Below are 230686 nucleotides of genomic sequence, written 5' to 3'. Positions count from 1 at the left end.
TAACATCACCCTCATTTCAGTCCGTTATCCGACTGTTTTACGTCGCGTGATTTTGATTGTTTCATGAAGGTTATCCACATCACTGCACCCCATCATCTGCGCCTGTTACGGCGATCTGTAAATGGCTTTTGAACAGAGTTATCCACAACCTTGCAGGTTAACCGAAGCGATAGCCTCATTATTAAATAAACACAACTTTTATATAAGTTGTTGATATTTATCATTATGAAAATATTTCAATTTGTTATTAAACAGCAAAATCAGCGTTGTTGCAGTTGAATGACAACAGCTTTTTATTTTTATTCACAGCATGTGGAAAACGATAATTCGCGATCAAGCTGTTCAATCACGCATCACGCGGTAAACCCTTCTCTACTGCACGAACCAGGCGCTTCTGCTGGGCAGGTTGCACTTCAACCACGAGTTGCTCGCGTTTCTGCTGCTGCTGCGTGATTGCCCACAGAATATGTTCATCCAGCAGGTCACTTTCACCGAGTCGTTGTTCCAGTACCTGAACGATTTCGGGCGACCAGGGCGCGTTACCCAGCGCCACTGCAATATTACGCAGCCAGCGTAAATGACCAATGCGGCGAATCGCTGAGCCTTCAGTGATGCGTAAAAACTTCGCTTCATCCCATTGAAACAGATCGATCAGCTCAGGGGCGTGTAGCGCCGCTCGCGGTGAAAAGTCGCTTTCGTCACTGAGTTGTCCATAGCGATTCCACGGACAGATCAGCTGGCAGTCATCACAGCCATATATCCGGTTGCCCATCAGCGGGCGAAATTCTTCCGGGATCGCGCCTTCCAGCTCAATGGTGAGATAGGAAATACAGCGCCTGGCATCCACGACGTAGGGCTCAACGATCGCGCTGGTGGGGCAGATAGTCATGCAGGCGACACAGCGGCCACACTGCTCCTGCTGAGGTGTATCTATCGGCAGCGGAATATCGATCAGCAGTTCCCCGAGGAAAAACCATGAACCTGCTTCCCGATTCAGTATCAGCGAATGTTTGCCGGTCCAGCCGAGTCCCGCTTTGGCGGCCAGCGGCCGCTCAAGCAGCGGGGCCGAATCCACAAACGGGCGAAAATTAAGCTCGCCACAATGCTGCTGGATCATTTCTCCGAGCTTTTTCAGTCGATTGCGCAATACTTTGTGGTAATCACGACCTAATGCATAACGGCTGACATAGCCCAGTTGGGGATTTTTCAACGTGCTGGCAAAGGCGGCTTTGGCCGGAAGGTAGTTCATGCGAACGCTGATAACGCGCAGCGTGCCGGGCAGCAGTTCATGAGGACGCGCCCGCATCATGCCGTGTCGCGCCATCCACTCCATCTCGCCATGATACTGCTTATCCAGCCACGCCTGCAGGCGCGGCTCTTCCGCACTGAGATCGGTATCGGTGATGCCGACCTGCTGAAAGCCGAGATCCAATCCCCACTGTTTAATCTGTTGTGCGAATTGATGAAGATCGAGAGGGTATGACATGAGTAACCAGGATTCGAAGAAAAACAGCCGCAGTTTACCATATTCTGTCTGGCCTGCGCAGGCTGTGGCCCAGCTTGAGCAACAGGGGGCCGATGCGCTCGGCATTACGCTGTATGAGCTGATGCTGCGTGCCGGACAGGCCGCTTACGAGCATCTGACTGCGCACTGGCCAGAGGCCAGCCACTGGCTGATTCTGTGTGGTCACGGCAATAACGGTGGCGATGGTTATGTGCTGGCGCGACTGGGACAGGCGGCGGGCAAAACCGTTACGCTGCTGGCGTGCGAAAGTAAAAAAGCGTTGCCTGAAGAGGCGCAGCGTGCACGTGACGCGTGGCTGGATGCGGGCGGTGAAATTCATGCGGCCGATGCGGTCTGGCCAGAGCAGATCGATGTGATTGTGGATGCGCTGCTGGGAACCGGCAGTCATCGTGCGCCCGAAGAACCCTATGCCACGCTGATCCAGCAGGCGAACGCCCATGCGGCGCCGAAACTTGCCATTGATATGCCTTCCGGCTTATCAGCCCGCAATGGCACCGCGCCCGGTGAGGTAATCAATGCCAGCCATACGCTGAGTGTGGTCGCTCTTAAACCGGGCCAGATCACTGGCAAAGCGCGAGATTACATTGGAGAGCTTTACTATGCCGATCTCGGCCTGGCCGCTTTTCTGGCGGGCGAAGTAGCTCCCATCGCGCGTTATGATGCCAGCGCATTAACCCGCTGGCTCAAGCCGCGCAAACCAACTTCGCACAAGGGCAGTCACGGCCGGCTGCTGGTAGTGGGGGGCGATGCCGGTACCGCTGGCGCGGTACGGATGACGGCCGAAGCGGCGTTGCGCAGCGGTAGTGGGTTAGTGCGAGTACTTACTCACAAAGATAATATTATTCCGATCCTGACCGCCCGGCCCGAAATTATGGTCGATGAACTGACCGATGAGCGCCTGACGGAGGCGCTGGAGTGGGCCGATGTCATTGCGATAGGGCCCGGTCTGGGTCAGCGCGACTGGGGAAAGCGGGCGCTGAAGCGGGTCGCGAGCAGTGAAAAGCCGATGCTTTGGGACGCGGATGCACTTAACCTGCTGGCAATCAGTGCGGAGAAACGTCAGAATCGCATTATTACGCCGCATCCTGGTGAAGCGGCGCGTTTGCTGAATACCGAGACCAGTGAAATTGAGAGTGACCGCTTACATGCAGCGCAGACATTGGCGCAGCGTTATGGCGGCGTAGTGGTACTGAAAGGTGCCGGTACGCTGATTGCCAGCGAGCAGGGTGAAATGGCCTTTGCTGACGTGGGCAATGCCGGTATGGCCTCCGGCGGTATGGGCGATCTCCTGAGTGGAATCATCGCCTCGCTGGTGGGCCAGAAACTGACGCTGTTTGATGCGGCCTGCGCCGGCTGCGTTGCACACGGTGCCGCGGCCGATGCGGTCGCTGCGGAACGTGGTACGCGCGGTATGCTGGCAACTGATTTACTGGATCTGCTGTGGCAGTTTGTTAATCCTGAGATGAATAAAGAAGCATGAAGACCTGTGTTATCTCTTTGCCCGATGAGGCGGCTACGCTCAGTTTGGGCGCTCAGCTGGCGCGCGCCTGTGGCAGCGCGGCAGTGATTTATCTCTATGGCGATCTGGGGGCGGGTAAAACCACCTTCAGCCGCGGCTTTCTGCAGGCGCTGGGCCATCAGGGCAACGTCAAAAGCCCTACTTACACGCTGGTTGAGCCTTACACGCTGGACGACCGCACACTTTATCACTTCGACCTCTATCGTCTTGCCGATCCTGAAGAGCTTGAATTCATGGGCATCCGCGACTATTTCAGCGGCGATGCTATCTGCCTGGTTGAATGGCCGCAGCAGGGCGCCGGTTTTCTGCCGCCGCCCGATCTCACGCTAACGCTGCGTTACGTGGGTGAGGCGCGTGAAGCGGAACTGACGGCACAATCCTCGTCGGGCCAGCAATGGCTTGAACAATTTGGTCAGGGCAGGGATCAGGCATGATGTCACGGATGAAAATAGCGCTGGTGACACTGTTGCTGCTGGTCTGTACACCCCTGTTTGCTGCCACCCTGTCGGATATCAAAGTCGCCAATGGCGACAGCCAGGCAACCATCACCCTGAACTTTGCCGGACAACCTGTCTATGGCTTCTTCCCGCTGCGCAATCCTGACCGTGTGGTGCTTGATGTGCGCCAGAGCGGCGTGGTTCAGGGGCTGCCGTTAAATTTCAGCGGCGAAAACATCGTAAAGCGAATTCGCACCAGCACCCCGAAAGATAAACAGAGCGTGCGGCTGGTGTTTGAGCTGACGCAGGCGGGTAAAACCCGGGCGGTCACCCAGCGCAATGGCAACAGCTACAGCGTGGTCTTCACCATTACCGGTAAGCCGCCTGCTGTTACGCGCAGTGTGCCTGCGCCGGTAACGGCCCCGACGCGCGTGCCCACCCAGAGTGCCGCAGCGGCGAACCCCTTTAATTCGAATCCGGTGACGTCCGTGACCAGCACAGCCAGCACCGTGAGTCCTGGCCGGGCCGTCAGCCAGAACGATACCGTGATTGTGGCGATTGATGCCGGACATGGCGGTCAGGATCCCGGCGCTATCGGGCAGCGCGGACTGAAAGAGAAGAACGTCACAATCGCAATTGCACGTAAACTGCGGGTGTTGCTGAATAACGATCCGATGTTTAAAGGCGTCCTGACGCGTGATGGCGACTATTTTATCTCGGTTATGGGCCGCTCCGACGTGGCGCGTAAAGCCAACGCCAACGTGCTGGTTTCAATTCATGCTGACGCTGCGCCGAGCCATGCGGCGACCGGTGCATCGGTCTGGGTATTATCAAACCGCCGGGCCAATAACGAGATGGCTAACTGGCTGGAGCAGAAAGAGAAACAGTCTGAGCTGCTGGGCGGCGCAGGTGACCTGCTGGCTAACAGTCAGGCCGACCCCTACCTCAGCCAGGCAGTACTTGACCTGCAATTCGGTCACTCGCAGCGGGTCGGTTATGACATCGCCCAGAAAGTGTTGCAGCAGATGCGCAGCGTGACATCGCTGCATAAACGTCTGCCTGAGCATGCCAGTCTTGGCGTGCTGCGTTCACCCGATATTCCTTCTTTGCTGGTGGAAACCGGCTTTATCAGTAATTCCTCGGAGGAGCGACTGCTTGGCAGTAGCGCACACCAGGATAAGATTGCGCAGTCGATCTATAAAGGTCTGCGCACTTATTTCCTGGCGCACCCGCTGCAATCCATCCCAAAGGAGGAAAACCGGCCGCTGGGCTCGTCGCCAGCGGTTAACGTCGCCAGCAACCCGGCGACCGGGGTGACGCAATATACCGGCGTAACTCAGCGCCATACGGTTACGCGCGGTGAGACACTCTCCGGGATTGCCGCGAAGTATGGCGTCAGCATGTCGACACTGCGTGAAATGAACACCCTGAAGCGGGATGTGGTATGGGTCGGACAGCGGTTGAAAGTGCCGGCCAGTGCGGCCGCCAGCCGCACCACGCGCGCCACGCCACGCGGCATTGTGCGTCATAAAGTGGTTGTGGGGGATTCACTGACCGGCATTGCCGCACATTATGGCGTCAGCCCGAAAGCGATAATGCAGACCAATAATCTGAAATCGACCAACGTCATGTTGGGGCAGAACCTGAAAATCCCTGCATCCTGATTGTTTGCCCGGCCGCTGCGCCGGGCGACCAGCTAAAAGGAAAACCATGCCGATACAAATTTTACCGCCCCAACTGGCAAACCAGATTGCGGCGGGTGAAGTGGTTGAACGTCCTGCATCGGTTGTAAAAGAGCTGGTGGAGAACAGCCTGGATGCTGGTGCAACGCGCATTGACGTTGATATTGAAAAGGGGGGCGCAAAGCTTATCCGCATTCGTGACAACGGCTGCGGCATCGTGAAAAGCGAGCTGTCGATGGCGCTGGCCCGACACGCCACCAGTAAAATCGCCTCACTGGATGACCTGGAAGCGATCATGAGCCTGGGTTTTCGCGGTGAAGCGCTCGCCAGTATCAGTTCTGTCTCCCGCCTGACCTTAACCTCACGTACCGCCGATCAAACCGAAGCCTGGCAGGCCTATGCTGAAGGGCGTGATATGACGGTAACGGTTAAACCGGCTGCGCATCCGTGTGGGACCACGCTCGAAGTGCTGGATCTGTTTTATAACACCCCGGCGCGCCGCAAATTTATGCGCACAGAGAAAACCGAGTTCGGTCATATCGACGAAGTGATCCGTCGTATTGCACTGGCGCGTTTTGATGTCGCGCTTTCACTGAGCCACAACGGCAAAATGATGCGTCAGTATCGGGCGGTCAGCGAGGAGAGCCAGCGCGAACGGCGACTGGCAGCTATCTGCGGCACCACGTTTATTCAGCATGCGCTGCGAATTGACTGGCAGCATGATGATCTCTCGCTGCGCGGCTGGGTCGCCGATCCCGCCGGTTCGCGCCAGGTCACCGAGTTACAATATTGCTACGTCAATGGCCGGATGATGCGCGACAAGCTGATTAATCACGCTATCCGCCAGGCTTTCCAGACCCAGCTCCAGGATGACCAGCAGCCCGCTTATGTGCTCTATCTGGAGATCGATCCGCATCAGGTGGATGTCAACGTTCACCCGGCCAAGCATGAAGTGCGTTTTCATCAGTCACGCCTGGTGCATGATTTTATTTATCAGGGCGTGGTCAGCGCATTACAGGCGATAGCGTCACCCATTTTGCCTGCGCTGCAGGCAGAAGAAGCCGCACCGCGCTGGCAGCCGGAAAACCGTCAGGCGGCGGGAGGGAATCATTTTGCGCAGCCTTCAGCCCCCGCCAGCGAGAATCAATCTTCAGCCTCCACGCGGCAAACACCGCCCGCAGCGGCGCCGGCCTGGCAAAACAAAGAGAACGTGTATCGTCAGCGTGAAGGCGCGGTTTATCAGCAGTTGCTGAAAACGCCTGTCAGCGCCACGCCGCCGCCAAAAAACCGTGAACCGGCACCGCGTCCGGCCGAAAAACCCTCGCCGCTGGCCGCGCATGCCCAGAGTTTTGGCCGGGTACTGACCGTGTTACAAAACCACTATGCGCTGCTGGAGCAGGATCAGAAGTTAATGCTGATGGCGCTGCCGGTCGCGGCGCGCTGGCTGAAACAGGCGCAGCTTGAACCGGGTGAAGATGGGCTTAAACCGCAACCCCTGCTGATTCCGGTGCGGCTCAAAATCGCCCTGGATGAACGGCAGGCCGCAAAAGAAAAGAGCAGCCTGCTCAATCAGATGGGTATTGATCTTCAGCCCGAAGGCGACCACGTGACCTTACGCGCGGTGCCTTTACCGTTACGAACACAAAATTTACAAATCTTGATTCCTGAGCTGTTAGGCTATCTCGCCCGGCAGCAGGAGATCTCTGCGACGCAACTGGCCCAGTGGCTGGCGCGGCGTCAGGATACAGAGTCCTCCGACTGGAATCACTCACAGGCGATCAACCTGCTGGCAGAGCTTGAACGGCTTTGCCCACAGCTGCTGAAATCGCCGCCTTCAGGCTTATTACAGCCCATAGAGATTGAGAGCGCGATCAACGCGTTGAAGCATGAGTGAATTAAACCAGGCTGGCCGGCCAAAGGCTATTTTTTTGATGGGACCCACGGCTTCTGGCAAGACTGCTTTAGCAATTGAATTGCGTAAGCGGTTACCAGTGGAACTAATCAGCGTAGACTCTGCCTTAATCTATCGTCAGATGGATATTGGTACGGCGAAACCGTCGGCTGAGGAGTTAGCAGTGGCACCCCATCGTCTGCTCGACATTCGCGATCCCGCTGAAGCCTATTCGGCAGCGGAGTTCCGGCGGGATGCTTTAGCAGAAATGGCGGATATCGTTGAAGCCGGACGAATACCGTTGCTTGTTGGTGGAACCATGCTCTACTTCAAGGCGTTACTTGAAGGATTGTCGCCGTTGCCCTCGGCCGATCCCGACGTTCGTCAGCGGATAGAGCAAACGGCGCGTGAAAAAGGCTGGGAAGCTTTACACCGCCAGCTGTGTGAAATCGACCCGGTTGCCGGCAGTCGTATTCATCCGAATGATCCGCAGAGACTTTCGCGAGCACTGGAAGTTTTTTTTATTTCGGGTAAAACTTTAACGGAACTGACAAAAACATCCGGTGAAGCGTTACCCTACGACGTGCAACAGTTTGCCATCGCCCCCGCGAGCCGTGAATTGCTGCACCAGCGCATCGCGTTGCGTTTTGAGCAGATGTTGGCGTCAGGATTTGAAGCGGAGTCTCGGGCCCTTTTTGCACGAGGTGATTTGCATACGGACATGCCTTCCATTCGTTGTGTTGGCTATCGTCAGATGTGGTCTTATTTATCGGGCGAAATCGATTACAGCGAGATGGTTTATCGGGGAATTTGCGCAACCCGGCAGCTTGCTAAGCGACAGATGACCTGGTTACGCGGTTGGGAAAATGTTCACTGGCTTGACAGTGACGAGCCCCAGCTGGCGCGTGATACAGTGTTACAGGTTCTTAGTGCGAAGCATGGGTGATTGTGTACAATTGATGGGTTATCGTGCGCAAATTTTTACGCAGTTTTTTCAGAACCATAGGTTCTACTTGCAACAAACAACAAGCATATAAGGAAAAGATAGAATGGCTAAGGGGCAATCATTACAAGACCCGTTTTTGAACGCACTGCGTCGTGAACGTGTTCCGGTTTCGATTTATCTGGTTAACGGTATTAAGTTGCAGGGTCAGATTGAGTCATTTGATCAGTTCGTCATTTTGTTGAAAAACACGGTGAGTCAGATGGTGTATAAGCATGCCATTTCTACCGTTGTTCCTTCACGCCCGGTTTCTCACCATAGCAATAATACCGGTGGCGGCAGCAACAATTACCATCATGGCGGCAGCAACACAACTGCGCAGCCACAGCCACAACAAGACGGTGATAACGCAGAATAACGCGTCACCGTACAGCCAGGAACGGAGAACAAAAGTTTTCCGTCCTGGTCTTTTATTTAGCGAGGTTATAGCTTGTTTGACCGTTATGAAGCCGGTGAGCAGGCCGTACTGGTACACATCTGGTTCTCCCAAGACAAAGAAGTAGAAGATTTGCAGGAGTTTGAAACCCTGGTCTCTTCTGCTGGCGTTGAGGCGCTGCAAGTGGTTACTGGCAGCCGCAAAGCGCCACACCCCAAGTATTTTGTCGGTGAAGGAAAGGCCGTTGAAATTGCCGATGCGGTAAAAACAACAGGAGCATCGGTCGTATTATTCGATCATGCCCTTACGCCCGCTCAGGAAAGAAACCTCGAGCGCCTGTGCGAATGCCGGGTCATTGATCGCACCGGTTTAATTCTGGATATCTTTGCCCAACGCGCACGTACCCACGAAGGTAAATTGCAGGTTGAGCTGGCACAGCTGCGCCATCTTGCGACACGTCTGGTGCGCGGCTGGACCCACCTTGAACGCCAGAAAGGCGGGATTGGTTTACGTGGCCCGGGTGAAACGCAGTTAGAAACGGACCGCCGACTGCTGCGCGGCCGTATCAGTCAGATTTTGTCTCGTCTTGAGCGAGTTGAAAAACAGCGTGAGCAGGGACGTCAGTCACGCGCCAAAGCGGATGTGCCAACGGTTTCGCTGGTGGGTTACACCAACGCCGGCAAGTCGACCCTCTTTAACGCCATGACCTCCGCCAACGTCTTTGCCGCAGACCAGCTGTTTGCGACGCTCGACCCCACACTGCGCCGTCTGAATGTTGCTGATGTCGGGGACGTGGTACTGGCGGACACGGTAGGCTTTATTCGCCATCTTCCTCACGATCTGGTTGCCGCTTTTAAAGCCACGCTGCAGGAGACTCGTCAGGCGACGCTGTTAATGCACGTGATTGATGGGGCTGACCTTCGCGTCACGGAAAATATCGCTGCTGTCGATGCCGTACTGGAAGAGATTGAAGCGGACGAAATCCCGACGTTACTGGTGATGAATAAAATCGATATGCTCGACGGATTCGAACCGCGTATCGATCGTAACGAAGAGAACCTGCCAATCCGCGTCTGGCTTTCCGCCCAGACAGGCGCAGGCATTCCGTTGCTATGGCAGGCGCTGTCTGAGCGTCTGGCGGGTGAAATAGCCCAGCACGCATTACGTCTGCCACCGGAAGCGGGGCGACTTCGCAGCCGTTTCTATCAGCTGCAGGCGATTGAGAAAGAGTGGAATGAAGAAGACGGCAGTGTAGGATTGCAGATACGTATGCCCATTATTGAGTGGATGCGTTTATGTAAGCAGGAACCGTCGCTGACCAGTTACATTGTTTGATATTGCCCAAACGCATTTACCTTAAAAATTGAAGATTGTCGCACTTTCTTTGCAGACCCGAATACGCTGGCGTTACCCGAGTATTTTGGATTTCAGCAAGGCGGCAACTGAGTGAATCCCCGGGAGCTTACGCAGGTAAGTGACCGGGGTGAGCGAAGGCAGCCAACACCGCTGCAATCCGAAAGCTGAAGGGTAAAAATCGTAATTACAATAAATGGAGTAGAAACATGGCGTGGAATCAGCCCGGAAATAACGGACAGGACCGCGACCCGTGGGGAAGCAGCAATAATCAAGGCGGCAACTCTGGGGGGAATAAGGGAGGACGGGAATCCGGGCCTCCTGATCTGGATGATATCTTCCGTAAGCTGAGCAAGAAGCTTGGTGGACTGGGCGGTGGCAAACAGAACGACAACGGTCAGCGCGGCTCCGGCAGCGGTGGCAAAATTGTTGGTATCGTGGCTGTTGCTGCTGTAGTCATCTGGGCTGCAAGCGGTTTCTACACCATCAAAGAAGCGGAACGTGGCGTGGTGACGCGCTTCGGTAAATTCAGTCATCTGGTCGAACCCGGCCTGAACTGGAAGCCGACATTCGTTGATCAGGTGCGTGCGGTTAACGTTGAATCGGTGCGCGAACTGGCTGCTTCTGGCGTCATGCTGACTTCGGATGAGAACGTGGTGCGCGTGGAGATGAACGTGCAGTACCGCGTGACCGATCCGGAACGTTATCTTTATGCTGTGACCAGCGCGGACGACAGCCTGCGTCAGGCTACTGACAGCGCACTGCGCGGCGTGATTGGTCGCTCTACCATGGACCGCATCCTGACCGAAGGTCGTACCGTGGTGCGTAGCGATACCCAGCGTGAAATCGACGAGACGATTCGCCCTTATAACATGGGGATCGCGGTGCTGGACGTCAACTTCCAGGCTGCACGTCCGCCGGAAGAGGTGAAGTCTGCATTTGATGACGCGATTGCCGCACGCGAAAACCGCGAGCAGTACGTTCGTGAAGCCGAAGCTTACGCCAACGAAGTTCAGCCTCGTGCTAACGGCCAGGCGCAACGTATTCTGGAAGAGGCACGCGCTTACAAAGAGCGTACCGTGCTGGAAGCGCAGGGTGAGGTGGCGCGTTTCGCCAAGATTCTGCCTGAGTATAAAGCTGCACCCGAAATCACCAAAGAGCGTCTCTATATCGAGACCATGGAGCGTGTGCTGAGCCATACCCGCAAAGTACTGGTTAACGATCGGGGTAATAACCTGATGGTGCTGCCGCTGGATCAACTGATGCGTGGCGGTCAGACTTCATCGGGCCAGAATGGTCAGAAAGGCGCGAATGGTTCTTCGCTGCCTGCGCGCTCCGATAGCAGTGCCAGCCGCAATGAAACGTCGTCATACAGTCCGGACAATATCATGGATCAGCGTCGGGCAAATGCTCAGCGCAGCGACAGCCAGCGCGAAGGGAGAGAGTAATCGATGCGTAAGCCAATAGTATTTTTAATCATTGTCGTGCTGGTGGCGCTCTATGCGTCCCTGTTTGTGGTGCAGGAAGGGCAGCGAGGCATTGTTCTGCGCTTCGGTAAAGTCCTGCGCGATGGCGAAAACAAGCCGCAGGTGTTTGAGCCGGGTCTGCATTTCAAGATTCCATTCCTGGAAACGGTTAAAACGCTGGATGCGCGTATCCAGACCATGGATAACCAGGCCGATCGCTTCGTCACCAAAGAGAAGAAAGATCTGATCGTAGACTCCTACATCAAGTGGCGTATCAGCGACTTCAGTCGCTACTACCTGGCCACCGGTGGCGGTGATGTCTCTCAGGCGGAAGTGCTGCTGAAACGTAAGTTCAGTGACCGCTTGCGTTCTGAAATGGGCCGTCTGGATGTGAAAGATATCGTAACGGACTCTCGTGGTCGTCTGACTACTGATGTGCGTGACGCGCTGAATACCGGCTCTGCAGGCAACGATGATGAAATCGCAACCCCTGCGGCTGATGACGCGATTGCCAGTGCAGCGGCCCGTGTCGAGCGTGAAACCAACAGCAGCGAACCGGCTCCGAACCCGAACAGTATGGCGGCGTTAGGTATTCAGGTGGTAGATGTGCGTATCAAGCAGATCAACCTGCCGACCGAAGTGTCTGATGCGATCTTTAACCGTATGCGTGCTGAGCGTGAAGCGGTAGCGCGTAGCCAGCGTTCACAGGGTCAGGAAGAGGCGGAAAAACTGCGCGCCCAGGCCGATTACCAGGTCACCCGCACTCTGGCTGAAGCCCAGCGCGAAGCACTGATTACACGCGGTGACGGTGATGCGGAAACGGCGCGGTTGTTTGCCGATTCGTTCAGCAAAGATCCTGACTTCTATGCCTTTATTCGTAGCCTGCGTGCCTATGAAAACAGCTTCAATAGCGATCAGGATGTGATGGTGTTAAGCCCGGATAGCGACTTCTTCCGATATATGAAGGCGCCCTCTAACGCGACACGCTAAGAACTGATATAACCTGTGGGCCGACAATGTTGTCGGCCCTTTTTTTTGGGTATCAGAATGAAAACAAGCATCTGGATGGCGCTGGCGCTGGTGTTAGTGCTGGAAGGGTTGGGACCAATGTTTATGCCGCGCGCCTGGCGACGCATGATCCTGACGATGACGCGGTTGCCCGATCGTCTGCTGCACCGCTTTGGTGGAGGACTGGTCGTTGCTGGCATGGTGATTTACTGCATGCTCAGCCTGCACGGAAACCTCTGAGGCTGACGTTCAGACCGGCTAAATTGTGCCTTTCAACGCTATTATCCCCAACATGTTGTAGTGATCAAAACTCAGGCAAAAAAGCGCGCAATCGTATGCTAAAAGTGCTGAAAACCACGGGATCAGATGGTAGAATCCTTTTTTAAGCAATCGGTGATTTTGAGAAATGGGTAAGAACGTCGTCGTACTGGGCACCCAATGGGGTGACGAAGGTAAAGGTAAGATTGTAGACCTTCTGACTGAGCGCGCGAATTACGTTGTGCGTTATCAAGGCGGCCACAATGCGGGCCACACGCTTGTCATCAACGGTGAAAAAACCGTCCTCCACCTGATCCCTTCTGGCATTCTGCGCGATAACGTCACCAGCATCATTGGTAACGGCGTAGTGCTCTCTCCTGAAGCCTTAATGAAAGAGATGAAAGGCCTGGAAGCGCGCGGGATTCCGGTACGTGAACGTCTGCTGATTTCTGAAGCCTGTCCGCTGATCCTGCAATATCATGTTGCGATGGATATGGCGCGTGAACGTGCTCGTGGCGCCAAAGCGATTGGTACCACGGGGCGTGGCATCGGACCGGCTTATGAAGATAAAGTCGCTCGCCGTGCCCTGCGCGTCAGCGACCTGTTTAACAAAGAAACCTTTGCTGCCAAGCTGAAAGAAGTGGTCGATTTCTACAACTTCCAGCTGGTGGAGTACTACAAAGAGCCGGCAGTCGACTTCGATAAAGTGCTGAGTGATGTGATGGAAGTCGCTGACATCATCACTGGCATGGTCGTTGACGTCTCTGAACTGCTGGACGTCGCGCGTAAGCGTGGCGATCTGATTATGTTTGAAGGTGCGCAGGGTACGCTGCTGGATATCGATCACGGTACCTATCCGTACGTGACCTCATCCAACACCACCGCAGGTGGCGTAGCGACCGGTTCAGGCATTGGCCCGCGCTATGTCGACTACGTGCTGGGTATTGTGAAAGCTTACTCAACCCGCGTTGGCGCAGGCCCGTTCCCGACCGAGCTGTTCGATGAAACCGGCGAATTCCTCTGTGCGCAGGGTAATGAGTTTGGTGCGACCACCGGTCGTCGTCGTCGTACCGGCTGGCTGGATGCGGTAGCGGTTCGCCGCGCGGTCCAGATCAACTCCCTGTCAGGTTTCTGCATGACCAAGCTGGACGTGCTGGATGGCCTGAAAGAGGTGAAGATCTGTGTGGCTTATCGTATGCCTGATGGCCGCGAAGTGACCACCACGCCACTGGCGGCAGAGAACTGGGAAGGCATTGAGCCGATCTACGAAACCCTGCCAGGCTGGAGCGAGACAACGTTTGGCGTCAAGACGCTGGAAGGTTTGCCTCAGGCCGCGCGTGACTACATCAAGCGTGTGGAAGAGGTAACGGGTGTGCCGATTGATATCATCTCAACCGGCCCTGATCGTAGTGAAACAATGATTCTGCGCGACCCGTTCGACGCGTAATCATTCAGGCCGGACGCTGTCCGGCCCTTGTTTTTCCATTCTTTGATGCCACTTAACCTCCCTTCGCTTGTCAAACCTTCTGCTGGCTTAAAAAAGCGCACGGCCAGACAGACTCTGGTTTATCATCGTAGCTAATCGAATGGCGATCCGATTTAATCCTGGCATCAATCACAGGGCGAATAAGGTCATGCCGCGCCTGAAGGTTCACTGAGGTTACTGTGCAGCTCACGAGTTTTACTGATTATGGCTTACGGGCACTGATTTATCTGGCATCGTTGCCGGAAGGTCAGCAGACCAATATTACGGAAGTGACGAACACTTATGGTTTGTCCCGTAATCATATGGTCAAAATTATCAATCAGCTGAGCCGGGCGGGCTATGTCGCCGCAACGCGTGGTAAAAACGGGGGCATTCGTCTGGGTATGCCAGCTCGTCAGATTGTCATTGGCGATGTGGTACGTAAGATGGAACCACTACAATTAGTGGATTGCGCGTCCTGTTCCATCACGCCAGCCTGTCGTCTGAAGCAGGCGTTACATGATGCGGTGCAGCGATTTTTGCAGGAGCTGGATAGCTATACGTTGGCAGATCTGGTCGAAGGAAATACACCACTTTATGAGATCATCTTGTCCAGATCGCCGGTGGAAATAAATATTAAATGACATCGGAGGAACCGCTATGTCAAAAGATCCTTTTCAGGATAGAGAAGCTGAAAAATACGAAAACCCTATTCCGAGCCGTGAATTTATTCTGGCTCTGTTAGAAAAACGTGAAAAACCGGCCAGCCGCGAAGAGCTGGCTGAAGAGATGAATCTGCAGGAAGAAGAACACCTTGAGGCGCTGCGTCGCCGCCTTCGCGCCATGGAGCGTGATGGTCAGCTGGTGTTCACCCGCCGTCAGTGTTATGCCCTGCCAGAACGTCTTGATCTCCTGCGCGGTAAAGTCATTGGCCACCGTGATGGCTACGGCTTCCTGCGGGCAGAAGGTCAGAAAGATGACCTCTACCTTTCCGCAGAACAGATGAAATTCTGTATGCACGGTGACGTGATCCTGGCGCAGCCGCTGGGTGCCGATCGCAAAGGCCGCCGCGAAGCGCGCGTGGTCCGGGTGCAGGAACCCCGCAACAATCAGATCGTTGGCCGTTACTTTACCGATGCCGGTGCTGGCTTCGTAGTGCCGGACGACAGTCGCCTGAGTTTTGACATCCTCATCCCGCCTGAAGAGACGATGAATGCCCGTATGGGTTCCGTGGTGGTGGTTGAGCTGGTCCAGCGTCCGAACCGTCGCAGCAAAGCGATCGGTAAAATCGCCGAGATTCTGGGCGATGATATGGGTACCAGCCTGGCCGTGGATATGGCGCTGCGTACGCATGAAATCCCGCACACCTGGCCGCCGGAAGTGGAAGCTCAGGTCAGCAAACTGAAAGAAGAAGTCCCGGAAGAGGCCAAAAAAGGCCGCGTCGATCTGCGTAAGCTGCCGCTGGTCACCATCGATGGTGAAGATGCCCGTGACTTTGATGATGCTGTTTACTGTGAGAAGAAGCGCGGTGGCGGATGGCGTCTGTGGGTAGCTATCGCGGATGTCAGCTATTACGTCCGTCCTGGCACCCCACTGGATGACGAAGCGCATCAGCGCGGAACCTCGGTCTACTTCCCGTCGCAGGTTGTGCCGATGCTGCCGGAAGTGCTGTCGAATGGCTTATGTTCGCTTAACCCGCAGGTCGATCGCCTCTGTATGGTGTGCGAGATGACCATCTCGACCAAAGGTAAACTGACCGGCTTCAAGCACTACGAAGCGGTGATGAACTCCCATGCGCGTCTGACCTACAACAAAGTCTGGAACATTCTGCAGGGCGACAAAGAGCTGCGTCAGCAGTATGCGCCGCTGGTTAAAGACCTTGAAGAGCTGAACAACCTCTATCATGCGCTGGAAGCCGCTCGTGAAGAGCGCGGCGGTATCTCGTTTGAAACGGAAGAGGCGAAGTTTATCTTCAACGCCGAGCGCCGTATTGAGCGTGTTGAGCGCGTGTCACGTAATGACGCCCATAAGCTGATCGAAGAGTGCATGATCCTGGCGAACATCGCCTCGGCACGCTTCGTTGAGAAAAATCAGGAACCGGCGCTGTTCCGCGATCACGATCGCCCGACCGACGAAAGCATTAAGAGCTTCCGTACCGTGCTCAACGAGCTGGGACTGAGTCTGCCTGGCGGCAATAAACCGCAGCCAATCGACTATGCGGCGCTGCTGAAGCAGGTTGCCGATCGTCCTGATGCGGAAATGCTGCAAACCATGCTGCTGCGTTCGATGAAGCAGGCCGTTTACGACCCGGAAAATCGCGGTCACTTTGGTCTGGCACTCTCGTCGTATGCGCACTTTACCTCGCCAATCCGTCGTTATCCGGATCTGACGCTGCATCGCGCCATCAAATATCTGCTGGCAAAAGAGCAGGATGAAGGTAAAGGCCTGGTACAGCGCGCCATTAAATACCTGATGCCGAGAGATCGCAGCGTCGCCAAAGATATGACGACAGCAACCGGCGGCTATCACTACGACATGCCGCAGATGCTGCAACTGGGCCTGCACTGTTCCCTGACCGAACGCCGCGCCGATGAAGCGACCCGTGACGTCGCGGACTGGCTCAAGTGTGACTTCATGCAGGATCAGGTTGGCAACGTCTTCAACGGCGTCATTTCCAGCGTGACCGGATTTGGCTTCTTTGTACGCTTAAGCGATCTGTTCATTGATGGCCTGGTCCACGTTTCGACGCTCGACAACGATTACTACCGTTTTGACCCGGTAGGTCAGCGTCTGATCGGTGAATCGGGCGGTCGCACCTATCGTCTGGGTGATACGGTTGAAGTGCGTGTTGAAGCCGTCCATATGGATGAGCGTAAAATCGACTTTGCCCTGATCTCCAGCCAGCGTCAGGTACGTGGTGAAGGCAAAACCGCACGTGATCGGGCGAAGCGTGACGACAAAGCGCCAGCGAAACGCCGTCGTGATGCGAGCAAGAAGTCCAACTTCGAGCCGGACGCCGCTTTCCGGGGCGACAAGGGCAAGCCCGCCGCTGCAAATACCGAGAATAAAAGTAAAAACGTCTCGGAAAAAACCCGTAAAATCGCCGCCGCCACCCGGGCGAAGCGCGCCAGAAAAAAGGCGCAGCCTGACTGATGCGCGCACCCGTCCTTTCTCACTGAGAAAGGGCGGTCATTCATTCATTTCCAAACACTGAGCAGATCGATGAGCGAAATTATTTTTGGTATCCATGCCGTGCAGGCGCTGCTGGAACGTGATCCACAACGTTTCCAGGAAGTCTTTATCCTCAAAGGCCGCGACGATCGTCGCCTGCAACCCGTGGTCGCCGCGCTGGAAGCTCAGGGGGTCGTGATTCAGCTGGCCGAGCGCAAGTGGCTCGACAGCCAGGTTGAAGGCGGTGTGCATCAGGGTATTGTGGCGCGGGTAAAACCGGGTCGTCAGTATCAGGAAGGCGACCTGCCGGATCTGCTGCAGAGCCTGGACAAACCCTTCCTGCTGGTGCTGGACGGGGTCACCGATCCGCACAATCTGGGTGCCTGCCTGCGCAGTGCCGATGCGGCCGGTGTGCACGCGATTATCGTGCCGAAAGATCGCTCTGCGCCCCTGAATGCAACGGCCAAAAAAGTGGCCAGCGGCGCGGCAGAAAATGTGCCGTTGATCCGCGTCACCAACCTGGCACGTACCCTGCGTCTGCTGCAGGAGTACAACATCTGGGTTGTCGGTACCGCAGGTGAAGCTGACCATACCGTCTTCCAGAGCAAAATGACCGGTCCGATGGCGCTGGTGATGGGCGCGGAAGGGGAAGGCATGCGTCGTCTGACCCGTGAGCATTGCGATGAGCTGATCAGCATTCCGATGGCGGGCAGCGTCTCTTCGCTGAATGTCTCGGTTGCTACGGGTGTCTGCCTGTTTGAAGCGGTGCGTCAGCGCAACGCCTGATCCCCGATGTGATCCTCGCCACAAATTAGTTCCTGTACCAGGCATAACTGCGCGTCATTCGTATATACCCAAAGGATTTCGGGTTGCATTGAGGCGGCAAGAGAACGAATCCCGATGAGCTTATATGAGTAAGTGATTCGGGTGAGTGAACGCAGCCAACAAAAATGCAGCTTGAAAGACGACGGGTATACTTACTGAGTGACATCCGCGAGGAGTGGTTATGACCTGGACAACACACACCGTTTTTAATCAGCCCCATCCTCTGAGCAACAGCAACCTGTTCCTGTCTGATACGCCGCTCGGCGAGGCACTGTCACGCGAAGGCGCCGGATGGGATCGGGAGTGGCTGGCTTCGGTAGGCCGACAGCTGGGCAGCGCCGAGTCGCTGGAGCTGGGCCGGCTTGCCAACGCGGAGCCACCTGAACTGCTGCGCTACGACGGCCGTGGTGTACGGATGGATGAAGTCCGTTTTCACCCCGCCTGGCACCTGCTGATGCAGGGTGTCTGCGCCAGCCGCCTGCATAATCTCAGCTGGCATCCCACAGTACGTGAACAGGCCAGCGTGGCGCGCGCTGCGCGCTTTATTCTGCACGCGCAGGTTGAAGCGGGCACGCTTTGCCCGGTGACCATGACGCACGCGGCCATTCCACTGTTGCAGACTTATCTGCCCGCCGCGTTTGAAGGCTGGCTCGATCCGCTGCTCAGCGATCGTTACGATACCCATGCGCAGCCCGGCGACCAGAAGCGGGGTCTGCTGATCGGTATGGGCATGACGGAAAAACAGGGCGGCAGCGATCTGCTCACCAGCACCACCCGGGCCGAGCCGCTGGGGGCGCGCGGCCCGGGTGAAGCCTACCGGCTGACCGGCCACAAATGGTTCTTCTCGGTGCCGCAGAGCGATGCGCATCTGGTGCTGGCGCAGACGCCCGCCGGATTAAGCTGTTTCTTCCTGCCGCGCCTGTTGCCTGACGGGTCACGCAACGCCATCCAGCTTGAGCAGCTTAAAGATAAGCTGGGTAATCGCTCAAATGCCAGTTGTGAGGTGGAGTTTCGCGATGCGACCGGCTGGCTGCTGGGAGAAGAGGGCGAAGGCGTGCGGCTGATCCTTAAAATGGGCGGTATGACGCGCTTCGACTGCGCACTCGGCAGTCATGGTCAGATGCGGCGTGCATTCTCGGTGGCACTCTGGCATGCACATCAGCGCCAGGTGATGGGGAAAAACCTGGTGGATCAACCGCTGATGCGTCAGGTTCTGGCACAGCAGGCGCTGCAGCTGGAGGGACAAACCGCGCTGCTGATGCGGCTGGCGCGCGCCTGGTCACAACCGGCAAAACCGCATGAGGTCACGTTTGCCCGCTTATTCACTCCGGCTGCAAAATATCAGATCTGCAAAGCGGGTGCCCCGTTCGTCGCGGAGTCGATGGAAGTGCTGGGGGGCATCGGCTACTGCGAAGCGAGCGAGCTGCCGCGCCTCTATCGTGACATACCGGTCAACAGCATCTGGGAAGGGTCGGGCAACGTGATGTGTCTTGACGTACTGCGCGTGCTCACCCGTCAGGCAGAGGTTTCGGAGATGCTGAGTCAGGAATTTGAAGCGGTGAAAGGGAGTAATCGTCATTTCGATGCGCGCTGGCGTCAGTTACGGCTGCGAATGAGCAAAGTCCCCGAAGAGCAGGCGCGCGAGGTGACCCGCACGCTGCTGCAGCTTGCGACCGGCGCTCAGCTACTGAAATATGGCGAACCGCCGCTGGCGGATGCATGGTGCCAGCAGTGGCTCGATCGGCGTGGCTCCCGCCCGCTTGAGACAGCAATCACAGACCGTTTACTGGCCCGTGGCTGTGGCAGGTGATGCGCCGTAAAGAATCGCGCTGGCGTACCAGAGACCGGGCATTACCGTTTCACTCAGCGCCACGATCTGATAGTAAGCCGCACCGGCCTGGTTAGCCCGGGTGGCCACGGCCCGCCCGGCATCATCCGGTGAGCCGCGCACGTTAACGGTAATATTGCCCAGCTTTGGCAAACCGCCACTCTGCGCCCGTGAAATCTCCTGCGCCTGTTGCGTCGGGGCGGGCGGTGCTTTTGGCGTGGTCTCAAGCGCGGAACAGCCTGCCAGCAGCAGGCTTATCACCAGTAAATAAGCGAAACGCATAGCAAAACCCTCTTTCAGGACGAAGCATTAAGTGTATGCCATCGCCCTGAATGACGTCAGGATTTAAGGCTGAATACGCTGACCAGCTGGGTCAGGTGATGCCCTTTATCACTCAGGTTCTGCGCGCTGTTTTCCGCCTGTGTCACCAGTTCGCTGTTCTGGTGAGTCGCCTGGCTGATCTGGTTCATCGCCAGATTAACCTGGCCGATTCCTGCCGCCTGCTGCTGCGCCGCCACGTTGATCTCGCCCATCAGCGCCTGCACCTGCTCGATGTGGGTCACAATGTCGCTCATCGCATCGCGCGTCTGCTCAGATAATTGATGGCCTTCCGCCACGTTGCTGATGGAGGTCGCAATCAGTCCATCAATCTCTTTAGCGGCCTGCGCAGAACGCTGTGCCAGCGCACGCACTTCTGCGGCCACCACGGCAAAGCCACGGCCCTGTTCCCCGGCACGTGCCGCTTCAACGGCGGCATTCAGCGCCAGGATATTGGTCTGGAAGGCGATCGACTCAATCACGTGGGTGATATCCGCAATGCTTTGTGATGAAACCTTAATCGCCGACATGGTGTTGACCGAGCGCACGACCGTCTGGCTGCCGTGACTGACGATATCGCTGGCTTCGGCCACCAGTGACATCGCCTGACGCAGGCTGTCTGCGGTGTGTTCAACCGTCGCGCCAAACTGCTCCATGCTGGCAGAGGTCTGCTCCACGCTGCTGGCCTGACGCCCGATCTGCTCGCTGATGTTATGACTGCTGGCCGCGATGGTGTCTGTGCCGTCGCTGATCTCCTGCGCCGCGCCGCGTACCTGGCTGACGATTTTCTCCAGACCATCGCCAATGCCGTTGATCGCAACGATCAACTGGCCCACTTCATCGCGACGCTGGGTATCCATATGGACCTGCAGATTCCCGGCGGCATATTGCTCCGCCAGATGGATCACCTGCTGCAGCGGACGGGTAATCGCCCGACGGCTGTACCAGACAAACCCCAGCGCAAAGACCACCACCAGAATCAGTCCGGTTATCAGGAACAGGTTACGGCTATGCGTAATCGGGGCGAGCAGGCTTTCACGGTTAACTTCGCCGGCGATCACCCAGTTCCAGCCCGGCAGCTGCTGCCAGGCCAGAATCTGGTGCTCGCCGTTGATCTCTGCCTGCAGCATGCCCTGCGGCTGAGTCAGCAGCGGCTGGAGTGTCGCGTCATCCCAGGCGGGTCGTTTTCCTTCGTTGTGCTGATCGAACAGATACTCTCCCTGCGTCTTACCGGGTGTGCCGTTGAGCACAAAGAAATGACCACTATCACCCAGCTTGCGTGCCAGGATTTTTTCACGCATCAGCGCATACTGCTTATCAATGCCAACGCCGACAAACAGGATGGCGACAACCTTGCCACTCTCATCTTTTACCGGCTGATATTGTGTGATGTAGCGATGGCCGAACAGCGTCGCCAGCCCCTGATAGACGTCGCCCTGACTGACGCTTTTCCAGGCGGCGCCGTTGCGGTCAAGCTGCGTACCGATTGCGCGACTGCCATCCTGCTTTTTCAGCGAGGTAGAAATACGGATAAAATCATCGCCGTCACGCACAAAAATGGTCGCCACGGCGGCGGTGCGTTCGGTGAAATCGTCTACCGCGGTCTGGTCGAGGTTCAGCGTTTTTAACCCGGCGCGCAGCACCGGCGTCGAAAAGGCACCGACCTGCACCCGGGAGTCTTCATCCAGGCTAAAGCGCTTAGGCAGGAAGCTGGTAAACAGACTGGTGTAGTGAGCCACCTCTTCGGTGAGGGTGGCGTTGAACATGGTGGCCATTTCACTGATGCCCTGCACCTGGTTTTGCATGTCATCGATGGCGAGATTTTCCAGCTGCCGCGAAGCGGTGTGGCTCTGGGTCAGCGTCAGAACCAGCAACAATAACGCTACGCTGAGAGACGTCAGTACAGACAGCTTAACTCCAAGACTCAGGCCGCTGAGAGAGAGACGCTTCATAAATTACCTTTGATCAAGTTAGGGGGACACAACATCAACGGCAAAGCGCGGGAAAAGTTTAGGCCGAAATCTGGCGACTAAACGCAGCAGGGGATTTCGTAAATTAACCCGCAGACGTACACTCAATCGGCACGCCTTGCCCCTTCTCAGGAGAGACCATGATTGAACTCACCACAGAAACGCTGGCCGGTATCGAATGCCTGCACGCCACGCCTGCCGGACAACGGCATCAGCCACTGCCTACCGTGCTGTTTTATCACGGCTTTACCTCTTCAAAAGAGGTCTACGCCTACTTCGCTGTCGCGCTGGCTCAGGCGGGGTTCCGGGCGGTGATGCCGGATGCGGATCTGCACGGCGCGCGCTATCACGGCGATGCCGATGCACGCCTTGGTCGCTTCTGGGAGATTCTGAAACAGAACATTGATGAGCTGCCGCAGCTGGAATCGGCGCTGCGCGCTGACAATCTGATCGCCGGCGAGCGCTTTGCGGTGGCGGGCGCGTCGATGGGCGGCATGACGGCGCTGGGCGCGATGGCGCGTTATCCGCAGATTCAGAGCGTCGCCTGCCTGATGGGATCGGGCTATTTTATGCAGCTCAGTCAGTCGCTCTTTCCGCCGCTGGTAGCCGACACGCCTGAGCAGCAAGCGCAGTTTGCTGCCCGCATGGCACCGCTGGCGGACTACGATCCCTGCAACCGGCTGGAGGCACTGGCAAACCGTCCGCTGCTGTTGTGGCATGGTGAGGCGGATGAGGTGGTGCCCTGGGCGGAGAGCATACGGCTGGAGAGGGCGCTGCGTGACAACGGGCTGGCGCAGCATCTGACTTCGCTGTCTGAAAAACAGATTGGACATAAGATCACGCCATCAGCATTGACGGCGCTGGTCAGCTTTTTTAAACAGCAGCTATAAAAATGAGCGGGCGGAGAGTGGATCTGCCGCCCGTAAATTTACCGGCACTTACCAGTGCGCAGACGATTTTTCTGCTGCTCTGGCAGGCGCGTTGACCGGGTTCTTTTGTGGCGCATCCAGCCGATTAATGTAGATATAACCCGATGCCGCTTCGCTGCTGTGACTTCTTATCTGCTGCGCACAGTCAGCATTGCTGGCAAGAGCGGGTGGAGACAGGAAGAGACCCAGTAAAGTGGCGATGACGAACGTTTTCATGCCCGACTCCTCACTTCAGGGAACACACTCTGTTAGACGCCGATAAGCCAAACCGCAGCGTCTGCATTAAGTTTAGCGACTGTGCACATTATCGCCAGATCGTCCGCCTGAAGCTCTTTATCAGCTTTTTTGAACCTTTCCCGCTTAACGCGCTGTATTCACATGATTAGCACGAAAAGCTACCGTATATGGCACGCCGGATGGCATTTGTTGAAATGTGCGCTTGAGTTTAGCCGTCGCCGCCAGTATGATTACGCGTCAATTTTTCAGCCGCATTCTCAGGCTGTGTCCCACAAACGCTCGTCACAACGAACCTTTGTGGGACACAGCCTATAACGTTCCTTGCTTCCATGGGCCGCGGTTGACCCCGACAGGAGGCTGAATAATCCGTAAGGAGCAATTTCGATGCGTCATTACGAAATCGTATTTATGGTTCATCCTGACCAGAGCGAACAGGTTCCTGGCATGATCGAGCGTTACACTGGTGCTATCACTGGTGCAGAAGGCACGATTCACCGTCTGGAAGACTGGGGCCGCCGTCAGCTGGCTTACCCGATCAATAAACTGCACAAAGCGCATTACGTTCTGATGAACGTTGAAGCGCCGCAGGAAGCGATCGATGAGCTGGAAACGAACTTCCGCTTCAACGACGCCGTTATCCGTAGCATGGTTATGCGCGTTAAAAACGCGGTAACTGAAGCATCGCCGATGGTTAAAGCGAAAGATGAGCGTCGTGATCGTCGCGAAGATTTTGCTAACGAATCCGCTGATGAGTCAGATGCTGGGGATTCTGAAGAGTAATCCATCGTGACGGTTAATCGACTTCGCCTGTCTGGCACTGTGTGCAAGACGCCGGTTCGAAGAGTTAGCCCGTCAGGAATTCCTCACTGTCAGTTCGTGCTTGAGCACCGCTCAGTGCAGGAGGAGGCCGGGTTTCACCGGCAAGCCTGGTGTCGTATGCCGGTTATTATCAGCGGCAGCGCCCATCAGGTGATTACTCAACATATAACGGTCGGCACGCAACTCACACTCGACGGTTTCATTAGTTGCCATCAGGCACGAAATGGCCAGAGCAAAGTGGTGTTCCATGCCGAGCAGATTGAATTGATAGATTCTGGAGACTAGCCTAATGGCACGTTATTTCCGTCGTCGCAAGTTCTGCCGTTTCACCGCGGAAGGCGTTGTTGAGATCGATTACAAAGACATCGCAACGTTGAAAAACTACATTACCGAAAGCGGTAAAATTGTCCCGAGCCGTATCACCGGTACTCGTGCAAAATACCAGCGTCAGTTGGCTCGCTGCATCAAGCGTGCGCGTTACCTGTCTCTGCTGCCGTACACTGATCGTCATCAGTAATCGGCAACTGTCCATTAACGACTTTAAGAGGATAAGGTAATGCAAGTTATTCTGCTTGATAAAGTAGCAAACCTTGGCACCCTGGGTGATCAGGTTAACGTTAAAGCGGGCTACGCTCGTAACTTCCTGGTACCACAGGGCAAAGCTGTTCCTGCTACTAAGAAAAACGTTGAGTTCTTCGAAGCACGCCGTGCTGAACTGGAAGCCAAACTGGCTGACGTTCAGTCTGCAGCAACTGCACGCGCTGAGAAAATCAATGAACTGGGCACTGTAACCATCACGTCTAAAGCGGGCGATGAAGGTAAACTGTTCGGTTCAATCGGTGCCCGCGACATCGCTGATGCAGTGACTGCAGCTGGCGTTGAAGTGGCTAAGAGCGAAGTTCGTCTGCCGAACGGCGTTCTGCGCACTACCGGTGAGCATGAAGTAAGCTTCCAGGTTCACAGCGAAGTATTCGCGAAACTGAACGTGAAAGTAGTTGCTGGTTAATCTTTATTAACTGAGCACGACACAAACGCCGGCCCTGTGCCGGCGTTTTTGTTTTTGTGCCTTTCAATCGCCGCTGTTCGCGTTACTGCGCGCGAATAAAGCTGCCGTCTGGCTGACGTGTAAACAGCACCGGACCGTTTGCGCCCTCCACCGTCAGACCTGTTACCGCCCCCTGCGCATCCTGACGGATTTTCACCTGCTGACCACTTTTCAGTGAGCTGAGTGGCTGATCGCTGCCTTCCACCCGCGCCATCGCAAACACATCATTGACCGGCAGACTATTATCACGAAACAGCTGCGCCAGCGTCTGACCGGAAGCGATGGTCAGATTGCGCCACTCGCCCTGAGAATCGGCTTTTGGCGTCTGCTGAGACGGTGAGGATGACGGCTGGCGGCTACTGTTGTTCTCATAAATATCCGCCTGCATCGGCACCTCTTTCTCCGTCTGGGGTGCGACCGGCTGCTCGACCGGATAGCGCAGCGTGCTGGCGGGCCAGAGAAACGCCACCAGCATCACCAGCAGTGCGGCCACAATGCCACGGCGGTGCGGCGCAGGCAGCGGGTCCATCCAGCGAATGTGGTCGGTAAAATGCCAGATACGCTGAAGCCATGTCGGCAGGCGGGATGACGTGTCTGAAGCCATTCGGGGTTCCTCCTCTCCGGCAGGCTGCTTTAGCCTGCGTGCGGCCAGCCAGGTCTGCAGCCGGGATACAAGATGTTTTGCACGCATCCTGCGGCGTCGTGGGGCTATCTGGCCCATGTTTGCTCTCTTATTCGTGTGCTACAGAGGGGGTGATCCCCCCCGATAGTTATAGTATGGGCAATACCGGCGCGAAGTGCCTGCCAGCATTGATAAAATTGACGGCTCTATTGTTTCTCTTTCCCCGGCAAAAGTCATCTGCGATGCAGGGCATTTTACGCCAGCGGCCTGCGCTGCTATGCTGCCCGTTCGAATTTATCCGAGAGTGAAAGGAACGAAGATGACTACCCCTTCTTTCGACAGCGTCGAAGCACAAGCAAGTTACGGTATTGGTTTACAGGTTGGCCAGCAGTTGCTGGAATCTGGTCTGCAGGGTCTGCAACCAGAAGCACTGCTCGCGGGTCTGCGCGACGCGCTGGAAGGGAACTCGCCGGCCGTACCGGTTGATGTGGTTCATCGCGCACTGCGTGAAGTGCATGAACGCGCTGAAGGCGTGCGTCGTGAGCGCACCGAAGCCATGGCCGCAGAAGGTCAGGCGTTCCTGCAGGAACATGCGCAGCGTGAAGGCGTGAGCAGCACCGAATCAGGCCTGCAGTTCAGCGTGATTACTCAGGGCGAAGGTCCAATCCCATCACGTCAGGATCGCGTACGCGTTCACTACACCGGTAAACTGATCGACGGCAGCGTATTCGACAGCTCTGTTGCCCGTGGCGAACCGGCGGAATTCCCGGTAAGCGGCGTGATCCCAGGCTGGATTGAAGCGCTGACCCTGATGCCGGTTGGCTCAAAATGGGAACTGGTGATCCCACAGAACCTCGCATATGGCGAGCGCGGTGCGGGTGCCTCTATCCCACCATTCAGCACCCTGATCTTCGAAGTCGAACTGCTGGAAATTCTGTAATTCCGCACGCTGCAACCCCCCCGGTTGCAGCGTTTTCTTCCGCCTTATTTCTGCTGTAAATTCACCTGCCACAGAGCAAAGCCGATCGCATCTGTCCCTTTGGGCTGAAGCGGATATTGCGCATGCTGCTTAATAAACCCGGTCGCTTTATCACCCGGTGCCGTTTCAAACTGAATGTCGAGTGGGGTGGATAAGGTAATCGGTGCCAGCCGCCAGTTATTGTCCGCCTTCGGCTGAACTTCACCGTGCGCTTTGGTTTCCGCGCTGATGTAGGCGGCAACCACGGAACGGTTCTCATCCGGCGAGGCAAAGGCGATGTATTTATCTCCGGTGCCGGCAAACTTACCGCCGTAAGCGCGATAGTTATTGGTCGCCACCAGGAAGGTCGCCTGTGGATCGACGGGTTTACCCTGCCAGCTAAGCTGACGGATACGTGAGGCCTCAGGATGGATCAACTGACACTCTGCGTCGTAGCGCGCGGGCTGGGTCACATCAATCTGATAATTAACCCCGTCAATCACATCAAAGTTATAGGTGCGAAAATCCCAGTTGATCAGCGACTGCGTTTTCGTGCTGTGGGGATCGATCTGATTAAACTGGCCCGCTGAGCACTCCAGCCACTCTTTTACCTGCGCACCGGTGACTTTCATGACCACCAGGGTATTGGGATAGAGATAGAGATCGGCCGCGTTACGGAAGGTCAGCGCGCCTTTCTCCACTTCGACATAGCTGGCCGGATCGTTTTTACGTCCGCCCGCTTTAAACGGCGCTGCAGCAGAGAGCACCGGCAGGCGGCCCAGATCCGGATCGCCCTGAATGAAATGCTCCACGTAGGCGCGCTGGGCATTATTGACGATCTGTACCGTCGGATCGTCCTGTACCAGCGACAGGTAGCTGTACATCACATCGGCGGACTTGCCGATGGGCTTCGCCACAAACTCTCGCGTGGCGCGGTGATCGTCAGCCAGTACCTTCACCAGCGCCGGATCCTCTGCCGCCAGCGATTTCTTCGCTGCGGTATCGTAAATTGGCCGCGCCTGTGCTTTGCCGCTGCTCACCTGCCAGCGTCCGCCCTCATTGTTCAGCACCAGGTCAACCACGCCAAGGTGATCGCCCCACATGCCTGGCATCACCGCCGGAATACCGTTCAGGGTGCCGTTGGCGATATCTGCACCCTTGATGTCAGCAAACTCCTTGCCGGGGAAGACCGCATGCGCATGACCAAACAGGATGGCGTTAATGCCTTCCACCTGGCTGAGATAGTAAACCGAGTTCTCCGCCATCGTGTGATACGGCTCGCTGCTCAGGCCGGAGTGGGGAATAGCGATAATCAGATCGGCGCCCTGCGCGCGCATCTCAGGCACGTAGCGGCGAGCCGTTTCGGTGATGTCATCGACGCGTACCTTGCCCTGCAGGTTGGCTTTATCCCACACCATGATCTGCGGCGGCACAAAGCCGATATAACCTATCTTCAGGGTCTGCGTTTTGCCCTCACGATCAACCACCGTAGTGGATTTGATGAGGTATGGGGTAAACAGCGGTTTGCCGCTCTTCACATCAATCACGTTGGCGTTCACATAGGGAAAGCGTGCGCCCGCCAGCGCTTTTTTCAGGTAGGGCAGGCCATAATTGAATTCATGATTACCGAGGTTACCGACGCTGTAATCCAGCGTGTTGAGCGCCTGGTAGACCGGATGGATCTCGCCCTCACGTAATCCTTTGGCCGCCATGTAGTCACCCAGCGGGCTGCCCTGAATGATGTCGCCGTTATCGACCAGCAGGCTGTTTTTCACCTCCTGGCGTGCGGCGTGGATCAGCGTGGCGGTTCGCACCAGACCAAACTTCTCGGTTGGCGTGTCTTTGTAATAGTCGAAATCCATCATATTGCTGTGCAGATCGGTGGTTTCCAGTATCCGCAAATCCACCGTCGCCGCCTGGGTGGCGACGGAAACGCTCAGTGCCAGTAACATCATTCCGGGCTTAAACATGCTTGCTCCTGCTGCAAAATAAATAAGGATCTCAAAATAATGTAAAAGCATGACAGATAGTCATTTTAAATCGTGATGGGTATAACGTTTTGGCGCATCGGTCAGCGACGGATTCTTAAACGATGGAGGCGTAGCGGCACAGGCGTGGCGATAAATGGGTAACTATGATATTGATATATCTATAAATTGAATCGCCAAAGTGCCTGTAAATGGGTACTTCAGGCGGAACTGCTAAAATGTCACTATCTGACGATGAGCTGATCCGGCAGCAGACAGACACAATGAGGTGAAAAATGTTAGAGCAAATCTGCCAACTGGCACGCGAAGCAGGCGACGCGATTATGCAGGTCTATAACGGTGCCGCGCCGCTTGACGTTTCTCACAAATCGGATGATTCGCCGGTGACCGCCGCGGATATCGCTGCACACGAGGTGATCCTCGCGGGCCTCAAAAAGTTAACGCCTGATCTCCCCGTGCTGTCAGAAGAAGATCCGCCAGCCTGGGAAGTGCGTCAGCACTGGCAGCGCTACTGGCTGGTCGATCCGCTGGATGGCACCAAAGAGTTCATCAAGCGTAACGGCGAATTTACCGTTAATATTGCGCTAATCGAAGCGGGCAAGCCGGTAATGGGCGTAGTCTATGCGCCGGTGCTGGGCGTGATGTACTCCGCTGCAGACGGCAAAGCGTGGAAAGAGGAGGGCGGTCAGCGTGAACAGATTCATGTCCGTGATGCGCGACCTCCGCTGGTGGTGGTAAGTCGTTCACATGGCGACGACGATGAGATGAAAGAGTACCTGAAGCAGTTAGGTGAACATCAGACCGTCGCGACCGGATCCTCACTGAAATTCTGCCTGGTGGCAGAAGGAAAAGCGCAGCTCTATCCCCGTTTCGGACCCACCAACATCTGGGATACCGGCGCGGGCCATGCCGTGGCGATGGCGGCGGGCGCGCATGTGCACGACTGGCAGGGTAAAACTCTGGACTACGCGCCGCGCGAATCCTTCCTTAATCCTGGCTTCCGCGTTTCACTTTTTTAACGCTGTCTGAGCGCTCAGCCTGCTGAAGGCTGAAACCCCGGCGGGCGATGCTCTTCCCACCGGGGCTTCAGCGATTAATCCTTCAGCAGGGAGGTGACCAGCGTAATCACTTTTGTCACTTCATCCTGCGTCAGCGATCCATCCTTCACAAATTTCACCTTACCCTGCTTATCCAGCACCACAATGGCGGAACCGCCCGGCTGTAACTGCCAGGCATGCTGCACATTGCCCTTGCTGTCGACAACAAACTGCGACCACGGATATTGCTGCTTGTTGGTCTCGACGCTGCTGCGCACAAACATGCCCGTACCGGGAATGGCATCATCTGTATTCACGATGGTGGTGGTCTGATAGCGATCATGCGGCAGCTTCGCGGCCTTAATCGCCTCGATCAATGCGGCATTCATCTCTTTAGCAGATGAGCGACCCGCGATGTGCTGAACCACGCGAACTTTTCCGCCGAGCTGCGCGCTATTCCAGTTTTTGTAGCTAAACTTATCCTGCTGCAATAACAGCTCGCCTTTGTCGTTCACGCCAACGGCCGGTACCCGCATATCCTGCCTGAGGTCATGAGCCATCACGCTTGCCGGTATCAGTAAAGACAACGCTACAGCTGCCAGAATTATTCGCATTGCTATTTCCTTGAGTGATCAGACCAGTTAGTCATTTTACTGCAATAGTAAGCAGGGATGATGCGCCTGTCCTGGAAAGGTGTCAGGTTTGTTATGGCCGCCACAATTCCTTAACCAACGAAGGTTTATACTGTGTTGTGTGAGCCTGATAACAGAGTGTTCTGTAATGATGTGTCAATTCAGTAAAAAAAATCACTTTTAGGAACATTAGTAGGTTTGAGTGTTCTATAGTTATCGCGAATTCGCGCTTCATGGGCTGGAACCAAATTTGGAAACGGCGAAGCGTGCTTAAAAATGTACAGGAGTTAGTCAGTATGAAGATCTTCCAGCGCTATAATCCGCTACAAATAGCGAAATATGTAAAAACGCTGTTCAAAGGAAGGTTGTATATCAAGGACGTCGGCGCGTTCGAGTTCGACAAAGGGAAAGTATTAATCCCGCGCGTCAAAGACAAACAGCACCTGAGCGTGATGTCAGAAATTAACCGCCAGGTCGTTCGTCTCAAACTTGAGTTCAACTAATCATAAGGGCGCCGATGGCGCCCTTAGTGTCTGGCCAGTCAGGCCATTTTATTTGTCACTCTGAACCTGAGCAGTGCCAACAATTCTCACAGACTACGTCACATTCCGGTTGTTCCGCGCTGTCCATGTCCAGACTGCTGGTCATTCTACTCTTCTTCGCTTTTTGTCATGCTCAGCACCGGCGGTCGTTCATCGATGCGGGTGACCAGCAACTGATCGATGCGATAGCTATCAATATCCACTACCTCGAACTTGTAGCCAGCAAACTTCACAAAATCGGTACGCTTCGGAATCTTACGCAACATATACATCATAAAGCCGCCGATGGTTTCGTAGTTGCCTGACTGCGGGAAATCATCAATGTCCAGCACGCGCATCACGTCATCAATCGGCGTACCGCCTTCAACCAGCCATGAATTCTCATCGCGCGCCACAATCTGCTCTTCCATACCCTGGCCAACCAGATCGCCCATCAGCGTGGTCATTACATCATTCAGGGTAATAATGCCCACAACCAGCGCATATTCGTTCATGATCACCGCGAAATCTTCTCCGGCGGTTTTAAAACTTTCCAGTGCTTCAGAGAGGGTCAGTGTGTCCGGCACGATCAGCGCCGAGCGAATCTGCAGGCCGCTGTTCAGCGCCATGCTCTGATTACCCAGCACGCGCAGCAGCAGCTCTTTGGAGTCGACATAGCCAACGATATGGTCGATATCGCCGCTGCAGACCAGAAACTTCGAGTGAGGATGCTGGGCGATTTTGGTTTTGAGGCTGGTCTCATCTTCGTGCAGATCAAACCAGACAATATTCTCACGTGAGGTCATGGAGGAGGGAACAGTACGTGACTCCAGCTCAAACACGTTTTCAATCAGCTCGTGCTCCTGCTTACGCAGCACGCCAGCCAGCGCACCCGCTTCAACCACCGCGTAGATATCGTCGGAGGTGATGTCATCTTTACGCACCATCGGCAGCTTGAAAATACGGAAGAAGACGTTAGCCAGGCCATTAAACAGAAACACCAACGGACGCATTATCAGCAGGCAGAAACGCATCGGGTTGATGATGCGCAGCGCGATGGTTTCCGGTGCGACCATGCCGACCCGCTTTGGGGTTAAGTCAGCAAACAGGATAAACAGGCTGGTGACGATGGTGAAGGAGCAGATAAAGCTGAGCTGCTCCGCCAGTTCCGGCGAGACAAACCGGTTAAACAGGCCGCTGAAAACCGGCGAAAACGCCGCATCGCCAACAATACCCCCCAGGATGGCGACGGCGTTGAGGCCAATCTGCACCACGGTGAAGAACATGCCCGGCGTTTCCTGCATTTTCAGCACGCGCTGCGCATTTACGTTGCCTTCATCGGCCAGCAGTTTCAGTTTGATCTTACGGGCGGCCGCCAGCGAGATCTCCGACAGAGAGAAAAAGGCACTGATTACGATCAGTAACAGAATGACAAGTAAGCTATCTAACATATGAGATCCAAAGGGTTATCCACTTGTCATTTTTGGCCTGGGCAGCGTGGGTAAGCGCAAACAGAGTTGGTTTATCCGTGAAACAAAGCTATCCGTGCCAAAAATGTCTGCGCCAGTTCGACAACAAACGACATGTCGGGGCAGAAATGAAAACAGGCGGCATGCCTGTGGTGGCCGATTATAGCAGGAGCGCTCATTGCGCCGCCAGAGGGCAAACCGCTGCTTAAGGGCGCATTAGCAGCCAGAGCGGCCGGTTACAGACTCGGATTTATCTGAGTGAGTCATATCGGACTGATCATTCCGACCCGCAGGAGTTGTATCGCTCACCCCATTTACCGACAATAGCCCCGTTATTTGACTTAGATGTCAGAGTTGCTCCGCCGTTTGCCATAAAGTGCGGCTATGATGAGGATGTTGCCGTTGCGGTAGTGCGGGCAAAGAAGATTAATAAGCGCCCCGCGGAAAAGGGGCCGGCATGATTAACAGGAGTACAGGTGCCACGATTTTATGTTTATTGCATGGCTGGCCTGCTGCTTGCCGCGCCCGCCCTTGAGGCGGCGACAGTGCGATTACAGGTAGACGGCTTATCCGGGGATCTGCAAAAGAATGTCAGAGCGCGTCTGTCCACCATCGGCAGCGATGAGGTCTCTAATGATGGCCGCTTTCGCGCGCGCGTTTCTGTTGCGATAAAAGAGGGGCTGCGCGCGCTCGGTTATTACGAGCCCACCATCGATTTCGAATCCCGCCCCGCGCCTGCGCAGGGTGGACGACCGGTATTAGTGGCACACGTAACGCCTGGTGAACCGGTAAAAATCGGCGGCAGCACGATTGTGGTCGAAGGCGATGCGCGCAATGACGCGGATTACAAAGCCTGGGTGAAGCAGGGACGCCCTGAAGTGGGCAGCCAGCTTAACCACGGGCAATATGACAAATTCAAAAGCGGCTTCTCTAATCTCGCACTGCGTAACGGCTATTTCGACGGCACGTTTAAAAAAAGCCAGCTTGGTGTCTCGGTGGAGCGGCGTGAAGCGTTCTGGGATATCGACTACGACAGTGGCGAACGCTATCGCTTTGGCGACGTCACTTTCCAGGGATCGCAAATTCGCGAAGAGTACCTGCAAAACCTGGTGCCGTTTAAAGAGGGGGACTACTACAGCTCCCGCGATTTAGCCGAGCTGAATCGCCGCCTCTCCGCCACCGGCTGGTTTAATTCGGTGGTGGTCGCGCCGGAATTCAGCAAGGGACGACAGACCAAAGTGCTGCCGCTGAGCGCAGTAATGTCACCCCGCACCGAAAACACCATTGAAACCGGCGTCGGCTATTCCACAGACGTCGGTCCGCGCCTGAAAGGGACCTGGAAAAAACCGTGGATCAACGACAGCGGCCACAGCCTGGCGGCCAGCGCCTACGTTTCCGCGCCGGAACAGCAGGTCGATCTCAGCTACAAAGTGCCGCTGCTGAAAAGCCCGCTTGAGCAGTACTACACCTTCTCCGGCGGCCTGAAGCGCACCGACCTCAACGACACCAAAGCGGATACCACTACGCTTGCGATGTCGCGCAACTGGGACAGCAGCAGCGGCTGGCAGAAGGCGGTCAACCTGCGCTGGAGCCTGGATCACTTTACTCAGGGCAGCGTGACCAACACCACTATGCTGCTCTATCCCGGCGTCAGCGTAAACCGTACCCGTTCCCGTGGCGGCCTGATGCCGACATGGGGCGATTCACAGCGCTATTCGGCAGACGTCTCTGATACCACCTGGGGTTCAGACGTCGACTTCCTGATCCTGCAGGCGCAAAACGTCTGGATCCGTACCCTTGGCGACAGTCATCGCTTTGTGGCACGTGGCAATCTGGGCTGGATCGAAACCAACGACTTCGACAAAGTGCCGCCGGATCTGCGCTTCTTTGCCGGTGGTGACCGCAGTATTCGTGGCTACAAATACAAAAATATTTCACCGCGCGATGATGACGGCAAACTCACCGGTGCATCAAAACTCGCCACCGGATCGCTGGAATATCAGTACAACGTCACCGGGAAATGGTGGGGCGCGGTGTTTGTCGACTCGGGCGAAGCGGTTAACGACATCAAGCAAAGTAACGTCAAAACCGGTGCGGGCGTCGGCGTGCGCTGGTCTTCACCGGTTGGCCCAATCAAATTTGATATCGCCAGACCCATCGGGGATGACGAAGAGCATGGATTACAATTTTACGTAGGGCTGGGGCCAGAACTATGAAGCTGTGGAAAAAGGTCCTGATCGGCATTCTGATCTTTCTGGTCGTGCTGTTGGGTGGGGTGGCATTTTTAATCGGTACCACGCCTGGGCTGCATTTAGTGCTGAAAGGTGCGTCGCGCTGGGTGCCGGGCCTGTCAATCAAGCAGGTCGATGGGGGCTGGCGTAACCTGACCCTTAACGGTCTGCGTTACGAAATGCCCGGCGTCAGCGTTGATGCCGGGCAAATTCATCTGGCGGTGGATCTCAACTGCCTGCTGCACTCCTCCGTGTGCGTTAACGATGTCTCCCTGCGCGATATCAGCGTGGTGGTCGACAGCAAGAAAATGACGCCTGCGGCACCAGCGCCGGAAGAGGAGAGTGGCAACACTAACCTCAGCACGCCATACCCCATCACGCTGCGTCACTTTGGCCTGCACAATATCAATGTCAAAGTTGATGATACCGCAATATCGCTGCTCGACTTCACCACCGGCCTGCAGTGGCAGGATCGTGCGCTGACGCTGAACCCGACCCATATTCAAAGCCTGCTGATTGCGCTGCCGAAAGCGGCGAAAGTGGTCAATGACGAGGTGGTAGAACCGAAAGTCCAGCAGCCACATCCCGCTGAAAAACCGCTGGGTGAAACGCTGCAGGCGATGTTTGCGCAACCCCTGCTGCCTGAGATGCCTGATTTCCGTCTGCCGCTGGATATTGAGGTGCAGCAGATTCTGGGTGAACAGCTGCGCATTACCGGCGACACCGATATTTCCGTCAGCCGGTTGCTGCTGAAAGCCAGAACCGCCGATCGTCAGATGCAGCTCAGCACGCTGGAGGTGGACTCGAACCTCGGCAACCTGAAGGGTAGCGGTCAGGCGACGCTGGCGGATAACTGGCCAGTCGATTTCTCCCTTAACGGCACAGTGAATACCGATCCGATTAAAGGCGAAAAGCTCGCGCTGAAACTTAATGGCGCGATGCGCGACGAGCTGAAGATGGGGCTGAACCTCTCCGGTCCGGTGAATGCGCAGCTGGACGCCACGACCCAGCTGGCGGTAGCAGGATTGCCGCTGTCACTGAAGCTGACCAGTCCGCAGTTACGCTGGCCGCTGACCGGTCCGGTAGCGTATCAGGCGGATAACCTGGACTATCAGTTCAAAGGCAAAGCCACCGACTATGTGATGTCGCTGCAGACCGCCGTGAAGGGTGAATCTGTACCACCGGCGACGATCTCGCTGACGGGTAAAGGCAACGTTGAGCAGTTCAGCCTCGACCGCCTGCGCGTGGCTGCGCTGCAGGGCAACATCGATCTCACTGCGCTGGTGGACTGGAGCAAGGCGATAAGCTGGCGCAGTGAGCTGACGCTGGCGGGAATTAATACCGCTAAACAGTATCCCGACTGGCCAGCAAGGCTGGATGGCAAAATCACCACCCGCGGCAGTCTGTATGGTGGCAGCTGGCAACTGAGCGTGCCGCAGCTACAGCTTAAAGGCAATGTGAAACAGAATGCCGTGACCGCTGATGGCTCCCTGACCGGTAATAGCTACAACCAGTGGACGGTGCCGGGCATTAAGCTGGCACTGGGACGCAACCATCTGGATGTTAAAGGGGCGCTGGGCGACAGTCTGGATCTCGATGCCAGCATCGACGCGCCCCAGCTCGACAATGCGCTGCCGGGTCTGGGCGGCGTCATCAACGGCACAATAAAAGCGCGTGGCACCCTGAAGGCACCGCAGCTGCTGGCCGATCTCAATGCCCGTGGTCTGCGCTGGCAGCAGATGCAGATCAATCGCGTCACCCTGAATGGCGACGTCCGTTCCGGCGAGCAGGTGGCGGGTAAACTGCAACTGCGCGTCGAGCAGCTGAAGCAGGATGCGCTGAACATCAGCCTGCTGACGCTGAATGCGGACGGCAATGAGCATCAGCATCAGCTGAAGCTCAATGTGCAGGGCAAACCGGTCTCTGGCCAGCTGGCGCTGAACGGCAGCTTTGATCGCCAGACCGAGCGCTGGAAAGGGTCGCTGAACGACACCCACTTTGATACGCCAGTCGGTGAGTGGCGTCTGACCCGCGCCATGGCCATCGACTATCTGAACAGCCGCCAGACGGCCACCATCGGCCCACACTGCTGGCAGAACCCCAATGCGCAAATTTGTGTGCCGGAGCCGGTTGAAGCGGGCCCGGCAGGCAAGGCGCATGTGGTGCTGAATCGCTTTGACCTGGCGATGGTGAAGCCGTTTATGCCGGATGCGACTCAGCTTAGCGGCCTGTTCAGCGGCGACGTGCGCGTCAACTGGACTGCCGATGGCAGCCTGCCGACCGGTACCGTGGCGCTGAAGGGCAACGGCGTGAAAGTGGTGCAGGATGTGCAGGGCAACAATCTGCCGATCGCCTTTGACACGCTGAACCTCAATGCCGCGCTGCGAAACGGACGCGCCCAGCTCGACTGGCTGATCCGCATCGCCAATAACGGTCAGCTGGATGGCAACGTGCAGATCGACGATCCGCAAAACCGCCGCACGCTGGGCGGTAACGTCAACATCCGCAATGTCTCGCTGGCGATGCTCAATCCGGCACTGATGCAGGGCGAGAAGATCAAAGGCAGCCTGAACAGCAGCCTGCGCCTGGGCGGCAGCGTGCAGCAGCCGCAGGTATTTGGTCAGCTTGGCCTGACGGGTGTGGATGTGGATGGCAACTTTATGCCGGTTGACCTGACCAGTGCCAACCTGAATCTGGTGTTTAACGGCATGAGCTCCACCCTGAACGGGCTGGTGCAGACCGGGCAGGGCAATATCAACCTCAGCGGTAACGCAGACTGGAGCCAGCTCGACAACTGGCGTGCGCGCATTGCGGCGCAGGGCAGCCGGGTTCGCGTGACCGTGCCGCCGATGGTGCGCATGGATGTCTCGCCGGATCTGGTGTTTGAAGCGACGCCAGCGGCCTTTAACCTTGATGGCCGGGTCGATATTCCATGGGCGCGCATCACGGTGCAGGAAGTGCCGGAAAGCGCCACTGGCGTCTCGTCGGATGAGGTGTTGCTGGATAAACAGCTGAAGCCGATTGCACCGCAAACCGCCGCGATTCCGATTAACAGCAATCTGGTGATCCACGTCGGCAACGATGTGCGACTCTCTGCGTTTGGCCTGAAAGCGAAGCTGAATGGCGATCTGAAAATGGTGCAGGATAAGTCAGGACTCGGCCTGAACGGTCAGATCAACATTCCGTCCGGTCGCTTCCACGCTTATGGTCAGGATCTGATCGTGCGTAAAGGCGAGCTGCAGTTTGCCGGTCCGCCGGATCAGCCTTACGTCAACCTGGAAGCCATCCGTAACCCGGATGCCACCGAAGATGGCGTCACCGCGGGTCTGCGCGTCACTGGCCTGGCGGATGAGCCAAAAGCGGAAGTCTTCTCCGATCCGGCGATGTCGCAACAGGAAGCGCTTTCCTATCTGCTGCGCGGTCAGGGATTGGGCAGCGACGGCGACAGTAACGCCCTCACTTCAGCACTTGTTGGCTTAGGGGTTGCACAAAGTGGGCAGGTTGTGGGTAAAATCGGGGAGACATTCGGTGTCAGCAATCTCGCTGTTGATACTGCCGGTGTTGGCGACAGCCAGCAGGTGCAGGTCAGCGGCTATGTGCTACCGGGTCTGCAGGTAAAATACGGTGTTGGCATATTTGATTCACTGGCGACGTTAACCTTGCGTTACCGCCTGATGCCTAAACTCTATCTGGAAGCCGTGTCCGGTGTGGATCAGGCTCTCGATTTGCTCTATCAGTTTGAGTTTTAGCAATGCGAATAATTGTCTACGGCAGTTTACGGCGCAAACAGGGAAACAGTCACTGGATGACGAATGCGCAGTGGCTGGGTGATCACCAGATTGAAGGCTTTGAGCTTTACAGTCTGGGCCATTATCCCGGCGTGATTGAGGGCAATGGAGCGGTACATTGTGAGGTGTACCGCATTGATGCCTCAACCCTTGCGGAGCTCGATGCGCTTCGCACCAAAGGGGGAGAGTACAAACGTTATCTGACTCAGACGCCGTTTGGCAGTGCATGGCTTTATGTCTATCAACGCTCAGTGGCAGGACGCCAGCGCATCATGAGTGGTGACTGGCTGAAGCGCGATGAGGAGCCAGAGGCCTGAACAAAAACACCGTCCATCCGGACGGTGTTTTTTTTTCGACTCACAAACCGGCAGCAGAATTACTTCTTCTGTGCGCGCTCGTAAGAGGAGATGATTTCAGCTTTAGCGGCTTCGGCATTATCCCAGCCATCCACTTTCACCCATTTGCCTTTTTCCAGATCTTTGTAGTGCTCAAAGAAGTGGGTGATCTGTGCACGCAGCAGTTCTGGCAGGTCGTTCACATCTTTGATGTGATCGTACTCTTTAGAGAGTTTGGTGTGCGGAACGGCAACCAGTTTGGCATCTTCGCCAGACTCGTCGGTCATTTTCAGCACGCCAACCGGACGGCAGCGGATCACTGAGCCTGGAACCAGTGGATACGGGGTCGGAACCAGTACGTCAACCGGATCACCATCCAGAGAAAGGGTATGGTTGATGTAGCCGTAGTTGCACGGATAGAACATGGCGGTAGACATGAAACGGTCTACAAACAGGGCACCAGACTCTTTATCAACTTCATATTTGATCGGATCAGCATTCGCTGGGATCTCAATGACAACGTAGATATCTTCTGGCAGGTCTTTACCTGCTGGCACCTGGTTCAAACTCATCTGGCATTCCTTCAGTAGTCGTATGTTGAGTGTCGGCTATTATAGCCAACTGACTCTGAAAGTATGCCCCCTTTTTGGCGTTTCGGAATGCGCCCAAACGCTACTTAGCCGCCACAAACAGCGAAACAATGCCTGCGGCAATCAGTGGTCCTACCGGCACCCCACGGAAGAACGCCACGCCAATCACTGTACCAATCAGCAGACCACCAATCACCGAAGGCTGGACGCTCATAAAGTTCACGCCACGGCCGCCCAGCCAGGCGACAAAGATCCCTACCAGAATCGCCACAATCGACTTCCAGTTAGCAAACGACTTGATCAGCGCAGAAGCGGGCAGTGAGCCGCTTGCCAGCGGGGCCATCACCGCCACGGTAAGAATAATGATGCCTAAGGTAATGCCCTGTTTTTCTACGTAGGGGAAGAACTGAGCCAGCGGGGTAATTTTAATCGCCAGCAGCACCAGAATTGAAATCGTGACCGCGTTGTTGTGAACGAAATAACTCAGCACGGCGAGGCAAATCAGAATGATGGTCGAGGCGTAAGCAGCCATGGTTTCTCCCTGAAGGTTAATGAGTGCGCTGACTTCAGTCAGCGCAAAAGCCGGTTATCGATCAGCAGTCATCGGGGTTAGCACAGCTGCCTTTACCCAGTGACTGCAGCATCAGTGCCTGATTGCGCACCAGGCTCAGGCTCTGAGCGCTCAGCGCCACGCTGCCCAGCGAGCCTTGTGTACTGAGCTGGCTGCGGCTCGCCTCAAGCCAGCTGTCGCGGTAGCTCAGCCAGGCGCGCTGCGCGGCACGCAGTTTGTTTTTAGGTTCGCCGGAGAGGGTTTTCATCAGTTTGTTGTACTGCTTATTCATCTCCTGATCCCAGGCCCGATTGGCCGCAGCGTAGCACTGGTTCATGGCAAGGGTAGTCGAGGCGTCATTGAGGCAGCGATCGGGCGAGGCGTCTGTCGGCAGATCCTCTGCCAGCACCGCTGTGCTGAGGCACAGCAGCATCAGAAGTAATCCTGGTTTCATTCTTTTCTCCGGATAACGGATAAGCGGCGATTAGCTTGATGGATGTTCCCGTGATGATCAAGTTGTTAACACTAATCAGGGTTAAAGTTTCGTGCCGTTACTGCCGATACTTCATCCGTTTTAGGGCCGCTGGAAAATTTGCCTTTTCACATACACGGAAACTATCTGGATGAAACAGTTATCACTTCGCACGGGGTTGCTGGCATTGCTGGCATTTATGACACTGCTGCTGTTGGCGGTGAGTTTTATGGGTATCGTGGCAATTAACAAAGGGAATCGCTCGCTGGATGTGATCAACCGCATTCAGGGGATCGAGCTGAACAGTCTTTACCAGAGCAATGCCGATCTGATGCGGGCCCGCGCTAACGCCGCGCTGGCGGTGCGTAAAATTGAAATTGGTTTGCTGGAAGAGGGGGCGGCAGTAACAAAACTGTCGCAGGCGGATGTGGTCTCATCACAGCAAAGCCTGAAGCGCTTTGTGGACGCCGGAACGGTGACTGCGCACGGAAAGATACTGGCGGATGCGGTTTCGGCCAGTTACAAAGCCTATCTCGACCAGGGTATCAAACCGATGATGAACGCCCTGGATAAGCAATATACCGACGAGTATTACCAGCTGCTGGAAGGCAACCTGGCGACGCTGGCAGCCAGCTACAACAAGGCCGTCACGGACTTCAGCCAGCTGGCCGATCAGATCACCCAGGCCCAGCTGGCGCAGGCGGCCTACAACGAAACCAAAATGAAAATCCTGATCGCCGTGGCGGTGGTATTAACACTGCTGCTGCTGGTGCTCGCCTGGCAACTGCTGCGCCGGATGCTGCTGCAGCCACTGAACCTGGCCATTCTCCATCTTGAGCAGGTCGCGGCGGGCGACCTCTCGCAGGCGCTGCCACCGTCGGGCAACAATGAGCTGGGGCGGCTTAATCATGCGCTCGCCGGGATGCAGCAGTCGTTGCGTACCTCGGTGAGTCAGGTGCGCGAAGCGAGTATGCAGATCGACATCGGCAGCCGTGAACTGGCCGCGGGCAACGTCAATCTGTCGCAGCGTACCGAAGAGTCCGCCGCCTCGCTGGAGCAGACTGCCGCCAGCATGGAGCAGCTCACGGCAACCGTGCGGCTTAACGCCAGCAATGCCCAGCAGGCGCACCAGCTGGCTAACGCGGTCTCTGATACTGCCGATCGCGGCGCGGAGGTAGTCTGCTACGTGATGGAAAAAATGCATGAGATTACCGACAGTGCCAATCGTATCGGCGACATTCTTGGCGTGATTGATGGTATCGCCTTCCAGACCAACATTCTGGCGCTCAACGCCGCCGTTGAAGCGGCGCGCGCAGGCGAACAGGGCCGTGGCTTTGCGGTAGTGGCAAATGAAGTGCGCACGCTGGCACAGCGCAGCGCTAACGCGGCCAAAGAGATCCGTACGCTGATTAGTGATTCACAGTCGAGGGTGAAAGAGGGCAGCGAGATGGCGACGCGGGCCGGGGAAACCATGGATGAGATTTCTGGTGAGGTCATGCGTGTAACGGCACTGATGAAAGAGATCTCGATGGCCTCCGACGAACAGAGCCGTGGCATTGAGCAGGTTAATCTGGCGGTAACACAGATGGATGCGGCGGCGCAGCAGAACGCGGCGCTGGTTGAGCAGGCCACCGCCGCAACCCAGTCGCTGGAAGCGCAGTCCGATCAGCTTCAGGCAACCATGGCGCAGTTCAGGTTGCAGACGGCGTAAAAACAGCAAGGGCGCGAAAATCGCGCCCTTGCTTTTTATATGACTTTTTATACCACTGCCGGATTAACCCTGACGGCAATCCGGGAACTCGGCCAGGAAACGCTCAACGTCGTTCACCATCGCCTCGTTACCGCAGTAGAACGGGCAGCGCTGGTGCAGCGTGACCGGTGGAATATCCAGAATACGCTTCTGACCGTCGCTGGCTTTACCGCCCGCCTGCTCTGCCAGGAACGCCATCGGGTTGCACTCATACAGCAGACGCAGCTTACCCTGAGGATGGCTGGCGGTGCTTGGATAGAGGTAGATGCCGCCTTTCAGCAGATTACGATGGAAATCCGCGACCAGCGATCCGATGTAACGTGAGGTATAAGGACGGTGCGTTGACAGATCCTCTTCCTGACAGAACTTCAGATATTTCTTCACACCCTGCGGGAAACGAATGTAGTTACCTTCGTTAATGGAGTAGGTGTAACCCGTTGGTGGATAGGTCATACGTTCGTGGCTGAGGCAGAACACACCCAGAGACGGATCGTAAGTAAACGCATGCACGCCTGCACCGGTGGTATAAACCATCATGGTGGAGGAGCCGTAAACCACGTAACCGGCAGCGACCTGCTTGTTGCCTGGCTGCATGAAGTCAGCTTCAACAACCGGCGTACCCGGCTCGCTGACGCGGCGGTAGATAGAGAAAATGGTGCCGACGGAAACGTTAACGTCGATGTTAGAAGAACCATCCAGTGGATCCATTAACACCACGTACTTACCGTTTTCTTCACCTTCAAAGATCACAAACTCGTCTTCTTCCTCAGAAGCGATACCGGCGACGATGCCGCGTGCTTTCAGTGCTGCCTTCAGTTTCTCGTTGGCAAACAGATCAAGTTTCATCTGCTGCTCACCCTGAATATTCTCGACGCCGCTGGCACCCAGAATATCCACTAAACCGGCTTTGTTGATATCGCGGTGGATGATTTTGGCACCCAGCTTAATAGCGGAAATCAGCGCTGTCAGTTCACCTGTAGCGTGCGGAAAGTCATGCTGCTTCTCGACGATAAATTCGCCCAACGTTTTCATAACACATTCCCTGAATCTTCGATGGAGTGGCAGCATGCGTAACAGTCTGCCAACGGATGCGTACGCAGTTTAGCCGATTGAACTTCAAAAACCATAGTCCTAATCCGTTTCTTCCATCTGCGAGCGGCGTTACACTGTGCGCCGAACTTTTGAGTAATGGATCACGTAATGCGCATTCACATCCTCGGGATTTGTGGCACTTTTATGGGCGGTCTGGCGATGCTGGCCCGTTCACTTGGTCATCAGGTGACCGGGTCAGACGCCAACGTTTACCCACCTATGAGTACTCTGCTTGAACAGCAAGGTATTGAATTAACAGAAGGTTACGACGCCAGTCAGCTTGACCCGGTGCCTGATCTGGTGATTATCGGCAACGCGATGACGCGGGGTAATCCTTGCGTGGAAGCGGTGCTGGAACGCAACATTCCTTACCTCTCTGGCCCGCAGTGGCTGCACGATTTCGTGCTGCGCGATCGCTGGGTGCTGGCGGTCGCGGGAACCCACGGTAAAACCACCACAGCCGGCATGGCAGCGTGGATTCTCGAGGCCTGCGGCCTTGAGCCAGGCTTTATTATTGGTGGTGTGCCCGGAAACTTCGATGTCTCGGCAAAATTAGGAAAAAGTCCATTCTTCGTAATTGAGGCGGATGAGTACGACTGCGCGTTTTTCGATAAGCGTTCCAAGTTTGTCCATTACTGCCCACGTACGCTGATCCTCAATAATCTTGAGTTTGATCACGCCGATATCTTTGACGATCTGCGCGCGATCCAGAAGCAGTTCCACCATCTGGTGCGGATCGTACCGGGCCAGGGCAAGATCCTGCTGCCGGAACATGATCCTAACCTCAAACAGGTGATGGCGATGGGCTGCTGGAGCGAGCAGGAGAACGTCGGCGAGCACGGGCGCTGGCAGGCGAAGAAGCTCACCAACGATGCGTCTCACTGGGAAATCTGGCTCGACGGCGAAAAAGTCGGGGAAGTGAACTGGGCGCTGGTGGGTGAACACAATATGCACAACGGGCTGATGGCGATTGCTGCCGCGCGCCATGTGGGTGTGAAGCCGGAAGATGCAGGCCAGGCGCTGAACAGCTTTATCAATGCGCGTCGACGGCTGGAGCTGCGCGGCGAAGTGAACAGCGTCAAAGTCTATGATGACTTCGCCCACCATCCGACCGCGATTCTGGCGACGCTGGCTGCCCTGCGTAGCAAAGTTGGCGGCAGAGCGCGCATCCTGGCTGTGCTGGAGCCACGCTCCAATACCATGAAGATGGGCGTCAGCAAGAACGATCTGGCACCGTCGCTGGCGCGTGCTGATGAGGTCTTTCTGTTCCAGCCGCACCATATTCCGTGGCAGGTATCTGATGTCGCAGAAGCGTGCATTCCGCCTGCACACTGGAGCGCGGATATCGATACCCTGGTGGAAATGGTGGCCAAAGCCGCGCAGCCAGGCGACACGATTCTGGTCATGAGCAACGGCGGGTTTGGTGGCATCCACCAGAAGCTGCTGGACAGGCTGGCATAATGTCACAGGCGCCCGTTTCGGGCGCTTTTTTAAAAGCATTATCCCCGGAAATATTATTCCCTCAATAAATCCCGCATATTTTTGAATTCGATCTGCTCACTCTTCCTGCCGTTGCCATATTTTTCTTATTAGTGTCTGAAACAGAAAGGCCGCTCTCGCCGGTTATTTCTAGCATCATCCCTGTAGTAACTGAGGAATAATAATTAACGCGTTAAAGTTAAAGGGATAAATAACAGTCTCTCTTTATGCGCGATCTTATATTGATGAGGTTTTTAAATATAAGTTAACTCTGGGTTAAACGAATGAGTTCGGATAATTCATTGCTCTGATTACCACTAATAAGGATGTTCATATGGGAAATAATAATTCATTGTCGTTTTTGCTGGGCGCCGCGTTGTTATGCAGTTCTGCTGCGGCGCTGGCCACGGCCACCGTTGATTACCGGCATGAGTACCGCCTTCGCGACCGCACGCACTACGACAAGCTGGGTCTGAGCACCACGCTGCCGGACAATATGTTTCTCGGGGTCGAAACCAAATTCAAAACCGGCGGCGCCGATCCAAAAGACAAATATTATAACGACACCGTGTTAAACGTAGTGGAGGTGACCTTTCTTAAGTCGTATTACTGGGGGAACTGGACAGTGTCGCCTTTTATTCAGCCAGAATTTAACTCCTCGCGCACTGAATGGAAATTTGGTGTGGCACCCTGGTATAAATTTAATGATCGCTGGTCTCTCGGTGGCATTTATCGTCTTGAGCTGACCGATTATGCGCATGACGATCAATGCCGTACCGGAGGTATTGATTATTGCGATACTGACCGGCATCGCACTGCCAACCGTTTTGATCTCTATCTGCGAAATAAAAGCGATCGGCTGACCACCACCTATAAGCTGGTGTATAAACACGCGGATGCGAAACTCTTTGCCAATAAACATGATGATTACGAACAGGAGTTACAGTTCGATTATGCGCTTGGCAACGATCGCGTCTGGGTGCCTTACGTCACCTTTGGCGATATCGGTCGTTCTGCGACATCGAGCGAACGCCAGCTGCGGCTGCGCACCGGTATTCTCTATATCTATCGATGAATGCGCTGCCGGGAGGCGGGCGAGGCTGCCCGCCATGGCGTTACTTCGCTTCGGCCAGTTCGCGCAGATACTGGAAAATCTGACGGGCAGACTTCGGCGGCTTGCTGCCCGCTTTCTCTTTCTGCGCGTTACGGATCATGCTGCGTAACTGCTGACGATCGGCATCGGGATAAAGCGCAATCACGTCGCCCATCGCTTCATCACCCTGTTCAATCAGACGATCGCGCAGCATTTCCAGTTTATGGAACAGCGCAACCTGCTGGTTATGCCGATTATTGAGCTTATCCAGCGCAACGCGGATCGGCTCCACATCAATACTGCGCAGCAGTTTACCGATCAGCTGCAGCTGACGGCGGCGACCCTCTTTCTTGATGCGCTGTGCCAGTTCAACTTCAGTACGCAGGCGCTCATCCAGCGGGATTTTATCCAGCGAGTTTTTACCCAGATCAACCAGTTCGGCACCCAGGCGCTTTAACTCTTCTGCATCGCGTTTAATTTCACTCTTACTGACCCAGATAATCTCTTCATCTTCTTCTTCGTCATTATCTGGCACATCGTCGAGCCACTCATCGGGCTGTTTGGTCATTTCCGGGCTCCCAAAAAAAAGAGGCTAATCCTACCAGTTTATCGGGTGACTGCGAAATTGTTCTCTGACTCTGATAGACTCAAATCATTCACACATAAGATTAGACGGCAGGTCGATGAACGTATCTACTCAGGTTGCAGAACAGCGAAAAGTACTGGAGCAGGCCATTGCGCAGGCACTTGAACTGGCTAAAGCAAGCACTGACAGCGCGGAAGTGGCAGTCAGTAAAACCACCGGCATCGGGGTCAGCACCCGCTATGGCGAAGTGGAAAACGTCGAATTCAACAGCGACGGTGCGCTGGGCATCACCGTCTATCATCAGAATCGTAAAGGCAGCGCCTCATCGACCGACCTCAGCCCGGACGCGATCAAACGCACCGTGCAGGCGGCGATTGATATTGCGCGCTATACCTCGCCCGATCCCTTTGCCGGTCCGGCCGACGCAGAGTTGCTGGCCTATGATGCGCCAGACCTGGATCTCTACCATCCGTGGGAGATTGATGCTGACCGCGCCATTGAACTGGCTGCGCAGGCGGAACAGGCATCACTACGCGCCGACAAGCGTATTACCAATACCGAAGGTGGCAGCTTCAACAGCCACGTCGGCATCAAAGTCTTTGGCAACAGCCACGGTATGTTACAGAGCTACTGCTCAAGCCGTCACTCGCTCTCCAGCAGCGTGATTGCCGAGCAGGATGGCAACATGGAGCGCGACTACGCCTACACCATTGGGCGCGCGTTTGAAGATTTGAAGAGCCCGGAGTGGGTAGGCGCAGAGTGCGCGCGCCGCACGCTCTCTCGTCTGGCACCGCGTAAACTTCCGACCATGAAAGCCCCGGTGATTTTCGCCTCAGAAGTGGCAACCGGCTTATTTGGTCATCTGGTTGGCGCGATCAGCGGCGGCAACGTTTACCGTAAATCGACCTTCCTGCTGGATTCTATGGGTCAGCAGATCCTGCCGGAGTGGCTCACCATCAATGAACAGCCGCATCTGCTGAAAGGGCTCGCCTCCACGCCATTCGACAGCGAAGGGGTGCGTACCCAGGCGCGCGACATCATCAAAGATGGCGTGCTGCAGACCTGGCTGTTAACCAGCTACTCAGCCCGCAAACTGGGCCTGACCAGCACCGGTCACGCTGGCGGCATTCATAACTGGCGCATTGCGGGCCAGGGCCACAGCTTTGACGACCTGCTGAAGCAGATGGGCACCGGGTTAGTGGTGACCGAACTGATGGGACAGGGCGTCAGCGCCATTACCGGTGATTACTCACGCGGTGCGGCCGGGTTCTGGGTCGAGAATGGCGTTATTCAGTACCCGGTCAGCGAAGTGACTATCGCCGGAAATCTCAAAGAGATGTGGCGCAATATGGTGACCATCGGTGACGATATTGAAACCCGCAGCAATATCCAGTGCGGTTCAGTGTTACTGCCTGAGATGAAGATAGCGGGACAATAAAGATGGATTCCTGAAGCAGCCGGTTGGCTGCTTTTTTTCATCACAATAAAAAGGAAGTAATGATGCGTAAGCATGTGATTGCAATGTTGTCGGCTTCTCTGTTGTTCTCCAGCGTCAGTCTCTATGCGGCGGATCTGGAGCAGGATATGGATACACTGAATGCGAACCTGAAAATCGTCAAAAAAAGTGACAATGCCCAGGAGATGCAGCAGGCGTTAACCAAAATGCGTGCCGCAGCGCAGGATGCGCGACAGGGCACGCCGGATAAGCTGGAAGGCCAGCCGGCTGACAGCCCACAGGTGAAAGATTTCCATGCCGGTATCGACTCACTGATCGCGCAGATCGATGTGGTCAGCGCGCTGGCGAAAGCCAACAATGTGGACGGGGCGAAACGCGAAGCAGCGAAGTTCGACGACATCCGCAATACCAACCATAAGAAATTCCGTTAATCAGATCGCCGGCCAGCCAGGCCGGCGGTTTTTTACCATCACTTCTGCTTATTACCGCACCCTGAACCCCCGCGCGTCCGGCTTGTCGCCGCACAACATCACCGCTTTTCTCGGTTAAATCCATCAAATTACGCATTCTGCGACGCGTGTCGCACTAAGCATGCAGCCTGCGATCTGACGCACAACCTTCACTTCAATTTCCACTTGCTGCTGGAAATGTTGCCTCTCCACAGCCGGGGCGATGACCGCTAATTTGTTTTTAACGCGAATTATCCGGTTTAACAGGAGTAGCAAGGTGAGTAATAACGGCGTCCCGGTGTATGAAGCGGCACCTGAGAAAGTGCAACAGCTGGCTGACAGCGTGATGATGCAGATTGCTGCGATCTATCAGCAGCAGGGTATTCAGCCCAATGCGGTTCAGCAGCAGATGCTGCAATCGCATGTCGGTGCCATGGCGTCACGCTCGCTGAGCGGTGAGCCGCTGCCGGAAGTGGAAGCGGAGCTGTTTGAGGATATTCCGCCGGAAACGTTAGCGCTGGCGCAGCAGGTCGTCGATCTGTTTGGCAATCTGCCCCGCGAAGAGGCCTGGCTGCTGTCAGTGCATATTGAAGTCGCGCGATCAAACAACCAGAGAGGAACATAAGATGGTAACAGTAGTGATTGGCGATCGTTTAGGTAAAGGACAGAAAGTGGCGGCGGGCATCGAAAAAGCGGGTGGCCGTGCCGTCGTGGTGCCAGGTGTCGCCGCTGACATGAAACTGGGTGACGTGATGAAGGCGGAAAACGCCGATTTCGGCATCTCTTTCTGCGGCAGCGGCGGCGCCGGTGCTATCACCGCTCAGAACAAATATGGCTACAAAGCAAAGCATGGCATGCGTTCTGTCGACGAAGGCGTCACCGCCATTAATGAAGGTGCCACGGTGCTGGGCTTCGGCTTTATGGATAAAGAAGAGTTAGGTGAGCGGCTGGTGCAGGCCTGGAACAAGAAGCACGGCAGCTGATTATGAAAGAACAATACGTTACCCAGGTGACGGTCGAGGGCAAAGGCGACACCAAAGCGAAAGCCTTTGCCGATGCCCTGAGTCGTGTGCAGAACCAGGTTCTGCGCGCGACGCAAAAAATTCTGCTGCGCATTGAACCTCAGGATGTCCGGGTGCTGCGCGCGCAGGAGAGCGTCAAAACCGAGAAGTTTCTCTTCTTCTTTCTGGCGCGCCAACGGCGGAGCTTCAGCGTCACGCTGGAGATCACCGTCAGCGTCACCGTTTTCGACACCGAACAGGTGGCGTTCACGGCGGCATCGTAAAACAGAGCCTGTTAACGCCAGCCAGCCGTTTGCCCGATGCTCTGCTGTCGCGACATCGCGATGATCAGGTGTGGGCGATGCGGCGGCGTGCGATTGGGCAGGTAAAAACGACAACAAGGTACAACAACATGTTTTTAATCATTTTGTTTAAGTCGTTGATCATTGGCGGGCTGGTAGGGGTCGGCGTCGGTGCGGGTGCGGCGCGCATGTTCCACGCGCCAACCACTCAGGGCATGGGCGCTTTCCGTACGCTGGGCGAGCTGAACTCGTGCGAGGGCGATCCGGCATCCCACTTCTCCTTTGGTCTTGGCTTCTTTTTCAATGCCTGGGCATCGTCTGTCGCAGCCGGTTCATTCACTCAGGATGTGGATCATCGCATCATTCCAAACTGGGGTGCGGCCGCCTTGATGGTGAAGAATCGTAATGTGGCGGAGACGCTGCACGATCCGAAAAAAATGGCCATCGCCTGCGGCATCATCGGCATGATCGTGGTCGCCTTCCTCAACTCCACCGCCTCGGCTGTTCCGGCTGCGCTGCAGGTCACGGCGGTCAAAGTGCTGGTGCCCGCCGCTAACCTGCTGGTGAACACCGTCATGCCGGTGATCTTCTGGCTGGCGGCGATCGACGCGGGCAGAAAGTCAGGCTTCTGGGCCACCATTTTTGGCGGTCTGGCGCAGCTGATCATGGGCAACGCCGTGCCGGGACTGGTGCTGGGTATCCTGATCGGTAAAGGCGTGGAAGAGAGCGGCTGGAACCGGGTCACCAAAGTCATGATGACCGCCATCGTGCTGCTGTTTGTGCTGAGCGGCTTCTTCCGTGGTTTCGACATGAAGCTGCTGCAGTCCTTCCAGCTCGGCATTCCCGGCTGGCTCGACATGATCCATAACTCAGTCAGCGGCAAATAAGAGGCGATGCGATGAACGAAAATAAAGGCTTCTGGTACGCCGACTGGTCTTTCCCGATCTTTGTTGGCCTGCTCTCTTCTGGCGTCTTTGCCGGGACACACATGTATTACCTCTATGGCATCGGCGCGTTCAATGAAGTGGCGTTTGTGTCGATGCTGCGCGCAGGCATGGAGACCGGCGTCTACGGCGCGGTCGCCGCCTTTGGTGCCAGCTTCCTGTTCGCCCGTATCATCGAAGGCTCGCTGGTGGGCATTCTGGATATCGGCGGGGCGATTCAGACCGGCGTCGGGCTGGGCGTTCCGGCACTGCTGCTGGGTGCGGGCATTGTCTTCCCGGTGGCGAACTTCGCTGCCTCGCTGGCGACGGGCCTGGTGATTGGTGTGGCGATTGGCTACCTGATTATTCTGGCGCGTAAATTCACCATCAATCAGAGCGACTCAACCTACGGCGCAGACGTGATGATGGGTGCGGGTAATGCCTCGGGGCGCTTTCTGGGGCCGCTGATCATCCTGTCAGCCATGGCGGCATCCATTCCGATTGGCCTGGGTTCGCTGCTGGGCGCGCTGCTCTTCTATCTCTGGAACAAGCCCATTACCGGCGGCGCCATCCTCGGCGCGATGATCCTCGGGGCACTGTTTCCGATTGCTCTCTGATCTCACCGGCAGCCCGGCAGCGGGCTGCCGTTAAGGAGAAACCATGTACGACTTGATTATTCGCGGTGCGCGTCTCAGCGATGAGCAGGTGGTCGACATTGCGCTGCAGGATGGCCGTATCGCCGCCATAGGCAAGGTGCAGGGTAACGCGCAGCACGAGCGCGATCTGGCTGGCCGTTACTACCTCAGCGCAGGCTGGATCGACTCCCACGTTCACTGCTATCCCAAATCACCAATTTATCATGATGAAGCGGATGCGATTGGCGTAGCGCATGGCGTCACCACGGTTGTCGATGCGGGCAGCACCGGCGCAGAGCACATTGATGACTTTTACCGGCTGACACGCGCGGCACAGACCCAGGTTTATGCGCTGATCAATATCGCCCGCACCGGCATCGTCACCCAGAATGAGCTGGCTGACATGACGCAGATAGATGGCGAGGCGGTGCAGCAGGCGGTGGCGCGGCTGCCCGATTTTATTGTCGGCCTCAAGGCGCGCATCAGCAGCAGCGTGGTGGGCGAGAATGGTGTGCAGCCGCTGATTAAAGCGAAGGCGATCCAGCAGGAAACCGGCGGGCTGCCGCTGATGGTTCACATTGGCAATAATCCGCCCAATCTCGACCAGATTGCGGATCTGCTCACCACGGGCGATATCATCACGCACTGCTTTAACGGCAAACCCAACCGTATCCTGACGCCGCAGGGCGAACTCAAAGCGGCGGTAAAACAGGCTATCGCGCGTGGCGTCAAACTTGATGTCGGCCACGGCAGTGCCAGCTTCAGCTTTGAAGTCGCCCGCGCGGCGATTGCGCAGGGCATTCTGCCCGACACCATCAGCTCTGACATCTACTGCCGCAATCGTCTGGCCGGACCGGTTCACAACCTGGCGCATGTGATGTCGAAATTTTTCAGTGTCGGTATGACCCTGCCGCAGGTGATTGACTGCGTAACGGTCAATGCGGCGGCAGGACTGCGCCTGCAGCGCAAAGGCCAGCTGAAAGTGGGCTACGACGCCGATCTGACGGTGTTTAGCGTCAAAGAGGAAACCCGGCCATTCATCGATTCAGAAGGTGAACAGGTCGCAGGTGAGAAGCATCTGGTCCCGCTGGCGGCCGTCGTTGCTGGTACGTGGATCGCGACTGAAGAAGGAATAGCGCATGACCTCGGTATATGAAAAGTATGGCCTGAAGCCGGTGATTAACGCCTCTGGCCGTATGACGATCCTCGGCGTCTCTACGCCATCGAGTGAGGTGATCGATACGGTGAAATATGGCCTCGATCACTACTTCGAAATGAAAGATCTGGTGGATAAGACCGGTGCTTATATCGCCGGTCTGCTGAAGGTGGAGAACGCGCTGGTGGTCTCCTGCGCTTCGGCCGGTATCGCCCAGAGCGTGGCGGCGGTGATTGTGAAAGACAACGACTGGCTGGTGGATAACCTGCATGCCGCGCCGCTGACTGTCCCGCACCAGATTGTGGTGCCGAAAGGGCACAACGTGAACTATGGCGCACCGGTCGGCAGCATGGTGGCACTGGGTGGCGGACAACTGGTGGAAGCGGGTTACAGCAACGAGTGCTCACCCGCCCAACTGGCGGCGGCGATCACCCCACAGACCGCGGCGATCCTCTATGTAAAATCGCACCACTGTGTGCAGAAGAGCCATCTCGATGTGGCGCAGGCCGCGGCCGTTGCGCGCCAGCATGGCGTCCCGCTGATCGTCGATGCGGCGGCAGAAGAGGATCTGCAATGCTACTACCAGGCGGGTGCCGATCTGGTGATCTACAGCGGAGCAAAAGCGATTGAAGGGCCGACCAGCGGACTGGTAATTGGCCGACACCACTACGTTGAGTGGGTCAAACGCCAGACCAACGGCATTGGCCGCGCGATGAAAGTGGGCAAAGAGGGGATCCTGGGGCTGACCCAGGCGATTGAAAACTATCTGACGCAGCCAAAAATCAGTGGTGCGCAGATGGCAGAAAAAATGACGCCGTTCATTGAACAGCTCAACAGTCTGAATGGCGTGACGGCCCGGGTAGTGTGGGACGCCGCCGGACGCGACATCGCCCGGGCTGAGATCAAGTTCGACGAAGCCGCGATCCAGCAGCGCACCGGCGATCTGGTGCAGGCGCTGAAAAACGGCGATGTGGCGATCTACTTCCGTGGCTACAAAGCCAACGAAGGGATCATTGAGGCGGACGTGCGCAGCGTCAGCGCCGATCAACTGCACACTATTTTCACCCGCATTCAGGCACTGTTAAACGGAGAGAAAAACGCATGACGCTGACCCCCAATTTCTATCAGGATCGTCTCTGCCTTAACGTACTGGCGGGATCGAAAGAGAATGCACGCGCTATCTGGCAGGCGGCAGAAGGGCATGTGCTGGTCGGCGTGCTGTCGAAAAACTACGCCAGCAATGAAGCCGCTATCGCCGATATGCGCGAGTATGCCGCGCTGATCGATAATGCGCTCTCGATTGGTCTGGGTGCGGGCGATCCCAACCAGTCACAGATGGTGAGTGAGCTCGCGGCAGTGCTGCAACCGCAGCATGTGAATCAGGTCTTTACCGGCGTCGCCACCAGCCGTGCGCTGCTGGGGCAGTCGAAGACAATAGTGAACGGGCTGATCTCGCCCACCGGCACGCCAGGGCAGGTGAAAATCTCCACCGGACCGCGCAGCTCAAAACAGCGTGATGGGATTGTGCCCGTCGAAACGGCGATCGCGATGCTGCAGGATATGGGCGGCAGCTCGGTAAAATATTTCCCGATGGGCGGTCTGCAGGCGGTGGATGAGTATCGCGCTGTGGCGGAAGCCTGTGCAAAACTGGATTTCTGGCTGGAGCCAACCGGCGGCATCGATCTGGAAAATTTCGGTGAGATCGTGCGCATAGCGCTGGAGTCGGGCGTCAGCAAAGTGATCCCGCACGTCTACAGTTCGATCATCGACAAAGCCAGCGGAGAGACCCGCGTTGAAGATGTGAAGCAGTTGCTGGCCATCTGTAAAACGCTGCTGGCTTAGAGATCAACACGATCTGCCTGTAACAGGCGGATCGCGCAACATGGACGTTGCGAGACGATCTCCGTAGGCTGATGTTCCCTATTTCTGTCTGCAAACAGGTAACGCTTGTGAGATTTCCCAATCAGCGCCTTGCGCAACTGTTCGATGCCATGCAAAACGAAACGCTGCCTCAGGATGAGCTGGCGCGGCGTTTCGCCGTCTCGACACGCACCGTGCGTACCGATATCACGGCGCTGAATGCGCTGCTGGCAGAACATGGCGCGCAGTTTGTCCTCAATCGCGGCGCGGGCTATCAGCTGAAGATTGAGGATGCTCAGCGCTTTCAGCATCTGCAACAGCATACCGCGTCGCCGCTGCGGGTGCCGCGCACCTCGCCGGATCGGGTTCGCTACCTGCTGACCCGCTTTCTTACCGCCGCCTATTCCCTGAAACTTGAAGAGCTGGCAGAGGAGTGGTTTGTCAGCCGCGCGACCCTGCAGAATGATATGGCGGAGGTGCGCGAATGGCTGGGGCGCTATCACCTCACCATTGAGAGCAAGCCCCACTACGGCATGAAGCTGTTTGGCAGCGAAGTGGCAATTCGTACCTGCCTGACCGACCTGTTATGGCAAATTGATCAGGCGCAGCCCGAGAGCCCGCTGCTCACTATCGAAGCGCTGAACAGCGGCATGCTGGAGACGCTGCGCCCGCTGCTGCAAAGCTGTTTTGCTCAGCACAACATTCGGCTCAGCGATGAGGGTGAACGCTATCTGCGGCTTTACTGCGCCGTGGCGGTGCGGCGCATCAGTGAAGGCTATCCGCTTAACGATCCGGGTGCAGAGGAGATTGGTGATGAGGTGCGTGAAGCGGCCCATCACCTGATTAATCTGATGCGTCCGCTGGTCAGCAAACCGATTTCACCGGCGGAAGAGAACTGGCTGCGGGTCAATATCGCCGCGCGACGCATTCAGGCGATTGCTCCCAGCGCCATCAATGCTGATGACGCCGACGCGCTGGTGGATTATCTGCTCAGTTTTATCAACACGCATTACAACTTCAATCTGCAAAACGATCAGCAGCTGCGTGCTGACCTGCTCACCCACATCAAAACCATGATTACGCGGGTGCGCTATCAGATTCATATTCCCAACCCGCTGCTCAGCAACATCAAACAGCACTATCCCATGGCCTATGATGTCACCTTAGCGGCGGTGACCAGCTGGGGAAAATATACCCCTTACGTCATCACCGAGAATGAGATTGGCTTTCTGGTATTGCATATCGGTGTCGGGCTGGAGCGCCACTATGACGTCGGTTATCAGCGTCATCCGCAGGTGCTGCTGGTCTGCGACAGCGGTAACTCTACGCTGCGAATGATTGAGGCGATGCTGCTGCGCAAATATCCGCAGTTGCAGGTCACGGCCCGCCTGTCCCAGCGCGAGTATGAGGCGCGCAGCCGCATCGACGAAGATTTTGTTATCTCTACCATCCGGCTCAGCGAAAAAGAGAAACCGGTGGTGGTGATGTCGCCGTTTCCCACCGGTTTTCAGCTGGAACAGATTGGCAAGCTGGTGCTGGTGGACCGTACCCGGCCCTATATGCTGGCGAAATTTTTTGATGCTCAGCACTTTCATATCGTCGACAGGCCGATGACCCAGTCTGAACTGTTTCGCCAGCTGTGCGATCAACTGGAGGCGGAGGGATTTGTGGATGCGGCGTTCTATCCGTCGGTTGAAGAGCGCGAAGCGATTGTCAGCACCATGCTCGGCGAAGGCATTGCGCTGCCGCACTCGCTGGGGCTGCTGGCAAAGAAAACCGTGGTTTACACCGTGCTGGCGCCGCACGGCATCGCCTGGGGAGACGATACCGCCTATGTCATTTTCCTGCTGGCGATCAGCAAAAGTGAATATGAAGAGGCGATGGCGATATACGATCTGTTTGTGACGTTCCTGCGTGAAAGGGCGATGACCCGCCTGCGGGACAGCACCGATTTCACCCGCTTCAGGGCAGTGGCGATGGATTGCCTGAGCCGCTCCTGGCCCTCGCCCTGAATCGGCGCTTTAGTTTTTCTTCGCCAGCAGGCGCGGGATCTCACGCAGGCACCAGGATTTGGCTTCGCCCATGCTGTCACGCCGCCACGCCATAATAATATCGACCTCGCGGGTATATTCCGGACTCACCACCCGCAGACGGCCTTCCGCAATATCCTGCTCCACCAGCGAATAGGGCATGGTCGCCACGCCCAGGCCAGCCAGCAGCGCACGGCGCTTATCGTCCATGCTGCTCACGGTCAGGCGCTGCTGCTTATCCAGTAACTGCACGGTCAGCACCGGGCGCTCACGCGCGGTATCTGCGACCGCAATGCCACGGTATTTCACCCGCGTCACTTCAGACTGGGGTTCAGGCTCGTTATGAATCGGATGGTCGGCACTGGCGACGTAGACGCTCATCATGGTGTAGAGCTTGCGCGTATTGATCTCGGTGGAGGCGCGGAAGTGCATATCGGGGGCGATCACGATATCGGCCCGGCCTTGTTCCAGCCGTTCCCACGCGCCCGCCAGCACTTCCGTCACCAGCGAAAATTGTGTGTTGGCCTTGTCGGCCAGCCGCGTCACCAGCGGAAACAGCGCATCAACAGGTACCAGTGCTTCGGTGACGATGGTCAGATGGGTTTCCCAGCCACGTGCCAGCGCTTCCGCATCGGTGGTGAGCTTATCGGCTGCTTCCAGCAGCACCCGGCCACGCTCCAACAGCATGCGTCCCACGTTAGTAAATTTGGTACGGTGACCGGAACGGTCAAACAGCACCACATCCAGCTCCTCTTCCAGCTTTTGCATGGTGTAGCTGAGGGCGGAAGGAACGCGCCCCAGTTCATCCGCCGCCGCGGCAAAACTGCCACGCCGATCAATCGCATCCATAACGCGTAAAGATTCAAGGGTTAACGCACGCTCTTTAGCCATCCCGGTTCTCTGTCAGGAAATTTGAACATGCCCGGCAGATTAACTGGCTAACAATCCGGCGTCCAGACTTTTACCATGGGAGCATATAGTCCGTGGCCGATCCTCGTCACCGGATGCTGGAGGTAAACAATGATAACGACACGCAGTGCGTCCGCATGTGGTCAGGCCGATTTCGGCTGGTTACAGGCGCGCTACAGTTTCTCTTTTGGCCACTATTTTGATCCCAAACTGATGGGGTACGCGTCGCTGCGCGTACTGAACCAGGAAGTGCTGGCGCCGGGTGCTGCTTTTCAGCCGCGCACCTATCCACAGGTTGATGTGCTGAACATCGTGCTGCAGGGTGAAGCTGAATACCGCGACAGCGAAGGCAACACGATCAGCGTGCGGGAAGGGGAGGCGCTACTGCTCTCTGCTCAGCCGGGCGTGAGTTACACCGAAATGAACCTGAGCAAAGATCGACCGCTGACACGCATGCAGCTCTGGCTGGCCGCCTGTCCGGAGCGCGAAAATCCACGGATGCAGAAAATCGCCCTGACGGATGGCCGGTTGTCCCAGCTGATCGCCTCGCCGGATGGCATGGACGACAGTCTGCAACTGCGTCAGCAGGTGTGGATTCATCAGGTCGAGCTGGCACCAGGCGAAAAGCATTCGCTGCGGTTACAGGGGCCGCGTGCCTATCTGCAGTCGATTCACGGTTCGCTGGAAGCGATGTCCGGCACGGATCATCAGGAGAAGCTGGGCTGTGGCGATGGTGCCTTTTTGCAGGAAGAGAAGCTGTTGCAACTGACGGCGAAAACCGCGACCCGCGCACTGGTCATCGACATTCCCGTCTGAACATCGGGCAATAAAAAAGGCGGCCATGGCCGCCTTTTTTGCGTTTTGCGTACTACTTCAGCATGGTGAAGGCCGTGGTGACGTGCTTCACGCCACTGACGCGGCTGGCGACATCAGCCGCCGCCTGCGCTTCCTGCGGTGTCACCAGACCCAGCAGGAACACTTCGCCATTCTCCGTCGTCACTTTCACATTGGAGGATTTCACCTGATCGCTGCCCAGCAGCTGCGAGCGGATTTTGGTGGTAATCCAGGTGTCTGACGACGTGGTGCCCAGCGTCACTTTCTGGCCGATACGGATCTCGTTATAGACCTCGGTTGCGCCATCAACGCCCATGGTGATCTGTTTGGCACGACCGGCGATCTCCTGCGAAGGCGCCTGACCGGTCAGCAACACTTTGCCCTGATAGGCCGTGGCGATAATGCGGGCATCGGTTTTAATCTGCTGATCTTTAGCCAGCGCGTTAGTCACGCGTAGCTCCAGCGTGCTGTCATCAACCTGCGTACCCACCGAGCGTGGATCGGTGGCCGTTTTAGTGGCAACTGCTGCGCCACCCGCCACAACCGCAACGCAGCCCTGCAGCAGCATGGCGGTTAACAGAATAGCTATAGCATTCAATGCTTTCATTCGTGCTCCTTCGGTCATTCCTGATGGGGAAAGAGAGTGTTATCGATCAGATCGCATAAGCAATTAACGGTGAGCATATGCATCTCCTGAATACGGGCGCTGCGGTGCGACGGAATGCGGATCTCCACATCCTGCGGACCCAGCAGTCCGGCGAGCTCTCCGCCATCATACCCGGTAAGCGCAACGATAGTCATATCGCGTGTTACCGCCGCTTCCACGGCCTTAACGATGTCACGAGTGTTGCCACGGGTTGAGATAGCCAGTAACACATCGCCTGCGTGTCCCAGAGCGCGCACCTGCTTGGCATAGATTTCATCGTGCAGGCGGTCATTACCAATCGCGGTCAGCATCACGTTGTCGGCGCTCAACGCCAGCGCCGGTAAGCTTGGGCGTTCGGTCTCGAAACGGTTGATCATGCTGGCGGCGAAGTGCTGTGCATTGGCGGATGAGGCACCGTTGCCACAGCTCAGGATTTTATTGCCATTCAGTAACGACTGCACCAGCGTCATAGCGGCGCGGGAGATGGCATCGGGCAACGCTTCGGCTGCGGCAATCTGAGTTTGAATACTTTCGGTAAAACACGCTTTAATTCTGTCCTGCACACGACCACCTGGTTCTAAACGTCTGCATTAAAGGCATTCGGCAGCCACTCGAGCGCCGTGCCGGTAATGGCGATGATGTCGAAACGGCAATTCACTGTTTCAAAACTGCCGCCGCGTTGCGCCAGCCAGAGAGCGGCAGCGCGCAGCAGCTTTTGTTGTTTATTCCGGGTTACGCTGGCGAGCGCGCCACCATAACGCGCATCGCGTCGGTAGCGAACTTCAACAAACACCCAACAGTGCCCGTCACGCATTATCAGGTCAAGTTCACCATTGCGAAAGTGAACATTACTGGCGACCCATATCAGGCCAGCCTGCTCCAGATAGCGCCGGGCATCTTCTTCATGCCTGGCGCCAGTCTGACGCCGATTTAGTTGGCCGGTGCGATTTCGCCCCGACGATACTGGTTCCATGTCAACTTCCTGTTGATCACACAATCCGTGTCGGCGCTGAGCTTGCCGGTATTGCCGTCCAGCGTAAAGCCAGGTGACTGACGCATCTGGTTAAAGTGATTCGCCAGCGTCCAGGCATCCATTCCCATGGCATAGAGGCGCACCAGCGAATAGTCATTATTGAATGACTTCGACGTCTGCTGCATCAGGCCAGGATTGCTGCCGGAGAGCAGCGGAATATCGCTGAACTGCAGGCCATCCATTTCCAGACGGAAGTCCGGGCCGGCACCGGCTTGCGCGCTGCGCGAACTGGCGTAGAGCGAGATATTGCTGCGACTGCCGGTGCGCATGGTGATCATCGGTTTGATCAGCTGCAGTTCGTCCTGCGTTGAGACAATGTAGACCGCATCGACACCGCCGCCGCTGCTGGTGCTGACCACATCTGGCGTGTTCTGCTGCGGTGCCGGGATAGTCAGGCCCGCAATCGTAACACCCTGCGGCTCGGCAGGTGCAGCGTTCACTGGCGTACCGGATAAGCTGATGCCCGCGCCGCTGTTAATGCCCTGTTTCAGCTCTGAGGTCGAACCAAAGCGCTGCTGCATCACGGTGCTGCCACCCAGCGTCTGCCACTCCTGAGCAAAGGCATTGGTGACGCGATCGCCCAGTCCACTACGCGGAACCAGCAACAGCGGCTGGCGTTTGCCCTGATCCCAGATATGGTGCGCCGCATCGCGCGCTTCGTCTTCAGGAGAAAGCGCAAAGTAGCAAATATTCGGATGGTTCTGGATCTTTTCCGGCTCGTTGAGCGCCAGCACATTCAGTGGCGTCTGGCTGTTGGCGACCTTCTCAACGTTGCTCTTAAGCAGCGGGCCGACCACGATGGTGGCACCATCCTGCTGTGCCTGCTGCATCACCTGTTCAATCGGCTGGCTGCTGGTGTCATAGACCTTGATCTGTGCGTTGCTGGCCGGTTCCGCGGCAGCAGGCTGTGATTGAGGCTGTGGCGTCGCGTCGGCAGGCTGTTGCTGCTGCGGCGCGCTGATTGGATCGGTGGAAGAACCAGCAGCGGCAGCGGGTTGGGTGCTGGCAGTTGCATCAGCAGCGGCGGGCTGAGCTGCCGCAGGCTGAGCGACCGGCGCGGATACGCCATTCTTCGCATCATTAAAGCCTTTCTGAATCGCGTTGGCGAACACCTGTGCCTGGCCATTCAGCGGCAGCAGCAGCGCGATGATGCTGGTTGAAGCTTTGGTGTAGTTCTGCATCTGGCTCAGCTGCGTCGGCAGCGTTTTGGCCGCCGGGTTCTGCGGATAGCGGGTCTGCCAGTCTTTGATGCCTGACTTGAGCATCTCGGCATCCTGCGTGTTGGCGCGCCAGACCGCGAGCAGATCCAGCCAGCCCTGCAGCACATTTTCATCGGCATTGATGACCAGGTTGCTGACTTCCTGCGGCGACATCTGGGTCAGTGTCTGCCAGGTGGCGTCGATATTGCCCTGATGATCGGTGCCTTTCAGCAGCGGCTCCTGGGCAATATAGTTGCGCAGCAGCGAGAGTGAAGGGCGACCCTGTGCGCTGGCGATCTGCAGGCTGTAGTAACGCGCCAGCTGATCCTGCGACAGTGCGCCGGTTTTCACTGCCGCTAACAGCGGTTCGGCGTCTTTGATCTTCTGCTGTGCAATCAGCAATTGCGCTTTTAGCAGCAGGGATTCCTGTTGCTGCGTCTCAGAGAGCTGCTGCGGCAACTGGCTCAGTTGCTGAGTCGCCTCAGGATACTTTCCTTCCTTCAACAGGGCGCGGATTGCAAGTAATTGCCAGTCGGTCTTGCTATCATCGCTGCTTTGCTGCGCTTGCTGCAGATAGTAAGCGGAGCTGGCTGTGACGGGCCCCTGAATATTGACGGTTGAGGTTTGCGGCCCCTGACCGCTACATGCGGCTAAAATCAGCCCAGCAAGAATGACAGGCAGAAAGCGTCCTGCTTTATGACGAACGACTTTTGAAGGAAGCATACTGTATCCAGTGATGTTTTTTTCAAGATGCTCAATATTAAATCGGCAATTCGGATGAAACAATGAAACAACTCGATCGGGCAGAGATTTCTGCCAGCACGCTCTACATCGTTCCAACCCCGATTGGTAATTTGGGTGATATCACCCAGCGGGCGCTGACGGTGCTTTCGAGCGTCGATCTGGTCGCTGCGGAAGATACACGTCATACCGGACTGTTGCTACAACATTTCGCCATCAATGCGCGACTCTTCTCACTTCATGACCACAACGAGCAGCACAAGGCTGAACTGCTGCTGACGAAGCTGCAGGAGGGTCAAAGCATAGCCTTAGTTTCTGATGCTGGCACGCCGCTGATCAACGATCCGGGCTACCATCTGGTGCGTCGCTGCCGTGAAGCGGGCATCCGTGTGGTGCCGCTGCCGGGCGCCTGTGCTGCCATTGCTGCATTAAGTGCCGCAGGACTGCCATCCGATCGTTTCTGTTACGAAGGGTTTCTGCCCGCGAAAACCAAAGGCCGTTGCGACGCCCTGCGGGCGCTGGTGCAGGAGCCGCGCACGCTGATTTTCTATGAGTCGACCCACCGTCTGATCGACAGCCTGCAGGATATGGTGAGTGAGCTGGGTGCCGAACGCTACGTGGTGCTGGCGCGTGAGCTGACTAAAACCTGGGAGTCGATCTACGGTGCACCGGTCGGCGAGCTGCTGGCGTGGGTAAAAGAAGATGAGAATCGTCGCAAAGGCGAGATGGTGCTGATTGTCGAAGGGTACAAGACCGATGATGAAGATGCGTTACCGGCCGATGCGCTGCGTACGCTGGCGCTGCTGCAAAAAGAGCTGCCGTTGAAACGCGCGGCTGCGCTGACCGCTGAGATCCACAGCGTGAAGAAAAATGCGCTTTATAAGTATGCGCTGGAGCAGCAAGAGGCGTGACAAACGCCGGCGAATGTCCTATTATCCCGCGCCGAAGCTGACCAGACAGTCGCCGCTTTGTCGTCGTCCTCACTTGTGGGGAGACGGGCAGAGGGGAGGAAAGTCCGGGCTCCATAGGGCAGGGTGCCAGGTAACGCCTGGGAGGCGCAAGCCTACGACCAGTGCAACAGAGAGCAAACCGCCGATGGCCCAGAAATGGGATCAGGTAAGGGTGAAAGGGTGCGGTAAGAGCGCACCGCGCGACTGGCAACAGTTCGTGGCACGGTAAACTCCACCCGGAGCAAGGCCAAATAGGGGTTCACAAGGTACGGCCCGTACTGAACCCGGGTAGGCTGCTTGAGCCAGTGAGCGATTGCTGGCCTAGATGAATGACTGTCCACGACAGAACCCGGCTTAACGGTCAGCTTCGACTTTTTATCAAAAACCCCGCTTCGGCGGGGTTTTTGCTTTGTGACGCGCGGTGACAGGATGAATGACTGCCCACGACGCTTATTCCTGAAAGAGTGCGGTTAATGATTGGCTGGGAGATCGCGCCTGCGCAGGAAACAGGGTCAGATCGGAAAGTCGCAAAATCCGTCATCCCTGACATGCTCGGCCCGCGCCATCCCTGGCGCGGGACGCTTTCCTCTTCTGACCCTGTTCCCTTCGCGTTTAGATTGTCACTGCGGTCAGATTGTATCTGCTCCCAGCGCGATGAGCAGGCAGCTTAACCGCGGCCGTGCGGTTCATCCCAGTCAAACGCCGGGCCCAGCGAAATGACGCCATTCGGGTTGATGGTCTTATGGCTGCAATAGTAGTGATGACGAATATGCGGCAGATTAACCGTCTCTGCGATACCAGGCATCTGATAGATATCACGCAGGAAACCACTCAGGTTTCTGTAGTCACTGATGCGATGGCGATCGCATTTAAAGTGGGTCACATAGACCGGATCAAATCGCACCAGCGTGGTCCACAACCGCAGATCCGCTTCGGTCAGTTGATCGCCGGTGAGATAGCGATGCTGGCCTAAAATCTGCTCCAGCCGCGACAGCGAATGGAACAGCGCAGTGACTGCCTCGTCGTAAGCGGACTGAGAAGTGGCAAAACCCGCTTTGTAAACGCCGTTGTTCACGGTGTCGTAGATCCAGCTATTCAGTTCATCAATCTTTTCGTGCAGAGCAACAGGATAATAATCCCCGGCACGGGCACCGACAGCGTCAAACGCACTGTTGAACATGCGGATGATATCGGCAGACTCATTGCTGACGATGGTGTTCTGCTGCTTGTCCCACAATACCGGCACGGTTACGCGGCCACTGTATTGCGGATCGGCGTGCAGATAGAGCTGATAAAGGAACTCATTCTGGTAGAGCTTATCGCCGGTCGCATCCTGAAAACTATCATCGAAGGTCCAGCCATTCTCCAGCATCAGCGGATGCACCACGGAGACATCGATCATGCTATCCAGGCCCTTCAGCTGACGCATCAGCAGCGTGCGGTGCGCCCAGGGGCAGGCCAGCGAGACATAAAGATGATAGCGGTCGCGTTCGGCGGCAAATCCCGCTTTACCTACCGGGCCAGCACTGCCATCCGCGGTTACCCAGTTGCGGAAAGCCGACTCTGAACGCTTGAAGCGTCCGCCGGTAGATTTGGTGTCGTACCAGGTGTCATGCCAGACACCGTCAATTAACTGTCCCATAATGGCTCCAATGCAAACAGGGCGGGGAAATGTCCCCGCCCTGCTAAGTATATGTGGCATTACGCTTTATGTGAGATTAGCGCGCAATCGTTGTCTGTGGCTTTCTTTTGCTGATCAGGCGGTCAATGCTGTATGCACCAGGACCCACCAGACCTAACACCAGGAAACCCCCGGCGATAGAGAGGTTCTTCATGAACATCAGCTGGTTCACGCCTTCGGCAAAGTTACTGTGAAACAGAAACGCGGTCAGGATGGTGAAGCCTGCAGTAAACAGGGCAGTGAAACGGGTCAGGAAACCAAACAGGATAGCCAGACCGCCGCCAAACTCCAGCAGGATAACCAGCGGCAGCATAAAGCCCGGGACGCCCATTGCTTCCATATATTGCTGAGTACCTGCATAACCGGTGATTTTGCCCCAGCCAGCCGTAATGAACAGGATTGGCATCAGGATGCGAGCCAGTAACAAACCAACGTCTTCGAATTTTTTCATCATTTACTCCAGCGCTATCAGGGATGCAGGGCAAGCTGCCCGCAAGGTTTATGCCCGCTGAAAGCAGTATTGCGTTCATTGGGTTGATAGCTGGAGATGATAGTCGCGGAGTGGAAAGGTTGTAAGCGAGATATACTGTCAGTGTTTTTCAGAAATTCTGATGAAGAAAAGCCGGCCTTTTCAGGACCGGCTTTTAGCAAAATTAACGCGGTGGCAGAGCGGACTTGATCATGCGCCAGGTACTCCAGGCGCCGAATCCCCGTTTTACCCAGCGTAACAGCATGTTGGGACTGCGAACGGAGTAGATAGCCAGCGCACTGCTGCCAATGGCCAGGTAGCGGCGTAAGCTGAGGAAGGTGAACCAGCCGCGATCGTAATGGGCGGTGCCTTCCAGCCAGTCACGCCGCGCAGCGCTTAAATCCAGCCGCTGCTGCTGCACATGCTTAAGCAGTTCATGGATGCGTTCTTCACGCTCGCGGCGGCTCATCAGCGCTGGTCCTCAAGTAAATCCCGGTCTGTTTCCAGCTCCTTGCGCGTGTGGCGCAACAGCGTGGACTGACGTGATTTGTGAAGCGTCCAGAGCCCCAGAATAACCGCCAGCAGTAGCAGCGTGCCGGTCGTGATGCCAATGGCCATCAGACGGTACTGCGCATCCACTGCCCAGATAATCAGAACCATCAGGCTCATCAGACCAAATGCAGTGAACAGCATTGTCAGGCCAACCATCAACAGCAGCTGAATCAGGTTAGCTTTCTCGTGCTCCAGTTCCACCACTGCCAGACGAACGCGTGTCTCGACCATGCCAACCAGCGTGGTAACAATGCGCTGGCCGATGTTAATGACCCCTTTAGCCGGGCCGTGGTTATGCTGTGAGTCAGCCATAATTATCGACGCGAAATGAGCATGCCCAGTGCGACGCCAATCGCTGCACCGATACCCACACCATGCCATGGATTTTCACGCACGTAGCCTTCGGCTTTTTGCGCCGCTTCGCGGGTGGTCGCAGCAATGCGCTCGCTTGATTCGCCCAGACGTTCACGTGAGCTATCCAGCGCCACACGCGCTTTATTGCGAAGTTTATCCAGCTCGCCTTTGGATTTTTCAGTGCTGCTGCTCAGCACCTCTTCCAGGGTATCGGCCAGGTTTTTCAGTTCAGCACGCAAATGTTCCGATGATGTGTCTTTAGACATAAAATACTCCTTTAACATCAGTTGGTTAGTTCCGATTAATAGGGCTCCGCCTGTAACTTTTTCAGCTCCCGGCGCGCTTCATCCAGTTTTTGTTGTCGCTTAGCAATCTTCTCCTTGTCATGGCCCTCTTCACGCTCTTCCCTGAGTGCGTGCTCACGCTCAGCAACTTTCTGCTTCTGAGCGTTAATTCTTTCCAGATGGGCGGCCTCGAGCTTTTTGTCGCTGCAATCGGCCCGGACTTCGGTCAGCGCGCGCTCCAGACCGTTAACCCGGCGCTGGTTGTTATGCTTCTGCGCCATCCCGATTTCACGCTGAATATCCTGCTCTTTCTGCTCACACAGCGATTCTGCCGCCAGCAGCGATCCCGACAGCGAAAACAGCGCGACTCCCAGTAATACTTGATATTTCATTGGTCCTGGACCCTTCCATTGCGACCTGATCCGTCATCACCCGCGTAATCATATGGCTGCGGGTGCTAAGAATCGACTCTCGCTTAAGCATAGACACCCATAGTAAAAAGTTCAAAGAAGACCGGGAGATAGAGCGCCTTTCAGACCGCCGCAGGATGGCGCGACGGTCTGAAAAGGAGAGGGGAGTCGGGGGATTACGCCAGTGAGAGGTGCTGAGAGTGATCGTGCTGCGCCACAATAAAGCCCTGTGGCAGCAGACGGCGTAACACCTTCTGGGCCGCCAGGCTCTGCTCTTCGCTATCAAAATGGATGATCAGTGCATCACCCGCAGGCGTAATGCTTTTGATACGAATACCCTGCGCACTTAATTGCTGGTAGAGATAAAAACCATCGGGCAGGGTGGCGCCAGCATGGGAAACCCGAATCTGCACCACCGTCTCGTGCTTCATCAGACCGGGGACCACACAAAGCGCGACCAGCGCAAAGACGCCAGCGATCAACCACGGTAACCACCGTTTAGGAATAGCCTGCAGCAGTTTCATTACTCGGCTTTCCCGTTCTGATTCGCCTGACGCTTACGCCATATGACCACCAGCGATCCCACCAGACCAAACACCAGCAGCACCAGCGGCAGCATCATCAGGAAGAACATCATCTCATCTTCATAACGACGGAAAATCGGGGTTTTACCCAGCGCGAAGCCGATAACGGTCAGAATCACCACCCACAGGAACGCACTTACCCAGTTGAAGAACTGAAAGCGGGCATTACTGAGGCCTGATAATCCGGCGATGGTAGGCAGCAGAGTCCGCACAAACGCGATAAAGCGACCAATCAGCAGGGCAGATAAGCCGTGACGATGGAACATGCTGTGCGCGCGCAGATGATACTGGGCGGGAAGATGGGAGAGCCATTTCTGTACCGTGGGCGTGTTACCCAGCCAGCGGCCCTGTAAGTAGCTCACCCAGCAGCCAAGACTGGCACCGGTCGTTAAAACCAGAATCGTCAGGGGGAAGCTCATGGTGCCTTTGGCAATCAGTACGCCGACCAGAATCAGCAGACTGTCACCTGGCAGAAATGCAGCGGGAAGAAGGCCATTTTCTAAAAACAAAATCATAAACAGCACGCCGTAAATGGCCCATACCAGCGTGGGATCGGAGAGGGTTTCGTAGTCCTGCTGCCAGAGGGCATGCAGCAACGATTGCAAAATATCCATCAATTCATTCCTGAACATCATTGTTAAACATGTCCCACAGGGACTTAAACGCAGACCGGCATTTCGTTATAAATTTTAGGAGCGCAGCCTGGGCGGGATTTTCCGGATCCTTCCAGAATTGATTGTTAAATCAGCGACTTTATAACCCCCAGTCGCAAAGGGTAATAAAAGGGCGATAACTGTAACAAAAATCGCCTGACTGAGACAGGAAAACTCTCTGGCGAACAGGAGTTTTACCTTGTGAAACGGCGTGTAAAAAGGAGCTTTACATGACCTGACACTATTGCAGATTAACTGACCATCTCAGGGCATTTTCAGGCACTTTTAGCGGGCGTTATTGGACCCATCAGGCAGGATGACCGGATTCTCACCAAACATGTATCGATCCACGTTAAATTCAAAATCATCCGCCGTCGCGTTAAACAGCATCTGTTTAGTATTTTCCAGATGTTGCCACATCGCCAGTTTGCTGGCGGCGGGATCTTTGCGCATCAGAGCTTTAAGAATCTGATCGTGGTCGTCGCACCAGCTGAGAATGCTGCGCTGGTCGATGTGTTCGTGAAGTTTGAGCCAGTAGGGATTGTGCAGGCGATGCAGCCACATTTTTTCAACGATGGCGGCTAAGGCACTGTTCTGGGTGGATTGCGCGATACGTACATGAAACTGCATATCCCACTCGGAGTCGCGGAAGTGATCCTCCTGGCGGGCTTTTTCCTGAATCGCCATCAGGTCGATAATGTCCTGACGCGTTACCTGCGTTGCAGCGAACTCGGCCACATTACTCTCAATCAGCTGACGAGCCTGGAGCAGTTCGAAGGGGCCAAACGTGGCGAACTCCAGCTGACTGCTGGTGGAGGCGATGCGGTTCTGCTGCTGGCTGGCAATGACGTGGATGCCCGAGCCTTTGCGGACCTCAACATAGCCTTCAACTTCCAGCATGATGATCGCTTCACGTACGACGGTGCGGCTCACTTCCATCTCTTCGGCAATCAGGCGCTCAGCAGGCAGTTTGTCACCCACCGGATAGATTCCGGTTTCAATGCGGCTTTTCAGCTCGCTGGCCAGCTGTTGATAAAGTCGACGGGATTCAGTGAAGTCCATAGCACAATCCTGGTAGCAGACAGATAAGTTGTTATACCACTTCAGGAGGTGCGAGGAAATGGGCTGGCTTGCGCCAGCCCGGCAGATTAACTGCGAACGGCGCTGGCCTGCGGAATAACGGCTTCGGCATTCAGCTCTGAAATGGGTTTATTTTTCAGAACCGTCCAGATAACGACGGCACCCAGCAGATCAAACACCGCCAGCGCGGCAAACAGTGGGCTGAAGCCCAGCGTATCGGCCAGTGCACCGACCACCAGCGCAAACATGGTGCTGGCGGTCCAGGCTGCCATGCCGGTCAGGCCGTTAGCCGTGGCAACTTCATTGCGGCCGAAAACGTCTGAGGAGAGGGTGATCAGCGCGCCAGAGAGGGCCTGATGCGCAAACCCGCCGATGCACAGCAGACCAATAGCGACGTAGGGGCTGGTGAACAGGCCGATGGTGCCCGGCGCAATCATTAACACCGCACCCATCGTCACGACCATCTTACGGGAGACGATCAGGTTAACGCCGAACCAGCGCTGAAACAGCGGCGGCAGATAGCCACCGAGGATGCAGCCGAAGTCCGCGAACAGCATCGGCATCCAGGCGAACATCGCAATCTCTTTCAGATTGAAGCCGTATACCTTAAACATAAACAGCGGAATCCAGGCGTTGAACGTTCCCCATGCCGGTTCTGCCAGAAAGCGCGGCAGGGCAATACCCCAGAACTGGCGGTTACGGATAATCTCCAGTGCTGACATTTTGCGGGTGTTGCCGGTCTGATGCTGTGCTTCCTGGCCGGAGATAATATAGTCGCGCTCTTCATCGCTCAGCTTCTTCTGCTGTTTCGGGTGCTTGTAAAACACCAGCCAGCTGAGTGCCCAGGCCATGCTCAGCACACCGGTCATGATAAATGCCATCTGCCAGCTGTGCGCCACAATCGCCCAGACCACCAGCGGCGGAGCCAGCATCGCACCGATAGACGAACCCACGTTAAAGTAGCCCACGGCGACCGAACGCTCTTTAGCCGGGAACCATTCGCTGCTCGCTTTCAGTCCGGCCGGGATCATCGCCGCTTCAGCCGCACCGACTGCGCCACGTGCCAGCGCCAGTCCGCCCCAGCTGCCCGCCATCGCCGTAGCGGCACAGAAAATCGCCCACATAATAGCAAACACCGCGTAGCCGACTTTGGTGCCGAGCAGATCCAGTACATAACCTGCCACCGGTTGCATCAGCGTGTAGCAGGCTGAATAGGCCGCAATTATGTAGGAGTACTGCTGCGTGGTGATATGCAGCTCTGACATTAATGTCGGGGCCGCCACGGCAATGGTGTTACGGGTCAGATACCCTAACACCGTACCGAGCGTCACCAGTCCAATCATGTACCAGCGTAACCCTTTGATCTTACGCATCCTCTACCTCTTCCAGTTCTGTATGCGGTCTTGCCGCTGTTGTTATCTGGAGCGGGACAGCACGTGATGCAGCTCTGCTCACGCCCGCAGGTTCTGTATGAGCAACCCTGTTATGACCTTGCCATTTGTGAGTCGCTAACGACCTCACGATGGGGCGAGAGCCTAACTTGTTATACAACTTTAAAAGTTGAGAGCCATCACAAAAACCCTTTCTGCACTGTGGGATACTGGAAACCTGCGTAATGACAGCCATTTAGCGCGATACGGGCGACAAAAACGTCCATAACGGCAGCCAGCTACCGCCGTTTATGTGAGCAGGATCGCAAATAAATCCGTAACGGACTAAAATTGGTATGATAACTTTGGGCCATCCGTGGTTCAGTCGATGAGGAAGCATGTATGTCACGTTTCATGACCGAAGATTTTTTGCTGGATACCGAATTCGCCCGTCGTCTCTATCACGACTATGCAAAGGATCAGCCGATTTTCGACTATCACTGCCACTTGCCGCCGCAGCAGATTGCCGAAAATTATCGCTTCGCCAACCTTTATGACATCTGGCTGAAGGGCGATCACTATAAGTGGCGGGCCATGCGCGCCAATGGTGTGGCTGAGGCGTTCTGTACCGGTAACGCCAGCGATCGTGAAAAATTTGACGCCTGGGCGCGTACCGTGCCGCACACTATCGGCAACCCGCTCTATCACTGGACCCACCTGGAGTTACGCCGGCCTTTCGGTATTACCGATACGCTGCTTTCTGAGAAAACGGCTGACAGCATCTGGCATCGCTGCAATGAACTGCTGGCGCAGGATAGCTTTACCACGCGCGGCATCATGCAGCAGATGAAGGTGAAGATGGTGGGCACCACTGACGATCCGCTGGATGACCTGCGCCATCACCGCGCGCTGGCAGACGATGCCAGTTTCAGCGTTAAAGTGCTGCCGAGCTGGCGTCCGGACAAAGCGTTTAATATCGAAGCGGAAACCTTCCTGCCGTGGATCGAGACGCTGGAGCAGCTGACGGACATCAGCGTGCAGCGTTTTGACGATCTGCGCAGCGCACTGCATCAGCGGCTGGATCACTTCGCGGCGCACGGCTGTAAAGTCTCCGATCACGCGCTGGATGTGGTCTGCTACGCCGAGGCGGATGACGCCACGCTGGATGCGATTCTGGCGCGTCGTCGCAGCGGTGCCGCGCCCAACCCGCAGGAAACGGCACAGTTTAAAACGGCGGTGCTGGTCTGGCTGGGCAGCGAATATGCCCGCCGTGGCTGGGTGCAGCAGTATCACATTGGCGCACTGCGCAACACCAATCCGCGCCAGTACCAGCTGCTGGGGCCTGATGTCGGCTTCGATTCGATCAACGACCAGCCGCTGGCCGAACCGCTGGCACGCCTGCTGGGCGCGCAGAATCTCAATAATGCGCTGCCTAAAACCATTCTCTACTGCCTGAACCCGCGCGACAACGAAGTGCTGGCCACCATGGCGGGCAACTTCCAGGGCGAAGGTCAGGCGGGCAAAATGCAGTTCGGTTCAGCCTGGTGGTTCAACGATCAGCTGGATGGTATGCAGCGTCAGATGACGCAGCTGGCGCAGATTGGTCTGCTGAGCCGTTTCGTCGGCATGCTGACCGATAGCCGCAGCTTCCTCTCCTACACCCGCCACGAATATTTCCGCCGGCTACTGTGCCAGATGATAGGCCGCTGGGTGGAGCAGGGTGAAGCGCCAGCCGATGAAGCGCTGTTAGGTCAGATGGTACAGAACATCTGCTTCAACAATGCCCGCGATTACTTCGGCATCGAGCTGGGAGCCTGATAATGAAAAGGCTAAACCGTCACGACTTTCCGGGCGCAGTCTATCGCGACCGGGTGATCCAGTTCGGCGAAGGCAACTTCCTGCGCGCCTTTATTGACTGGCAGATCGACTGGCTCAATGAACATCAGGGCACCGATGCCGGGATCGTGGTGGTGCGGCCGCGCAACCGTGAAGTCAGCGACAGCCTGAATCAGCAGGATGGACTCTATACCACACTGATCCGCGGGCTGAACGATCAGGGCGAGCAGGTCAGCGAAACCCGGCTGATCCGCAGTCTCAACCGTGAAATCCAGCCCTGGCAGCAGTTCGGCGAGTTTATGGCGCTGGCCCGTAATCCGGATCTGCGCATGGTCTTCTCCAATACCACCGAAGCGGGCATCGCCTTTGTCGGCACGGATCAGCTTACCGATCAGCCTGCCAGCAGTTTCCCTGGCAAACTGACGCAGCTGCTGTGGGCGCGCTATTCCCACTTCAATGGCGCCAGCGACCGGGGCTGGCTGGTGGTGCCGTGCGAGCTGATTGACCATAACGGCGACACGCTGCGCGATCTGGTGCTGCGCTACGCCGATCAGTGGCATCTGCCCTCCGAATTTAAAACCTGGGTTCATCAGCACTGCGCGTTCTATAACACCCTGGTCGACCGCATCGTCACCGGCTTCCCGGCGGAAAGCGAGCCGCTACAACGCGAGCTGGGTTATGAAGATCGCTATCTGGTGGCGGGCGAAGTCTACTATCAGTTTGTGATTCAGGGGCCGTCGGCGCTGTTTAATGAACTGAAGCTGGCGGCGCTGTCGCCGCAGGTTCGGCATGTGGATGACATTGCGCCCTATAAAGCGCAAAAAGTGGCCATTCTCAATGGCGCGCACACTGCAATGGTACCGGTCGCGTTTCTGGCCGGTATTGAGAGTGTGGGAGAGGCGATGGCCGATCCGGCTATCGCCGGATTTGTGGATAACCTGCTGCGTCACGAAGTGATCCCGACGCTGGATCTGCCTGCCGATGAACTGCACGCGTTTGCCGATGCGGTACAGCGTCGTTTCCGCAATCCGTTTATTCGCCACGCGCTGCTGTCGATTGCCCTTAATGGCATGACCAAATTCCGCACCCGTCTGCTGACTCCACTCCTTGCCGCGCATCAGCAAACCGGCGAGTGGCCGGCACACATCACCTTTGCGCTGGCTGCGCTGATCGCTTTTTATCGCGGCGAGTCAGCCGGCAAGAGCTGGCCATTGCAGGACGAGCCGCAGTGGTTACAGCGCTACGCCGACGCCTGGAAAGCACTTGATGCGGATCAGCTGTCACCGCAACAGCTGGTGAACGGCGTACTCAGCGACGCGCAACACTGGGGTGAAGATTTAACCCGTCAGCCCGGACTGGCTGCGGCTGTCACCCAACACCTGCAAAATATCATCGCCCACGGAATGCGTGAGGCGCTGAGCCAACTGAGATAACGCTATGCAAGACGCAATTAAAATTGATCCCCGCGACAATGTCGCCGTGGCGTTACGTGATTTAGACGCGGGCGCCATGATAGAGCTGCCGCCACTGAGTGTGGCGGTGCAACAGGCGGTCGGACGCGGGCATAAATTTGCCCTGCAGCCTATCGCGCAGGATGAGCTGGTGATCAAATATGGGCTGCCGATTGCCCATGCCACGCAGCCTGTGGCCGCCGGTGAGTTAATCCATTCGCAGAACGCCCGCACCAATCTCAGCGATCTGGATCAGTATGCGTATCAGCCCGAATTTGTGACGCTGCCGCCGCAGCCGGGTGACCGTGAGGTGCAGATCTATCGTCGTGCTAACGGCGAGGTTGGCATCCGCAATGAGCTGTGGATCCTGCCAACCGTCGGCTGCGTCAACGGCATTGCACGTCAGATCCTGCAGCGTTTCCTGAAGGAGACGCAGGAGGCAGAAGATATCGATGGCGCGTTCCTGTTCAGCCATACCTTCGGTTGTTCGCAGCTGGGGCAGGATCACGAAAATACCCGCACCATGCTGCAGAATATGGTGCGCCATCCTAATGCTGGCGCGGTGCTGGTGATTGGTCTCGGCTGCGAAAACAATCAGGTTGATGCCTTCCGTGACACCCTCGGCGCGTTTGAAAGCGACCGGGTCGAGTTTATGGTGTGCCAGCAGCATGACGATGAGGTGGAAGCCGGGCTGGAGCGGCTGCACGCATTGTATGAAAAAATGCGTCACGACCAGCGCGAGCCGGGCAAACTCAGCGAGCTGAAGTTTGGTCTGGAGTGCGGCGGTTCAGATGGTTTGTCTGGCATCACCGCCAATCCGTTGCTGGGACGTTTCTCGGACCAGATGATCGCCAATGGCGGCACGACCGTACTGACCGAAGTACCGGAAATGTTTGGCGCAGAACGGATTCTGATGAGTCGCTGTCGCGACGAGGAGACCTTCAGCAAAACGGTGGCGATGATCAACGATTTCAAACAGTATTTTATCGATCACCAGCAGCCGATCTATGAAAACCCGTCGCCAGGTAACAAGGCGGGCGGTATCACCACGCTGGAGGAGAAGTCGCTGGGCTGTACTCAGAAAGCGGGGCAGAGCCAGGTGGTCGATGTGCTGAAGTATGGCGAACGGTTAAAAACGCCGGGGCTGAATCTGCTGAGTGCGCCGGGTAATGATGCGGTCGCCACCAGTGCGCTGGCAGGTGCCGGTTGTCACATGGTGCTGTTCAGTACCGGACGCGGCACACCTTATGGCGGTTTTGTGCCGACGGTGAAGCTGGCCACCAATACGCCGCTGGCGGAGAAGAAACCGCACTGGATCGACTTTAATGCCGGACGGTTGATCGAGGGAATGAGTATGGATGCGATGCTGGAAGACTTTGTCGACAGCATTGTGGCGATTGCCAGCGGTCAGTCGACCAACAACGAGAAGAACGATTTCCGCGAGCTGGCGATTTTCAAAAGCGGTGTGACGCTATAGTTTGTCAGGCAAACAATGGCGATCCTGATGTTGTTATTACCGTCGGTTAATCCTGTGCCCTTCGTGGGTGGCAGAGTCCGATCGCAAAGTCGCTTAAAGCATCCCTGCTCGCTCGGCCCGCGCCTTCCCTGGCGCGGGACGCTTTGCTCTTCGGACTCTGCCACCCACTCTTTGAGCTTTTGAGCTATCTGAAAGGTTAAGCCCGGCTGGTTTCGCGCTCCGCTTCTGCCTGACAGACGGCGGCGGTAAACAGAATATCGGTTGAAGAGTTCAGCGCGGTTTCCGCCGAATCCTGCAGGACGCCGATAATAAAGCCGACCGCCACCACCTGCATTGCCAGATCATTCGGAATGCCGAACATGTTACAGGCCACCGGGATCAGCAGCAGCGAACCGCCCGCCACGCCAGATGCACCACAGGCACAGAGTGATGCCACCAGACTCAGCAGAATCGCCGTCGGCACATCAATGCTGATCCCCAGCGTATGCACCGCCGCCAGCGTCAGCACGGTAATGGTAATCGATGCCCCCGCCATACTGATGGTTGCGCCCAGCGGAATCGACACCGAATAGGTATCCTCATCCAGATCCAGACGTTTCGCCAGCGCCATATTCACCGGAATGTTGGCGGCAGAACTGCGGGTAAAGAAGGCGGTCACGCCGCTTTCGCGCAGGCAGGTGAAGACCAGTGGATAGGGGTTGCGACGGATTTTATAGAACACCAGCAGCGGGTTCACCACCAGCGCCATCAGCAGCATACAGCCCAGCAGCAGCGCCAGCAGATGCGCATATTGCCACAGCGCGCCAAAGCCGGTAGACGCGAGGATCGAGGCCACCAGACCGAAAATACCAATCGGCGCGCAGCGAATCACGCAGCGTACCAGCCAGGTCACCGCATGAGAGGCATCATTGAGAAAGGCGCGGGTAGTGTCACTGCTGTGACGGAACGCCAGCCCGAGACCAATTGCCCACACCAGAATGCCGATGTAGTTGGCGTTCATCAGGGCCGTGATTGGATTCGACACCATGCTCATCAGCAGTCCGCGTAACACTTCGGTAATGCCGGATGGTGGTGTGATTTCCGTGGTGCCCACCGCCAGCGTCAGCGTCTGCGGGATCAGATGGCTGAAGACCACCGCGACCACCGCCGCGAAAAAGGTGCTCAGCAGATAAAGCATAATAATCGGCCGGATATTGCTCTTCTGGCCCTGCTGGTGGTTGGCAATCGAGGCGATCACCAGCATCAGTACCAGCAATGGCGCGACTGCTTTCAGCGCACTGACAAACAGTTCACCCAGCAGACCGACCGCGATAGCGGCATCGTGTGAAATCCAGGCGAGCGCCACACCGGCGATCAGCCCAATCATGATTTGCTTCACCAGGCTTCCGGCGAGCAGCGTGCCCAGACGTGCGGAGAGAGTTTTCTGCATAATATTTTCTATATTTTGTCGCGGATGTAGTTTCAGACGCGATGTTTTGCATCGGCTAAAACGGTTTGCCCGGCGGAGTATAAGGAAAAGATCGGACGAGAAAAGAGAAAGTTCTGTCACTGTGGAGCAGGTCAGATTTTTATTATGCTGGATAGTGGAAGTGTGACAGAGGGATGAAATGGCGTGACAGGCTGCCACAAAATAAAACAGGGGCATCGGCTGCCCCTGCAGGTAATTATGGTGCGAGCTTTTTCTGGTCTCTTTTGCGGTTAACCCAGGCATTAATCAGCAGGGTTGATGCCAGAATGGCACCGACCACACCCAGCGAGATACCGACCGGGATATGGTAGATGTCGACAATCAGCATCTTAAAGCCGATGAACACCAGCACAATCGCCAGGCCATACTTCAGCATCGAGAACCGTTCCGCCACGTTTGCCAGCAGGAAGTACATGGCACGCAAACCCAGGATAGCGAACAGGTTTGAGGTCAGTACGATAAACGGGTCAGTGGTCACGGCGAAGATCGCCGGGATACTGTCGACCGCAAAGATCACGTCGCTGATTTCTACCATGATCAGCACCAGCAGCAGTGGCGTCGCAAACAGCACGCCGTTTTTGCGGGTGAAGAACTTCTCGCCGTCGAGATCGTCAGTCATGCGCAGATGCTTACGCAGCCAGCGCACCACAGGTTTTTCGCCCACCGCGCTGTCATCCTCTTTCGCCAGCGCCATTTTCACACCGGTGAACAGCAGGAAGGCACCGAACACATAGAGGATCCAGCTGAACTGCGTGACCAGCCAGCTACCGGCGAAGATCATGATGGTACGCAGCACGATAGCGCCTAATACCCCATAGATCAGCACCCGGCGCTGCAGATTGGCCGGAATAGAGAAGTAACTGAACAGCATCAGCCAGACGAAGACGTTATCCACCGCCAGCGCTTTTTCCAGCACGTAACCGGTCAGGAAGGCGAGCGTCTGCGTGTTAGCGACTTCACGTCCCGCGCCGCCCTCCAGATACCACCAGAAGGCGGCGCTGAACAGCAGTGAGACTGAAACCCAGATCAGCGACCAGACGGCCGCCTGCTTGAAAGACATGGTCTGCGCGCCACGGCGTCCCTGCAACAGCAGGTCGATAGCCAGCATGATAAGCACAACAACCGCAAAGCTGCCCCACAGTAAAGGCGTACCCACAGTTTGCATATTCGTATCCTGTCCGAAAAATAAAAAAACGGCTGAAGTCAGAAGACGTCAGCCGCTTATTTTTGTGTAAGCAAACCTCGCCTTCCGGCAAGGTCTCACTTACAACACAGAAATTGATTCCGGGTTGCCTGATGACCGGATGCTTTCGCATCGTAATGACGATCAATCAGCTTACAAGTTACTCCCCTTTGCAGGAGGGTAAGTTACGGTTTAGCCGCACAGGAAGCAACACCTCTCAGACATATTTAGAAATATTTACACAGCAGCCTGGTCGGCCGGGAAGATCACACCGGTCTGGCGGCGTATCTCAGTCAGCAGCGATGCAGTAATCCGCGAAACCTCAAGCGAAGGGTGGTCCACCTGGCGCTGCTCAACCAGCCGGGCAAAAGCGGCGGCTTCATACAGCATGGTGTTGATATGCTGCGGCTGGCTCAGCGTCTGCTTTTCCGCGCCCCGCGGCACAAAAGTCAGCTGCTGGCACTCCGATAACTTCTCTATCACCAGCGCGCCCGCTTCACCCTGAATCTCGCTGGGGAGGCTGGAATCACTCACCTTCGAATGCAGAATCGTCACATCGAAATCACCGTAACTCAGCACCACCACGCCGTGCGCGTCCACGCCGCTCACAAGCAAAGTCGCCCTGGCCTGCACGCGATCTGGCTCGCCCCACAGCGTCACCGCCGAGGCCAGACAGTAATAACCGATATCCATAATTGAGCCATTCGACCAGCGCGGATCAAATGTATTGGGGTTCTCACCGTTGAGATAGCGTGGGTAGCGTGAGGAGTACTGGCAGTAATTCAGCAGCGCTTTTCGCAGTTTACCCACGTCAGGCAGTGCCTGCTGCAGCCGCAGAAAATTCGGCAGGCTGGCAGTTTTAAACGCCTCAAACAGCACCACCTGATGCTCACGGGCGCAGGCGATCATCTGCTCCACTTCTGCCAGGTTAGAGGCCAGCGGTTTTTCGCAAATCACATGCTTGCCGTGCGACATAAACAGCAGCGCCTGCTGGCAGTGCAGGGCGTTGGGGCTGGCCAGATAGACCGCATCGATCTCCGGGCTGGCGGCCAGCGCTTCCAGTGAGGTAAAGGTCTGTTTGCAGGGATAATCGGCGATAAAGGCCTCAGCCTGCTGCTGACTGCGTGAATAGACCGCACAGAGCTTCATCGCTCCGGTTTCATGAGCGGCATCAATAAACTGGCGTGTAATCCAGTTTGTTCCCACAATGGCAAAACGAATCACGTCATCTCTCCGGCAGCTGTAAAGCGGCAGAGTAACATCTCACCCACGCTGTGCAATGGTGCCGGGCGGGCAGGGATTGATCCTGCGATCCGCATTCCAATAATATGCGGAAGCGATGATGTTTATGTACCAACCAGGGAGCGCAGGTGAAAGCAAGTAAGCACGCATTAAACTGGACCACACTTCTGATCGCCATTCCGGTCGGGTGTGCGGCGTCGCTGGTGACGCTGGCTTTCCGCGGCGTGATTGAACTGATCAACCATCTGCTGTTTGCCCGCAGTGGCGAAATAACCGAATCCCTGCATCTCTGGCCGTGGATCTTCTGGCCGCTGCTGGTGGGGGCGGGCGGCGTACTGGCGGGCTATTTTCTGCGTTATGCCGTTGCCATCGAGCAGCAGCAGACGGTGAAAACGGATTACCTTGAAGTGATCAACGCCCGGCTGGATGCGGTGCCGACCCGGACCTCACTGTTCCGCGCCTTATCGTCGATTGCCAGTATCGGCAGCGGCGCGTCGATAGGTAAAGAGGGGCCGATGGTGCAGCTCTCGGCACTGTGCGGCAGTGCGATTGGTCGCCTGTTACCGGCCTCACTTAACCTGAAAAACAGTGACGTGGTGGCGATGGCCGCGGCGGCGGGCCTCGCGTCGGTTTACCATGCGCCACTGGCGTCGGCGATTTTTGTGGCGGAAATCGCCTTCGGCATTTCTGCGTTGCAGCGGCTGATCCCCCTGATCATCGCTGCCGCCACGGCGGTGATGACCATGTGGACGCTGGGTTTTCGCAGCGCGCTCTATCCGCTGGCAGACGCGAACTTCGCCATGGATCTCAGCAGCCTGCTGATGACGGTGGTGATTGGTCTGTGCGCCGGTCTGGCGGGCTGGATCGTGATTAAATGCATCGCCCGCAGCAAAGTGCTGTTCAGCCGGGTCGCCTCCCTGCCGCTGCGCCTCGGGGCGGGCGGTTTTGCGGTCGGCTTACTGGCGCTGATCTCCACTGATATCCTCGGCAACGGCTACGAGGTGATCGTCAAAGTGATGGCAGGGCACTACCTGCTGCCGGGTCTGCTGCTGCTGCTGGTGCTGAAAACCCTTGCTACCAGCCTGTCGGTAGGCTCGAACGCCGTCGGCGGACTCTTTACCCCTTCGCTGCTGATTGGCGCGCTGCTGGGGGTGATCATCGCGACGGTGGGGGCGGCGTTGCATCTGCCGCTCGGCAATGTGCTGCTCTATGCCGCGATTGGTATGGCGGCGGTGCTGGCGGCGGTCAGTCAGGCGCCGTTGATGGCGATGCTGATGGTGCTGGAGATGACGCTCAACAGCAGCCTGCTGTTTCCGCTGATGATCGCTACCGTGCTGGCGTCGATGGTGGTCTATCGCCTGCAATCCGCCAGTACTTATCCGGTCGTGAGTCATCACTTCAGCCGTTCAGAAGCGAAATATGATTTCGATAACATGCGCATTGCCGAGCTGATTATTGCGGGTGCGGCGTTGCAGCCGGAGGAGTCGGTGGGGCAGGCGCTGGCGGTCAGCTCCCTGAAGCGTGAACGCTATGTTTATGTGATCAACGCCGCGGGCGCTTTCCTCGGTGTGGTCTCGATTCATGAAATTTCGCGCCGGGTGCTGGCCCAGGAGATCACCCTCGACTCACCGGTGCAGTGCGTGATGGATCAGGATTTCCCGGTGGTGTATCAGAATCAGAGTATGCGTGAGGGATGGGAAGCCTTTGCGGCGGTGACGCTGGAGCGGTTGCCGGTGCTCAACAATCCGCAGGAACGGCGCTTTCTGGGCGCGCTGACCAAAACCAGCCTGATTCAGAAAGCGCAGGAGTTTCTTTAAGCCGCGTTGCCGCGCATCGCCTGGTCCGTCATCCACAGTCGCGCATCAAATTCGAGCTGGTGATAATCCGGCTCCATATGGCAGCAGAGCTGGTAGAACGCCTTATCGTGATCTTTCTCTTTAAGGTGTGCCAGCTCATGCACCACGATCATCCGCAGAAACGGCTCTGGCGCGAGGCGGAAAAAGGTCGAGATACGGATTTCCGCTTTCGCCTTAAGCTTACCGCCCTGAATCCGCGAGATGGCAGTGTGCAGCCCGAGTGCATGCTTCATCACCTTAATCTTGTTATCCCACATCACTTTGCTGATCGGCGGCGCATTGCGCATATAGCGATTTTTCAGCGCCTGCGTGTAGTCATACAGCGCTTTATCACTCATCACGTCATGAGTGTCAGGATAACGTTCCTGCAGGAACGCACCTAAGCGCTGATGGGCGATCAACGACTGAACCTGCTCAAGAAGGGGGGCAGGATAACCCTGAAGGTAGATCAGTGAGGACATTAGGGATTCCAGGCGAAAGACAGTATACTGCGCCCCCGATTTTGGGGCGAAAATCAACCAAAGTGTACCACGCCGGAGAATTCATGAGCCAACTTGAACTGAACGATCGCACACTGATCCTGCATCGCTTCCCGCAGATGCGTGACGAAAGTCCATTACAAGCCTGGGATGCGGCTGATGAATATCTGTTACAGCAGGCGCTGCCAGAGGGGCCGGTGCTGGTCTTCAACGACAGTTTCGGGGCCTTAACCTGCGCCCTGAATTCGCGTCCCGTCTGGCACGTCAGCGACTCCTGGCTGAGCCAGCAGGCCGCCCGTCAGAATCTGACCTTTAATGGGCTGGATGACAGCGACGTTCACTTTGTTGATAGCCTGGCTGAACTGCCTGCTTCACCTGCGGCTGTGCTGATCAAGGTGCCTAAAACCCTGGCGCTGCTGGAGCACCAGCTGCGCGCCATTCGCGAAGTCGTCACGCCTGATACGGTGATTCTGGCGGCGGCGCGCGCCAAAGAGATCCATAACTCTACGCTGCAGCTGTTCGAACAGATCATTGGTGAAACCAAAACCTCACTGGCGTGGAAAAAAGCGCGTCTGATCTACAGCCAGTTCAGCAAGCCTGAACTGCGTGAGGCCACGCCGACGCTGGTCTGGCCGCTGGATGGCACCCCTTATCAGATTCACAACTACGCCAACGTCTTCTCGCGCGCTTCGCTGGATATCGGCGCACGGCTCTTTGTGCAGCATCTGCCGGAAAACATTGAGGGCGAGATTGTCGATCTCGGCTGTGGTAACGGCGTGGTGGGACTGGTGGCGCTGGAGCAGAACCCGCAGGCCGAGGTGCATTTCCTTGATGAGTCTTACATGGCGGTCGCTTCCAGCAAGCTTAACGTGGAAGTGAACCGTCCTGAGGATCTGTCACGCTGTCAGTTCCTGGTGAACAACGTGCTGAGCGGCTATCCGTCAGATCGGCTGCACGCGGTGCTGTGCAACCCGCCGTTCCACCAGCAGCACGCGGTGACCGATCACCTGGCATGGCAGATGTTCCGCGATGCCAAACGCTGCCTTCAGTATGGCGGCGAGTTGCGTATTGTCGGCAACCGCCACCTCGATTATCACCACAAGCTGAAGAAGCTGTTTGGTAACTGTACGCTGATCGCCTCTAACCAGAAGTTCGTGGTGCTGCGCGCGGTGAAAATGCGCTAGTCAGACGGTTAATGCCAGCTGCGTCGCCTGCGCAATCGCACGGCGCGCATCCAGCTCCTGCGCCACATCTGCACCGCCGATGACTGTCACCCTCTGTCCTTTTGCACGCAGCGCGGCTTCCAGTTCGCGCTGCGGCTCCTGTCCGGCACAGATAATCACATTATCGACCTCCAGCAACAGCGTTTCGCCGTTGCGCCGCAGATGCAGGCCGCTGTCATCAATCGCCAGATACTCAACGCTGCCCCACATCTCAACGCCCTGCGCCTGCAGACTGGCGCGATGGATCCAGCCGGTGGTTTTTGCCAGCCCTGCACCCGGTTTTCCCGATCGGCGTTGCAGCAGCCAGATTTGCCGTAGTGCGGCAGGGGGCTCGGGTTTCATCACGCCGCCACGCTGCGTCAGGCTGTGGTCGATGCCCCATTCGGCATAAAACGCCGCCAGATCCTCGTCATGGGATGGCTGTGACAGATACTCCGCCACATCAAAGCCAATACCGCCTGCGCCGATAATCGCCACCCGTTTCCCCACCGGGCGCTTATCGCGCAGCACCTCCAGATAGCTCAGCACGCTGGGGTGGTCGATGCCCGGAATATCGGGCGTACGCGGCTGAATGCCGGTCGCCAGCACCACTTCATCGGCGTCACTCAGCTGATCCGCCGTCACCCGACTGCCTGTCTGAACCGTCACGCCTGCGGCTGCCAGCTCATGCCGGAAATAGCGCAGCGTTTCGCTGAACTCCGATTTGCCAGGGATCAGCCGGGCAATATTGAACTGGCCGCCTATCTCCGGCGCGGCCTCATAGAGTGTTACCTGATGGCCGCGCTGCGCCGCCTGTAGCGCAAACGCCATGCCGGCCGGACCGGCACCCACTACGGCCAGCCTGCGCGGGGCGGTGCTGGCGATGACCGGCATCAGCGACTCATGGCAGGCGCGCGGATTGACCAGGCAGGAGGTGATTTTACCGGCGAACACCTGATCAAGGCAGGCCTGATTACAGGCAATGCAGGTGTTGATGCTGTCCGGTTCACCGCGCTGTGCTTTAGTGACAAAGGCGGGATCGGCGAGAAAAGGGCGCGCCATCGACACCATATCGGCGCAGCCGGACTGCAATAGCTGCTCGGCGACGGCGGGATGGTTGATGCGATTGGTAGCGATGACCGGCACCTTCACCTGTTCACGCAGGCGCTGCGTCACCCACGCAAAGGCCGCACGCGGCACGCAGGTGGCGATGGTCGGGATGCGCGCCTCGTGCCAGCCAATACCGGTATTAAACAGCGTGACGCCGCACTGCTCCAGTTCGCCCGCCAGCAACAGCGTCTCCTCCAGCGTGCTGCCCTCTTCGATCAGGTCGAGCATCGACAACCGAAAGATGATGATAAAGGCGTCACCGGTCGCGGCGCGAACGGCGCGGGTAATCGCCAGCGCGAACTGCATCCGCTGCCGGAAGTCGCCACCCCAGCGGTCGGTGCGCTGATTGGTGTGCTTTACCAGAAACTGATTAATCAGGTAGCCTTCGGAACCCATGATCTCCACGCCATCGTAGCCCGCCTGCTGTGCCAGTCGGGCGCAGCGGGCAAAGTCATCAATGGTCTGTTCAATCGCCGCCTCGCTCATCGCCTGTGGCGTAAACGGGTTAATCGGCGCCTGGCGTGCCGAGGGCGCAACCAGATCGGGCTGATAGCTGTAACGACCGGTATGCAGGATCTGCAGGGCGATTTTGCCCTGATGCTGATGCACCGCCTCCGTGATCTGCCGGTGCCAGTCACATTGCGTCTCGTCGGTGAGCATCGCGCCATGCGCGGTGGTGACACCCTGGGCATTGGGGGCGATGCCGCCGGTGACGATCAGCGCGACGCCTTCACGCGCCCGCTCGCCGTAGAAAGCCGCCAGCCGGGCTGCGCCATCCGGGTGTTCTTCCAGTCCGGTGTGCATCGACCCCATCAGAAAGCGGTTTTTCAGTCGGGTAAAGCCAAGGTCCAGCGGCGTAAACAGCGCAGGATAGTCAGGATTGACGGACATGATAGTCACTCACGGTAAAGTGGTCGGATGAGTTCACTCTAGCCACTTCTGCGTTAAAAAAAAGTGAAAGAATGTCAGGGTGTGAGTGAAATCATAAACAACGGCAGGGGAGTGAGGTGAGTAACTAAGAGTGGGCGGAGGTCGCCCGTGCCTTGCGCAAAGAGGTTAAGACCGCCATCCGTGGCCCGCGTAGCTTTGCGACAGGCGTCAGCGCCCGTCGCTGTTCAGGTTCCGCTACATGCTGTCAGCGCGGTGCCAGAAAACCCATTAACGTCGACGGATCCACGAATAGCGGGAGTGATAGCCGCTGCCATGGTGGGTATTGAAGCGGTAGCTTGAACCGCTTTCGGCCATGCAGTAGGTGCAGACATTGACGTTATCGATCTGCGAAGCCGGCACACCCGCGTTTATCAGCAACTGCGTCGCCAGCGCAGGCAGATCGAACCAGACACCCTGCTGGCGGGCAGCGGCCTGTGGACGTTGCGCCAGAGGATTAACCGGCTGGTTCTGGTGCCAGCGCAGCCCGCTGGCCAATGCCGGGTTCTGCGCAATCTCCGCCAGCTGCGGTTCGGCCAGTTCATAACAGCAGGGGCCCATCGCCGGACCGATCGCCACCATCAGGTTCTGCGGCTCACAGCCCTGCTCGCACAGTTTTTCAACCGCGCGGGTCAGCACACCCGCCAGCGTACCTTTGAGTCCGGCATGAACCGCGGCCACGATCCGCTGCTGGCGATCGGCGAACAGCACTGGCAGGCAGTCGGCGGTGTAGACCGCCACCGGGCGCGTCCCGCTGCCAATCACGCCATCAGACTCGCAGCTTTTGGGTGGGATGTTCTCAATATCGGTGACCACGGTCGCGCTGTGGCGCTGATGTCCATAGGCGGCCTCAGCGGGTGGTGGCTCTCCGGCTGGCTGAAACGCATATTCGAGCCACTCCAGCGAATCGAGCAATGGCGAGCGCGGGATCACGGCCATAGGAATCTCCTGTTATAACAGCGTGCGTTGGGCTGCCCACAGCTTACGTTAACTGCTACATTTTTGAAGCTTCTCCTCAGACCTTTCTCACCTTAAGGATGAAATGATGAAAACCTCCGCAAAACTGGCTGCATCCGGACTGGTCGCGCTGCTGCTTACCGGCTGCGCCTCGTCGACACATCAGACCGCGCAACAGCAACTCGGCCAGCAATCGGTGCTGGCGGTAAACTGGTTCCAGCAGTCTGGTGAATATCAGGCGCTGACCTGGCAGGCATTTAATACCGCGCGTATGGCGTTTGATCAGGCCCCCTCGCTGACCGGCAAACCCAAAGCGGTGATTGTCGATCTGGATGAGACGATGCTGGATAACAGCGCCTACAGCGCGTGGCAGGCGAAGAACGGCCAGCCGTTCAGCAGCAAAACCTGGTCAGCCTGGACACAGGCGCGGCAGGCGAAAGCGGTGCCGGGCGCGATAGAGTTTGCGCGTCATGTCACACAGAATGGCGGCACGCTGTTCTATGTGTCGAACCGCGATCAGAAAGATTACGCGGCCACGGTCGCTAACATGCAGCAGCTTGGCTTCCCCAACGTCAGCGATAAAACGGTACGTCTGAATACTGACAGCTCCAATAAGCAGGCGCGTTTCGATGCCATTAAAAATGCCGGCTATAACGTGGTGCTCTACGTTGGCGATAACCTCAACGATTTTGGTGGCGCGACCTGGCATCAGGGTAATCAGACGCGTCGTGATTTTGTGAATTTTAACCATCAGCAGTTTGGAACGCAGTTCATCGTGCTGCCGAATCCGCTCTACGGCGACTGGGAGAGCGGAATGGCGGAAAACTACAATAAACTGACGCTCGAACAGCAGCTGTCTGTGCGGGAATCGCGCCTGCAAAGCTGGAACGGTAAATAATTCGTCAAGAAAAAGAGCCTGACCGTGTCAGGCTCTGTTAAAACATGGTCCTGATTTACTTTCTCCCGTCACTATTTTGCTGCAAATTAAATTAATTATCTCTTGCTTCATTCTTATCTAAAATCAGGCATATCTGACTGGCTATCAGCAATTAAGCCGGTTGATCGTGCTAATGGTTAATTTTTTAATTAAGAGTATTCCTGGTAAAAAGCAGGCCGGTTGGTATGGCAGTGAATATCCCCTTGGTTAATGATTGTATTTTTTTGTCAGCAATAACTTTAGTTTATTATATTTTATATTTTAATCTATTGATATTATTGAACTTAAAATGATTACCGCTAATTATTTCACTTCTCTGCTGCTTAATTAAATTTACTCACCCCTGACTCTTACTGACGACATATTGACAAATAGCATGATGTTAAAGTGCTGTGAAATATTGCTCGTGCATTGGTAATGGTTAGCGGCTATAACCTTTTTCTGTGACTCAGTTCTTATTTACCTGGCGGCTCACGCTTTATTTGTGAGCCGATACACTTTGTGGTTAGCCAGGATGCGACATCCCGGTAGTAGAGAGAAGATGATTGTGACGACACTTAAACCCTTATTAGCGAAAAATCGCAGTTGGGCATTACAGCGCCGCCAGCGTAATCCAGACTACTTTAAAAAATTCCTTCATCAGCAAAAGCCGCACTCACTCTGGATAGGTTGTTCTGATAGTCGCGTTCCGGCAGAAGTCTTAACCGGCTCCCATCCTGGCGAACTCTTTGTGCATCGTAATATCGCCAACATGGTGATTGAGGACGATGACAATTTACTGAGCGTGCTGCAATACGCGCTCTTTTTTCTCGGTGTAAAACGCATTGTATTAAGCGGCCACTATGGCTGCGGTGGGGTGGAAGCCGCGCAGAATCTGCCGGGCAGCGTGCTGGACGGGCAGGAGAGCGCGCTGGCGAGACGCATTCAGACGTTGCGTCATGACATTCAGCATGGCCTGGCGGAAAGCCCCCCTTCAGACGCGGAGCCGGGTGAACAGCTCGATCGGCTGGTTGAGGCCAACGTTAAGGCGCAATTCGCCAGACTGGTGAAATCTGAACCGGTCCGGCAAATCTGGCAATCGGGCCAGGAACTGGAGGTGTTTGGTTGTGTGTATGACCTGCGCTCCGGCCATCTTAAAGAGCTGATTCATCAATCTGCAGAGGAACCTTCATTATGAACCTCGATACCCTGCGTCGTGATATTCCTGCGGGTCTGGTGGTGTTTCTGGTCGCCTTACCGCTCTGTCTTGGCATCGCACAGGCCAGCGGATTACCGCCGTTTGCCGGTCTGCTGACCGGTGTGATTGGCGGCCTGGTGGTCACATCACTGAGTCCGTCCCGGTTTGCCGTCAGCGGCCCGGCGGCAGGCCTTGTCACCATCGTCGTCGCCTCAATGGCGTCTCTGGGCAGTTTTTCCGCCTTTCTCACCGCGCTGATTATCGCCGGAGCACTGCAATGTCTGTTTGGCCTGCTGCGTGCCGGACGGTTTATTTCGCTGGTGCCGGGCAGCGTCATCAAAGGGATGCTGGCAGCGATCGGCTTGTTGCTGATCATGCAGCAGATCCCGGTGGCGCTGGGAGCCGCGGGCGATGCGGAGCTGGTTTCACTGGTGACCGGTGAGATGACCTTCTCGCTGCCTGCGGTAGCGGTAGCGGGTGTCGGCCTGGCCATTTTATGTCTCTGGACCACCGCACCGGTGAAGCGGATCAAAGCGCTGGCCTGGATCCCTGGGCCGCTGATTGCCGTGCTGATAGGCTGCCTTGCTACCGTCGTGGGTGGACGGCTGTTCCCGGAGATGACCAGCGGTCTGGCGCGTATTTCGTTGCCCGCTTTTGACAGCATTTCCGCGCTGGTAGCAGAGCTGGAAACCCCCGACTGGATGGCCTGGCAGAATCCGCAGGTCTGGGTTGTTGCGGTAACCTTAGCCCTGGTCGCCAGTCTGGAAACGCTGCTGAGTCAGGAGGCGCTGAAAAAACTGCGTCCTCAGACGCCCGCGCCATCGCCTAACAAAGAGATGTTCGCGCAGGGCATCGGTAACCTGGCGGCCGGTTTCCTTGGCGCGATGCCGATAACGGCGGTGATCGTGCGCAGTTCGGTTAACGTCAGTGCGGGCGCGCAGACCAAACTGTCGATCTTCATTCACGGTGTGCTGCTGCTGATTTGCGGTATGTGGTTCAGTGAGATGCTGAACGCCATTCCGCTGGCCAGCCTCGCTGCCGTGCTGCTCTATACCGGCTACAAGCTGGCGACACCCAAACTGTTTATTGAGCAGTTCCGGATGGGCGCCCAGCAGTACGTGCCGTTTCTGGCCACCATCGTCGGTATTATTACGCTGGGCATGCTGGTCGGGATTGGTATCGGCATCGCCACGCAGATCCTCTATAGCATCTATAAAAGCCATCGCAACGCGCTGCAGCTCACCCGCTATGACGACCACTACGTGCTGCGCTTTCAGCAGAACCTGACCTTTATGCACAATCCAAAGCTGCAGGGATTGCTGGATGAGATCCCGGAGAACAGCGTGGTCATCGTCGATAACGACAATGCGGAATATATCGATCCCGACGTCAAAGCGGTGCTGAAAGATTTTGGCGATAATGCCGACAAACGCGGCATTCGCCTGAGTCAGTGGCCGGTTGCCGTAAAATAGCGTTTAGCGCAACGGTAAAGTCGTCAGAACAGCAAAAATCGGATATCTCGGATATCCGATTTTTTTATTTGCGATGCATAATAGAGCCCCAGTTTTTGCTGTCATCTGATGGGTTTAGCCTCAAAACGGTAACTTTTCTGAGTTAGCCCATGAAACGAGGTTTTATCGCCGGATGACATTGAGGATATTCAGGATTTAATCATTCTGACACCACGCGCCTGTCCAGGCTGGCGTGGACAGCCAGCCTCTCTGTGACAAGGTCCGGATGTATGCGCATACAGCTGTTTGAAGAGCACAACGTTAAGAAGAACGCATTTTCACTGTTTTTAATCACGTTGCTGTTTTGCTTTATCGGCGGACACCTGCGCTTTCCACAGGAGCTGTCGCTGTTCTGGCCGGTCAACGCGATCGTCACTGGCGTGATCGTCCGGAATCCTTTTCTGCATCAGACCCGCTATTACCTGGCCACCTTTGCTGCGATGGTGTTAAACGACATCGTTTTTTCAGGCTGGGCGCTCTCTGCTTTTACCCTCAACATGGCGAATCTTCTGTTTGTGCTGGTGGCGGTGACGCTGCTGGTAAAACATCTTCAGCACGACTCCGGCAGCGAGCGTATAACCAGCGTGCTGCGCATTTTTCCGGCCTGTCTGCTGGCCGGACTGGCCTGCGCCAGCTGGGGGGCGCTGGCGCAGCAGGCCGATTTTAACAGCGGGCTGGTGACGGCCTGGGGCGAATGGTTCAGCGAACAGTTCTCAACCGGGCTGATGCTGCTGCCCTTTTTGCTGACGCGCGACTGGGCGTCGCTGTCGCCCCGGCAGTTTATGCAGATGCGCAAGCTGGCACCGGTTGTCGCCGTGATTTTTTCGCTGATGATTGGCGCGATGATGGGCGGCGCAGGCAGCCTGACGTTCCCGGTTCCGGCGCTGGTCTGGTGCGCCATCGTGCTGCCGATGCCGCTCACCAGCCTGGTGATTTTGCTCACCGGCATTAGCGAAATCATTCTGGTTTCGCACGGTGTGATGAATATCCAGGGCGATGACAATATGCTGCCGATTACCCATCTGACCTCGGCACGGCTGGGCGTGGCGACCATTGCGATCAGCCCGCTGATTGTGGCGGTGAGCATGGATGCGATTCGCCAGCTCAACCAGCGTCTGGCGCTGCGCGCCAACTATGACTTCCTGACCCGGCTGTTGTCGCGTTCCGGCCTCTATGAAAGTCTGCGTGCTGAGCCGATCTTCCCGGACCGCCGGGCGGGCGTGATCCTGCTGGATGTCGACTACTTCAAAGCGATTAATGACAATTTTGGTCATGATGCGGGTGACAGCGTGCTGGAAGAGATCGCCCGCCGTATGCAGCGCGTCGTGGGTAAAGAGGGGCGCATCTGCCGTTTTGGCGGCGAAGAGTTTGCGGTGGTGCTGTTCGACCAGAATCCGGAAAAGCTCTACTTTCTTGCTGAGAGCATCCGGCAGAAGATGGCGAAGGAGAAGTTCTGGCTGCAGGGCAGTACGGCCACGGTAACCGTCAGTCTGGGGCTGGCGCATGGCAGTGCCGGTGAGGCGACGGAGTGGCACCGCGTGATCAACCGGCTGATCTCCGCAGCCGATAAAAATCTCTATCTGTCGAAACGCAATGGCCGCAATCAGACCTCACCGGTTAACTACCGTGCCATCACCAGCGACGTGGCATAACGCCACGCCGCCGGGTTGTGTCAGCTGACGCTGCTTTTCAGGGTACTGGCCTGCTGGTGGCGTTCAATCGCCAGGTCGATCAGACGACTGATCAGGTCCTGATAGCTGAGTCCGGCCGCCTGCCACAGTTTCGGATACATGCTGATATTGGTGAAGCCGGGCAGGGTATTCACTTCGTTGACGATAATTTCGCCGTCGTCAGTTAAAAACACATCGACGCGCGCCATGCCAAAGCACTCCAGCGCGGTAAAGGCCTTGATGGCGACCTCACGAATCGCATCGCTGGTTTCCGATGAAATGGCTGCCGGGACCACCGTCTGCGCACCGCTCTCAGAGATATATTTGGTGTCATACGAATAGAAGGCGTCATGCACCACCACTTCACCGCAGGGGCTGGCTTCAGGGGCATCGTTACCCAGCACCGCACACTCGATCTCGCGGCCTTTGATACCCTGCTCAATCAGCACCTTGCGGTCAAAGGAGAAGGCCAGCGCCAGCGCGGCATCAAACTCTTCAATGCTATCCACTTTGCTGACGCCCACGGATGAACCCTGGTTGGCGGGTTTGATAAACAGCGGCAGACCAAAGCGGGCAATGACTGCGCTGGCGTCCAGCTGTGCACGCTGGGCCTGGGTGACGCTCACCCACGGCGCGACTTTGAGGCCGGCGTCGCGCAGCAGGCGTTTGGTAAAATCTTTATCCATGCTGACCGCAGAGCCCAGCACGTCGGAACCGACGAAGGGTAACGAGGCCATACGCAGCAGGCCCTGCAGGGAGCCATCTTCACCCAGCGTACCGTGCACGATAGGGAAAATAACGTCGATCTGCGAAAGCGGATGGGCGTTATGACGGGTGATGATCTGCTGCTGAGTTGTGCCGGGCACCAGCGCCACATCTTCAGCGGCGTGATTCAGCGCGATCAGCGCCGGATTTTCAGCGTTAAGTAAGAAGTTTGAAGCATCGTTAAGACGCCAGTGTCCCTGCTTATCAATGCCCAGCAACACCACGTCAAACCTGGTTTTGTCGATCGCCTCAAGGATATTTTTGGCCGACTGTAACGACACCTCATGCTCAGCCGATTTCCCGCCAAACACGATCCCTACCCGCAACTTTGTCATCAATTTTGCCCACTGAAAAAATCAAAACCACAAGATAGCATGGGCTTCGCGAGGGAAAACAGGGCAGGGCGACAGATAATTGTGGGCAGGCGATTAACCCTCGCCACTCACCAGAACGCTGCCGTTGAGCTGCCCGACCTGACGCGGGTGGCAGCTCAACGGCCCGCTCGCAAAGGCCACTTAATCTCCTCTTTAAGCTGATGCAGGCGGGGTGTCTGGTTTAACTTAACCTGATGCAGAGCCCAGCCTGACTTCAACCTGATGTTCCTGGCGATGGCTTTCCAGCGCTATTTCGTCACCGTCACACCGTTTGCCATCCAGCCACAGCTGATAGGTGCTGTCACCGCGAGTGACCCGGATGTTGTAGATCCCTTCACCCTCACGGTAGACAATTTTTATCTCTGACCAGTCAGCGGGAAGCTGTGGCCGGACAGACAGCGCGTTGCCGCGCCGGCTTATCCCAAGCAGACTCTCACTGATAAGCTGATAGGTCCAGCCTGACGAGCCGGTATACCAGGTCCAGCCGCCTCGCCCGCTGTGGCCTTCGGCCGCATACACATCCGCAGCCATCACATAAGGTTCCGCTTTGTAGATCGCCATATCCTGTTGATTGCCACTATGATTAACCGGATTAATCATAGAGAGCAGGGACCAGGCGCGCTCTGTTTCACCCATCGCCGCAAAGGCCATAATCGCCCACAGAGCCCCATGGGTGTACTGACCGCCATTTTCCCTGACGCCCGGTAAATAACCGCGAATGTAGCCCGGATTTGGCCCTGCGCCATCGAAAGGCGGAGTGAGCAATTTAATCAGCCGGTTATCCTTATCAACCAGATGCTGATAAAGCGCCTCCATCGCTGACCGGCATCTGGCGTCCTCGCCTGCGCCAGAGAGTACCGACCAGCTCTGGGCAATGGCGTCTATCCGGCACTCACTGTCAGCATGTGAACCGAGCGTCTGGCCACTGTCAAAAAAGCCGCGCAGATACCATTCGCCATCCCAGGCCGCATGGTTAAGCGCGGTTTTGAGCGCCTGCGCATTGTCCAGACAGTGCCGGGCGGTATCGGTATCGCCGAACCGCACAGCCAGCGCGGCAAAGCGGTCCAGAACCGTATAGAGGAAGAAGCCGAGCCAGACGCTTTCACCCTTGCCGGCAATCCCGACGGTACTCATACCATCGTTCCAGTCCCCGGAGCCCATCAGCGGGAGGCCGTGCTGGCCGAAATTAAGGGCGTGGTTAACCGCGCGAACGCAGTGCTGCCATAGCGGTTCATTAATCTTACTGACGCCCGGAAGCTCATAGACAGACTCTTCGTCCTCTGCCAGCAGGCGACCTTCAAGGTAGCTGACGGGCTGTGACAGCAGCGCAATATCATCGGTTGCCTGCACATAGCGGCACAGCGCATAGGGCAGCCACAGGTAGTCGTCGGAGCAGCGGGTTCTGACGCCGCGGCCAGCAGGCGGATGCCACCAGTGCTGTACATCTCCCTCGATAAACTGGCGGGATGCACACAACAACAGCTGATCGCGCAGCCGCTGCGGGGCAGCGTGGGTCAGCGCCAGCGTATCCTGCAACTGATCGCGGAAACCAAAGGCACCACCGGATTGGTAATATCCGCTGCGCGCCAGCAAACGGCTGGCCAGCGTCTGGTACAGCAGCCAGCCGTTTGCCAGTAAATCGACCTCCGTTGCCGGCGTCTGGATTTGCACTTTAGTCAGTAGCTGGTGCCAGTGCTGTTTAACCCTGGTCAGCTCGTTCTGAGCCTCCCCGGTGGAGAGGAACTGCTGCATCAGCGCGGTCACTGCACTCTCATCCTCACCGACGCCAAGGGCAAAAACAAAGCTGCGGCTGTCGCCGTCAATCAGTGTCGTCAGCGTCTGCAGCGCGGCGCAGGGATCCAATCCTGCCCCGGTGTTACCTGACAGACCACGAACATTCATCATCGCGGGCTGCCGTGTGGTGCCGTTACGGCCCAGACACTCAAGCCGGTTGCCGCTGTACGCAATCCGGGTACCTGTGACGGCAAAAAAAGCGGTCCGCGCAGAGCCCGTGCTGTTATAAAAGTTTCTGGCCAGAACCGCGCTGCCTGTGGCGATAGCGGCAGGGGACGTCACCACATGCCTTGCGGAGCGGCTCGCCAGCTCACCCAGAACCCATTCGACGTATCCGGTAATCGACAGATTACGCGTTTTGCCAGAGAGGTTACTCAGCGTCAGCAGGGAAAGTCTGACCGGCACCTCCTCTGCCACGAACACCGTTAACGTGCTGCTGATGCCATACTCCGTGTGTTCAAACGTGCTGTAACCGAAGCCATGACGGGTCAGATAATCCCCCTTGCCGCGAACCGGAAGCGGCGTGGGCGACCAGACATCACCCGTCTCTTCATCACGCAGATAAAGCGCTTCGCCAGAGCTGTCACTGACGGGGTCATTGTGCCAGGGCGTCAGACGATATTCATGCGCGTTTTCATACCAGCTATAGCCCTGACCACTCTCGGAAATGACGGTACCAAGCTGGCTGTTGGCCAGCACATTGCACCACGGCGCAGGCGTCTGCTGCTGGCCGGAAAGAATGATGTGATATTCGCTGCCGTCCTCGTTGAAGCCACCGGTGCCATTAAAAAACTGCAACCGCTCCGGCGAAAAGGTGACGGCTGCAGGCGGCGGCGTCTTACTGACCGATGGAAACGCAAAAGCCGGCGGGGTGCGCACCGGTTTTAACAGCGTGCTGAGCTGATCGGCGAGGCTGCCGTTCCGGCCTTCCAGCACGACCGCCGCGACGCTCAGCAACAGTTGCAGATCGTCAGCGGAAAAACTTTCGCTTTTGCGGATAAATATGCCGCCAGGTTTGTCCGCCTGCTGCCGTTCATCTCCGGCAGGGATCAGGGTCGTGAGCTGATTGAACAGGTTCTGCTGGTACCCGCCCTGGTCGCTGTTCAGGATAAGCAGATCGACCGTCAGTCCTTTTTGTCGCCAGTACTGGTGCGCCTGAATGAGCGTGGTGACCAGGTCGAGTTGATTAATGTTTTCTATCCGAACCAGAAGAATCGGCAGATCACCCGAAATCGCATGGCGCCACAATGACTCCTGGCCCAGCCGGTTCTGCATCAGCGCGTCTGATTCGCCACGCATTTCGGCGCTGGAAAACAGTACGGCACTGGCCAGCTGATTAAACAGGCTGGTATCTTCGGTGCGGATATTCAACTGACGCAAGGCGACCTGACTGTGGGACCACGCCAGTTCAAACACCCGATCGGCGCTGATGTGGTTACGGTACTTCTCAATCAGCGCAATAGTGGTGTCACGCTGAAGTGTCACACCGTAAAGCATATCGATGGTGACGGCCTCTCCCGCTTTTAACGTCACTGACTGGCGAATTGATAACACGGGATCTAACACCGCTCCCTGCTGACCCGTTAATTCACTGCCCGGCATCAGCGCCTGAGCATCGGCTGGCGTCCTGCCGCGCCCGAGAAAACGAGCCCGGTCGGTTTCAAAAGAGGTCTGGCGGCCGGTATTGCCATGTATCGCCATCGCGTGAAACATCCATGCCGTCACTTCTTTCTCTTCACGTGGCCGACGGTGAGCCAGAATCGCTTCCAGCCTGTCAACGATCTCAGTCTGGACGAACAGATTACTGAACGCAGGGTGGGCCATATCGCTGGCTGCTGGTGCCAGTACCACTTCGGTGTAGCTGGTGATATCAAACGGGCGGGTCTGACGGGAACGGTTAGTGACCGTGATGCGTCTGATCTCCACATCATCTTCCGGGGAGACCACGATATGCGTGTGAATGCTGAAGGTGGTGCCTGAAGCGTCAAACTCAATCCCGGCATCATTGAAACGGGTTTTATAATGCGGACGCTCGCAGCAGGTCGGCTGATAGCTGTGAGCAATCACTTCGGCGGATTGCTGATCGGTAACGTAACAGAACGTTCCGTAGTTGTTGCTGGTGCTATCCGCACGCCAGCGGGTGAGTGCCAGCCCCTTCCACTGGCTGTAGCCTGTCCCCGCGTGCGTCACCATCAGATGATAATCTGCATTGGAAAGCAGCTGAAGTTGTGGCTGGCGCGGATCTGAACCACTGAATTCACGCTGGTCGGGAATGCTGCGCTGCTGTTTAGGGTCACTGTTTTCGACAAAACTGCGGCGTGGGGTATAGAGCTCAATATCATCAGGCACTTTTTCCTGAAGCAGCAAACGCGACGACTGAAACAGTGCGCTGGACATAAAGCGCGCGACCATGGGCGCATCCAGCAGCTGGTGAGAGAGTGCTAGCAATCCCATCGCCTGGTGATGGGCCATATACGATTTGACGATCGCAAATGGCTGACCGGGAGCCAGTCGATCCGCGGTGAAATCCAGCGCTTCGTAATAACCGTAGTCACCGCTGGCACCCATTTTTTTAAGTCTTATCAGATTAGCCGTCGCCTCCTGCGGCAGCACCATCAGCGCCAGCAGCGTCGCATAGGGCGCAACAACATGATTGTCATTCAGGCCGCGTTTCAGACCCAGTTCTGGCGTACCAAATGCCCGATACTGGTAGTTATGATTGACGTCAAACGCAGCGTAACCCGATTCCGAAACGCCCCAGGGCGTATCGGTGCTGTTACCCGAGACAATTTGTTGCCTGACCGCCGATAACGCCATCTTTTCCAGCAGCGTGTCGGGGTAAACCGGCATGACCAGGTGCGGCATCAGGTATTCAAACATTGAGCCGCTCCATGACATCACGGCGGGCTGGTTATTCAGCTGAGTAAATAAGCGACCCAGTACAAACCAGCTCTTGGCCGGAAGCTGGCTGGTGGAGATAGCAAAGTAGTGCGTCAGGCGGACTTCTGAAGGGAAAAGGTCATATTTGCTGGCGTCCAGCAGACCGCTGTCCATGTTATAGCCCACGCTGAGTAAAGACGTGGCCGGATAATAGAGAAAGCGGAAGTCCATACTGGCGTGATCGCTAAGGCGGCTGTCCAGCTCCAGCAGGGCAGCCATCCGTTCGCGGGCGGCCCATATTGCAGTCTCTGCCTGTTTTTCCGGGAGTCCGGGGCGGTTCAGGTTCAACTCAGCGAGCCACAGCAATGACGGAATGTCGGCAGGCAGTGGCGCATCCGGGCTAACCCAGCTGAAAAGGAGGGACCACTCCTGAGTAAAATCGACCAGCTGCTGCTGGAAAAGCGCCGGCCAGTTTACCCGCGTTGTCGGAAGATAAGCCTGTTCTGCCAATACGCTTAATGCCAGCAGAGCCTGCATCCCGGCGTGAAAATCGACGGGCGAAGCGCGCTGCATCAGGCTTAACTGCGCATCGATTTGCTCCACAATGTCGCTGCGGGTGTCGCTCAGTTGGTCTTTAAGCAGTGAGAAGGTATCGGAGAGACCTTCCAGGATACAGGGGAGAGACATCACCGGCTGGTATTTCCACTGCGCCAGGCCAGCCTGAAGGGTCACAAGGTGAGCCGCCATATTACCGCTGTCTACGGTTGAGACGTAGCGTGGGTTCAGTGGTTTTAACGTCTGGGTGTCATACCAGTTATAAAGATGTCCTCTGAAATGCTCCATTCGATCAAGGGTATCGAGGGTGTCGAGAGTACGGCTGATGACCCGATTCTGGCTGATATAACCAAAATCCCATGCCGTCAGGTTTGCCAGCAGCGACAGGCCAATGTTGGTCGGTGAGGTCCGGTTGGCCACCCGCGACTCCGGAATCTCCTGCAGATTATCCGGCGGCAAATGGTTGTTGTCACTGCTGGCAAATTCGTTAAACCAGGCCCAGGTTTTACGCGCGGTGCGACGCAAAAAGAGGCGCTGTTCCGCTGAAAGGCTGCCTGGCTGAGCGCGTTTGGGCTGGCTCATGCGGCTCAGTAACGCGGGGGCGACCGCCCACAATAAAGCGAGCGCCAGTGCGACATGCGTCATCGACGGCATGCTCAGGCTGGTCAGGAATACCAGAGCCGCGCCTGCTACCGGATTAATCCACATGCGGCGGTAGAAATGGCGCACATCAGGCTCGACAGGTTTCAGTGATGAAGCGCTCTTCCACTCGTTCAGGTAGCGATGGCTGATAGTCAGGCGCCATAAGGTCACGATAATCGCCTTCAGCGACCAGTAACTCTCGTGAGGCAGGATGGCCAGCGCCAGGCCAGCGCGGGAGAGGCGGTTAAATGCATCGGTGACCAGCATGGATAAATGCTGCCGCCAGGCACGCGTTTTACTTTTCGTCACCCCATCGATCACCAACGCTGGCAGTCCTGGAAGCAGCAGAAATAGCATGATGCACCCGACCCAGAATATTGGATTCGGTACTATCGTACACAGCATAAACACCAGCATCAGCAGGGCAGGCGCCACCAGGCTGCGGCGCAGGTTGTCTGTTAATTTCCAGCGGGAAAGCGCACTGAGCGGGTTCTTTTGACGACTGCAATCTTCCTGCCGCACCTGCAACCGTAGCCAGTTAAGGAGCTGCCAGTCGCCCCGCACCCAGCGAAATCGTCGGGCAACATCGCTCAGATAACTATCCGGATATTGTTCATACAGGACGACGTTACTGACCACACCGGAGCGGGCATAGCACCCCTCAAGCAGGTCATGGCTCAGCACCAGATTTTCCGGACAGGTATTGCGTATCGCCCGGCTAAAGGCAGCGACATCGTAAATACCCTTGCCGACAAATGAGCCTTCACCAAACAGATCCTGATAAATATCGGATGAGAGTGAGGAGTAAGCATCATTCCCCGGAATGCTGCTGCACAGCCGGGCATAGCGGCTCTGACCGTTAACCGGTATCTCTTCAGCCAGACGAGGCTGCAGGATGGCATAGCCTTCAACCACCCGATTTTTGACATCGTCGAATACCGGCGCATTGAGCGGGTGGGCCATGACGCCAATCAGCTTATGCGCTGTCTCACGCGGCAGTATTGTGTCGCTGTCGAGAGTAATCACATATTTAACGATGTGCAGCTGCGTCTGCGTGGCACCTACCGTGACGCTGAAGGCGTTTTCTTCACCCTGAAGCCAGCGATTCAGGGCATGGATCTTACCGCGCTTTCGTTCATACCCCATCCAGACGCCCTGAGAAATATTATGGGTGCGGTCACGGTGTAACAGGGAGAACAGCGCAATATCCGATTTACCCCCGCTGTAGCGCCGATTCAGCGCTTCCGTTTTCAGCACGGCGTAACGGATAAGCGCGGCGTCATGATGATGGTCCTGTTCGGCGCTATCGGTAAAGTCGGTCAGTAACGCAAAACTGATATTCGCTAAGGCGTTACCGAGATAGCAGATTTCCAGAGAGCGCAGCAGGGCGTCTGTTCCCTCATTGCTGCTGAGTAAACAGGGGATAACTACCAGTGTGCGGTCATGCTCCGGTACCGCCAGAGAATAATCGAGTCGGGGCAGGGGAAGGGGATGGCGGCTACGGGTGGTTAACTCGCTCAGCAACTGCAAGGCTAGCTGGCTGCTGACAATGATGGCGGGCAGCACCAGCAACCACAATAAAGATGCCATGCCCGCCTGATGGGTGCTGTAGAGCATCTCAGCGGTAAACGCGGTTGTCAGCAGTAAAAGGCTGCCTAACCAGGAGAGTAAAGGAGTCTGGCTCAGATGCTGCCGGCTCCTGTTCAGCCACGTTACTTTAACGTCAAGCTGCTGTTCCAGTTGCTGAAATCCTTTATCCAGCAGGTAATAGCCGACATGCTGCTGACGCAGGGGAAGATCAGGCTGGCTGGCCAGCGTCAGCACAGCCTGGGCGACTTCACGTTCATCAAACCGACTGTGCCGTGCCAGACGTTCAATCACGTGGCGGTAGTCATCGCGACTGTCAAAATGCATCAGCGGGTATGTCCCGGTGGGATCCTGCTGCAGGACTTTTTCAACCAGGCTGACGGATTCGACAAAGGCCTGCCAGTCAATTTCGCCGAGTTGCCGCAGGCCGGTAATACTGTTGCTGACAGAGAGCTGACTCAGGGCCAGCTGCCGGTTGAACTGCTCAATGACTTCCGAGGTTTTCCGGCCGGTATTTTCCAGCTGTTGTTCGACCCAGGTTAACGCCAGAGTATTGTTCTGGCCACTTAATCGCCGTTCAAGTTCAGCGACGAAAGCGCCGGAAACCTGCGGATTCTGGCGAGCCATATCAGCGATGACCAGAATAACTTTTGACGCATCTTCGGCGGCAGTGGAGAGAATATCGCTGATCCACTGCTCCGCTTTATTACGTTCCTGATGTACCCTGGCGACGTCAGCCGCAATCCGGGCCAGATTGTTGATAAGCGCAAACCGTAACATGGCAGGCAGGGCCCACAGTTCGCCGAGCAGCAGGGGCGTAACGCGCTGGTAGGCAGCGATAAAAGGATGCAGGACGCTGGTTTCCAGGCGGCCATCACTGTGCTTAATCATCTCCTCGGCGATAGCCTGGATGCGCAGGTAATGAGCCGACTCCTCCAGCATGGGCAGTCCTTTACCAAATTTTGCCGGTAACAGGTGCCGGACCAGGCGGATCTGCTCTTCAATGATGTAAAAATTATCCAGTATCCAGACGGCCGCCGGTGTCTGGCTGCGCTTATCGCCTTCACTCAGGATCTCTGCGCTGCGCGTCAATGACAATTCATTATCTGCCAGCTGCTGCAACAGTCGGTAGGACCATTTTCCACCCGACAGATTATGCGTTTTCGCTAATTTTTCGCCGTAGTTATCCATCTGTTCAGCCGAAAAAATATCTGGCCGGTGGGCCTGATAAATACCTTCAGTCGGGAACAAAGGAAAATGCTCATCGGGTAATTCACTTTCCCGGCTGAACCACGTCGTCAGTTTTATTTTCACACTCATTTCCTTGCGCTTGCGCAGCAGCTGGATCCGGAAAAAAAGAAAGGATGACAAAAAGGAGCCAAAAGAAGGGCTGGAGGTGATAAACAGGTGTAGATGATATTGATTATAGTCCTGTTTCCGTTATTCGTAGCTATCCTGATTAACCGGCTGGCGTTCTTTTATGGCGATAAAATAAAGTTAAAAAAAATAAACAGCTGCCTTCTCCTCACCTTAGCCCTGTTTAACATCAGAGCCGACAGATAAAAAAATTAATTTACCTCCACTGTGTTACGCTGAGGGAAACATTTCAGAGGATAACGACATGACCTGGTTGAGCTTTCTCTTCGACGCGCTACACAGCAGCGAAACCAATACACAGTGTCCGGTGTGTAAAAAGTTTTCCAGACAGTCTGTAGCTAAAAAGAATAAAGGACAGGCAGTCTTATGCCCTCACTGTAAGTCATTGTATGTTATATAAAGTCCGTCGTCTTTTTATGTTGCGATCAACAGGCAGCAGCAAGTCATACTGTTTAACCTTATCCCTCATTGAGACAATATCTTCGTAACATGTATTTCAATGTGCTGATAACTCTGCATTATCTTTCATACTCGGTGAAATAACGCTTTGATTCACCCTGGTCGAGAAATTCGAATGGTGAAAGTTGAATAATATCTGGTCCTGCAGACCACACTTCATTAACTCTTGAGATAATATCGCCTTCCTGAAGCGTCAGAAGGTTATTAATGCGTAACACAGCAAATCTGCCATTTTCAAATTCGACCTGATACAACGCAACTTTCTTCAACGGCATGATGGTTCTTCCACGAATTACCCGGCAGCAGAGTTCAGCACTCGATGAACTTTTCATGATAAACCTCTAATCTATTCATACTCTTCTGTTCAATAAATTAATCTGCAGCATTGTGGATCTGACCTCAGCGCACACGTTGTGCAGATTTCAATTGGCCCATCTGGACTGCATTTGTTCATATCCGTAAATATAGCGGGTTTATGAAAATAATCTGATACACCCTCTGCAGGGTTAAAAAGTGACGCCGGGGTACCAGTCGGGTTATCAGAGTTAGGATGAGTAGCGTCTTTTACAGGGAAAATAGTGGGTAAGAGAGTGTGGGGTTAAGCAGGGAAAGGGAGAGGTGAAACCTTAGTCCAGGTACCGGAAGCTGAAAATGCAGTGCTAAAAGCTATCAACTGACTCGTCGCCGCAACCGATGAGGCAAACCGGACCACTAAGCCGCTGCAGGATGGGGTTGATATCAGCATTGCAGCTGATGACGAGATCGCGTGTCTGGCTGAGTGGAACTAACATTGCAGCGGGTTTTTTATTACCCATCAATGAAAGCCACTTCAGACAGACGTGAACCCATCCGGCAACTGATTACTATTGTGATTAACGGTTTTTACCCAAAGCTCGATAATGAAGGTTAACAAGCTATCGATTGTAAACCGGGATAGAGTACTGACAGGCTAGGGGAAGGATTGGGTTCACAATTTATCCTGACCCAATTTATCGCTAAAAAAATATTAACTCGTGTCGTTACAGTTGAGGATGTTAAGCGGTAAGTCAGAGTTGGTTCTTCACTATTGTTGAAGGTTCTCATAGTGCAAGGATAGACTGAAGGGGTTTAAGTCTCATCAAGCCGGATGCAAAGTAGATTTCTGATGGACTATTCAAAGGTTTTCCTAATGAATCTGGATATGGTCTATTTCCTCGTAGAAAAGCCACTCGGATCCTATTTGATTTAAATCAAGAGACATTGATTAATATGTGAAAGGATGCAAAATGAGCTCTGCAAAATCATTTCTTCTAAAATTCGGTAAGTTCATTGGTATACAAACTGCAAATATTTTTGAAGCCATCTCAACAGGGATTTTCTCATTTGCTGCATTTTTCTCTTTGTTCTTACTTGATGGCTGGCTGTGGAAAATTGTTGGTTTCTTCGGGTTCTTCATGCTTGCCTACTTTGTTGCTTACCTGATGGATAAGCTAAAAGGAGAAGCATGATCGGTATGGGGTGTGATCCGTAATTTAAGCTATCAAACAGCAATGCCGTGATACTGATTGTGACTTTCTTTGTAGTCGCCAAAGATACCAATAAAACTATAAAGCTGACTATCAAAGCCAGGCTGATCCATATCATTAGTAGGATATTTATTAGCGAATTATGCACGGGTGGCGGAGGTCGCAGTCGCTGCCAGGATTAATTACTGCTTCGGTTAAGATCGTGGCTTAAGTAATAGAAAAAGTATGTATAGGCCGTATGGACGTTAAACACAAAACTATCCTCTCCAGAAGCCTGATGTAGAATGCTGAGACTATAGTTCCATAATGGCTTACAGCATTTTTGTATGTTTAAGTTAATTTTCTCAGTTAAATGATTCAGTATGGACCGGGCTAAACAGAGGCATTAAGATATTTATCTTCATTTGTGTCATGAAAACAGTATGGATACGACAGAGCAAATAAATGGAAGATACTTCTTTGATGGAATGAGTGTTGATGGTGATGAGCTTCTGTTTTGGCTTATACTTGATGAGTTCAAAAAAACTTTAGTGGAATAGCTGATATGGTTGCAGTCGCGTCAATGCTGGCAAGCTTCCCTGTGATTCCAGTCAGAGGTAAGCTGGATGCCCAAAAAACCACACGTGGAACCAGCCCGCTATCTCTCGCAAGCCGAATGCTTATTCGCCAGCGTTTTCAGAAAAAATGTCGTACTATTACCTGGAAAAAAATGGTGCGCGGTGAATGGGCATATACAACAAGTGTCGGGGCATATGTTGGACGTTGGGTGCCCTGGATTGGCGCTGTGTTAACTGCATATGATCTTTCGATTATTAGCCGCAATGTTGTTCATCGATATATGCTGATTACAGGTGAAAAAGGATAAGGCTGGTTATGAGTAAAGTTGAAAATGTTCATCGTCTGATAAATAAATACTTTTGGGAAATGCCAGATGATGCATCCCTGAGTACAGGTAAAAATTGCGTTTTGCCTGAAGAGGCTTTTGATTTTTTTGAAGAATATGCTGAACTATTTAGTGTTGATATGAAGCGATTTGATTTTCGTCTCTATTTCCCGGCTACACGAATCCCTTTTTTGCCGAACGCTATTTTGCCAAAATATTTGCGCACCGATCATCATCAGCCTGAGCCTTTAACTGTTCAGATGCTGATTAATTCCGCTGAGGCGGGGGAGTGGCTTTACTAAAATGTGATGCAGTAGAAGAGATCGTTAATTTTTTATAAAAAATCAAAGGTTAGAAAAAAATTAAAAGAGGAAAGTGGAAGGTAGTTAAAACTCCTGACTATACAGAGGTTGCTATCGATATGAACGCTACTAATAGCGCGCTATGGCAGTGAGTTTACGCAGCATTGCTGGGAGCTTACTACTCATTAATGGCTTGATATCTTCATCCGGCGTCTCATTAGGTACTTGAATGAGAAGGACTATTCCACAGAAATTTTATTTTCAAACCTTCTATAGCTACACTTTTAAATTCCATAAGGCGATGTCGAAATTATCATATTGCCTGGTAATGCTAAAGACGTTTCGTCATACCCAGGCAGAGGTCAGCAGCAGATGCTGTTATTATGATCTAAATTATATCCACTGAAATTTTTTACAAGTAATAAGACTGATTTTATAAATCTGAATATTTTTTTAGTTGGCCTCATCTTTCTGCGGCATATCGTTACTTTTTTGATCAGTCGTTATCTTGCATATAGGTTTGTAGTGAAGAGTTGATATCTTCTTTCTGTTTTTTCTTGGCTTTTTCTCTCGCTTCCCTGCTGTTACAGGCCAATTGGTAAGCGAATCTGAGAGTATTTCAAGAAAATGATGCATTAACTTGTCCCTCTATTTTATACAGTTTATGAATCCTAACTATATTAGCCTGGTAATATTATTAATTATCTTGAATTACAGTGACGTGCACCTTGTTACAAGATTGGTAGCAAGTGAAGAATCGGATCGCTACTTCACTTTTCAGCCGTTATGAACATACGATTAATTTTTTGAAAGCCGTCAACGATTTATACAAAATGGCATAAAGCCTATCGTTGATGGTGAACAGGTATGAGTATCGACTCTTCACCATTTCAGACACAGGGATTGTGGCAGATTTACGATACAGACGGTAATTTTATTTGGCTGGAAAAAACTATCAGAGCTTCTCCCTATTGATAAGCGAGTTGCTTTACATACTTCTGAGGTTTTTTGCTTTGTTTAGTAGTTTTGTTTCACCTGCTTAAAGCAATCAGCAGCGGCATGATAAGGCTGTTGAGGAAAATGCACCGCCACTTTACCGCCACTCAGAAATTCAGATACAACAAAACCGCTTCAATGAGCGGCTTAACTGGATGTTTTTTATTGTGAAATTTGGTGGCCCCTGCTGGGCTTGAACCAGCTACCAAGCGATTATGAGTCCCAATTCGAAGCGAGTGAAATCAGTAACTTACTGATTTATATGTTTTCTTAAGGCCATATAGTGATGAAAAGTGGCACATAGCGTTAAGCTATGCTGCCACTTTGCTGCCATTTCTCCAAGGATCTAAACCAAATACCCCACAGGACCTAGACTTTAGGATGTGCTAAAATTTGGTTAAATCTGTGACTTTAAGTTATTAGTGAATTCCCTACTGCGGATAGCATCTTCTTTACTGAGGGATAGACTTGCTTCTACAGATTTTATTATCTTACATGATTGAATGAATACAGGAATTAGATTATTTGTATCCTTGGCTATGGAAAGAACCTTACTTCTATTTCCATTGTTTGCTTTCATCATAATCATGTACGCAATATATGCAACATGATATTTATATTCTTTATATTTTTTTTTGATTTTCTTTTCTCTAAATAATGTCTCCAGCCTGCTAACGATTAGGGCTGAAAGGTAGTACATATCCAGATTTTTAGATGAGTTAAATAATCTTGAGCTATTGCTAGATAGTATCTCACCATAATAACGATGAGTGCTTTGTGGCTGTTCCAATATCAATGACACAAAAGCTTTTACTTGTGCGGCTAAAGTTACGACTTGAGACGGTTTTATTTGTGGATGCCCCAAATACTCTTTTGATCTACGTTCATAATAAATAGGGGTTGAATATCCATTTGATAACGCTTTGTAATATTCTTCTAAATCTTTATGGAATGGTTTTAAAGATTAAAAAGCCTCATCTCTAACCTCTGTTTGTCTATTGTTAGCCCTAATGATATTGTTTATGACGGATTGTTCATTGGTTTCAATTATTTTTACAATGAGGTAAATTTCGTCATTCAAAACATCTCTATTCTCAAATATAACATTACTTGATTGGCAGCCGTTGACAATTTGGAAGTCAGAAAGTTTTAACTTCGTTCCAACTTTATCAACCTTCTTTGAAATAATGGTTATTCCATTATTTAGCAAGGGAAGCAATGATTGAAGAGTGCTGTCTCTAAGTGTTTTACTAATTTCCTGATTTACTTTGTTCTCGCCTTGATAATCTCTTACATTATCGTAGAACAACCCCTTTGCAAGTAATCCATCATCATTGGTAATTAGTTTAATATAATCCTTAATAGGGACGCAGCCTATGAATGACTGCCTCACTTCTAATTTTTCTGAGACCTCGGGTAAGACTATTTGAGTATGAAAAGGTATTTCTTTAACTGATTTTCTGCTTAATTCTCTATATGATTGTTTTAATCTCTCTGCATCATAAAATTCAATTTTTGATTTGTTGGAAAAGAGATTCCTTTCATCAAGATCTTTAAGTTCTCGTTCAACCTTCCCTTGTATTTGTGTTGGTTCCTTCCATTCGCCAGTGGTCACAAAAAATAATTTTAGGATTGGTGCATTATCAAATGAGATTGAATGTTGATATATTTTCCTTTTGAGCTTTCTTAATTTATTTATTTTTTCATTTTCCGGTATTGAAGGCTGCTCATCAAAGAGGCTTTTAACACCAAAAATAAAGTTTCCAATTTGGTCTCCACGAAACTTATTAGAGTTCTTTGATTGAATAAGTGCAAAGGTTACATCAAGACTTCCATTTCTCTTAAGAAGGAAATCAATTTCTTCAACACTATCAACAATAGATCCGTTTACTATTATAGCTGCACCATCTATTGCTAAATCATCTCCTCCACCTGTGGAAAGGTCATCGACATTCAGTTCTCGTGGGTATAATTTAGAAATTACATTGAAGTTTGAGAACTTTTCAAACTGTTCATCTTCATTTAATAATGTATATTCGTTTTGTTCGCTGAAGCTAGTTATAAAATTTCTTAATATTTCATCTTTCATGTAAAACTCCATTTAATTAATCGATGAATAAATAGCTGGGGTTGGAATTTAAACTTTGATGCTTAGATTGATGACTCTGAGAAAATAACGCAGGTAAATGAACTGATTTTTTCGTTAAAACTTAACATATCACTAATTTTCGTTTTTTCAATCCAAATCTACTTGGATTAATGGATTGAGTTGCTTAGCTTCTGATAAGTGATCAGGAGCGAAGTGTGCATACCTCATCGTAACCTTGATGTCTGTATGCCCCAGAATCCGCTGAAGCACAAGGATATTCCCGCCGTTCATCATGAAATGAGATGCGAAGGTATGGCGCAGAACATGTGTCAGTTGCCCAGCAGGTGTTTCGATACCGGCGCGCTGCATGGCCTTTCTAAAAGCTGAGTAACAAGATTTAAAGAGCAGTTGCGCTTTCCTACTCGATGGCAGTTCAGCCTATAATTTTTCAGTTATCGGCACCGCTCGGTTTTTCTTGCCTTTAATTTTCACGTAGATGATCTGACCGGCGCGGATTTGGTTTCCCTTCAAGCCTTCCGCCTTTCTCCATCGTGCGCCAGCTGCCAGGCATATTTTCACAATAGTCGTCAGGTCTTTGGAGCGGCTGTTCTCACATTCGGCGAGGAGGATTCTGATTTCCTCAATGGTGAGATATGCCATCTCTGATTCACTGATCTTAAACTCGCGTACGTTCTCTAATGGGTTCGGTGCCGTCCATTCATCTAACCGGCGAAGCTCGTTAAACATCGCCCTGAAATACGCCAAATCTAAATTCACCGTACGCGGCGTAACCGTCTCACTCTGCTGGAGCGGGTGATTTTGCCGCTTAACTGCTGCTCGCGATAAGACGCAAAAATTTTCGCATTAAACTCGGTTGCGAGTGGGTTTCCCATCGCCTCGCAGGCGAATGCCATTGTGGTTTGCCGCTTCTCACCATCCGCCAACGTAATGCCATGTGTGTTGAACCACAATTCATCCAACTCAATTACTCGCCGCTTATCTGCTTTCTCTCCCAGCCAGGGCTTATTTTGAGCCTGCTCTTTTACGAACTTCTCATAGGATTGTGCTTCGCCCTTAGTTGCAAACTGGCGGCGAATCCTTTTGCCGTCACGGCCATTTGGGAAACTGCGCCAGACCATTGGCCAGAGCGTATTGCCACGTCTGCAGCTTGTACGCACCCGCTACCGGCTGAACGATGCTGCTCAGTTTGAGCTGCCCTTTATCAAACAGCTTGATCGCCTTCCGACGTTAGACCGCCAGGACATTCGCGATCTGGCTTATAAGATGGCCTCCTTCCTGTCACAAAGTCTGGCTGAGTTCGTTGATAAGGTCTCCATACCACAGGAGGCGGACGAACTGACCGTGACGCTCACCGGATACCGTTACATCGCTGAACTGGCTGCACTGACAGGAACGCAGCCACCTTACTGGGCAGAGTTCTGTTCAGCTAAAGGTGAATTGCCTCTGCGCAAAGCCCAGTCTGGTCTGCTTCGTATGATGGCTCCTGAATGGTGGCGTGGCCGCCTGAAGCAGATGCGAGATTTACAGCGTGAACACATGGCTATCGCGGTTGGGCAGGTACAGAAATCCGCATCACCATACGTGTCTCGCAGCACGCTGGCCGAATGGATAGAGCAGAAAAAACGTAACCGTGAATTCTTCAAACGCTTTGATCTCATCAATCAGGACGGGGACCGTATTGCGCTGGATGAAATGGTCAACCGCAGCGTGTCCAATCCGGCAATACGCCGCCGCGAATTGATGACCAGAATGCGTGGGTTTGAGGATGTCGCTAATGAAACAGGGTGTGTAGGTGAGTTTTATACAATCACAGCACCATCAAGTTATCACGCAGTTTACAGCCAGGGCGGCTTTGTTTCTCAGTGGAACGGTTCAAGCCCACGTGACACCCAGCGTTATCTCTGCCGTGTATGGGCGAGGATCCGCGCGGCACTGTCACGCGAAGCTATTCATGTCTTTGGCTTTCGCGTTGTTGAACCTCACCACGACGGCACGCCGCACTGGCACATGCTGCTGTTTATGCGCCCTGAAAACGTCCAGCGGGTTCAGCAAATCATGCGTGATCAGGCTTATAAAGAGGATTCCGGGGAGTTGACCACACCGCAGGCAATGAAAGCACGATTTCATGCCGAGCCGATCGACCCTGAGAAGGGCAGTGCGACAGGCTATATCGCCAAATATATTTCAAAGAATATCGACGGTTACGCTATGGACGGCGAGAAAGATGATGAAACTGGCGAAAATATGCGCGACATGGCTAAGGCTGTTTCGGCATGGGCTTCACGCTGGCGTATTCGTCAGTTTCAGCAGATCGGCGGTGCGCCTGTGACTGTCTGGCGTGAGCTGCGCCGTATAGGTGATGCACGTCTGCCAGATAAGCAGATGGATGCGGTGCTGGCGTCAGCTTCCGTTGCCAGCTGTTGGGCGTCCTATACGATGGCGCAGGGCGGGCCGTTAGTGGCGCGTGAGGATTTAGTGATCCGCCTTTGCTACGAACTTACCGAAATGGGCAATGAGTACGGCGAAGATGTTCAGCGGGTGCAGGGTATCTATTCGCCAATGGTGCCGGATTCAGAAGTCATGACGCGCCTGGTCAAATGGGAAAAGGTCGCTAAATTGGCCGAAGCGCCAGCGGAGGCTGGTTTTTCTGGCGGCATTGCCGCCCCTTGGAGTTCTGTCAATAACTGTACGGGGCCAGAGCGCCGACGGTTAGAACTGGAACTAAAAGCCAGGGGATTTAACGGTGATGAATATGAAATTAGGCTGTTGCTTAAGGGCTGTAGCCTCAATGCAGGTGCAAAAATGCGGCTTTTCTACCGGAACGGCAGGTTGCAGGAAGAACCATTCTAATCTGGCAAGGTTCAGATCAATCCCATTGATACATAAAAAATAGTTTCAATTTCGACTGGATTTTCTATACTGTATGCATAAACAGTAGTTGTAAGCAGAGGAGGGAACATGCAGGACTATCTTTTGGAGTCGGTGAAGCTTCAGCGTATTGATTTCTTTTTAAAACTTGTTGCTGTCAGCGATTGTAGTGATCAAGAAAAACGTATGGCAATTGAGTGGGTTTCCGAACTCACAGATGAGTTAATGGCTCGTCTACGCAAGCATGAATACAGCCTTTCAATGAATCAGGCTGAGTGATGAAAGGCCTAACAGAACTACGAGCCGTGAGTGCATGACTATGCTGCATGAAATCGCATGATCCTAAAAGGATCTCTGATGCTCAGGCCCGCCAGTATTGGCGGGCTTTTGTTTATGTCATGCAGGTGCATGAAAACCGCTGCATAAAGCGGGCAGGCGTGGCGGGGCTACGAGCGCGCGCAATACGGTTTAGATCCTGATAGAGTTTTGTGGTTTTCATTAAAAAAACATATATTCATTGTAGAACCGTCTTAAGCTCAAAAGGGAATTGCAATGTCATTAAAAGTTATTAGAGAACAGGTCTTAAAATTCGTATCTCAGTCTACACCTTCGGTCATTGCCATCAAAGGTGAATGGGGAGTTGGTAAAACTTATGGATGGGAATCTTTATTACAAGAGGCTAAAAGTGGAAATATGATAACGGGAAAACGATACTCATATGTTTCCTTGTTCGGAATTTCTTCTTTAGATAAACTAAAATACACTATATTTGAAAATTCTATTCAGCAAGACTCAATTGGACATGAGCCAAATCTTGAAAGTCTTAGGACAAACACATTTGGTATGCTCGAAATACTTGGTCGTGGCTCATGGAGTAAACTCAAAGATATGCCGTTTGTAAAATCAGCGGCGCCTGCAATTGAAGCATTTTCGTTTATGTCTGTGACAGATTCCCTAATTTGTATTGATGACTTAGAAAGAAAAGGGAGTGGCTTGGATTTAAAAGATGTATTAGGTTTGGTGTCATTACTAAAAGAAAAAAAGAAATGTAAGGTCGTTTTATTGTTAAATGCAGGAACTGAAGAAACAGTTGATTACGAAAAATATAAGGAAAAGGTTATTGATATTGAACTGGAGTTTTCGCCCACTCCAGAAGAAAGCGCCCAAGTGGCGTATGATGGTTCAAAGTCATATCATAGCGAACTTTCAAAATTTACTGTTTCACTCGGTATAAAAAACATAAGAGTATTAACGAAGATTGAAAAATACATAGATATTGTTTTAGATTTCTTTGAAAAAACCGAGCCTGAGCTTACTAAGCAATTATTGCACACCGCATCATTGTTTAGTTGGGCATATTATTGCTCAAATCATGATAGTGATATACCAACTCTGGACTTTATAGAGTCGCCAGTGAGCAGGCAACATTCTAGCTCTAAGGAGCTGACTGACAAGCAAAAGCTCTGGAAAAACTTACTTCTGAGTTATGAGTTTACTGACTTTGATAAGTTAGACTCTATAATCGCTAAATTAGTAAGAAGCGGTTATGTTGATAGGGATGCATTCAAGGAAGTTGTGGCAGTATCAAATAAGAAAGTCATTGAAGATAAAAATAACAATGGTTATCGAAGAGCATGGGATACTTTTCATAATAGCTTTAATGATAATCAGCAGTTAGTTGTTCAGCAATTATATGATAATTTCCTACTTAATATTCATCAACTTGGTACAAGTGACTTGGATGTTTTGGTCAACGTCCTCCGTGATTTGGATAGTGGCTCAAAAGCTACAGAGTTGATTGATGCATTTATTAGTGAGCGTAAAGGTGATATTGAACTATTTAATCCCGAAGGTTTTAATTTCGTTCGTCAGATCACGGATACGGAGATTTTAGAAAAGTTTAGTGGTATTTACAAATATGAGAAGCCAAAAAGAACTATAAAAGATGTTCTTGACAAGATATCGGGGCAGAACGGGTGGGGTAATGATGATGAAGAAATACTTTCATCATCATCCGAAGATGAATTTTATGAATATTTTAAAAGTATCAATGGGTCAGAACTTACATCTCATGTATCTACTTGCCTGAAGTTTGGTGGATTTAACAATGGCAGTGCAAGAATGGAATCAATCGCTGTTAAGACACGAGCAGCTTTGAAAAGGATATCGTCAGAAAGTAAATTAAATGAGATTAGAATGAAAAAGTTTGGGTTGTGATGAAGGGTCGCCACCTAGGCGACCTTTTAATTATTCATCCAGTTTATACGTATCAAAATTAATAACTTCATCACTCAACCATGAGTTTAACTCTTTTAATCGTTTTTGAAGCGGAATAAGTTCATTTCGCACGAAGACTCGACTAGCCTTCTCAACATCACCAAACCCACCTGTATTGTTCGGAATAACCCCCATCAGCTGCGGCGGCACGCGATGCACGGCCAGCATGTCGTCGCGGCTCACGTTCTTGATGTTCAGGAATTCATCCTTCGCCGCCACCTCAGACAGCGGGATGATCTGGATGCCGTCCTTTTTCCCGTTCGGGCTGTACATAAACAGGTTTCGGAAGTTGCCAGGGCCCTTTGCGCTTTTCATGGCACCGCGGATATTGTCCACGTCCTACTGGCTCTGTGCCGGGTCGGTCATGTACATGATGAAACCCGCATGGCTGCCGTTAAGGTAATACTTGCGGCGGAACAATGTGGCCGACTCATTCAGCAGCGCCGACGGGATGGCTGACAGGTAGCCCGGCAGGCCGTAAATCTCCTGATTGATGTCCGGCTCCATCAGGTGAAACACGCTTCCCTTCGCAAACTCATACGGCTCCGTGTTAATGCCATAGTGCGCATACCAGTAGGTATCGAGGTCCAGGCCGCGCCGGGTGAACTTCGCCAGCGACGGCTCCAGCTTCAGCACGTTACCGAGGCGGCTGGTGCGCTTCTCCAGGTAGGCATTGCCGAAAATCAGGTAATCCAGCGCAAAGCGGGTGAACGCCTGCTGACTCAGCAGCGGGTGCGGGATAAAGGTACTCGCCAGAATATTGCACTTCACGCTGATGGGTGAGCTGTGATGCACGGCGGCCCGGAACGTGCGTGCCAGCCCGTCAACGCTTACGGGCGGTTCATACCAGCGATCATTGATAACGCACTCCACGTAGTCCAGCAGTTCGCGGCGGTCCAGTACCGGGATCGGGTCGCCAAAGGTAAACGCCTCCGACGCTGCCCCGCTGGTCATGTTATCCGGCTGCGGCACGGGCTGCGTGCGGGTGCGGTTCCTGCGTTTGCTCATCAGTAAATCTCCACAATGTTCTGCGTGTGTGCCGCCTGTCCCTGCAGCGGCTCGTTTGCCAGCGCGTGCATGGTCGCCCAGGCTAAATCGCCGTGGCTGACCTCTTCGCTGCGGCTGGTTTCATAGGTCGGACGGTTGCCGCTGGCCGTGGTGGCCTTGCGGATAGACATGAATGACTGCGCGATGTCGAGGTGGCTGGCGTCAAACTCCAGCCGCCCGCTGGCGATGGTGTCGTAAGCCTTCAGCACCAGGGCGTTTTTCACGTTCGGGTTATAGACAAATTCTTTCACCTGCGGGAAGAAGGCTTTGACGTTCTCGTATACACCCAGCCCGACGCCGGTGGAGTCGATGCCGATATAGGTCACGTTATACTGCTGCGTCAGCGTCCTGATGGCGTCAGCCTGCGCCCGGAAGTCCATCCCGCGCCACTGGTGGCGCTCAAGGATGCGGAACTTTCCGCCCGGCACGGCAGGCGGTGCCATGACCACGCACCCGGCGCTGTCGCCGTTCTGCGTTCCCTTCGCCGGGTCGTAACCGATCCAGACCTCTTTCCAGCCGAACGGGCGCAGCGCAAGCGCTTCAAAGTCGGTCCATACTTCCCAGCTGTCCACCATGCGCGCCTGCAACAGCGTGAGCGGGAACACGGACGCCAGGTCAACGCCGAACGGGCGGCAAAAATGCAGTGGGAACGGCTGCAGCGCGGTGCAGCGACGTTTTCCATTCAGCTGGCGAAGGTGCGCGCGGAACTTTATACAGAAATGCCGGTGAAGGTCAGCGGCTTTAAGCAGCAGATAGATGCTGGGGGATGGATCATCACAACGCTGACGCACAGCCTGAGTGCTGATAGCGGATTTACTACCAGTATCGAACTGGAAGTGAAAATAGATTCACTTGAAATGGAATAGATCTATCTCAAAATGGTTAAATTGAGTAATATTAATCTCAATTGGGTTTCGGAGATGATATTATGATGAATTGCCCTTTGTGCGGTAATGCCGCACATACCCGCAGCAGCTTTCAGGTATCAGCAACAACTAAAGAACGATACAACCAGTGTCAGAACATCAATTGCAGCTGGACGTTTAAATCTCATGAGACGGTTTCTGAGACCATCATGAAACCGGGTAGCGTTAAACCTGTCCCACCGCATCCGGGAAGAAATCAGCAGCAACCGTTGTGGTTATAAGCACTGCGATATTATGGTGTGTACGTACTGAACAATCTTCTGGAATTGAATTCTTATCAGATATCGTTATACATAGAAGCATAAAAATATTGGCTTTATTTCAATGCCAGGAGCCTTTCTTAGATTAATTACAAAAGTGCTGCTTGGTTATTAGGGTATCAATTAGCATAACTAAATTAAAAAATATAGTGAGTAAATATAAGTGGCCGTATTTATCTCTTGGTTGAAATACGGCTTCTTATGTAATAGATATAGGAATGTTTATTTATACACTATAATATTTTTTTAGCCATTCATCCAAATCAATGTGTAGTTGATTGAACGATATTACATTTATATGATTATTATCTATTGAAGTGGTATCCATTCGCCATTTGAGTCTGTCGTGCTCTTCAGGTGTTAAATTCATGTCTTTACCTGTTATTATTAAGCCGTGAAATTTAGCTCTAGGACTACCAAAAGTTGATTGAAAATTTGTAGTTTGCCTATTGTCTTCTAGTTTCCAGAACCAATCAGTTAACTGAGAGTATGCTCCTTCAAATCGGTTTGACCAATCTCGCTTCGATTTTTTTCCCTTTTTTTTAAAAACACTGTTGGGATTACCATCCTCAAACTCTACTAATATGTATTTCATGTCCTGCTTACTACCAATGATTAAGTCGGCTTTAAAGTCACCATCTATGGGGTATTCAGGAGCAATAAGATCCCCATCTTTAATATAAGGGAAGTAATTTGTTATCAATGAGCATATGTTTGGCCTCACTTTGAAGAATGGAAGGATGTGAACCGCTTCTTCTAAAATTGTATTACTCTGTAAAAGTTGCTCTAGTTCATTGACTTCAATTCGGCATTGGTTTTTGTCAAAAACAAAGTTTTGCATTACTTTCATTTTTTATATTCTCCGAGAAACTCGGGAAATGTCATTTTATCTTCTTTGCTTTTATTAATTAGATCCATTATTAAAACTGCATCACCTTCAATATGAAATGTCACTCTTAATTCATTTGATAGTCTGAATGAGTATAATGATTTGCCATGTAATACTATATTATTAATGGCGTTAATTAATTCACGTTTGTTTTTGATATCATTTATTTTTTTTATGAAAACCTTGAATTTTATTTTATCTTTTTCTTCCAAGGTTCTCAGTGAAAAGTTAAGTCTATCGGAAATAACAGTTTTCATTCTCAGCTCCTGATTTTTCGTGAAGTTGTTTTATAATATCTTCCCGATCTTTGTCTCGGTTAAATAACGTGATGAATCAAAGGATTGATCTTTAGAATATTGATACTCATATATCCTCATTAGTTTGCACTGGAATAAATATGTCAATATCCATTTGAGATTAATAATACTGTTAGTAATTTAATTACCTTAATTTTTATGTAGACATTCCACTATGCCAGCATATTCAACTTTTAGCAAAGATCCGCAAACTCAGCAAGTTACTGCTTTACACTCATCTAGTTTTTAGTTGAGAAAGGATTGTTACTTATGTTTTAAATTTTTCACTTTAAAATACATCCCTATGAGCGGTCAGACCTACCTACATCTGTGATGAATATTAGGGTAGAAAGAAGCCTGCTGCCATTTTGCTGCCAATGTATGATTTAGCAAACAAAAAAGCCACCTTGCGTAGGTGGCTTAACTACATGATTTACATTACTAAATTTGGTGGCCCCTGCTGGGCTTGAACCAGCGACCAAGCGATTATGAGTCGCCTGCTCTAACCACTGAGCTAAGGGGCCAGCGGAGCGGGGATTATAAAGTATCTCTTCAGGGCAATCCAGCACTCAGCCACCGGTTGCTGAAATAAGCAGCAGTGATTTACCTGCTGATTTCTATAACAAATCTGGCGAACCGCGATCCCAAAGTCGCAAACAGGCACGGATAATGCTTCTCCGCGCCTTTAGTGAAACCGGACTTCAGTCGTTATGGCTGATGGCTGGCTCAGCTCTGACGATAACGTGATGCTGATTGATTCCGTGAAAGATGGGGAACCATTGTGCCACGTGCCTGATCGTAGTCGTGCCACATCTGCAGATCTTCCAGCGCCGGAATGGTTACCGTCTCTTTGCTGTCGAGTCCGGCAAGCGCGGCGTCCACCATCTCATCAACGTCCATCAGCATTTCAGCCGGGATGTCATTAATAGACTGGCCTGCGCGATCGAAAATCTCCGTACGGGTCGCACCGGGCAACACCGCCTGTACCTGCACACCGCTCTCTGCGAGTTCACGCTGCATCGCACGAGTCAGAGTCAGTACATAAGACTTAGTGGCGTTATAAGCGCCGTTGAACATCTCGTGCACCAGCGACAACACCGAGGCGATATTGATAATGATGCCGTTACCGCGTGCTTTGAAAGCCCGGCCAGCCGCCTGTGCCAGACGGGTGGGTGCCAGAATATTTAACGCCAGCATGCTGTTAATGCGTGTGATGTCCGCCTCCAGAAACTCACCCTCAACGTTCATGCCCGCGTTGTTCAGCAGCAGCGTAATCTGTGCGTTGTTCGCGAGCTCCGACTCCACGCGTTGCAGATCCTGCTCGTGCGTTAAGTCAGCCGCCATAACCGTCACCCGAATATCGTGCTGCTTTGCCAGTGCGTCAGCCAGGGTAGTGAGCCGCCCCTGATCGCGTGCGACCAGAATCAAATCATAACCGCGTGCTGCCAGTCGTTTTGCATAGGTCGCACCGATACCGCTGGATGCGCCGGTGATTAAAGCTGTGCCTGATTGTGACATCTCTTTTTCCTCGTATGATGGTCGTCATAATAGCTATCAATATGACGATCATCATATCTGTCGTCAAGCTGGAATATGATGACCGTAATAATTACTATAATAGCCAGACGCTACGTAGCAGACACCGCAGGAGATGAGATGGAGAAGCAGAGCAGCAAAGCGCATACGCGGCGGCGTATCCTTGATGAGGCGGCGTGCGTGATGCGTGAAACCGGCACCGAAGGAATTGGTGTAGCGGCGCTGATGAAGCGGGTCGGTCTGACACACGGCGGTTTTTATGCGCATTTTACCTCACGCGAGGAGCTGGTTGAGGAGGTGCTGAAGCATATGTTTGCTGAAGCCGATACCTTAAAGCCCGCGGAGTCCGTGACCCAGCCAGCGCAGCAGCTGGCAGATTTTATTGATAGCTATCTTTCCGAGGCGCATCGCAATGCGCCGGCACAGGGCTGTCCATTAGCCGCTCTGGTGAGTGAAGTGGCTCATCTTCCACAGCCGACACGGCAGATCTTCGCACAGGGCTTTAATGCGATGCACAGCAGCCTGACGCAGATATTGCGTGAGCTGAGGCTGCCGGATGCGGAAGCGCTGGCTTCCAGCATGCTGGCAGAGATGGTTGGTGCGCTGGCGCTGGCGCGCGCCTGTCCGGATGCAGAGCAGGCCAGCCAGATGCTGCAACGCAGCCGCGATGCGCTGAAGCAGCGCACGCTGGAGGTGGCGGCATGAGTGAACACGCGATCCGCGACATCATCAGCTCCGGTCTTGATGTGCTGTTCTGTGGCATTAACCCGGGTCAGTCAACCGCCCATCAGGGGTTTCACTTTGCGCATCCCGGCAACCGGTTCTGGAAAGTGATCCATCTGGCCGGATTCACCCAGCAGCAGCTGAAGCCGGAAGAGGAGCAGCGCTTAACGGAGACCGGCTGCGGCATCACCATGCTGGTTGAGCGGCCTACGGTACAGGCGAGTGAGTTAGCGCCTGATGAGCTGCGCGATGGCGGTAAACGGCTGATGGAAAAGGTACTGGATTACCAGCCGGCTGCGCTGGCGATTCTGGGTAAGGATGCGTTTCGTCGTGCTTTTAAGCAGAGTAAAGTCGAATGGGGCAAACAGCCCATATGTATGGGGAAAACGCAGGTATGGGTGTTGCCGAATCCCAGCGGCCTTAATCGCGCATCTCTGGACGAGATGGTAGAGGCGTATCGTCAGCTCTATGTGGAACTGCATGCGGGGAACGAATGAATCTGCGCAGGGCAGGGGAGAGGCAATAACAGGCAGGCATAAAAAACCCCGGCGAACCGGGGTTTTTGTCTGACTTAATCGTCGAGGAAGCTACGCAGCACTTCCGAACGGCTCGGATGGCGCAGTTTACGCAGAGCTTTGGCTTCAATCTGACGAATACGCTCACGCGTAACGTCGAACTGTTTGCCCACTTCTTCCAGCGTATGGTCAGTGTTCATATCGATACCGAAACGCATGCGCAGCACTTTCGCTTCGCGCGCGGTCAGGCCAGCCAGCACGTCATGGGTAGCAGAACGCAGGCTCTCTGAGGTAGCAGAATCCAGCGGCAGCTCCAGCGTGGTGTCTTCGATAAAATCGCCCAGATGTGAATCTTCATCATCACCAATCGGCGTCTCCATAGAGATCGGCTCTTTAGCGATTTTCAGCACCTTGCGGATTTTATCTTCTGGCATCAGCATACGTTCAGCCAGCTCTTCCGGCGTAGGTTCGCGGCCCATCTCCTGCAGCATCTGGCGTGAAATACGGTTGAGCTTGTTGATGGTCTCAATCATATGCACCGGAATACGGATGGTACGCGCCTGGTCGGCGATAGAGCGGGTGATAGCCTGACGGATCCACCAGGTCGCATAGGTTGAGAACTTGTAACCACGGCGATATTCAAACTTATCTACCGCTTTCATCAGGCCGATATTACCTTCCTGAATCAGGTCAAGGAACTGCAGACCGCGGTTGGTATATTTCTTGGCAATCGAAATAACCAGACGCAGGTTAGCTTCCACCATCTCTTTCTTGGCGCGACGTGCTTTGGCTTCACCGATCGACATGCGACGGTTAATGTCTTTGACCTGTTCAATGGTCAGACCGGTCTCTTCTTCAACCTGCGCCAGTTTCTGCAGGGAACGTGTCACGTCGTCCTGCACTTCCAGCAGTTTTTCAGACCACGGCTTGTTCATGGCCAGAGCAGCTTTGAACCAGGTTTCATTGGTTTCGTTGCCGGTAAACAGCGTGATAAAGTTTTTCTTCGGCATTTTGCACAGCTCAATACAGAGCTTCATGATCAGACGTTCCTGCGTACGAACGCGTTCCATCATGGTGCGCATGCTGCCTACCAGGTAATCGAACTGCTTCGGTACCAGGCGGAACTGCTTGAAGACATCAGAGAGGTTCTGGATTTCAGCAACGGCGGCAGCATGACTGCGACCTTTGCTTTTAATCACTGCGCGGGTAGTTTCATACTGCTTACGCAGGTCAGAAAACTTCTCACGCGCCAGTTCCGGATCGATTGAGTTATCGTCGTCGGAGCTGTCATCATCCTCCTCATCTTCTTCTTCATCGTCCTTACGATCGGCTTCAGAAAGTTCAGAGCCCACGTGCGTTGCCGTTGGGGCGATATCTTCTTCTGCGTTAGGATCGACGAAACCGGTGATCAGATCGGAGAGGCGTGATTCGCCTGCTTCAACTTTGTCGTACTGATCCAGAAGATACGTAATCGCTTCAGGGTATTCGGCTACAGAACACTGAACCTGGTTGATACCGTCTTCAATACGCTTAGCGATGTCAATTTCGCCTTCGCGCGTCAGCAGTTCAACGGTACCCATTTCACGCATATACATGCGGACCGGGTCAGTGGTACGCCCGATTTCAGATTCAACGCTGGATAACACCTGAGCGGCAGCTTCCGCGGCATCTTCGTCAGTATCGGAGCTGTTTTCGTTCAGCATCAGATCGTCGGCATCCGGGGCTTCTTCAACCACCTGAATACCCATGTCGTTAATCATCTGGATGATGTCTTCGATCTGATCTGAGTCGACGATATCTTCCGGCAGATGGTCATTGACCTCAGCATAGGTCAGATAGCCTTGCTCCTTACCACGGGTGACAAGAAGCTTGAGCTGTGACTGCGGGTTTTGCTCCATAAGACGGTATCCACACTTCTGTTAAATTAGATTGGTGTCGGTCGGCAGCGAGCCAACAATAGCAGTAAAGGCATTTAATTCTTGCCGCTGCCTTCGTCGCGGCGTGGGCTTTGCCCATCAGTATTCGGCACTTAAGCCGCTTGTATAAACTCTGTGCTAAGGGCCTGGCTTACTTGCCATTCTTGTCCCCGGCAGTGCTCGCTTTCCTCACGTACTTCAGTACGCTCCGGAAGCTGTGCGCTGGCGGTGACCAGACTGGCTTCGGCGCCTGTGGCCTTTAAAATATGTGCTGCTGGCCTGGCTTACTTGCCATTCTGCTCCCCGGCAGTGCTCGCTTTCCTCACGTACTTCAGTACGCTGCGGAAGCTGTGCGCTGGCGGTGACCAGACTGGCTTCGACGCCTGCGGCCTTTAACTTTTGGTACTGCGGACTATTTCGGTACCGGCATCACTCACGGTAGCGAAACGGGTGTCCGCGGCACTAAAACAGGCAATCTGCCCTTTCATCTGTCAGAACGGGCAGCGTGCTGAAAACAGTTACTTTCTGGCAAACGCCTGACTGAGAGTCCAGAGTTCCCGGCGCTCATCGGCGCTCAGTCCCTGGGTGCGTTCACGCGCAATCAAAAACTCCAGGCGCTCTTCAAGAGCAGAGTCGTAGATGCTGGCCAGCGAGTCCTGAAACACCGCTTCGGCTTCCTCATCTACTATCATGTGGTTCCAGATCGCCAGTGTTTCAAGCGTCTGACTAAAATTTGTTCCGCGATATAACTCTAGTAGCTGACCGGTGGTCAATCCAGGATTCTCATTACAACGGCCCACTAATTCAATAAATAGCGGTAAACCCGGCATTTTTGACTCAGACAGCCCATCAAGCGAAGGCACCAGGGTGGCCAGCTGCGGACTCTGAATCAGCAACGCGATCAGCACGCGCATAGTGGTACGCTTCAGCGGTGGTGCTACCGGCGTCGTTCCGCTTGCGGCCAGCTTCGGCATCAGCTTTTCAAGCTGATTGTCGTCAAGAATACCCAGTTTATTCCCCAGTTCCTGACGCATATAAATACGTAAGGTCTCACCAGGGATCTGCGTAATCAGCGGTAAAGCCAGCGTGCTCAGGCGCGCCTTTCCGTCGCGTGAGCTCAGATCCACCTGCGGCAGCAGGCTATCAAATAAAAACGAAGAGAGCGGCATCGCCTGCTCCATCCTCGCTTCGAAGGCCTCTTTACCCTCTTTGCGTACCAGCGTATCCGGGTCTTCACCATCGGGTAAAAACATAAAGCGTAGCTGACGACCATCATTCATGTAAGGCAATGCGGTTTCAAGCGCACGCCATGCCGCTTCACGACCAGCCCTGTCGCCGTCGTAACAGCAGATCACGGTGTCGGTACTGCGGAAAAGCAACTGAATATGTTCAGCAGTGGTGGAGGTGCCTAATGACGCGACGGCATAATCTATCCCGTACTGCGCCAGCGCAACCACGTCCATGTATCCCTCAACCACTAACAGGCGGGTGGGTTCAGGATGGTTCTTAACGGCTTCATAAAGGCCATAGAGCTGGCGGCCTTTATGGAAAATAGGTGTTTCCGGCGAGTTCAGATACTTCGGCGTATCGTTACCCAGCACGCGTCCGCCAAAACCTATGACGCGTCCACGCTTATCGCGAATCGGAAACATGACGCGGTCGCGAAACCGGTCATAAGTTCGGCCTTTGTCATTGCTGACCAGCATGCCCGCTTCCATCAATGACTCGCGATCTTCCGATTGCTTACCAAAACGCTTGAGAACGTTATCCCAGCCGGCTGGCGCGTAACCTATGGCGAAGTGATTGATGATTTCGGCGCTCAGACCACGACGATCAAGATAGTCGCGTGCTGGCTGCGCACTGGATTGCTGCAGACCCTGCTGATAAAAACCGTTCAGGTTCTCCATCAGCTGATACAGGCTCTGGCGCTGATGGCGTTCCATCTGGCTGGGCCCGCTGCCTGCTTCATAAGGCACGTCTAAACCGTGGGAAGTGGCTAACTCTTCGATACTTTCCACAAACTCCAGACGATCAAAGTTCATTAAAAAGTCGATAGCGTTGCCGTGTGCACCACAGCCGAAACAGTGATAGAACTGCTTTTCGCCGTTTACGGTGAAAGAGGGCGTTTTTTCATTATGGAAAGGACAGCACGCATGGAAATTCTTACCCTGCTTTTTCAGCTTAACGCGGGCATCGATAAGATCCACGATATCCGTGCGGGCAAGTAAATCGTTGATAAATACGCGTGGAATTCGTCCAGCCATACGCCCCAGATTTTCAGCTCATAAACGGCAACAAGCCGCGCTTCCTTTCGGAAAGCACGGCCTTTTACTTGACTCTGTCTGCGTGAATCACGCGGTGGAGGCGGACCTCCGGAACGACTTAGTACAGACGAGTGCGGCGTGCGTTTTCGCGAGCCAGTTTCTTGGCGTGACGCTTAACTGCTGACGCTTTAGCGCGCTTACGTTCGGTAGTCGGTTTTTCATAGAACTCACGACGACGAACTTCAGCCAGAACGCCTGCTTTCTCGCATGAACGCTTGAAGCGACGCAGTGCTACGTCAAATGGCTCGTTTTCACGTACTTTAATTACCGGCATGTAACTCTCACCTCGATAAAATTCGGTTTTTGCTGCTGACTGCGGCGCCAGCACATTTCAAAATGGTGCAGCATTTTACTCCAACTCAAGTTGGTTTGTAAAGCACCATGGATAATTTGAAACCAACAGGAGCGTTTGCCTGTGCGGCTGCCGGTTTTTCCAGGGGCGGGAGTATAGCGCACTCTTTAGCCGACAGAAAATGACTTTTTACGGTGGATGCCCGCGCTGCACATCCAATTGCTGTGATAAACTGCGCGCCGCAAGAATGAGGTGATGCAATGCGAATTCTGGGTATTGAAACGTCGTGCGATGAAACCGGCATCGCAATCTATGATGACGAGGCCGGATTACTGGCTAACCAACTCTACAGTCAGGTAAAACTGCACGCCGATTATGGCGGTGTGGTGCCGGAACTGGCCTCACGTGATCACGTGCGGAAAACCGTGCCGTTGATTCAGGCTGCGCTGAAAGAGGCCGGTCTGGAGCCGCAGCAGATCGACGCGGTGGCTTACACGGCAGGTCCTGGACTGGTCGGTGCGCTGCTGGTTGGTGCCACCATTGGCCGCGCCCTGGCGTTTGCCTGGAAAGTCCCCGCCGTGCCGGTCCACCATATGGAAGGCCACCTGCTGGCGCCGATGCTGGAAGAGAATCCGCCGGAATTTCCGTTTGTCGCACTCCTGGTGTCGGGCGGACATACGCAGCTGATTAGCGTCACCGGCATTGGTGAATACGCGCTGCTGGGTGAATCGATCGATGATGCCGCGGGTGAAGCGTTCGACAAAACGGCCAAGCTGCTTGGGCTGGATTATCCGGGCGGACCAATGCTGTCGAAGATGGCGCAGCAGGGCACGGCGGGACGTTTTACCTTCCCGCGTCCGATGACCGATCGTCCGGGCCTGGATTTCAGCTTCTCCGGCCTGAAAACCTTTGCCGCCAATACTATCCGCGCCAATGATGATGATGCTCAGACCCGTGCTGACATCGCCCGCGCCTTTGAAGATGCGGTGGTGGATACGCTGTCGATCAAATGTAAGCGTGCGCTGGATCAGACCGGCTTTAAGCGGCTGGTGATTGCCGGTGGCGTCAGCGCTAACCGCACACTGCGCGAGCAGATGGCGATCATGATGCAAAAGCGCGGCGGCGAAGTGTTCTACGCCCGCCCGGAGTTCTGTACCGATAACGGTGCGATGATCGCGTATGCGGGCATGGTGCGGTTAAAAGGCGGAACGCGGGGAGAGTTAAGCGTCAGCGTGCGACCGCGCTGGCCGCTGGCGGAACTGCCCGCCATCTGATGTGAAAAAAGCCGGCTCACAAGCCTGCATCTGGGGGAATCTGGCCGTAACGGATAAGCTCAACGCGCAGGGAACAGGGTCAGAGGAGGAAAGCGTCACGCGCCATGGATGGCGCGGGCCGAGCGGTCAGGGATGACGGCTTTTGCGTCTTTCCGATCTGACCCTGTTTCCTGCGCAGTCGCGGACATAAAGCCAGACTTTGTCGACACCTTCAGGCCGGCTTTTTTTATGGCTGAGATTTCTTTTTGCGCTTCCAGATCTTGCCTTCCTGACCCCGCCACAGCCGCTGAATATTGTCGTGATGACGCAGCAGGATCAGACAGGAGAGCATGGAAACCGGGAAGGTGAACTGCGGTTTGAACCACCACACATAAAAAGGCGCGATCAGCGCGCTGACGATGGCACCCAGCGAGGAATAGCCGCTGAGTAAGACCGTTAACAGCCAGGTGCCGGTCACCAGCCCGGTTAAGTCCCAGCCAATCGGCGCAATCGCACCAAATGCCGTCGCCACACCCTTGCCACCGCGAAAGTGAAAGAACACCGGATAAATATGACCCAGACAGGCGGCAATGGCGGTCAGACCGAGATAGAGCGGAGTCACGTGCATCAGATAGGCCAGCCAGACCGGCACCATCCCTTTCAGCACATCAAACACTAATACGCTGGCTGCTGCGGTTTTACCGCCCAGACGCAGGACGTTGGTGGCACCCGGATTGCCGGAACCGTGTGTGCGCGGATCGGGCAGGCCAGCGAGTTTGCAAACCAGAATCGCACTGGAAATCGAACCGCAAAGATACGCGAAAATAATCATACCAAGCGCGAAAGCACTCATAACACCGTACCGTTCCCTTTAGGGTCGTTTTGATCTCTTTAACCGTGGATAATACGCATAATCAGCCGGAAGTGGTATCCGGCTTAGCCAAAAACAGAGACTCTCATCATGGATATCGTATTTATAGAACAACTCACGGTCTTCACCACTATTGGCGTTTACGACTGGGAACAGGGCATACAGCAGAAGCTGGTGCTCGATGTCGAAATGGCCTGGGATAACCGTCTGGCGGCCAGTAGCGACGATGTGAAAGATTGTCTGAGCTATGCGGATGTCTCCTCGGCGATTCTGACGCATCTTACCGGCAGTCGTTTTGCGCTGGTTGAACGGGTTGCTGAAGAAATCGCGGATCTGTTGATGAACCGTTTCAATTCGCCTGGCGTCCGCATAAAGGTAAGCAAACCGGGGGCTGTAGCCCAGGCAGCACAGGTTGGCGTGCGAATTGAGCGCGGGACTATTCCTAAATAAATACGATGTGATTGCCATCACAATGAAACCAAACCAAATTACTGTCTGTCATAGCGTGTACCGTTTCGTTACAGCAGGCGAAATGGTGTAGACCTTAAGGTTTAATTCAGGCTGATAGCGGCATGATTTCAGGCGATAGCCACGCGCTACCGCCTTTTTAATGGTTTTGAAACGGATAGAGGAAACATTTGATGGCAGATATTCATCAGCTTTGGGTAGCTGCAATCCTGGGCGTTGTGGAAGGGCTGACCGAATTTTTACCGGTCTCTTCCACAGGGCACATGATTATAGTGGGTCACCTGCTGGGCTTTGAGGGTGAAAAAGCCGAGACCTTTGAAGTTGTGATCCAGTTAGGATCGATTCTGGCTGTAGTAGTGATGTTCTGGCGCCGTCTGTTTGGCCTGATCGGCATCCACTTTGGCGAAGTCAAACATGAAGGCGTCGGCACTGGCCGTCTGTCGCTGATCCATATCCTGCTGGGTATGGTACCGGCGGTGGTCGTGGGTCTGGTGCTGCACGATCAGATCAAAACGCTGTTTAATCCGATCAACGTGATGTACGCCCTGGTGGTAGGTGGTGTGCTGCTGCTGGCAGCTGAGTACCTTAAGCCAAAACAGCCGAAAGCGGTGGGCGTCGATGATATTACCTATCGTCAGGCGTTTATGATTGGCTGTTTCCAGTGCTTAGCGCTGTGGCCGGGCTTCTCACGTTCCGGTGCAACCATCTCCGGTGGCATGCTGATGGGCGTGAGCCGCTATGCCGCGTCGGAGTTCTCCTTCATCCTGGCGGTGCCAATGATGATGGGTGCGACCGTACTGGATATGTACAAGAGCATCGGCTTCCTGACGATGGCGGATTTCCCGATGTTTGCGGTGGGCTTTGTCACGGCGTTTATCGTGGCGCTGATTGCGATTAAAGCTTTCCTTCAGCTGATCAAACGCATCTCGTTTGTTTCGTTCGCGATCTACCGTTTTATTGTGGCAGCCGCGGTTTACATGGTCTTCATGTAAAGCCCACGCAGCCTGCTAGTCAGGCTGCGTAATCGCCAGACCCTGCGCGACGGCGTCAATCCGTCGTCGCGTCAACTCTTCCCGCACTTCTGCACCTTTAAATCCCGCTTCGACCACCGCTTTGGTCGGCACCGCCTGCGCCAGCGCAAAAGCACGACGCAGATAGTCACCCTGCGGATAAGGCATGCTCTCCAGTCCGGCTCGCCCGCGCGCATCCGCTTCACTGGTCAGCGCCATCTGCTCAACGCGCTGTGGCTTACGCCAGGCATCGATCCGGTCAAACAGTGCTACCAGCGACGCGGCAGATTGCCGTTCAATGGTGTGCACCACGTCGTGAAATTCGGTCACAATCAGCGCCAGATCGCGAATCGCGTTTGGCACCCGCAGTCGCTGGCACAGCGCCTCGACCAGGGGAACGCCCGCCAGGCCATGACCGTGGTGGCTGGGCCACAACTCAGGCGGCGTCAGCGCCTTGCCGACGTCATGGAACAGCGTGGCGAAGCGCACCTCGATCTCACTGGAGAGGGCGGCGGCCATCGCCAGTGTCATCAGCGTATGAACACCGGTATCGATTTCCGGGTGCCACTTAATCGGCGCAGGAATACCAAACAGATTATCCAGCTCAGGAAACAGCACCTGCAATGCACCGCAGTCGCGCAGGACCTGAAAATAGACCTGCGGATTACGGGAACTCAGCGCCTTTTCCGTCTCTTTCCACACCCGCTCAGCAGTGAGATTCGACAACTCGCCGCTTTCGGCCATCTGCTGCATCAGCAGCTGGGTTTCGGGGGCAATACGAAAGTTGAGATGGGCAAAACGCGCCGCGAAGCGCGCAACGCGCAGTACCCGCAGCGGATCTTCACTGAAGGCGTCGGAGACGTGACGCAGCAGGCGCAGGGCAATATCACGCTGGCCATTATAAGGATCAACCAGCACGCCGTTTTCATCCTGCGCAATCGCATTGATGGTCAGATCGCGGCGCTGTAAGTCCTGCTCCAGCGTCACGTCGGGCGCGGACCAGGTGACAAAACCGGTGTAGCCTTTCCCGTTTTTCCGCTCGGTACGTGCCAGCGCATACTCTTCGCGACTGACGGGATGCAGGAAAACGGGAAAATCGCGACCGACCTGGTGATAGCCCTGCTCAAGCATGGCTTCGGGCGTGGAACCTGTCACCACCCAATCTTTGTCTGTAACCGGCAGATTCAGCAGCGCATCACGCACCGCACCGCCAACAAGAAACGTCTTCACGCAAAACTCCAGAGAAAAAGAAATGACCTGCACGCCGGGCGCGTCCCGCGCCTGAAATCAGCGGTGCATATCATTTTATTGTTGCACAGATTCCCCGGATTGCAGACATGCCAAAAGGGGGATCCTGCGATCCCCTGCTCAAATCCGGCTAAATGGTGTCAGTTCATCCAGCGATCGCTTTTCTTACGGCGCGGCAGCATGTGCGGCAGTAACAGGCCCAGCAGCAGACCGACGCCCAGCACGCCGCCGCCATACATAAACCACTGCATGATGATGGTGCGCTGCTTATCATCCAGCTGAACGTTAGCGGCGCTGACTTTCTTCTGCGCGACGATCAGCTCATTTTTCAGCTTCTGATTCTCGCCTTTCAGCCCGTTGATAACGCCGTCGCTGCTGGCGACTTTGTTCTGCATCTCAGCCGTGCGCTGGTTCCAGCTGTTGTCGATGTTATCCAGTTTGGCGGTCAGATCTTTCACCTGCTGCTCAAGCTGAGGCACCCGGGTGCGCAGGCTCGGATTAGCACTGAGCTGCGACAGGGGAATCCAGGTGGTACGGCCTTCCGAATCACGGATCTGGCCATAATGCGTGTCATTGTTGGTCTGTAACAGCTGCACCTCTTCCCCGGCGTTCAGCTTACCGAGCAGGCGAAACTGATCGCCCGGTCCGCTGCGAACCCAGGTTGAAAGTTCATCAGAAACATAGCGTTTTTCTTCGGCATGGGCAGGTGCAAGGGTGCTAAGGGCCAGCAAAGTGAGTCCAGCGAGAGTAATTTTTTTCATTCGATTTCGTTTGGCTTAGTCTGACTAAAAATTTACCGGCACAGTCTGGAGAGGCCTCGCATAAATCTGAATGAGAACTATCCTGGTCTCATGAGAGTGCGAAAAGGTCTGCGAAAGAGCAAAGAAAGCAGAGACAGCGCGGCTTCTGTGCATTAATCTTCGCCTGATAACCCCTTGCCCTCCAGGCGACAGCTTGAGTAACCTGCTGATAATCGCCTGAAATATGCAGGAAACACCCTCTTAAGTGCCAGCGGCGTAGTGAATAAAAAATTATGACCATCGAAATCGAACTAAAGTTCATTGCAACTCCACAGGCGGCCGGGAAACTGGCTGAACTGCTCTCCACTCTGCCGCATCAGCATCAGGCTGCTCGCGAGCTGACCAACATCTACTTTGAAACCGACGACAACCAGCTACGACGCTGGGATATGGGATTGCGTATCCGCGGCGTAGACCAGCGTTATGAAATGACGCTGAAAGCGGCGGGGCAGACGCTCGGCGGACTGCATCAGCGCCCGGAATACAACGTTGAGCTCAGCGAACCGGTTCTGGACATTGCACGCCTGCCGGCAGAGATCTGGCCGCAGGGCACCGATGTCGCGGCGTTGCAGCCGCGCTTGCAGCCCCTGTTCACCACCCATTTCCAGCGCGAGATCTGGCTGATCACCACAGGCAACAGTGAAATTGAAGTGGCGTTTGATCAGGGCGAGGTCACGGCAGGTGATCTCAGCGAACCGCTGTGCGAGATCGAGCTGGAGCTGAAACGTGGCGAACGCCAGGAGCTGCTGGCCTTCGCACAGCATCTGGTGGCGCTGGGCGGTCTGCGTATGGGCAGCCTGAGCAAAGCCGCCCGCGGCTATCAGCTGGCGCAGGGGAATCCGCCGCGCCAGATACAGCCTTTCCCGCTGCTGAAAGCGGGCGCCAAAGCCACCGTAGAGCAGGGCATGGTGGCCGCGATGTCGGCAGGACTTCATCACTGGCAATATCATGAAGAAGTCTGGCTGCGCGGCAATGCGGCGGCCCAGGATGCGGTGCGCGAAGCGCTGGATCTGCTGCGTCAGGCGTTCAGCCTGTTTGGTGCGCTGGTGCCGCGTAAAGCCAGTAGTGCGCTGCGTCAGCAGCTGACTACGCTGGAAGAGACGCTGGTGAATGAAGAGCAGGATGCTGCCACTTTCTGCTTATCTTCCCTCTCGGTTGAGACGCAGCTGGCGCTGACACACTGGCTGGCTGAATCTCAGTGGCGTCAGTGGATCGATGCCAAAGGGGAAGCCAAGCTGCAGGGGTCCTATAAACGCTTCAGCGACATTATGCTGAGCCGCGTCAATGCCGATCTGAGAGAAACGTTCATCACGGTAAAACAACCCAACGAGTATCAGGACAAAGCTACCCGTCTGGCGCGTCAATTGCTTACCGTCCACCTGCTGGCGGGATTCTATCCGTCTGAGGCGGTCGTGAGCTGGCTCGACCCGTGGCAACAGCTGCTGTCGGCAATTCATGAAAAACAGACGTCCGGGTTAGCCTGGCTGGCGATGCAGGCGCTGAAACAGCCTCCGTTCTGGCTCACCAGCGGCGCTGGTCGCTAACGGGTATTCCGTCACGCCATCAAGGAGGGAGTTATGTTGTCAGCACTTCCCGCGTTGCTACGCGACCAGGCCGAAGAGGCCGCCCGACAGCTTGGGGTTCCGCTGGCTTCGTTAAGCCCGGAGCAGGCTGCCGGTCTGGCTTTCAGCGATTTTGTGCTGGAAAACCTGCAACAACATCCCGACTGGTGGCAGGCGATGCTCGACCAGCCGCCGCAGCCTGATGAGTGGCAACACTACTCTGCGTGGCTCAATCAGGCGCTTAGCGGCATCGACAGTGAAGCGAGCCTGATACGTGAACTGCGGCTGTTTCGTCGCCGTATGCTGGTACGCATCGCCTGGATGCAGTCTCTGCAGCACGCCACAACCGAACAGAGCCTGCAACAGCTCAGCGCATTAGCCGAAGTGCTGATCAGCCGGGCGCGTGACTGGGTTTATCAGGATTGCTGTCGTGATTTTGGTACGCCCTGTAATGCGGACGGCGACGCGCAGCCGATGCTGATTCTGGGCATGGGCAAGCTGGGCGGCGGCGAACTCAATTTTTCTTCTGATATTGACCTGATCTTTGCCTGGCCGGAAAACGGCACAACGCGTGGCGGACGGCGTGAACTCGACAACGCTCAGTTCTTTACCCGCATGGGACAGCGGCTGATTAAAGTGCTGGATCAACCCACCATGGATGGCTTTGTCTATCGGGTGGATATGCGACTGCGCCCGTTTGGCGACAGCGGCCCGCTGGTGATGAGCTTTGCCGCGCTGGAAGATTATTACCAGGAGCAGGGACGCGACTGGGAGCGTTACGCCATGGTCAAGGCGCGGCTGATGGGTGATGACCACGATCGCTGGAGCCTGGAGCTGCAGCAGATGCTGCGGCCATTCGTTTACCGCCGCTACATCGACTTCAGCGTGATCCAGTCGCTGCGAAACATGAAAGGGATGATCAGCCGTGAAGTGCGGCGACGCGGGCTGAAAAACAATATCAAACTGGGTGCGGGCGGCATCCGTGAAACCGAATTTATCGTGCAGGTATTCCAGCTGATTCGCGGCGGGCGTGAGCGCTCGTTGCAGCTGCGCTCACTGCTGCCGACGCTGGAGGCGATCAAAACCCTGGCCCTGCTGCCCGCGGAACAGGTCGATGCGTTGCGTGTTGCCTACCTGTTCCTGCGGCGGCTGGAGAATCTGCTGCAAAGCCTGGGCGACGAGCAGACCCAGACCCTGCCAGAGGATGAACTGCATCGCGCCCGGCTGGCGTGGGCGATGGATTGTGCCGACTGGCCTGCTCTGATGACCCGGCTCGACGGCCAGATGGCGGCGGTGCGCGCTATCTTCGACGAGCTGATTGGCGAAGATACCCCTGAGATTGGCGATCAGCGTGAGCTGGCAGAGTTTCAGGTGCTGTGGCAGGACCAGCTGGAGGATAGCGAACTGGCGCCGCTGGTGCCGCAGCTCAGTGACGAGCAGCGGCTTACGCTGCACCAGACGCTGGAGGCGTTTCGTCAGGATATCAACCGGCGCACCATCGGCCCGCGTGGCCGTCAGGCGCTGGACCAGCTGATGCCGCGTCTGCTGAGCGAAGTCTGCCCGCGTGAAGATGCGGCGGTGACGCTCGGCCGCCTGACGCCGCTGCTGATCGGCGTGCTGACCCGCAGCACCTATCTGGAGCTGCTGACCGAATATCACGGTGCGCTGCGCCACTTAATTCGCCTGTGCGCCGCCTCACCGATGGTAGCCAGCCAGCTGGCGCGTCATCCCTTATTGCTGGATGAACTGCTCGATCCCGCCACGCTCTATCAGCCAACCGCCACCGATGCCTATCGCGATGAGCTGCGACAGTATCTGCTGCGCATCCCTACCGAGGACGAAGAGCAGCAGCTGGAAGCGGTGCGGCAGTTTAAGCAGGCACAGCATCTGCGTATTGCTGCCGCCGACATCGCCGGAACGCTGCCGGTGATGAAAGTCAGCGATCATCTCACCTGGCTGGCAGAAGCGATTATCGAATCTGTGGTGCGCCAGGCGTGGAATATGATGGTGCAGCGATACGGCCGTCCTTCGCATCTGAGTAATGAACATGAACGCGGTTTTGCCGTGCTGGGCTACGGCAAACTGGGGGGCTGGGAGCTGGGTTACAGTTCTGACCTCGATTTGGTGTTCCTGCATGACTGCCCGGCAGACGCGGTGACAGAAGGGGAGCGCAGCATCGATGGCCGTCAGTTCTATCTGCGCCTCGCCCAGCGCATCATGCATCTTTTCAGTACCCGCACCTCCTCCGGCATTCTCTACGAAGTGGATGCGCGCCTGCGTCCTTCGGGCGCGGCGGGCATGCTGGTCAGTACCTTTGAGGCCTTTGAAGAGTATCAGCGCAGTGAAGCCTGGACCTGGGAGCATCAGGCGCTGGTCCGGGCACGCGTCGTCTTTGGCGAGGCGGCACTGGGTGAACGTTTCAGCGTGATTCGTCAGGCGATTCTGTCGCTGCCACGTGCCGCTGAAGCGCTGCAAACTGAAGTACGTGAGATGCGTGAAAAAATGCGCGCTCACCTCAGCAACAAACATAAAGGTCGCTGGGATATTAAAGCCGACGCGGGCGGCATCACCGATATTGAATTCATCGCCCAATATCTTGTCTTACGCTACGCCGCTGAGCAGCCTGAACTGACGCGCTGGTCTGACAATGTGCGCATTTTCGAGCTGATGGCGAAGTACCATAAAATGCCCGCCGATGAAGCACAGGCGCTGACGCAGGCTTATGTGACGCTGCGCGACGCATTGCACCATCGCGCCCTGCAGGAACAGCCCGGCCACGTTGAGCCAGAGGCCTATGCAGCGGAGCGGCAGACGGTTCTGAGCAGCTGGCAGCGCTGGCTGATAACGCCTGCGTCTATCCTGGCGTGATGCTGATAGCACAAATCGCAACTGTGCTATCATCCGCGCACTATTTTTAATGCAGTCTGGAGTGTCTGGAATGAAAGTGACTCTGCCCGCGTTCGGCCAAGCCTCAGTGCTGGTTGTTGGCGATGTAATGTTGGATCGTTACTGGTATGGCCCAACCAGCCGTATCTCCCCTGAAGCGCCGGTTCCGGTGGTGAAAGTGGACACGGTTGAAGAGCGCCCTGGCGGCGCGGCAAACGTGGCGATGAACATTGCAGCACTCGGTGCCGCGTCGCGCCTGATTGGCCTGACTGGCGAAGATGATGCGGCGCGTGTGTTGAGTAACACGCTGAAAGACGTCAACGTGCATTGTGACTTCGTGGCGGTCAAAAGCCATCCGACCATTACCAAACTGCGCGTGCTTTCCCGTAATCAGCAGCTGATCCGCCTCGATTTTGAAGAGGGCTTTGATCAGGTCGATCCGGAGCCGATTCACCAGAAAATGCGTGATTCACTGGCTGCCGCGGGTGCGCTGGTGCTGTCCGATTACGCCAAAGGCGCGCTCTCCAGCGTGCAGACCATGATTACTCTGGCGCGCGAAGCGGGCGTACCGGTATTAATCGATCCGAAAGGCACCGATTTTGCGCGCTACCGTGGCGCGACGCTGCTGACGCCGAACCTCTCTGAGTTTGAAGCCGTGGTCGGCAAATGTAAAAACGAAGAGGAAATTGTGGCGCGCGGCACCCAGCTGATCGCCGATTTTGACCTCTCCGCGCTGCTGGTGACCCGTTCAGAAAATGGCATGACGCTGCTGCAGCCGGGCAAAGCGCCTCTGCATCTGCCCACCCAGGCACAGGAAGTCTATGACGTGACCGGTGCGGGCGATACGGTGATTGGCGTGCTGGCGGCGGCATTAGCGGCCGGTGATTCGCTGGAAGAAGCCTGTTTCCTTGCCAACGCGGCTGCGGGTGTGGTGGTGGGGAAACTGGGTACGTCTACCGTCAGCACCGTTGAGCTGGAAAATGCGATTCATGCCCGCCCGGAACAGGGTTTCGGCATCATGACCGAAGCGCAGTTAAAAGCCGCCGTGGAGATGGCCCGCCGCCGTGGCGAAAAAGTGGTGATGACCAACGGCGTGTTCGACATTCTGCATGCCGGTCATGTCTCCTACCTGGCAAATGCCCGCAAGCTCGGCGATCGACTGATTGTCGCGGTGAACAGCGATGCGTCGACTAAACGTCTGAAAGGCGAAAGCCGTCCGGTGAATCCGCAGGAAAATCGGATGATCGTGCTGGGCGCGCTGGAAGCGGTCGACTGGGTGGTGGTATTTGAAGAGGATACGCCGCAGCGGCTGATTGCGGGCATTCTCCCTGACCTGCTGGTCAAAGGGGGAGATTACAAGCCGGAAGATATCGCGGGCAGCAAAGAAGTGTGGGCAAATGGCGGCGACGTTCAGGTGCTGAACTTCGAAGATGGTATCTCCACTACCAACATTATCAAAACCATCCGCGGCAGCTAAAGCGCAGCGTAAGCGGGAGCCGGGCTCCCGCTTAAGGGCTTATTCTGGCTTGTTGTCCGCAACAGGCTTCACCACGTCCGCAACCGGTGACGGCGAGGCTGCAGGTGAGGTCGCTACGGCGGCTGATGGTGTGGTCGCGGCAGCAGGTGTTACCGGTGCGGTTGCCGTCGGCGGCGTACCGGCTGATGACCCCTGACTTTCCAGCTGCGCCAGACGCTGCTCCAGCGCCGCCAGCTTCTCACGTGTACGCAGTAATACCTGCGTCTGCACATCAAACTCCTCACGGTTGACCAGATCCATCCGGGTCAGCTGCGCCTGAAGAACCTGACGAATTTTCTTTTCGACATCATCACCAAACTCACGAACACCTTTAGGCATCGCTTCGTGAACCTGACGGGCAAGTTGTTCAATTTTTTTCGTGTCGATCATGATGATTTCCTGGTTACGGGGAGCTGTGTCAGCGTGTTTACCAACGTAATAAGTGTTAAGTGTAATGCCAGAAATGAAAAGGATAAACCTCAAATCGGTAACGCAGGAAATGCAAAAGCAATTGCGCTATTGATGATTGCCGCCTCAAACGATCGGCGTTATAGTTAAAGTGCTTATTCTCAGGGCGGGGCGCAATTCCCCACCGGCGGTAAATCAGCTTTGGCTGAAAGCCCGCGAGCGCTTTATCTTGATGAAAAGAGAGGTAAAGGTCAGCAGATCCGGTGTAATTCCGGGGCCGACGGTTACAGTCCGGATGGGAGAGGGTAACGACATCTGTCGGACAATTGTGTCTGCTTCACGTTATTGCCACGTCTTTTTGACGTCACTCCTAAGCACGCCCTGATTCTGGTAACCCATACATTTTAAGGTTTTTATTACCATGAATCAGACGCTACTTTCTGAATTTGGCACGCCTGAACAGCGTGTAGAACGTGCTATCGCCGCCCTGCGTGAGGGACGCGGTGTGATGGTACTCGACGATGAAAATCGCGAAAACGAAGGCGACATGATCTTCGCCGCAGAAACCATGACCGTTGAACAGATGGCACTGACTATCCGTCACGGCAGCGGCATCGTCTGCCTTTGCCTGACCGAAGCGCGTCGCCAGCAGCTCGATCTGCCAATGATGGTGGAAAACAACACCAGCTCTTTCGGCACTGGCTTCACCGTGACCATTGAGGCCGCAGAAGGCGTCACCACGGGCGTCTCCGCGCAGGATCGTATCACCACCATCCGCGCCGCCATTGCCGACAATGCCAGACCCACCGATCTGCATCGCCCTGGTCATGTCTTCCCGCTGCGTGCCAGCGAAGGCGGCGTATTAACCCGTGGCGGGCATACCGAAGCGACTATTGATTTAGTCACCCTGGCCGGCTTTAAGCCCGCAGGTGTGCTGTGCGAACTGACCAACGACGATGGCACCATGGCCCATGCGCCAGAAGCGATTGCGTTCGCCCGTCAGCACAACATGCCGGTGGTGACCATCGAAGATCTGATCGCCTGGCGTCGCGCGCACGAAACACGCCACGCCAGCTAGTCTGGCTGCCGCGATAAACAGGCCCCCCGGGCCTGTTTTTCTTCCTGATACCCGGAATGGCGCGGCCTGACCGCTGACTTCTCCTCTCTCCTTCATGTCGAAACGCTGTTAAACCTGCCACGTTAAATTTCATTCAAATTTCCTGATGATCTCCATCATGGATATCCGCGTGATAAAGCAGCGGATGCGCGTATCGTAATGGCTATCAAATACTCGATCCCGGGGATCACGAATGAGCCAGTTACGAATGCCAGCGCTGTTTTTGGGTCACGGCAGCCCGATGAATGCCCTTGAAGAGAATCGCTATACCGCCGCGTGGCGTCACCTGGGCGATACTCTGCCACGTCCACGCGCGATTATTGCGGTTTCGGCGCACTGGTATACGCGCGGCACCGCCGTGACGGCAATGGCACAGCCTGAGACCATTCATGATTTTGGGGGCTTTCCGCAGGCGCTGTTTGATACGCGCTATCCGGCACCGGGATCGCCTGAACTGGCGCAGCAGCTGGTGGAGCAGTTAGCGCCCGTTGCGGTGACGCTGGATCACGAGTGGGGACTGGATCATGGTTCCTGGGGTGTGCTGATCAAGATGTATCCGGAGGCCAATATTCCGGTGGTCCAGCTAAGCATTGATGGCACCAAACCTGCGGCATGGCACTTTGAGATGGGCCAGAAACTGGCTGCACTGCGCGATCAGGGCGTGATGATTGTCGCCAGCGGCAACGTGGTACATAACCTGCGTAAAGTGCGCTGGGATGGCAACAGCGAAGTTTATCCATGGGCCAGCAGTTTTGAACAGTTCGTCCGCGATAACCTGGCGGTGCAGAGCGATGCTGCTTCTCATCCGCTGGTTAACTTTATGGATCATCCTGGTGCGGCGCTTTCTAATCCGACACCTGAGCACTATCTGCCGCTGCTCTATGTACTTGGCGCACGTCAGCCAGATGACGCCATCAGCATTCCGGTTGATGGCATGGAGATGGGGGCGATCAGCATGTTGTCGGTTCAGGTAGGTTAGGGCGAAGCTGACAGCCATAGAAGAGCTTATTGTGCAGGGAACACGGTCAGAAGAGGAAAGCGTCCCGCGCCAGGGACAAAAACGCCGGGAGCGTTTTTGAACAACGCAAAGCGTTGGCCCGGCTACGGGCGCACCTCAGGGATGAGGTGCGTAACCGCGCGGGCCGAGCGTGTCATGGATGACGGCTTTTGCGTCTTTCCGATCTGACCGTGTTCTTTGCGCAGGCTCGGTCTAACCGCTAAACCAAACGGAGATTATCGCGGTGCATTAACCGATAAAAGCGTGCGGATAGAAACGGGAAAGATCCTGCGTGATCAGGTCGCGATCTTCCCGCAGGCCGATACCGGCCGGTTGATCGTCAATCAGCCAGCTGCCGATCAGCGTATAGCTGTCGCCAAACTTAGGCAGCGGGTGGAACTGCTGGACGATCATTCCCTCTTCGCCATAGGGTCCATCGACGCGGGCAATCTCCTCACCATTTTCCACGATGCGGATGTTGGCACCTTCACGTGAAAATAGCGGCTTCACCACATATTTGTCCATGTGCGGCACGTCATCTTCCGCGAACCAGGCGGGCAGCAGGTTAGGGTGATTCGGGAACATCTCCCACAGCAACGGCAGCAAGGCTTTATTCGAGATAATGCTTTTCCAGGCCGGTTCCAGCCAGCGCACGCCAGCATCGCCCAGCTTGGTGGAGAACATCTCACGCAGCATGAATTCCCACGGATAGAGCTTGAACAGGTTGCTAATCACCTGATCCTGGGCGTCGGTAAATTCCCCTTTCTCGCCCAGTCCAATTTCATCCATGTAGAGAAACTCACTCGGCAGTCCCGCTTCGGTGGCGCAATCCTGAAGATATTGCACGGTGCCGCGATCTTCGTCGGTATCACGGCAGCAGGCTAAGTGCAGCCAGTTGAAGCCGTGCTGCTGATGTAACGCGGCGAAGCGTTCAATCAGCTTTTCCTGCAGGCTATTAAACTGATCGCTGCCTGCGGGGAGCTGACCGGCGTTAAGCTGGTCCTCCAGCCACAGCCACTGGAAAAATGCCGCTTCATACAGCGAGGTCGGCGTATCGGCATTGTTCTCCAGCAGCTTTACATCGCCTTTGCCATCCCAGGCGAGATCCAGACGAGAGTAAAGCGAAGGCTGACGCTGATGCCATGAATCGCGCACAAAGTCCCAGGTGTGTTTAGGAATGCGGAATTTAGCCAGCAGCGCTTCGCTGTTAACCACTTTTTCCACCACCTGCAGGCACATTTGATGTAATTCAGCGGTCACATCTTCCAGATGCTCGATTTGCGCCAGCGTGAACTGATAATAAGCATCTTCACACCAGTAGGGTTCACCATGCATGGTGTGAAAACGAAAACCGAACTCGGTGGCTTTTTCGCGCCAGCCTGGGCGCTCTGAAATGGCAATGCGTTCCATCGGGGCGTTAGCCTCCCATTGAGCGGCTGGAAGTGCCGCTGGCGCTGCTACGCTGCATGCTGTTCTGCTTCGCGACGGTTTCACCAAAGCCACCACGGGTAATGGTGGAGGTGGTAGCCGGTTTTGGTGCCAGCGCCGTTTTCGGCACGGTCATGCTTTTGCCGGATGTTGCTGCACCATAATTACGGCCTGATGCATCAACAAACTGACCATTGGCCGGGCTGCGGGCATTTTTCGGTGAGAAGAGCGGTTGCTGTGCAAAGCCCGAACCACCGCCCATCATGCGACCCATCATGTAACCTGCCATCAGTGGCATCCAGAAGCTGCCGCCACTCTGCTGCGATTCGGCATTAGTGGTGCCCACGCCCGCCTGAGCCGGTGTCTGCTGACACTGGTTTTCACCAAATTCAGCGACACAATCTTCACGCGTGGCATATTTTGGCGCGGTGCGTTCCGCCTCTTTTTTGGCTTCATTGAATGCGGTAGTACATTGCGCACTCTGGCCCGGATTGGCTTTTGAACAGTCACCGGCATTCTGGTACATCGAAACTGTTTCGTCGTTCTGTTCACAACCAGCCAGCATAAATACCGCCGAAACGGCGATAGCAACGGGCGTTAAATGGCGTGCCTGCCAGCTCTTGCGAAAAGCGGCATAGCGAATAGATTTTGTGCGTTTCATTATGATTATCCTGTGCCCAAAGGTAGCGCATAGAATAGGGGATGGGGGGGTAAAATTGAAGCTGGAGGCCTGATACAACAGGGATCTTTACTTAGTTATACGTTCAACAGAGAGACGGGCCGCAAAGCAGCCCGTCCGCTCATTAATTACCGAAAGGATTACCGCTGCTGTGGCGAGCCGCAGGACGTGCTGCCTCAGAAGAGCCGGTTGCTGCCGGACCGCTATCCACGCGCGCGGTCTGCTGTGCATTTTCCGGTGCTACCGTTTCCGGTGAGGTCGGGATCTCTTTACCCAGCTGGCTGTTCAGTTTCTGCAGGCTCTGCTCATTGAGCGTACCCAGCGCATAGCTGATATTCAGCTGGTTAATCAGATAGCTATAGCGCGCATCAGAGAGCTGCTGCTTAGCGTTGTAGAGCACGGTGGTTGCATCCAGCACATCAACGATAGTACGCGTACCAACCTGATAGCCCGCTTCTGACGCATCCAGAGAGCTTTGCGCAGAGACCACGGCCTGTTTATAAGCGTTGATGCTGCTGATAGAAGCATTCACGTTGTTAAACGATGAGCGGACTGTCTGAACCGCAGAGCGGTGCGCGCTTTCCAGTGATTCACTGGCGCTGACGAAGCTGTACTGCGCCTGTTTCACCTGAGAGGTGACGCTGCCGCCGCTATAGAGTGGCAGTGAGAAGCTCAGACCCACCTGGTTAGAACCGGTAATGGAGTCAGTAGACCCCTGGCTCTGGTTCGCACGGCTGCCGCCATATTTGCTGTTCGACATGCCGGTAGAGGCCGTCAGACCCAGCGTCGGCATGTGACCAGCTTCAGCGGAGCGGATCTGCTCACGGGCTAAATCCTGGTTCAGACGCGCAGAGAGCAGCGACAGATTACGGCTTTCCGCCTGCTTAAGCAGCGCGCTGACCGGTTCGGGCTTATCGGTTCTGAAGCGATCAATGCTCAGCGACGCCAGCGACATGTAGTCCATGCCGGTGATCTGACGCAGCGTTTCCACGTTGTTATCAAGGTTATTACGCGCGGTCACTTCGTTAGCCAGCACGCTGTCATATTGCGCACGGGCGTTCTGTACGTCAGTAATGGCAACCAGGCCAACGTTAAAGCGCTGGGTGGTTTGATCCAGCTCGCGATAGATCGACTGTTTCTGCGCTTCGGTGTAAGAAAGGGTATCAATCGCTTTCAGCACGTTGAAGTAGGCGGTCGCGGTGTTCAGAATCAGATCCTGCTGCGCCACCTGATAGGTCACATCCTGGATACCGGCAGCTTTTTCCTGCAGGGTCAGTGCGCGCCATTTCGACATGTCGAAAATAGTCTGGGTTAATTGCAGCGAGCCGCTGGTCGTGTTGGAATGGAGACCGCTACTGTCGCGATAGCCGTTGTTATAGGTGTAGTCTGCACCCAGGCCGAGCTGGGGTAATAATGGGCTACGCGCTTCGTTGATTTTCTCAAAGGCAGAATCGCGATCGGCAGCGGCGCTGCGCAGATCCGGGTTGCTCAGACGTGCTTGTTGATAAACCTGAAGCAGGTCTTCGGCCTGGCTGGCGAAGCTGAAACCGCCCAGGCTCAGCCCAATAAAAAATGGGAGCAGTTTTTTCATTTGCATTCCTTTTGTTGCAGCAAATTGCAGTGGGTGCGCTGCCGGGTAAGCCAAAAAATTATCGCCGATTCTAGCAGAGGGCAACTGTGAGATAAGTTGGCTGAACGTGCCTTCTCCCCCTAATTTACGTAAATAATTCAGAAAGAACCACTTACATGGAGCACGGTTACAGGCTTTTTTCGCTCCACCTCAATCTGCATAAGGAACCCGATGATGCCGGAAGAAAAAAAATCCCCTGTGACTTTCACAAAAAACGATGTAGAAATTATTGCACGCGAAACCGTCTATGATGGTTTTTTTTCCGTCGTACGTTATCGCTTCCGCCACCGCCAGTTTAACGGCGAAATGAGTGGGGAAGTACAGCGCGAAGTTTTTGAGCGCGGACATGCCGCCGTGCTGCTACCTTATGATCCCTTACGCGATGAAGTGGTGCTGATTGAACAGATCCGCATCCCGGCTTATGACAGCAGTGTTTCGCCCTGGCTGCTGGAGATGGTCGCCGGCATTATTGAGCCCGGTGAATCTGTTGAGCAGGTCGTGCGCCGTGAAGCCGTTGAAGAAGCAGGATTAGAGGTCGGCCGGATTAAGCCCATGCTTAACTATCTGGCCAGCCCTGGCGGCACCAGCGAACGTCTGTCGGTGCTGATTGGGGAAGTGGATGCCAGCCAGGCAGAGGGATGCCATGGTCTGGAGGAAGAGAATGAGGATATTCTTGTCCATGTGGTGAGCCGCGAACAGGCTTACCGCTGGGTGGAAGAGGGGATAATTGACAATGCGGCGTCTGTCATCGCCCTGCAATGGCTGGCGTTGCACCATGAGAAACTACGCGAAGAGTGGATACAAAAATGAAACAGCGCTATACCCCTGACTTTCCCGAAATGATGCGGCTCTGCGAAACCAATTTCGCCCAGTTACGCCGCCTGCTGCCGCGTAACGATGAGGCGGGAGAATCGGTGATCTATCAGGTGAGTGGCGCCCGTTATCAGCTGACGATCCAGGAGTCCACACGCTACACCACGCTGGTGGAGATCCGCCAGGTCGCGCCTGCCGTGAGTTACTGGAGTCTGCCCTCGATGTCGGTAAGGCTCTATCACGATGCGATGGTCGCCGAAGTGTGTTCAACTCAACAGATCTATCGTTTCAAAGCGCGCTATGATTATCCTAATAAAAAATTGCATCAGCGCGATGAAAAACATCAGATAAACCAGTTTCTCGCAGACTGGCTGCGCTACTGCCTGGCACATGGGGCGATGGCAGTTCCGGTCTGCTGATGCGTATAATGCAGTAAATGGCGTGGAGACGAAGGAAACGCTTTGGATAGCCTGCTAACTCTTCCTGCAGCGAACGGTTCCGAAATCAGGATTTTGCAAATCACGGATACCCACCTGTTCGCGGGAAAACATGAATCGCTGCTTGGGGTGAACACCTGGTCGAGCTATAAAGCGGTGCTGGATGCGATTATTGCGCAACATCGCGACTACGACCTGATTATCGCCACCGGCGATCTCGCCCAGGATCACTCTATCGAAGCCTATCAGCATTTTGCTGAGGGCATCTCACGTTTGCCGCGGCCCTGCGTCTGGCTGCCCGGTAATCATGATTTTCAGCCCGCGATGTTCGACACGCTGGCAGCCGCTCATATCAATGCCCACAAGCAGGTGCTGGTGGGTGAACAGTGGCAGATTGTGTTGCTGGACAGCCAGGTCTCGGGTGTGCCGCACGGGATGCTGAGCGATTATCAGCTGGAGTGGCTCGATAACGCGCTGGCCCGCTATCCGCAACGTCACACGCTGGTGCTGCTGCACCACCATCCGCTGGCCTCTGGCTGTACCTGGCTCGATCAGCACAGCCTGCGCAACTCACATCAGCTCGATGCGGTGTTACAGCATTACCCGTTAGCCCGGACGCTGGTCTGTGGTCATATTCACCAGGAGCTGGATCTTGAGTGGCACGGTCGTCGTGTGCTGGCCACCCCTTCAACCTGCGTTCAGTTCAAACCGCACTGCACCAGCTTTACGATCGACACCGTGGCACCAGGCTGGCGCTGGTTCACGCTGTATCCGGATGGCGGCCTTGAGACCGAGGTTAACCGGCTCGACACCGACGCTTTTCGTCCCGATTTAGACTCAGAAGGATACTGACGCGTGGCGGCATTACTCTATCTGCACGGTTTTAACAGCTCGCCGCAGTCGGCTAAGGCGACGCAGTTCCGGCAATGGTTAGAGGCGCAGCATCCGGAGATCGAAATGATCGTGCCCCAGCTGCCGACGTTTCCGGCCGATGCCGCCGCAATGCTGGAAGATCTGGTACTGAGCCGCAGCGGCGAAACGCTGGGGCTGGTGGGCTCGTCGCTGGGCGGTTATTACGCTACCTGGCTGTCGCAATGCTTTATGCTGCCTGCTGTGGTCGTCAATCCTGCGGTGCGGCCTTTTGAGCTGCTGGCGGATTTCCTGGGCGAAAATCAGAATCCCTACACCGGCCAGCAATATGTGTTAGAGTCACGCCACATTTACGATCTGAAAGTAATGCAGATTGAACCGCTGGAAGCGCCCGATTTACTCTGGCTGCTGCAACAGACCGGCGATGAAGTTCTCGATTACCGTCAGGCGCTCGACTATTACAGCGCGTGCCGTCACACGGTAGAAGAGGGCGGAAATCATGCATTTACTGGATTCGAGCGCCATTTCCTGCAGATTCTGGACTTTCTCGGTCTGAATCATCCCTGAGTAATGCGGAAATCGCACCCCATTTCACCCTTCTAATCAGACATTTACGATGAGTCAATCTAACTATAACGCGGATGCCATTGAGGTCCTGACTGGCCTTGAGCCTGTTCGCCGTCGCCCGGGGATGTACACCGATACGACGCGACCCAACCATTTGGGTCAGGAAGTGATTGATAACAGCGTCGATGAGGCGCTGGGCGGCCACGCGAAGCGGGTTGAAGTGATTCTGCACGCTGACCAGTCGCTGGAAGTTATTGATGATGGCCGCGGCATGCCGGTGGATATTCACCCGGAAGAGGGCGTGCCTGCCGTCGAGCTGATCCTGTGTCGTCTGCACGCGGGCGGCAAGTTCTCCAATAAAAACTATCAGTTCTCGGGCGGCCTGCACGGCGTCGGTATCTCGGTGGTTAACGCCCTGTCAAAACGCGTCGAAGTCACGGTGCGCCGTAATGGCGAAATCTATGACATGGCGTTTGAGAACGGCGACAAAGTCCAGGATCTCACGGTTACCGGCACGGTGGCTAAACGCAACACCGGCACGCGCGTCCATTTCTGGCCCGATGAAAGCTTCTTCGACAGCCCACGTTTTTCGGTGTCACGCTTATCACATCTGCTGAAAGCCAAAGCGGTGCTCTGTCCTGGCGTTGAGATTGTCTTTAAAGACAAGCTGAACAATACCGAACAGACCTGGTGCTACGAAGATGGCCTGACTGACTACCTGTGCGAAGCGGTGAATGGCTTACCGACGCTGCCGGAAAAACCGTTTGTCGGCAGCTTTGCTGGCGATGTGGAAGCGGTTGACTGGGCGCTGTTGTGGCTGCCGGAAGGCGGCGAGCTGTTAACTGAAAGCTACGTTAACCTGATCCCGACCATGCAGGGCGGGACTCACGTCAACGGCCTGCGTCAGGGGCTGCTGGATGCGATGCGCGAGTTCTGCGAATACCGCAACATTCTGCCGCGTGGCGTGAAGCTCTCCGCTGAAGATATCTGGGATCGCTGCGCCTATGTGCTGTCGGTAAAAATGCAGGATCCGCAGTTCGCCGGGCAGACCAAAGAGCGCCTCTCTTCACGTCAGTGCGCAGCCTTTGTCTCTGGCGTGGTAAAAGATGCCTTCAGCCTGTGGCTGAACCAGAATATCCAGATCGCAGAGCAGCTGGCTGAGCTGGCGATCTCCAGCGCCCAGCGACGTATGCGGGCAGCCAAAAAAGTGGTGCGTAAAAAGCTCACCAGCGGTCCGGCGCTGCCGGGCAAGCTGGCGGACTGCACCGCGCAGGATCTGAATAAAACAGAACTGTTCCTGGTCGAAGGGGACTCGGCAGGCGGCTCGGCCAAGCAGGCGCGCGATCGTGAATATCAGGCGATCATGCCGCTTAAGGGCAAGATCCTTAACACCTGGGAAGTCTCTTCCGATGAGGTGCTGGCGTCGCAGGAAGTGCATGATATTTCCGTGGCGATCGGCATCGATCCCGACAGCGAAGATCTTTCACAGCTGCGCTACGGCAAGATCTGCATTCTGGCGGATGCGGACTCGGATGGTCTGCACATCGCCACGCTGCTGTGTGCCCTGTTCGTGAAACATTTCCGTTCACTGGTCAGAAACGGACACGTCTACGTTGCCATGCCGCCGCTCTACCGTATCGATCTCGGAAAAGAGGTCTACTACGCGCTGGATGAAGATGAGAAAGAGGGCGTGCTGGAGCAGCTGAAACGCAAAAAGGGCAAACCTAACGTTCAGCGCTTTAAAGGGCTGGGCGAGATGAACCCCTTACAGCTGCGCGAAACGACGCTGGATCCGAATACCCGCCGTCTGGTACAGCTGACCATTAGTGAAGAGGATATCGATCAGACGCTGCGCATGATGGATATGCTGCTGGCGAAGAAACGTTCCGAAGACCGGCGTAACTGGTTGCAGGAAAAAGGCGACAAGGCCGATATCGAAGTGTAAAAAAACAGGACGCGAAAGCGTCCTGTTCTCTTTGTGCTTCAGCCAGCACATCCCCGGAGAACCCGGCAGATTCAGAGCAGAGACAGTAATCCTTGTGAAAATTACCCTGGAAGAATTACGCGCCTGGGTGGCGGTGGTGGACAGCGGTTCCATTACCGCGGCGGCATCCCAGCTGGCGCAGACCAGTTCGGGCATCAGCCGGGCGTTGTCCCGGCTGGAGAGCAAGCTGCAGACCACCCTGCTGCATCGCACCACCCGACGGCTGGCGCTGACCGAAGAGGGACAGGTTTTTCTGGAGCATGCGCGACAGATCCTGGCCTCGGTTGAGCAGGCCGAAGAGCAGATAGCCCTGCGGCGCGAGATGCCGTCAGGGCGGCTGCGGGTAAACGCCGCCACCCCTTTTATGCTGCATGTGATTGTGCCGCTGGTGGACGATTTCCGCGCCCGCTATCCCCTGATCCAGCTTGAACTGAATACCGACGATATCCTGATCGATCTGCTGGAGCAGCAAACGGATATTGCCATTCGCATCGGCGAACTGCGCGACTCTACGCTGCGCGCCCGGATGCTTGGCAGCAGTGCGATCCGGCTGATGGCCAGTCCGGCCTATCTGGCGAAAGCGGGCACCCCGCAGAGCGTGGCCGATCTCGCGCAGCATCAAATCATCGGCTTCAGCCATCTTGAGGCGCACAACGTCTGGCCGATCTGGCAGCCTGATGGCGATTTCATGCGCATTAAGCCCACAATCTCTGCCTCCAGCGGCGAAACCATCCGGCAACTGGCGCTGGCAGGACAGGGGATCGCACGCCTCTCCGACTTTGTCAGCCGGGAAGATTGCGCGGCAGGCCGGCTGGTGCCGGTTCTCCCCGCTGAAACCCGCGAGCTGCGGTTGCCGGTGCATGCGGTCTATTACCGCAACACCACGCTCTCTTCGCGCATCGGCTGCTTTCTGGATTTTCTCCGCACCGAGATTGATCGGCGTCAGCTGCTATGATCTCTCCTGCCATAATAAAAAACCCCTGTCATAGGGCAGGGGTTTGGAGATGCTGGCAAGTCTGGCCGGATTCGCTGTGAGATTGTGCTTGCACAGGGAACACGGTCAGATCGGAAAGGCGCTCAAGCCAGTCCCTGGTCGCTCTACCCGCGCCATCCCTGGCGCGGGACGCTTTCCTCTTCTGACCGTGTTCCCTTCGCGTTGAGCTAATTCATTGCTGCCAGAGGCACTCAGGTTTGAGGTTGTCAGCAGCCTTGACCCCTTTTACCGAAAAGGGGTTAAGCCTTCAGCACGAATCAGGCGCTGGGTTCCAGCACCAGAATCTTCACATCCACCACATCATCTTTAATGATGGCGCGATGCGCATCCATGTGCGGCATCTGCTGATGCTGCTCCAGATGACGCAGCGTTTCCCACTGTTCCAGCATAAAAATGGAGTCCGGCGAGTTCTGCTTCCACGGCACCTGCGCCTGATGGTCCAGCAGCGCGTCATACTGATGGCAGCCATCTTCTTCTAAAACCAGCGGGATCAGTTTTTTCACCGCATCCAGCACAGCCTGACGGCGACCGGGTTTGACACAAATTTCAGCAACGACTGTTAACATTCGCGAATTCCTCTTTCATGGGAAAATAGGGGGGTATCCCCCAGCCATCTTACGCAAAAACGCGACTAAGATGGGTCCGATAAGCGGCAATATCGCGTGGCACGTCCGGCGCTTTAATCACATCGTTGCAGATAAAGGTCGGCAGCGCTTCCATGCCCAGGAACTGGTTGGCTTTGTGGAAGTGCAGATAAAGACCGTCAACGCCGACACCTTCAAAGAACTGCTCCGGGTCGGTAAAGGCCTGCAGCGGCGCATTCCATGTCAGCGACAGCATATATTTTTTGCCCTGCAGCAGACCGCCGGAACCATATTTCTTTGCCGCATCAGAACGGGTACGGCCATCGCTGGCGTAGAGCGAGCCGTGGCCTTCGGTAAAGACTTCATCGATATAACGCTTCACGGTCCACGGCTCGCCCATCCACCAGCCTGGCATCTGATAAATCACCACATCGCTATCGACATATTTCTGCACTTCATCGGCGACCACGTAGTCGCTGTCAGCCAGGGTCACAGACACCTCATGCCCCATGTCACGCAACTGGCTGGCCGCAACGTCGGTCAGCGTGTGGTTCAGTTCGCCTTTAGAGTGGGCAAAGGTTTTGCCGCCATCGATAATTAAAATCTTGCTCATGAATAGTTTGCCTCATTTCCTGAATATGGCGCTTAGCTTACGCGCGCTACGGTCGCAGAAAAATGGGAGGTTGATCACAACACTTTTGCTGTGGAAGCAACAATGCGCCGGTTTATGGCACCATCGGCAGGCAAACTCACCATGAAAACAATTAAAGAAAAACGCAAAATGAAAAAAATAGTCTTCGCTTTGCTGCTGGCCAGCAATGCTGTCCAGGCACAATCTCATCTCGACACCATCCTCAGTTCTAAAACGCTTAAGGTCTGCACCACCGGTGATTACAAGCCTTACAGCTACCTGCGACCCGATGGTCAGTATGAAGGGCTGGATATCAGCATGGCGAACGCGCTGGCTACCTCGCTCGGCGCGAAAGTGGAGTGGGTGCCAACCAGCTGGAAAAACCTGATGCCCGATTTTCTGGCAAAGCAGTGTGATATCGCCGTCGGCGGCGTCTCCGTCACGCTGAAACGTCAGCAGACCGCCTGGTTCGCCCGGCCGCTGGATGTGGATGGCAAAATCCCGCTGGTGCGCTGCAGCGATAAAGATCGCTTCCAGACCATCGAACAGCTCAACCGGCCTGACGTGCGGCTGATTGAACCGGCAGGCGGCACCAACGAAGCCTTTGTGCACAGCCACCTGCCAAAGGCCTCACTGACGCTGTTCCACGATAACGTCACCATCTTCCGGCAACTGGTGGACAACAAGGCGGATGTGATGATCACCGATGCCTCTGAAGCGCGTTTTCAGCAGCAGCATTACCCGACGCTCTGTGCGATCAATCCCGACAAACCGCTGCAGTATGGCGAGAAGGCTTACATGATTCCGCGCGACGATATCAGCTGGAAGCTCTATGTCGATCAGTGGCTGCATCTCAGCACAGCCACCGGCGAATATCGTGACATTGCCCGCCAGTGGATGGGCGCAAAGCCCTGAGCCACTTCCACAGAGAGGTCAGACACTTGCCGGTCTGAATCCGGCGTGCCTCCGGCACATAAAATCGCGCGGCGGGACGCCTGCTCTCCCGCGCTTCCCCTGTGACTAACACCAGCGAATAAGGTACTATCCTCGCCAAACCACCGCCGGGTGTCCCGCCGTTGTGGGCCACGATGTGAGGATGAGAAATTAATGAGTGAACTGACTCAGGATGGTGCAGAGCGTCTTGCCCTGCACACATTCACCGAGAATGCGTACTTAAACTATTCGATGTACGTCATCATGGACCGCGCCCTGCCTTACATTGGCGACGGATTAAAGCCGGTTCAGCGACGTATCGTCTACGCCATGTCCGAACTGGGACTTAGCGCCAGCGCAAAATTCAAAAAATCGGCGCGTACCGTAGGTGACGTGCTGGGTAAATACCATCCGCACGGCGACAGCGCCTGTTATGAAGCGATGGTGCTGATGGCGCAGCCGTTCTCCTACCGTTATCCGCTGGTCGATGGCCAGGGTAACTGGGGGGCACCGGATGATCCCAAGTCGTTCGCGGCGATGCGTTACACCGAATCCCGCCTGTCAAAATATGCCGAGCTGCTGCTGGGTGAGCTGGGTCAGGGGACGGTCGATTATCAGCCGAACTTTGATGGCACGCTGCAGGAGCCGAAGATGTTACCGGCGCGCCTGCCCAATATTCTGCTGAACGGCACCACCGGGATTGCCGTGGGTATGGCGACCGATATTCCGCCGCACAACCTGCGCGAAGTGGCTCAGGCCGCCATCGCACTGATCGACTCGCCGAAAACCACGCTGGAACAGCTGCTGGATATTGTCCAGGGGCCTGATTATCCTACAGAGGCGGAGATCATCACGCCGCGTGACGAGATCCGCAAAATCTATCAGACCGGTCGCGGCTCGATTCGCCAGCGTGCAGTCTGGAAGAAGGAAGAGGGCGAGGCGGTGATTACCGCGCTGCCGCATCAGGTGTCGGGCGCGCGCGTGCTGGAGCAGATTGCGAACCAGATGCGCAATAAAAAGCTGCCGATGGTGGAGGATCTGCGTGATGAATCGGATCACGAGAACCCGACCCGCCTGGTGATCGTTCCGCGCTCCAACCGCGTCGATCTCGATCAGGTGATGAACCATCTGTTCGCCACCACCGATCTGGAAAAGAGCTACCGCGTTAACCTCAACATGATCGGGCTGGATAACCGCCCGGCGGTGAAAAATCTGCATGAGATCCTGACCGAATGGCTGGTGTTCCGCCGCGATACGGTCAAACGTCGTCTGAATCACCGCCTGGATCGCGTGCTGCGCCGCCTGCATATCCTGGAAGGTTTGCTGGTTGCGTTCCTGAACATCGATGAAGTGATCGAGATCATCCGTACTGAGGATGAGCCTAAGCCGGTCCTGATGTCACGCTTTGGCATCAGCGAAACCCAGGCCGAATCGATCCTCGAACTGAAGTTGCGCCACCTGGCAAAACTGGAAGAGATGAAGATCCGTGGCGAGCAGGCGGAGCTGGAAAAAGAGCGCGATCAGCTGCAGGCCACGCTGGCCTCTGAACGCAAGATGAACACCCTGCTGAAAAAAGAGTTACAGGCTGACAGCGCCAGCTACGGCGACGATCGTCGCTCGCCGCTGCGTGAGCGTGAAGAAGCCAAAGCCCTGAGCGAAACCGAGCTGGTGCCGTCTGAACCGGTGACCATTGTGCTGTCGCAGATGGGCTGGGTGCGCAGCGCCAAAGGCCACGATATCGATCCAGCCGGACTCAGCTACAAAGCGGGCGACAGCTATCTGGCTGCAGCACGCGGCAAGAGCAATCAGCCGGTGGCCTTTATCGACTCCACCGGCCGCAGCTACACTCTGGATCCGACGTCGCTGCCTTCCGCGCGCGGGCAGGGCGAGCCGCTGACCGGCAAGCTGACGCCACCGCCGGGTGCGGTAGTTGAACAGGTGCTGATGGAGCCGGATGATCAGCGCCTGCTGATGGCCTCTGATGCGGGTTACGGCTTTATCTGTACCTTCAGCGATCTGGTGTCGCGCAACCGCGCCGGTAAAGCGCTGCTGACGCTGCCGGAAAATGCCCGTGTGATGACGCCGATGGCCGTCCATCATGAAGATGACATGCTGCTGGCGATCACCCAGGCGGGACGGATGCTGATGTTCCCGGTCGGGGAGCTGCCGCAGATGTCGAAAGGCAAGGGCAACAAAATCATCTCAATTCCATCCGCGGAAGCGGCCGCCGGTCAGGACAAACTGGCCTGGCTGATGATTTTACCGCCGGGCAGCGCTATCACGCTGCACGTAGGCAAGCGTAAAATGCTGCTGCGCAGTGAAGAGCTACAAAAATTCCGCGCCGATCGCGGACGTCGCGGTACGCTGTTACCGCGCGGCCTGCAAAAAATTGATCGTGTTGAACTGGATGCGCCTGCGCGTCCGGCGAGCCCGGATAGCGAAGCGTAAACTACCCGGCTGACACCGCGTCAGCCGTGGCTCAATGAGGGAACTATGTTACTGATTCTGCGTGCCATTATTGTGGTCATCTATTCGATCTTAGTCTGTATATCTGGCTGTATCTGGTGTCTGTTTTCACCGCGTAATCCGCGTCATGTCGCCACATTTGGCCATCTGTTCGGCAAACTGTCGACGGTATTTGGCCTTAAAGTAGAACTGCGCAGACCGAAAGGTGCTGAAAATTATGGTAATGCGATCTACATCGCGAACCATCAGAACAACTATGACATGGTCACCGCGGCTAAAATGGTGCAGCCCTGTACGGTGACGGTGGGCAAGAAGAGCCTGTTGTGGGTGCCGTTTTTTGGCCTGCTCTACTGGCTGACCGGTAACCTGCTGATCGATCGCGATGACCGTGCAAAAGCACGCGGCACTATCGGTCAGCTGGTGGATGAGTTTAACAGTAAGCGCATCTCCATCTGGATGTTCCCGGAAGGGACGCGCAGTCGTGGCCGCGGCCTGCTGCCGTTTAAAACCGGTGCCTTTCACGCCGCAGTGGCGGCGGGTGTGCCAATCATTCCGATTGTGGTCTCTAACACGCATGGCAAGATCAACCTCAATCGCTGGAAAAACGGGCTGGTAATCGTTGAGATGCTGCCACCGATTGATGTAAAGGCTTTCGAGTCGTCGTCGGTGCGTAAGCTGGCGACCCACTGTCGCGAACTGATGGCGGCAAAGCTGGAAGAGCTGAACGCCGAAGTCGCAGAACGCGAAAAAAACGGAAATATCTGACCGGCGAACCATTCGCCGAACTATCCTGCAGGGATGCCGCACGGCGGGGTACGTCCGCCCGCCGTGAACGCAGCACAGCAAAAACAGATCAATAAAAACAGGGTCGGCGCCTAGCGCCACGCGTAAAGGGTCAGAAGTTTTATGTCTTTCAGCAGACGTCAGTTCATCCAGCTTTCTGCCGGAGCGGCGCTTAGCGCCAGTGTACTACCTCATGCGGCGCGTGCCGCTTCTTCAGCTAATGGCGATACGCCACTTCCGGTTCCGCCGTTGCTGGAATCCCGTCGCGGCCAGCCGCTGTTCCTGACAATGCAGCGCAGCCACTGGTCTTTTAATGGCGACAACAACAAAGTGCCGGTGTGGGGCATTAATGGCCTCTATCTTGGCCCGACCGTCCGGGTTTACAGCGGCGACGACGTTAAGCTGATCTACAGCAACCGTCTGAACGAGCCGGTCTCCATGACTATCAGCGGCCTGCAGTTGCCGGGCGCGCTGATGGGTGGCGCGCCGCGTATGATGTCAGCCGGTGTCGACTGGTCGCCGGTGCTGCCGATTCGTCAGGCGGCCTCAACCTGCTGGTATCACGCCAACACGCCGAACCGCATGGCTCCGCACATCTATAACGGACTGGCCGGGATGTGGCTGGTGGAAGATGATATTGGCAGGCAGCTGCCGTTGCCGAAGCATTACGGCGTCGATGACTTCCCGATTATCATTCAGGACAAGCGGCTCGATAACTTTGCCACGCCGGTCTATGACCCGCCGCAGGATGGTGGTTTCCTGGGCGACACGCTGCTGGTGAATGGCGTACGCAATCCGTTTGTGGAGGTATCACGCGGCTGGGTGCGTCTGCGTCTGCTGAACGCCTCGAATGCGCGCCGCTATGAGATGGTGCTCAGCGACAATCGCCCGTTTATGGTCATCGCCAGCGATCAGGGCTATCTGCCTGCGCCGGTCGCGGTGCAGCGCCTGTCACTGGCGCCAGGCGAACGCCGCGAAGTGCTGGTGGATATGTCGCAGGGCGATGAAGTGTCGATTACCGCAGGTACGGCGGCGGGCATTATGGATCGGCTGCGCGGCTTCTTTGAGCCATCCTCCATTCTGACGTCAACCCTGATCCTGACGCTGCGGCCAACCGGCTTGCTGCCGCTGGTGACGGATAATCTGCCGATGCGGCTGCTGGCCGATCAGATTCTGGATGGCGTGGCGGTGCGCACCCGTGAATTCCGCATCGGTGACAGCATGCCGGGCATTAACGGCGCGATCTGGGATATGAGCCGCATTGACACCACGGCACAGCAGGGCACCTTTGAGCGCTGGATCCTGCATGCTGACCGGCCACAGTCGCTGCATATCCAGGGCGTGATGTTCCTGATTAAAAGTGTGAATGGTGCACAGCCGATGGGCGAAGATCGTGGCTGGAAAGATACGGTGTGGGTCGATGGCAGCGTGGAACTGATGGTCACTTTCCCGCAAAGTTCGTCAGATCACTTCCCGTTCGTCTACTACAGTCAGACGCTGGAACTGGCCGACCGCGGTACTGCCGGTCAGCTGGTGGTGCAGCCCAGCGCATAACAGCGCGGTCAGGCAGGGAGAGCCCGTCTGACCGCGTTAATCGTTAGCTGCCCCAGCCGCAGGGCAGATAAGGTGAGGTCACCTGGTGACGCCCAGCCTTAGTTAAAGGTTTCCGGATCCGGCCCCAGACGATTGCCGCTGTCCAGCTTCGCAATATCGCTCACTTCATGCTTGTCCAGACGGAAGTCGAACACCTTAAAGTTCTCTTCAATGCGGGCTGGTGTGACCGACTTCGGAATCACCACCAGGCCGCTATCCAGATGCCAGCGGATTACGATCTGTGCCGGCGTCTTGCCATATTTCTTCGCCAGCGACTTGATGATCTCCTGATCGAAGACCCCTTTGCCGCCCTGCGCCAGCGGACTCCAGGATTCGGTCTGGATCTGATGCAGTGCGTTCCACGCATGCAGCGTGCGCTGCTGTAGCATCGGGTGCAGCTCAATCTGGTTCACCACCGGCGTGACACCGGTTTCATCCAGCAGTCGCTTCAGATGCGCCTCATGGAAGTTACAGACGCCGATACTTTTAGTCAGCCCCTGCTGCTGCAGTTCAATCATCTTCTTCCAGGCATCGACATAATTGTCTTTTTCCGGGCACGGCCAGTGCATCAGATAGAGATCAACCTGCTCCAGTTTCAGTTTCTCCAGGCTGGTTTCCATCGCCTGCTGAACGTTCTGCTGATCGTCGTTCCAGAGTTTGGTGGTCACGAAAATCTCTTCACGCGGCACGTCAGTTTCCTGCAGTGCCTGGCCAATCGCCTCTTCATTCTTATAGGCGGCGGCGGTATCGATTGAGCGATAGCCGACCTCCAGCGCTTTCAGCACCGCATGACGTGCATCTTCAATGCTGGCCTGCCACACGCCGAGTCCGAGTTGCGGCATCATATTGCCATCGCGCAGTTTGATAATGGGTTGGTCTGCCATAGTTGCTCCTTTCCGTTGCGGTTAATCCGTGAGATTTCACTGTGCTTAAGTCTAGCCAACAATTCTCAGCCTGCTTAGCTGAGGCAACAACAGCGGTTCTGCCGCATGCCCGATCCGGTAAATTTCTTGCCTGATTCTCCAGGCTGCTGGTGATTCAGGCATTCGCACGGCACACTGGCTTTTTGCCCGTAAAAGGAGTCGCTATGGCGCACGATGCCCTGTGTCACCGGCTGGCGCAGCAGGTCGTCACATTAATGACCCATGGTCACGACCGCCTTTGTCCGGTCGAAAATGTGTCGCTGATTTACGCTAATCAATATCGTCCCCGTACGCCGATGATGTATCAGCCCGGCATTGTGATCCTGTTTCAGGGCAGCAAAACCGGCTATCTCGGCAGCACCGTGTTTCAGTATGACGCCAGCAAGTACCTGATGCTCACGGTGCCGCTGCCGGTGGAGTGCGAAACCTGGGCCTCGCCAGATGTGCCGATTGCCGGGCTGTGCCTTAATGTCGATACCGCCAGCCTGCAGGATCTGCTGATTGAAATCGGCGATGACGATCAGTTCCAGCCCCAGCCGCAGACCTCGGGGATCCACTCGGCGTGGCTGACGGAACCGATGCTGTGTGCCGCTGAGCGGCTGCTTGATGTGATGACCCAGCCGCGCGATGCGCGGGTGCTGGGGCCGCACATCGTGCGGGAGATTATCTACTACGTGCTGACTGGCCCGATTGGTGGTGCGCTGCTCTCACTGGTGAGCCGACAGACGCAATTCAGCCTGATCGCGCGTGCCCTGCGACGGATTGAGAATCACTATGCGGAAAACCTCAGCGTCGATGCGCTGGCGGCGGAAGTGAACATGAGCGTTTCAGCCTTTCATCACAACTTTAAAGCGGTCACGCAGACGTCGCCCCTGCAGTATCTCAAGCGATATCGCCTGCATCAGGCGCGATTGCTGATGCTGCACGATGGACTGAAAGCGAGTGCGGCGGCGGTGCGGGTTGGCTATGAAAGTCCTTCACAGTTTTCGCGGGAATTTAAGCGCTATTTTGGCGTGACGCCAGGGGAAGAGGTGAATCGTGTGCGGCAGACGGTAGCGGATCCGTCCGCCTGAGTGGCGGCGGATCCTGATGCTACGCGCTGACGTCAGGCCTGTTTCTGCCGACGCTTTTTCCAGATAACCAGAATGCTGCCGAACAGCCCGAGAAACAGCAACACCATCGGCAGTATCATCAGGATCGCCATCACCTGATCTTCATGACGCTTGATGAACGGCACCTGGCTGATGCCATAGCCAAACGTCACGACGATGCCGACCCACAGCACGCCGCTGAGCCAGTTGAACAGCTGAAAGCGACCATTCTGTAAGCCCGCAATGCCCGCCATGGTTGGCAGAATCGTCCGGATGAAGGCCAGAAAACGGCCGACCAGCAGCGCCATCAGGCCGTGACGGTTAAACATATTCCAGGCACGCTGGTGATACTGTGCGGGCAGATGCATCAGCCAGCTCTTCACCAGCCGGGTATTCCCCAGCCAGCGACCCTGCAGATAGCTCAGCCAGCAGCCCAGACTGGCGGCGGTGGTGAGGATCACCATCGTCGGCACAAAATCCATCACCCCTTTTGCCACCATCGCACCCGCCAGCAGCAGCAGGCTATCGCCCGGCAGGAAAGAGGCGGGTAACAGCCCATTTTCCAGAAACAGCGTCAGGAACATCACGCCGTACACCACCCACACCACATCCGGATTTGCCAGCGCGGCAAAATCCTGATGCCAGAGCGCGTGGACAATCTCGTGTAAAACACCCATTTGCTATTCCATCACGTCACAAGGAACTATCCGTCTGCATTCAGGCAATCGGTCGCGGCGCTGCGCAATAAATGCAGCGACCTCACTGATGACCTGAACGGTCTGGGATAAATTTTAACAATAAATGAGCAGCAGCCCGGCAAACTCTGCGGGTGGCCGCTACCCGGTTTATCTTCTGTTTAGCGTCTGTTTATCTTTTGCCTGAGTTTATTAACGCGTCAGGCGCGCAAAACCGGCGTCCAGGTCAGCCAGCAGATCGTCAACGTGCTCCAGACCAATATGCAGCCGCACCAGCGTACCGGTGAAGTCGACTCCACCCGCCGGACGAATCGCGGCCAGCTCTTCCGGCTGATTCGCCAGAATCAGCGATTCATAGCCGCCCCAGGAGTAAGCCATGCTGAAATGATGGAAGTGATCGAGATATTCCGCCAGCTGGGGCGCGCTGAGTTTTTCCTGCAGGATAAAAGAGAACAGGCCGCTGCTGCCGTTAAAATCACGCTGCCAGAACTGATGACCTTTGCTCTGCGCCAGCGCAGGGTGATTAACCCGCGCCACTTCGGGACGCGCGGCCAGCCACTCTGCCACCTGAATCGCGCTCTCTTCATGCTGACGCAGACGGGTGCCCAGCGTGCGCAGACCCCGACTCGCCATGTAGGCGGTATCGGCATCGACCATCTGACCCATCAGATAGGAGTTCTCGCGCAGCTGATCGATACAGCGCGCATTGGCGACCGCCGTGCCGATCATCGCATCGCTGTGACCAATCAGATATTTGGTGCCCGCCTGAATCGAAATATCGATGCCGTGCGCCAGCGCATCAAATAAAATACCGGCCGCCCAGGTGTTGTCGATCATGATGATCGCCTCGGGCGCTTTGGCGCGAACCGCCGCCACAATCGCCGGAATATCCTGAACTTCCATCGTGATAGAGGCCGGTGATTCCAGGAAAACGACCCGGGTATTGGGCTGCACCAGCTCACCGATTTCACTGCCGATGCAGTGATCGAACCAGCCCGTTGAAACCTGCAGCTTAGTCAGGATTTTAGTACAGAAATCCTGGGTCGGTTCATAGACTGCGCCACTCATCAGCACGTGGTCGCCCGCCTCGACAAACGCCAGAATCGCGTTCGCCACGGCAGCCGCGCCGCAGGGGTAGAGCACACAGCCTGCGCCGCCTTCCAGCTCCGTCATCGCATCCTGCAGTGCAAAGTGCGTCAGGGTGCCACGACGGCCATAAAAGAGTTCGCCTTTTGCCCGACCGGCGGTGGCGCGTTTCTTCTCCGCGACCGTATCAAAAACCAGCGAGGAGGCCCGTTGAATCACACTGTTCACCGAGCCCTGGGTATAACGCTTGCTGCGTCCTGCACTGACGAGCGTGGTATCAATTTTTCTGGTGGTCATGAGTCGCCTTTGCCGCTTCTGACTAAGCCCTCACGTTACCACGAAACGACCAGCAGGGTTGAGACTCAATGGTGATTATCAGAGTGCTTCGCAGGATGAAAATCGGGTCCGCCACCGGACCCGATTTTGCCGACGCTACATCACGCCCATCAGGCGCGGTAACCAGAGGGAGATGGCGGGAATATAGGTAATCAGCATCAGCACGATAAACAGCATGCCGTAAAACGGCAGCATGGCACTCACCACCTGCTCGATTTTCTGCTTACTGACCGCACTGGCGACAAACAGTACCGTACCGACCGGCGGGGTGATCAGGCCGATCCCGAGGTTGGTCAGCATGATCATGCCAAAGTGAACCGGATCGACGCCAAGCGCGGTGGCGACCGGCAACAGCACCGGCGTCAGGATCAGGATCAGCGGCGCCATATCCATCAGCGTCCCCACCACCAGCAGCAGGATGTTGATACACATCAGGATCACATATTTGTTATCGGAGAGGCTGGTGAATGCCTCGGTGATAATCGTTGGCAGTTGCATGAAGGTCATCACTGCGCCAAATCCAGCGGCAAAGGCGATCAGCACCATCACGATGGTGACAGTCTTAATGGTGCGGAACAGCAGGATATGCAGCTGGTTCCATTTAAAGTCGCGATAAATAAACATGGTGACGAAAAAGGCCCAGATACAGGCAATCGCGGCGGACTCCGAGGCGGTAAAAATACCGGAGAGAATGCCACCCATAATAATCACCACGGTAAACAGGCCCCAGAACGCGTCGAAGAAGATTTTCAGCGCCTGACGAAACGGAATACGTTCCCCTTTGGGATAGCCGCGTTTATGGGCAAAGCCGAGGCACATTACCATCAGGCAGCCACCCAGCATCAGGCCAGGCAGGATACCCGCCACGAACAGGGAAGAGATAGTTACCAGCCCACCGGTCGCCAGCGAATAGATCACCGAGTTGTGGCTGGGTGGCGTCAGCACCGCCTGCACTGAGCCGCTCGCCGTTACTGCGGCAGCGAAATCACGCGGATAGCCTTTCTCCTCCATCTGCGGAATCATCACCGAGCCAATCGAGGCGGTATCCGCCACCGATGAACCGGAAATCGCGCCGAAGAAGGTTGAGGCGACAATGTTCACCAGCGACAGGCCACCGCGGATAAAACCAACAAAGATATAGGCGAAGTTGACCAGCCGCCGGGCAATCCCCCCCTCCGCCATAATCGCACCCGCGAGAATAAAGAACGGGATAGTCAGCAGCGAAAATTTGTTAATGCCGTTGGTCACCTGAATCACCACCGCTTCCAGCGGCAGATCGATCCACCAGGCGCCAATAAAGGCGCTCAGCCCCACCGCAAAGGCGACCGGAAAACCCACCATCAGCAACACCAGCAAACTGCCTATCAAGATCAATGCATCCATTTTTCTGCTCCGCGTTAGTGGGTGCCGCCCAGCGTGACAATCGGCCGCTGGCTCTGATCGCCGGTCAGCAATCGCTCAACAACAAACAGCAGGGTGAAGATCGCGCCAATCGGGATCGGCAGATACATCTCACCGTAAGTCACTGCCGGTAATGAAGCGAGCGTCTGCACCCACATCGCTTCGCACAGGCTGTAACTGGCCTGAAAGATCACCAGACAGGTGATGATCATCAGCAGATCGCTGACGCGCAGCATCAGGCGCTGCCGGGCGGGTGACAGGCGATCGGTGACCATGGAAACGCAGATATGCGTTCCGGCCCGCAGTCCGACCGGTGCGCCAATAAACGTAAAAATGATCATGCAGATAATGGCCACCGGTTCCGGCCAGGAGAGCGCGCCGTTCATCACGTAGCGGGCGAAGATCCCGATCGGGATCACCGTCACCATAATCATCAGTGCCACGGCGGCAATCAGCATGCACAGCAGATAGAGCCCATCCATCAGACGTGTATAAGCGGCCATAATTGATACCTGATTAAGCACGCCACACGGCAGTGTGGCGCGGAAGGGTTATTTCACCTCAGCGATCCGGGTCATCAGATCCTGATATTTGCCGCCAAACTGATCGCGCACCGGCTGGGTCGCTTGGACGAAGTAGTCGCGGTCGGTCTGCTGGAAGGTGACGCCACCCGCCTTCATTTTGGCGATCGACTCTTCGGTATAGGTCGCCCAGAGCTGGCGCTCCTCATCCTGCGCCTCTTTGCCGAGCTTCTTCAGCAGCGCCTGATCCTCAGGTTTCAGGCGATCCCAGGCGCGTTTTGAAAACAGGATCATCTCTGGCTGGATAAAGTGGCCGCTGAGGGTGTAGTACTTCGCCACCGGCATATAGTTATGGGCGACAAAGGTCGGTGGGTTGTTCTCGGTGCCATCGACCACGCCGGTCTGCATCGCACTGAACACTTCACTGACGCCCATCGCCACCGGATTCGCGCCCATCGCTTTCAGCGTCGCCAATGAGATGGCGCTGTTCTGCACCCGGATCTTCATGCCTTTCAGATCTTCCGGTTTTGCCAGAGGCTTCTTGGTGATCATGTTGCGCTCACCGGCATCGGTCCAGCCCAGGAACACCATGCGGGCGTTGGGATCTTTATCGAATTTGTCGGCAATCTCGCGGCCTATCTCGCCATCCAGCACTTTGTGCATGTGGTCAATGTCGCGGAAAATGTAGGGCAGGGTCAGCACGCTGGTTTCCGGGGCGATCGAGGTGACCGGCGCCAGCGACACACGGATCATGTCGATTGCGCCCAGCTGCACCTGTTGCAGCGTCTGATCTTCGTCCCCCAGCACGCCACCGGCGAAGAGCTTCATCTCCAGCCGTCCATCGGTAGCCTGTTTGAGTTTGTCGCCCATGTGCTGCAGGGCGACCACGGTCGGATAACCGGCAGGCTGGACTTCAGCCACTTTGATCACCTGTGCCGTGGCGGTGGCGCTCATCATCATCGCCGCCAGGGCACTGGCCAGGCATGTTTTCGTCATTCTCATTATTTTGTCTCCCGCTGAGGTAGGACGGCGTCCGGCGTCGGGGGCTAACCGGAGAGAACCGTGTGGAGCCAGCATAGTGAAAACGCGCGCCAGTAAAATACGGCAATGCTGATTGAATGAATGCCATCACATTTTGAAACGATGTTTTAATAAATTTTCATGCAACTTCACATTTTCGAAACATCCTTGTCAAAAGTGTTTAAACCTGGTCAATTGCGGGTAAATGGCGTCGATCAGCTTTGTAAATACTAATGAGAACTACTATCAATTCGCCGTCGTTTTGCTATTATTCGCGCTTGTCTCGCATCCCTGAATCAGAAGTTGGAGAAGCAGCGTGGTAGCCAGTGATTTGATGCAAACGGACCTCTCCGTTTGGGGCATGTATCAACATGCCGATATCGTGGTAAAGGTGGTCATGATTGGCCTGTTATTGGCCTCAGTGGTGACCTGGGCGATCTTCTTCGGCAAATACGCCGAACTCAGCGCCGCTAAGCGCCGCCTGAAGCGCGAGCATCTGGCGCTGAGCGAAGCCCGCAATCTGAATGACGCCGCCCGCATTGCCCAGTCGTTTACCGGCCACAGCCACAGTGTGGTGCTGCTGAATGATGCGCAGAATGAACTCGAACTGTCGGCTGGCGTGGAAGATACCAACGGGATTAAAGATCGCACCAGTTTCCGCCTTGAGCGCCGCGTCGCTGCGTTCAGCCGCTATGCAGGCCGGGGCAATGGCTTCCTGGCGACCATCGGTTCGGTTGCGCCGTTTATCGGCCTGTTCGGCACCGTATGGGGCATCATGAACAGCTTTATCGGCATCGCTAAAACCCAGACGACGAACCTGGCGGTTGTTGCACCGGGTATCGCCGAAGCGCTGCTGGCAACCGCGATTGGCCTGATCGCTGCGATTCCGGCGGTGGTGATCTACAACGTCTTTGCCCGCATGATCGCCAACTACAAAGCCTCACTGGGTGATGTCGCCGCTCAGGTGATGCTGCTGCAGAGCCGTGATATCGATCTGGGCACCGTCGCAACTGATGTTCCGCGTCCTGCGACGGCTCAGAAACTGCGCTTAGGGTAAGTTCTTATGGCAATGCGATTAAACGACGATCTGGAAACGGATGGTGAAATGCATGAGATCAACGTGACGCCGTTTATCGACGTCATGCTGGTTCTGCTGATCATCTTTATGGTGGCCGCGCCGCTGGCCACGGTCGACGTACGCGTCAATCTGCCCGCCTCAACCAGCGCGCCGCAGCCGCGTCCGGAAAAGCCGGTTTACCTGTCGATTAAAGCGGATAAGCAGCTTTACGTCGGTAACGATCAGGTCACGCCGGAGTCGCTGGTTAACGTGCTGACTAACCAGACCCAGGGCAATAAAGAGACCACCATTTTCTTCCAGGCGGACAAGTCAGTCGATTATGAAACGCTGATGAGCGTGATGGATAAGCTGCGCACGGCGGGCTATCTGAAAATTGGTCTGATGGGCATGGAAACCGTGAAGAAATAGCGGGTTATCCGGTTCAAAAAAAAGGCGACTGTTCAGGTCGCCTTTTTTTATGGCTGCTCTCCAGCCCTATAAAATCAGGCAAATCAGGGCCAGGGTAATCACTTATGCTCCTCGAACTGACTTGTTAATTAGTTGTTACTTATGTACATGGGTTTGTAAAGTGCAATGGTGAGCCAGGTCACATTAATCCCGCATCAGACAGGCTAAAACGGCTAAAAAACAACAGGAAGCCGTTATGAGTCACACCCCGTCTTTACAAAAGCCGCCGAAAAGTGCCGCCCGAACCATCTTCACCGTCACCAGTGGTAACTTCCTGGAGATGTACGATTTTATGGTGTTTGGCTACTACGCTACTGCCATTTCAAAAACCTTCTTTCCCGGCGATGACCCGTTTGCATCCCTGATGCTGACCCTGATGACTTTCGGTGCCGGCTTCCTGATGCGCCCGTTGGGGGCGATCATCCTCGGTGCCTACATCGACCATCATGGTCGTCGTAAAGGGCTGTTGCTGACGCTGGGCTTAATGGCGATGGGCACCCTGACTATCGCGCTGGTGCCGGGCTACGCCACCCTGGGCGTGGCAGCGCCGATTCTGATCCTGCTGGGACGGCTGTTGCAGGGCTTCTCGGCAGGCGTGGAGCTGGGTGGCGTGTCGGTCTATCTGGCCGAAGTCGCGCCCAAAGGACGCAAAGGCTTTTTCGTCAGCTGGCAGTCGGGCAGCCAGCAGATTGCGGTCATCTTTGCTGCTCTGCTGGGTCTGATGCTGAATCATCTGCTGGCGAAAGAGGCGGTGACGGAGTGGGGCTGGCGTATCCCGTTTGTGATCGGCTGTCTGATTGTGCCGTTCCTGTTCTATATCCGCCGGATGCTGGAAGAGACCGAGGCGTTCAGCAAACGTAAACATCATCCCAGCATGACGGAAATCATGCGGTCTGTCGCCAGCAACTGGGCGCTGGTGCTGGCGGGGATGCTGATGGTGGTCACCACCACGGTAATGTTCTACATGATCACCGCCTTTACCCCGACCTTTGGTAAAACGGTGTTGATGATGAGTGACAAGCAGGCGTTCCTGGTGACGCTCTGTGTCGGTGTCTCAAACCTCATCTGGCTGCCGCTGATGGGGGCGTTGTCGGACCGCGTCGGACGCCGTCCGCTGCTGATCATTTTTACCCTGCTGATGATTGTCACCACCTGGCCGGTGCTGCACTGGCTGGTGGGATCGGCCAGCTTCGCTCACCTGCTGGAAGCGGAACTGTGGCTGTCGTTTCTCTATGCCAGCTATAACGGCGCGATGGTGGTCTATCTGGCGGAGATCATGCCTGCTGAAGTGCGCGCCGCCGGTTTCTCTATGGCTTACAGCCTGGCGACGGCGCTGTTTGGCGGCTTTACGCCTGCCATCTCCAGCTATCTGATTCACGCCACCGGTGACAAAGCGATGCCGGGCGTCTGGCTGACCTTTGCCGCAGTCTGTGGGTTAATCGGCACGTTGCTGATTGGCCGGATGGTGAAGCAGTATCAGACCCGTCACAGCGGCACGCCGGTCAGTGCTTCACTCTAAAACGACAAATCGACCACCACGCTGTCGCTGTAGTTTCCGGCTGGCGGCGTGTTCTGCGTGGTCAGGATGCGCGCGGTGTAGTTAAAACCGCGCGTCAGTCCATCCGTGGATACCGCCGTCGAGGTGGTACTGCTCCAGCGTTCAGTGCCTGCCGATCCCCAGCGATTGCTGGTGGTACTTTTATAAATTTCATAGCTCAGCCGATTCGCGCCGCTCGCCATATTCCTGACGCTGCCCACCGGATAACTGCCGTTGCTCAGCCCGACGGTATAGGTGCTGCCTTTGCTGCACAACACGTTGATGGTCTGTGACACGGCGGAGAAGCTGCCGACCAGCGGCGCGCTGCCAAAGCTGATATTCGGCGCGGTAATGGTGGTGCAGTCATTGGTAAGAATGGCGGTGATATTAATCGGGATGACACCGCTGCCGTTCTGCTCGCTTAAACAGATATTGCCAATCGCAACGCTGGTGCAGATGCGATAAGTCACGGCCATATTCAGCGTCAGCTGGTAGGTCCCGGCGGCGACCACCTGACCGGGAACGGTGCGCAGATAAACCGGGATGGCGAAGTTAAGGCTGCCCAGCAAACCCGCCAGGTTGATCAGGGTCTGCGAACCATAGACAAATGGCGTGCCGCCAATCGTCAGTTCGGTAGCGCAGGCCGTGTCGGTGCAGAGCCGCACCGGCACATTATCGCTGCCGGTATCACCGCTGCGTTTCAGCGTACCGCGTGTGCCGTTGCTATTGGTCGCGCCCGTCAGCTGAAAGGTGATCTGGTTATTGCCCAGCAGCGACAGCCCGGCGCCCGCGCCACAGTTGACGTTGGCATTGGTGGTGGTGGAACTGACGGTGGTGTTAGCCACAAAGGTTGTGACTGAACCGAAACTGGCGGTCGATGCGGGCAGGGCGCAGGCGGCGTAGCCCAGCGACGGCAGTAAGAGTAGCAGGCCAGCCAGTATCACAGATTTCATCATGGTCGGTTTCCGGACGTAAAAGATTCAGCGGGAGAGGGGGCGCTGCCTGCGGCAGGGGCGGGCAACGCACAGGTCAGGGGGCCGTAAGTTTTCAGCGCCTGCGGCTGACCGCTGGCGATGCGCAGTTCGGTTTCGCACTGGCGGCCATCGGGCGTCACCACCTGCATCGGGTTACTGGCGGTGAGATCTTCCATCCAGACGATGCCATCCCAGCCGACATACTCGGTGGGATGATCGGGACGCTGCACCAGGCTTGATACCGGCAGCGGCTGGCCCTGCGCATCGACCAGGATTACGCTGGCTGAGCGCAGTTTCTCCACCGGGAAGTTGAGCAGATAGCCGCTCTGGCGTTTCACCGCAAAGCGTTGCTCAACCCGTGGCGTGGTCATATCTGCCGGCAGGTCGAGGGTGTCGATATCATATTTGGCCGGGTAGTAGCTGCTGATGGCGGGCACCAGCAGATAACCCTGTTGATTGGTGCGTCCCATCGACTGATTCTCGTAGCGCACGTTAACGTCGGGATAGTTGGTCTTCACCAGCACAAAGGCGTCGTTGATCTCGTTAGCGGCAAAGACGCTGTTGTCCATTAACACCAGCGCACCCGAGAGATCGGCCCACTGGGTGAGGTTATCATCATCGCCATAGAAGCCCGCCGAGGTATCAATCTGGTTGTTGCGATAGCGCAGGCTGCCCTGACGATAATCGCCGCTGTCTCCGCTCTGATTCGCCCAGGAGGCATCCCAGGCGAACCCGCCGTCGCTGGGCATGGCGCGTGAGGCATAAACGCGCTGACTGTCGCGGCCACGCTGGTCGCGTTCGTTGCTGAGGGCAACGCTGCCCTGTTCGCCAAACGGGATCACCAGCGAAATCGCCCCGGTCCAGCTTCTCTCCTGCTGATCGCGGCTGGCCGAGACATACAGACTGCTGTTACCCCACAGATTTTTACTCCATGAGAGGTTCCACAGCCGGGTGCGATCGCCCTGACCGTCAGTGATGTCGATGAAAGCGGCACCGACGCTGCCAAAGCGGTTCAGCGAGACGCTGGCGCTGTACTGAGCACTGCGGCGTGAGAGTGCGTAGCGGCTATCCGCCTGGCTACCGGCACGGCTGCCGACCAGCGCCAGATTGCCGAAGTCGCTGCTGCGCTGGGTCTGTTGAGTGCCGATGTTGAACCAGCGGTTGTTGTACTGATATCCCCAGCTATATTGCCTGCCGCTCTCGCCATCGAGCTGACTTTGCGCCACCGCGCCGTTGACCACGCCCCAGCTGCCGACGCGCAGCTGACCACCCAGCCCGCCCATCGCCAGCGTTTCGCTGCCTTCGGCGTGGCTCTCCAGCGTCAGCCAGTCGGTCATACCGTAACGATAAGAGCCGCTGGCCGCTGCCTCACCATAATCGAAGTTCTTTATGCCGTAGTTTTCGCGGATTGCCCCGGCAGAGAAGGCGTAGTCCGACAGCCCCGATTTCAGCAGGTTACTGGAGACGTAAAACGGCATGGTGGTGGTGACACGGCGGCCAACCGCATCGGTGGTAGTGATCACGGCATCACCCGCGCCGTTAACGAATGGCACATTGGTCATCGACCAGGGGCCAGGCTGCACGTTCGCCTGGCTGGAGCGATAGCCATTAATAAACAGATCGACGGTGGAAGGCACGGCGGCCTGACCGGAAAAGGCGGGCAGCGGATAGGTCACCAGATCGGGACGGACGCTGAAGTCGCGACCGACGCGGATGCCACCGAGCCGCACGCTGCTGCTCCAGGCCAGCGAGTCGGTGACCAGATCGCCGACCCGCCAGCTTACCGCCGCATTCTCATCTTCATTGCTCCACCAGGTGTCGTAGCGGATATAGCCATCATCCTGATAAGTCGTACTGCCTTCCAGCTGCTGTTGCCAGACGCCGTTAGTGGAGAAATGACCGGCATCACCAAACAGCCGCAGTTCGTTCCAGGCGGACAGGCGGGAGCCACTGTTATCCGTGCGGCTGGCGTAAAGATCATAATTAATCAGCGCGCCGCTGCTGGTACGGCCCGGATAGCGCGGTCCGTTCTTCGCCTCGCCAATCACCTGACCGGGCAGCCACTCAGGCGGTACGGTCAGCAGCAGACGCTGTCGCGCAGCGTCATACTCCACTTTGATGGGTTGCAGGCTGCTGACATCGACCTGCGGCTGCTGGCCCAGCTTATCCGCTGGCAGGCCGGCACGCTGCAAATCGCCACTGCGAATCCAGAAATGACCGTCGCGCTGCTCTGCCGGCACAATATTGCCGTTCTCCTGCTGGTTAATCACCAGCTCCAGCATATATTGCTGACCGTTGCTGCTGGTCTGCAGGCTGGGTGGCGGGGGCAGGGATGAGTAAGTCTCCGCCAGCACAGGATCTGGCGTAACAGCGTAAATAACGCTGGCCACGGCCAGCGCGCAGGGATGCAGGGAAAACGGTCTCATTCAGCGCTTACTTCTGGGCAGCGCTGCGCCACTGGCTCTTGTTAACCTCTGCGGTGAGTTCGCCGCTCACCGGCGAGGTGAGCGGCCAGCGGTGATAGCTGTCAGCCAGCACATAGCCGTATAAGCCTTCGCCCAGTTTGCGACCGCCAATCGCCACATTGCTCAACCGGGCGTGACCGCTGCCGCTGTTGGTTAACTGGAGCCAGCGCCTGCCGCCCTCGCTGACCTGTTGCCAGCGCAGAGCCGGGCGAGCGCTGTCTGTGTTCAGCCCGGTACCATAAACAAACAGCGGCACCGAATAGCGCATCTGGAAGGTCAGCCCGGCCTGATTCTCGCCGGGATTACGCGGGGTCGGGATCTCATCCAGCACCACCCGATAGGCCAGCTCTTTACCGGCCGCAGGCGGCGTCTGTTTAATCAGCCTGACCAGCTGTTTCTGGCCTGGCTCCATCCGCACCATCGGCGGGCTGGCGACTACCTGCTGCTGAGTCTGATACTGCTCCTGGCCATTGTTCTGCTGCCAGCTGAAGACGCGGATCTGCATCATGGTGGTGCTGTTACCGCGATTCTCCAGCCAGAGTTCGCTGGCTTTCTCTTCAGGATTAATGGCGGGATCGATGGGCCAGATCATGACCGAATTCGCGGCGAAGGCCGGGGAGAGCAGGGTGGAACTTAGCAGCAGCAACAGGGCGCGCAGTGGCTTCATGATCATATCCTTGTTTTCTATCACCTCACCAGCTCAGGGTGACGGTCAGCGTGTCGGTATAAACGCCGGCGCGCGCAGTGCCGGGCAGTTGTAGCTGACCGTAAATCGGCAGCGTAATGTTATTGGCATTGCTATAACTCAGCGGCACCGCCTGATTGACCGGGATCACCGTGGTGCGGCTGGCGTTGCTAAAGAGCGTGTAGGGAACGGTGTTGCTGAAATTGGGCAGCTTCAGGTTACGGGTCGTGGTGAAATTGTTGCCCTGATTAATACTCATGCTCAGCGTTGTGCCTGGCGTACAGGCGAGATTAATTGAGGTGCTCTGCAGATAGCTGGCATTGACGGTGTTCGCCGCCACGCCAGACTGCGTACCGAAATTAAGCGTGCCAAAGACGCCGGTATTGGTACCGGATATCACGCAGCCTGCCACAATCGACGCGGTAACCTGGAAGGTGCTGGTTGGCAGACTCCAGGCGCTGATACTCCCTGTCAGCAGGGGCAGACCGCATGCGATCGTCAGGCAGGATCGCCAGAGAACCAACCGTATTTACCTGCGACAGCAGTTAATAGTTCACGGCAACGTTAATCGTGTCGGTATAGGTTCCGGCAGGGATCAGGGGATTGAAGCCGCCGCCGACCACCCGGCCATAGATGGCGTAGTTGGTCCCCAGCGTCGGATCGGTGGTACCGCTGGCGGCGATAGGCGTATTGTTGGCGATCGCCGTGGTAAAGGAGGCATCACTGTAGAGGGTATAGGCGATGCCCTGCGCATTATCCGATCCCAGCACCAGATAACGCGGCGATGCAGAGGCGGTGCCGTAGATGGTCGCCGGTGCAGTATTGCTGCTGGTGACCACCACGTTGTAATCCTGACCAGTGGTGCAGCGCACAAAAATACCGTTACCAGCCGCACCGACCAGTGTGGCGTTCAGGGTATCGAAAGTGGCTGCGCTGCTACCAAAGTTCAGGGTACCGAAGTTAACGCCCGCCGTAGCCGACTGGCCGTTCACCAGACAACCGGTGGTCAGGGTTAACGTGGCATTGATGGTTCCCGAGGTCGTCGCCGCCTGGGTTAATGACGGAATAGCGACAGTTAATCCTGCAGCGGCAAACAGAAAAAGCTTGAGTTTCATAATATTTCCTTACGGATTATCCAGAGTCAGTGCTTTTTCACCCGGTGTTTATTAACGATTCAACCCAAAATAAAGGAAATAAAATAACAAGGGAGGCAGTGCCGCTATCTTAAGAAAAATCTTAGACTTAAGAATGCTGATTTATATCAGTTTTACTTACTATAGATCAGTTAAAGCGTTACGCGAAGCCTTGCTATTTATTTTTGATTAATCAAAACGTCACCCCGGCCGATAACCCAGTAACAGCAAGGCGCGAAGACGAGGCGATAAAACAAAATTCTTTGTTTTTTCGGTATCTGGCATGCTTTCTGCTTCGGTGATATGTTCCTGTACCAATCAGACATAATAACGGTTTACCGGCTTGCTCTGCGGGCGGTTAATAAGATGCAGGTTATAAATGGCCAGCGTCGGCGGGCGCGTTTTGCCTGACCTTCAGGACCAGAAAATACCGAAATTTAATCACTTTCACCCATCGGGTGTTTTCAGATCACTTATCAGACTGTACACAGCACCCGTTTCTCCGCGGGTGGTGAGGAGTTGCACATGTTGCCTGTCACCTGGGATAGCGTCCTGATCTGCGTTTCGCTGATCGTGGTGTTCATTGCCTCTTTTACAGCCCTGGATACTGCCGGACGGGTAGCGGTATCCCGTGGCTGGAGCGCCCGGTTCTGGCTGTTGGTGGGCGGCATCGCAATGGGGATTGGCGTCTGGGCAATGCACTTTATCGGGATGCTGGCGATGATGATGCCGATGATGATGCGCTATGACACGCGACTGACGATCCTCTCGCTGCTGGTGGCGATCCTGGCGTCTGTGCTGGCTTTTGGCCAGACGGTGGGTGGCCTGCATCTCACCCGCCAGCGGCTGCTGAGCGGCACGCTGATCCTGGGCGCGGGTGTGGTGGTCATGCACTATCTTGGTATGTATGCCCTGCTGATTGAACCGCAACCGGAGTGGAATGCGCTGCTGGTGGCGCTCTCTGTGCTGATTGCGTTTGCGGCCTCTGGCCTGGCGCTGTGGCTGGCCTTTCATCTGCGCCAGGGCGATCATCATCTGATGCTGATGCGCGGGCTGGCCTCTCTGGTCATGGGCATCGCCATCGCCGGTATGCACTATGTGGGTATGGCGGCAGCAGAGTTCAGCCCCAGCAGTATGATGCAGCCGCACGGCGTCAGTAATGCGGGCCTGGCGGTGTGGGTAACGCTGATTACCCTGACTATTCTGGGTATCACTCTGCTGAGTTCGATGCTGGATGCGCAGCTACGCGCCGCGCGTCTGGCGACCCGCCTCAATCGCGCTAACCAGGAATTGCGTCAGCTGGCGATGCATGACAACCTGACCACGCTGCCCAATCGTGTAATGCTGGAGCAGCAGCTCGATCTCGCCATTAAACAGGCGATGCTTAATGAGCATCGCTTTGCCGTGATCTATATGGATCTCGATGGCTTCAAAGCGGTCAATGACACATGGGGACATCATGTCGGTGATCGGTTGCTGGTGGCGGTGGCGGAACGGCTGTGTAGCCAGCTCAGCAACACGATGCTGCTGGTGCGTCTGGGGGGCGATGAATTTGTGCTGATGGCTGAGTGCGATATCAGCGCAGCCCGCCAGCTGGCGCAAAAACTGGTTAAAGTCATCAGTTCGCCGTTTGAACTTGACCGCTATCTGCTGCACGTTTCACTCAGCGCGGGCATTGCGATCTTTCCGCTGCACGGTCGCAACCGGCAGGAGCTATTGTTTAATGCTGATGCGGCGATGTACCACACCAAACACAGCGGACGAAACGGCTGGTGCCTGTTTGAACCGGCCATGAGCGCCGCGACGCAGCATCAGCTGGAGCTGGCGAACGATCTGTGGGAGGCGATAGAGCGCGAGCAGATGCGGCTGTTCTATCAGCCCAAATTCTGTTCCGGCGGCACCAGGTTAATAGGATTCGAAGCGTTGTTGCGCTGGCAGCATCCGCAGCGCGGTTTACTGACGCCTGAGCTGTTTCTGCCGCGCGCCGAAAAAACCGGTCAGATTATTGCGCTGGGTAACTGGGTGATCGGGGAGGCCTGCCGTCAGCTCAGGATATGGCACAGCCAGGGCCACAGTGACTGGACAGTATCGGTGAATCTCTCCGCGTTGCAGTTTCACCAGCGTGATTTGCTGACTATCCTGACGCAGACCCTGGCGCGTAACCAGTTGCCAGGCAGCGCGCTGATGCTGGAGATCACTGAAGCGATTGCCATGTGCGATCCCGCTTTCAGCCAGCAGCGCATTCGTGAATTGCAGCAGGCGGGTGTCAGCGTCGCGATTGATAACTTCGGCATCGGCTATGCCAACCTGCTGCATCTCAAAGATCTGGATGCCAGTGAACTCAAAATTGATCGCAGCTTTATCAACTGCCTGCGGCCCGGCAGTGAAGATGCGACCGTAGTCAGCGCCATGCTGACCCTGGCGCAGAGCCTCAATCTGCGCATGGTGGCGGAAGGGGTGGAGACTGAAGAGCAGCAGCATTTGCTCACCAGCTTAGGCTTTGATGCGCTGCAGGGCTATCTGCTGGGCAAGCCGACGCCAGCGGACCGGGTTGAGGCGCTGAGTTTTCCCTCACTGCGACAGCCGGTGGCGTCACTGTCCGGCTGATAGCGCTGACAGCAACGATAGATTTCATCACTCAGAATGAGTGGAAGGATGCAGGGTTCGCGGCTCATTAACCGCCGGGCTGTGCCGATAACTAAGAGAATAATTTTAAAACCCTCTGCCCAACCACAAGCTCTGCTTTCGCGGGAATGCACTATGTTAGCGACCTCATACGACTCTTTTATCGTCATCGTCTCCGTTCTTGTCGCGATGCTGGCTTCGTTTACCGCCTTAGATATGGCGGGACGGGTGGTGCATTCAACCGGCAAAGTTGCGCTGGTCTGGCTGTTCGGTGGCGGTTTTTCCATGGGCATCGGCATCTGGGCGATGCACTTTATCGGCATGCTGTCGATGAACATGGAGATGGTCATGAGCTACAACGCCGGGCTCACCGCCTTTTCTGCGGCCATCGCGGTGTGTGCGTCGATATTTGCGCTGTGGCTGGTCTGCAGTGGCGATCTGCCTTTGCCGCGCCTGGCGGGCGGCGCGCTGATCCTCGGCAGCGGCGTAGTCGCGATGCACTACACCGGCATGGCGGCGCTGATGTTCTCCCCCGGTATCGTCTGGAAATGGGGCTGGGTGGCACTGTCGGTAGCGATCGCCCTGGCCGCCTCTGGCACCGCGCTGTGGCTGGCGTTTAACCTGCGGGAAGGACAGACCAGCCGGGTCACCCTGCTGCGCATTGGCGCATCGGTGGTGATGGGCTGTGCGATTGCCGGCATGCACTATACCGGCATGATGGCGGCAGAGTTTCCCGTCCACAGTCATCCGGTCGGGCAGGGCGTCAACAGCAACTGGCTGGCGATTCTGGTCACGGTGGTCACTATTTCGATTCTGGGCATTACCTTGCTGGTGTCGATGCTGGATGCGCGGATGCAGGCGCGTACCTCGATTCTCGCCAGTTCGCTGGCTGAAGCCAATCGCGAGCTGGCACAGCTGGCGCTGCACGACAACCTGACGCGACTGCCCAACCGCATCCTGCTGGAGGATCGGCTGGAGCAGGCGATCAACAAAGCGAACCGTGAGCAGAGGCAGTTTGCCCTGATGTTTATGGACCTCGATGGGTTTAAGGCGGTCAACGACGCGTTCGGGCACCACATTGGCGACAGTCTGCTGGTCGGCGTGACCGAGCGCATGAGCGAGCAGATGACCGGCTACTTTACGCTGGCGCGGCTCGGCGGTGATGAGTTTGTGCTGCTGGTGGAGATCGACGATCCCAATGATGCGGCGGCCATCGCCGATAAACTAGTCAAAGCGGTGGATCGTCCGTTTGATATCTCACGCTATGAGCTGGTGGTATCGCTGAGTCTTGGCATCGCGGTCTATCCCGGCGATGGCGTGGATGAGCGCGAACTGATGTTCAACGCCGATGCGGCGATGTACCACACCAAAAATAATGGCCGCAACGGCTACACCTTCTTTCAGCCTTCTATGAACATTCAGGCCCAGAGCCAGCTTCAGCTGAATAACGATCTCTGGCAGGCGCTGGATCATGATGAACTGCGCCTGTTCTATCAGCCAAAATATTGCGCGCCGAGCGGTCCGATTCTCGGTTTTGAGGCGCTGCTGCGCTGGCAGCATCCGCAGCGCGGCCTGCTGTCGCCCGATAAATTTCTGCCAATGGCAGAAAAGACCGGAATGATTGTCAATATCGGCAACTGGGTAATCCATGAAGCCTGTCGCCAGCTGCGCCAGTGGCATCTGCAGGGCCATCCGCACTGGTCGGTGGCGGTGAACCTGTCGGCGTTGCAGTTTGAGCAATCGAATCTGGTGAAGACGGTGGTGGATGCGCTGGAAAAACATCAGATTCCGGCCGAACTGCTGACGCTGGAGGTGACGGAAACCACCGCGATGCGCGATCCCGATGAGAGCGTGCGTATTCTGACTGAGCTGACCCAGCTCGGGGTTAAAGCTTCAATTGATGACTTTGGCACTGGCTACTCCAGCCTGCTCTATCTGAAACGGCTACCGGCCAGTGAACTCAAGATTGACCGGGCCTTTGTGAATGAGCTGCAGCATCACACAGAAGATGCCACCATCGTGTCGGCGATAGTGGCGCTGGCGCAGTCGCTGCAATTGAAAGTGGTGGCCGAAGGCGTTGAAACCGCTGAGCAGCAGGCCTTCCTGACCAGCCTGGGCTGTAATACGCTGCAGGGCTATCTGCTGGGCAAGCCGGTTCCCCCGGAGCGGGTGCCGGAGCTGGCTGATTATGTGGTGGCAGAAATTGAAGAGGCGATTGCGGAAGTGAGTCTTAATGCCGAAGCCGAAGCCGGGCAGCCGCTGACGCCGCAGGTCGCTGTGATCTGACCTGCCTGAAGCCGTGAAGAATCAGCGCAATCGGATAAAGCGATTCGCGCTGCCTGTCATTGGTCGCCGTGCGTGGTAAAGTCTCGCGGTCAGACTATTCACGGTCAAACAAGGAGAGGTCACCCGTGGCGAAATACCAGCGATTGATGGATGAGATTCAGCAGCAGATAGAGGCCGGCATCTGGCTGCCGGGCACCCGTCTGCCGTCATTGCGTCAGCAGGTCGCGCAGCAGGGTGTCAGCCTGATGACGGTGCTGCATGCCTATGAGTTGCTGGAGAGTCAGGGCTGGATCGTCTCCCGTCCACAGTCGGGTTACTACGTTGCACCGCGTGCATTAGCACCCGCACCGCTGAGCGTGGCGATCAGTGAACAGGTCGATATCAACGACTTTGTGTTTGATGTGCTGCAGGCCACGCGCGATCCGGCCATCGTGCCGTTTGGCTCCGCCTTTCCCGATCCCGCACTCTTTCCGCAGCGCCAGCTGATGCGCTCGCTGGCTAACGTCTCTCATCATCTGACCCCAACCGATGCGCTGCACAATCTGCCGCCCGGCAACGCCACGCTGCGACAGCTGCTGGCGCAGCGCTATGCGCGTCAGGGCATCACCCTGTCGCCGGATGAAATTGTCATCACCAGCGGGGCGCTGGAGGCGCTGAACCTCAGTCTGCAATCTCTGACCGAGCCAGGCGATTATGTGGTGATTGAACAGCCGAGTTTTTATGGCGCGCTGCAGGCGATAGAGCGGCTTAAGCTCAAGGCGCTGGCGATTCCGGTCGATGCCAGAAATGGCATCGACCTCGTCCAGCTGGAGGAGGCACTGCAGCGCTGGCCGGTGAAAGCCTGCTGGCTGATGACCACCCTGCAGAATCCGCTGAGCGTAACCTTAACGCCGGAACGCAAACAGCAGCTGGTCGCACTGCTGGCGCGTTATCAGGTACCGATGATTGAAGATGATGTCTATGCCGAACTCTGGGCGGGTGATGCGCCGCCGCTGCCGGCGAAAGCCTGGGATCGCCAGGGGAACGTGCTGCACTGCGGCTCATTTTCAAAGTCGCTGGTGGCAGGATTCCGCGTCGGCTGGGTCGCGGCGGGACAACATGCGCAGCGTATTCAGCGGCTGCAACTGATGAGCACGCTCTCTACCAGTGCGCCGATGCAGCTGGCGCTGGCCGATTTTCTTGCCACGCGGCGTTACGACACCCATCTGAAGCGGCTGCGACAGATTCTGGCGAAGCGACAGCAGATGGTGCGCCAGGCGTTAATAAAGGTGCTGCCGCCGCAGGCCACGGTCAGCGAAGCGCGCGGCGGCTATTTTCTCTGGGTGACGCTGCCGGAAAGCATCAATACGACCCGGCTCTATCAGCGGGCGCTGGCTCAGGGGATCAGTATTGCACCGGGGCAGCTATTTTCGGCAGGTGAGCAGTTCAGGCACTGCTTCAGGTTAAATACCGCCTGGCCGTGGGATAGTCGGGCCGAGGCGGCAATCGTGAAGCTGGGTCAGCTGATGGGGGAAGGTCAGGCGGATTAAACCCGCGCCGCTTCCTGATGGCCCCAGGTCAGGTAGTAGACATCATAGAAGTCCACTTCCCCTTTTTGCGTCAGCAGACGCTGGATGCCGCTCTTCACGCGTTCTGGTGTCTCAGGCAGTGACAGAATGCGTGAGATTGCCTGTTCGCGCACCGGCTGAATGTAATACCACTCGCCGTTGTAGCAAACGCGCAGATCGAGGGCATCGATATCTTCAAAGCGATATTTCGGGTTGATATCCAGCAGCATCAGCACACTCATCACCAGCACAAACACGGTGGCAAACCAGAAGGCTGGCCAGCCGAGCATCTCGGTGGTGAAAATCAGCGCCACGCACAGGCCGTAGCAGAGGTACATTACTGCCCAGAGACCAGGGTGGTTCTTCAGAAACGAGAGGCTGAAACGCGGCAAATTGTCGCGACGTTCTTCGCGGTTAAGCAGGGCGATCTCGTCAATCAGGATTTGTTTAATAGCGTCCATTTGTTACCTCACTGTCATCTGTTAGCTATTACAACAGATAACAGTCAAGCATATCAGAAACAGATCTGTGCTTTTTTTATATAACAGTTTATACGACAGTGACCGGGGCGTCGGGCTGCTGCGCCTTTAGACTTCCCGCCTGACATTTTGCAACACTTTGCCGCAGTAAGAACCGCTACCCTCTGTCGCGCAGGCACACTCCGACCCTATAGTTAACGACACATTTGGCTTTAGTCAGCAATATCAGTCAATTATCTCAATTGTGTCGTCTGGCGCACATTGCATTGTGCCGCGGGTTTGCCACACTTAGAAAAACATCGGAGAACCTGTATGCGTGCCTCATCCTCCAGTCTGCTATTAATGATGTCCTTTGCCGCTGGCACCTTCTCGGCCGGGGCCTCTGACAATCCTCAGCATCTGATGCTCGCCAGCCCGTCGGGCGGTGTACCCAATAACCCGTTACCTCTGATTATCTGGCCGCGCGTGGTGCCGGAAGAGGAGGAGATCGCCGCGTGGTTTGAGAAAACCTTTGAGGAGAACGGCTGGCCTCCCGCCTGGCGCTATCCGATCTTCCCATACACCCATTATCATCCTAATACCCATGAACTGCTGGGCGTCGCTGAAGGCTGGGCGGAAGTGCTGTTTGGCGGCGACAGTGGCCGCATGGTGACCCTGCGCGCAGGCGATGCGGTCCTGATTCCGGCGGGTGTCGGCCATCGGCAGGTCAGCGCCAGCGAAGATTTTATGGTGATAGGTGCCTATCCGCACGGGATGTCGCCGGAGACGCTGCGCGATGAGCCCGCGAAGCTGAAAATGGCCCAGGAGCAGGTGAAAAAAGTGCCGTTGCCGACGCAGGACCCCTTTACCGGCAAAGAGGGCGCATTAACCGAGATCTGGCAGCCGATTGCGGCGCTCACCGCCCAGCAGTAAGCCACGGGGCGAGCACGCCCCGATGCCGCTCCGCCAGCCCGGCTTTCGCGTCCCGTAAGCCTGGCTGTCACCGGGCTGTCATCAAACTGTCGTAGCGTTTTGCCCAGCATGTTAACGGCAAAGGCAGAGTAAGATGGCGGCAATATCGTTAACCGGACTGAGTAAAGCGTTCGGCGCCCAGCCGGTACTGGACGCGATTTCGTTACAGATTAATCAGGGCGAGTTTGTCGCCGTTCTTGGGCCTTCTGGCTGCGGCAAAACCACCCTGCTGCGCCTGCTGGCCGGCTTTGAAACGCTCGACAGCGGTGAAATCCGCATCGGTGAACGCCAGGTTGCCGCAGACGGGCTGCACCTGCCGCCGGAAGCCCGCGAGCTCGGCGTAGTGTTCCAGAACTACGCTTTGTGGCCGCATATGACGGTCGCGGAGAACGTCGGCTACAGCCTGAAGGTGAACGGTGTGGCGCGCGCAGAACGCGAACTGCGCACCACCCAGGCCCTGACGCTGGTCGGGCTGGATCGCTTCGCCGACCGCCGACCCGCCGATCTCTCCGGTGGTCAGCGCCAGCGCGTGGCGCTGGCTCGCTGCCTGGTGGCACGGCCGACGCTGGTGCTACTGGATGAGCCGCTGGCTAACCTCGATGTCCATCTGCGCGCCACCATGGAAGAGGAGTTCCGCCGCTTCCATCGCCACAGTGGCGCCACCTTACTCTATATCACCCACGATCAACGCGAAGCGATGGCACTGGCCGACCGCATCGTGGTGCTCGAACACGGCAGAGTGATGCAGTTCGCCAGCCCGCAGACCCTGTGGCGCGAACCGGCTAATGAGATGGTGGCGACCTTTATTGATGAGGGGCGGGTGCTGCCGGTCAGCGACATTGAGCCGCTCGATCCGGGTCAGGCAACCGCCACGCTCTGCGGGCTGCGGGTTTTGCTGCGCTGCTCGCCTCACCAGCGCCCGCTGCCACACGGCAAAGCCAGCTTCCACAGCGTCAGTTTTCACCTCGCCGCTGAGGGAGAGCGGCAGTTTGCCGCCCGCGTTGAGCGCATCATCTTTCGCGGTGGCTACCATCAGATCAACCTTCGACCGCTTAATCAACCGGATGTCAGCCTGTCGCTGACGCTTAATGATGCTGCATTACTGGCGGTGGATGACACCGTCGGCGTCGCCGTCGATGGCGGCTGGATTCTTCCTGCATAAAGGGTTTTAGAAACCATGAAAACGGCTTTTCGTACTCCGCTTCACGCGCTGTTGTTGCTATCGAGCCTGGCGGCCTCAACCCTGTTGCAGGCGGCCGACGCGCCCGGCGGCAAGCTGGTGGTTTACACGTCGCAGGCACCTGAAATTGCGCAACAGACCATCGATGCGTTTAAGGCCGCGTATCCGGCGGTGGAGGTGGAGTGGACCCGCAACGGCACCACTCAACTGATGAACGTGCTGCGTACTGAAATGATGAGCGGCCAGGTCAAACCCGATGTGCTGCTGGTGGCCGACGCGATCAATCTGGGCGCGCTCAAGAAAGAGGGGCAGCTCTATTCATATCCGGCCGCCCCGGTCAGCCACCTGAAGCCTGCCTATTATGATGCGGATAAAACCTTTTTCGGCACCAAAATTATCGCCACGGTGATCGCCTATAACACCCAGCGTGCGAAGCCGGTCAGTAGCTGGAAAGCGCTGGCAGTAGAAGAAAACAGAGGCCAGATTGCGGTCCCCAGTCCCCTCTATTCCGGTGCGGCGCTCTATAAGCTGCATACCGATATCCATACCCCGTCGATAGGCTGGGCGTTCTATCAGCAACTGGCCGCCATCGGCATTGCGCCACAGGGCGGCAATGGACCGGCGCTGAAAGCGGTTGCCAGCGGCATGGATAAGTATGGCGTGATCACGGATGCCGATATTATCCGCGCCAAAAAGCAGGGATCGCCCATCGATCTGGTCTATCCGCAGGAGGGCGTCTCCTATGTGACCGAGCCGGTGGCGATCATGAAGTCGGCGCATAATCTGCCGGCCGCCAAAGCCTTTGTTGATTTCATGCTGTCGGAAGCGGGACAGCAGCTGGTGGCGAAGCAGGGCAACCGGCCGGTCGATGCCCGCGTGGCGGCACCCGGTGGCTTTGCGCCGATTGAGCAAATCACGCTGCTGACGCCGGATGTGGCACAAGCGGTGGCCGAGGATGCTCAGGTCCGCGAAACCTTTACTGAACTGTTTGGCGGCTGATCGTGAGCGTGCTGGGCAACGAATGGCGAAGAGGCCAGGCCGCCAGGCATCGCAGATGGCGGGCGGAACCGCTGGTGCTGGGCATACTGGTGCTGGTGATCGGCCTGCTGTCGGTGGCACCCTTTGCCCGGCTGATGGGAACCGCGCTGGCACCGGATGGCATACTGGATAGCGATCGCCTGCTGAGATTGCTGACCAGCCGGCGGGTGCTCAGTGCCACGCTGAATACCCTGGCGATCGGCATCAGCGCAACGTTGCTGTCGCTGCTGCTGGGAACGGTGGCCGCCTGGCTGGTGGCGCTCACCGATTTGCGTGCCAAAGCGGCCTGGGTATTTGCCTTTATCCTGCCGCTGATGATCCCGCCGCAGGTGACTGCGCTGGCCTGGGTACAGGCGCTGGCACCGGGCAGTCTGCTGGCCACAGCGGTGAATGCGCTGGGCGGGACATGGCTGGCACCCGGTCAGCAACCGCTCTATTCCGCGACCGGCATGGTACTGCTGCTGGGTCTGCACAATGCGCCGCTGGTGTTCCTCACGGTGCGGGCTGGCCTGCGTCGACTCCCCGCCGAACTGGTGGAGGCGGCCCGTATCAGCGGCGCATCACCCCGGCAGATTCTGTTCACGGTGATCCTGCCGCTGGCGCGCCCCGCGATCTTCGCCGGGGCGGCGCTGGCGTTTGTCGCTGCGGTCGGGAATTTCGGTATCCAGGCGATGCTGGGTATTCCGGCGCGGGTGCCGACGCTGATTACGCTGGTTTATCAGCAGCTCAATACCCTCGGCCCCGGTGCGCTGCCCAATACCGCCGTCTACTCGATGCTGATTGCGCTGATCACCCTCGCCGGGATGCTGATTAGCGGCTGGCTGGGCGGACGACGCGATGTCCGGGTCAGCGGATCGCCACGACCCTGGCACCAGCCGCTGCGGCGCGCGCGACTGCCGGGCGAAATCATCGCCTGGCTGTGGATGGTGATCACCTTGCTGCTGCCGCTCAGCGCCTTGCTGACCACCGCCTTAACCCGCGGTTTCGGTCAGGCTCTGAACTGGCAAACCCTGACGCTGGAGAATTTTCAGCAGGCGCTGTGGGGCTATCCGGCGATACGGCAGGCGTTCTTTACCAGCCTGTGGCTCACCGGCCTGACGGCGCTGCTGCTCAGCGTCATGGCACTGTTCCTGGCTTTCTTTCTCAGCTGGCATCGTACCCGGCTGGTGCGGGGGCTGGGATTCGCCAGCGAGCTGACCTATGTGCTGCCCGGCATTGTCACCGGCGTGGCGGCGATGCTGTTTTTCCTGCGGCCACTGCCGCTGCTGGGATTTTCTCTTTACGGAACGGTGTGGATTATTCTCGCGGCCTATCTGGCCAATTTCCTGGCGCTGGTGTTAAGGCCGACGCTGGCCGGGTTCGCGCAAATCGAACCGTCACTGGATGAGGCGGCGCGCTTATGCGGCGCGGGTCTGATGCGGCGGATGACTGACATCCTGCTGCCGCTGGCGGCACCTTCTGTGCTGGCCGGTGCGCTGCTGGTGTTCCTCACCGCGCTGAATGAAATACAGGTTTCAGTGCTGCTGGTTACCGCGCAAACCCAGACGCTTGGCCCGACCATTATTTTCCTGGACGAAGGCGGATCGGCGCCGCTGGCGGCGGCGGTCGGATGCCTGATGATTGGGATCGTGCTGGGCTTAATGCTACTGGCCTCACGACTGACGCGCCGTCTGCCGCAGGGAGTCCTGCCATGGCAAGCCTGACGGTGATCAGCGGCGTCGGCGGAAAACTGCCGGCCGCTTTCCTGCTGGAGATAGAGGGATACCGTCTGTTATGGGATTTAGGTGCCGGGCCGGAGCCGGGCGTCCGGCCCGCAGTGGACGCCATCGGCCAGGTCGATGCGCTCTGCCTGACCCATTCCCATGTGGATCACGCGGCGGCGCTGGATAGCTGGGCCGACATCGGTTCACCGCCGGTCTATGCCAGTGAGATCACCTGGCAGCAGCTGGGCGAGGCTGGCGTGCCGGCTCAGGCGCGACGCATCCTGCCATTGCGCGGCCAGTGCGCGCTGGGGCCGCTGAATCTCTTTACCGGTCGCAGCGGGCATTCGCCAGGATCGATCTGGTTTCATCTGCCGATTGCAGGTGGCATCACCTATATGGGCGACTGGAGTCGCGAATCGCTGCTGTTGCCGTTTGATTGCCCGCCACGCGCACGGCTGTTGATTACCGATGGTTCCTATGGCGACCGCAATCAGCGACTGGCGCAGCAGATCGACGCGCTGGCCCTGGCGGCACAAGGGGGCGCCGTGGTCACCGCGCCGCTGCACGGGCGCGGCCCTGAGATGGCGCTGCAGCTCAGCGCTCGCGGGCTGCCGGTGGTGATGTGTCCCCAGGTGCGCGAAGAGGTGGCGCAGTTGCTGGCGCTCAACAGCCTGCCCGCCGCGGCGATGCTGGCGCTGGCCCGGTTATTACGCGTCGCAACACCCGACCGCTGGCGACCGGATACGGTAATTGTCGCGGCGGATGCGGTGGCTGACAGCGGGCTGGCGGCGCAGCTCAGCCATCAGCCCGACTTTCGTCTGATCTTCAGCAGTCACGTTTCCAGCGGCACTCGTGCCTTTGAGATGCTGCAATCCGGCATGGCACGCTGGCTGCCGTGGAATGTGCATCCGCCACTCGACGATCAGCTGGCGCTGATCAGACAGACGGCGGCCCAGAAAGTGATCCCGGCGTTTGTCGCGCCGCAAGAGTGCCAGCAGCTGATGAGCCAAAGTCCGGCAATGCTCTGCTGGCAGCACCGTTATTCGCTCTCCTCGCGCTGGGAGCGGGTCGCCTGACGCGCCGCCGCCACGGAGTCATTGAACATTTACTCGCCGCTGCCGATAAACCCCTTATAAACACTGATTAATCTTCTTAATGCGCTTGTCATCTCAGCTCTTTTCGGCTGTAGTCTGCGCACGCTATTAAGAACATTCCTAAGCCGTCATCCGGCTACAGAGCAGCAGGCTAATCACAATGGATAATAACTCTGAGGTCATCTATCGCATGCTGGTACAAAGCGTGAATGATTACGCCATCACTATGCTAAAACCTGACGGTATCATCGGCAGCTGGAATCAGGGTGCTCAGCGCACGATAGGCTATACGCCAGACGAAATGATTGGCTGCAGCTTTGCCCTGTTGTATAGCGAAGAAGATCGCCGCCGGGGCCTGCCGCAGCGTGGGCTGGATATGGCTGCCACTGCCGGACACCATGAAAGCGAAGGCTGGCGCTATCGCAAAGATGGCAGTGCTTTCTGGGCACACGAGACGATCGACCCGATACGCAATGATGCCGGTCTGCTGGTGGGATACGCCTGTATAACCCGCGACTGTACTCAGCAGCAGGAGCAGCAGCGCAAAGAGCGGGAGCAGGAGATGCGCTTCCGCCTGCTGGTGGAGGGCGTTACCGATTACGCTATCTATATGCTCGATCATGACGGCAACGTGGTGAACTGGAATGCCGGGGCACAGCGCGCCAAAGGCTATGTGGCGGAAGAGATTGTCGGCCAGCATTTTTCCCGCTTCTACAGCGCCCAGGATCGCCTGAACCGTGTCCCGGAGCAGAACCTGCAAACCGCTTATCGCACCGGCCGCTTTGAAGATGAGGGCTGGCGCTACCGCAAAGATGGCAGCGCCTTCTGGGCGCATGTGGTGATCGACACGATCCGCGACGATCAGGGCAAGCTGCTGGGCTACGCTAAAATCACCCGCGACTGCACCGAACAGCAGCGCGTCCGCAGCCAGCAACGGGAGCAGGAGCAGCGTTTCCGTCTGCTGGTAGAAGGGGTCACCGATTACGCCATCTATATGCTCGATGTCGATGGCGTGGTGGTGAACTGGAATGCCGGTGCGCAGCGTGCCAAAGGGTACAAAGCGGATGAAGTGGTGGGTCAGCACTTCTCGCTGTTTTACAGTTCCCAGGAGCGGCTGAATCGCATCCCGGAAGCGAATCTCGGTATCGCGCTTAAGACCGGCCGTTTTGAAGATGAGGGCTGGCGCTACCGCAAAGATGGCAGCGCCTTCTGGGCGCATGTGGTCATCGACGCGATCCACGATGATGACGGTAAGCTGGTCGGCTTCGCTAAGATCACCCGCGACCGCACGGAACGCCGTGAGCAGGAGCAACAGGTGCTGCGCGCCCGGGATCTGGCTGAAGCCCAGAGCACCCAGAAAACCGCGCTCTCTAAATTCCTGGATAACATCATCGCCAATATTCCCTCCTGCGTGATTGTTGAAGATGCAATCACCCGCGAGATCCTGCTGGTTAACGACCGCACTCAGCAGCTGTTCGGCCTGTCGAAATCGCTGATCGTCAACAAGCGCCCGCACGAATGCATGTCGCCCGAACTCAGCGATTACTTTAATAATCTGGCGGATGTTGCGCTGCGCAGTGAGGGCATGCATGAACGTGAGCAGTTGCTGATGACCGCCAGCGGCGAACGCATTCTGCATACCCGCGCCACCGCGATTAACGGTCAGGATGCGCGACGTAACTACCTGATGCTGCTGGTGGAAGATGTCACTGACCAGCGCGCTGCTGATGCCCGTATTCACCATATGGCGCACCACGACAACCTCACCAGCCTGCCGAACCGCATTCTGTTCCGCCAGCGTCTGAGTGAAGCTTTGCGCACTGCCGGTCAGATACAGCGCCAGACCGCCGCGCTCTGCCTTGATCTCGATAACTTTAAAAATGTGAACGATGCGCTGGGCCACCAGATTGGCGACGAGTTGCTGCGCAGTGTGGCTAAGCGTCTGCGTAACGCGCTGCGTGACCAGGATACTCTGGCGCGTATCGGAGGCGATGAGTTCGCCATCGTGCTGCCTTCGGTGGCCAGTAATGAAGAGGCGAGCATTGTGGCGCAGCGCCTGATTGAGGCGATTCGCCCGCCGGTCAACGTTGAAGGCCATAATCTGTCGGTCGGGCTCAGCGTGGGGATTGCGCTCAGCACCACCATCACCAATACGCCGGAGCAGCTGCTGCGCTGTGCGGACATGGCGCTGTATGAAGCCAAACGAAACGGTCGCAACCGCTATGAGCATTTCACGCTGGAGATGGACGATGTGGCGCGCAGTCGACGCCTGATTGAAAACGATCTGCGCGATGCGATTAGCGGCGGGCATCTGCGGCTCTACTATCAGCCCATCACCAACGGTGATAACCGTACCATCATTGGCTATGAGGCGCTGATGCGCTGGCATCATCCGGTTCGCGGGCTGATCATGCCCAACGACTTCATCCCGATCGCTGAAGAGACCGGCCTGATCCATATGCTGGGGGCGTTTGCACTCTACGAAGCCTGTCGCGAAGCGGCGAGCTGGGAAGGGGAGCAGTCGGTCTCGGTCAACCTCTCACCGCTGCAGTTTAAAAACAGCTCGCTGGTGCCGGTGGTGGAAGGCGCGCTGAAAGAGTCGGGTCTCGATCCGGCACGGCTGGAGGTTGAGATCACCGAATCAGTGCTGCTGGATGATTCGCTGGGTAATATCCGTACCCTGCAAAATCTCAAGGCGCTGGGCGTGCAGATTGCGCTGGATGATTTCGGCACCGGCTATTCGTCGCTGAGCTATCTGCGATCTTTCCCGTTCGACAAAATCAAAATCGACAAATCCTTTATCAATGATATGGGTGACAGCCGCGAGGCGCTGGCGATTATCCGCGCCATCACCGGCATGAGTCGCAGTCTTGATATCCAGATTACTGCCGAAGGGGTGGAGAGCGATGAGCAGTTCGCTAAGCTGCGCGATGAGGGCTGTACCCTGTTCCAGGGCTTCCTGTTCGGACGGCCTCAGCCGTCGGAACTGCGGCTGAAAACGCTGGGTTAATCCGCGCCGGGTTAATCCATACCGTGTTAATCCATACCGTGTTAATCATAGAGGCCATGCTGCTGGACCGGCGCATGGCTGAGATTATCGCGAATGCGCCGCACCGACTCGCGCACCACCAGCCTGCCATTCAGCAGCAGGCTGCCGGTGGGTGTGCCTGGATTCAGTCGCATCTCCTGCAACATTCTCACTGCCGCTGCGCCCAGCTCATCACGCGGCACCTGCACCGAGGTCAGCGGAATATCGTAGATAGCGGCCAGGTTAAAGCCATCCATACTCATCACCGAAATATCCTGCGGCACCCGCAGACCGGCCTGCTCCAGCGCAGTGACGGCGCCCGCCGCAATATAATCACCGCTGGCGAGAATCGCGGTCGGGCGCAGCGCATCAGGGCAGTGGCGCAGATATTCACTCAGCCGCTCCGCCGCTTCATTGCTGCTGAAGCTGTTCAGGGTCAGCAGATGCTGGCGGCTGTCAAACCGCAGGTTCATGGCATGCCAGGCGTCGCGCACCCCCTGCAATCGCTGCTCCATGGTGTAGCGGCGTAAGCAATGCAGCGACAGGATCTGCCGGTGTCCCTGCTCAAACAGATAGCGCGCTGAGAATTCACCAATCAGCTGATGATGGGGCGAGACCGAAGGCAGGCGCATTCGGCGATCGCGGGAGTTAATCAGCACGCAGGGTTTGTTCATCTCCGCCGCCAGCTGATGAATATGCTCATCATCAATGCCGATCAGCAGTGCCGCTTCGGTCTGCTGCATCTTATCAATAAACAGCGCCGCATCACTTTCCACCTCCTCCAGCGGGCAGTAGCGCAGCCGCACCTCATGCGGCTCCACCGCCTGGCTGATCCCCTGAATCACTTTGTAGTAGAAGATGTCACTGCGTACATCAAAGGCGCGCGGCGGGGCAAAAACCATCAGGTTATTCAGCAGCAGGCGACCACTGTGCAGGTTGTTTAGCACGCCCTGTTGCTGCGCCACGGCCAGCACTTTGTCACGGGTGGCGGGCCGGGTATTGGCTTTACCCGCCAGCACCCGCGACACCGTACTGATGGAGACGCCGCTGAGTGCCGCAATTTCGCTTACTTTCAGCCTTTGTTTCATTCTGTGATCGCCTTCAAATCTGCTGATGAAAAATTTTTCATAACATGCTGAATCGCGTCAGATAAGCGTTTCAGTGCCATTTTCTGCCGGGATTCAGCCTGCCATGAAAAGCGTTGCAAAAAAGTGTCTGTACCCACGTTTCGCACTTTTCTAAGTTCGTTACAGGACACGCGGTACGCCAGCAGGCGGTGTGCGTCATCAATGGCAATCAGGAGTGGCACAATGAGCCTCGAATCAACAACCAAACCCATCAGTGCATCCCGCACGGTGCGCGTGATTAAAAATTTACGCTGGTGGATGCTGGGAATGTTCCTGCTGGGTGTAACCGTCAACTACATCACCCGCAACTCGCTCGGCATTCTGGCACCGGAACTTAAAAACAGTCTGCACATGACGACCGAACAGTACTCCTGGGTGGTGGCGGCGTTTCAGCTGGCCTATACCCTGTTTCAGCCAATCTGCGGCTGGCTGATCGATGTGATCGGACTGAAAATGGGCTTCCTGATCTGTGCGCTGATCTGGTCGGTGACCTGTCTGCTGCACGCCGGCGCGGGAAGCTGGCTGCATCTGGCATTGCTGCGCTTTGTCATGGGCGCCTCTGAGGCGGCGGCAACGCCCGCTAACGCCAAAGCGATCGGTGACTGGTTTCCGAAAAAGGAGCGCCCGGTCGCGGCGGGCTGGGCGGGCGTCGGCTTTTCGATTGGTGCCATGCTGGCACCACCGATTATTTATGTCGCGCACATAACGTTTGGCTGGCAGGGCGCCTTTCTGCTCACCGGCGGGCTGGGCCTGCTGTGGGTTGCACTCTGGTGGTGGGGCTATCACTCGCCTGAGAGTCATCCTCGTCTCTCTGATGAAGAGCGGGCCTTTATTAATCAGGACAACGAAGCGATCGGGGAAAAACTGCCGTTCTTCACCGCGCTGAAAGTGATTGGTAAAGAGAAGAAATTCTACGGCATCGCCATCCCGGCTTTTCTGGCCGAACCAGCCTGGGCGGTACTGAGCTTCTGGGTGCCGCTCTATCTGGCCAATGAGCGCGGCATGGATCTCAAGCAAATCGTGATGTTTGCCTGGCTGCCGTTTCTGGCCGCCGACCTCGGCAGCGTTGCCAGCGGCTATCTGACCAAAATCTATGTGCGCTGGTTTGGTCTCACCCGCGTCAATTCGATTGTCGCCAGTTCGGTGACCGGCGCACTGCTGATGGTCTCACTGGCGCTGATGACGCTGGTAAAAGATCCCTGGCTGGCGATCGCCCTGATCTCCGTCGGTGGCTTCGGCCATCAGGTGATCTCCTGCATGCTGAGCGCGCTGGTGGTGGAGCGTTTTGATCGCCGCCAGATGGCCACGGTCAACGGCATGCGCGGCTCCTGCGCCTGGATCGCCAGCTTTATCTTCTCGCTGATTATCGGTGTCACCGCCGATACCATCGGCTTCAATCCGCTGTTTGTGGCGATGGGCTTCTTTGACCTGATTGGTGCCGTTTTCCTGGTGATGCTGGTCGCCGAACGCCGCCAGCGCCCTGCTAACCCATAAGGATATCGCGATGAAAACCCTGAAGAACTGGACGCTGCATCAGCAGGCCGATCACTTTGTTGAACTCAAGGTCGAAGATCGTCACTTCCTGCGGCTTTACGTGCTGGAGGATAAGCTGATGCGCGTGCTGCTGAAGCGCGACGGTGAGCTGGCGCTGAACCGCACCTGGAGCATTGCGCCTGTCAGCGACGTGCCCTGGCAGGGGCGGGATCGTGAGGCGCTGGATGGCTTTACGCTGCCGGCATTTAAGGTTGAACACGATGCGCAGCAGTTGTGCATCAGCACGCAACGGCTGCGTGTCACGGTGCATCAGCCGCTCTGCCTGAGCTGGGAGCAGTTTGATGGTGAGAGCTGGCAGCCGCTGGCCGCCGACCGTCACACCGGTGCCTATCTGCTCAATGCACACGGCGACGGGGTCGAGCACTATCAGCGTCGCCAGCCGCAGGATCGGGTTTATGGCCTGGGCGAGAAGAGCGGCGACCTGAACCGCGTTAACCGCCGTTTTGAGATGCGTAATCTGGATGCCATGGGCTACAACGCCGCCAGCACCGATCCGCTCTATAAACATATTCCGTTTACCCTGACGCAGCGCGATGGCGTCAGTTTTGGCCTGTTCTATGACAACCTGAGCAGCAGCTGGCTCGATCTGGGGAATGAGCTGGATAACTACCATCTCCCTTATCGTCGCTACCGCGCCGAGGCGGGCGATCTCGATTACTACATGATGCTGGGCCCGACGCTGCTCGACGTCACCAAAGCCTTTGTGCGTCTGACCGGTCGCACCCTGTTTCAGCCGAAGTGGAGCCTGGGCTACAGCGGGTCCACCATGCACTATACCGACGCGCCCGACGCGCAACAGCAGCTGCAATCCTTTATCCGTCTGTGTCGCGAGCATGAAATTCCCTGCGACTCGTTCCAGCTCTCTTCGGGTTACACCTCGATTAACAACAAGCGCTACGTCTTCAACTGGAACTACGACAAAGTCCCGAATCCCAATGCGCTGAGCGACACGTTTCATACTGCCGGAATGAAGCTGGCGGCCAACATCAAACCCTGCCTGCTGCAGGATCATCCGCGCTATCAGGAAGTGGCTGCGCAGGGGCTGTTTATTCGTGACTCTGAGCAGGATCGTCCTGAGCGGTCGGTTTTCTGGGACGATGAAGGATCGCACCTCGACTTCACTCATCCGCAGGCGGTGCGCTGGTGGCAGGAGAATGTCACCCGGCAGCTGCTGGAAAAGGGCATCGATTCCACCTGGAATGACAACAACGAATATGAGGTGTGGGATGGCGAAGCGCGCTGTCACGGTTTTGGTCAGCCGATCGCCATCAAGCATATCCGGCCGGTAATGCCGTTGCTGATGATGCGCGCCTCAATGGAAGCCCAGCAGCAGTTTGCACCGGACAAACGCCCTTATCTGATCTCCCGTTCCGGCTGCGCCGGGATGCAGCGCTATGTACAGACCTGGAGCGGCGATAACCGCACCAGCTGGCAAACCCTGCGCTACAACATCCGCATGGGACTGGGGATGAGCCTCTCCGGGCTATTTAACGTCGGGCACGATGTCGGCGGCTTCTCGGGCGATAAGCCGGATGCCGAGCTGTTTGTGCGCTGGGTTCAGAATGGCGTTATGCACCCGCGCTTTACTATCCACTCCTGGAATGACGATCACACGGTAAACGAGCCCTGGATGTACCCGGAAGTCACACCGATGATCCGCGAGGCGATCCGGCTGCGCTATCGCCTGATGCCCTACCTCTATAACCTGGCGTGGCAGGCCAGCGTGGAAGATGAGCCGATGCTGCGCCCGACCTTCCTCGATCACGAGCAGGATCCGCTGACCTATCAGGAGTGTGATGACTTTATGCTGGGGCGCGATCTGCTGGTCGCCAGCGTAGTGGAGCAGGGCGCGCGCAGTCGTGAAGTCTATCTGCCCCGTAACCGCGGCGGCTGGTATGACTGGCACAGCGGCAAGGCGTTTGCGGGCGGCGAGACCATCACGCTGGATGCGCCGCTGGATCGGCTGCCGCTGCTGGTGCGGGCCGGTGCGGTGATCCCGCTGGGCGAGTGCGAAAGCACCACCGATGCGCGGCGTGATACGGTGCGGCAATGGCAGCTATGGCCTGCCCCCGAAGGCGTGCAGACTCAAGGCGAAATGTTTGATGACGATGGCGAGAGCCACGGCTGGCAACAGGGGAATGCGCTATGGCTTCGCTGGACGCTCTGCAGCAGCGCCACGCGTATCGACCTGACGGTGGAAAAACGTGGAGATTACCAGCCAGCCTGGCGGGAGATCGCGCTGTTACTGCCTGCGGGGGAAAGCCGTGAACTGTGGGTGAATGGCGGGAAAGCCGCGAGTTACCGGCTGGAATAGCGGTGCAGTGGTGTCAGCAAGACGGCAATAAGATCGGCCCCGAAAAGGGGCCGATAAACATTATTCTGCGTGGTTCTCGGTGCTCATGCGGCCCAGATCTTTATCGACCAGGAACAGACCGTTGCCGCTGTTGCTGACCAGCGCCAGTTTATCCAGCACGGTTTTGAACAGTTTCTCTTCTTCATGCTGCTCGGCGACATACCACTGCAGGAAGTTGAAGGTAGAGTAATCCTGTGAGGTCATGGCAGCATGGGCCAGTTCATTGATTTTGCTGGTGATCAGCTGCTCATGCTCCAGCGCCTGCTGCAGAATTTCATTCAGCGAGGTGAAAGAGACTGGCGGCGCAGCGATGGTACCCAGCACCGGCATGCCGCCGGTATCGCTCAGGTAATCAAAAAGACGCTGCATATGCTGCATCTCTTCGCGTGAATGCATCTTCAGGAAGGAAGCGGCACCCTCAAAGCCTTTGTCGCTGCACCAGGCGCTCATTTGCAGATAAAGATTGGCAGAGAAAAATTCCAGGTTCAGCTGGTCGTTTAAACGCCCAGTCATTTCAGCAGTCAGCATGGCCGAGTCCTTTTAAGAAGATGTTAAATAAACAGGTATAGTCGGTGAATTATGCATCAAATATGTTAGTAAAGCGAAGGCTTTTCCGCAAAAACAGCCAATTTATCTGATTGATTTAAATAGAATTATTTCGCAAATTGAATGCGAGCGATTCTCATTCTGCATCACTCCTTATCGGGCAACAAAATCAGGGTTTCAGCACCATGATAGTGCGCCCGGTCGCTATCCTGCTGGTGCAATCACCGCTGAAGCTGGAGAAATAGCGGTCATCTGATAACGCGCCGGAAATATCACGTTGCCGTCAGAAAAAGATATTTCGCAGAGCCATAACAGTCATGTCGTGGATTAAACGCCCGGTGGTGGCAGCAGGGCCATTAATCATCGCGCGCCGATCGGCTCTGGCATAAATCATGCTTAGAACTCAGTTCCATATATTGAAACTTGCCACGGCAGGGAACAGGCGGCAAGCCAGGTTATCAGGAGAAAATAATGTCAGATGAAAGTGTGGTAAGTCCGGTAAAAATGACGGCGACCAAAGGCAGTTATGTCGCGTTAATTTTTGCCATCCTGTTTTTCTCAGGGCTGTTTTATAACGTCGAGGGTCTTTCATGGCTGGGCGCCTTTGACTTCACCACGCTGGGCGGCAGCTTTGGCACCATGAAAGATCCCGCCAGCAACACCTTTCTTGGCGCAGGCGGACTCAGTGCCAAAGCGGGTTTCCTGTTTGCGCTGTCGCTGACGCCCACGGTGATGCTGGCGCTGGGCGTGCTGGAAATCTTCACCCACTACGGCGCGATTCGCGCGGCGCATCGGTTGCTGACGCCGCTGCTTAAGCCGCTGATGGGGCTGCCGGGCCATTGCGGTCTGGCGTTAATCACCGACCTGCAAAGTACCGACGCGGGCGCGGCATTAACCAAAGAGATGGCAGACCAGAAACAGATCGGTAAAAAAGAGGTGGTGGTGATGAGTGCCTGGCAATATTCCGGTGCCGGCTTAATCAATAATTACTTCGCCATCGGCTCCGCGCTATTCGCCTCAATGACGCTGCCGATTATTATTCCGCTGTTATTAATGTTCGTGCTGAAATTTGTCGGTGCGGCGATAACGCGCGCTGTGTTAAACAGTGTTTATAAGAAGGATTTCGCCGATGGAAAATAAAATCACGATCAGCAGTAATCCCTTTGATGTGTTTGTGACCGGCGCGCGTAAAGGCTTTCACATCGCCATTCACAACCTGATGCCAAATGTGGTGATGGCCTATGTGCTGGCAGAAGTGCTCAATCTGCTCGGCATCATGCAGTTTCTCGGGCACGTTTTTGCGCCAGTGATGGGGCTGTTCGGCCTGCCGGGTGAGGCAATTACGGTGCTGCTCACCGCCTGGCTCTCATCGTCTGCGGGTACCGGCGTAGCGGTGAGTCTGCTGACCAAAGGGCTGCTGACCGGCGCGGATATCACGATTCTGGCCCCGGCGATTTTCCTGATGGGATCGCAGCTGCAATATATGGGACGGCTGCTGGGCGTGGCCGATGTGCCAAAAAAATACTGGCCGCTGCTGATGCTGGTGAGCATCATCAACGCGCTGATCGCAATGTCTGTTATGCGTCTGTTTATTCAGGAGTAACGCTGTGTCTGAGGTATTAGAGCATTACCACTATTTGCACGAAATTCCGGAGCTGGGTTTTCAGGAGGTGAAAACCTCGGCCTACATCGCCGATCAGCTGGAGAAAGCGGGCCTGAAGGTGACGCGCAATATCAATAACACCACCGGCATTGTGGCCGAGATCGACAGCGGTGTACCGGGCCCGGTGCTGGCGCTGCGCGCGGATATGGATGCGCTGGGGCACATCATTGATGGCGTGCCGTGTGCGCGCCACACCTGCGGTCACGACGGTCACTCTTCGGTCGTGCTGACGGCGGCGACGGCTCTGCTGCAGGAGGGCGCGGTGAAACGTGGCCGGCTGAAGATCCTGTTCCAGCCCGCCGAGGAGCTGGGCGCCGGTGCGCTCTCAATGATCGAAGGTGGCGCACTGGATGATGTGGAGATGATTCTGGGGTTCCATCTGCGTCCGCTGGAGGAGTGCGTGGTCGGACAGGCGGTGCCTGCGGTGCTCTACTCAGCCTGCAGCACGCTGGAAGCGACCATCAAAGGCCAGCCCGCCCATGCGGCGCGTCCGCACCTGGGGGTGAATGCGCTGGATGCTGCCGTACAGGCGGTTCAGGCGGTCAACGCCATACACCTCTCGCCCGGCCTGACCTGGAGCGTCAAAGCGACCCGCTTCCTGTGCGATGCCGGTGTCACCAACTCGGTGCCGGATGAAGCCCGCGTAGTCTGGGATCTGCGTTCGCAGGAGAACGGGCCGATGACGCTGCTGAAAGAGCAGGTCACGCGCGCCATTACTCACAGCGTGGCGGCACTGGGTGCCAGCGCCGAGGTCCGCGTATTAAAAGAGATGCCCGCCGCCGAGATTGATGATGAGGCGACGGCGGTGATCCGCGCCGCGATCGTCGAGGTGCTGGGCGAAGAGGGCGCGCTGTCAACCCGGACCACGCCAGGCAGCGAGGACTTTTTCTACTATCCGGTGAAGCGTCCGGGTGTAAAAGCGGGCTTCTGGGGGCTGGGCACCAACCTGACGCCCGGATTGCATCATCCCGACATGCATTTTGATCTCGACTCGCTGGAGATTGGTGTGCAGATCTTCAAAGCCTGCGTCAGAAAGGTGCTGGGATAACGGAGGCGGGGCGGGTGCAGACCCGTCCCGCTTTGTTGTGGCATCCACCGTTCCCCGATTCCCCGCCCCTGAAATCCTGCCCCTCTCCCTGTAGGCCGCGCGCGCAAAATATTGTATGCTATGCCGCCTTAAAGCTGACCAGGTAACCGGAATTCACGCCAATGTAACTTCGCGCTGACCCGCCAACGATGAAAGATCGTTTTTGGCACCGTTTACCCGCCGGTAAGGTTCTGCCGGCCACCGTGATTTATCAGCAGCGCCAGTAAGTTGCGCTGCCTATTGAGAAGAATTCCATGTCTAATCCCTTTTTAGAAGAGGTGGCACGCCGCCGCACCTTCGCGATCATTTCGCACCCGGATGCCGGTAAAACCACCATTACCGAAAAAGTGTTGCTGTTCGGACAGGCTATCCAGACCGCCGGTACGGTAAAAGGCCGTGGCTCTAACCAGCACGCTAAGTCGGACTGGATGGAGATGGAGAAACAGCGTGGTATCTCCATTACCACCTCGGTGATGCAGTTCCCCTATCGCGATAGCCTGGTGAACCTGCTGGATACCCCGGGTCACGAAGATTTCTCGGAAGATACCTACCGTACGCTGACCGCGGTTGACTGCTGTCTGATGGTGATTGATGCCGCTAAAGGCGTCGAGGATCGTACCCGTAAGCTGATGGAAGTTACCCGTCTGCGCGATACGCCGATCCTGACCTTTATGAACAAACTTGACCGTGACATCCGCGACCCGATGGAAGTGCTGGATGAGGTGGAAAGCGAGCTGAAAATTGCCTGCGCACCGATCACCTGGCCTATCGGCTGCGGCAAGCTGTTCAAAGGGGTTTATCACCTCTACAAAGATGAGACCTATCTCTACCAGACCGGTAAAGGCCATACCATTCAGGATGTGCGCATCGTGAAGGGGCTGAACAACCCGGACCTCGACACCGCAGTCGGTGACGATCTGGCGGCACAGCTGCGTGAAGAGCTGGAGCTGGTACAGGGCGCATCGCACGAGTTTGAGCAGGAAGCCTTCCTGAGCGGCAAACTGTCGCCGGTCTTCTTCGGCACCGCGCTGGGTAACTTTGGCGTTGACCATATGCTGGATGGCCTGGTGGCATGGGCACCGCGTCCGATGCCGCGTGACACCGACACCCGCACGGTAGAAGCGAAAGAAGAGAAGTTCACCGGCTTCGTGTTTAAGATCCAGGCCAACATGGACCCGAAACACCGCGACCGCGTAGCCTTTATGCGTGTGGTGTCCGGTAAATATGAAAAAGGGATGAAGCTGCGTCAGGTGCGCACCGGCAAAGATGTGGTGATCTCCGACGCCCTGACCTTTATGGCGGGCGACCGTTCGCACGTTGAAGAAGCGTATCCCGGCGATATCATCGGCCTGCATAACCACGGCACTATTCAGATTGGCGACACCTTTACTCAGGGTGAAAACATGAAGTTCACCGGTATTCCGAACTTCGCGCCAGAGCTGTTCCGCCGTATTCGTCTGCGCGATCCGCTGAAGCAGAAACAGCTGCTGAAAGGGCTGGTTCAGCTGTCGGAAGAGGGTGCGGTACAGGTGTTCCGCCCGGTGCATAACAACGATCTGATCGTGGGCGCGGTCGGGGTGCTGCAGTTCGATGTGGTGGTTGCCCGTCTGAAAAGCGAATATAACGTCGAAGCGATCTACGAAGCGATCAACGTCTCTACGGCGCGCTGGGTTGAATGCAGCGACGCGAAAAAGTTTGAGGACTTCCAGCGTAAAAACGAAGTTAACCTGGCGCTCGATGGCGGCAATAATTTGACTTATATCGCGCCAACCATGGTTAATCTTAATATTACGCAGGAACGTTACCCCGACGTCCGTTTCCGCAAAACGCGCGAGCACTAATCGCCTGTTTCCGGGCCATTCCAGCTGGGAGTGGCCCTGTTTTCCTCCTTCCAGACTCCTCCTAAAAACCCCGTTTTTCTTCTGTTTTGACGTGTGATCAACCAGTTAGCCAGGCAAATTGCAAAATGCCGTCTATGATTACTCTATCGGACGGCGGAAGAGACTTCTCTTGTCCTTACGTCCTGTAACGCAGCGGCACCTGTGCCTCTGTTGCGCCCACAGTTTTTGGGTGAGTTAACTGATAGAAGGAAGATATCGATGAACAAGACTAAGATTGCTAAAACCCTGATGGCCGCCATGATTGGCTCAGCACTGATCAGCGGCAGCGCACTGGCTGACGAATCAATGTCGCAGAAAGCGTCACAGACAGCCGACAGCGCGGGTTCAAAAATCGATAGTTCTATGAAAAAAGTCGATGGTTATATGGATGACAGCGGCATCACCGCCAAAGCCAAAGCGGCACTGGTAGATGATGACGCAATTAAAAGCACGGATATCTCGGTAAAAACGCATAGCGGCGTCGTGACCTTAAGCGGTTTCGTCACCTCACAGGATCAGGCTGAGAAGGCTGTGGCTGTGGTGCAGAAAATCGAAGGTGTTAAATCCGTCAGCGACAAACTACACGTCAGAGACAGCAAAGCATCATCAATGAAAGGTTATGCGGGCGATACCGCCACGACCAGCGAAATTAAAGCTAAGCTATTAGCGGATGACATTGTTCCGTCGCGCAACGTAAAAGTTGAGACCACCGACGGCGTTGTTCAGCTTTCAGGGCAGGTTGCTAATCAGGCACAGTCAGATCGTGCAGAAAGCATTGCTAAAGCCATTGAAGGCGTGAAAAGCGTTAAGAATGACCTGACGGTTAAATCTTAAGCTTGCGTGCGGTCACTTCTGTGGCCGCACGAATAAAAGATACCCATCCGGGGATGAAATAAGCAGATCGATTTTTAAATATTCGATTTTTAAATAGGGTAAGGAGAGGCTTATGTTTCGTTGGGGCATTATTTTTCTGGTGATCGCACTGATCGCTGCAGCGTTAGGTTTTGGCGGTTTAGCGGGCACAGCAGCATGGGCAGCTAAAGTTGTCTTCGTCGTTGGTATTATCCTGTTCCTCATCAGCCTGTTTACCGGCCGTAAAAAGCTTTAGCCGATGAGTCCTGCAGTGTAATGCAACGCAAAGCATAGAGCGGAGACCAGTCATCTGTAGCGACTGACGTGAAGAGAGGGACACCTTCACATCGCTGCAAGGCAAGCCAGCCCTGCTGGCCTGCCGGTTAAAGGAACATATGACTGGTTCTCCGGAATGCTGCCGTCTTTAACGGATCGATCCTCCAGCAGACCCGGAACCCCTTTTTGAGGTTCGTACAGTGGGTATACGCATTCCTGTCACGCTCGGCGCCATTGAACCTCTGGCCCTGACTCCGTTTAAATCTCAGAAAATTGCACTGGTTTGTGAAGGCGGCGGTCAACGCGGCATTTTCACCGCAGGCGTGTTAGATGAATTTCAGCGTGCCCGATTCAACCCCTTTCAGCTGATGCTCGGCACCTCTGCCGGTGCACAAAATCTTTCTGCCTTTGTCTGTGGTCAGCCCGGCTATGCCCGGCGTGTGATTACCCGCTATACCACCAGTAAACTCTTTTTTGATCCGCTGCGCTTTGTGCGTGGTGGCAATCTGATCGACCTTGACTGGCTGATAGATATCACCCGCAGTGAATTTCCGCTGGCGATGAGCAGCGCGGAACAGCTGTTCTCCAGCGGCCGCGAGTTTTATATGTGCGCCTGCCGCAGTGACGACTACACGCCTGGCTACTTCAACCCGACCGCCGATAACTGGCTGGATCTGATCAAAGCCTCCAGTGCCATTCCCGGTTTTTACCGGCTGGGGGTCAGTCTGGAAGGGATCAGCTATCTCGATGGCGGCATCAGCGATGCGATTCCGGTGCGTGAAGCCGCCCGCCGTGGCGCTGATACCATTGTGGTAATCCGCACCGTGCCGTCGCAGATGTTCTATACCCCGAAATGGTTTAAGCGAATGGAACGCTGGCTCAGCACCGGCGCACTGCAGCCGATGATCAACGTGCTGAATAAGCATGAACAGAGCTATCGGGAAATTCAGCAGTTCATTGAGAATCCTCCCGATGATTTGCGCATTATCGAAATCTTTCCGCCGCATGCGCTGGCCAGCAGTGCGCTGGGGAGCCGCATCGCTTCACTGAATCAGGATTATCATCTGGGACGGCGTTGTGGTCGCTATTTTCTTGCCACGCTGGGCCAGTGGCTGAGCGATGCGGAACCGATGACCACGGCGCGTATCGTAACGCCGCCTGCTCCGGCAGCCAATGCACCCGATACCCGCCTCATCATCACACCGCCGCTGGCGGATAATGATGCTGATTACGACAAAGGATCGCTGGCATGAAGTTTATCGATACGCACTGCCACTTCGATTTCCCGCCGTTTGAAGGGGATATCTCTGGCAGCCTGGCACGTGCTGCAGAAGCTGGCGTGGAAAAGATTATCGTTCCGGCGATCGATGCCAGCCGCTTTGAGCGGGTCTGCGCGTTAGCCGCGGCGCAACCGGCGCTCTATGCCGCGCTGGGCCTGCATCCAATCGTCATCGAAAATCATCAGGAGGCCCATCTCGACCAGCTGGAAACCTTACTGCAACAGCGGCCGCGTAAGCTGGTGGCGATCGGCGAGATCGGGCTGGATCTCTATCGCGACGATCCGCAGTTTGATAAGCAGCAACGCTTTCTTGAGGCGCAGCTTAAGCTGGCGAAAGCGTATCAGCTGCCGGTGATCCTGCATTCGCGCCGCACTCATGACAAACTGGCGCAGATTCTGCGTCGTTACGATCTGCCGCGCCATGGCGTGGTGCATGGTTTCGCGGGCAGCCTGCAGCAGGCGCAGGCCTTTATTAAGCTGGGTTATGCGATTGGCATCGGCGGGACCATTACCTATGAACGCGCCAGCAAAACCCGCCAGACTGTGGCGCAGCTGCCGCTCTCTTCGCTGCTGCTGGAAACCGATGCACCCGATATGCCGCTGCAGGGCTTTCAGGGCCAGCCTAATCGTCCGGAGCGGGCGCGTCAGGTGTGGGAGGTGCTCTGCAGCCTGCGAGAAGAGTCACCGGAGGAGATTGCTGATGCGCTGTGGCACAACAGTCAGAAGCTATTTCAGCTCGATCCCGCTTTCCCGGCGCTGCGCAACTGACCGCCCGTGTCTCACCCGACCTGCAGCCTTCGCGCTTAAATGTGATAATAGTAACATTACACCCGCTGGCGTATAATGACCATCAGGTACCGCTATCTGTAACTTTAGTCACAGTAAACGTGGCAATGTTGCACTAATTTCTTATTTCTATGTGACTCCTGGCACATATCAGGCCGCACCAGAGTGTTATTATTATAACATTCCGCCGGCGAGCCGGTGGGTTGCACCCCGATCCTTTGGAGAGCCTCATGACCGATATCAAAGACCTTGCCCTGCGCGCCCTGAAACTGATGGATTTAACCACCCTGAATGACGACGACACCGACGCAAAAGTGATCGCCCTGTGTCATCAGGCCAAATCCCCGGCAGGCAACACCGCCGCAATCTGTATCTATCCGCGTTTTATTCCGATTGCCCGTAAAACGCTGCGCGAGCAGGGAACTCCGGAGATCCGCATCGCCACGGTGACTAACTTCCCGCACGGCAATGACGACATTGATATTGCGCTGGCAGAAACCCGCGCCGCTATCGCCTACGGTGCCGATGAAGTGGATGTGGTGTTCCCGTATCGTGCGCTGATCGCCGGTAACAGTCAGGTCGGTTTCGATCTGGTGAAAGCCTGTAAAACCGCCTGTGCCGAAGCAGATGTGCTGCTGAAAGTGATCATCGAAACCGGTGAACTGAAGCAGGAAGCGCTGATCCGTCAGGCCTCTGAGATTGCCATTGATGCCGGTGCCGATTTCATCAAAACCTCTACCGGTAAAGTGCCGGTTAACGCCACGCCTGAAGTGGCGCAGATCATGATGAACGTGATCCGCGATAAAGGCGTCAGCCAGCAGGTTGGCTTTAAGCCCGCTGGTGGCGTGCGCACCGCTGAAGATGCCGCGATCTATCTGAAAATGGCGGAAGAGACGCTGGGTGCCGACTGGGCCGATGCGCGTCATTTCCGCTTTGGTGCATCAAGCCTGCTGGCGAGCCTGCTCAACACCCTGGGTCATGACAGCGACACCAGCAAAGCGGGTTACTGATCCTTCAGGCGGTCGCTGACCGCCTGTTCCCCATCCTGATTTCCCTGAACCAGGGGGTTACCTTGTTCCTGCCACAAGAAATTATTCGCAAAAAACGTGACGGCCATGCGCTGACTGAAGAGGAGATTCGCTTCTTCATCAATGGCGTGCGTGATAACACCGTCTCGGAAGGTCAGATCGCCGCGCTGGCGATGACCATCTATTTCCACGATATGACGCTGCCTGAGCGGGTCGCGCTGACCATGGCGATGCGTGATTCCGGTACGGTACTTAACTGGAAATCACTTAACCTCAATGGGCCGGTGGTGGATAAGCACTCGACCGGCGGCGTCGGCGATGTGACGTCGCTGATGTTAGGGCCGATGGTCGCGGCCTGCGGCGGATATGTCCCGATGATCTCGGGTCGTGGCCTTGGCCATACCGGTGGCACGCTGGATAAACTGGAAGCGATCCCGGGCTTCGATATCTTCCCGAGCGATGATCGCTTCCGCGAGATCATCAAGCAGGTGGGTGTGGCGATTATCGGCCAGACCAGCTCGCTGGCACCGGCGGATAAGCGTTTCTACGCCACGCGTGACATCACCGCCACCGTCGATTCGATCCCGCTGATTACCGCCTCGATTCTGGCGAAGAAGCTGGCAGAAGGGCTGGATGCACTGGTGATGGATGTCAAAGTGGGTTCCGGTGCGTTTATGCCAACCTATGAGGCGTCAGAAAGTCTGGCGCAGTCAATTGTTGGCGTCGCTAATGGCGCAGGCTGCCAGACCACCGCACTGCTGACGGATATGAACCAGGTTCTCGCCTCCTCAGCCGGTAACGCGCTGGAAGTGCGTGAAGCGGTTCGCTTCCTGACGGGCGAAGAGCGGAATCCGCGCCTGCTGGAAGTGACGCTGGCGCTCTGCAGCGAAATGCTGGTCTCCGGCAAACTGGCCGCCAGCGACACCGAAGCGCGTCAGAAACTGATGACGGTGCTGGATAACGGCAAAGCAGCCGAGGTATTTGGTCGTATGGTCGCTGCCCAGCAGGGACCTGCCGATTTCGTGGAACGCTACGACGCTTATCTGCCCGCGCCAATGCTGAGCAAGCCGGTGTATGCCGACCAGCCAGGCATCGTCAGCAGCATGGATACCCGTGCGCTGGGTCTGGCGGTGGTGGCAATGGGGGGCGGACGTCAGCGTGCCAGCGATAGTATTGATTACAGCGTCGGCTTAAGCGACATGATCACCCTGGGCGAACGTGCCGATGCGCAGCGTCCACTGGCGATCATTCACGCCAGCAGCGAAGACAAATGGCAGCAGGCCGCCGCCGCGGTCAAAGCCGCGCTGGTGCTCGGTAATTCCGCCCCGGCTGAGACGCCGGTTGTCTATCGCCGTGTGAGCGATATCAGCTAACTGACCGGTAACCGGTGCCAGCCGCGATGCATTCGGGTATACTGATCTGATCGCTTTTTTTTGACTTGTCACGCGCCAATGCGCAGGAGACTTGCATGAAACGTGCTTTTATTATGGTTCTCGATTCCTTTGGAATTGGCTCCAGTAAAGATGCCGATAAATTCGGCGACGCAGGTTCGGATACTTTAGGTCACATCGCCGAAGCCTGTTTCAGGGGTGAAGCAGACAAGGGACGTAAAGGCCCGTTGCATCTGCCTAATCTTACCGCGCTGGGTCTGGGCAAAGCCGCAGAGCTGTCGACCGGCCGCTTCCCGGCAGGTCTGGATCCTGAGGCGAAAATCACCGGCGCGTACGCTTACGCCAGCGAGCTTTCGTCAGGTAAAGATACGCCGTCAGGCCACTGGGAGATCGCCGGTGTGCCGGTGCTGTTTGACTGGGGCTACTTCAGCGACAAAGAGAACAGCTTCCCACAGGAGTTGCTGGACAAACTGGTTGAGCGTGCAGATCTGCCGGGCTATCTCGGGAACTGCCACTCTTCAGGTACGGTGATCCTCGACCAACTGGGCGAAGAGCACATGAAAACCGGCAAGCCGATTTTCTATACCTCTGCGGACTCGGTGTTCCAGATCGCCTGTCACGAAGAGACCTTTGGTCTGGATCGACTCTATGCGCTGTGCGAAATCGCCCGTGAAGAGCTGACCGAGGGTGGCTACAACATCGGCCGGGTTATCGCCCGTCCGTTTGTGGGCGACAAAGTGGGTCAGTTTGAGCGCACCGGCAATCGTCACGACCTGGCAGTCGAGCCACCATCCGCCACCATGCTGAAAAAGCTGGTGGATGAGAAGGGCGGTCACGTGATCTCCGTGGGTAAAATCGCCGATATCTATGCTGAGCAGGGCATTACCAAAAAGGTCAAAGCGACCGGTCTGGATGCGCTGTTTGACGCGACGATTCAGGAGATGAAAACCGCGCCGGATCAGGCGATTGTTTTCACTAACTTCGTTGATTTCGACTCAACCTGGGGACATCGTCGTGATGTTGCCGGTTATGCGGGCGGGCTGGAGCTGTTTGACCGTCGTCTGCCTGAGCTGATGGAGTTAGTCGGAGAAGATGACATTCTGATCCTGACCGCTGACCACGGCTGTGACCCGACGTGGGAAGGTACTGAACACACGCGTGAGCACATTCCGATTCTTATCTACGGACCGAAAGTCGAGCCGGGTTCACTCGGTTACCGCGAAACTTTCGCCGATATTGGTCAGACAATTGCACACTATTTTGGCCTGTCCGAGATGGACTATGGCAAGAACATGCTGTAAATCAGCAATTTAATAAGGATTAAACAATGGCAACCCCTCATATTAATGCTGAAATGGGCGATTTCGCAGACGTCGTGCTGATGCCTGGCGATCCGCTGCGTGCAAAGCACATTGCTGAAACCTTCCTGGAAAATCCGGTAGAAGTGAACAACGTGCGCGGGATGCTGGGCTACACCGGCACCTATAAGGGCCGCAAAGTCTCTGTAATGGGCCATGGAATGGGTATTCCTTCCTGCTCCATCTACACCAAAGAGCTGATCACCGACTTCGGCGTGAAAAAGATCATCCGTGTGGGCTCCTGTGGTGCCGTGCGTGCCGATGTAAAACTGCGTGACATCGTGATTGGTATGGGTGCCTGCACCGATTCCAAAGTGAACCGTATGCGTTTCAAAGATCACGATTTTGCTGCGATTGCTGACTTCGACATGGTGCGTAACGCGGTTGATGCGGCGAAAAACCTGGGTGTTGAAGCGCGCGTAGGTAACATCTTCTCTGCCGATCTCTTCTACACCCCGGATCCGCAGATGTTCGACGTGATGGAAAAATATGGCATCCTCGGCGTTGAGATGGAAGCTGCAGGTATCTACGGTGTGGCCGCAGAGTTCGGTGCTAAAGCGCTGACCATCTGCACCGTATCAGACCACATCCGTACGCACGAGCAGACCACCGCTGCTGAGCGTCAGACCACCTTCAACGACATGATCAAGATTGCGCTGGAGTCTGTTCTGCTGGGTGATTAATCAGCGTGGCAGGCATTGACGCCTGCTGCCCGATCCCCTTGCGCAGATCCCCCTTAACCGGGGGATCTGCATTTTCCCGCCTCGCCGTCCCGGTAACATTCACATCAAATGACACACTTTTGGTCAGGCTTGTGCATCTTCGCGCTGGCACGCCCGCGATCGCGCTTTATCATGGTGCGCAATAACAGATAATAATTAATCGCCTGATAATGCCCCCTGATGAACTTTCGTAACTTCCAAGCTGAAGAGAAGCTGTTTGCCCGCCGCGCTGCAATAGCCTTTGCTCTGGTCTGTCTCTGTTTCACCATTCTTGGCGTAAACCTTTTTCGCTTACAGGTGCGTGATCATGGCTATTACCAGACGCGCTCTAACCAGAACGACATCAAAATGATCCCCATCGCCCCGACGCGCGGGCTGATTTATGACCGCAACGGCATTCCGCTGGTGCGAAACGTCAGCTGGTACGCCATTACGCTGACGCCTTACAAAATCAGCGACATGGACGCCACGCTGCGGGCACTCACGCCGATCGTTAATCTGACGCCGGACGAAATCGACACCTTCCGCCATGCGCTGAAGCAGACCAGCCGTTACAAGCCGGTGGTGCTGAAAGAGGAGCTGACTGAAGAGCAGGTCGCCCGCTTTGCGGTCAATCAGTTTCACTTCACCGGCGCCAGCATTGAGACCTACCAGGATCGTGAATATCCCTATGGCGCGGATCTGGCGCATGTGATCGGCTATGTGTCGAAAATCAACGATAACGACTATAAACGGCTAAATGCGGAAGGCATCGCCGAAAACTATGCGGCTGACCATAACATTGGTAAGCAGGGGATTGAGGGTTATTACGAAGCGCTGCTGCACGGTAAGCCGGGTTATCAGGAAGTGGAAGTGGATAATCATGGCCGCATTGTGCGGGTGCTGAAAGAGGTACCGCCGGTCGCGGGTAAAAACCTGACGCTGACGCTGGATCTGCACCTGCAACAGTATGTGGAAAGCCTGCTGGCGGGGCAGCGTGCGGCGCTGCTGATTGAAGATCCGCACGACGGCTCCGTGCTGGCGATGGTCTCCAGCCCCAGCTACGATCCCAATCCGTTTGTGAAAGGCATCAGCTATCAGGCCTATAAAAAGCTGCTACAGGATAAAGACCTGCCGTTGATTAACCGCGTCACGCAGGGACTCTATCCGCCCGCCTCCACGGTGAAGCCTTACATGGCGATGTCGGCGCTGCTGACTCATGTGATTACGCCGCAGTCGCAATTCTTTGGCGCACCCACCTGGACGCTACCAGGCACGGACCGGCGCTATCGCGACTGGAAAAAAACCGGACACGGCATGCTGGATGTGACGCGGGCAATCGAAGAGTCCGCCGACACCTTCTTCTACCAGGTGGCGTTTATGATGGGCATCGATCGCATTCACACCATGCTCAGCCAGTTTGGCTATGGTAAATCGACCGGTATCGACCTGAATGAGGAGTACAGCGGTTTACTGCCGAGCCGGGAGTGGAAGCAGAAGGTGCATAAAAAGGCCTGGTATCAGGGCGATACGGTTTCAGTCGGTATCGGACAGGGTTACTGGATTGCGACACCCATTCAGATGGTGAAAGCGATGGTGGCGCTGATTAATAACGGTCGGGTCATTGCCCCCCATCTGCTGGAGAAAACCCAGCGCGGCACGCTGGTGGAGAACTATCATCCGCAGCAGCATGAAGCGCAGATTGGCGATCCTCATTCACCTTACTGGTCGCTGGTACGCCACGCGATGTTTGGCATGGCTAACGCACCCAACGGCACCGGTTATAAATATTTCCACACGGCACCCTATGGCATCGCTGCGAAAAGCGGGACGTCGCAGGTGTTCAGCCTGCGCCAGAACCAGACCTATAACGCGAAAATGATACCGGTACGGCTGCGTGACCATATCTTCTACACCGCCTTTGCGCCCTTTAATGACCCGAAAGTGGCGGTAGCGTTAATTCTGGAGAATGGTGGCAACGAAGGGATTACTGCGGCACCCGTAATGCGGGCGATTCTGGATCATATCTTTATCCCGCCGGTGCCAGAAGCGCCGGTTCAGGCAACACCTTAAAAGGGGGCGGTTGCCCCCGCAGAGCGTCAGACTTTAAGCGTTTTGGTCACCTGACCGATGGCGCGTACTACATCGGTTGCGCCTTCACGGATTTCCGCAATCACGCCGCCCGCCTCCTGGGCCAGCTGTACGCCCTGATCGGCGCGCTTCAGGTTGGATTCAATTCCTTTCAGTGCCCGGCTTGCCAGCAGATGGTTTTGCTGTATCCGATTTTCGATGTCGGTGGTGGCGCGATTGATGTTTGCTGCCAGCGTGCGGACTTCATTAGCCACTACCGCAAAGCTGCGACCATGGGTTCCGGCCCGCGCCGCTTCAATAGCGGCATTCAACGCCAGCAGGTTAGTCTGATCGGCTATCCGGCGGATGCCCTCCACAATCGCGCCGATACGCTCTGAGGATTCACTCAGTCCGGTAATATCACCGGAGATCCCCTGCAGTTCACCCGCCAGGGCGTTCATGGTCTGCACGCTGCTGGCGATAACATCGGCACCCAGCTTTGTGCTTTCATCCGTTTGCAGCGCGGTGTGATAAGCCCGCTGTGCCGCATCATGTTCCTGCTGATTCTTTTCCACCTGCGCGGTCACATCAGTGGCGAATTTCACGATTTTGTAGAGCCTGCCCTGTTCGTCAAACACCGGATTGTAGGTGGCGCGCAGCCAGATAGTCTCACCCCGTTTATTGACCCGGGGAAACTGACCTGAGACAAATTCGCCGCGGTTCAGCTGCTGCCAGAACTCGCTATATTCGCGGCTGTCGCGCAGCGCCTGCGAGCAGAAGCGACGGTGGTGAACACCTTCTACCTCCTCACGACGATAACCCATGGTTTTCAGGAAGTTGTCATTGGCTTTCAGCACTTCACCTTTGAGGTTAAAAGCGATCACCGCCATCGACCGTTCTATGGCGGTGGTGATGGCGCGCTGCTCCTGCGCATCGTTGATATGATCGGTGATGTCGGTTGCCAGTTTGACGATTTTAATCACCCGGCCATGGCGGTTCTGCACCGGTACATAGTTGGCTTCGAGCCATACCGGTCGGCCGTTTTTCGCCACGCGCAGGAACTTATCGCTGAAGCTTTCGCCCCGGTTCAGTCGCAGCCAGAAATCCTGATAGTCCCGCGACTCAAGCTGCTCTGCGGTACAAAACAGGCTGTGGTGCTGGTCTTCGATCTCCGCCAGCGCGTAGCCCATGCGCGCCAGAAACAGCGCATTCGCGCTGAGAATGGAGCCATCGGGAGAGAATTCAATCATGGCGATGGAGCCATTGAGAGAGCTCAGCGTTGCCGCTGAGTGTGAACGCTTCTGCCAGCTGTGACGGGAAGCGATACCTGATGTAATGGTGGAAAACATGGCGATCCTTATTATTAGTGTTGGTCTCGCATGCTATATCGGCAATTTCGCGTCACAATGCAGACTCTGCCTGCTTTCTGACTAAAATATATCCGGCCAACAGAGAGGTTTATGGCGGCAGGTCAGACCCACTCTTTGGGTTGATGGAAAAGCGGTCAGTCGATTTGATTTTGGTGAAAAGCGTTTGACGCTGCCGGGCCGCTTTGGTTTAATGCGCCCCGTTGCCCGAATAGCTCAGTCGGTAGAGCAGGGGATTGAAAATCCCCGTGTCCCTGGTTCGATTCCGGGTTCGGGCACCATATTTAAAGAACCCGCCTATGGCGGGTTTTTGCATTCTGGAGCGAACCCGTTATCGAAGGTTCGATTCACTCGCCACATCCCTGTGGCTCGCCCTCTGGGTCGCGCTGGCACGCGATGCAAAAATGCTCCCGGCATTTTCGGGTTCGGGCACCATCTTTAAAGAACCCGCCTCTGGCGGGTTTTTGCTTTTTTAAGGCCACCCGATTCGCCATCTCCCCGAACATTCCGAATTTCGCCTCTCCCGCGCCCATTCCACTTCTCAACCCTGTCGCAACACAAACAGATTTCATGGCGAAACCAATTTGCCGCTTCGCCTCTGTGCTGCGTTGCCAGACTGGTACCGCCTGATATCCTGTCCAGCCTGCAATTGACCGCGGCTAATCGTGTTTTATAAGCCACCCTTTACAGAATCAGCCTGACAGGCACAATACCCCTTTTTCCTCCTCTTACACGGTTATGTCAGAAGAAGCGCTGCGTCTGCAGATACAGAACCTCAAAAAGCACAATGCGCGTCTGAAGCGTATAGCGCATGACGCCCGCACAAAACTCAATGCGGCGCTGGATGGTACCGGGCTGTTCCTGTGGCAGCTGGATATTCCCAGCGGCAAACTGGTGATTTTCAACCGGCGCTGGGGGGCGATGCTGGGCTTCCAGCCGAAAGAGACCGACGCCAACTTTGAATCCTGGAAAGAGAGCCTGCATCCCGATGATGCCGCCGACGTTCTACAGGCATTCAACGACCACATCGCCGGGAAAGCGCCTTATTACGAGGCTCTGCATCGCATGATCGCCAAAAATGGCAGCATTACGTGGGTGCTGGATAGGGGCCGGGTCAGCGAATGGAATGCGCACGGAGAGCCGGTTAAAGTGATCGGCACTCACATCGATATGACCAAAGAGAAGCAATATGAAGAGCAGCTTGCCCTGCTGGCGCTGCACGATCCCCTTACGCTGCTCAACAATCGCCATGCTCTGCAGAATTATTTCGGTGAAATGAAAGCTCAGGGACCGCTCTGCGTGGTCTTTATTGACCTGGATAACTTCAAACACGTCAACGACACCCTGGGGCACCGCAGCGGAGATGAAGTCCTCATCCAGTTAAGTCAGCGGTTTACGGAACTCTCTCCGGCAGAAGTGATCATTGGCCGACTGGGCGGCGACGAGTTTGTGTTGTTAATACCCTGGGCGCTGAACCATCCGCGGGTAAAGAAACTGGCGCACGCCTGTCTTGACGCGGTAATGGCACCTTTTGATATGGCAAACGGGCATGCCCTCATTGGGGCGTCTGTCGGTGTGTCTCAGGCGCAGGACAAAGATGACTTTGATACTGCACTGCAGCGTGCTGATGAAGCGATGTACCGTATCAAGAAAAATGGCAAGCGCGGTGTCGCTTTTGATTCCACTTTTCCCGACTCCCTCTGACTCTGCTGAACAGGGCATATGTTTTGCAAGTCAATAACGCACAATCTCCCTCATGGCTTTGCTCGATCTTACTCATAATGTTGAGTTCCCCTTTTGGCAGGCATGCAAAATTTATGCGTATGCCCGCAGAAAGGACTTTTTAGTACTATTCCGAAAACCCGCTTTTTGCCACCAAATACCTGAATCTTGCCGCTTCGGTTATATTCAGATATCAGTGCTAAATCTGACCTCTCTTTTTAATAAAAATTTTCATCTAACCAGCATAATTGATCGTTTATTGATCGATTCAGGCTATTTTTAACTGGTGCTATCAATGCGTCACGCTTCGCTTATTCTTAACGTAAAAGCAGGGTTTCAGATTTCTAATTAGCGCTTCGCTTGGGGAATTTGATCGTTTGTTGATCATCTTCACTACCTGATATTGATGAAATTATCTCTTTGCCGCTTCGCTTATATTTTTTCAATTGGACTTTTTTTGAAAATGATCGATTAATAGGGCGCGGCGATTTTCGTTATAAATATTTTTCATGCTGCGGCTCTTTTATGAATAGAAAAGAGCGATGGTTGAAATCCGTTATCAATCCGGTTGAGGGTAGGACGGCCAATAAACCTGAACTGTGACGGGTTTTTTATTTCTCTGACTTGATCGGTCCGATTTTCTGTCTACATTTATGTTGCTGAATCGGCCTGATGAAGCGTTAACTGTGCAAATTCCAATTTTTAAAATTCAAAGAGGACGCATATGACTCAATATCGCGGTGGGGCCGGGAATTTTGCGGCCGACAAAGAGCGTGCTGCTGAAGCAGGGCGCAAAGGAGGCCAGAAAAGCGGCGGTAACTTCAAAAACGATCCTGAACGTGCCATTGAAGCGGGGCGCAAGGGAGGTAAGGTTAGCCGCCGGAGCTGAACGTCTTTAACACTGCTGTAACGGCAGGGTTACTCTGTTAGCCGGGCATTTTGAATCTTTTTAGTTCCTCGTGAAGATAATTACACCCTGAATTATGTCATTGCTCCATCATTGGCAATGGCTGGAGTTGTGAATTGAACCGGAAGGGTTTTCCCTTCCGGTTTTTTATTTCCTATCGATTAAAGCTGTACCGTTAAATACAACTTTGTACAGATAAGTTTCGAGTGGTACTTTTTTATGCAGTTAATCTTAAAAAATGTATACAACGATTTATCACTTTGTACAAAATCCAGCACTGCTAGCGAAGCCGCAATCTTAAAAACAATTTTTAGCTAACGCGTTGCTGTAAAAAGGAAAGTGCATTTTACATGCCACTTTTGTCTTAAATTCATACTGATGCAGCGTGCGATATTAAGAATCTCCACTAGACTTTTCAGGTGTCAACGATATGACTGGCGCTGCGTTATTACAGACGCAGCTTTTTAATCAATGAGGCTATCTTATGACAGTGAAAACGTTAAACGACCTGTTCATCCATGACTTATCCGATGTATACAGCGCTGAGAAGCAGATAACCCGTGCATTGCCTAAAATGGCGCGTGCAGCCAGTGACGAAAATCTTATCGCTGCGTTTAATCAGCATCTGGAAGAGACCCGTGCTCAGATTGAACGACTCGACGAACTGGTGGAAGTGACACCTGAAGTCAAAATCAAACGAATGAAATGTCATGCGCTGGAAGGTCTGGTTGAAGAAGCGCAGGAAATTATCGACTCGGTCGAGAAGGGCGAGATTCGCGATCATGGACTGATCGGTGCGGCGCAGAAAGTTGAGCATTATGAGATTGCCACCTACGGTACCCTGCATGCGCTGGCACTGAAGCTGGGTTACACCAAAGCCGCACAGCTGCTGGAAGAAACCCTGAATGAAGAGAAGCAAACGGATGAGAAGCTCACCTCGGTAGCCGACTCTATTACCGTCTCTTAAGGAGTAATACATGACTGCGATTGAACATTATCACGACTGGCTGCGCGATGCGCATGCGATGGAAAAACAAGCAGAAAGCATGCTGAGCAAGATGTCAGGTCGTCTTGAACACTATCCGGCGCTGGAACAGCGTCTGGCGCAACATCTTGATGAAACAAAACACCAGCTGACTCTGCTGGAACAGCTGCTTGACAGCCACGGTATCGATCACTCTGTAATGAAAGATGCGATAGGCAAAATGGCAGCCACCGGCCAGGCCGTGGGCGGCATGTTTAACTCAGATGAAGTGGTGAAGGGCGCCATCAGTGGCTATGTATTCGAGAATGCCGAGATCGCCAGCTACACCAGCCTGATCGCTGCGGCTGAGCAGGTTGGTGATGCGCAGGGCGTACGCATACTGAATGAGATCCGCGATCAGGAAGTGGCGATGGCGGAGTGGCTGCTGCAGCACCTGCCTGAAGTGACACAGCAGTTCCTGCAACGTGCGTCACAACCAGGCACTGAAGCGAAGAAGTAGCGCTGAATAGCCTGCATGAAACATGAAAAAGCCGGGATAACCCGGCTTTTTGCGTTTTAAAGGTTTACCGGCTGCGATACTCAGTCAGCCATTAAATGCCCATACATCGTCATCAGCTTACGTGTAACGCCGTTAGTCCAGCCGAATCCATCCTGTAACGGATACTCACCACCGCCACCAGGACGGGCACGCTCGCCGCTGATGTCATACTTCTCTACCAGCTTATGGTGCAACTGATAGAAGTTGTTGACCGTGTTGAGCCAGTTCACTGCCACTTCAGTCGCCAGCGTCTCTTCACCGTAATTATTCAGGCCAACAACCGCCATCCACTGCATCGGTGCCCAGCCGTTGGGTCGATCCCACTGCTCACCGCTTTCCACCATTGAGGTCAGCAGGCCGCCGTTGCTCAATAGCAGATGCCGTAGCGAGATCGATTGCAGGTGCGCCTGATGCGGCGTTGCAAGACCGACAAACAGCGGAACCACGGAGGCGACGGTAAAGGCACCGAAACGCTCCCGACGCCAGTCGTAGTCACGGAACACACCGGCGGTGCTGTCCCAGAGATAACGGGTAATCGCACGTTTGCGCGCTTCCGCTTTTTTCTGCCAGGCCAGCGCGGTCAGCTCTTCGCCTTTCGCGTGCGACAGGGTGGCGATCATCAGCTCCAGCTTGTACAGGAACGAGTTCAGATCGATAGGAATAAACTGCGTGGTACGGATGCTCGACAGCCGTTTCGGGTTACGCAGCCAGCGCGAGGAGTAATCCCAGCCCGATTCCGCTCCGGCACGCAGGTCACGATACACTTCGCTGGCCGGACGTTTCGATTCGCGGGCGGTTTCCACATCTTCGATCCACGACTCATCACGCGGCGTATCGCGGTCATCCCAGTAGCGGTTCAGCAGTGAGCCGTTTGGCATCCGCACTACGTGACGATAAGCCTGGTTCGGCATCAGTGAACCAGCACCGTCCATCCAGAACTGATACTCCTTCATCAGTTGTTCCTGATAGCGCTTAGCACCGCGCACGCCATCTTCTTCGAACAGCTCAACCATCAGGGCAAACACCGGTGGCTGCGAGCGGCTGAGATAATAGGTACGGTTGCCGTTTGGCACATGACCGTAGTTATCGATCAACCAGGCAAAGTTATCCGCCATGTGACGCAGCAGATCGTCACGGCCCGATTCTGCCAGGCCGAGCATGGTGAAGTAAGAATCCCAGTAGTAGGTTTCGCCAAAACGTCCGCCCGGCACCACATAGGGTTTGGGTAATGGCAGCAGCGATGAGTGCGGCATATGCTGCTGCGGCATTTTGGTCAGAACCGGCCACAGGTCGTCGATATGCTCATTGAGCGTTTTATCCGGGTTGGAGACATAAAAGCTTTCGTTTACGCCAGGCAGATAAAAGTGATCGGCGACAAAACGCGACAGGTCAAAATCACTGCTGCGTTTCTGTCGACGATAGCGCATCAGCACATCCAACGGATCGTACTTGGGCGAACAGTCGGGGAAGGTTTTGCTGTCCTCGAAAATCCGCGACATCTGAACATGTTCAAACAGTTCCAGATAACGATCGGCAGGGGTCAGCGCATCCGGCGCCGGCAAGCCTTCAATCAGCTCCGGCTCCGGTTCAGAATCCTGCATGCGATCCAGCTTCAGTTCATGGGGATCGTATTGATACTCAACTTCCGCCCCGGCACGAACCTCTTCAAGTGCATTTTGTTGCTGGCGATGGGTATTAATAACGGCCTCCTGAGCGGTCGTGGTTGCACAAAGGACAAATTATAGACCTCTCCTCCCCCGGAACAACAATGCAGAATATCTATGAACGTAATAAATATTGTCGATTAATCGAGGTTTTTGGATAAATTCCAGACAATTCAACCAAATATAACGCTGTTCACAAAAAACGCATTTCAGATGAATCTCTTAGCGACCTGAATAAAAAAATTTAACCTGAAGAAAACTGGCGTTTATTCACATTTTGTAAAAGAAACAGCAGCCGCAAAGAGTGCAGAAAGTGGCATACCCAACGGGAATTCGGACAGGAGAGTGAGGTGAGCGGACCCGATTGTCCGCTCATGAACGACAGAATTAACGATTTGCCAGTGCCGCGCGAATGACTGCCTGCCAGGTGGTGGTGGGGCGACCGATGAGCTGGCTTAGCTGACGGGAGTCATCGAACAAACCGCCTTTCTCTGCACCGGCATCAGAATCCGCCAGCATTTCCGCCAGACCTTCTGGCAGGCCTGCGTTTTTCAGCGCCGCCGCAAACTCACTTTGAGAGAGATTGACGTAATCAACCTTTTCACCGCTCTGTGCGGCAATCTCCGTAGCAAACTGCGCCAGCGTGTAGCTGTCATCACCTGCCAGTTCATACACTTTGCCCGCCTGATCCTCACGGGTCATCACTTCTGCCGCCGCTTCGGCATAATCCTGACGCGCTGCCGAGGCGATACGACCTTCGCCTGCTGCGCCAATAAACGCATGATGCGCCAGCGCCGGTGGGATGCTCGCTGCGTAGTTCTCGCTGTACCAGCCGTTACGCAGCAGGGCGAACGGGATGCCAGAGGCTTTCAGCAGCGCTTCTGTTGCACGGTGTTCAACGCCAAGGCCCAGCGGCGAGGTATCTGCATGCAACAGGCTGGTGTAGGCGATAAAGCCCACGCCCGCCGCCCGAGCAGCCTCAATGACGGCTTTATGCTGCGCTTCACGCTGGCCCACTTCACTACCGGAGATCAGTAGCAGCTTATCCACGCCTGCAAAAGCGGCCTCCAGCGTCTCTGGCTGACCATAATCGGCCTGACGGACAATGACGCCCAGCGCTGCGAGATCGGCCGCTTTGGCAGGCGTACGGACGGCGGCAACAATTTCTCCCGCCGGGACTTTTTTCAGTAATGCATCAATCACGAAACGGCCCAGCTGGCCGGTGGCACCTGTAACTGCAATCATGTTAATACTCCTGTGGCTGTTGGTGAAATTCAGACTAGTGTATAAACTAATTTTTAGTAAGTACTTACAGAATTGTTAGTTTGAGGTGGATAAGTTAAATGTCTGAAAAAATGAGTGAAAAATTTATCCGCGGCGAATTGCTCAACGTCAACTGCCCGTCACGTGACGTGCTGAAACGCGTGACCAGCCGCTGGAGCGTATTAATTCTGCTGGCCCTGCAGGACCAGACGCTGCGCTTCAGCGCGTTGCGCCGGACGGTCGGTGGCGTCAGCGAGCGGATGCTGGCGCAGAATCTGCGCTATCTGGAAGAAGATGGCTTCGTGCAGCGTATCGCCTACGATGTGGTGCCACCGCACGTGGAATATCGCTTAACCCCGCTTGGACGCGAAGTCGGTGAACAGGTTGTGGGGCTGGCTGACTGGCTGGAGCTGAACCTGAGCCGGATTCTGGCACGGCGCGAAAAATCTGCGGCAGAGTAAAATCACCCTGTATCAGCCGTCATAACGTGACGGCATGGGTATACTCGCTGCAAATTTCTGACCCCATTTGTCTGTTATCTCACTTCCTGAAAGCGCGATAACGTAACGGCAGCCCAAATAATCCAGTCGGTCTTTTCGCACGGTTGCTGGTTATTAAATCGTTTTATGAACCTCAGGCCCGGAATAATCGACTGCCCGCAGCGCGCTGTTAATTCATACCTCCTTTTTGACTCATTTTATTAACATCTCTGATGGCGCTTAAAAGCGCCGTTCTGCGTATTTTCTGTCAGAAGTTATAGCTGCATTAGCCAGGAAAAAGCAAAAAAGCAAACAAAGCGGCAGAGGTAACTATTTACTCTTTTAACCTGTTAAAAAATAAGGGTATTTAATTTGGAGGCTCTAAAATTTGACCTTTACTCAATCAGGGTTTATAACAAAATAGTGCCTGAAAACAGCCTGTTGAAGGCATTTTTCAGGCAAGGTTCGCTTTAGCGCTATCGATTTTTAAAGTACAAATTACCGTAACATTAACGACACATAAACACGCTCTGATTAACCTTTAGGCCTTATTTTTAAATAAATAATTCCCGTCAAAAACAATGATCAGAATCAATAAAGACTGTTATAGTTTTCATTAACCCCACTGTTTCTATTTCCTCGCCGCGAATAGTTTTAAATTTGCGGCGGGAATTTCAATAAGCGCAGAGAACCAGGCGCATCAGGCTTAAGTTGTTAATTATAAGTAAATACATGGTGTTCTATGTGGCAAAGAGGTAAGCAATGTTCGGATTAGATGCCTTTCATCTGGCCAGGATTCAGTTCGCATTTACTGTTTCCTTCCATATTATCTTTCCCGCCATCACCATCGGTCTCGCCAGTTTTCTGGCCGTGCTCGAAGGTATGTGGCTCAAAACCCGCGATCACACCTATCGCGATCTCTACCATTTCTGGTCGAAAATCTTTGCCGTTAACTTCGGCATGGGTGTGGTATCAGGACTGGTCATGGCTTATCAGTTCGGGACGAACTGGAGCGGCTTCTCGGAGTTTGCTGGCAGTATCACCGGTCCGCTGCTGACCTATGAAGTACTGACGGCGTTCTTCCTGGAAGCGGGCTTCCTGGGCGTGATGCTGTTTGGCTGGAATCGCGTGGGTCCCGGGCTGCACTTCTTTGCCACCTGTATGGTCGCCCTCGGTACGCTGATTTCCACCTTCTGGATCCTGGCCTCTAACAGCTGGATGCATACGCCTCAGGGCTACATCATTCAGAATGGCATCGTGGTTCCGCAGGACTGGTTCAAAATCGTCTTTAACCCCTCATTCCCTTATCGCCTGTTCCATATGTCTGTAGCGGCGTTCCTGGCGAGTGCTTTCTTTGTGGGATCGTCGGCGGCCTGGCATCTGCTGAAGGGGAATAACAATCCCGCTATCCGCAAGATGTTCTCAATGGCGTTGTGGATGGCGCTGATTGTCGCGCCGATTCAGGCGATGATTGGTGATGCTCATGGTCTGAATACGCTGGAACACCAGCCTGCCAAAATCGCGGCGATTGAAGGGCACTGGGAAAACCCACCGGGGGAAGCCACACCGCTGATCCTGTTCGGGATCCCCGACATGGAGCAGGAACGTACCAAATATGCGCTGGAGGTGCCTTATCTTGGCAGCCTGATTCTGACGCATAGCCTGGACAAGCAGGTCCCGGCGCTGAAGTCCTTCCCGAAAGAGGACCGGCCTAATTCAACGGTCATCTTCTGGTCCTTCCGCGTGATGGTGGCGCTGGGCCTGCTGATGATTACGCTGGGCGTGGTCAGCCTGTGGCTGCGTTTCAAAGGGCGTCTCTATGAGTCGCGTCCTTTCCTGTGGTTTGCGCTGTTGATGGGGCCATCGGGTCTGATTGCGATTCTGGCAGGCTGGTTTACCACTGAAATCGGTCGTCAGCCGTGGGTGGTTTATGGCGTGCAGCGCACGATTGATGCGGTCTCGGCACATGGGGATATGCACATGAGCATCAGCCTGCTGGCCTTTATTCTGGTCTACAGCTCGGTGTTCGGCGTGGGGTATCACTACATGATGCGTCTGATTAAGCAGGGACCGGTTACCGGCGAAGGCCATATCACCGAAGAGGGTGGTCCTGGTCAGAAGAAAACCCCGGCGCGTCCGCTTTCCGCTGCCACCTTTAAGGATGGAGACCACTAAGATGATCGATTATTCCGTTATCTGGTTTGCGATTATCGTTTTCGCAACCCTGATGTATATCGTGATGGATGGCTTCGACCTGGGTATTGGTCTGCTGTTCCCGTTCAATAAAGATGCTGGCGAGCGCGACATGATGGTTAACACCGTCGCGCCGGTCTGGGACGGAAATGAAACCTGGCTGGTTCTGGGTGGTGCTGGCCTGTTCGGCGCGTTCCCGCTGGCCTATGCGGTAATTGCCGATGCGCTGTCGATTCCGCTGACCGCTATGCTGATTGGCCTGATTTTCCGTGGTGTCGCCTTTGAGTTCCGCTTCAAGGCCGTAGAAGGCCATCGGGCGTTCTGGGACAAGTCATTTATTGCCGGTTCAGTCATCGCCACCTTCAGTCAGGGTGTGGCCGTGGGTGCGTTGCTGGATGGTATTCCGGTTGAGGGACGCCGTTTTGCCGGTTCCGCAATGGACTGGCTGGCACCGTTCCCGCTGTTCTGCGGCGTGGGTCTGGTTGTTGCCTACGCGTTGCTGGGCTGCACCTGGCTTATCATGAAGACCGAGAACGAGCTGCACCGTAAAATGTCTGCGCTGGCTACGCCGCTGGTGATTGCGCTGTTAGTGATTATCGGCATCATCAGCCTGTGGACACCGTTTGCGCATGCGGATATCGCGCATCGCTGGTTCAGCAAACCCAACCTGTTCCTGTTCCTGCCGGTTCCGGTATTGGTGCTGCTCTGTTCCTGGGGCATTGTGCGCGCCATTAAGCGCGAGGCGCACTATTCACCGTTCCTGCTGACGCTGGCGCTGATCTTCCTGGGCTTCTCCGGGCTGGGCATCAGTATCTGGCCAAACATTATTCCGCCATCAGTGACCATCTGGGCTGCCGCCTCACCGCCGCAGAGCCAGGCCTTTATGCTGGTGGGTAGCCTGCTGATTATCCCGATGATCCTGGGCTACACCTTCTGGAGCTACTACGTGTTCCGTGGAAAAATCAAAGCAGACGCAGGATATCATTGATATGAAAAGCCTCAGCAGCATGAAAGACCACAATCACAATGAAGAAACGAAAGCGCCATGGTGGAAGCGTGTGATGTGGCTGGTGTTTATCTATGCCGCCAGCGTACTTGCGCTAGGCGTTGTCGCCTCGCTGTTCCGCATGATGATGACAGCGGCCGGAATGCGCAGTCATTAGTTGTCGCAGGCTCCGTCTTAAAGCTATCCGGCGCAGTTTTTATCAATAATCAGAAGGCTGACGACAGTCAGCCTTTTTTAGTTAGTAACCTAAGCAATTAATGCGGAAACGCCCTGAACGGGCGCGCAATGCTTACCCTTTCCTTACACCGATTTGCGATTTTTGTTATCCTTTTGTAACTGAAATCCCAGTCCTAACCCGCGTCGTAAATCGCCATCATGCTCAGTCAGGCCATTAAAAAACAGCACATCAACGATCTGGTCGAGTGGATTGAAGCCAATCTCACCGACGATCTTAATATCGATCAGATTACCCTCAAGTCAGGTTATTCCAAATGGCACATGCAGCGCATGTTTAAGGAGATGACCGGACAGACCCTGGCGGCTTATACCCGTAAACGGCGTCTGACGATGGCCGCTATGGCGCTGCGTCTGACCCGCATGACGCTGATCGATATCGCCGTACGTTTTGGTTTTGATAACCAGCAAAATTTTACCCGGGTATTCAAAGGTCACTTTTCGCTGACGCCTGGCGCGTTTCGCCGTATTCCCCATTTGCCGGTTAAAAACTTCCATGGCCGCATTCTGGTGCGATCGCTGGCAGAGCGTGCAACGCTGGTGGAGCGTGAGGAAGAGCTGCATCTGTGCGGAGAAACGCTGGAGTGGGAGTGTAAGTTTGGCGATTACATTGCCGATCGCGATCACCGGGTGGCTGAACAGGCGCGGCAACTGGTGGCGCTGGCGGGCGGCCGCGTGTCGCAGGGCTGGTTAGGCTTTCAGTATGGCCCCGGCCATAGCTCTGCTGATCAGCAAAATATCAGCCTGTTTCAGGCGCTGGAGCCGCAACATGCCGGGCTGCTGGGTGACAACACCGCCAGCTGGAGCGAGGTTCGTGGACTCTATGCGTCGATCCGCTGGAGCGGCAGCCCGGAGCAGCTGACACGCTTTATCGAGGATATTTACTATCAGCATCTGCCAGCACTGGGTGTGTCACGTCGTCCCGGTAAAGATCTGTTGCGTCTCGATTTTGCGCACTGTAAGCCCGACTGGCTGAGCGGCGTTTTTTCTATTCCGGTGATGCAGGCGTAGCCAGCAGGGCATAATGCCAGTCAGTTAAGCGACAGGTGATAACGCAGTCTGGTGCCGGGCAGGGGCTGGCGGTCCTCGCGCCGCTATGCGGTTCCTTCACGTCATTCCTCTGCCTGACGGACCGCCGGGGATGGCACATCCTGTGCCGCCCCGCCTTTCGCCCGCGTCCTGCGGGCTCTCCTGGCAGACTCATTCTGTTCAGCGCTGCGGATTGCCTGCTCCTGCCCGGCACCAGCCTGCTCTGGCCCGCACTGCGGCTCGCTCGCCCGGAAAAAAAGGCTGCCACGTTTGACCGTGATAGCTTTTATAAATCTAATCTTAACTGATCAGCATTACGCCAGCAGGGCAGGGCGAGTGACTCCCGACCCTGTTAATGCATAATTCGTGCGGTAAACCGTGACAAACCGCACGATTTTATAAAATAACTCGCCGTTCTGGCGTAAAATCCTCTCCCGAAACCCTGCCATGCCTGAATCATCGTGCATCTGTGCCAGGGCTGGAATATTTACCTGCATTTCAGGCCTTTTCTGGTCAAAAAAACAAACGAAGACAACTATGCGACGCTTAATGATTTCACTGATCCTGGCATTGCCTGTCATGGCGATGGCACAACAGGCTGAACCTTTTTCACCTCCTGCCGGACTGCATCCGCACTCTCAGGCCACCCAGCATGAAATTCTGGGTGATGGTGAGCTGCCGGAACACACCAGCAGCAATCCTTCCCTCTCAGGATTCAACGACACACTGTAAGTGGTCACGCGCTGCCAGAATGTGCGGCGCAACATCATGCCCGGCTCGTCAGGAGCCGGACAGTTTCCGCCTTCTCTGCCTGCCCCCGTAAACACGCCGCACCTGCTGCTTACCTCTCTCTGAATGCTCTTATCAGGGCCGCTCTTCGTCTGCACTACGCACACCCGTACCGGCATAAAATATATCTTAAGCCGCTGGATCGCATTTTTCGTTCTTGTAGTGAAGATATATCATAGCTAATCTTGGCACTTCAGATGAGAATGATTGTTATTCCATTATTATCAGCATGCCCTTGAGTCACGGGCATCCATCCCGTTTCAGGAGAGAAATTTTGCCTGTATCAGCCGATCAGCGTGTACCACAGCGCGTCCGTAATGAATTGCGTTTCCGTCATATTCAGGTCGCGAGTAAAACTAACATTGCCGGTAAATTCTGGCGTATCCGGTTCAGCGGCAGCGATCTGGCGGGCTTTACGTCGCCAGGCTTTGATGACCACATTAAGGTTTTCTTCCCTTCCGCTGAAGGAGCCACACTGGCTCTGCCACAAATCACCGATGCGGGGATTGTCTGGCCGGAAGGGGTGCGTCCGCAGGCGCGTGATTACACACCGCTGGAATTCGATGGTGAATCTTCACTGACCCTCGATTTCTATATTCATGAGCAGGGCGTAGCCAGTGACTGGGCAACTCAGGCGCAGCCTGGCGATCGGTTGATTGTCGGCGGGCCACGCGGCTCGCTGGTGGTGCCGACCGATTACGCATTCCAGCTCTATGTCTGTGATGAAACCGGGCTGCCGGCTTTTGCGCGCCGTCAGCGTGACGCCCGGGCGCAGGCGCTGCATCTCTATGCCTTTACCGATGAAGCGACGGGCCGCGACTATTTATCTGATACGGCTGATGTGACGACAAACTGGCTCGGCAGCGGCCAGATGCAGAAAGCGCAGCTCAGCCAGCTGATTGCCCGGCTGGATCAGATCACTATCCCGACGGAAGATTACTTTGTCTGGCTGACCGGCGAAGGTGAGTTTGTTAAAGCGCTGTGTGACTACTTCACGGTGCAGCGCGGCCTCAACAGTGACTTCGTACGGGCGGTGGCCTACTGGCACCAGAAGTAAGTCGCTAAGGCAATTGAGTTTTGCCAGGCGGCGCACTACCATCAATCCCACTTTTTCGCAGCAGGGCAGGCCATGAAACAGCATCCGACTTCCACTTCATCTGACGATCAAACTGCGCGCGCAGGCAGTTGCAGCGGACGGCGCAAGCGACGTGAAAAGATGCTGGAAGCGAGTGAGATTCGCCTGCTGATGCTCCATTTCCTGGCGCAGAATGCCGCGCACGGCTATGAGCTGATCAAGTCTGTTGAGGAGCTGTCAAAGGGAGAGTATTCGCCCAGTCCGGGGATCATTTACCCCAACCTGACGCTGCTGGAAGAGATGGAGGCGATTCAGGTGGTGGATGCGCAGGCAACGCGTAAAGCCTACCGCCTGACGGCAGCGGGAGAGGCGCATCTGGCAGAGAATCGTGAAACGGTCAGCAGCCTGATTACACGGCTCTCTACGCTGGCGATTCTGGTCAATAACCGCAGCATTCCTGCTGTTGAGCAGGCGATTCATGGGCTGAAGGTCGCGCTGAACCAGCGGCTTGCGCAGGAAGATATCTCAGAAGCCGCGCTGCAGACGCTGATTAAGGCGCTGCACGACGCGGCAGAAAAAATCACCCACAGCTAATAGCGGAATTAGCTGACTTCAGTTTTGTGTTTGTCGATGTGGCCCAGCGTACGATCCGGGAAGCAGATGTCCCGCACACGCTGTTTCAGCGTGGTCGCATCCGGGAAGCCACCATCCCGCTTACGTTCCCACAGCAGATGCTCATCCAGCGTAATCTCAAAGATACCGCCGGTGCCCGGTTTCAGCGTCACCTCCGCCAGATCCTCAGCGAACGTATGCAGAAGTTCCTGTGCCATCCACGCTGACCGCATCAGCCAGTTGCATTGCATACAGTAGTGAATAACAACCACAGGTTTTTGCGCCATAACTCTATTCCTTTACGTGTTGATAAATGCCAATGCATTCGGGTTAACAATTTGTGCGCTGTGGTTTATATCTAAATGTAAATAAGATTGATAATGATTATCAGTTGCATTAAATTCCGGGCGATAATTACTACACCAGCATGATGTTCTGACTTTTCACGGCTTTTATGCGGAGCCGTTTTACTGTTGCCAGCAAGCAAGTGAGCGAATACTAACAATTAATCAGGTAATTCGCGCCTATGTCACCACGTTTTCGGAGATTGACGCAACCGCGTCTGACTCAACTGGCGTTGCTCGCCACCTTCATCAATACCACCTGCACTTATGCTGCGGGCAGTGAATCTGCCACCCTAGCCCTTTCTGACCGCTATGGCAGCAGTGCCGAACCGGTAATGACGGTGACGGCACCGGAAATCAAAAAAACGGCAGGCAGTAAAACCTCGCTCTCTGCCAGCGATCTGCAACAGCGTGGTGCCACTGACTTCGGATCGATCATGCGCTATGAACCGCTGATCAGTGCTACCGGTACCCGTGGTGGTTCATCAGCCGGTAAGAGCGGTTTTGATCGGGCCGGTTATACCGGCTACAACATTCGTGGCCTCGAGAGCAACCGCGTCGGTCTGGATGTAGACGGCATTCCGTTGCCGCAGGCCACTGGCCGCAGCTATGTAGGACGCGCAGGTCTCGACAGCTTTGGCATTGGCCGCGATTACATCGATCCTTATATGTTTGGCCGTATTGAGATTGAGAAGGGCGCCACAGCAGTGGAACAGCCGAACACCTCGATTGGCGGCAACGTCTCGTTCCGTAATAAGTCTCCCGACGATTACCTGCATCCCGGAAAAGCAACCGCGTTCAGTTATCAGAGCGACTATGACTCATCCAGTCGCAGCTGGCATAACGGCATCACCGCCGCTGCCGGTGACGATGAGCTGCGCGGCATCTTTGTTTACAGCCGCCGTGACGGACAGCAGACCCGTAACAACAGCGATACGCTGGATGCGTATCCCGCTAACTGGCACTCCGACGCCTTTATGACCTCCGGCATCTGGCAGCCCAATGATGCTCACAAGCTCAGCGCGACGGTCGATTACTATCACAAAACCCACCACAGCCATTACGACAGCTGGAGCACTTCAGGCAATACAGTCTGGGGGACGGCACAGCAGCAGAGTGATACCCGCCGCTGGGGCATCAGCCTGGCGGATGAGTACACCCCTTACAATGACCTGGTCGACAGCCTGACGACCCGCATTTACTGGCAGCAGACCCAGGCGCATGACAACACCCGGATGCCGTCGAGTGCCACCGCCAGGCAAACCGTCTATTCCGATTACAACAGCGACAGCTTCGGTTTTGACACCCGCGCGCTTAAAAGCGTCGGGCGACATGAACTGAGCGCCGGGCTGAATGCGCGCCTGGTGGATACTGAACGACCTTTCCGTCAGTCACCGCCAGCCAGTACTTTTACTGCGATCATGCAGCCGCAGGCTAACAGTCGCAGCTACAGCGTGGGTGGTTATCTGCAGGATACCATCAGCTTCGATGCTGACGGACATCGGGCGGCCATCGTGCCAGGCGCGCGCGTGGCCTATCAGAACACCCGACCGCGTGATGTGGCAACGCTGACCACGAACAGTAGCGTGCTCGACGCCAGCGAAGTTTCAGCGCTCTATGGGTCGCCAAACAGCGACACCCAGATATTGCCCTCGATTGCCTTCCAGTACGATCTGACACCGAAGCTGATGACTTATCTGCAATATACCCGTGGCGCGCAGTTCCCCAACGATACGCAGCTTTATGGTTCATGGAACCTTGGCTCCAGCTATGCCGGCACCGCGCAGTATGCGCTGATTGGTAATGCAGATCTGAAAACCGAAACCAGCAACAACTACGAGTGGGGTGTAAAAGGAGAGGTGGCAAAAGGCGTCACGCTTAACGCTGCCGCTTTTTATAACGACTATAAAAACTTTATTGCCTTTACCCGCTACAGCCGGGCGGCTAATCCGGGTCAGTTCGTCAATGTGCCCGCCAACATTTACACCACCTATCAGGCGGAGAACCGCGATAAAGCCTACATCTACGGGGCTGAAATCAGCAGTAAAGTGAACTTCGGCAGCTGGTTCAGCGAGGTCGAAGGTCTGAGCGCCAATCTGGCGTTTGGTTACACGCAGGGCGCGGCAAAGTCGAGCTACCTTGGTGACCGCTACATCGACCTTGAGAGTGTTGCCCCGATGAAAGCGATCGTCGGACTCGCCTGGGATGATGAGGCGCGCGGCTACGGTGCCGCCGTTACCGCTACCTTTGTCAAAGGTAAGCAAGCCAGTGCGACTAACCGCGAAAGCTTCGCTAACAACGGCAGCAGCCTGGCCGACTCCAGCACCGATTACATGCGGGTGCCGGGTTATGGCATGGTAGATATGACCGCTTACTGGCGCGTCGCGCACAACGTCAGGCTGAGTGGCGGGCTTTACAACATAACCGATCGCAAATACCGGGATTACCTCAGCAGCCGTGAACTGACCAGCGCCACTCAGCAGGAGCGCAACGATCAGGCGCTGGCCGTGATGCCGGGCCGTACTTTCCAGTTAGGTGTTAACGTCGATTTTTGATAGCCGTCGCCCTGCGCTGATGCAGGGCACTACTAAGAGAGCCTGAGTCATGAACCCGATTTATCAGCACTATCTTGTCCTTAAAGGTGAACAACCGAAGAAATATGCCCGCGACCTGGCCGCGCTGATCGGCATCAGCGAAGCGGAATTGTGTGAAGCGCGCATCGGCGTTGATGCCGTGGCGCTGAAACGCGATTTTCCGGCGTTGCTGAAGGCACTGGGCGCAGTCGGCGAAACCAAAAACATTACCCGTAACGCTTATGCGGTACATGAACATCTGGGTGAATACCACAATGTGCAGATTGGCGCGCATGGTGGCCTGGTGCTTAATCCCCGTGCGCTCGATCTGCGCCTGTTCATCGGTCAGTGGTGCAGCGCCTTTGCTCTGCAGGAGCCGACCGGGCAGGGCGTTCGTCACAGCATTCAGATTTTTGATCGTCATGGCGATGCGGTACTGAAAGTTTACGCCACGGAGCAGACCAGCATGGCAGCGTGGCAGACGCTGATCGCCGACTTTACCGACGCCGCGGCGACGCCGCTCGTGGTTGAGCCGGTTGCCGCTGCTCCCCTGACGGAGGCGATTGATGCCACCGCCATCGACCGTGAATGGCGCGCCATGACCGATGTTCATCAGTTTTTCGCGTTGCTGAAGCGCCACCAGGTGTCACGGCCGCAGGCGTTTCGCGCGGTGGGTGAGGATCTCGCCTGGCAGACCGGCAACGACGCACTTGAGCGCCTGCTACAGATGGCACAGCAGGCGGGCAATGAAATTATGATTTTTGTCGGCAACCGTGGCTGTACTCAGATTTTCACCGGCAGGGTAGAGAAGCTGCAGCCAGTGGAAAACTGGCTCAACATCTTCAATCCGCAGTTCACGCTGCATCTGATGGCTGATCAGATTAGCGAAAGCTGGGTAACACGCAAGCCAACGGGCGATGGCTTTGTTACCAGCCTGGAACTGTTCGCCGCCGACGGCACGCAGATCGCCCAGCTCTACGGTCAGCGCACGGAAGGTACGCCAGAGCAGTCACGCTGGCGCGAGCAGATTGGCGCACTCCGCACGCCGGGAGCGGCGGCATGAAAAGAGCGATGCTGTTATGGCTGCTGATGACGCTGCCATCACTGGCGGCGGAGCGGGTGGTGTCGATTGGTGGTGACGTCACTCAGATTATCTATGCGCTGGATGCCCAGTCACAGCTGGTTGCGCGCGACAGCACCAGTCTGCGTCCGGCGCAGGCCGCCCGACTGCCGGACGTGGGTTATATGCGCCAGCTCAACGCCGAAGGCATTCTGGCACTGAAACCGACGCTGGTGATCGCCAGCGCGCAGGCGCAACCGTCGCTGGTGCTGCAACAGATTGCCCGCGCGGGCGTCAGGGTGGTCACGGTCAGCGGCGACAGCAGCCTGCAGGCGATTCCGCAGAAAATTATCACTGTGGGCCAGGCGCTGCAGCGTGAAAGCGAAGCTCAGGCACTGGCGCAGCAGATGACGCAGCAGATTCGCCAGTTGCCGCAGCAACCGCTGCCGGTAAAAGTGCTCTACATCATGGCGAACAGCGGCATGAAATCGATGGCGGCGGGAAATCAGACTGCGGCCGATGGCGCCATTCGCAGCGCCGGGCTGGAGAATGCTATGGGCTCGGTGCCGCACTATCAGGCACTGTCGCAGGAAGGGGTGATCGCCGCCGCGCCGGATCTGGTGGTAATAGGCGAGGATGGCCTGAAAACCCTGGGCGGCGAAGCGCAGCTGTGGCAGTTACCGGGTCTGGCGCTGACGCCTGCCGGGCAGCAGCATCGTCTGCTGGTGATCGACACCATGGCACTGCTGGGGTTTGGCCTTGATACGCCGCGGGCAATCGTGAAATTGCGTCAGGCGGCGGAATCGCTGAACCATGATTAAGGATAATGCGCTGCGTGGCCTGGTGCTGATGCTGATCTTCCTGCTGGTGGCGATGGTGCTGGCGGCAAATCTGGGGGCGATGTCGCTTTCAGTGCGGGCGCTGTGGCAGGCACCGCTCAGCGATCTTATCTGGCAGATCTGGCTGGATATCCGTCTGCCGCGCGTGCTGCTGGCGGTGGTGATGGGCATGGCGCTGGCAGTCTCTGGCGCAGTGATGCAGGGTGTTTTTCGTAACCCGCTGGCCGATCCCGGTTTGCTGGGGATCAGCAGCGGGGCGGGACTGGCGGTGGCGCTGGCAATCATTATTCCGCTGGCGTTGCCGGCACCGCTGGAATTGTGGCTACCGATGATCGCCGCGTTTATCGGCAGTCTGCTGGTTACACTGCTGATCTTCAGTTTCAGTCGGCTGGCGCGCGGCAATCTTTCGCGGCTGTTGCTGGTCGGCATTGCGATTAATGCGCTGTGCGGCGCGGCGGTAGGCGTGCTGTCATGGCTGAGCAACGACCAGCAGCTGCGCCAGCTGTCGTTATGGGGCATGGGAAGCCTCAGCCAGGCACAGTGGCCTGCACTGCTGATCTGCCTGCTGCTGATTCTGCCAGCCTTGCTGCTTTTACAGACTCGCGCCCGCCACCTTAACCTGCTGCAGGCGGGCGAAGAGGATGCGCACTACATGGGCGTTGATGTGAAGCGTACTCAGCATCAGCTGCTGATCCTCAGTGCGTTGCTGGTCGGTACGGCGGTCTCGGTCAGCGGCGTGATCGGCTTCGTCGGACTGGTGGTGCCACACGTGATGCGTTTTTGCCTTGGCGGCGATCACCGCTGGCTGCTGCCCGGCTCAGCGCTGGCGGGAGCGATTCTGCTGCTGCTGGCCGATACGCTGGCGCGCACTCTGGTGGTTCCGGCCGAGATGCCGGTAGGGCTGCTGACCAGCCTGATTGGTGGTCCGTGGTTTCTCTGGCTGATTCTGCGTCAACAGCGAGGGCTGGAGTGATGGAAATTTTACAGGCCAGGGGATTGTGTCTCGCGTACGGCGGCGAAACCGTTATCGATAACCTCGACGTCACGCTGTCAGGTGGCGAGCTGGTGGCACTGATTGGCCCCAACGGCGCAGGTAAGTCGACGCTACTGCGGATGCTGACGGGATTTCTGTCGCCCGATCGGGGCGAGTGCTGGCTGGGCGATCGACGGCTGACGGCATGGCCGCGTGAGCAGCTGGCACGACGCCGGGCAGTGATGCGCCAGCAGAACAACCTGACGTTTGCACAGTCTGCGCAGTCGGTCGTGGCGATGGGCCGTGCGCCCTGGCCGGAGGCGCAGACGTCGCAGATTGTGGCTGAGGTTATGCGGCTGACAGGTTGTGAAGGGCTGGCGCAGCGCGATTACCGCCAGCTCTCCGGCGGTGAACAACAACGGGTGCAGCTGGCGCGGGTGCTGGCACAGCTCTGGCATGAGGGAAGACCACGCGGCTGGCTGTTTCTGGATGAGCCGACTTCGGCGCTGGATCTCTTCTGGCAGCAGCAAACCCTGCGTTTATTACGCCAGCTGACGCGCGCCGGAGATCTCACCGTCTGTACCGTGTTACATGACCTTAATCAGGCCTCATTGTGGGCCGATCGCATACTGCTGCTGCACGCAGGCCGACTGGTGGCACAAGGCTCACCGCAGACGGTGATGACGGAATCGACGCTGACGCGCTGGTACCAGGCCGATCTGCAGGTAGTGGCGCATGCCGGGAGTGGACAGCCGCATATCCAGCTGCGCATTTAGACCGTTTCGCTTTAAAAACATCGCCTTGCGCGGTTTTATTCGCTGATTTTGCGCTATACCTGGAGTTCCGGACAGATTCAAGGAGACCATAATGGCAAAATCATTAGATCAGACCGCTGAGCAACTGGGTAATATTTTACTCTCTTCCGGACTTCATCTGGCGACCGCCGAATCCTGTACCGCCGGGCTGATCAGCATGACGCTGGCCGCGGTGGAAAACAGCGGAGACTTTTATACCAGCGGCTTTGTCACCTACAGCGAAAATGCCAAAATCCGTCTGCTGGGGGTGCGCCCTGACACGCTGAAACAGCATACGGCGGTGAGCGAACAGACGGCGCGGGAGATGGTGCAGGGCGCCTGCGCCCGCTCCGGCGAGCCGGTGGGATTATCCATTACCGGCTATGCCGGACCGGATGGCGGCGAAGATGGTACACCGGCGGGCACCATCTGGTTTGGCTGGGTATTGCCCGACGGCAGAGACGAAGCGGAGTGCCATCAGTTCAGCGGCGATCCGAAATCGGTGATGGAGCAGGGGACACAGTTCGCGCTGGAAGGACTCATAAAACGGCTGCAGCGAGCCGATCGTTAAAGGCGCGAAACGCGCCTTTAAACAGGTTTAGCGGCAGTCGACAATCAGACGTCCCTGCACTTTGCCATCCAGCAATGCCTGCGCACCTTCTCTGGCTTCACTTAGCGGGATCACCCGGCTCAGCTTACTGAGCCGTTCGCTATCCATCAGCTCACCGAGTCGTTGCCACGCCTGCTGACGAAGCGGCTTCGGACACATCACGCTATCGACACCGGCCAGCGTAACGCCACGCAAAATAAAGGGTGCGACGCTGGCTGGCAGGTCGAGTCCCTGCGCCATACCACAGGCGGCAACCGCGCCGTCCCGCTGGGTGGCGGCCAGCACATTCGCCAGGGTGTGACTGCCGACGCTGTCTATCGCGGCGGCCCAGCGCTCTTTTGCCAGTGGCTTGCCGGGTTGGGAGAGTTCTTCACGGTCAATGACCGATGCCGCGCCCAGCGTATCAATCAGATAGGCATGGTCGCTGGTGCGCCCGCTGGAAGCGATCACCTGATAACCCAGACGCGCCAGCAGGCTGACGCTATAGCTGCCGACGCCGCCACTGGCACCGGTTACCAGTACCGGCCCCTGTTCAGGTGTGATGCCCTGTTTTTCCAGCGCCATCACGCAGAGCATTGCGGTCAGTCCCGCCGTACCGATTGCCATGGTTTGCAGCGGACTCAGCGTGGCGGGCGGGCGCACCAGCCAGTCGCCACTGACGCTGGCTTTCTGTGCCAGGCCGCCCCACTGTTTTTCGCCCACGCCCCAGCCCGTCAGCAGCGCCACATCATCCTCTTTCCAGTCAGGATGGCGGCTGGCCGTCACCCGGCCAACAAAATCGATACCTGGCACCATCGGGAACTGGCGCACAATCGGGCCTTTGTTACAGATAGCCAGGGCATCTTTGTAGTTCAGGGATGAGTAGCTGACGTCGAGCGTGACATCGTGGTCAGGCAGTTGAGATTCGGGGAGATCTTTCAGCAGGGAACGGTAACCTTGTTCGTCATTTTCAATGACCAGTGCCTTGAACATGCAGCCTCCGGCAGAGTGGGAAAGAGAAGATCAGTTTACGCCTGGCAGATGCAATGCGGTAGGGCAATGGCCCCGTCTCCCGGCAATGAAGACGACACGAGCGGAAAAACAGGCTGACAGCGGCAGTGAGTTAAGTGCATAAATCTGCATATAATTCAGATAATTAGTCGTATTGTGAATTTTTTATGATAAATAGACTATAAAAATCATGTTGTTACATGCGAAGAGGGTGACTGAATAATTACCTGGTTCGGGTTGTCCATGCCTGAAAAAGATGACATTATGACCGCCACTTTTTGACCCTGCTTCTTTGCCACTGAGGACGTCGCCATGTCCGGTTCACCGCGCATCCGCCCGGATTACCGTTCGCTTTTTCCGGCGCTCACCGGGTTTTCCTCTTTTCCGATATCTCCGTTATTCACCATGCGGTGAGGCCAGCCGGGCAGCGGCTATGGATCTGCTCTCCACGGGCTGCGTAACGCCTTCTGACTGTTAAGTATTCGCCGGGGCACTGTCCCCATAATTGTGCCTCTGGCACTTCCTCCCTGACGTTAGGGATTCTGTTATGACTCCACTGAAAATTGCTGCCAGCGCCGCTGTGGCGCCCAGTCTGACCCTGAACACTGCGCGAGACGTGGTGACGCTGGATAACACCGACTTCACCGATGTGGCGGCAGTTGTCGTCTCGCTGGCGGATACCCGTAGCGGCGTGCTGGCGCTGCTGCGTCATACCGGCTTTAATCTGCCGGTGTTTGTCGCTAACGCGTTTGAAGAAGAGGTGATGCACCTGCCCGGCGTCAGCGGTGAGCTGAATGGCGATCCGCAGGAGTGGATCGCGCTGGAAGCGGCTGCGCAGGCGTATGAAGCGGCGCTGCTGCCCCCTTTCTTCGAGACGCTGACCCGCTATGTCGATATGCAGAACAGCACCTTTGCCTGTCCCGGACATCAGGGCGGTGCGTTCTTTAAAAAGCATCCGGCGGGCAAACAGTTTTATGACTTCTACGGCGAGAATGTTTTCCGCTCTGATATGTGCAATGCCGACGTCAAACTGGGCGATCTGCTGATCCACGAAGGCTCGGCCAAAGATGCGCAGAAGTATGCGGCAAAGGTGTTCAACGCCGATAAAACCTACTTTGTGCTCAACGGTACCTCAAGTGCCAACAAAGTGGTGACCAATGCGCTGCTGACGCGTGGCGATCTGGTGCTGTTCGACCGCAACAATCACAAGTCGAACCATCATGGTGCGCTGATTCAGGCGGGCGCGACCCCGGTTTATCTTGAAGCGACGCGCAATCCTTTCGGCTTTATTGGCGGCATTGACGCGCACTGTTTTGATGAGGCTTATCTGCGCGAGCAGATCGCGGCCGTGGCTCCGCAGCGCGCGGCTGAAGAGCGGCCTTTCCGTCTGGCGATCATCCAGCTGGGCACCTACGACGGCACGGTCTACAACGCGCGCCAGGTAGTGGATCGCATCGGCCATCTGTGTGATTACATCCTGTTTGATTCCGCGTGGCTCGGTTATGAGCAGTTCATTCCACTGATGGAAGGCTGTTCGCCGCTGACCCTGCAACTGAATGAGAACGATCCCGGCATTTTTGTCACGCAGTCAGTGCATAAGCAGCTGGCAGGTTTTTCGCAGACTTCGCAGATCCATAAAAAAGATAATCATATTCGCGGACAGCGCCGCTTCTGCCCGCATAAGCGACTGAATAACGCTTTTATGCTGCACGCATCCACCAGTCCGTTTTATCCGCTGTTTGCCGCGCTGGATATCAACGCCAGAATGCATCAGGGCGAAGCGGGGCGTCGCATGTGGGATGAGTGCGTCACGCTGGGTATTGAGGCGCGTAAAGCGATCCTGGATCGCTGTGAGATGATCCTGCCGTTTGTGCCGGAGACGGTAGATGGTCAGCGCTGGCAGGATGCGCCCACTGAGACGATCGCCCGCGATCTGCGCTACTTCAGCTTTGAACCGCAGGCGAAGTGGCACGGTTTCGCGGGCTATGCGCGCGATCAGTATCGGGTGGATCCCTGCAAGCTGCTGCTGACCACGCCGGGGATTGATGCGGCCAGCGGTGAGTATAGTAATTTCGGGATTCCGGCGACCATTCTGGCGAACTATCTGCGCGAAAACGGCATTGTGCCGGAGAAGTGCGATCTCAACTCAATCCTGTTCCTGATGACCCCGGCAGAGAGTCCGGAGAAGATGGCGAATCTGGTGGCGATGCTGGCGCAGTTCGAGCAGCACGTCAAAGAGGATGCGCCGCTGGCCGAAGTGCTGCCGACCATTTATCGCAAAAATGCCGAACGCTATGCCGGGTATACCCTGCGTCGCCTCTGTCAGGAGATGCACGACCTTTACGTCAGTCACAACGTCAAGGATCTGCAGCGCCTGA

207 protein-coding genes, 2 tRNA genes, 1 other RNA gene, 2 pseudogenes and 1 riboswitch (1 of these 213 only partly in view) are annotated in these 230686 nt (G+C 55.6%); of the genes and pseudogenes, 130 read left to right on the top strand and 82 right to left on the bottom strand.

The genetic code is table 11. The annotated features are described in order from the left end of the window. Nucleotides 1-346: 346 nt before the first annotated feature. Nucleotides 347-1486, bottom strand: a complete 1140-nt coding sequence (gene queG, locus ACMGGP_RS15650; protein ID WP_010256097.1) for a tRNA epoxyqueuosine(34) reductase QueG — start codon at nucleotides 1484-1486, stop codon at nucleotides 347-349. Here queG and nnr point away from each other — a divergent pair. The 15 genes from nnr (at nucleotide 1485) to ACMGGP_RS15575 (ending at nucleotide 19789) form a co-directional block, all read left to right on the top strand. After that, on the top strand, nucleotides 1485-3005 hold the full coding sequence (gene nnr / locus ACMGGP_RS15645) for a bifunctional ADP-dependent NAD(P)H-hydrate dehydratase/NAD(P)H-hydrate epimerase (RefSeq protein WP_223566125.1): 1521 nt from the start codon (nucleotides 1485-1487) through the stop codon (nucleotides 3003-3005). The two genes, queG and nnr, sit on opposite strands and share 2 nt — an antisense overlap. Beyond that, nucleotides 3002-3478 carry a tRNA (adenosine(37)-N6)-threonylcarbamoyltransferase complex ATPase subunit type 1 TsaE gene (tsaE, locus tag ACMGGP_RS15640; RefSeq protein ID WP_010256103.1) on the top strand — a complete coding sequence of 159 codons (477 nt, stop codon included), beginning with the start codon at nucleotides 3002-3004 and terminating at the stop codon, nucleotides 3476-3478. Before nnr ends, tsaE begins: the two co-directional genes overlap by 4 nt. Next, on the top strand, nucleotides 3475-5145 hold the full coding sequence (gene amiB / locus ACMGGP_RS15635) for an N-acetylmuramoyl-L-alanine amidase AmiB (protein ID WP_022623938.1): 1671 nt from the start codon (nucleotides 3475-3477) through the stop codon (nucleotides 5143-5145). Before tsaE ends, amiB begins: the two co-directional genes overlap by 4 nt. 46 nt (nucleotides 5146-5191) lie before the next feature. Further along, nucleotides 5192-7057 (top strand): DNA mismatch repair endonuclease MutL, encoded by a 1866-nt coding sequence (gene mutL, locus ACMGGP_RS15630; RefSeq protein ID WP_498798623.1) that lies wholly within the window; start codon nucleotides 5192-5194, stop codon nucleotides 7055-7057. Continuing rightward, nucleotides 7050-8000: a tRNA (adenosine(37)-N6)-dimethylallyltransferase MiaA gene (miaA, locus tag ACMGGP_RS15625; protein ID WP_122889556.1), complete on the top strand. Its 951-nt coding sequence runs from the start codon at nucleotides 7050-7052 to the stop codon at nucleotides 7998-8000. The genes mutL and miaA overlap by 8 nt, the downstream gene beginning before the upstream one ends. Nucleotides 8001-8103: 103 nt before the next feature. Further along, the gene (gene hfq / locus ACMGGP_RS15620) at nucleotides 8104-8415 is read left to right on the top strand and encodes an RNA chaperone Hfq (RefSeq protein ID WP_010256116.1); all 312 of its coding nucleotides are present in this window, start codon (nucleotides 8104-8106) and stop codon (nucleotides 8413-8415) included. 72 nt (nucleotides 8416-8487) lie between these two features. Beyond that, nucleotides 8488-9768 (top strand): ribosome rescue GTPase HflX, encoded by a 1281-nt coding sequence (gene hflX, locus ACMGGP_RS15615; protein WP_010256119.1) that lies wholly within the window; start codon nucleotides 8488-8490, stop codon nucleotides 9766-9768. A gap of 227 nt (nucleotides 9769-9995) precedes the next feature. Further along, entirely contained in the window at nucleotides 9996-11234 is a 1239-nt protein-coding gene (gene hflK, locus ACMGGP_RS15610; protein ID WP_010699807.1) for an FtsH protease activity modulator HflK, read from the top strand. 3 nt (nucleotides 11235-11237) lie between these two features. After that, nucleotides 11238-12242, top strand: coding sequence for a protease modulator HflC (hflC, locus tag ACMGGP_RS15605; RefSeq protein ID WP_010256123.1), 1005 nt, complete (start codon nucleotides 11238-11240; stop codon nucleotides 12240-12242). 57 nt (nucleotides 12243-12299) lie between these two features. After that, entirely contained in the window at nucleotides 12300-12500 is a 201-nt protein-coding gene (locus ACMGGP_RS15600) for a DUF2065 domain-containing protein (RefSeq protein WP_010256126.1), read from the top strand. Nucleotides 12501-12666: 166 nt separating this feature from the next. After that, a complete protein-coding gene (locus tag ACMGGP_RS15595) occupies nucleotides 12667-13965 on the top strand; it encodes an adenylosuccinate synthase (protein ID WP_010256129.1) in 1299 nt (432 codons plus the stop codon). A 218-nt stretch (nucleotides 13966-14183) separates the two neighbouring features. Then, nucleotides 14184-14627, top strand: a complete 444-nt coding sequence (gene nsrR, locus ACMGGP_RS15590; protein ID WP_010256130.1) for a nitric oxide-sensing transcriptional repressor NsrR — start codon at nucleotides 14184-14186, stop codon at nucleotides 14625-14627. Between the two features lie 16 nt (nucleotides 14628-14643). Then, nucleotides 14644-17136: a ribonuclease R gene (gene rnr, locus ACMGGP_RS15585; RefSeq protein ID WP_010256132.1), complete on the top strand. Its 2493-nt coding sequence runs from the start codon at nucleotides 14644-14646 to the stop codon at nucleotides 17134-17136. A gap of 69 nt (nucleotides 17137-17205) precedes the next feature. Next, nucleotides 17206-17940 (top strand): 23S rRNA (guanosine(2251)-2'-O)-methyltransferase RlmB, encoded by a 735-nt coding sequence (rlmB, locus tag ACMGGP_RS15580; RefSeq protein WP_010699804.1) that lies wholly within the window; start codon nucleotides 17206-17208, stop codon nucleotides 17938-17940. Between the two features lie 220 nt (nucleotides 17941-18160). Continuing rightward, nucleotides 18161-19789: an isovaleryl-CoA dehydrogenase gene (locus tag ACMGGP_RS15575; RefSeq protein ID WP_476105360.1), complete on the top strand. Its 1629-nt coding sequence runs from the start codon at nucleotides 18161-18163 to the stop codon at nucleotides 19787-19789. On the opposite strand, the gene bsmA is transcribed toward ACMGGP_RS15575, so the two are convergent. After that, a complete protein-coding gene (bsmA, locus tag ACMGGP_RS15570) occupies nucleotides 19763-20089 on the bottom strand; it encodes a biofilm peroxide resistance protein BsmA (protein WP_187491961.1) in 327 nt (108 codons plus the stop codon). The genes ACMGGP_RS15575 and bsmA overlap by 27 nt on opposite strands. A gap of 56 nt (nucleotides 20090-20145) precedes the next feature. Continuing rightward, entirely contained in the window at nucleotides 20146-22077 is a 1932-nt protein-coding gene (locus ACMGGP_RS15565) for a methyl-accepting chemotaxis protein (RefSeq protein WP_163640159.1), read from the bottom strand. Between the two features lie 158 nt (nucleotides 22078-22235). Between ACMGGP_RS15565 and yjfP the strand changes: the two genes are divergently transcribed. Next, nucleotides 22236-22985, top strand: coding sequence for an esterase (gene yjfP / locus ACMGGP_RS15560; protein ID WP_167430469.1), 750 nt, complete (start codon nucleotides 22236-22238; stop codon nucleotides 22983-22985). 48 nt (nucleotides 22986-23033) lie between these two features. Here the strand turns inward: yjfP and ACMGGP_RS15555 are convergent, their stop codons facing one another. After that, on the bottom strand, nucleotides 23034-23240 hold the full coding sequence (locus tag ACMGGP_RS15555; protein WP_033758904.1) for a hypothetical protein: 207 nt from the start codon (nucleotides 23238-23240) through the stop codon (nucleotides 23034-23036). Between the two features lie 405 nt (nucleotides 23241-23645). On the opposite strand from ACMGGP_RS15555, the gene rpsF reads away from it, so the two are divergent. The 4 genes from rpsF to rplI are packed head-to-tail and all read left to right on the top strand — an operon-like array spanning nucleotide 23646 to nucleotide 25086. Next, nucleotides 23646-24041: a 30S ribosomal protein S6 gene (gene rpsF, locus ACMGGP_RS15550; protein ID WP_003855334.1), complete on the top strand. Its 396-nt coding sequence runs from the start codon at nucleotides 23646-23648 to the stop codon at nucleotides 24039-24041. Between the two features lie 6 nt (nucleotides 24042-24047). After that, on the top strand, nucleotides 24048-24365 hold the full coding sequence (gene priB, locus ACMGGP_RS15545; RefSeq protein ID WP_010256154.1) for a primosomal replication protein N: 318 nt from the start codon (nucleotides 24048-24050) through the stop codon (nucleotides 24363-24365). Nucleotides 24366-24369: 4 nt separating this feature from the next. Beyond that, on the top strand, nucleotides 24370-24597 hold the full coding sequence (gene rpsR, locus ACMGGP_RS15540) for a 30S ribosomal protein S18 (RefSeq protein ID WP_002210155.1): 228 nt from the start codon (nucleotides 24370-24372) through the stop codon (nucleotides 24595-24597). Nucleotides 24598-24636: 39 nt separating this feature from the next. Further along, complete coding sequence (gene rplI / locus ACMGGP_RS15535) at nucleotides 24637-25086, top strand: 50S ribosomal protein L9 (protein ID WP_010256429.1); 450 nt, start codon at nucleotides 24637-24639, stop codon at nucleotides 25084-25086. Nucleotides 25087-25168: 82 nt separating this feature from the next. On the opposite strand, the gene ACMGGP_RS15530 is transcribed toward rplI, so the two are convergent. Then, a complete protein-coding gene (locus tag ACMGGP_RS15530; protein ID WP_010699800.1) occupies nucleotides 25169-25729 on the bottom strand; it encodes a LysM-like peptidoglycan-binding domain-containing protein in 561 nt (186 codons plus the stop codon). A gap of 337 nt (nucleotides 25730-26066) precedes the next feature. On the opposite strand from ACMGGP_RS15530, the gene bamJ reads away from it, so the two are divergent. Next, entirely contained in the window at nucleotides 26067-26687 is a 621-nt protein-coding gene (bamJ, locus tag ACMGGP_RS15525) for a BamJ family beta-barrel-assembly machinery protein (RefSeq protein ID WP_010256433.1), read from the top strand. 44 nt (nucleotides 26688-26731) lie between these two features. Here the strand turns inward: bamJ and ACMGGP_RS15520 are convergent, their stop codons facing one another. Beyond that, nucleotides 26732-28675: a bifunctional 2',3'-cyclic-nucleotide 2'-phosphodiesterase/3'-nucleotidase gene (locus ACMGGP_RS15520; RefSeq protein ID WP_498798622.1), complete on the bottom strand. Its 1944-nt coding sequence runs from the start codon at nucleotides 28673-28675 to the stop codon at nucleotides 26732-26734. Between the two features lie 293 nt (nucleotides 28676-28968). Between ACMGGP_RS15520 and cysQ the strand changes: the two genes are divergently transcribed. Next, a complete protein-coding gene (gene cysQ / locus ACMGGP_RS15515; protein ID WP_010256437.1) occupies nucleotides 28969-29712 on the top strand; it encodes a 3'(2'),5'-bisphosphate nucleotidase CysQ in 744 nt (247 codons plus the stop codon). 74 nt (nucleotides 29713-29786) lie between these two features. Here cysQ and ACMGGP_RS15510 read toward each other — a convergent pair whose 3' ends face one another. Beyond that, entirely contained in the window at nucleotides 29787-30344 is a 558-nt protein-coding gene (locus ACMGGP_RS15510; RefSeq protein WP_022623931.1) for a YtfJ family protein, read from the bottom strand. Between the two features lie 314 nt (nucleotides 30345-30658). Between ACMGGP_RS15510 and ACMGGP_RS15505 the strand changes: the two genes are divergently transcribed. Then, on the top strand, nucleotides 30659-30865 hold the full coding sequence (locus tag ACMGGP_RS15505) for a DUF1107 domain-containing protein (protein WP_003855513.1): 207 nt from the start codon (nucleotides 30659-30661) through the stop codon (nucleotides 30863-30865). Nucleotides 30866-31011: 146 nt separating this feature from the next. Here ACMGGP_RS15505 and paeA read toward each other — a convergent pair whose 3' ends face one another. Continuing rightward, nucleotides 31012-32334, bottom strand: a complete 1323-nt coding sequence (gene paeA, locus ACMGGP_RS15500) for a polyamine export protein PaeA (protein WP_010256442.1) — start codon at nucleotides 32332-32334, stop codon at nucleotides 31012-31014. Nucleotides 32335-32828: 494 nt separating this feature from the next. Between paeA and tamA the strand changes: the two genes are divergently transcribed. From tamA to ACMGGP_RS15485, 3 genes are read left to right on the top strand one after another with little or no spacing between them, the layout of a single operon-like run. Beyond that, entirely contained in the window at nucleotides 32829-34568 is a 1740-nt protein-coding gene (gene tamA / locus ACMGGP_RS15495) for an autotransporter assembly complex protein TamA (protein WP_010256445.1), read from the top strand. Beyond that, nucleotides 34565-38332, top strand: coding sequence for an autotransporter assembly complex protein TamB (tamB, locus tag ACMGGP_RS15490; protein ID WP_033758895.1), 3768 nt, complete (start codon nucleotides 34565-34567; stop codon nucleotides 38330-38332). Before tamA ends, tamB begins: the two co-directional genes overlap by 4 nt. Before the next feature lie 2 nt (nucleotides 38333-38334). Then, on the top strand, nucleotides 38335-38688 hold the full coding sequence (locus ACMGGP_RS15485) for a gamma-glutamylcyclotransferase family protein (RefSeq protein ID WP_010256451.1): 354 nt from the start codon (nucleotides 38335-38337) through the stop codon (nucleotides 38686-38688). A gap of 59 nt (nucleotides 38689-38747) precedes the next feature. On the opposite strand, the gene ppa is transcribed toward ACMGGP_RS15485, so the two are convergent. From ppa to ACMGGP_RS15470, 3 genes are all read right to left on the bottom strand, one after another. Beyond that, nucleotides 38748-39278 (bottom strand): inorganic diphosphatase, encoded by a 531-nt coding sequence (gene ppa, locus ACMGGP_RS15480; RefSeq protein ID WP_003855519.1) that lies wholly within the window; start codon nucleotides 39276-39278, stop codon nucleotides 38748-38750. Between the two features lie 100 nt (nucleotides 39279-39378). Then, nucleotides 39379-39828 carry a DUF441 domain-containing protein gene (locus ACMGGP_RS15475; protein WP_003855520.1) on the bottom strand — a complete coding sequence of 150 codons (450 nt, stop codon included), beginning with the start codon at nucleotides 39826-39828 and terminating at the stop codon, nucleotides 39379-39381. Nucleotides 39829-39889: 61 nt separating this feature from the next. After that, a complete protein-coding gene (locus ACMGGP_RS15470; protein ID WP_010256454.1) occupies nucleotides 39890-40300 on the bottom strand; it encodes a lysozyme inhibitor LprI family protein in 411 nt (136 codons plus the stop codon). A gap of 169 nt (nucleotides 40301-40469) precedes the next feature. Here ACMGGP_RS15470 and ACMGGP_RS15465 point away from each other — a divergent pair, with 169 nt between their 5' ends. Then, nucleotides 40470-42029, top strand: a complete 1560-nt coding sequence (locus ACMGGP_RS15465; RefSeq protein WP_010699795.1) for a methyl-accepting chemotaxis protein — start codon at nucleotides 40470-40472, stop codon at nucleotides 42027-42029. A 63-nt stretch (nucleotides 42030-42092) separates the two neighbouring features. On the opposite strand, the gene fbp is transcribed toward ACMGGP_RS15465, so the two are convergent. Then, complete coding sequence (gene fbp, locus ACMGGP_RS15460) at nucleotides 42093-43100, bottom strand: class 1 fructose-bisphosphatase (RefSeq protein WP_498798621.1); 1008 nt, start codon at nucleotides 43098-43100, stop codon at nucleotides 42093-42095. 168 nt (nucleotides 43101-43268) lie between these two features. Between fbp and mpl the strand changes: the two genes are divergently transcribed. Together mpl and ACMGGP_RS15450 are read left to right on the top strand one after the other, a co-directional pair. Continuing rightward, nucleotides 43269-44621: a UDP-N-acetylmuramate:L-alanyl-gamma-D-glutamyl-meso-diaminopimelate ligase gene (gene mpl / locus ACMGGP_RS15455; protein WP_498798620.1), complete on the top strand. Its 1353-nt coding sequence runs from the start codon at nucleotides 43269-43271 to the stop codon at nucleotides 44619-44621. 352 nt (nucleotides 44622-44973) lie between these two features. After that, nucleotides 44974-45714, top strand: coding sequence for an oligogalacturonate-specific porin KdgM family protein (locus tag ACMGGP_RS15450; protein ID WP_498798619.1), 741 nt, complete (start codon nucleotides 44974-44976; stop codon nucleotides 45712-45714). Between the two features lie 40 nt (nucleotides 45715-45754). Here the strand turns inward: ACMGGP_RS15450 and yjgA are convergent, their stop codons facing one another. Further along, nucleotides 45755-46300, bottom strand: coding sequence for a ribosome biogenesis factor YjgA (yjgA, locus tag ACMGGP_RS15445; RefSeq protein ID WP_010256467.1), 546 nt, complete (start codon nucleotides 46298-46300; stop codon nucleotides 45755-45757). 115 nt (nucleotides 46301-46415) lie between these two features. Here yjgA and pmbA point away from each other — a divergent pair, with 115 nt between their 5' ends. The 11 genes from pmbA to ACMGGP_RS15390 all read left to right on the top strand — a co-directional run bounded on the left by pmbA (nucleotide 46416) and on the right by ACMGGP_RS15390 (nucleotide 56112). Then, nucleotides 46416-47756, top strand: coding sequence for a metalloprotease PmbA (gene pmbA, locus ACMGGP_RS15440; protein ID WP_010256470.1), 1341 nt, complete (start codon nucleotides 46416-46418; stop codon nucleotides 47754-47756). A 59-nt stretch (nucleotides 47757-47815) separates the two neighbouring features. Beyond that, nucleotides 47816-48205 carry a cytochrome b562 gene (gene cybC, locus ACMGGP_RS15435; RefSeq protein ID WP_250488769.1) on the top strand — a complete coding sequence of 130 codons (390 nt, stop codon included), beginning with the start codon at nucleotides 47816-47818 and terminating at the stop codon, nucleotides 48203-48205. A gap of 295 nt (nucleotides 48206-48500) precedes the next feature. Beyond that, nucleotides 48501-48848 (top strand): glycine dehydrogenase, encoded by a 348-nt coding sequence (locus ACMGGP_RS15430; RefSeq protein ID WP_010256475.1) that lies wholly within the window; start codon nucleotides 48501-48503, stop codon nucleotides 48846-48848. Between the two features lies 1 nt (nucleotide 48849). After that, complete coding sequence (locus ACMGGP_RS15425) at nucleotides 48850-49206, top strand: SFCGS family glycine-rich protein (RefSeq protein ID WP_010256477.1); 357 nt, start codon at nucleotides 48850-48852, stop codon at nucleotides 49204-49206. A gap of 2 nt (nucleotides 49207-49208) precedes the next feature. After that, nucleotides 49209-49508 carry a DUF4312 family protein gene (locus tag ACMGGP_RS15420; protein ID WP_010256479.1) on the top strand — a complete coding sequence of 100 codons (300 nt, stop codon included), beginning with the start codon at nucleotides 49209-49211 and terminating at the stop codon, nucleotides 49506-49508. Nucleotides 49509-49636: 128 nt separating this feature from the next. Beyond that, nucleotides 49637-50413, top strand: a complete 777-nt coding sequence (locus tag ACMGGP_RS15415) for a DUF4311 domain-containing protein (protein WP_010256480.1) — start codon at nucleotides 49637-49639, stop codon at nucleotides 50411-50413. A gap of 11 nt (nucleotides 50414-50424) precedes the next feature. Next, nucleotides 50425-51066 (top strand): DUF4310 family protein, encoded by a 642-nt coding sequence (locus ACMGGP_RS15410; protein WP_010256482.1) that lies wholly within the window; start codon nucleotides 50425-50427, stop codon nucleotides 51064-51066. Between the two features lie 43 nt (nucleotides 51067-51109). After that, nucleotides 51110-52240, top strand: a complete 1131-nt coding sequence (locus tag ACMGGP_RS15405) for an amidohydrolase/deacetylase family metallohydrolase (RefSeq protein ID WP_154210841.1) — start codon at nucleotides 51110-51112, stop codon at nucleotides 52238-52240. Then, complete coding sequence (locus tag ACMGGP_RS15400) at nucleotides 52224-53345, top strand: DgaE family pyridoxal phosphate-dependent ammonia lyase (protein WP_010256486.1); 1122 nt, start codon at nucleotides 52224-52226, stop codon at nucleotides 53343-53345. The genes ACMGGP_RS15405 and ACMGGP_RS15400 overlap by 17 nt, the downstream gene beginning before the upstream one ends. Continuing rightward, on the top strand, nucleotides 53342-54082 hold the full coding sequence (dagF, locus tag ACMGGP_RS15395; RefSeq protein ID WP_498798618.1) for a 2-dehydro-3-deoxy-phosphogluconate aldolase: 741 nt from the start codon (nucleotides 53342-53344) through the stop codon (nucleotides 54080-54082). Before ACMGGP_RS15400 ends, dagF begins: the two co-directional genes overlap by 4 nt. 107 nt (nucleotides 54083-54189) lie before the next feature. Further along, nucleotides 54190-56112, top strand: a complete 1923-nt coding sequence (locus ACMGGP_RS15390) for a BglG family transcription antiterminator (RefSeq protein WP_031594357.1) — start codon at nucleotides 54190-54192, stop codon at nucleotides 56110-56112. 9 nt (nucleotides 56113-56121) lie between these two features. On the opposite strand, the gene ACMGGP_RS15385 is transcribed toward ACMGGP_RS15390, so the two are convergent. Then, the gene (locus ACMGGP_RS15385; protein ID WP_010256496.1) at nucleotides 56122-57021 is read right to left on the bottom strand and encodes a LysR family transcriptional regulator; all 900 of its coding nucleotides are present in this window, start codon (nucleotides 57019-57021) and stop codon (nucleotides 56122-56124) included. Nucleotides 57022-57150: 129 nt separating this feature from the next. Between ACMGGP_RS15385 and ACMGGP_RS15380 the strand changes: the two genes are divergently transcribed. Further along, the gene (locus ACMGGP_RS15380) at nucleotides 57151-57855 is read left to right on the top strand and encodes a pirin family protein (protein WP_010256500.1); all 705 of its coding nucleotides are present in this window, start codon (nucleotides 57151-57153) and stop codon (nucleotides 57853-57855) included. Nucleotides 57856-57907: 52 nt separating this feature from the next. Here the strand turns inward: ACMGGP_RS15380 and dolP are convergent, their stop codons facing one another. Genes dolP through ACMGGP_RS15360 form a run of 4 tightly spaced genes read right to left on the bottom strand, consistent with a single transcriptional unit; the run spans nucleotide 57908 to nucleotide 61474 of the window. After that, nucleotides 57908-58480, bottom strand: a complete 573-nt coding sequence (gene dolP / locus ACMGGP_RS15375; protein ID WP_010256504.1) for a division/outer membrane stress-associated lipid-binding lipoprotein — start codon at nucleotides 58478-58480, stop codon at nucleotides 57908-57910. Nucleotides 58481-58494: 14 nt separating this feature from the next. After that, nucleotides 58495-59082: a DnaA initiator-associating protein DiaA gene (gene diaA, locus ACMGGP_RS15370; protein ID WP_010256507.1), complete on the bottom strand. Its 588-nt coding sequence runs from the start codon at nucleotides 59080-59082 to the stop codon at nucleotides 58495-58497. Between the two features lie 14 nt (nucleotides 59083-59096). After that, entirely contained in the window at nucleotides 59097-59492 is a 396-nt protein-coding gene (locus ACMGGP_RS15365; RefSeq protein ID WP_010256511.1) for a YraN family protein, read from the bottom strand. Beyond that, a complete protein-coding gene (locus ACMGGP_RS15360) occupies nucleotides 59450-61474 on the bottom strand; it encodes a penicillin-binding protein activator (RefSeq protein WP_495922325.1) in 2025 nt (674 codons plus the stop codon). The genes ACMGGP_RS15365 and ACMGGP_RS15360 overlap by 43 nt, the downstream gene beginning before the upstream one ends. A 62-nt stretch (nucleotides 61475-61536) precedes the next feature. Between ACMGGP_RS15360 and rsmI the strand changes: the two genes are divergently transcribed. Both rsmI and rnpB read left to right on the top strand, forming a co-directional pair. After that, nucleotides 61537-62403 (top strand): 16S rRNA (cytidine(1402)-2'-O)-methyltransferase, encoded by an 867-nt coding sequence (gene rsmI, locus ACMGGP_RS15355; protein ID WP_010256516.1) that lies wholly within the window; start codon nucleotides 61537-61539, stop codon nucleotides 62401-62403. A 33-nt stretch (nucleotides 62404-62436) separates the two neighbouring features. Further along, nucleotides 62437-62815, top strand: an RNA gene (rnpB, locus tag ACMGGP_RS15350) — RNase P RNA component class A. Nucleotides 62816-63109: 294 nt separating this feature from the next. Here rnpB and ACMGGP_RS15345 read toward each other — a convergent pair. The 10 genes from ACMGGP_RS15345 to ACMGGP_RS15300 all read right to left on the bottom strand — a co-directional run bounded on the left by ACMGGP_RS15345 (nucleotide 63110) and on the right by ACMGGP_RS15300 (nucleotide 69882). After that, complete coding sequence (locus tag ACMGGP_RS15345; RefSeq protein WP_167423757.1) at nucleotides 63110-64084, bottom strand: glutathione S-transferase family protein; 975 nt, start codon at nucleotides 64082-64084, stop codon at nucleotides 63110-63112. 76 nt (nucleotides 64085-64160) lie between these two features. After that, nucleotides 64161-64577, bottom strand: coding sequence for a DoxX family protein (locus ACMGGP_RS15340; protein WP_498798617.1), 417 nt, complete (start codon nucleotides 64575-64577; stop codon nucleotides 64161-64163). Between the two features lie 199 nt (nucleotides 64578-64776). Next, nucleotides 64777-65061 (bottom strand): YqjK-like family protein, encoded by a 285-nt coding sequence (locus ACMGGP_RS15335; RefSeq protein ID WP_010256526.1) that lies wholly within the window; start codon nucleotides 65059-65061, stop codon nucleotides 64777-64779. Then, a complete protein-coding gene (locus tag ACMGGP_RS15330; RefSeq protein WP_010256529.1) occupies nucleotides 65061-65456 on the bottom strand; it encodes a phage holin family protein in 396 nt (131 codons plus the stop codon). Before ACMGGP_RS15330 ends, ACMGGP_RS15335 begins: the two co-directional genes overlap by 1 nt. A 2-nt stretch (nucleotides 65457-65458) precedes the next feature. Next, entirely contained in the window at nucleotides 65459-65764 is a 306-nt protein-coding gene (locus ACMGGP_RS15325; protein ID WP_010256532.1) for an ElaB/YgaM/YqjD family protein, read from the bottom strand. A gap of 35 nt (nucleotides 65765-65799) precedes the next feature. Continuing rightward, on the bottom strand, nucleotides 65800-66174 hold the full coding sequence (locus ACMGGP_RS15320; protein ID WP_010256536.1) for a DUF1090 domain-containing protein: 375 nt from the start codon (nucleotides 66172-66174) through the stop codon (nucleotides 65800-65802). Between the two features lie 194 nt (nucleotides 66175-66368). Continuing rightward, a complete protein-coding gene (gene mzrA / locus ACMGGP_RS15315; protein ID WP_010256540.1) occupies nucleotides 66369-66716 on the bottom strand; it encodes an EnvZ/OmpR regulon moderator MzrA in 348 nt (115 codons plus the stop codon). Next, complete coding sequence (locus tag ACMGGP_RS15310) at nucleotides 66716-67390, bottom strand: DedA family protein (RefSeq protein WP_010256544.1); 675 nt, start codon at nucleotides 67388-67390, stop codon at nucleotides 66716-66718. The genes mzrA and ACMGGP_RS15310 overlap by 1 nt, the downstream gene beginning before the upstream one ends. Before the next feature lie 324 nt (nucleotides 67391-67714). Next, entirely contained in the window at nucleotides 67715-68491 is a 777-nt protein-coding gene (exuR, locus tag ACMGGP_RS15305) for a transcriptional regulator ExuR (RefSeq protein ID WP_022623920.1), read from the bottom strand. An 86-nt stretch (nucleotides 68492-68577) separates the two neighbouring features. Beyond that, nucleotides 68578-69882: an MFS transporter gene (locus ACMGGP_RS15300; RefSeq protein ID WP_010699779.1), complete on the bottom strand. Its 1305-nt coding sequence runs from the start codon at nucleotides 69880-69882 to the stop codon at nucleotides 68578-68580. 399 nt (nucleotides 69883-70281) lie between these two features. Here ACMGGP_RS15300 and uxaC point away from each other — a divergent pair, with 399 nt between their 5' ends. From uxaC to ACMGGP_RS15285, 3 genes are read left to right on the top strand one after another with little or no spacing between them, the layout of a single operon-like run. Beyond that, nucleotides 70282-71697, top strand: coding sequence for a glucuronate isomerase (uxaC, locus tag ACMGGP_RS15295; protein WP_010256553.1), 1416 nt, complete (start codon nucleotides 70282-70284; stop codon nucleotides 71695-71697). 2 nt (nucleotides 71698-71699) lie between these two features. Beyond that, nucleotides 71700-73148, top strand: a complete 1449-nt coding sequence (locus tag ACMGGP_RS15290) for a tagaturonate reductase (RefSeq protein ID WP_159227013.1) — start codon at nucleotides 71700-71702, stop codon at nucleotides 73146-73148. A gap of 4 nt (nucleotides 73149-73152) precedes the next feature. Next, complete coding sequence (locus ACMGGP_RS15285) at nucleotides 73153-74643, top strand: UxaA family hydrolase (RefSeq protein ID WP_182505022.1); 1491 nt, start codon at nucleotides 73153-73155, stop codon at nucleotides 74641-74643. 196 nt (nucleotides 74644-74839) lie between these two features. Here ACMGGP_RS15285 and sstT read toward each other — a convergent pair whose 3' ends face one another. The 3 genes from sstT to ACMGGP_RS15270 form a co-directional block, all read right to left on the bottom strand. After that, a complete protein-coding gene (gene sstT, locus ACMGGP_RS15280; RefSeq protein WP_033785571.1) occupies nucleotides 74840-76072 on the bottom strand; it encodes a serine/threonine transporter SstT in 1233 nt (410 codons plus the stop codon). A 235-nt stretch (nucleotides 76073-76307) separates the two neighbouring features. Then, complete coding sequence (locus tag ACMGGP_RS15275; protein WP_498798616.1) at nucleotides 76308-77276, bottom strand: TerC family protein; 969 nt, start codon at nucleotides 77274-77276, stop codon at nucleotides 76308-76310. Nucleotides 77277-77531: 255 nt separating this feature from the next. Next, a complete protein-coding gene (locus tag ACMGGP_RS15270; RefSeq protein ID WP_187515563.1) occupies nucleotides 77532-78518 on the bottom strand; it encodes a Gfo/Idh/MocA family protein in 987 nt (328 codons plus the stop codon). A gap of 146 nt (nucleotides 78519-78664) precedes the next feature. On the opposite strand from ACMGGP_RS15270, the gene ACMGGP_RS15265 reads away from it, so the two are divergent. Continuing rightward, complete coding sequence (locus tag ACMGGP_RS15265; RefSeq protein WP_022623916.1) at nucleotides 78665-80353, top strand: chloride channel protein; 1689 nt, start codon at nucleotides 78665-78667, stop codon at nucleotides 80351-80353. Here the strand turns inward: ACMGGP_RS15265 and ACMGGP_RS15260 are convergent. Then, nucleotides 80350-80853: a M48 metallopeptidase family protein gene (locus tag ACMGGP_RS15260; protein WP_010256568.1), complete on the bottom strand. Its 504-nt coding sequence runs from the start codon at nucleotides 80851-80853 to the stop codon at nucleotides 80350-80352. The genes ACMGGP_RS15265 and ACMGGP_RS15260 overlap by 4 nt on opposite strands. An 83-nt stretch (nucleotides 80854-80936) precedes the next feature. Here ACMGGP_RS15260 and rlmG point away from each other — a divergent pair, with 83 nt between their 5' ends. Beyond that, on the top strand, nucleotides 80937-82055 hold the full coding sequence (gene rlmG / locus ACMGGP_RS15255; RefSeq protein WP_192073185.1) for a 23S rRNA (guanine(1835)-N(2))-methyltransferase RlmG: 1119 nt from the start codon (nucleotides 80937-80939) through the stop codon (nucleotides 82053-82055). Here rlmG and ACMGGP_RS15250 read toward each other — a convergent pair whose 3' ends face one another. Together ACMGGP_RS15250 and ACMGGP_RS15245 are read right to left on the bottom strand one after the other, a co-directional pair. Beyond that, nucleotides 82056-84074 carry an NADPH-dependent 2,4-dienoyl-CoA reductase gene (locus tag ACMGGP_RS15250; protein ID WP_089414891.1) on the bottom strand — a complete coding sequence of 673 codons (2019 nt, stop codon included), beginning with the start codon at nucleotides 84072-84074 and terminating at the stop codon, nucleotides 82056-82058. A gap of 267 nt (nucleotides 84075-84341) precedes the next feature. Further along, complete coding sequence (locus ACMGGP_RS15245) at nucleotides 84342-85049, bottom strand: purine nucleoside phosphorylase YfiH/LACC1 family protein (RefSeq protein ID WP_346438574.1); 708 nt, start codon at nucleotides 85047-85049, stop codon at nucleotides 84342-84344. Between the two features lie 103 nt (nucleotides 85050-85152). Here ACMGGP_RS15245 and ACMGGP_RS15240 point away from each other — a divergent pair, with 103 nt between their 5' ends. From ACMGGP_RS15240 to ACMGGP_RS15225, 4 genes are all read left to right on the top strand, one after another. Then, on the top strand, nucleotides 85153-85965 hold the full coding sequence (locus ACMGGP_RS15240; protein WP_498798615.1) for a 5'-nucleotidase, lipoprotein e(P4) family: 813 nt from the start codon (nucleotides 85153-85155) through the stop codon (nucleotides 85963-85965). A gap of 586 nt (nucleotides 85966-86551) precedes the next feature. Continuing rightward, a complete protein-coding gene (locus tag ACMGGP_RS15235) occupies nucleotides 86552-87181 on the top strand; it encodes a carbonic anhydrase (RefSeq protein WP_010699770.1) in 630 nt (209 codons plus the stop codon). Next, nucleotides 87178-88653, top strand: a complete 1476-nt coding sequence (locus ACMGGP_RS15230; RefSeq protein ID WP_010256584.1) for a SulP family inorganic anion transporter — start codon at nucleotides 87178-87180, stop codon at nucleotides 88651-88653. The genes ACMGGP_RS15235 and ACMGGP_RS15230 overlap by 4 nt, the downstream gene beginning before the upstream one ends. A 269-nt stretch (nucleotides 88654-88922) precedes the next feature. Further along, the gene (locus ACMGGP_RS15225) at nucleotides 88923-90344 is read left to right on the top strand and encodes a GGDEF domain-containing protein (protein ID WP_010256586.1); all 1422 of its coding nucleotides are present in this window, start codon (nucleotides 88923-88925) and stop codon (nucleotides 90342-90344) included. Between the two features lie 20 nt (nucleotides 90345-90364). Here the strand turns inward: ACMGGP_RS15225 and ddlA are convergent, their stop codons facing one another. After that, nucleotides 90365-91462 carry a D-alanine--D-alanine ligase gene (gene ddlA, locus ACMGGP_RS15220; protein WP_187500583.1) on the bottom strand — a complete coding sequence of 366 codons (1098 nt, stop codon included), beginning with the start codon at nucleotides 91460-91462 and terminating at the stop codon, nucleotides 90365-90367. A 225-nt stretch (nucleotides 91463-91687) separates the two neighbouring features. Continuing rightward, the gene (locus ACMGGP_RS15215) at nucleotides 91688-100273 is read right to left on the bottom strand and encodes a GH36-type glycosyl hydrolase domain-containing protein (protein ID WP_498798614.1); all 8586 of its coding nucleotides are present in this window, start codon (nucleotides 100271-100273) and stop codon (nucleotides 91688-91690) included. A 307-nt stretch (nucleotides 100274-100580) separates the two neighbouring features. Between ACMGGP_RS15215 and ACMGGP_RS15210 the strand changes: the two genes are divergently transcribed. Further along, nucleotides 100581-100736, top strand: a complete 156-nt coding sequence (locus tag ACMGGP_RS15210; protein ID WP_216844881.1) for a YnfU family zinc-binding protein — start codon at nucleotides 100581-100583, stop codon at nucleotides 100734-100736. A gap of 118 nt (nucleotides 100737-100854) precedes the next feature. On the opposite strand, the gene ACMGGP_RS15205 is transcribed toward ACMGGP_RS15210, so the two are convergent. After that, complete coding sequence (locus ACMGGP_RS15205) at nucleotides 100855-101127, bottom strand: hypothetical protein (RefSeq protein ID WP_223566104.1); 273 nt, start codon at nucleotides 101125-101127, stop codon at nucleotides 100855-100857. A gap of 369 nt (nucleotides 101128-101496) precedes the next feature. Here ACMGGP_RS15205 and ACMGGP_RS15200 point away from each other — a divergent pair. The 4 genes and pseudogenes from ACMGGP_RS15200 to ACMGGP_RS15185 all read left to right on the top strand — a co-directional run. Next, a pseudogene (locus ACMGGP_RS15200) lies at nucleotides 101497-101583 on the top strand (hypothetical protein); the annotation flags it as partial. A 477-nt stretch (nucleotides 101584-102060) separates the two neighbouring features. Then, complete coding sequence (locus tag ACMGGP_RS15195; RefSeq protein WP_045139600.1) at nucleotides 102061-102282, top strand: hypothetical protein; 222 nt, start codon at nucleotides 102061-102063, stop codon at nucleotides 102280-102282. A gap of 440 nt (nucleotides 102283-102722) precedes the next feature. Further along, nucleotides 102723-103165: pseudogene (locus tag ACMGGP_RS15190) on the top strand (STM2901 family protein). Between the two features lie 8 nt (nucleotides 103166-103173). Then, nucleotides 103174-103485 (top strand): DUF1493 family protein, encoded by a 312-nt coding sequence (locus tag ACMGGP_RS15185; RefSeq protein WP_498798613.1) that lies wholly within the window; start codon nucleotides 103174-103176, stop codon nucleotides 103483-103485. 1393 nt (nucleotides 103486-104878) lie between these two features. On the opposite strand, the gene ACMGGP_RS15180 is transcribed toward ACMGGP_RS15185, so the two are convergent. The 5 genes from ACMGGP_RS15180 to ACMGGP_RS15160 all read right to left on the bottom strand — a co-directional run bounded on the left by ACMGGP_RS15180 (nucleotide 104879) and on the right by ACMGGP_RS15160 (nucleotide 107709). Continuing rightward, complete coding sequence (locus ACMGGP_RS15180; RefSeq protein WP_498798612.1) at nucleotides 104879-105346, bottom strand: hypothetical protein; 468 nt, start codon at nucleotides 105344-105346, stop codon at nucleotides 104879-104881. Nucleotides 105347-105445: 99 nt separating this feature from the next. Then, nucleotides 105446-106570: an AIPR family protein gene (locus ACMGGP_RS15175; protein WP_498798611.1), complete on the bottom strand. Its 1125-nt coding sequence runs from the start codon at nucleotides 106568-106570 to the stop codon at nucleotides 105446-105448. A gap of 147 nt (nucleotides 106571-106717) precedes the next feature. Beyond that, the gene (locus ACMGGP_RS15170) at nucleotides 106718-107002 is read right to left on the bottom strand and encodes a tyrosine-type recombinase/integrase (protein WP_498798722.1); all 285 of its coding nucleotides are present in this window, start codon (nucleotides 107000-107002) and stop codon (nucleotides 106718-106720) included. A gap of 6 nt (nucleotides 107003-107008) precedes the next feature. Continuing rightward, entirely contained in the window at nucleotides 107009-107347 is a 339-nt protein-coding gene (locus tag ACMGGP_RS15165) for a phage integrase (protein ID WP_498798610.1), read from the bottom strand. Then, on the bottom strand, nucleotides 107344-107709 hold the full coding sequence (locus tag ACMGGP_RS15160) for a phage integrase (protein ID WP_498798609.1): 366 nt from the start codon (nucleotides 107707-107709) through the stop codon (nucleotides 107344-107346). Before ACMGGP_RS15160 ends, ACMGGP_RS15165 begins: the two co-directional genes overlap by 4 nt. A gap of 13 nt (nucleotides 107710-107722) precedes the next feature. Between ACMGGP_RS15160 and ACMGGP_RS15155 the strand changes: the two genes are divergently transcribed. The 3 genes from ACMGGP_RS15155 (at nucleotide 107723) to ACMGGP_RS15145 (ending at nucleotide 111676) form a co-directional block, all read left to right on the top strand. After that, nucleotides 107723-109441: a replication endonuclease gene (locus ACMGGP_RS15155; RefSeq protein WP_498798608.1), complete on the top strand. Its 1719-nt coding sequence runs from the start codon at nucleotides 107723-107725 to the stop codon at nucleotides 109439-109441. 108 nt (nucleotides 109442-109549) lie between these two features. After that, nucleotides 109550-109738, top strand: a complete 189-nt coding sequence (locus ACMGGP_RS15150; protein WP_187505866.1) for a hypothetical protein — start codon at nucleotides 109550-109552, stop codon at nucleotides 109736-109738. A gap of 273 nt (nucleotides 109739-110011) precedes the next feature. Next, complete coding sequence (locus ACMGGP_RS15145; RefSeq protein ID WP_498798607.1) at nucleotides 110012-111676, top strand: P-loop NTPase fold protein; 1665 nt, start codon at nucleotides 110012-110014, stop codon at nucleotides 111674-111676. Between the two features lie 30 nt (nucleotides 111677-111706). Here the strand turns inward: ACMGGP_RS15145 and ACMGGP_RS15140 are convergent, their stop codons facing one another. The 3 genes from ACMGGP_RS15140 to ACMGGP_RS15130 are packed head-to-tail and all read right to left on the bottom strand — an operon-like array spanning nucleotide 111707 to nucleotide 113388. After that, the gene (locus ACMGGP_RS15140) at nucleotides 111707-112072 is read right to left on the bottom strand and encodes a hypothetical protein (protein ID WP_498798606.1); all 366 of its coding nucleotides are present in this window, start codon (nucleotides 112070-112072) and stop codon (nucleotides 111707-111709) included. Between the two features lie 3 nt (nucleotides 112073-112075). Further along, nucleotides 112076-112744, bottom strand: coding sequence for a phage portal protein (locus tag ACMGGP_RS15135; protein WP_498798605.1), 669 nt, complete (start codon nucleotides 112742-112744; stop codon nucleotides 112076-112078). Continuing rightward, nucleotides 112744-113388 carry a phage terminase large subunit family protein gene (locus tag ACMGGP_RS15130; protein WP_498798604.1) on the bottom strand — a complete coding sequence of 215 codons (645 nt, stop codon included), beginning with the start codon at nucleotides 113386-113388 and terminating at the stop codon, nucleotides 112744-112746. Before ACMGGP_RS15130 ends, ACMGGP_RS15135 begins: the two co-directional genes overlap by 1 nt. 33 nt (nucleotides 113389-113421) lie before the next feature. Between ACMGGP_RS15130 and ACMGGP_RS15125 the strand changes: the two genes are divergently transcribed. Both ACMGGP_RS15125 and ACMGGP_RS15120 read left to right on the top strand, forming a co-directional pair. Next, the gene (locus tag ACMGGP_RS15125) at nucleotides 113422-113649 is read left to right on the top strand and encodes a hypothetical protein (protein ID WP_498798603.1); all 228 of its coding nucleotides are present in this window, start codon (nucleotides 113422-113424) and stop codon (nucleotides 113647-113649) included. A gap of 62 nt (nucleotides 113650-113711) precedes the next feature. Then, on the top strand, nucleotides 113712-113930 hold the full coding sequence (locus ACMGGP_RS15120) for an ogr/Delta-like zinc finger family protein (RefSeq protein ID WP_267713188.1): 219 nt from the start codon (nucleotides 113712-113714) through the stop codon (nucleotides 113928-113930). 265 nt (nucleotides 113931-114195) lie between these two features. On the opposite strand, the gene ACMGGP_RS15115 is transcribed toward ACMGGP_RS15120, so the two are convergent. The 4 genes from ACMGGP_RS15115 to ACMGGP_RS15100 form a co-directional block, all read right to left on the bottom strand. Further along, a complete protein-coding gene (locus tag ACMGGP_RS15115) occupies nucleotides 114196-114819 on the bottom strand; it encodes a Shedu anti-phage system protein SduA domain-containing protein (RefSeq protein WP_267713189.1) in 624 nt (207 codons plus the stop codon). After that, nucleotides 114816-115115, bottom strand: a complete 300-nt coding sequence (locus ACMGGP_RS15110; protein ID WP_267713190.1) for a hypothetical protein — start codon at nucleotides 115113-115115, stop codon at nucleotides 114816-114818. Before ACMGGP_RS15110 ends, ACMGGP_RS15115 begins: the two co-directional genes overlap by 4 nt. Before the next feature lie 487 nt (nucleotides 115116-115602). Beyond that, nucleotides 115603-115678 (bottom strand) — tRNA-Ile (locus ACMGGP_RS15105). Nucleotides 115679-115880: 202 nt separating this feature from the next. Continuing rightward, nucleotides 115881-116672 (bottom strand): SDR family NAD(P)-dependent oxidoreductase, encoded by a 792-nt coding sequence (locus tag ACMGGP_RS15100; RefSeq protein ID WP_033772642.1) that lies wholly within the window; start codon nucleotides 116670-116672, stop codon nucleotides 115881-115883. Nucleotides 116673-116810: 138 nt separating this feature from the next. On the opposite strand from ACMGGP_RS15100, the gene ACMGGP_RS15095 reads away from it, so the two are divergent. Together ACMGGP_RS15095 and mug are read left to right on the top strand one after the other, a co-directional pair. Then, the gene (locus ACMGGP_RS15095; RefSeq protein WP_498798602.1) at nucleotides 116811-117395 is read left to right on the top strand and encodes a TetR/AcrR family transcriptional regulator; all 585 of its coding nucleotides are present in this window, start codon (nucleotides 116811-116813) and stop codon (nucleotides 117393-117395) included. Then, nucleotides 117392-117910 (top strand): G/U mismatch-specific DNA glycosylase, encoded by a 519-nt coding sequence (gene mug / locus ACMGGP_RS15090; protein WP_069025394.1) that lies wholly within the window; start codon nucleotides 117392-117394, stop codon nucleotides 117908-117910. The genes ACMGGP_RS15095 and mug overlap by 4 nt, the downstream gene beginning before the upstream one ends. A gap of 74 nt (nucleotides 117911-117984) precedes the next feature. Here the strand turns inward: mug and rpoD are convergent, their stop codons facing one another. The 3 genes from rpoD to rpsU form a co-directional block, all read right to left on the bottom strand. Next, nucleotides 117985-119826, bottom strand: coding sequence for an RNA polymerase sigma factor RpoD (rpoD, locus tag ACMGGP_RS15085; protein WP_010699749.1), 1842 nt, complete (start codon nucleotides 119824-119826; stop codon nucleotides 117985-117987). Nucleotides 119827-120362: 536 nt separating this feature from the next. Beyond that, nucleotides 120363-122108, bottom strand: coding sequence for a DNA primase (gene dnaG / locus ACMGGP_RS15080; RefSeq protein WP_498798601.1), 1746 nt, complete (start codon nucleotides 122106-122108; stop codon nucleotides 120363-120365). A gap of 118 nt (nucleotides 122109-122226) precedes the next feature. Further along, a complete protein-coding gene (gene rpsU, locus ACMGGP_RS15075; RefSeq protein ID WP_001144069.1) occupies nucleotides 122227-122442 on the bottom strand; it encodes a 30S ribosomal protein S21 in 216 nt (71 codons plus the stop codon). Between the two features lie 278 nt (nucleotides 122443-122720). On the opposite strand from rpsU, the gene tsaD reads away from it, so the two are divergent. After that, a complete protein-coding gene (gene tsaD / locus ACMGGP_RS15070; protein WP_010249066.1) occupies nucleotides 122721-123734 on the top strand; it encodes a tRNA (adenosine(37)-N6)-threonylcarbamoyltransferase complex transferase subunit TsaD in 1014 nt (337 codons plus the stop codon). A gap of 226 nt (nucleotides 123735-123960) precedes the next feature. Here the strand turns inward: tsaD and plsY are convergent, their stop codons facing one another. After that, nucleotides 123961-124566: a glycerol-3-phosphate 1-O-acyltransferase PlsY gene (plsY, locus tag ACMGGP_RS15065; RefSeq protein WP_010249063.1), complete on the bottom strand. Its 606-nt coding sequence runs from the start codon at nucleotides 124564-124566 to the stop codon at nucleotides 123961-123963. A 108-nt stretch (nucleotides 124567-124674) separates the two neighbouring features. Here plsY and folB point away from each other — a divergent pair, with 108 nt between their 5' ends. Beyond that, nucleotides 124675-125034, top strand: coding sequence for a bifunctional dihydroneopterin aldolase/7,8-dihydroneopterin epimerase (gene folB, locus ACMGGP_RS15060; protein WP_010249061.1), 360 nt, complete (start codon nucleotides 124675-124677; stop codon nucleotides 125032-125034). A gap of 191 nt (nucleotides 125035-125225) precedes the next feature. Continuing rightward, entirely contained in the window at nucleotides 125226-126044 is an 819-nt protein-coding gene (gene bacA / locus ACMGGP_RS15055) for an undecaprenyl-diphosphate phosphatase (protein ID WP_010249058.1), read from the top strand. Between the two features lie 15 nt (nucleotides 126045-126059). Here the strand turns inward: bacA and ACMGGP_RS15050 are convergent, their stop codons facing one another. Next, entirely contained in the window at nucleotides 126060-127292 is a 1233-nt protein-coding gene (locus ACMGGP_RS15050; RefSeq protein ID WP_045139609.1) for a multifunctional CCA addition/repair protein, read from the bottom strand. Between the two features lie 158 nt (nucleotides 127293-127450). Next, nucleotides 127451-128071: a TIGR04211 family SH3 domain-containing protein gene (locus ACMGGP_RS15045; RefSeq protein ID WP_010671133.1), complete on the bottom strand. Its 621-nt coding sequence runs from the start codon at nucleotides 128069-128071 to the stop codon at nucleotides 127451-127453. Nucleotides 128072-128343: 272 nt separating this feature from the next. On the opposite strand from ACMGGP_RS15045, the gene ACMGGP_RS15040 reads away from it, so the two are divergent. From ACMGGP_RS15040 to hldE, 3 genes are all read left to right on the top strand, one after another. Beyond that, nucleotides 128344-129654: a CYTH domain-containing protein gene (locus ACMGGP_RS15040; RefSeq protein ID WP_498798600.1), complete on the top strand. Its 1311-nt coding sequence runs from the start codon at nucleotides 128344-128346 to the stop codon at nucleotides 129652-129654. Between the two features lie 33 nt (nucleotides 129655-129687). Continuing rightward, complete coding sequence (gene glnE / locus ACMGGP_RS15035; protein WP_498798599.1) at nucleotides 129688-132540, top strand: bifunctional [glutamate--ammonia ligase]-adenylyl-L-tyrosine phosphorylase/[glutamate--ammonia-ligase] adenylyltransferase; 2853 nt, start codon at nucleotides 129688-129690, stop codon at nucleotides 132538-132540. Nucleotides 132541-132610: 70 nt separating this feature from the next. After that, the gene (hldE, locus tag ACMGGP_RS15030; protein ID WP_010249049.1) at nucleotides 132611-134035 is read left to right on the top strand and encodes a bifunctional D-glycero-beta-D-manno-heptose-7-phosphate kinase/D-glycero-beta-D-manno-heptose 1-phosphate adenylyltransferase HldE; all 1425 of its coding nucleotides are present in this window, start codon (nucleotides 132611-132613) and stop codon (nucleotides 134033-134035) included. Nucleotides 134036-134074: 39 nt separating this feature from the next. Here hldE and ubiK read toward each other — a convergent pair whose 3' ends face one another. After that, nucleotides 134075-134464: a ubiquinone biosynthesis accessory factor UbiK gene (gene ubiK, locus ACMGGP_RS15025; protein ID WP_010249045.1), complete on the bottom strand. Its 390-nt coding sequence runs from the start codon at nucleotides 134462-134464 to the stop codon at nucleotides 134075-134077. A 171-nt stretch (nucleotides 134465-134635) separates the two neighbouring features. Then, a riboswitch (FMN riboswitch) is annotated at nucleotides 134636-134793 on the top strand. A 110-nt stretch (nucleotides 134794-134903) separates the two neighbouring features. Between ubiK and ribB the strand changes: the two genes are divergently transcribed. Together ribB and ygiD are read left to right on the top strand one after the other, a co-directional pair. Beyond that, complete coding sequence (gene ribB / locus ACMGGP_RS15020; RefSeq protein WP_031590879.1) at nucleotides 134904-135560, top strand: 3,4-dihydroxy-2-butanone-4-phosphate synthase; 657 nt, start codon at nucleotides 134904-134906, stop codon at nucleotides 135558-135560. A 232-nt stretch (nucleotides 135561-135792) separates the two neighbouring features. Continuing rightward, the gene (gene ygiD, locus ACMGGP_RS15015; protein ID WP_010671128.1) at nucleotides 135793-136578 is read left to right on the top strand and encodes a 4,5-DOPA-extradiol-dioxygenase; all 786 of its coding nucleotides are present in this window, start codon (nucleotides 135793-135795) and stop codon (nucleotides 136576-136578) included. A 267-nt stretch (nucleotides 136579-136845) separates the two neighbouring features. On the opposite strand, the gene ACMGGP_RS15010 is transcribed toward ygiD, so the two are convergent. From ACMGGP_RS15010 to tolC, 3 genes are all read right to left on the bottom strand, one after another. Continuing rightward, nucleotides 136846-138006 carry a glutathionylspermidine synthase family protein gene (locus ACMGGP_RS15010; protein WP_498798598.1) on the bottom strand — a complete coding sequence of 387 codons (1161 nt, stop codon included), beginning with the start codon at nucleotides 138004-138006 and terminating at the stop codon, nucleotides 136846-136848. 7 nt (nucleotides 138007-138013) lie between these two features. Further along, entirely contained in the window at nucleotides 138014-138685 is a 672-nt protein-coding gene (locus tag ACMGGP_RS15005) for a DUF1190 family protein (protein ID WP_498798597.1), read from the bottom strand. Nucleotides 138686-138827: 142 nt separating this feature from the next. Continuing rightward, on the bottom strand, nucleotides 138828-140294 hold the full coding sequence (gene tolC, locus ACMGGP_RS15000; protein WP_010249035.1) for an outer membrane channel protein TolC: 1467 nt from the start codon (nucleotides 140292-140294) through the stop codon (nucleotides 138828-138830). Nucleotides 140295-140504: 210 nt separating this feature from the next. On the opposite strand from tolC, the gene nudF reads away from it, so the two are divergent. The 6 genes from nudF (at nucleotide 140505) to ACMGGP_RS14970 (ending at nucleotide 145959) form a co-directional block, all read left to right on the top strand. Continuing rightward, nucleotides 140505-141143, top strand: coding sequence for an ADP-ribose diphosphatase (nudF, locus tag ACMGGP_RS14995; protein ID WP_498798596.1), 639 nt, complete (start codon nucleotides 140505-140507; stop codon nucleotides 141141-141143). After that, nucleotides 141140-141565, top strand: coding sequence for a DUF1249 family protein (locus ACMGGP_RS14990; protein WP_008925735.1), 426 nt, complete (start codon nucleotides 141140-141142; stop codon nucleotides 141563-141565). The genes nudF and ACMGGP_RS14990 overlap by 4 nt, the downstream gene beginning before the upstream one ends. A 42-nt stretch (nucleotides 141566-141607) precedes the next feature. Then, nucleotides 141608-142435: a 3',5'-cyclic-AMP phosphodiesterase gene (gene cpdA / locus ACMGGP_RS14985; RefSeq protein ID WP_022623882.1), complete on the top strand. Its 828-nt coding sequence runs from the start codon at nucleotides 141608-141610 to the stop codon at nucleotides 142433-142435. A gap of 3 nt (nucleotides 142436-142438) precedes the next feature. Continuing rightward, a complete protein-coding gene (yqiA, locus tag ACMGGP_RS14980) occupies nucleotides 142439-143020 on the top strand; it encodes an esterase YqiA (protein ID WP_022623881.1) in 582 nt (193 codons plus the stop codon). Between the two features lie 49 nt (nucleotides 143021-143069). Beyond that, entirely contained in the window at nucleotides 143070-144965 is a 1896-nt protein-coding gene (parE, locus tag ACMGGP_RS14975) for a DNA topoisomerase IV subunit B (RefSeq protein ID WP_010249031.1), read from the top strand. Nucleotides 144966-145059: 94 nt separating this feature from the next. After that, the gene (locus tag ACMGGP_RS14970) at nucleotides 145060-145959 is read left to right on the top strand and encodes a LysR substrate-binding domain-containing protein (protein WP_010671124.1); all 900 of its coding nucleotides are present in this window, start codon (nucleotides 145060-145062) and stop codon (nucleotides 145957-145959) included. Nucleotides 145960-146255: 296 nt separating this feature from the next. On the opposite strand, the gene ACMGGP_RS14965 is transcribed toward ACMGGP_RS14970, so the two are convergent. Both ACMGGP_RS14965 and ACMGGP_RS14960 read right to left on the bottom strand, forming a co-directional pair. Continuing rightward, entirely contained in the window at nucleotides 146256-146564 is a 309-nt protein-coding gene (locus ACMGGP_RS14965; RefSeq protein ID WP_031590861.1) for a putative quinol monooxygenase, read from the bottom strand. A 49-nt stretch (nucleotides 146565-146613) separates the two neighbouring features. Beyond that, nucleotides 146614-147195 carry an NAD(P)H-dependent oxidoreductase gene (locus tag ACMGGP_RS14960; RefSeq protein WP_010249028.1) on the bottom strand — a complete coding sequence of 194 codons (582 nt, stop codon included), beginning with the start codon at nucleotides 147193-147195 and terminating at the stop codon, nucleotides 146614-146616. A gap of 141 nt (nucleotides 147196-147336) precedes the next feature. Here ACMGGP_RS14960 and ACMGGP_RS14955 point away from each other — a divergent pair, with 141 nt between their 5' ends. From ACMGGP_RS14955 to ftsP, 4 genes are all read left to right on the top strand, one after another. Next, a complete protein-coding gene (locus tag ACMGGP_RS14955) occupies nucleotides 147337-148128 on the top strand; it encodes a transporter substrate-binding domain-containing protein (protein ID WP_234305611.1) in 792 nt (263 codons plus the stop codon). Nucleotides 148129-148320: 192 nt separating this feature from the next. Next, nucleotides 148321-150594: a DNA topoisomerase IV subunit A gene (gene parC, locus ACMGGP_RS14950; RefSeq protein WP_010671122.1), complete on the top strand. Its 2274-nt coding sequence runs from the start codon at nucleotides 148321-148323 to the stop codon at nucleotides 150592-150594. 45 nt (nucleotides 150595-150639) lie between these two features. Next, nucleotides 150640-151377, top strand: a complete 738-nt coding sequence (locus tag ACMGGP_RS14945) for a 1-acylglycerol-3-phosphate O-acyltransferase (RefSeq protein ID WP_064689996.1) — start codon at nucleotides 150640-150642, stop codon at nucleotides 151375-151377. Nucleotides 151378-151518: 141 nt separating this feature from the next. Then, complete coding sequence (gene ftsP / locus ACMGGP_RS14940) at nucleotides 151519-152949, top strand: cell division protein FtsP (RefSeq protein WP_010249023.1); 1431 nt, start codon at nucleotides 151519-151521, stop codon at nucleotides 152947-152949. A gap of 98 nt (nucleotides 152950-153047) precedes the next feature. Here the strand turns inward: ftsP and dkgA are convergent, their stop codons facing one another. Then, complete coding sequence (gene dkgA, locus ACMGGP_RS14935; RefSeq protein ID WP_010249022.1) at nucleotides 153048-153872, bottom strand: 2,5-didehydrogluconate reductase DkgA; 825 nt, start codon at nucleotides 153870-153872, stop codon at nucleotides 153048-153050. 203 nt (nucleotides 153873-154075) lie between these two features. On the opposite strand from dkgA, the gene ACMGGP_RS14930 reads away from it, so the two are divergent. After that, the gene (locus ACMGGP_RS14930; protein WP_498798595.1) at nucleotides 154076-154984 is read left to right on the top strand and encodes an AraC family transcriptional regulator; all 909 of its coding nucleotides are present in this window, start codon (nucleotides 154076-154078) and stop codon (nucleotides 154982-154984) included. A gap of 32 nt (nucleotides 154985-155016) precedes the next feature. Here ACMGGP_RS14930 and ACMGGP_RS14925 read toward each other — a convergent pair whose 3' ends face one another. From ACMGGP_RS14925 to ACMGGP_RS14905, 5 genes are all read right to left on the bottom strand, one after another. After that, nucleotides 155017-155679 (bottom strand): DedA family protein, encoded by a 663-nt coding sequence (locus tag ACMGGP_RS14925; RefSeq protein ID WP_010249020.1) that lies wholly within the window; start codon nucleotides 155677-155679, stop codon nucleotides 155017-155019. A gap of 210 nt (nucleotides 155680-155889) precedes the next feature. Further along, nucleotides 155890-157080, bottom strand: coding sequence for a cystathionine beta-lyase (metC, locus tag ACMGGP_RS14920; protein WP_010671119.1), 1191 nt, complete (start codon nucleotides 157078-157080; stop codon nucleotides 155890-155892). 135 nt (nucleotides 157081-157215) lie between these two features. Continuing rightward, nucleotides 157216-158502 (bottom strand): TRAP transporter large permease, encoded by a 1287-nt coding sequence (locus ACMGGP_RS14915; protein WP_430018912.1) that lies wholly within the window; start codon nucleotides 158500-158502, stop codon nucleotides 157216-157218. Between the two features lie 14 nt (nucleotides 158503-158516). Then, on the bottom strand, nucleotides 158517-159023 hold the full coding sequence (locus tag ACMGGP_RS14910; protein ID WP_010671117.1) for a TRAP transporter small permease: 507 nt from the start codon (nucleotides 159021-159023) through the stop codon (nucleotides 158517-158519). Between the two features lie 48 nt (nucleotides 159024-159071). Further along, entirely contained in the window at nucleotides 159072-160043 is a 972-nt protein-coding gene (locus ACMGGP_RS14905; protein WP_167430416.1) for a TRAP transporter substrate-binding protein, read from the bottom strand. Between the two features lie 352 nt (nucleotides 160044-160395). Here ACMGGP_RS14905 and exbB point away from each other — a divergent pair, with 352 nt between their 5' ends. From exbB to ACMGGP_RS14890, 3 genes are all read left to right on the top strand, one after another. Then, the gene (exbB, locus tag ACMGGP_RS14900; protein ID WP_010249014.1) at nucleotides 160396-161118 is read left to right on the top strand and encodes a tol-pal system-associated acyl-CoA thioesterase; all 723 of its coding nucleotides are present in this window, start codon (nucleotides 160396-160398) and stop codon (nucleotides 161116-161118) included. Nucleotides 161119-161124: 6 nt separating this feature from the next. Beyond that, a complete protein-coding gene (exbD, locus tag ACMGGP_RS14895) occupies nucleotides 161125-161547 on the top strand; it encodes a TonB system transport protein ExbD (protein ID WP_010249013.1) in 423 nt (140 codons plus the stop codon). Between the two features lie 235 nt (nucleotides 161548-161782). Beyond that, entirely contained in the window at nucleotides 161783-163105 is a 1323-nt protein-coding gene (locus ACMGGP_RS14890) for an MFS transporter (protein ID WP_010671115.1), read from the top strand. Here ACMGGP_RS14890 and ACMGGP_RS14885 read toward each other — a convergent pair. The 5 genes from ACMGGP_RS14885 to ACMGGP_RS14865 are packed head-to-tail and all read right to left on the bottom strand — an operon-like array spanning nucleotide 163102 to nucleotide 168362. Continuing rightward, complete coding sequence (locus ACMGGP_RS14885) at nucleotides 163102-164079, bottom strand: Csu type fimbrial protein (protein WP_010249011.1); 978 nt, start codon at nucleotides 164077-164079, stop codon at nucleotides 163102-163104. The two genes, ACMGGP_RS14890 and ACMGGP_RS14885, sit on opposite strands and share 4 nt — an antisense overlap. Beyond that, on the bottom strand, nucleotides 164076-166523 hold the full coding sequence (locus ACMGGP_RS14880) for a fimbria/pilus outer membrane usher protein (protein WP_498798594.1): 2448 nt from the start codon (nucleotides 166521-166523) through the stop codon (nucleotides 164076-164078). The genes ACMGGP_RS14885 and ACMGGP_RS14880 overlap by 4 nt, the downstream gene beginning before the upstream one ends. 7 nt (nucleotides 166524-166530) lie before the next feature. Beyond that, nucleotides 166531-167229, bottom strand: a complete 699-nt coding sequence (locus tag ACMGGP_RS14875; protein WP_010671112.1) for a fimbrial biogenesis chaperone — start codon at nucleotides 167227-167229, stop codon at nucleotides 166531-166533. A gap of 25 nt (nucleotides 167230-167254) precedes the next feature. After that, nucleotides 167255-167770, bottom strand: coding sequence for a Csu type fimbrial protein (locus ACMGGP_RS14870; protein ID WP_010249007.1), 516 nt, complete (start codon nucleotides 167768-167770; stop codon nucleotides 167255-167257). A 22-nt stretch (nucleotides 167771-167792) separates the two neighbouring features. Continuing rightward, nucleotides 167793-168362, bottom strand: coding sequence for a spore coat protein U domain-containing protein (locus ACMGGP_RS14865; RefSeq protein ID WP_010249006.1), 570 nt, complete (start codon nucleotides 168360-168362; stop codon nucleotides 167793-167795). Between the two features lie 543 nt (nucleotides 168363-168905). Here ACMGGP_RS14865 and ACMGGP_RS14860 point away from each other — a divergent pair. From ACMGGP_RS14860 to ACMGGP_RS14850, 3 genes are all read left to right on the top strand, one after another. Further along, the gene (locus ACMGGP_RS14860) at nucleotides 168906-170987 is read left to right on the top strand and encodes a putative bifunctional diguanylate cyclase/phosphodiesterase (protein WP_498798593.1); all 2082 of its coding nucleotides are present in this window, start codon (nucleotides 168906-168908) and stop codon (nucleotides 170985-170987) included. 153 nt (nucleotides 170988-171140) lie between these two features. After that, entirely contained in the window at nucleotides 171141-173291 is a 2151-nt protein-coding gene (locus ACMGGP_RS14855; protein ID WP_154210452.1) for a putative bifunctional diguanylate cyclase/phosphodiesterase, read from the top strand. A 125-nt stretch (nucleotides 173292-173416) separates the two neighbouring features. Beyond that, nucleotides 173417-174820 carry an aminotransferase-like domain-containing protein gene (locus ACMGGP_RS14850; RefSeq protein ID WP_060681073.1) on the top strand — a complete coding sequence of 468 codons (1404 nt, stop codon included), beginning with the start codon at nucleotides 173417-173419 and terminating at the stop codon, nucleotides 174818-174820. On the opposite strand, the gene ACMGGP_RS14845 is transcribed toward ACMGGP_RS14850, so the two are convergent. After that, nucleotides 174817-175299, bottom strand: a complete 483-nt coding sequence (locus ACMGGP_RS14845) for a YlaC family protein (RefSeq protein WP_010249002.1) — start codon at nucleotides 175297-175299, stop codon at nucleotides 174817-174819. The genes ACMGGP_RS14850 and ACMGGP_RS14845 overlap by 4 nt on opposite strands. Before the next feature lie 330 nt (nucleotides 175300-175629). Between ACMGGP_RS14845 and ACMGGP_RS14840 the strand changes: the two genes are divergently transcribed. From ACMGGP_RS14840 to ACMGGP_RS14815, 6 genes are all read left to right on the top strand, one after another. Continuing rightward, nucleotides 175630-176229, top strand: coding sequence for a cupin domain-containing protein (locus ACMGGP_RS14840; RefSeq protein ID WP_010249001.1), 600 nt, complete (start codon nucleotides 175630-175632; stop codon nucleotides 176227-176229). Nucleotides 176230-176362: 133 nt separating this feature from the next. Then, complete coding sequence (locus ACMGGP_RS14835) at nucleotides 176363-177430, top strand: ABC transporter ATP-binding protein (protein WP_498798592.1); 1068 nt, start codon at nucleotides 176363-176365, stop codon at nucleotides 177428-177430. Between the two features lie 15 nt (nucleotides 177431-177445). Beyond that, on the top strand, nucleotides 177446-178447 hold the full coding sequence (locus ACMGGP_RS14830) for an ABC transporter substrate-binding protein (RefSeq protein WP_033780685.1): 1002 nt from the start codon (nucleotides 177446-177448) through the stop codon (nucleotides 178445-178447). A 74-nt stretch (nucleotides 178448-178521) separates the two neighbouring features. Then, nucleotides 178522-180189 (top strand): ABC transporter permease, encoded by a 1668-nt coding sequence (locus ACMGGP_RS14825; protein WP_498798591.1) that lies wholly within the window; start codon nucleotides 178522-178524, stop codon nucleotides 180187-180189. Then, nucleotides 180177-181265: an MBL fold metallo-hydrolase gene (locus ACMGGP_RS14820; RefSeq protein WP_010248994.1), complete on the top strand. Its 1089-nt coding sequence runs from the start codon at nucleotides 180177-180179 to the stop codon at nucleotides 181263-181265. The genes ACMGGP_RS14825 and ACMGGP_RS14820 overlap by 13 nt, the downstream gene beginning before the upstream one ends. A 178-nt stretch (nucleotides 181266-181443) precedes the next feature. Next, nucleotides 181444-184293: a sensor domain-containing protein gene (locus tag ACMGGP_RS14815; RefSeq protein WP_033772588.1), complete on the top strand. Its 2850-nt coding sequence runs from the start codon at nucleotides 181444-181446 to the stop codon at nucleotides 184291-184293. Nucleotides 184294-184334: 41 nt separating this feature from the next. Here ACMGGP_RS14815 and ACMGGP_RS14810 read toward each other — a convergent pair whose 3' ends face one another. Further along, nucleotides 184335-185399, bottom strand: a complete 1065-nt coding sequence (locus ACMGGP_RS14810; RefSeq protein WP_498798590.1) for a LacI family DNA-binding transcriptional regulator — start codon at nucleotides 185397-185399, stop codon at nucleotides 184335-184337. After that, a complete protein-coding gene (locus ACMGGP_RS14805; protein ID WP_033770027.1) occupies nucleotides 185396-185650 on the bottom strand; it encodes a hypothetical protein in 255 nt (84 codons plus the stop codon). Before ACMGGP_RS14805 ends, ACMGGP_RS14810 begins: the two co-directional genes overlap by 4 nt. Here ACMGGP_RS14805 and ACMGGP_RS14800 point away from each other — a divergent pair. Together ACMGGP_RS14800 and ACMGGP_RS14795 are read left to right on the top strand one after the other, a co-directional pair. Then, the gene (locus tag ACMGGP_RS14800; RefSeq protein ID WP_010248988.1) at nucleotides 185622-186932 is read left to right on the top strand and encodes an MFS transporter; all 1311 of its coding nucleotides are present in this window, start codon (nucleotides 185622-185624) and stop codon (nucleotides 186930-186932) included. The two genes, ACMGGP_RS14805 and ACMGGP_RS14800, sit on opposite strands and share 29 nt — an antisense overlap. Before the next feature lie 10 nt (nucleotides 186933-186942). Then, the gene (locus ACMGGP_RS14795; RefSeq protein ID WP_498798589.1) at nucleotides 186943-189306 is read left to right on the top strand and encodes a glycoside hydrolase family 31 protein; all 2364 of its coding nucleotides are present in this window, start codon (nucleotides 186943-186945) and stop codon (nucleotides 189304-189306) included. A 60-nt stretch (nucleotides 189307-189366) separates the two neighbouring features. Here ACMGGP_RS14795 and ftnA read toward each other — a convergent pair whose 3' ends face one another. Next, on the bottom strand, nucleotides 189367-189873 hold the full coding sequence (gene ftnA / locus ACMGGP_RS14790; protein WP_010248984.1) for a non-heme ferritin: 507 nt from the start codon (nucleotides 189871-189873) through the stop codon (nucleotides 189367-189369). 489 nt (nucleotides 189874-190362) lie between these two features. Here ftnA and ACMGGP_RS14785 point away from each other — a divergent pair, with 489 nt between their 5' ends. The 13 genes from ACMGGP_RS14785 (at nucleotide 190363) to mrdA (ending at nucleotide 204265) form a co-directional block, all read left to right on the top strand. Further along, on the top strand, nucleotides 190363-191031 hold the full coding sequence (locus ACMGGP_RS14785; protein WP_010248983.1) for a nucleoside recognition domain-containing protein: 669 nt from the start codon (nucleotides 190363-190365) through the stop codon (nucleotides 191029-191031). Continuing rightward, complete coding sequence (locus tag ACMGGP_RS14780) at nucleotides 191021-191494, top strand: YjiG family protein (protein ID WP_109652120.1); 474 nt, start codon at nucleotides 191021-191023, stop codon at nucleotides 191492-191494. The genes ACMGGP_RS14785 and ACMGGP_RS14780 overlap by 11 nt, the downstream gene beginning before the upstream one ends. A gap of 4 nt (nucleotides 191495-191498) precedes the next feature. Next, a complete protein-coding gene (locus ACMGGP_RS14775; RefSeq protein ID WP_010248978.1) occupies nucleotides 191499-192602 on the top strand; it encodes a M20 peptidase aminoacylase family protein in 1104 nt (367 codons plus the stop codon). A gap of 293 nt (nucleotides 192603-192895) precedes the next feature. Then, nucleotides 192896-194482 (top strand): peptide chain release factor 3, encoded by a 1587-nt coding sequence (prfC, locus tag ACMGGP_RS14770; RefSeq protein ID WP_010671098.1) that lies wholly within the window; start codon nucleotides 192896-192898, stop codon nucleotides 194480-194482. Between the two features lie 258 nt (nucleotides 194483-194740). Next, on the top strand, nucleotides 194741-195355 hold the full coding sequence (gene osmY, locus ACMGGP_RS14765) for a molecular chaperone OsmY (RefSeq protein WP_010671097.1): 615 nt from the start codon (nucleotides 194741-194743) through the stop codon (nucleotides 195353-195355). Nucleotides 195356-195467: 112 nt separating this feature from the next. After that, nucleotides 195468-195629 carry a DUF1328 domain-containing protein gene (locus tag ACMGGP_RS14760; RefSeq protein WP_003848537.1) on the top strand — a complete coding sequence of 54 codons (162 nt, stop codon included), beginning with the start codon at nucleotides 195468-195470 and terminating at the stop codon, nucleotides 195627-195629. Between the two features lie 220 nt (nucleotides 195630-195849). Beyond that, nucleotides 195850-196902, top strand: coding sequence for a patatin-like phospholipase family protein (locus tag ACMGGP_RS14755; RefSeq protein WP_033769872.1), 1053 nt, complete (start codon nucleotides 195850-195852; stop codon nucleotides 196900-196902). Then, nucleotides 196899-197696, top strand: coding sequence for a TatD family hydrolase (locus ACMGGP_RS14750; protein ID WP_249654991.1), 798 nt, complete (start codon nucleotides 196899-196901; stop codon nucleotides 197694-197696). Before ACMGGP_RS14755 ends, ACMGGP_RS14750 begins: the two co-directional genes overlap by 4 nt. A 248-nt stretch (nucleotides 197697-197944) precedes the next feature. Next, nucleotides 197945-198724, top strand: coding sequence for a deoxyribose-phosphate aldolase (deoC, locus tag ACMGGP_RS14745; protein ID WP_010248957.1), 780 nt, complete (start codon nucleotides 197945-197947; stop codon nucleotides 198722-198724). 62 nt (nucleotides 198725-198786) lie between these two features. After that, nucleotides 198787-200115: a thymidine phosphorylase gene (deoA, locus tag ACMGGP_RS14740; RefSeq protein ID WP_033758788.1), complete on the top strand. Its 1329-nt coding sequence runs from the start codon at nucleotides 198787-198789 to the stop codon at nucleotides 200113-200115. A gap of 95 nt (nucleotides 200116-200210) precedes the next feature. Beyond that, a complete protein-coding gene (deoB, locus tag ACMGGP_RS14735) occupies nucleotides 200211-201434 on the top strand; it encodes a phosphopentomutase (RefSeq protein WP_010248953.1) in 1224 nt (407 codons plus the stop codon). 26 nt (nucleotides 201435-201460) lie between these two features. Next, nucleotides 201461-202174, top strand: a complete 714-nt coding sequence (gene deoD / locus ACMGGP_RS14730) for a purine-nucleoside phosphorylase (RefSeq protein ID WP_010248951.1) — start codon at nucleotides 201461-201463, stop codon at nucleotides 202172-202174. A 219-nt stretch (nucleotides 202175-202393) separates the two neighbouring features. Next, nucleotides 202394-204265, top strand: a complete 1872-nt coding sequence (gene mrdA / locus ACMGGP_RS14725; protein ID WP_010248949.1) for a penicillin-binding protein 2 — start codon at nucleotides 202394-202396, stop codon at nucleotides 204263-204265. 26 nt (nucleotides 204266-204291) lie between these two features. On the opposite strand, the gene ACMGGP_RS14720 is transcribed toward mrdA, so the two are convergent. Then, nucleotides 204292-205611 carry a methyl-accepting chemotaxis protein gene (locus ACMGGP_RS14720; RefSeq protein WP_033769877.1) on the bottom strand — a complete coding sequence of 440 codons (1320 nt, stop codon included), beginning with the start codon at nucleotides 205609-205611 and terminating at the stop codon, nucleotides 204292-204294. Between the two features lie 223 nt (nucleotides 205612-205834). Between ACMGGP_RS14720 and ACMGGP_RS14715 the strand changes: the two genes are divergently transcribed. From ACMGGP_RS14715 to ACMGGP_RS14695, 5 genes are all read left to right on the top strand, one after another. Next, nucleotides 205835-205910: transfer RNA gene (locus tag ACMGGP_RS14715), tRNA-Phe, on the top strand. Nucleotides 205911-206367: 457 nt separating this feature from the next. Continuing rightward, on the top strand, nucleotides 206368-207333 hold the full coding sequence (locus ACMGGP_RS14710; RefSeq protein WP_010671090.1) for a sensor domain-containing diguanylate cyclase: 966 nt from the start codon (nucleotides 206368-206370) through the stop codon (nucleotides 207331-207333). 742 nt (nucleotides 207334-208075) lie between these two features. Beyond that, nucleotides 208076-208240 carry a con-10 family general stress protein gene (locus ACMGGP_RS14705; protein WP_004571242.1) on the top strand — a complete coding sequence of 55 codons (165 nt, stop codon included), beginning with the start codon at nucleotides 208076-208078 and terminating at the stop codon, nucleotides 208238-208240. Nucleotides 208241-208742: 502 nt separating this feature from the next. Continuing rightward, nucleotides 208743-209225, top strand: coding sequence for a YciE/YciF ferroxidase family protein (locus ACMGGP_RS14700; protein ID WP_010248940.1), 483 nt, complete (start codon nucleotides 208743-208745; stop codon nucleotides 209223-209225). Between the two features lie 10 nt (nucleotides 209226-209235). Beyond that, a complete protein-coding gene (locus tag ACMGGP_RS14695) occupies nucleotides 209236-209742 on the top strand; it encodes a ferritin-like domain-containing protein (protein ID WP_064689980.1) in 507 nt (168 codons plus the stop codon). Between the two features lie 80 nt (nucleotides 209743-209822). Here ACMGGP_RS14695 and treF read toward each other — a convergent pair whose 3' ends face one another. Then, a complete protein-coding gene (treF, locus tag ACMGGP_RS14690; protein ID WP_045139632.1) occupies nucleotides 209823-211481 on the bottom strand; it encodes an alpha,alpha-trehalase TreF in 1659 nt (552 codons plus the stop codon). Nucleotides 211482-211832: 351 nt separating this feature from the next. Further along, nucleotides 211833-212690, bottom strand: a complete 858-nt coding sequence (locus tag ACMGGP_RS14685) for an SDR family oxidoreductase (protein ID WP_022623861.1) — start codon at nucleotides 212688-212690, stop codon at nucleotides 211833-211835. A gap of 98 nt (nucleotides 212691-212788) precedes the next feature. Between ACMGGP_RS14685 and ACMGGP_RS14680 the strand changes: the two genes are divergently transcribed. From ACMGGP_RS14680 to ACMGGP_RS14660, 5 genes are all read left to right on the top strand, one after another. After that, nucleotides 212789-213169, top strand: coding sequence for a winged helix-turn-helix transcriptional regulator (locus tag ACMGGP_RS14680; protein WP_064689979.1), 381 nt, complete (start codon nucleotides 212789-212791; stop codon nucleotides 213167-213169). A 780-nt stretch (nucleotides 213170-213949) separates the two neighbouring features. Next, nucleotides 213950-215362: a cytochrome ubiquinol oxidase subunit I gene (locus tag ACMGGP_RS14675; RefSeq protein ID WP_010671087.1), complete on the top strand. Its 1413-nt coding sequence runs from the start codon at nucleotides 213950-213952 to the stop codon at nucleotides 215360-215362. Nucleotide 215363: 1 nt separating this feature from the next. After that, complete coding sequence (gene cydB / locus ACMGGP_RS14670; protein WP_010248926.1) at nucleotides 215364-216368, top strand: cytochrome d ubiquinol oxidase subunit II; 1005 nt, start codon at nucleotides 215364-215366, stop codon at nucleotides 216366-216368. A 1-nt stretch (nucleotide 216369) separates the two neighbouring features. Further along, nucleotides 216370-216543 (top strand): DUF2474 domain-containing protein, encoded by a 174-nt coding sequence (locus tag ACMGGP_RS14665; protein WP_010671086.1) that lies wholly within the window; start codon nucleotides 216370-216372, stop codon nucleotides 216541-216543. A 218-nt stretch (nucleotides 216544-216761) separates the two neighbouring features. Then, nucleotides 216762-217631: a helix-turn-helix domain-containing protein gene (locus ACMGGP_RS14660; RefSeq protein ID WP_010248922.1), complete on the top strand. Its 870-nt coding sequence runs from the start codon at nucleotides 216762-216764 to the stop codon at nucleotides 217629-217631. 332 nt (nucleotides 217632-217963) lie between these two features. Here ACMGGP_RS14660 and ACMGGP_RS14655 read toward each other — a convergent pair whose 3' ends face one another. Further along, nucleotides 217964-218146: a hypothetical protein gene (locus ACMGGP_RS14655; RefSeq protein WP_258993453.1), complete on the bottom strand. Its 183-nt coding sequence runs from the start codon at nucleotides 218144-218146 to the stop codon at nucleotides 217964-217966. A gap of 40 nt (nucleotides 218147-218186) precedes the next feature. Between ACMGGP_RS14655 and ACMGGP_RS14650 the strand changes: the two genes are divergently transcribed. The 3 genes from ACMGGP_RS14650 to ACMGGP_RS14640 all read left to right on the top strand — a co-directional run bounded on the left by ACMGGP_RS14650 (nucleotide 218187) and on the right by ACMGGP_RS14640 (nucleotide 220107). Further along, nucleotides 218187-218381 (top strand): hypothetical protein, encoded by a 195-nt coding sequence (locus ACMGGP_RS14650; protein WP_010671084.1) that lies wholly within the window; start codon nucleotides 218187-218189, stop codon nucleotides 218379-218381. A 331-nt stretch (nucleotides 218382-218712) separates the two neighbouring features. Then, on the top strand, nucleotides 218713-219495 hold the full coding sequence (locus ACMGGP_RS14645) for a siderophore-interacting protein (protein ID WP_045139633.1): 783 nt from the start codon (nucleotides 218713-218715) through the stop codon (nucleotides 219493-219495). Between the two features lie 72 nt (nucleotides 219496-219567). Beyond that, nucleotides 219568-220107 carry a PadR family transcriptional regulator gene (locus tag ACMGGP_RS14640; protein ID WP_045139634.1) on the top strand — a complete coding sequence of 180 codons (540 nt, stop codon included), beginning with the start codon at nucleotides 219568-219570 and terminating at the stop codon, nucleotides 220105-220107. A gap of 8 nt (nucleotides 220108-220115) precedes the next feature. Here the strand turns inward: ACMGGP_RS14640 and ACMGGP_RS14635 are convergent, their stop codons facing one another. Then, nucleotides 220116-220412: an Rdx family protein gene (locus ACMGGP_RS14635; RefSeq protein WP_010248912.1), complete on the bottom strand. Its 297-nt coding sequence runs from the start codon at nucleotides 220410-220412 to the stop codon at nucleotides 220116-220118. A 239-nt stretch (nucleotides 220413-220651) separates the two neighbouring features. On the opposite strand from ACMGGP_RS14635, the gene ACMGGP_RS14630 reads away from it, so the two are divergent. From ACMGGP_RS14630 to ACMGGP_RS14605, 6 genes are all read left to right on the top strand, one after another. Continuing rightward, nucleotides 220652-223024: a TonB-dependent receptor domain-containing protein gene (locus ACMGGP_RS14630; RefSeq protein ID WP_132499411.1), complete on the top strand. Its 2373-nt coding sequence runs from the start codon at nucleotides 220652-220654 to the stop codon at nucleotides 223022-223024. Nucleotides 223025-223073: 49 nt separating this feature from the next. Then, nucleotides 223074-224105: a hemin-degrading factor gene (locus ACMGGP_RS14625; protein WP_498798588.1), complete on the top strand. Its 1032-nt coding sequence runs from the start codon at nucleotides 223074-223076 to the stop codon at nucleotides 224103-224105. Then, entirely contained in the window at nucleotides 224102-224923 is an 822-nt protein-coding gene (locus tag ACMGGP_RS14620) for a heme/hemin ABC transporter substrate-binding protein (protein ID WP_033772557.1), read from the top strand. The genes ACMGGP_RS14625 and ACMGGP_RS14620 overlap by 4 nt, the downstream gene beginning before the upstream one ends. Then, on the top strand, nucleotides 224916-225914 hold the full coding sequence (locus tag ACMGGP_RS14615) for a FecCD family ABC transporter permease (protein WP_045139636.1): 999 nt from the start codon (nucleotides 224916-224918) through the stop codon (nucleotides 225912-225914). Before ACMGGP_RS14620 ends, ACMGGP_RS14615 begins: the two co-directional genes overlap by 8 nt. Continuing rightward, entirely contained in the window at nucleotides 225914-226690 is a 777-nt protein-coding gene (locus ACMGGP_RS14610) for a heme ABC transporter ATP-binding protein (RefSeq protein ID WP_498798587.1), read from the top strand. The genes ACMGGP_RS14615 and ACMGGP_RS14610 overlap by 1 nt, the downstream gene beginning before the upstream one ends. Before the next feature lie 91 nt (nucleotides 226691-226781). Beyond that, on the top strand, nucleotides 226782-227279 hold the full coding sequence (locus ACMGGP_RS14605) for a CinA family protein (protein ID WP_010671076.1): 498 nt from the start codon (nucleotides 226782-226784) through the stop codon (nucleotides 227277-227279). Between the two features lie 27 nt (nucleotides 227280-227306). Here the strand turns inward: ACMGGP_RS14605 and acuI are convergent, their stop codons facing one another. After that, on the bottom strand, nucleotides 227307-228290 hold the full coding sequence (acuI, locus tag ACMGGP_RS14600; RefSeq protein ID WP_064689971.1) for an acrylyl-CoA reductase (NADPH): 984 nt from the start codon (nucleotides 228288-228290) through the stop codon (nucleotides 227307-227309). Between the two features lie 565 nt (nucleotides 228291-228855). Here acuI and ACMGGP_RS14595 point away from each other — a divergent pair. Then, nucleotides 228856-230686 carry the 5' portion of an ornithine decarboxylase gene (locus ACMGGP_RS14595; RefSeq protein WP_010671074.1) on the top strand. It continues 323 nt past the right edge of the window, so 1831 of the gene's 2154 nt are visible here — the first part of the coding sequence; its start codon is at nucleotides 228856-228858; its stop codon lies beyond the right edge, outside the window.

The sequence above is a fragment of the Curtobacterium sp. BNK-1 genome (assembly GCF_048685235.1).
Lineage (GTDB): Bacteria > Pseudomonadota > Gammaproteobacteria > Enterobacterales > Enterobacteriaceae > Pantoea > Pantoea agglomerans.
The sequence above is the reverse complement of the archived record's forward strand: the minus strand, read 5'-3'. Positions and strand labels throughout refer to the sequence as shown.

Bases quoted from the DNA above. Each gene is read 5' to 3' on its own strand.
- ACMGGP_RS14620 (WP_033772557.1), top strand. From the start codon at position 224,102: ATGAAAAGAGCGATGCTGTTATGGCTGCTGATGACGCTGCCATCACTG.
- rnr (WP_010256132.1), top strand. From the start codon at position 14,644: ATGTCAAAAGATCCTTTTCAGGATAGAGAAGCTGAAAAATACGAAAAC.
- ACMGGP_RS14960 (WP_010249028.1), bottom strand. From the start codon at position 147,195: ATGAGCAAGATTTTAATTATCGATGGCGGCAAAACCTTTGCCCACTCT.
- ACMGGP_RS15145 (WP_498798607.1), top strand. From the start codon at position 110,012: ATGTCATTAAAAGTTATTAGAGAACAGGTCTTAAAATTCGTATCTCAG.
- ACMGGP_RS15335 (WP_010256526.1), bottom strand. From the start codon at position 65,061: ATGAGCCGCCGCGAGCGTGAAGAACGCATCCATGAACTGCTTAAGCAT.
- mpl (WP_498798620.1), top strand. From the start codon at position 43,269: ATGCGCATTCACATCCTCGGGATTTGTGGCACTTTTATGGGCGGTCTG.
- ACMGGP_RS15555 (WP_033758904.1), bottom strand. From the start codon at position 23,240: ATGAAAACGTTCGTCATCGCCACTTTACTGGGTCTCTTCCTGTCTCCA.
- mzrA (WP_010256540.1), bottom strand. From the start codon at position 66,716: ATGAAACTGCTGCAGGCTATTCCTAAACGGTGGTTACCGTGGTTGATC.
- glnE (WP_498798599.1), top strand. From the start codon at position 129,688: ATGTTGTCAGCACTTCCCGCGTTGCTACGCGACCAGGCCGAAGAGGCC.
- pmbA (WP_010256470.1), top strand. From the start codon at position 46,416: ATGAACGTATCTACTCAGGTTGCAGAACAGCGAAAAGTACTGGAGCAG.
- ACMGGP_RS15325 (WP_010256532.1), bottom strand. From the start codon at position 65,764: ATGTCTAAAGACACATCATCGGAACATTTGCGTGCTGAACTGAAAAAC.
- ACMGGP_RS14675 (WP_010671087.1), top strand. From the start codon at position 213,950: ATGTTCGGATTAGATGCCTTTCATCTGGCCAGGATTCAGTTCGCATTT.
- ACMGGP_RS15175 (WP_498798611.1), bottom strand. From the start codon at position 106,570: ATGAAAGATGAAATATTAAGAAATTTTATAACTAGCTTCAGCGAACAA.
- ACMGGP_RS14665 (WP_010671086.1), top strand. From the start codon at position 216,370: ATGAAAAGCCTCAGCAGCATGAAAGACCACAATCACAATGAAGAAACG.
- ACMGGP_RS15470 (WP_010256454.1), bottom strand. From the start codon at position 40,300: ATGAAACCAGGATTACTTCTGATGCTGCTGTGCCTCAGCACAGCGGTG.
- tsaE (WP_010256103.1), top strand. From the start codon at position 3,002: ATGAAGACCTGTGTTATCTCTTTGCCCGATGAGGCGGCTACGCTCAGT.
- ACMGGP_RS15005 (WP_498798597.1), bottom strand. From the start codon at position 138,685: ATGAAACGCACAAAATCTATTCGCTATGCCGCTTTTCGCAAGAGCTGG.
- ACMGGP_RS15045 (WP_010671133.1), bottom strand. From the start codon at position 128,071: ATGAAAAAAATTACTCTCGCTGGACTCACTTTGCTGGCCCTTAGCACC.
- ACMGGP_RS14945 (WP_064689996.1), top strand. From the start codon at position 150,640: ATGTTACTGATTCTGCGTGCCATTATTGTGGTCATCTATTCGATCTTA.
- ACMGGP_RS15530 (WP_010699800.1), bottom strand. From the start codon at position 25,729: ATGGCTTCAGACACGTCATCCCGCCTGCCGACATGGCTTCAGCGTATC.
- cybC (WP_250488769.1), top strand. From the start codon at position 47,816: ATGATGCGTAAGCATGTGATTGCAATGTTGTCGGCTTCTCTGTTGTTC.
- ACMGGP_RS15095 (WP_498798602.1), top strand. From the start codon at position 116,811: ATGGAGAAGCAGAGCAGCAAAGCGCATACGCGGCGGCGTATCCTTGAT.
- folB (WP_010249061.1), top strand. From the start codon at position 124,675: ATGGATATCGTATTTATAGAACAACTCACGGTCTTCACCACTATTGGC.
- nnr (WP_223566125.1), top strand. From the start codon at position 1,485: ATGAGTAACCAGGATTCGAAGAAAAACAGCCGCAGTTTACCATATTCT.
- ACMGGP_RS14760 (WP_003848537.1), top strand. From the start codon at position 195,468: ATGTTTCGTTGGGGCATTATTTTTCTGGTGATCGCACTGATCGCTGCA.
- ACMGGP_RS15205 (WP_223566104.1), bottom strand. From the start codon at position 101,127: ATGAAAAGTTCATCGAGTGCTGAACTCTGCTGCCGGGTAATTCGTGGA.
- ACMGGP_RS14815 (WP_033772588.1), top strand. From the start codon at position 181,444: ATGGATAATAACTCTGAGGTCATCTATCGCATGCTGGTACAAAGCGTG.
- ACMGGP_RS15320 (WP_010256536.1), bottom strand. From the start codon at position 66,174: ATGAAATATCAAGTATTACTGGGAGTCGCGCTGTTTTCGCTGTCGGGA.
- mug (WP_069025394.1), top strand. From the start codon at position 117,392: ATGAGTGAACACGCGATCCGCGACATCATCAGCTCCGGTCTTGATGTG.
- ACMGGP_RS14785 (WP_010248983.1), top strand. From the start codon at position 190,363: ATGTCAGATGAAAGTGTGGTAAGTCCGGTAAAAATGACGGCGACCAAA.
- ACMGGP_RS15485 (WP_010256451.1), top strand. From the start codon at position 38,335: ATGCGAATAATTGTCTACGGCAGTTTACGGCGCAAACAGGGAAACAGT.
- ACMGGP_RS14720 (WP_033769877.1), bottom strand. From the start codon at position 205,611: ATGTTTTCCACCATTACATCAGGTATCGCTTCCCGTCACAGCTGGCAG.
- ACMGGP_RS15565 (WP_163640159.1), bottom strand. From the start codon at position 22,077: ATGAAGCGTCTCTCTCTCAGCGGCCTGAGTCTTGGAGTTAAGCTGTCT.
- ACMGGP_RS15450 (WP_498798619.1), top strand. From the start codon at position 44,974: ATGGGAAATAATAATTCATTGTCGTTTTTGCTGGGCGCCGCGTTGTTA.
- ACMGGP_RS15010 (WP_498798598.1), bottom strand. From the start codon at position 138,006: ATGGAACGCATTGCCATTTCAGAGCGCCCAGGCTGGCGCGAAAAAGCC.
- ACMGGP_RS14630 (WP_132499411.1), top strand. From the start codon at position 220,652: ATGTCACCACGTTTTCGGAGATTGACGCAACCGCGTCTGACTCAACTG.
- ACMGGP_RS15275 (WP_498798616.1), bottom strand. From the start codon at position 77,276: ATGCAAACTGTGGGTACGCCTTTACTGTGGGGCAGCTTTGCGGTTGTT.
- queG (WP_010256097.1), bottom strand. From the start codon at position 1,486: ATGTCATACCCTCTCGATCTTCATCAATTCGCACAACAGATTAAACAG.
- hflK (WP_010699807.1), top strand. From the start codon at position 9,996: ATGGCGTGGAATCAGCCCGGAAATAACGGACAGGACCGCGACCCGTGG.
- ACMGGP_RS15405 (WP_154210841.1), top strand. From the start codon at position 51,110: ATGTACGACTTGATTATTCGCGGTGCGCGTCTCAGCGATGAGCAGGTG.
- deoB (WP_010248953.1), top strand. From the start codon at position 200,211: ATGAAACGTGCTTTTATTATGGTTCTCGATTCCTTTGGAATTGGCTCC.
- ACMGGP_RS15425 (WP_010256477.1), top strand. From the start codon at position 48,850: ATGGTAACAGTAGTGATTGGCGATCGTTTAGGTAAAGGACAGAAAGTG.
- ACMGGP_RS14705 (WP_004571242.1), top strand. From the start codon at position 208,076: ATGACTCAATATCGCGGTGGGGCCGGGAATTTTGCGGCCGACAAAGAG.
- cydB (WP_010248926.1), top strand. From the start codon at position 215,364: ATGATCGATTATTCCGTTATCTGGTTTGCGATTATCGTTTTCGCAACC.
- rpsR (WP_002210155.1), top strand. From the start codon at position 24,370: ATGGCACGTTATTTCCGTCGTCGCAAGTTCTGCCGTTTCACCGCGGAA.
- ACMGGP_RS14930 (WP_498798595.1), top strand. From the start codon at position 154,076: ATGGCGCACGATGCCCTGTGTCACCGGCTGGCGCAGCAGGTCGTCACA.
- ACMGGP_RS14835 (WP_498798592.1), top strand. From the start codon at position 176,363: ATGGCGGCAATATCGTTAACCGGACTGAGTAAAGCGTTCGGCGCCCAG.
- ACMGGP_RS14805 (WP_033770027.1), bottom strand. From the start codon at position 185,650: ATGGGTTTGGTTGTTGATTCGAGGCTCATTGTGCCACTCCTGATTGCC.
- metC (WP_010671119.1), bottom strand. From the start codon at position 157,080: ATGACCACCAGAAAAATTGATACCACGCTCGTCAGTGCAGGACGCAGC.
- tsaD (WP_010249066.1), top strand. From the start codon at position 122,721: ATGCGAATTCTGGGTATTGAAACGTCGTGCGATGAAACCGGCATCGCA.
- ACMGGP_RS14710 (WP_010671090.1), top strand. From the start codon at position 206,368: ATGTCAGAAGAAGCGCTGCGTCTGCAGATACAGAACCTCAAAAAGCAC.
- ribB (WP_031590879.1), top strand. From the start codon at position 134,904: ATGAATCAGACGCTACTTTCTGAATTTGGCACGCCTGAACAGCGTGTA.
- ACMGGP_RS15385 (WP_010256496.1), bottom strand. From the start codon at position 57,021: ATGGCTAAAGAGCGTGCGTTAACCCTTGAATCTTTACGCGTTATGGAT.
- exuR (WP_022623920.1), bottom strand. From the start codon at position 68,491: ATGGACTTCACTGAATCCCGTCGACTTTATCAACAGCTGGCCAGCGAG.
- ACMGGP_RS15290 (WP_159227013.1), top strand. From the start codon at position 71,700: ATGAAAAGGCTAAACCGTCACGACTTTCCGGGCGCAGTCTATCGCGAC.
- ACMGGP_RS15120 (WP_267713188.1), top strand. From the start codon at position 113,712: ATGATGAATTGCCCTTTGTGCGGTAATGCCGCACATACCCGCAGCAGC.
- ACMGGP_RS15195 (WP_045139600.1), top strand. From the start codon at position 102,061: ATGAGCTCTGCAAAATCATTTCTTCTAAAATTCGGTAAGTTCATTGGT.
- ACMGGP_RS15210 (WP_216844881.1), top strand. From the start codon at position 100,581: ATGACCTGGTTGAGCTTTCTCTTCGACGCGCTACACAGCAGCGAAACC.
- ACMGGP_RS14860 (WP_498798593.1), top strand. From the start codon at position 168,906: ATGTTGCCTGTCACCTGGGATAGCGTCCTGATCTGCGTTTCGCTGATC.
- ACMGGP_RS14875 (WP_010671112.1), bottom strand. From the start codon at position 167,229: ATGAAGCCACTGCGCGCCCTGTTGCTGCTGCTAAGTTCCACCCTGCTC.
- ACMGGP_RS14655 (WP_258993453.1), bottom strand. From the start codon at position 218,146: ATGCAGGTAAATATTCCAGCCCTGGCACAGATGCACGATGATTCAGGC.
- ACMGGP_RS14700 (WP_010248940.1), top strand. From the start codon at position 208,743: ATGACAGTGAAAACGTTAAACGACCTGTTCATCCATGACTTATCCGAT.
- dkgA (WP_010249022.1), bottom strand. From the start codon at position 153,872: ATGGCAGACCAACCCATTATCAAACTGCGCGATGGCAATATGATGCCG.
- rlmB (WP_010699804.1), top strand. From the start codon at position 17,206: ATGAGCGAAATTATTTTTGGTATCCATGCCGTGCAGGCGCTGCTGGAA.
- ACMGGP_RS14795 (WP_498798589.1), top strand. From the start codon at position 186,943: ATGAAAACCCTGAAGAACTGGACGCTGCATCAGCAGGCCGATCACTTT.
- ACMGGP_RS15285 (WP_182505022.1), top strand. From the start codon at position 73,153: ATGCAAGACGCAATTAAAATTGATCCCCGCGACAATGTCGCCGTGGCG.
- ACMGGP_RS14955 (WP_234305611.1), top strand. From the start codon at position 147,337: ATGAAAACAATTAAAGAAAAACGCAAAATGAAAAAAATAGTCTTCGCT.
- ACMGGP_RS15245 (WP_346438574.1), bottom strand. From the start codon at position 85,049: ATGGCCGTGATCCCGCGCTCGCCATTGCTCGATTCGCTGGAGTGGCTC.
- ACMGGP_RS14750 (WP_249654991.1), top strand. From the start codon at position 196,899: ATGAAGTTTATCGATACGCACTGCCACTTCGATTTCCCGCCGTTTGAA.
- ACMGGP_RS14635 (WP_010248912.1), bottom strand. From the start codon at position 220,412: ATGGCGCAAAAACCTGTGGTTGTTATTCACTACTGTATGCAATGCAAC.
- ACMGGP_RS15410 (WP_010256482.1), top strand. From the start codon at position 50,425: ATGAACGAAAATAAAGGCTTCTGGTACGCCGACTGGTCTTTCCCGATC.
- ACMGGP_RS15125 (WP_498798603.1), top strand. From the start codon at position 113,422: ATGCAGTGGGAACGGCTGCAGCGCGGTGCAGCGACGTTTTCCATTCAG.
- cysQ (WP_010256437.1), top strand. From the start codon at position 28,969: ATGTTAGAGCAAATCTGCCAACTGGCACGCGAAGCAGGCGACGCGATT.
- rpoD (WP_010699749.1), bottom strand. From the start codon at position 119,826: ATGGAGCAAAACCCGCAGTCACAGCTCAAGCTTCTTGTCACCCGTGGT.
- ACMGGP_RS14800 (WP_010248988.1), top strand. From the start codon at position 185,622: ATGAGCCTCGAATCAACAACCAAACCCATCAGTGCATCCCGCACGGTG.
- miaA (WP_122889556.1), top strand. From the start codon at position 7,050: ATGAGTGAATTAAACCAGGCTGGCCGGCCAAAGGCTATTTTTTTGATG.
- plsY (WP_010249063.1), bottom strand. From the start codon at position 124,566: ATGAGTGCTTTCGCGCTTGGTATGATTATTTTCGCGTATCTTTGCGGT.
- fbp (WP_498798621.1), bottom strand. From the start codon at position 43,100: ATGAAAACGTTGGGCGAATTTATCGTCGAGAAGCAGCATGACTTTCCG.
- rpsU (WP_001144069.1), bottom strand. From the start codon at position 122,442: ATGCCGGTAATTAAAGTACGTGAAAACGAGCCATTTGACGTAGCACTG.
- rlmG (WP_192073185.1), top strand. From the start codon at position 80,937: ATGAGCCAACTTGAACTGAACGATCGCACACTGATCCTGCATCGCTTC.
- ACMGGP_RS15600 (WP_010256126.1), top strand. From the start codon at position 12,300: ATGAAAACAAGCATCTGGATGGCGCTGGCGCTGGTGTTAGTGCTGGAA.
- dolP (WP_010256504.1), bottom strand. From the start codon at position 58,480: ATGAAAGCATTGAATGCTATAGCTATTCTGTTAACCGCCATGCTGCTG.
- deoD (WP_010248951.1), top strand. From the start codon at position 201,461: ATGGCAACCCCTCATATTAATGCTGAAATGGGCGATTTCGCAGACGTC.
- ACMGGP_RS14855 (WP_154210452.1), top strand. From the start codon at position 171,141: ATGTTAGCGACCTCATACGACTCTTTTATCGTCATCGTCTCCGTTCTT.
- ftnA (WP_010248984.1), bottom strand. From the start codon at position 189,873: ATGCTGACTGCTGAAATGACTGGGCGTTTAAACGACCAGCTGAACCTG.
- ACMGGP_RS14780 (WP_109652120.1), top strand. From the start codon at position 191,021: ATGGAAAATAAAATCACGATCAGCAGTAATCCCTTTGATGTGTTTGTG.
- ACMGGP_RS15365 (WP_010256511.1), bottom strand. From the start codon at position 59,492: ATGGAACCAGTATCGTCGGGGCGAAATCGCACCGGCCAACTAAATCGG.
- ACMGGP_RS15465 (WP_010699795.1), top strand. From the start codon at position 40,470: ATGAAACAGTTATCACTTCGCACGGGGTTGCTGGCATTGCTGGCATTT.
- ACMGGP_RS15040 (WP_498798600.1), top strand. From the start codon at position 128,344: ATGACCATCGAAATCGAACTAAAGTTCATTGCAACTCCACAGGCGGCC.
- ACMGGP_RS14660 (WP_010248922.1), top strand. From the start codon at position 216,762: ATGCTCAGTCAGGCCATTAAAAAACAGCACATCAACGATCTGGTCGAG.
- ddlA (WP_187500583.1), bottom strand. From the start codon at position 91,462: ATGACAAAGTTGCGGGTAGGGATCGTGTTTGGCGGGAAATCGGCTGAG.
- ACMGGP_RS15595 (WP_010256129.1), top strand. From the start codon at position 12,667: ATGGGTAAGAACGTCGTCGTACTGGGCACCCAATGGGGTGACGAAGGT.
- ACMGGP_RS15330 (WP_010256529.1), bottom strand. From the start codon at position 65,456: ATGGCTGACTCACAGCATAACCACGGCCCGGCTAAAGGGGTCATTAAC.
- rplI (WP_010256429.1), top strand. From the start codon at position 24,637: ATGCAAGTTATTCTGCTTGATAAAGTAGCAAACCTTGGCACCCTGGGT.
- mrdA (WP_010248949.1), top strand. From the start codon at position 202,394: ATGAACTTTCGTAACTTCCAAGCTGAAGAGAAGCTGTTTGCCCGCCGC.
- ACMGGP_RS15260 (WP_010256568.1), bottom strand. From the start codon at position 80,853: ATGTCCTCACTGATCTACCTTCAGGGTTATCCTGCCCCCCTTCTTGAG.
- ACMGGP_RS14865 (WP_010249006.1), bottom strand. From the start codon at position 168,362: ATGAAACTCAAGCTTTTTCTGTTTGCCGCTGCAGGATTAACTGTCGCT.
- ACMGGP_RS15420 (WP_010256479.1), top strand. From the start codon at position 49,209: ATGAAAGAACAATACGTTACCCAGGTGACGGTCGAGGGCAAAGGCGAC.
- ACMGGP_RS14820 (WP_010248994.1), top strand. From the start codon at position 180,177: ATGGCAAGCCTGACGGTGATCAGCGGCGTCGGCGGAAAACTGCCGGCC.
- ACMGGP_RS15505 (WP_003855513.1), top strand. From the start codon at position 30,659: ATGAAGATCTTCCAGCGCTATAATCCGCTACAAATAGCGAAATATGTA.
- ACMGGP_RS15575 (WP_476105360.1), top strand. From the start codon at position 18,161: ATGACCTGGACAACACACACCGTTTTTAATCAGCCCCATCCTCTGAGC.
- ACMGGP_RS15160 (WP_498798609.1), bottom strand. From the start codon at position 107,709: ATGGTCTGGCGCAGTTTCCCAAATGGCCGTGACGGCAAAAGGATTCGC.
- bacA (WP_010249058.1), top strand. From the start codon at position 125,226: ATGGCAGATATTCATCAGCTTTGGGTAGCTGCAATCCTGGGCGTTGTG.
- ACMGGP_RS15225 (WP_010256586.1), top strand. From the start codon at position 88,923: ATGCGCATACAGCTGTTTGAAGAGCACAACGTTAAGAAGAACGCATTT.
- ACMGGP_RS15345 (WP_167423757.1), bottom strand. From the start codon at position 64,084: ATGGGACAGTTAATTGACGGTGTCTGGCATGACACCTGGTACGACACC.
- ftsP (WP_010249023.1), top strand. From the start codon at position 151,519: ATGTCTTTCAGCAGACGTCAGTTCATCCAGCTTTCTGCCGGAGCGGCG.
- mutL (WP_498798623.1), top strand. From the start codon at position 5,192: ATGCCGATACAAATTTTACCGCCCCAACTGGCAAACCAGATTGCGGCG.
- prfC (WP_010671098.1), top strand. From the start codon at position 192,896: ATGTCTAATCCCTTTTTAGAAGAGGTGGCACGCCGCCGCACCTTCGCG.
- ACMGGP_RS15380 (WP_010256500.1), top strand. From the start codon at position 57,151: ATGATAACGACACGCAGTGCGTCCGCATGTGGTCAGGCCGATTTCGGC.
- parE (WP_010249031.1), top strand. From the start codon at position 143,070: ATGAGTCAATCTAACTATAACGCGGATGCCATTGAGGTCCTGACTGGC.
- ACMGGP_RS14845 (WP_010249002.1), bottom strand. From the start codon at position 175,299: ATGGACGCTATTAAACAAATCCTGATTGACGAGATCGCCCTGCTTAAC.
- tamB (WP_033758895.1), top strand. From the start codon at position 34,565: ATGAAGCTGTGGAAAAAGGTCCTGATCGGCATTCTGATCTTTCTGGTC.
- ACMGGP_RS14610 (WP_498798587.1), top strand. From the start codon at position 225,914: ATGGAAATTTTACAGGCCAGGGGATTGTGTCTCGCGTACGGCGGCGAA.
- ACMGGP_RS14915 (WP_430018912.1), bottom strand. From the start codon at position 158,502: ATGGATGCATTGATCTTGATAGGCAGTTTGCTGGTGTTGCTGATGGTG.
- ACMGGP_RS14880 (WP_498798594.1), bottom strand. From the start codon at position 166,523: ATGAGACCGTTTTCCCTGCATCCCTGCGCGCTGGCCGTGGCCAGCGTT.
- ACMGGP_RS15520 (WP_498798622.1), bottom strand. From the start codon at position 28,675: ATGTTTAAGCCCGGAATGATGTTACTGGCACTGAGCGTTTCCGTCGCC.
- uxaC (WP_010256553.1), top strand. From the start codon at position 70,282: ATGTCACGTTTCATGACCGAAGATTTTTTGCTGGATACCGAATTCGCC.
- osmY (WP_010671097.1), top strand. From the start codon at position 194,741: ATGAACAAGACTAAGATTGCTAAAACCCTGATGGCCGCCATGATTGGC.
- nudF (WP_498798596.1), top strand. From the start codon at position 140,505: ATGATGCCGGAAGAAAAAAAATCCCCTGTGACTTTCACAAAAAACGAT.
- exbB (WP_010249014.1), top strand. From the start codon at position 160,396: ATGCAAACGGACCTCTCCGTTTGGGGCATGTATCAACATGCCGATATC.
- dagF (WP_498798618.1), top strand. From the start codon at position 53,342: ATGACGCTGACCCCCAATTTCTATCAGGATCGTCTCTGCCTTAACGTA.
- tolC (WP_010249035.1), bottom strand. From the start codon at position 140,294: ATGAAAAAACTGCTCCCATTTTTTATTGGGCTGAGCCTGGGCGGTTTC.
- ACMGGP_RS14840 (WP_010249001.1), top strand. From the start codon at position 175,630: ATGCGTGCCTCATCCTCCAGTCTGCTATTAATGATGTCCTTTGCCGCT.
- bamJ (WP_010256433.1), top strand. From the start codon at position 26,067: ATGACTACCCCTTCTTTCGACAGCGTCGAAGCACAAGCAAGTTACGGT.
- ACMGGP_RS15310 (WP_010256544.1), bottom strand. From the start codon at position 67,390: ATGGATATTTTGCAATCGTTGCTGCATGCCCTCTGGCAGCAGGACTAC.
- rpsF (WP_003855334.1), top strand. From the start codon at position 23,646: ATGCGTCATTACGAAATCGTATTTATGGTTCATCCTGACCAGAGCGAA.
- ACMGGP_RS14925 (WP_010249020.1), bottom strand. From the start codon at position 155,679: ATGGGTGTTTTACACGAGATTGTCCACGCGCTCTGGCATCAGGATTTT.
- ACMGGP_RS15415 (WP_010256480.1), top strand. From the start codon at position 49,637: ATGTTTTTAATCATTTTGTTTAAGTCGTTGATCATTGGCGGGCTGGTA.
- ACMGGP_RS14615 (WP_045139636.1), top strand. From the start codon at position 224,916: ATGATTAAGGATAATGCGCTGCGTGGCCTGGTGCTGATGCTGATCTTC.
- ACMGGP_RS14885 (WP_010249011.1), bottom strand. From the start codon at position 164,079: ATGATGAAATCTGTGATACTGGCTGGCCTGCTACTCTTACTGCCGTCG.
- paeA (WP_010256442.1), bottom strand. From the start codon at position 32,334: ATGTTAGATAGCTTACTTGTCATTCTGTTACTGATCGTAATCAGTGCC.
- ACMGGP_RS15230 (WP_010256584.1), top strand. From the start codon at position 87,178: ATGAACCTCGATACCCTGCGTCGTGATATTCCTGCGGGTCTGGTGGTG.
- ACMGGP_RS14990 (WP_008925735.1), top strand. From the start codon at position 141,140: ATGAAACAGCGCTATACCCCTGACTTTCCCGAAATGATGCGGCTCTGC.
- ACMGGP_RS15510 (WP_022623931.1), bottom strand. From the start codon at position 30,344: ATGCGAATAATTCTGGCAGCTGTAGCGTTGTCTTTACTGATACCGGCA.
- ygiD (WP_010671128.1), top strand. From the start codon at position 135,793: ATGAGCCAGTTACGAATGCCAGCGCTGTTTTTGGGTCACGGCAGCCCG.
- ACMGGP_RS14625 (WP_498798588.1), top strand. From the start codon at position 223,074: ATGAACCCGATTTATCAGCACTATCTTGTCCTTAAAGGTGAACAACCG.
- amiB (WP_022623938.1), top strand. From the start codon at position 3,475: ATGATGTCACGGATGAAAATAGCGCTGGTGACACTGTTGCTGCTGGTC.
- ACMGGP_RS14695 (WP_064689980.1), top strand. From the start codon at position 209,236: ATGACTGCGATTGAACATTATCACGACTGGCTGCGCGATGCGCATGCG.
- ACMGGP_RS15150 (WP_187505866.1), top strand. From the start codon at position 109,550: ATGCAGGACTATCTTTTGGAGTCGGTGAAGCTTCAGCGTATTGATTTC.
- ACMGGP_RS14965 (WP_031590861.1), bottom strand. From the start codon at position 146,564: ATGTTAACAGTCGTTGCTGAAATTTGTGTCAAACCCGGTCGCCGTCAG.
- ACMGGP_RS14685 (WP_022623861.1), bottom strand. From the start codon at position 212,690: ATGATTGCAGTTACAGGTGCCACCGGCCAGCTGGGCCGTTTCGTGATT.
- ACMGGP_RS15340 (WP_498798617.1), bottom strand. From the start codon at position 64,577: ATGATGAAAAAATTCGAAGACGTTGGTTTGTTACTGGCTCGCATCCTG.
- ACMGGP_RS15115 (WP_267713189.1), bottom strand. From the start codon at position 114,819: ATGAAAGTAATGCAAAACTTTGTTTTTGACAAAAACCAATGCCGAATT.
- parC (WP_010671122.1), top strand. From the start codon at position 148,321: ATGAGTGAACTGACTCAGGATGGTGCAGAGCGTCTTGCCCTGCACACA.
- ACMGGP_RS14680 (WP_064689979.1), top strand. From the start codon at position 212,789: ATGTCTGAAAAAATGAGTGAAAAATTTATCCGCGGCGAATTGCTCAAC.
- ACMGGP_RS15110 (WP_267713190.1), bottom strand. From the start codon at position 115,115: ATGAAAACTGTTATTTCCGATAGACTTAACTTTTCACTGAGAACCTTG.
- ACMGGP_RS14830 (WP_033780685.1), top strand. From the start codon at position 177,446: ATGAAAACGGCTTTTCGTACTCCGCTTCACGCGCTGTTGTTGCTATCG.
- yjfP (WP_167430469.1), top strand. From the start codon at position 22,236: ATGATTGAACTCACCACAGAAACGCTGGCCGGTATCGAATGCCTGCAC.
- ACMGGP_RS14890 (WP_010671115.1), top strand. From the start codon at position 161,783: ATGAGTCACACCCCGTCTTTACAAAAGCCGCCGAAAAGTGCCGCCCGA.
- ACMGGP_RS15185 (WP_498798613.1), top strand. From the start codon at position 103,174: ATGAGTAAAGTTGAAAATGTTCATCGTCTGATAAATAAATACTTTTGG.
- ACMGGP_RS15240 (WP_498798615.1), top strand. From the start codon at position 85,153: ATGATGAAAACCTCCGCAAAACTGGCTGCATCCGGACTGGTCGCGCTG.
- sstT (WP_033785571.1), bottom strand. From the start codon at position 76,072: ATGCAGAAAACTCTCTCCGCACGTCTGGGCACGCTGCTCGCCGGAAGC.
- deoC (WP_010248957.1), top strand. From the start codon at position 197,945: ATGACCGATATCAAAGACCTTGCCCTGCGCGCCCTGAAACTGATGGAT.
- hldE (WP_010249049.1), top strand. From the start codon at position 132,611: ATGAAAGTGACTCTGCCCGCGTTCGGCCAAGCCTCAGTGCTGGTTGTT.
- ACMGGP_RS15100 (WP_033772642.1), bottom strand. From the start codon at position 116,672: ATGTCACAATCAGGCACAGCTTTAATCACCGGCGCATCCAGCGGTATC.
- rsmI (WP_010256516.1), top strand. From the start codon at position 61,537: ATGAAACAACTCGATCGGGCAGAGATTTCTGCCAGCACGCTCTACATC.
- ACMGGP_RS15400 (WP_010256486.1), top strand. From the start codon at position 52,224: ATGACCTCGGTATATGAAAAGTATGGCCTGAAGCCGGTGATTAACGCC.
- hflC (WP_010256123.1), top strand. From the start codon at position 11,238: ATGCGTAAGCCAATAGTATTTTTAATCATTGTCGTGCTGGTGGCGCTC.
- ACMGGP_RS15475 (WP_003855520.1), bottom strand. From the start codon at position 39,828: ATGGCTGCTTACGCCTCGACCATCATTCTGATTTGCCTCGCCGTGCTG.
- dnaG (WP_498798601.1), bottom strand. From the start codon at position 122,108: ATGGCTGGACGAATTCCACGCGTATTTATCAACGATTTACTTGCCCGC.
- ubiK (WP_010249045.1), bottom strand. From the start codon at position 134,464: ATGATCGACACGAAAAAAATTGAACAACTTGCCCGTCAGGTTCACGAA.
- exbD (WP_010249013.1), top strand. From the start codon at position 161,125: ATGGCAATGCGATTAAACGACGATCTGGAAACGGATGGTGAAATGCAT.
- ACMGGP_RS14810 (WP_498798590.1), bottom strand. From the start codon at position 185,399: ATGAAACAAAGGCTGAAAGTAAGCGAAATTGCGGCACTCAGCGGCGTC.
- ACMGGP_RS14640 (WP_045139634.1), top strand. From the start codon at position 219,568: ATGAAACAGCATCCGACTTCCACTTCATCTGACGATCAAACTGCGCGC.
- ACMGGP_RS14905 (WP_167430416.1), bottom strand. From the start codon at position 160,043: ATGAGAATGACGAAAACATGCCTGGCCAGTGCCCTGGCGGCGATGATG.
- ACMGGP_RS14605 (WP_010671076.1), top strand. From the start codon at position 226,782: ATGGCAAAATCATTAGATCAGACCGCTGAGCAACTGGGTAATATTTTA.
- ACMGGP_RS14910 (WP_010671117.1), bottom strand. From the start codon at position 159,023: ATGGCCGCTTATACACGTCTGATGGATGGGCTCTATCTGCTGTGCATG.
- ACMGGP_RS15300 (WP_010699779.1), bottom strand. From the start codon at position 69,882: ATGCGTAAGATCAAAGGGTTACGCTGGTACATGATTGGACTGGTGACG.
- ACMGGP_RS15360 (WP_495922325.1), bottom strand. From the start codon at position 61,474: ATGCTTCCTTCAAAAGTCGTTCGTCATAAAGCAGGACGCTTTCTGCCT.
- bsmA (WP_187491961.1), bottom strand. From the start codon at position 20,089: ATGCGTTTCGCTTATTTACTGGTGATAAGCCTGCTGCTGGCAGGCTGT.
- ACMGGP_RS15250 (WP_089414891.1), bottom strand. From the start codon at position 84,074: ATGTCCGTCAATCCTGACTATCCTGCGCTGTTTACGCCGCTGGACCTT.
- acuI (WP_064689971.1), bottom strand. From the start codon at position 228,290: ATGTTCAAGGCACTGGTCATTGAAAATGACGAACAAGGTTACCGTTCC.
- hfq (WP_010256116.1), top strand. From the start codon at position 8,104: ATGGCTAAGGGGCAATCATTACAAGACCCGTTTTTGAACGCACTGCGT.
- ACMGGP_RS15135 (WP_498798605.1), bottom strand. From the start codon at position 112,744: ATGAGCAAACGCAGGAACCGCACCCGCACGCAGCCCGTGCCGCAGCCG.
- ppa (WP_003855519.1), bottom strand. From the start codon at position 39,278: ATGAGTTTGAACCAGGTGCCAGCAGGTAAAGACCTGCCAGAAGATATC.
- ACMGGP_RS14650 (WP_010671084.1), top strand. From the start codon at position 218,187: ATGCGACGCTTAATGATTTCACTGATCCTGGCATTGCCTGTCATGGCG.
- yjgA (WP_010256467.1), bottom strand. From the start codon at position 46,300: ATGACCAAACAGCCCGATGAGTGGCTCGACGATGTGCCAGATAATGAC.